The sequence below is a fragment of the Fusibacter sp. QWL-12 genome, from assembly GCF_058683495.1.
Genome location: NZ_CM178745.1, coordinates 977,287 through 1,207,972 on the forward strand (window position 1 = coordinate 977,287; position 230,686 = coordinate 1,207,972).

A 230,686-nucleotide genomic window follows, 5' to 3' on the forward strand; every position below is an offset into this window, starting at 1 on the left:
AGGTGTCTGATAAAACAGGCATTAATAGCGATACCTTAAGAAGACTAGAAAATGGCATGTCTATCCCTAGATTTGAGACACTAGAGGTATTATCGAGTTTTTATAAAGAAAATCTCATACTTATACTGGACTCCTATAAAACATCAAATGAACTTTCCTATTTTTATGATATGATCGATTATCATATTACAAACGCAGATGCTGATTCGATCAAAGAGACGATTGCTTCTTGTGAAAAATACCTCTCACGTACAAATCCTCAACTTATTGACGCTAGAGAAATCAAACAGCTTATGACTTTTTTCGAAGGTATCGAAATAAGTTATCAGGATAACGATGATGCTTATAATCTTTCGATGGACAAACAAATTGAAGCTTTAAGAATCAGCATTCCTAGCTTTACACTTAAAAACTGGAATTCGTGCAAATACAATTCATTGGAGTTAAGAATTTTATTTTCAATTGCTTCCCTATTGGGAATTTTGAGAGATTGTGTGAGAAGCAACCAAATTATGCTTATGATTTTGGATTATTTAGATACCAGTAAATATGCAAAGCATTATGAGAAATTATTAGTTATTAAATCTTTCTCCATATTATCATATAACTCTCATCGTTTAGATCAACATCAACAGGCTTTAAAATATGCAGAACTTGGAATCAAGTTTTGTATTGAAAATTCCATCATGGCAGAGTTAGCACTACTTTTATGTCGCAAGGCATCTGCTATGTATCACTTATCAATGGATAATTATGAAAAATACTTTTTTCAAGGTATCGAACTCCTTAAAATTCAAGGCAAGGACAGTCTCGCTGAACAGTACGAAATAATTCTTCATAGATATGTTAAGAGCGATACTAACACAATTGTTAAAGAACTTTAGAACTTATAATAACAAAATCTGCAATCATGAATAACGCACCGCCTATGGGGTAGAATATGAATCCATAGTGAAAGGAGGCTATCATGATTAGCTGGGAACAAAAATTAATTCTTGGCGTTCCAGAAATGGATAAAGAGCACAAAGAGTTGGTTGAGAAAACAAATGATATGTTATTGGCTCTGAAAAGTGGCAATAGCACTGAGGAAGTCGTGCGTCATATGAAGTTTCTCGCAGAATACGTCGTGAAACACTTTAACTCTGAGGAAAAACTACAAATGCGCGTTGGTTATCCAGATATGGCAGCACATAAAAAAGTTCATGCTGAATTTAAAACCACGGTTACACAACTGATTGATGATATCAACAAGAATGGGTTAACTACCTCTAAAAAAATTCAAGTCAGTCAAATGACCGTCGACTGGTTACTCAAACATATAGGTGTAGAAGATAAAAAGCTAGCTACATATATCATACAAAACAACAAATGAACCATTACCCTATAAAAAGCTTCGGGCGTCAAGTCCTCAAGCTAACCACATGCAGAGTATGGCAAATAAAAAAGTTACTCACCTTATACGATGAGTAACTTTTTTTTAATTATACTGTAATTTATATCTTAATTCTTTATTCTTCGATTACATTAAATACGCCGTTTCGCCATGAAGTGCAGCATCGATTCCTGTCAATTGCTCGTTTGCATCTACTCTTACTGGTGTAATCTTATCTATTAAAGTTAACATCCCGTAAGAGATCACAAATGCATATGCCGCAGCAATTACAACCGCTGCTGTCTCAACTAAGAAGAACTGTACATTGCCATGAATGAGACCATCTGCTCCAGCTGGATTAACCTTTGTACTTGCAAAGATACCGAGTAAGATCACACCAGTAATACCACCCATACCGTGAACGCCCCAAACATCTAAGGCATCATCCCAGCCAAATCTGTTTTTAAGTCCTATCGCTAAGTAGCATACCACTGACGCAATACAACCGATTAAAGCAGCAGTAGACGTGCTAACATAACCCGCTGCAGGTGTAATCGTTGCAAGACCTGCTACAGCACCCGTTAGCATACCAACGAACTTCGGTTTGCCCATCTTCTTCCAATCAATCGCCAACCATACCACAGCTGCAAAAGATGCTGCAACGTCTGTATTTAGAAATGCAAGAGCAGTTACGCCGTCCACTCTTAGCTCACTGCCTGCATTAAAGCCATACCAACCAAACCACAATAGAGCAGTTCCAAGTGCGATCAAAGGGATACTGTGTGGCTCTGTTACACGTTCAACGCGTTTACCAACAAAGAATACAGATGCAAGCGCCGCCATACCAGCAGTCGCATGAACCACGATTCCACCAGCGAAGTCTAAAACGCCCCAGCTTGCCAATAAGCCGCCGCCCCATACCATATGTGTAAATGGGAAGTATACTAATAATAGCCATAAAATTTGAAATAAAACATAGGCTTTAAAGCGAACGCGCTCTGCAAAAGCACCCGTTATAAGTGCCGGAGTAATAACTGCAAACATCATTTGGTACGAAATAAAGACGATTAATGGAATATTATTATTTGGAGATAACGCATCCATCATAGATACGCCACTTAAAAACGCCATATCTAAATTGCCAATAATCCCAAAGACATCACCACTAAAGCATAGCGAGTAACCAACTGTGAACCAAAGCACTGTCGTAATCCCCAACGAGACAAAGCTCTGCATCATAATTGTTAAAACGCCCTTCTTACTCACTAAACCGCCGTAAAAGAAAGCAAGTCCTGGTGTCATTAGCATAACTAAACTAGTCGCCAATAACATAAATCCCGTATTACCTGTGTCAAAATTCATGATTCCCTCCTATTTGTTCCGAGCAAACTCGGAAATGTCTGACACTTATTTAACAGCAAGACTCATGCCAACTTGTTTTTAAATTCAAACACAGCATTTTCAACGATTTGTTGAAGTACTAAAAAATAATGGTGCGCCAAATTTGTCACACTGTGACATTTCTGGCGCACTTAAATTTTTAATTACTTGATTATTTAATTATTTGATAATTTGATGATTTGACTATGATTTGACTACGATTTATTTTAGATGATATTTATTAATCTTTCTATGAAGCGATCTGCGGCTAATGCCTAACTGCTCTGCCGCTTTAGTCACATTACCCTCAGAGCTGATCAATGCACTTTTAATCACATTTGCTTCAGCTGCATCGATTTGCTCTTCATAATAAAATGGATCTTTTGATAAAAGGTGCTCTGGAAGATCAATCAGTTCAATTTGAGCGCCTTCACTCATCAGAAGTAATCTTTCGACTATATTTTCAAGTTCTCGAACATTGCCCGGCCAATCGTATGCCAGCATTGCTTTATATGCTTCCTCAGAAATTGCCTTTCTTTTGGTTTGGTAGGTTTTCGACGAGTGTTCAATAAAACTCTCAATTAAGTCCCTCATATCCTCTCGACGCTCTCTAAGTGGTGGCACATCAAGCGGTATAACATTTAACCGATAATAAAGGTCTTCTCTAAAGTTGCCCTCTTTTACTAGCTGCTCTAGACTTTTATTGGTTGCAGATATAATTCTGACGTCTAATGAAATCGTCTGAGTTCCCCCAAGTCGTTCCAGCTCTTTCTGCTGAATGATTCTCAATAATTTAAGTTGGATTAATGGTGAAATATCACCGATTTCGTCTAAAAATATCGTACCGCCATTTGCGAGCTCGAAGCGACCTAACTTGCGATTAAACGCACCTGTAAAAGCCCCTTTTTCATAGCCAAAGAGTTCACTTTCAAGTAAGGTTTCAGGTAAAGCTGAGCAGTTCACTTTTATAAATGGCTTATCATTACGATCACTCAGTTCATGAATCGCATGCGCAACTAATTCTTTACCAGCACCGGTTTCGCCGTGTATATAAATATTGGCATTACTTTGTGCCACTTTATGCAGTAGCTTTAGCAAGCCCTTCATTTTATCACTGTTTGCTACCAGAAGATGACTTTCGCTATAGCTTACGGGTAAATCGGCTTCCATCTGTAGGACCACTTTTTTAACCGCAGAAATGACTTCCTCCAGATCAAAGGGTTTGCGTATATAGTCTCTCGCACCCATTTTTAGTGCACTGATCGCCGTTTCAACCGTAGCAAAAGCCGTCATTACAATCACTTCAATATCTACACCCTGAGCCTTAATCTTCTCCAAAAAAGAAATGCCATCGCCATCTGGGAGTTTGATGTCTGTGATCAACAAATCAAAATGCTGTTTTTTTAATAGCTGCCAAGCTTCATCGATACTGCCGACAGCGGTCACCTCGTATCCTTCGCCCTTTAGTACTCTTAAAAGAAGTTTGGCGAGATTTTCCTCATCTTCAACAATAACGATACTGAAAACACGATCTAATTTTGATTTCATAAAACACCGCCTTCAAGTGGTAGCTCTATCGTAAAAACGGTTCCAGTATCACTAGAGGTCGTTAATTCAAGACTACCATGATGATTCTCTACAATCCTAGCACAAATAGATAAACCAAGTCCAGTCCCCTTAGGACGCGTCGTAAAAAACGGCGAAAAAATTCTCTCCTGAATCTCCGTAGGAATACCTTCACCCTCATCCGTCACCATCAGTCTAAAGACATTTTGTTCACGAATTACTTCAGAAGCAACGGTTACCACTTGCCCTTCTTTTGAAGCTTGAACCGCATTTAAAATCAAATTATACAAAACTTGCTTTATCTGATCGCTATCAAAGCTAAAGCTAGCATCTTCTCCGATGCTGACGTTTAAAGTAACCCCAGCATCTGTAACTCTCTGATCCAGCAGATAAACGACTTCTGCCAGGACTTTGTTCATATCTTGATTTTTATAGATTGGTGTATTAGGACTTGCAAAGCTCATAAAACGCTCGATTAATCGGTCAAGACGATCAACCTCATTGAGCACAATCCTTAAATCAGACACCACAACAGAATCCTCAGGTAGCTCACGAATGGCCATTTGTGTATAGCCTCTAACGGATGCCAGTGGATTTCTAATTTCATGCGCCACACCAGCGCTCAGCTCTCCCAACTCAGACAGTTTCTTTGCTCTGATTACACTGTGTTCAAATCGCTCTCTCGCTTCAATACTTTGAATGAGTACCGTCATCCCTACGACGTTTTGATAGATATCTCTTTGAACCAAGGTACTGAGCCATCGCTCCTCACACTTTAGATCCTCAATTGGCGCGCCTTGCAACAAGCTTTGATAGATTGCATCGGTTATCTCTTTATAATTGGACAGCTCAAGTGATTTGTTAATCACATTTGCTTCATCCTCAATCCCAAGAAGTTCTAAAGCTCTTAAATTGATTGAGGTCACCTTGCCATGTCCATCGATGGTGAGCATCCCAGTGCTGGTATGATCGACCATCGCATCAATAGAATCCTTTACCCTTTTTACAGACTCAATTTCACCCGTTTTCTCAAGTGTCTTTTGTAGCATGAACACCAACTCTTCGAGGAGGAAATCAAATGTATGCGTCAATGCTTTAACTTCATCCGTTACACCATAAACAGCTGGTGATGCTTCAAGCTTATGTGATGCGAGTAGCTGAGTCGTTCTCTGCTTTAATAGTCGGATGGGGTTGGTAATACGCTTGGACAAACCATATGAGAATAAAAGCAATAGCGCAATCGTAACGATTAACACCAGCGCAAAGTAATATCGAATACTGCCAACGATTGCCAAGGCTTCTTCTTCCGGTTCACTGATCGAGAGATACCACGCCATACTTTGTGTGTCGTACTTAATGATCGGCACATAACAGACGACATAGCTGATTTCACCTGAGGTTTCATAATGTACACCATTAGGATTAGAATGTGTCGGTAAACTTGTTTTACTAATTAAGCGCGCTTTCCCTAGGCTACCCAAGTTAACATTCCTTAGAATTTCATCGATTGCCTTGAAGTTCATCTTTTCTACTACAACCCCCACGTACTGCTGCTGATGATCGTATAAGGGTCTGGCAAATAAAATATAATTATCATCATCTATGTCAGATACATAAGGCGTTTCCGAAAAAACAGTCTGTTTAAACGCATCATTCGAAGATAATATGTTCTCAATTGTGCCATCAACATCAAGAACAATTTCTGATGTTTGAGTGTTCTGTGAGTTCGGATTTACACCTGCCTTTTCAACGATTTGCTTTTGATAACTATCAGAAAAAGCAGAGTATAACGTCTCACCAATAGGACTGAAGACGACGATTTCATCATAGGTTTGATAATAGTCGACAACATACTGTAGATAGGCTTGCTTATCCTCTGCAGCGACTTGATCTAAAACTAAAATCTGCGACTGAGAGATAACTTGAATGTCCGCTTCCCTTTCAAACAAAAACCGCTCAATTTTATTGGCGGTTTCTTTTGCAAGTGTCGTTAACTCTCTTTCTTTGTTTTGAGTCACCGTCTCAGTAATTTGATTATAAAACACGCTACCCAAAGTCAAAGTCAGCAGCAAGCTTGATACAAAGAAGATGGCCATAACTTTAACCTGTAGCGATGCATTTTTATACTTGGCTATGAATTTTACCATTTGCAAACATCCACCCATTGATCCGTTCCAGAGTAGGTTGCAAGCTCCTCTAAATCTACTCTTATGGCTGAATTGCTACTGCCACATGCTGGATAGACGGTTTCAAATCGTTTAAGTGAAGCATCTAAAAAGACGGGAATTTCTTCCTTAAGTCCAAAAGGACATACACCACCAACTGCATGGCCGGTGTAATGTAAGACTTCATCGGGCGTCAACATTCTCGCTTTAAAGCCAAACTGATTTTTAAATTTTGCATTATCAATCTTAGCATCGCCTGCAACGACGACGAGCATGCCGCTATCTTCATTTCGAAACGATAAGGTTTTGGCAATCCTCGCAGGTTCAACACCTACTGCTAAAGCCGCTAGCTCAACGGTTGCGCTAGACGTTTCGAACTCCATAATGTCAGATGCCTTATTAAATGCCGACAAGTGTTTTCTTACTGCTTCTATTGCCATATAATCCCCCTTATAATTTTTTTAATAGTGCTGAAACATCACCTTTAACGCTGCCGCCATGATAACAGATCACTTCGGAAATTTCGAGCTCGCTTAACTTTATCGCCGAGCGTCTCGCTTCTTCCAAATCCAGTGAATATTGTGGATTTGCCATAAACAGAACACCTTCTTCTGAGACGAGTGCATCACCAGAAATCAACCGCTTCTCTGTTGGTAAGTAAACCGACATATGACCAGGCATGTGTCCAGGTGTTAATATTGCCACCACTTCACCCAATTGATCAATCGCTTCACCCTCTTTTACAGTTCGATCTACGGTTACGGGCTCTATCTCACTTAAATATTTATGAAAGCCCCTCGCCCATTCCTTTCGTTCTTCAGGTAAAGTATCATAAATGGATTCAGCTTGTACCAAACGAAGTGATTTTAACTGTCCCTCAATATAATCTTTTTCAATCTCAGAGCTAATTACCACAAAATTAGGAAACTCTCTTTTGAGTTCAGCCAATGAACCGAAATGATCGTGATCATGATGTGTGATTACAATTTTTGTAAGGTCTTTAGGATTGTAACCCAGCTTGCTGATTGCCTCCTTTATAAGCGGTGCAACACCAGGATTGCCACAATCTACGAGTATAAGTTCTTCGCCACTTTTTATGAGTACAGGATGGATGTGCATCACCATTCCATTGTTTGTAAATCTAATATCCAAATCATAAGTTTGTGTCATAATAGCCTCCAAATCCATTAGAATTCGATTCGTTCAATTGGTCGATAGCTGCGCTTACCCGATACCACTTCTGAAATAAATATCGTGACTGCCGTTACCTCAAAAGAACTGTTTAAAGTTTTAAAATAAGGTGCTAATGTATTTAAACCACCTTTTAATTTAATGCTTTGCCCTAGCGTTATATGTGGCGTGTATTCTCGATGATCACGCGGATAGCAAAGCGCATCAAGTACACATTCCGTTTGAAAATAAAGTCGATTTAACGCTTTAAGATCACCATCTACACCTAACCAAAGAACGCGAATATTACTCTGCTCTTCACCCTTTGCATCAAAGGTACCGCCACCTTTTAAGTTCAACGAAAATGGTTTGAAACCCTTTATTTCGCTTCTGAGTCCTTCTGCAATGCTCTTAACCTCAGTTTCCTCTATCTCGCCAAGAAATCTTAGCGTTATATGAAATGAATCGGCAGGCTTCCAGTTCCCCTTATATGACTGTTCTTGTATTTTTTGCTCAAGCTGAAAAATGTCTGATTTTAAAGCTTCAGGTAAATCAACACCGATAAATATTCGCATATGGCCTCCGTTAACGGTTCATTACACTTAATTTTAACGTGTCTTTTGTAAAATAATAAAGTGCAATTAATCCCTGTATCATTCCAAAAGTAAAAAAGATGACATGTAGGGCAACAATTGACTGTAAAATAATGCACTGTATCACAATCCAAAGTACGAGTGCAACTGCTTCAAAACCACTAAAATAAACCCATAAGGGATGTTTTTTAAATAGAATTATACCAGAGGTTACATTGCCTACACCTATAATAAGCATTAAAAACAGCCCAGGGATTAAAAATGAGTCAAAGGGTCCGAGTTTTAATGCATCTGTAGACATCCCCATAGGCATGGTTGGATTCATCACAGCGCCTAAACCACCAGCTATGGCGCCAAAGCCAACAAGGAAATGAAGCCCCATTAGTAACTTTTTCATTTAAACCTCCTAAGGATTATCCTTAAACCGGATCATCATATAACTTAGTATCATTTAATCTCATTATCATTTAATCTTATCAGTATTTAATCTTATCAGCATTTATGCTTATAATCGCTTATGCTAATTTTTATTTAAAATTGATTTAATTACTTCATTTGGTTCCCGACTCTAAGATCGCAAAGCTTCGCTCCTCACAGGAGATTTCAGCCAATGCCCCTATTGGCAGCGTCATCATTGGGGCTGTATGACCAAAATTCAAATTATATAAAATAGGTAATTCCGTCAGCTTAAGCTCTTCTGATATCACTTTCATTATGACGCCTTTATAAGCTTCATAATGTGTCTCATCATAAGGCTTTCCAAATAGGATGCCCGATATTTTAGAAAACACAGACATTGCGCCTAATGCTCTAAGCATTCTTTCTAACGCGATGGGTTCTACCGTTTCTTCACTGGTTTCTAGGAAAAGCAGTGCCCCTTCGAACTGACTGTCATTTGGCCAAAGGTCGGTTCCTCTTAACCCATCGATGACTTCTATACAGCCTCCTATTAGCCTTCCTTGCACACTTCCATTCCCTTGAAGACATTCGACGCCATGTGTTTCAGGCATCATTTTACGCTTTATGGTTAAATTTTCAGGCACATGCCATTCAAGACGCTCAGAGGTCCATTGATTGCTATGACTGATCTTGCCGATCACTTCTGAACACATCACAACGCTTTGAAATGAATCTATCGTATAATCATGTAAAGCCACATTTTCAGCAAACTCACTGAGAAGTGCAGGACCATAGTAGCTTCTAATCCCAGCTTTTAAACACATAAAATGCGCTACGGTGGTATCTGAATAGCCAATAAAAACCTTCGAGTGCTGCTCGATGACAGCAAAATCAATATAAGGCAGCATTCTGATACTCTCATCGCCACCTATACAGCTAAAAATGCCCTTTATCTCAGGGTCCAGAAATGCCTGCATAAAATCCTCAGCACGCTTTTCAGGATGTGAATAGACATACTCAGTACCTTTAAGGGTGTTCGGCATTTCTATCAGCTCAAGTCCAAATTGTGATTTTAATCTTTCCTTTGCTAGCAAATATCTCAAATAAATCCCTTCGTCACCAGCGCCACCCCATGACAAACTAACTGCTGCAATCTTATCGCCCGCTTTTAAGGTATTCGGTATTTTTAACTGCGCTAAATTCATCATAATGCCCCCTACATTCATCCTCTTATATCCTGTATGCGCTATTCGGCTTCCATTCCAAGTTTACTCATTTTTTTATAAAGTGCAGTTCGATGAATCCCTAAGCTATGTGCAGCTTTGGTACGATTGCCACCAGCTGCCACAAGTGCTTTGGTGATCACTTCTCTTTCAAAGCGATCCATCAGTGTATAAAGATCTACAGATTGATCTGAAGCAAAGGCATCGAGGTTTAAACCTGTGGCATCAATAGCTTCACCCTTCTCGTGTGCAATATAGTCAGGTAAATCACTTACGATAATTTGATTCATTTTCGATAAACTGACAGCACTTTCCACGACGTTTCTAAGCTCTCTAACATTCCCCGGCCATTTATAGTGCTCGAGACAATGCTTTGCTTCTTTGGAAAAACCGTCAAGAGAGATATTGCGTTCCTTTGCAAAAAGCTGTAAGTAATGATTGGCTAAAAGCATGATGTCGCGTTTGCGCTCTATCAGTGGCGGCAACTTAAGATGAACAACTTTAAGTCGATAGTATAGATCACTTCTAAATTTACCCTGTGTGACGAGTTCATGAAGGTCTTCATTACTTGCTGAAATAAACCGCACATCAATATTAATTCTTTGATTGCCTCCCACGCGCTCCATCTCACGCTCTTCAATTACTCTCAGTAGTTTCGCTTGCATTTCAAAGGGCATAGAGCTCAGCTCATCTAAGAAAATCGTACCGCCATTGGCAAGCTCAAACTTACCGATTCTACCATGAGTCGATGCACCTGTAAACGCACCGGGTTCATAGCCAAATAGCTCTGATTCAAATAAATCTCTAGGTATTCCCGCACAGTTAATGCGTACAAAAGGTCCATAACGTCTTAAACTCGCTTCATGAATGGCATGTGCAAAATACTCCTTGCCCGTACCACTTTCCCCCTCGATATAGACACTAGCATTCCCTTCAGCAGCCATTTTTGCTGAATCGATCAAAGACAACATATGTGGATCAGCCGTCAAAATTTGCTCAAAAGAATACTTTGCCAAATTAAGACGTTTGATCTCTTGTTTGTATTTTTTTACGTGTTGCTTCATTTGTTCAAGATGATCGGATAAGTGTTTTACTTCTAGGATGTCCTTGAACATAATCGTACCTACAGCACCCACGGCTTCACCATTTCTGATAATTGGGATCCGCGAAGTGACGCAGTTATGCCCTTTTATAACCTGTAGATCTCCAATTTCGGGCATACCCGTTTTCAAAACGATATGAAGGCGTGTATTTTCGATCACTTCAGTTACATGCTTCCCGATAACCTCTTCTTCTTTAACATCTAAAAATTTTTCGTATTTAAATTTGATGATGAGGCCATTTTTATCGATGATGATGAGACCCTCGTATGCTTTTTCTATAAACTCATCGATAATTTCCATTTCCCATTTTAATTGTTCATAGGATTTTTCCATAGCTTCACCTCATTTTTGAATATTTATTTGATCTCACTTTCTATTACAATGTCGATGAGATCCATTGGCGCATCGATAACATAGGTTGGATTTTTAAGCATCAGCTTTTCCTTATCAAGCAGTGTCCACGCCACCAAAACTGAATCACAGCCAGCATTTTGAGCGGTCTCAAGATCGTGGCCACTATCACCAACGAATAGTACTTTTCGCATCGTCTGCTCTCTTTCACTATCTAAGACGCCCATAATTTGCAGTGCTTTGAAAACGCCTTCTTGATGTGGCTTTGCCTGAACGACGTCATTGAAAGAAATACTGACATCCACTAGTTCTGTTAACCCAAAGAGTTCAAGTCCATGCCGAATACCATTGCTACCCTTATTGGAAACCACGCCGATTTGACATCCCAGTTGTTTTAATTTGGCTAACATCTCCTTACAGCCATCAAATAGCGTCGTGTAAGCATCTCTAACATTTTTGTATGACTCTCGATAGATGGGCATCAACTCTTGAAACTGATCCAAACTAATAAATCGCATCTGTTCTTCAAGCGTTTTACCTAAAACCGATTCAAGCTCCTCTGGCTTAAATGGCGTACCGCGATGCGATATAGCCGCCTGATTAAGCGCATAAATTACCGCTTTATTAGAATTAACGATGGTCCCATCAAAGTCAAATAATATATATTGATATCTTAGTTTTTCGTTTATCAAAATAACCTACCTTTACTTATTTCATTATATAATATCACAAGTTATATCAAAAGAGCGATTTAATAGGTTGTTTCCCTAATAAATCGCTCTCATTTCAACTCTCTAGCTTTATTAAACTATTCAAATACTCTTTCTACAGTAAAGCCATTGCTCTCAAGCACTTTTATCATGTTTTCTGGATTGATAAAGTGACCTGCGCCAACAACGACAAAATAAGTCGCTTTTTCATTTGAGTTTAAGATCTCCATAACTTTTGTCGCCATGTCTAAATCTCTTTGACCAAATAACATATCATTCAGTTCATTTGACTCACCAGTTGTCGCTTGATTAAAGCTCTCTGTGAAACCGTCGATATCGCCGTCAATCCAAAGTGTTAACCATTCTTGTAAAAGATCGCTACTATCTGTCTCACCCGCTTCAGCTGGGTTGAGGATACCGTCCACGATAGCACCTAAATAGCTAGATTGGAATTCTTCAGATAAGCCATCAAACAAATCAGTTTGGTAAGCAACGCCTTCAAGCTCTACCACTGGTTTACCAGTAAGGTAAGCATTGATCGTAAAGTACAAATCGATTCCATAGTTTGCGCCACCAGCACTTTCAGTCGTGCCTTCCTCTGATGCATCAGTACTTGTCATTGATAAGACACTAAGTTCATTAGCAAGTGCCCAAGGCTTTAAAGTACCATAGATGGATGCATCTAAGCCATATTGTTCGAACACTTTTTCTATTTCAGAATAAAGGTCTGCATCTATATGATCTTTTAAAGTGGTACCATCTGTATAAAATGCTTTACTTCTAAAATAATCTAAACCGCCAAATGGATTTAATAAATCCGCTTCCACCATCAGCGCATCAGCAGCTTCAAATGCCGATTTCACTTCTGTATTTAATGGATATTGATCTGAGCTGCCTACGTGAATAGAGCCTAATAAGTATACCGTCGTGTCGCCGTTTTCAACTTTCCAGAATACGCCTTTGCCACCTTGCTCAAGCTTTTCATAAGCGTAACCAACCGTATTAATACCAAAAATTACCGCTTGCTCAAGTGTACATTCAGCATCGAGCTTCAGACCACTGCCTGTACCATTGACGATACCATTTTCATGTAAAAAAGCAGTCCATTCACCTTCGGTTACAAGACCGTATTCACCAAGAAGGTTATAGTAATTCGCTAAAACAGCGCCTCTTGTTGTCCCCTCTGCAGCAACGCCATCTTTAAAATCAGCCTTATCTGCAATCACGTCAAGCTTTTGATCTACATTGTCTAAAAGTGTCGACAGATGTGCTGCGTCGATGGTTCCTAAAAAACCTTCAGTGTACCACTCCATCGGATAGATACCATATTTTTCGCCCTCATTGAGGACTTGAATCGCCCATGAACTATAAGCCGCTTCGTCTGCCCAAACTGGTGACACTGCCGTTAGCAATATCGAGAGCATCAGTACGACACTCATTGCCTTTTTCGTTAATTTCATAATTTGCCTTCCTTTCATCCTAACTAAATTTACTGTCCTTATCATAGCAGACCCGTTAATTTATTATCATTAGAAAAGTCTTAAAGTTTCATTAATCTATGTTAGGATAACTTATCAAAGTATTAACACAAAGAAAAAAGCAGTTCCTGATTCACAAACGTCATTCAGGCAACTGCTTATTTTAACTTTAGGATGATCCATCCTTGCGATTTGCAAATTCACGAGAGCCTATTGGCTAATCCCTACTCGTGCATGCAATTTATACTAACACATCTCTTTGATATTTTCTGGAATAATTAAAGCTGCTTCAGTCGCCTCTTTAATTTGCTCTAAAGTATATTCAGGATTGTACTCCGTTAAGACAAGACCCTCTGGTGTAACTTCCATTACACCCATCTCTGTAATAATCTTGCTTACTTTTTTCGCCCCAGTTAGAGGCAATGTACATTTCTTTAATATCTTTAAATCGCCTTTTGCAGTGTGTGTCATGGCAACGATTACTTTTTTAGCACCACCAACCAAATCCATCGCACCGCCCATACCTGGTACAAGCTTACCTGGAATCATCCAGTTAGCAAGGTTTCCTTCTTCGTCGACCTGTAACGCCCCTAAAACGGTGGCATCCAAATGTCCGCCTCGAATAATCGTAAACGACATCGCACTGTCGAAGAAAACCCCACCTGGAATTATCGTCACTGGCGTCCCGCCGGCATTAACCAAATTTGGATCGATTTGATCCTCTTCTGGCGCAGGTCCAATTCCTGTAAATCCATTCTCTGAATGCAGGATAATTTCTACCCCTTCGTCTATATAATTAGGAACTAAAGTTGGGAGACCTATTCCTAGATTGACGACATCTCCGTCTTTGAACTCTTTCGCAACACGTCTTGCGATGATTTCTTTTGCATCCATGTGTAATCCCTCCTAAGCCTTAACGATTTGTTTAACGAATAAACCCGGTGTCATAATTAAATGTGGGTCTAATTCGCCGACTTTAACTACTTCTTCTGCCTCAACGATAACAAGGTCAGCTGCAGTCGCCATCAATGGGTTAAAGTTACGAGTTGATTCATGGTAGTAAACATTCCCTTTTTCGTCTACTTTAGAGCCGAAGATTAAAGCCACATCTGCTCTAAGCGCTTTTTCTAGTAAGAATGTTTTACCGTCGATAATTAAGTGATCTTTACCCTCAGCAACTGGTGTTCCAACGCCTATCGGAGTTAAAACGCCACCAAGTCCTGCCCCTCCTGCACGAACTTGCTCTGCGAGAGTACCTTGAGGAACTAAAACCACCTCAAGTTTGCCTTCATTCATTAACCTGCCAGTTTCCTTATTTGTGCCTATATGTGAAACGATGACTTTCTTTGCTTGACCGCTAACCACAAGTTTACCAATCCCTCTATCGATAAACCCAGTGTCATTGCCAATTATCGTCAAATCTTTCACGCCTTTTTGTATCAGTGCATCGATCATCTTATGTGGGCTGCCACATGCTAAAAAGCCGCCAATCATAATCGTCATACCATCTTCAATTTTTGAGATGGCCTCTTCTATTGATACTAATTTTTTCATTTATCGCCCTCCGAGAAATGGTGATTTATAAAATGAAAATCCCTGCCTATTATATAAGCAATTCTCATGCCAACTTTAAAATCAAAAAAATTTTCGGTTGGAAAACGTTGAAATTTTAACAGACTTTATTTCAGGCACCTTAACCTTATTGCTTTACAGCTTTAATAAAGTGAATAAATTCACGAAAATTGTATCCGTATAGCTACAACAATTATTAAAAATACCGTACAACCTTTATTTTGTAGCAAAATAGATACATTCATTATAAATAACATGTCTCCGTTTTGATACAACTTGAAGTCAAACTCATCTTTTTAGATTAAAACTGGTCCTATATAGTGCCATACGCACCCTAAAATAAACGCATATGATATTTTTTCCCATTAATTACTTAATCATGTTTTTAACAAACTAAAAGGGGTATTTTTACATCAAGGAGGTGGCTTAATGCAAATTTATAAGTGGACTGAAGCGCTTAGAACCAATGTCGATAAAATTGACAATGATCATAAAATGATCATCAATAAAGCGCAAGAGCTTACAGAAGCCATGCAACAGGGCAAAGGTAAGCAACAAATTGTGGAAACTTTGACTTTCCTACAAAAATATGTGAAAACGCATTTCGCAGAAGAAGAAGTTATGCAGCAAAAATCTCATTTTAAGGACTTTGACACACACAAGAAAAATCATACTTATTTTATTAGTGAACTCGACAAGCTATCTGACAAGATTAAACTTGATCCAACTTCGACTGTCAACGTCATCGAACTTAACCGTTTGATTTCAGGTTGGTTTATGAATCACATTCAAAAAATGGATGTAGAGGTAGCAAAACATATTAATTCAACCGATAACAATAACTAAAGTCCAAGTCGATGCGTTCGACCAATCGCCTTTTTAGGCTTAAAAAAGCTAGTCATCCCATAGTGGAAGACTAGCTTTTTGCATTCTAATTATTATTAATATTATTCTAAATATTATTTTATAAACCTATTTCTGCCACTTAGCACCTTCAGGTGTGTCTATAATTGTGATGCCTTTTTCTTTAAAAGCATCTCTTATAGCATCTGCAGTCGCCCAGTCTTTGTTCTTTTTAGCCTCAGCGCGTTTTACAAGCTGTGCTTCAATCCACTGTACTTCATCATCTGATACTTCTGCACTTAACGACGCTACTGGTTCAAGTAATTTTAATGACAGCACCGTGTCCATGTATTCGAACAAATCTACCTTTTCTGTGTCATTTATGTCCGCTTTTAATACATCGTATACAACAGTAAGTGCATTTGCTGTATTTAAATCATCTGCTAGGCAATCATTAAACTTATCTACTAATGTTTTAGCTTCACTGGTTAATCCACTCAATACCTCTGAGCTCAACTCAGTATAATTTCTAGCTGTTTTACCTTTAGCATGGTAGCCATTTGCTTCCGCTAAAGCTGAGGTTCTTTTTCTCAATTTATAATAAGCATTTTCTGCCATATCCAAGCTATCATATGAGAAAGTCAATTGCTTTCTATAATGTGAGCCAAGTACAAAGTAGCGGTAACTAAGTGGGTCATAGCCTTTTTTTTCAAGCAGCGAAACTGTTAAGAACTCGCCTGAGGATTTACTCATTTTACCTTCTGACTCAATTAAGAATTCAGCATGCCACCAGTACTTCGTCCAAGGTTTGCCTGTATAGCTTTCTGTTTGAGCGATTTCGTTTGTATGATGCACAGGGATGTGATCCACACCACCACAGTGAATGTCTAGCTGTTCTCCCAAGTTTGTCAGTGAGATAACAGAGCATTCGATATGCCAGCCTGGGTATCCAACACCCCATGGCGAATCCCATTTCATCGCTTGGTTTTCAAACTTTGACTTAGTAAACCAAAGGACAAAATCCTGTGGATTCTTTTTAAAAGTATCCTCTTCAACATCGTGTCTATGTGCGACACGAAGCTCTTCAAGGTTCATCTTAGAAAGCGCCGTATAGAGGTCAAACTTTGAGATATCAAAGTAAACATTGCCATTTGCAAAGTAAGTATAGCCTTTATCTTCTAACGTTTTAATAAAGTCGATGTATTTGTCGATGTAGTCTGTGGCTTTCGCAACGACATCTGGTTTTTGTATATTGAGCTTTTCGCAGTCTTTAAAGAATGCATCTGTATAGTACTGCGCGATTTGCCATACGGTCTTATTTTCCCTTAAAGCGCCTTTTAGCATTTTATCTTCGCCATCGTCCGCATCTGATTCAAGGTGACCAACATCCGTGATGTTCATCACACGCTTCACATCATACCCTAAAAGCTCTAGTGATTTTTGAAGGATATCCTCGTGGATATAGGTTCTGAGATTGCCGATATGGGCATAATTGTAGACGGTCGGTCCACAAGTATAAAGCTTGACCTCATTTTCATGATACGGCACAAAAGCCTCAATGCTTTTGGACATAGAATTATAAAGTTTCATAATTTTGACCTCCTGATTTACTTTTTAAGTATACTAATTTTATTAATTATAATTGCAACATGGGGACGTTACTTATGTCAAAAAATATAAAAACCTCGCCTATACAAAGGCGAGGGATATCGCGGTTCCACTTTGTTTGTGTCTCTGAGACGATTAACGGGGTCAACCGGCAACGCCTACTCTTTTCGGGCTGCACTCACGAGGGCATTCACTATAGCTTTAAGACCTTCTTGCACCATCCGAAGGCTCTCTAAACTCGCCACTATAACTACTCTTCTCGATCAACGCGTTACTATATTCATAACACGAATCGGTTTATTTTGTCAAGGTGTCGAACGATAAATGACAAATCGCTCGAACCTAAGACTGCTTAATCAAAATAATCGTCTAAGAAATTATGCATCTTGCCGCTTTTTTGCCAGCCCACCACGCAGTCCATTTGAACATTATGTGCGGATTTGAGGATACTCTTTTCCACATCAGGGTTAGAAGCCTTTAGCTGCTTGATGAGCGCTTTCATTTCCAGTCGTTTGCTCGATGTCTTCTTAGCTGCAACCATACACCCACAGTTCATCGGGGCTAAACCTGAGCTTTTCGTAAAATGAATGATTTCGTCTTCTCTAATATAGTACATCGGACGGATGAGCTCTAGCCCTTCAAAGTTATCTGATTTGAGTCTCGGCATCATGGTTTTCGTCATTCCTGCATAAAAGATATTGAGGAGCTGAGTTTCGATGACATCATCAAAATGGTGTCCAAGCGCTAGCTTGTTACAGCCCATCTCTTTAGCCTTCGCATATAAAGTGCCTCTTCTCATCTTGGCACACATATAGCAGGGATAATCACTTGAAATTTTATCTACCACTTCAAAAATACCTGAGTCGAAATAAGTGATGGGAATATTTAGATGTGCACAGTTTTCCTTTAAAAGCTTTTCGTTAACCGGATGATAGCCTGGATTCATCGCTAAAAACTCTAGCTCAAACTTCACTTGTCCGTGTCTTTGAATCTCCTGTAAAAGCTTACAAAGAATCAAACTATCCTTACCACCTGAGACACCGACAGCGATACGGTCGCCTTCTTCTATGAGCTTGAATTCTTTAACCGCTTTTATAAACTGGGTCCAAATGGTTTTACGATACTTTTTAATGATGCTTCTTTCAATTTCCTCAACGCTTTTAAGTGGCGAAGTTGCAAGTATTAGTTCACAGCCACTTCCCCTCAATTGTTCACTCATGGTATTTCCTTTCTATTTGACAAAAGCCTATCTGACTTCAGTCGTTTCAACTTTTCAATCAAGTTAAACCAGTAAAGATTTAAAGCCTATTAACATTTTTAAGTCCGATAGATATTATACGATACCCTTTAGATTGTGTAAAGGTTAAAACGATTTAAGAACTGTTTCACTCTTTCAGGTGCTTGATTTGAGAAAATCGTTTCTGGTGCGCCTTGTGTGATGATTTTACCTTCGTCCATAAATACGATTCGATCCGCTACTTCCTTTGCAAACTGCATCTCATGTGTGACAACTACCATGGTAAACCCTTGACGGCTGAGGGCTTTTATCACCTCTAAAACTTCACCCACACGCTCAGGATCAAGTGCAGAGGTTGGTTCATCTAATAATAGGACTTCAGGTTCAAGCGCAAGTGCTCTAGCGATACCGACGCGTTGCTGTTGTCCTCCAGACAGTTGATGTGGGTAGGACGCTAATTTATCTTCAAGTCCAACTTGTTGAAGGACATTTTTCGCTCTATGATCTGCCTCTTTTTCGCTTAGACCTTTCGCTTTTACAAGTGGAAGTGTCAAATTTTTCAGTACGGTAAGATGGCTAAAGAGACCAAAATTTTGAAAAACCATTCCCGTTTTTTCTACCAGTGATTTTTGAAAGCCTTTTGTCACTTTCTGAACGGTCAAGCTAGTCCCCTCTATTTCGTAAGTGCCGGCATCTGGCTTAACCAACAAATTCAGCGACTTTATTAAAGTAGATTTCCCCGATCCAGATGGCCCAATAATTGCGACGACTTCCCCTTTGCTCAGTTCAAAGTCCACTTGATTTAGCACCGTTAATTGCCCATAACGTTTGGTTATTCCAGTAACTTTTAGGATTGGCACTGACTTTAAGTCATTCGTCTCATATAACATTAGATGCTCTCCTTTCCCGCAGCCATCTTACTTTCAAGCTGCCTATTAATGAAAGTAACTGCCATCACGATCAACCAATACCATATGCCTACAGCAAGGTAAACCTCAAAGAATCGATAATTTTGAGCGGCACGCATTTTGGCAAGACCTAGTAAATCGCTGATGCCAAGCATAAAGGTTAACGATGTCCCTTGGATGACGCCTATAAAAGTGTTGCCCAGTGAAGGTAAAGCGATTTTCATCGCCTGTGGTAAAACGATGTACCAAAGGGTTTGCAGCTTTGTTAGACCAACCGTGTAAGCAGCATCACTTTGTAATGAATCCACGGCTCCAAGAGCACCTCTGATAGATTCAGCCACATAGGCACTGGCATTAATACCCATTACCAAAACCGCTGATTGAAAAGCGCTTAGTTTTCCTATTATAGGAAACAGCTGTGGTAATCCGAAGAAAAATAAAAACAGCTGAATCATCAGTGGGGTTCCTCTGAAAAAAGAAACCCATACACCTAGAATCTTATTGAGTTTGGTTTGTCGTAATATGCCGATGATCGTTCCTAAAACAAGTCCTATCGCCATGGCGATGAACGCTATCAGTAAAGTTCTTGGCAATGCTTTTGTCAACTCAACAAAAGCATTTACCAGCACCTCAGGTTTAAAGTTCATGCGCCTACCTTTCTGTTATATCGACGTTGAAGTACTTAAGTGAAAGTGACTTCATCGTACCATCCTCATACATAGCTTCAATCGCTTGATTGACTTCGATTAGAAATGCACCATTTGCTTCACTTTTTACGAAAGGAAAAGCATTTGTAAGCGATTCGATTGGCTCACCTGCAAGCTTTAAGTTTAAACCTGACTCGTTCACTACTGAAAGCAGTGCCAATTTGTCGTTTAATACAGCGTCGATTCTGCCCAGTGACAAATCTTGATATGCGCCTGAACCACTGTCGTATGTCACCACTGTGATTTCATTTGCGGTATCAAATGCCTTCACCATCGTTTCATAGTTTGAGCCTAAGCTAACGCCAACTTTCTTACCTTTTAGGGTTTCAAGGTCATACACAGAATCATCATCAGCTCTCGTCATAAGCTGTGCCCCATAGTAGACATAAGGCACTGAAAAATCGTATTTTTCTAAGCGCTCGTCAGTAATGGTAATTTGGTTGGCAATTGTATCGATTTGACCTACGTCTAGCATCCCGAATAGACCGCTAAAATCACTTGTAACGAACTCTACTTCTCTGCCTGTTCTTTTAGCAATTTCTTGCCAAACCTCTACATCAAAGCCTGTCAATGTGCCACTTTCATCTAAATAGGTGTAAGGTTTATAAGAACCACTCATACCAACTTTTATTGCAGTTGATTCAGCAGTATCATTATTTGATTCATCGGTGTTATTAATCTCTGTTGATGTCATCTCAGTGCTATTAGCTGCTGTATTCTCTGTATTCTTTCCTGACAGTAGTTGGCTACCCGCATATAAAGCTATGCCCACTACGGCAATGATGAGTATGATTATTAAACTTTTATTTTTCATTTTTGTTCTCCCTTATTTTTCTCTAATAAATTCAATTTTTGTGTTTTAAATTTTTTTTTCAAAATTAACTTTGAAAATCTTCAATATTTTGAAATACTTTCGAACGCATTTCATTTGTGACTGCAAGTATACTTTTGAACAAATAAAAAGGGAAGGTCTAAAAACCTTCCCATAGATCACTTGTATTCATCTAGATGTGGAAACTATTTTTTAGCACTCAAATTAGCCATTATTCACTTCTATCGAAAGAACAACAGCAACAGCATGCTAAATGACTTGGATTCAATTGTAAGCTCTTATACTCTATACGATTCATAAAATAACTCCCAATCTCATAGTTTCTGTTTGAAGTATACGCAATCAATTCCGACTTGTCAACTAAGAATTAAATAAATTACATTTTTTTAATGAAATTGAATCTCAATTGTGTTTATTACAAATTTGTTCGGATATCTATATACTAGAAAGGGGCGTGTCATATGCGATATATCATGGGTATTCAAATCGGAGATCAGGAACAAGACGAAAAGCGAGTAAAAGAGTTATTATCAAGACACGGACATATCATAAAAACCCGTCTTGGCTTACATGACAATACGTCATCAAAATCCACTAAAGGGATTATATTAATAGAATTTGTTAAAGGCTTCGATTCTGAAATTGCCTTCATGCAGGCTGAGCTTTCAGAACTGCCTACTGTAGAGGTTCGTCAAATGACGTTTACACAATAGCTTAAAGCTTTATTTATAACTGTAAACTATTTTCTATATCTGGTTGAGCCTTTCTAAGTATAAAATTTCTGTGATTTATTATAAATATCTCTCTGTTGATGGGAGATATTTTTGCTGTTTCGACTTTAACCTTCAATTTTATTTGAGGGATTTTATAGAAAAAGAACAATTAGTGACATTTAAACTTACATGAATAACTTAAAATATTATATTCAAGAGTATGCTTAATTTTGATTTTTATGATGATATTTGGATTCTAAACCAACCGACTGAAAAAAACTACGTCAATATCAAGTAAAAAGAGATAAAGAAAAATCCTCAACTACACGATGATAATTGAGGATTCATGATAATTCGAATTTTTTTTATAATTGTTTTTAATACCCTCCTTTTTACGCTTAAATGGTGATGTGCGTACAGGGTACTTCATGAATTTTTAATGCAAGGCTGACAAAGGTAACCATTGTAGTTATTGTGGTATTGGTCTCGCTAGGCACCGGGTGTACCACCCCAAGAAAAAGTGATAGACAATATATTATTATCTATCACCAAATTATAACTCTCTTGCAACCCTAACATAGTCGTTATATTAGAATTTTAAATTGCCTGCTCTCCATTGCTTTAATGTCATTTTGGCTGTGAAGGGTAATGTACCTTTTTTCTCTGTAATCTTAACCATAACCTGTTCCGCATTTGTATTGTCAACAGTAAGTAATTTTGAAGCGGCTTCAAATTTAACTCCATCATCATCCACAACTAAAAGACTTTCCAATGAATTTAATTTACCTTCATTACGCAACTCTTTGGCGATTGCTAATAACTCATCATAACATTTATTACCGTTCTTACTATCGCCTTCTTCAAGATAAATCCATCTTTCTTTAGCTAATTCTTGAAATCTAGACACTCTTGCATCCATCTATATCCCTCCTTAGTCAAACTACTTGAATACCCAACCACTATCAGTCGCAGTAACAGTTCCGAATTCTTCTAATAATTCTTTTCCATATTGAAATTGTTCGTCAAATGACTTTGTAGAAAGCCAATCTCGAACTGTTAACCCACCAGTAAAATCAAATTTTGATGAATAATGTGCTGAAATTTTCGAGTGTATTGAGCCACTACCATGAGGGATTGCTATTACATTATTAACATTATTGATTTGGTACGATGCGAAATTGGCACTTTTGCCCATTTGAGACTGTTCAACAAAGTGATGCCATGCCTTTCCATCACCAGGACTACCAAGGTACTTCTTCAATTCTGTAAATGAACTAAACCCTTTATTAGGTATAGCTTTTACCGTCCCCTTATACGCATCACTTATTACATCAGCTACGTCATCCATAGCCCTGCTATAAAATGGGGTAATCGCAAATAGTTACATTAATTCGATATCTTCTTCTGTTAATTTATGTCCAGAAATAATATCCTCACCATAATAACTATCTAATAAATCTTTAAATACATCAACCATAGGTATCATACTTACCAATGCAGAGTCTACTTCTTTTCCACCATAATTTTCATAGAAATAATGAGCTATTTCCCTAGCTTCAGCCAAATATCTTAATCTATATGAATCATGCCCAGATGGATCGATAAAATTTATTGGGTCATTTAAGCAATACGAATATCTGTTTAAGCTTCCTGGATTTTCTATTCTACCTCTAAATGAATCTTCAGTAATAAATCTACTAATTTCAGGACTATAATATCGACCTCTTAAATAAATCAACCCCGACTCATCGTCAAAATACTCTCCACTATATCTAAATGGATTTTTCTCAACCTCGCTTTTGCTTTCTAATAAGCCAAATGCTTCGTACTCATAATTATTTATAATTTGGCCTTGCTGATTGAGTACTTTAATTATATCACCATTTAACCATCACCTATCATACATAAGAATATGTATAACATTATAGATTTATGATTTTTAGGAAAAGGTAAATTCTTATAAAAGCTATTTCAAATCAATTTTTAAAAGATTCAATCATTTTTAATGCGGACAGAGCAATTTCGCTATCAGGGTATTGCTTGACAACTTTTTCATAATACTCTTTTGATTTGTCGCCATTTCCTGTTTGACTAAAGCAAAAAGCTATATTAATTAAAGCCATTTCTGAGTAAGACATCCTACTTGATGAAAGAATTATAATACTACGATATTTATCAATCCAATTATAGGAAGTAAAAAAATCATAACTTTTTTGAAATTCTTTAATTGCTAGATCATACTTTTTTTCTTTAAAATACTTCACACCTCTTCTATGATATTTAGGTACTATTTTTTTTTAAATTATATTTAATAAAAAAAATATTAAAGCTCCATAAAAAATCGGATCACTTAAATGTAAGCAACTTAATAAAAATGAAATTATAACAAAAACAACTATCTTTGCTACTATGCTTGACCATTTTAATTGTATTATTATTGGTTGTTTAGAAGACATTTTACTTCCTCCATTATTTACATATTTTTATAGTTTTATTTTCTATTCCTGAGTTAACGCATATAAATCCCACTGGACATTTATTTTTTCTTTCCATCCTTTTTTCTTATAGGTACGACAATTAGATAGTAAATAAATCAGCCCATCATTTCCTAAAACACATGAAACAATAGTTCCATTTATTGCAAACTCCCAAATTTTTTTCCCTTTATCAGAAAACACTTCAAGCCACGACTTATACTGAGGATAGTTCTGCATAAAGCTTGCTTGTATTACATTACTGAATTTATCAAGCACTGGTGGCATGTTAACGGCACCAGTAATCTGTGTTATCCATCTTTCCTTTCCAATACTATCTATTGAAGCCAATTTAAAATCATTCAGATTTAAATATAAATTTCCACCTTTATCAATCGCTGGGGAAGTTACTGCATACCCCTCAACGGGGTAATACTCCCATTTAGTATTACCATTCTCATCAATAGCTAATAAAGTATTTGATAAACAAGCATATATTGAGCAATCTTCTTTAATTATAAAAGGGGATGAGCCTAATCCCTGACCTAATTTTTTTTCAAATACTTTTTTTCCACTTTTATCATAAGCACATAAGCTTTTATGCTTATTTAAACCTATATATATTAATCCATTCTTAGATATAATAGGTTCAAACCAATTAACAGAGTCAAATTTATTCTCCCATTTCAGATTACCTTTATCTGTTATGCAAGATAATGTTCCTTTTTCGTTTTCATATGTAAAAATATAAATATTTCCATCCGCATCAAGAACAGGTTTTGAATAAGGCTGATCATTAATTGTAAATTCCCAGTTAAGTTTTCCATCAGGAAATAAACAATATAACTTGTGTTTTGATCTATTTTTAGAGTCTGTAGTAGTTAAATAAACCAAACCATTAGTTCCTATCACAGGAGATTTTAATCTCATATTGGTTTTAAATATAATATTTATTTGACCTGTACTATTTATTTTAATTAATCTTCCAACATTATCACCAACAATATTATTATCACAGTCTGAAATTAGAATATTATTTTCACTATCTATTGCAAATCCGCCATTTACTATAGCTCCATCTATATAAGCATTATCCATACTTACTTTCCATAATAACCTTGGTTTGCTTGGCACTTCAAATCTTGACAATCTCGTCCAATTTGTGTCAGTAGGGTGTATAGAATACTTATCATAACCACCGTACTCAAAACCACCAACACCTTCATTATTATCGAATTGAAATAAATTAAAAGACATAATAATTTCCCCCAATATGAATTAAGATTGTATTATCTATTATTGATGTGGTATCAATTTCATAAATGAGTAGCAAGAATGTCTCTATTTTCTTGCTACTCTTTGTACTTCACAACCATTTTGATTCATTTTTACTATTAGCTCGGTTCTCGCCCATTATGGAAACTTTTTTATTTCTACTGATACCTAAAAAATGATAGGCTGATACCGTTACCTGGGCTATCGTGTATCTCAGCAACACTGACCAGACATACATTGATCAATCAAAGTATTGTTATAGGGAAAAAACTAGATTGTATTTTGTTTTTCTTAAAAAGATTACGCACCCTTGAACTAACAATTATAACTTGCAAACGAAAATTATCTACATATTCATGTGACAGGTTAAAGTCCAAAGCTGCACTTAATTTTTTTCTCTCATACTGAGCATCTGAACGGTGATAAACAACTTGATGCCCACACTTTTCATACCGTTTATCAATATACGGATTCTTTATCAACCAAGCGCAATCACTCATAGGCGGTAGGACATTATGAATGTTCATCACGAAATATTTTGGCATCTCTCGTCCCTTGTAGTCTTTTACTTCACACTCAAATGACACTCCTGTCAAATTATTTTCCAATATAAGATTCTTAATAGGCTCAGTTACAAAGATTTCAGGGTATAGTGTTCCGATACTATATTTCTTGATGAACTTACGATCAACAAATACATCTCCAATTGGTTTTCCACCAAGCCCACAATATGGACAACCAAACGAATACTGTGTACCATAATCATCAGCGTCTGTACCTTCAAGTTGCAACGGAGAATGAATACGCATTTCGAAATATTCAGCACGTTCTTCCTCAGTTTTTGTATAATGTACTGTTTGAAAAATAGTTGGATTTAGATGGCATTTTTCAGCTAAATCCATAACATATCGATAGCTTGAGGAATTCTCTGGTAATGGTAAATTAAGCTGCCCTCGTCCTAAATATTCATAACTTTTTTTAAATACTTTAGGAATATCATGTTTGACATGCTCATAAATTTCACTAAGAAGCGCATCTCCTCCATCTCCTCCGGTTATAATACATATTAATGGTACTCTATCCAACTTACCACTTCCCCCAATCAGTAATTTCACCAGCTTTACCAGCATCATTTCCAAGAATTTTAGCAAATCTCATTTCAAATATGTGATGTACCTTTAATCCAAGATCTGTAGCAATCTTCTTTATCTGTATATGAACCAGAGCCAAAAGATACAGCTATAGCTCCGTTGTCCCATAAAAGAAAGCTTGGGTCATAGTACTTAATCGGATTGTTGGCACAATATGTGTATAAATTCAAGGTTAAAGGATTTTTGGGTATCCTCTGTCACTATCCTCTAAAAGCGTTCGAAAAGTTGCAGGATTATAATTTCTCTTTTATCAATTCTCAATCTTCATAAATGTTCTTGTAATTAATCAGTTGGTGATCAATCATCAATTTATTCTACTTAACTCGGAAGAATACTGGCTAAATTTAAAAAATTGCGTTCCATACATTTGTCACTACCTCAAACCCTTGTAGGAATACAGTTATCACTGAAATTATTACTCCTATTAAAAATTGAATCAAGTTTGCACGTAAAGCATAATTATTATCATTGATATAGTTTGAAATGAAACGCAATTTAAAATAAAATCGTTCAGTAATTATTCCACTAATAGCAGAAATACTCACTAACATCCCAAATATAAACATCACATTATTTGAAGGTAACGACCTTCCAACTCTAATCATTAAAAAAACAACAATGAATAAAATTGGATAATGAAGTGCTGTACTTCTGTACCATTTTGGCTTGCTCAGCTCTTGTTTGTTTTCATAATCAACCATTTTAAAATCCCCCTAAAATTTAATTTGTTATTTATAAATACCTTTATTGGTATTTTCTGATAATTATAACAAAAAAATTAAATCCTCAATATTCAATTTCAAATTTCTAATGATTTTCTAATATCCTTTACATAATTCATATTTTGCAAATAAAAAACCTCCCAACATTACAGTTGAGAGGTTCACTTATATCATTGCCTTAAGCTTATCTAAATCATAGATCAGTATTTTTTTGACGCCAAGTAGCTTTATAAGGCCCATTTCATCAAATAGCTGTAGCTTACGAGACATGGTTTCCCTTGCTATACCGGCATAGCTCCCCATCTCCTCGCGATTGATGGTGAGTTCTAGCATTACACCACCTTCATCGTCAGGCTTTCCAAAATCGGATGCCAAATCGATCAGAAGTCCAATTACCTTCGCATCGGGGTTGCTACTTGAAAGTCTCTGAACAAGACTCTCAGCCTTAATGATGCGCTCATAGGCCTTTTCAAATATCTTAAGTGTGATTTCTGGATTACTGATCATTACCTTGTCAAAGGATGATTTTTCTAAGGTACTGATGTGTGTATTTTCCAGTGCAACTGCACTGAAATCAAACTCATCTTCCTTTAGTAGATTAAAAGCGCCAATAAAGTCTCCTTCTGATAAAATGTAAAGGATTTGCTCTTTTCCATCCATCATGTTCTTAAAGATTTTGATTTTACCCGTACAGACGATGTAGAGCTTATTTGCTTTTTCTCCTTGTGAGAAAATAACGTCGCCTTTTTTATAATCACGTGAAGAAACCCCTTCCGAGATCTTTTCAATTTCTTTATCGTCAAGACCTGACAGTAAGGGGATGTTGTTGATACATAATAGTTTTCCGCATTTTATACACTGATCGTGGTTGCATTTAACTGATAAAATAGGATCACCTTCCTACGCTATTCTAGATAGCGTCTTTTTTTTTCGCACATTCAGCTTTTCATTGATTTCTTTCTCGAAAATATTGGCGCGATCTTGATTCATAGCTGGAACTGTTTCTAACTGATAAGGGATATTTAATTGAGAATATTTTTCAGTTCCAGCTTTATGATAAGGCAAAATGTCAATTTTATCAACTTTTTTTTGAATGGGTTCAATGATATCGAGGATTTCTTCAATGATTTCACTGCTATCAGAATAGCCCGGCACCATGACATGACGTATGGTTACAGTCCCGTCAAATCCTTTGCTGACCTCTTGAATAAAATTTCTAATCCCACTCATATCTAAACCTGTGATTTCTTTATGCATTTCTTCTATTGGATGTTTGATATCCAGTAAAATGTGATCGGTTACTTGAAAGATCGCCTGATAATAAGCCATCTGCCCATAGCCCGAAGTGTCAACACAGGTTGTGATGCCTTCTGCTTTAAGTGCTTTAAAAGCTTCAAGTACGAATTCGCCTTGCATAAGTGGCTCACCACCCGAAAAAGTAACACCACCGCCAGACGCCTTGTAATAGCTTTTATAACGGCTTGCAAGGGCAACCACTTCTTCCGTTGTAATGGTTTTCTCTCCCTTGAAAGACTGAGAATCTGGGTTGTGGCAGTAAAGACATCTTAAAGGACAACCTTGTAAGAAAAAAACCGTTCTTATACCAGGACCATCAACCAGCCCCATCGTTTCTATCGAATGTAATTTTCCTGTCATTACGACCACACACCTTTCTCTTTTTATATGATTCATTCCTCATTTTTTCCGATTTCTCGGTTTTATCTCTATTTAATATTTGCACATGATTCTTATCGAAAATTTAAACTATCCAAAACGCTATAATTTCATGCGTATCAGACTTGATCTATACTCTTTCATGGAAAGTTCTTCTGATGACTTCTTCTTTTTGTTCTCTCGTCAATCGGTTAAAGTGAACGGCATATCCAGAAACTCTAATCGTTAAAGTTGGGTATTTCGCTGGATTTTCCATTGCATCGATCAAAAGTTGACGTGATAGAACGTTAACATTGAGGTGGAAAGCATCTTTTCCAAAGTAGCCATCTAAAAGACCTGCTAAATTGTTCTCACGATCTGCTTCTGAACGTCCAAGCGCAGTTGGTACAATTGAAAATGTATTTGAGATACCATCTTGGCAAACGCCTTCAAAAGGAAGTTTTGCAACTGAGTTAAGCGATGCCAGTGCACCCATTTGATCACGACCATGCATTGGATTTGCACCTGGTGCAAATGCTTCGCCCTTTGCTCTACCATCAGGTGTTGCGCCTGTTTTCTTACCATAGACGACATTAGAAGTAATGGTTAATACAGATAAAGTTTTTTCAGCGCCTCTGTAGGCTTCATGCTTTTTAAGTTCACTTGAGAAGAATTCAAGTACCTCTTTCGCTAAGAAATCCACACGATCATCATCATTACCAAACATCGGGAACTCACCTTCGATTTTAAAATCGATAGCGATGCCCTTTTCGTCTCTAACCGGTGATACTTTAGCATATTTAATTGCACTCAGTGAATCAGCTACGATTGATAAACCTGCTACACCAAACGCCATATAGCGATGTACATCTGAATCATGTAATGCCATCTGTCCTTTTTCATATGCGTACTTGTCGTGCATAAAGTGGATCGTGTTCATCGTATTTACATAAAGTTCTGCAAGTGATTGCATGACGGTTTTAAAATTCACCATGACTTCATCAAAGTTTAAAACTTCATTTGATTGATTTGCATCCACTAACTTTGGTACACCTGTTAATACGTTAATTACAGAACCATCTTTTTCTCTTTTGTACTCATCGTTGCCTTCGTTGATGGCATAGAGTAACGCTTTTGCTAAATTGCTTCTCGCTCCGAAAAACTGCATGTCTTTACCGATGCGCATCGGTGAAACACAGCATGCGATACCATAATCATCACCATAAATTGGTCTCATAAGGTCATCGTTTTCGTATTGAATAGCGCCTGTATCGATAGACATCTTTGCACAGTAACGCTTGAAGTTCATTGGAAGCGCCTCTGACCATAACACAGTCATGTTCGGTTCTGGCGCTGGATCAAGGTTAGTAAGTGTATGCAAAAATCTGAAGGCTGTTTTTGTAACAAGCGTTCTACCATCTTCACCTACACCGCCAATTGACTCTGTCACCCACGTTGGATCTCCTGCAAACAAAGTGTTGTAGTCAGGTGTTCTAAGATGACGGACCATTCTTAATTTTATGACCAATTGATCGATTAATTCTTGTGCTTCAACCTCTGTAAGTAGGCCAGCTTCGATTTCTCTTTCAATATAGATATCTAAAAATGCGGTATTTCTACCGAGAGACATAGCAGCGCCATTGTTTTCTTTAATCGCTGCAAGGTAGCCATAGTAGAAAAACTGTACTGCTTCTCTAGCCGTTTCAGCTGGCCTTGAGATATCATCACCATAGCTTTTTGCCATAGCGGTGATTTCTTTTAGCGCTGTGATCTGCATGGAAATTTCTTCTCTATGTCTGATATTGACTTCCGTTGCAGGTGCTTTTTCGAATTTTCTTAAATCCTTTTTCTTTTCAGAAATCAAACGGTCTGTCCCATAAAGTGCAATTCTTCTATAATCTCCGATGATGCGACCTCTACCATAAGCATCTGGTAATCCAGTTAATAGACCAACTGATCTAGCAGCTTTCATGTCAGATGTATAAGCGTCAAACACACCTTCGTTATGTGTTTTTCTATAGGTTTTAAAGTCATCCGCCATCTCTGAGTCCATATGATACCCATAAGCTTCAAGCGATCCTTCTAGCATTCTGAAACCACCATAAGGATTCATGATTCTTTTAAGTGGGGCATCTGTTTGAAAACCCACAATGACTTCGTTTTCTTTTTCGATGTAGCCTGGTTTAAATGCATCAATGCCTGAAAAAACATTTGTTTCAATATCAATGATGCCCTTTTCAATTTCTTCTTCAATTAAAGCTTTTGATTTCGCCCATACTTTACTTGTTCTATCACTCATTTTAACCAAGAAAGTATCATCACCGGTATAAGGTGTGTAATTTTTTTGAATAAAATCTCTTACATCTATTGAATTTTCCCAGTTTCCCTTTACAAATTCCCTTTTCATGTGTACCTCCGTATCTGCCGAATCCTCTTATCTTGTATACATAATACTTAATTCTTGAGTTCATTATACGGTCTTTCCCAATTTAAATATGTGACTGGACGCACACTTTTTGATTTTTTTACCCCTTTTTCATGACATTTTCTTCATAAAGTTAATCTAAACCTTACATTGGACTAATCTGTTTTTCACATTCATAGGTTAATATTAAGTCGTACCAACAAACAACCTAAACAATCGCATGATGATTCGCTTTAAAAAATAGGAGTTCAGATGCTTACTCTCAAAAACCTTCTCCTCAATCAAGATAAACAAATTTACCTTTTTTTAAACGCTGGGTCAAAACACGACTTTATCGCAAAAGTCATGCGATGGATCACGCATTTGGGTGACACGGTGACTGCTATACTATTCGCACTACTCGCACTGATGCTCACGCCAATTTTAAATATGCCTATAGGTCTCTTGACGGTTTCGACTCTGTTGATTTCACAGCTTCTTGTGCAATCTATAAAGCGAATCGTCAATCGTCCTCGGCCGTATAAAAGTATTAGCTTTTCAAACGTAACGCAGCCCCCGGCATGCCAGTATTCCTTCCCATCAGGACATACAGCGTGTGCCTTTACCATAGCTTTGTCGTATGCTTTCAGCATCCCCTCGCTCACCCTATTTTTTATGTGCATCGCTTTTTTCGTTGGTTTATCTAGAATTGTTCTAGGTTATCATTATCCAACCGATGTGCTTATAGGGATGCTGCTTGCATACCTCTCCCATTCAATAACCTTACTCCTTCTGTTCCCGTAATGCGAAGAACATCATTGGAACAAAAAGAGCCTAGTACATCCTGCGTACTAGGCTCTCCTACTTTTTTGATTGATTTAATTTATAAAGCTTCGTTATTAGTTAAATCGTTTCCGTACCGAGATCATCTACCTTTGATTGCCTACTTTGATGTCCAGTACCCTTGTTATCCGTCGTATTCGATACTTGCTTATCTACGGTCAAAACGGGTTCAGGTTTAATATCAACCTGCTTTTTAAAAAGGAGCTCGTAGAATAGAACCACGGTTACGATGGTAATAATGATCGCAAACGGTAGTCCTGTTGTGATAACAGCTGTCTGTAGGATAGAAAGCGCTTGTTCTCCCCCAATGATCAGTAGAACTGCAGCGATAAAGCCTTCCATCAATGCCCAGAAGATACGTTGACCGACTGGCGATTTAATTTTACCACCGCTGGCAAGACTATCGACAACCAAAGAACCAGAGTCACTTGAAGTAACAAAGAATGTAACCACTAAAAATACAGCTAGAATATTGACGATTAACTTAATGATGTCTGAGAAAAATGGTGCATTGATTAATTGTATCATTTCAAAAAGTGCAATTGAAAGATTAGAATTCACCGCTTCAGTAACCGCACCTGCTGTAGATGCATCCACATGTAATGCAGTAGAACCGAAAATACCTAACCATATGATCGACAGAATCGTAGGTACAAATAATACCGCTGTGATAAACTCTCTTACTGTTCTACCCTTTGATATCTTAGCGATAAACATCCCAACAAATGGGCTCCATGATATCCACCATGCCCAGTAGAATATCGTCCATCCCTGTGCCCAGCTTGCATCATACTGATTCACATTAAGTGATGCATCTACAAATCCCGTTATATAGAGTCCTGTAGCACCAAAAATGTCACCGATAATTTTAAAAGTAGGGCCAACGATCAATACGATCATCATTAAGACAAAGGCTGCTTTTATATTCAGCTCACTTAAAAATTTAACGCCTTTATCGATCCCTGATACGACTGAAGCGGTTGCAATTAAAGTGATTCCTGTAATTAAAATCACTTGAATAACGATGCTTGTGGGGATACCAAAGATATGCGCCAGGCCGCTGTTGATCTGCTGTACACCAAGTCCAAGACTTGTGGCAAGGCCAGCAAGAGCAGCAAGTACAGCCAATGTATCGATTACATCACCTAATAGTCCAAAGATGCGTTCTTTAAAAATCGGATAAAAAAACGATCTCGGAGATAAAGGTAATTTCTTATTAAAGGTAAAATACGCAAGTGCCAACGAGATGATCCCATAGATCGCCCATGGGTGAATGCCCCAGTGGAAAAACGTCGTCGCTAGTGCTGACTGAATTGCATTGTCGCTTTGAAAGATTGGTGTCCCCGCGACATGATAGATGGGCTCGCCTACCGACCAAAACATTAGACCAATCCCCATACCCGCAGACATGAGCATAGCGTACCACGAAAACTTACTAAATTCTGGCTTAGCATCTGTTCCACCAAGCCTTATTTTCCCTGCTTTTGTAAATGCCAATACGATTAGAGCAACGATGAACAGGTTTGCTGAGAAGATGAATACCGTATCAAATCTCTCTAGTACCATCCCTTTAAACTGGTTGAGTTGTTCTGAAGCGCGATCAAGATTTAGAAATGCATAGATGGCAAATCCAATTAATAATAGTGCGGATAATCCAGATACAACTAGGTTCAAATCCAGACCAAATTTCGTGAAATTTCGGTCATGCAGCTCTTTTTTCAGAGCCATTATCTTTTTACTCACTTAATTTCCTCCCTAGTTTTTCAATTTTTAATCTGCCAAATGTATAGCTAGCCTTTGGTTTTTAGAACAAGTGAGATTTGGTTAAATAAAAATCTTCAGGCATCGAGCCTTCAGATTTTGCCACAAATAAAATTGTGGCTAAATAAAAAAGGCACTCTAACTCCTTTTAAAGAGTTAGAGTGCCTAAGTTTCACCATTTCTGATTCACATTATACCATCATTGATAGTATAGCGCATTTCCTCATCGTACCTGCGCAGACCCCAGTTCTTTGCTAATTTTTCAACACCCATTTCTTTTTTGTGAACAGCTTACTAAAATCTACGAAAGCAAACAACGCGACGCATACCTTAGCTCGAAATTCAAATACTCTAAGCATTTACTTCATTTGGCATATCTTTTTTACATCGGTCTATTATAGCACAACCATAACGCATTTGTAAAGTTGTTAGAAAGGCAGTGTCTGAATCCACGCTCTAACATCTGAAAATGCTGCCTTCATCACCTCTGGAACTTCAACTTGATCCAGCGCTTCGGTCATGGCAACCTTCTCTAATCGACATCCAACAAAGATCCCACTGAGTGCATCGATCAAATCCGTAGACATGGCATCAGAGAATACTTCATCCGCTTCAATTTGAGCGCCCTTCAGCTTAAAGCTGAGAACCAACTCTCCCCAGTCAAATTTTTCTTCAAAGGTCACATCAAAATTTGGCGTTTTACCAAATCGCCATTCCCAAGAAGCATAATGGTCATAACGGTTTGCAGCTTCACCAGAAACATTATCCTCTGATATATAGAATACGTCTTCAGCCTTCCCGTATTCAAATTCAAACGCTTCTCCTACTGCGGTCATCATCGTCGCAATTGTGATATCTGGATTGAGTTCTTTTAAGTTGATCACACGAGATTTTACAGACTCAACACCCTTTGCACTCAACTTTTTCATAGAGACATTTAGGTATTTGCCCAGCTTGCTCATATCTACATCCACTAAGATGGTACCGTGATGATAGTAATTTTCTTTGCCATAATAAAAGGCATTTCCTGAAAACTTTCTGCCTTCAGCTAAAATATCATTTCGCCCTGAAAACTCTGCTTCAATCCCAAGTGACTTGACGCCTTCCACGATAACTTTCAATTGTCTGTGTAGGTCTTCATGCTTTTTATTCATTACAAAAGTAAAATTTAAATTGCCTAAATCGTGATATACAGCACCACCACCTGAAAGACGGCGTGCCAACTTACCAGCATCCGATTCAAGCTCAGATACCAGTACCTCTCGCCACGGATTTTGATGCTTACCAATAACGACGGTATGCTGATTTTGCCACAAATATAGATAGATCTCATCCTCAGCAACTTCCTTCACAAGTTGCTCCTCGTAGGCGAGATTAAACCACGGGTTAGTCGATTTCGAGATAAATAATTTCGTTTTAATTGCCATATTAACCCTCCTAGATCTGTTTCTAGACGCTGTCGAAATTCGCATGATGTTTGATAAACTTCGAACAGTACTACCTAATGTATATATTAACAGTTTCGCCATCGCCTAATCAAGATATTTCTATATTACCAGCTCATCGATAAACTCAGCCTCAACCCCCTCATTATCAAGGTGAAGCTCCTCAAAAAGCGCCTTTAATTTGGGCAAATACGCGCTTAGCGTTTCATCTACCTGATTACAGTTGTAAAATACGAGCTTAACAGGTTCATTTCTAACAGATAATTCGTCCCATAAGGCATCTAAGTTTTTACCATAATAAGGAGAAAGCGATAAAATCTCCTTAATAAAATCATGAAAAGCATCGACAGATTTAAATAAACTTATATCAATTCTTAGTTTACTTAATTTTTCATCGCTTGTTTGATCATCGCTTAATTTATCATTGTTCAAATTATTCCCCATAAAAATCTCCTCACCACCTATGGAAATAACGGTTCAAAAGAACCATAATGATCTTCTGTATAATAGATCAGCCCATCATTTGAAAATACAAGTCGCATGGCGTTTCTAAAACCGCCTTCATAGTTCACATCACACTCATAATAAGTTCTACCCTCTTTTTTAGGCAAGAGTCCCTCTCGATTCCCAAATCGATCGCCACCGATGACACTGCCATAGGACACATCCCACAAATTACCTTTATCTGCATCCCATCCCAAATCGATTGCCTCTGATTTAGTTATATAATTGGGCGGCAACTCTTCATAGGTGTGGAGGTAAGTCGCCACATCGTCTTTTAGATAATAGTCCTCCCCATAGATGACTATTAAGTTAGAACCCTGTGTGCTGTTTTCATCACTCTTATTTTCTTTGGTATTATTGCTACTTGTATAGACATCATTTAAGATCTCAGCTTCAGTGGCTTCTGATGATCTTTGCTCTGATGACAGTTGCTCCCCGATATTCGAGTATATAAAGAAACTCAAAACAACAACAATGGTAGCAATCAACCATTTCTTTTGTTTCAACATATTTTCCTCCTAAATAATTACAAAAAATGATTCAAATTATGGTAAATTAAGTATATCATAAGAATAGGAAGACTTAAGGAGGTAATTATGGCGGGATATATCGTTTATTTTACAAGAAGTGGCAATTCCAAGCGAATCGCTGAAGCTTTGTCAAAGCAAACTGGCTATGAATTAGTTGAATTGACAGATGGTATGGATTATCACGGTGTGTTCGGTTATATAAAAGCGGGCTATTACGCAACTCAAAACAAACCTCTTGATGTAAAACTATCTAAAGAAGTGCCTGTTGACGCTAACGTTATCGTCGTTTCGCCACTTTGGGCGGGTGGCGTCGCACAGCCAACTAGACTGTTTTTAAGAACGAGACAACCTAAAAACACTTCAGTACTTATAACTTCTAAAGGCAGTGTCGCTAAAAAACTTGAACGTCGAAATGATTTTTATTTCGTAGGCGATATCGTGGATCGTCTCAATAATGAAACTCAAATTCTTGGCGCTATTTCAAAAAGAATTAAGGAGTAAAAATGAACATCCAGATCTTCGGAAAGAAAAAATGCTTTGATACACAAAAGGCAGAACGCTATTTTAAAGAACGCCGTATAAAGTTTCAAAGTATTGATATGCCCTCAAAAGGTATGAGTAAAGGTGAGCTTGAAAGTGTTTCAAGAGCTATCGGACTAAAAAATCTCATCGATACCAAAAGTCCACTGTACACTCAGAAAAATCTCGATCGCATTTCAACACCAACTTTAGTTCAAGAAATTTTACTTGAAAATCCAAAGCTAATTCGAACCCCTATCGTAAGAAACGGTCAAAAGGCTACAGTTGGATTCGTACCAGATGTTTGGGCAACTTGGGAGTAAAGTAAAAAAGGAGTCGCTGTTTATCTATTATAGATAAGCAACTACTCCTTTTATTTTGCTTAATATTCAGTGATTGATATAGGTCATTGCATTACTTTAACTACACCTTGTTCTAACTAATTATATGAATTGTTTTTTACTCTCAAAGCTTACAACTACTTGTGCCCAAGGCTTTGGAACCGATCCAAAATAGCCCTGGTAGTTACCACACTGTAGCAGTTTAATGTATTCGTATTGTGCCTCTGTCTCAACTCCCTCGATGATTAACTTAATTCCCATTTCATTACCCATTGCAACGATGGCCTTTAATATATTACCATTATCTCGTTCTGGATAATCTCCAATAAACATTCTATCAATTTTGATTTCATCCGCATTTAACTTCTTTAGATAACCAAGTGAAGAATATCCTGTACCGAAATCATCGATTGAAATCTCAATGCCCTGCTCGTGTAAAAGCTGTATGATTTCATTTGCTCTATCTAAATTATCTACTAATGTGGTCTCAGTAATCTCAAAACACCATTTGAGCTGTGGATAATCCAAGGATTTGATTTTGCGTATGAGTTCTTGTATGATTTCCGCATTTACAAACTCTCTACTGGATAGGTTAACAGAAATCCGAATCGGTAAATCTGGGAGCGCTGACGCTGAAAGTTCATTTATGATTAAATTAAGAACATGCTTGCCAAGCAGTAGAATTTCATCCGTCTCCTCAAGAATCGGTATAAAATCAGTAGGCGGAATATTTCCTAACAGTTGATTTTTCCATCTAACAAGTGCCTCAACACCATACATATCTCGTGAAAACGTGTTATATTGCGGTTGAAAAACCACACTAAACTCATCACGAGCAAACGCCATCTTCAACTCATTTTTTAATGTAGAGTGATATTTAACATACTCATAATACTTCTCATCATATACAAGATAGTTTGTCTTTTTAAACTTTTCAAGTGCCTCTAGCGCAATTAATGCATCCTGCAAGAGGACTTTCCCTTTTTTTGCATGTACCTTTGAAATAGATACACCTGTTATATACTTACATTCAACCTCAGTATATCCTAATGTGATTTGAAGCTTTCTTAAGAAGCTATCCAAATCCTTAATCGCTTCATCTACGATTTTTTCTTCAGGTTGATTAAAGGAACCTTTGTCTTTTGATAGCTCAGTCTCCAAAGGCGCCACCATAATCAGCATATCTGTCTTCGGTACTGCGAGCATTTGATAACGCAATTCTAATTTTAATGCTTCTTCTCCAGCCATCAGAAACTTTCCATGAACCGATTGACTGGTTTCAAGCAGTTTACGACTTTCACCAACCATTTGTATGGCGATCACCATGAAATCAGATGTGTCATACATCATTTCATCAATATAATCCCCAATTTGGTCGATTTGAGTGACAGCAAGTAATGAGGTACTGTATTCTGATAATGAATTTTGATCTAAGAGTGGGTCACCAGCCACAGGCTCAGAGTAAATGCCAACGTAGTACTGTAATCGCTTTTTCTCATCTAGAATCCTTTTGACTACTAGATGTTTATATAACCAGTTGCCTCTTTTGGTTTTATTCCATATATTTGCATTATAGATTTCATCGGTCTCGCTGGCTTCATTAAATGCCAACCCAGAGTTAAACAAGGTTACAATCGGTTTATTTTGAATTTCACTTAATTTATAGCCATAGATATCCTCAAATACCGTATTACAGTACAAAATTTCCTTGTTTTTACCCAATAACAAGATTCCTTCATGTGTGTTATTGGTAATATACGCAGACGTGAGCATCAGTATATTCTGACGTCTCTTTTGACCTACCAAATAGATTAAGGCGTAAGATATAATGAATACCACAATAGAAGCTGTCATTTGAACAACTAAGCTCGAATGTATAAATGGATGATCGTGTTCAATCAGCAGATCGATGTTAAAATAGCTTACAAAATACCAAGAAAATATTTTACCTTCAAATAAATATTTATTTTCTTCAATCTCTGCAATTTCTTTATACTGATAATATTTATTTTCAAGATTGAAATCACCCTGCTTTGGTGCGCCTTGTTTTTGAACGATTTCATCGAAAATACTTCTCATCTCATCAGATTGATTTGACTTTACAGTTAAAGAAATACCCAAATAATCATTCTCCATAGTATTACTAAGCGACCAATAATTGTTATAATCCAGAATCCCAATTTCAATATCACTGATATCGAGATTTTCGTATCGGCTGATCACAGAGAAGAACTTCTCACCATCAAAATTTAAAACGATTAGGCCTACTAATTTTCCAGTCACATCGTTTACTTTAATTGTAAATCGAATGGTTGGCTCATAAGGGACAATAATTACACCATTTTCTATGTTTAAATCAAAATCAGACACATAAATCTGATTTTCTGATGCACCAAGTGCGTGTATATAATAGTATCGATCTGATTTATCCTGTAGCTCAGATTTAGGGACTCTTACCACTTGATCATCTACTTTGTTGACCCTAACGAGCTCCATACCTTCATCTGAAAGTAATCTTACTTGTGTAAGGCCACTCTTATTTGAGGCATAACGTTCAAAAAGTGATTCAATTTGCGATAATGCATATTCATCTTCTGAATTAGACTTATAGAGTAAAACTTCGTTTGAATTTCTAATGATATTCAAATCATCGTAGATACTTTCAAACTTCTCTGAAATAAATAAATCCGCTATGTTAATGGCTGTATTTTGTTGATTTTGATAATCTTCAATATAATGATCAATTGAGAGGTGTAAGTAATATGTATAGATCAAGTTAAAAATAATCGTAATTAGTAGTGCCCACGCCATCAATCTCAAAATCTTATTAGATGTAATTTTTTCTCCTAGCATTTCTACCTCCTTTAAATCGAGAGTATAACATACTTACCCCATAGAACTATAAAAAAACCTGTATACAGGAAATGTATACAGGTTTACATCTTACTTATTATTGAATTCGCTAATTAAGCTCTTTTCGCTTCGTATTGACGAAGTAGTTTAACAAATAATTCAGGGATTTTAGCCATATTTTCAGGGGTCTCAACAAACGAGATTCTGAACTGTGTGCTACCAGGATTATCCATGCTACCATCGATATCATAGAAGCCCTTCATCGGTGCAACTAAAAGTGTTGTTTCAACGCCATCGATTTCTACAGCGCCTTCTTGCGCACAGTAAAGCACGAACTCTACTGAGTCAAAGCCAGGTTTTACAACATTTCTAACATCGATTACTGAATAAATTGAAGCATCTGGACTTGAAACGATTAATTTTGGTTCAAGCGCTTTTAAGCCGTTGTATACCATTAGGATTTGCTCTTTATAGTAACCGCGGATGTTTTGGCACCAGCCCGCGATTTGATCTTTCGTTTCATGTGCTAATGCGCCGAAAATATGCTGACCAATTACATTTGCACAAAGGTTTGCTGTGTATTCTGCAACCGAACGGTTGTTGAATTCTGGGCTATCTGTAATCATAGCGCCAATTCTCAAGCCACATGCATTCCATACTTTTGAAGCAGTTTCGATGCTGATTCTTCTACCTTCGATACCAGGTACTTCTGCATCAGTAATACCCCAGATACTAACAAGTGGTGTACCTTCTTCGTAATAAAGCTCTCTGTAAGCTTCATCACTCACCATCCACATATTGTATTTAACGCATAATTTTGCAAGTTCTTGTAAAGTCGCATAATCATATAATTGACCAGTCGGGTTATCATAAGGAATAACTAAAAGTGCACCCGGTTTATTTTCAACGATAGTTTTTTCAATTAATGACATCTCAGGTAATGAAAACTTACCATCTTCTCTTAATTGTCTTTTTACAGTAACCGTTTTTCTGCCTACGCGTTCAGCGAAAGAAATATAGTTAGTATAAGCAGGGTCAATCATTAATAGTGGACTTTCATCTGAACCAGCAGGTCCACAAACACCAATTAACAAAAGTTCCATACCTGCAGAACCACCATCAGTTACTTGAACATGTAATTTGCTTGTATCAAAGCCTTCGCAGCTAAGAATGTTCTTGAACGCATCTTGACATTCTACTGTACCAGCAGTCGTTGAGTAACGGATAACGCCTTTAGAAAACGGACTTTCTGGTGCATTCATTTCAAATAAACGCTTCATCATAGCTGGGTTAGTTGGTAGTGATACGTTACCGATCCCTACATTGATAACTGCCTCTGGCTTAACGGCACGTTCTTCGTACTTCATCTGTGCCAAACGCACACTTGAAGGCTTTCTAGATTCAAAATGCTTAGAGAGAACTGGTTTGCTCATAATACATCTCCTATTCCTTATTAATAACCCTAATCAAGTAAGGTAATTCCTTACACTGTACACTTGATGTCCCACTGACATTATAATATATACCGATTCCCTTTTACAACCGTATTTGCCGTATTGTTAATTTTTTATAAAAACCTTTTGAGCAATCTTTGAAAGCTCACCAAAAACCAGTGGTAACAAGCTTAGGAGTAGGATTAAATCCACTTCACCAAATGAGAGGGGCACAGTACTAAATATCACTTGTAATGCAGGAATATAGATGACGCCAAACAATAAAGTTAATGCGATCACAACGGATAAATTGAGCAACTTGTTTGAGAAAGGGTTAAATTGCCAAATACCTTTGTCTTCACGTCTAGCAGAATATGCTCTAAACATTTCACCTAATATAAGCGTACTAAAAGCGTATGTTCTTGCCAATTCTATAGTTGAACCTTCGATTCTCAGCCCTATTTGATAAGCAGCGAGCACTGCTATGGTAAGCCCTATACTCTGAAAACCGATGGCATAAGCCATTTTACGATCGATAATCGGTTCATCAATCGATCTTGGTTGATGATTCATAATCGTAGATTCGCCTTTTTCAAGTCCCAAAGCAAAAGCAGGTAGTGAATCGGTAATGAGATTCACCCATAAGAGCTGTATCGGAACCAATGGAATTCCCCAATTAAACACCATTGCAATGAAGATGATCAGAATTTCGCCAATATTACACGATAATAAAAATCCCACGAATTTTCTAATATTGCTGTAGATGATGCGACCTTCTTCTACAGCACTAACGATACTCGCGAAGTTATCATCTGTTAGAATCATATCCGCAGCTTCTTTACTCACATCGGTACCTGTGATACCCATTGCGACACCAATATCGGCTGACTTTAACGCTGGTGCATCATTTACACCATCACCCGTCATTGCGACTACCTGACGATCTGATTTTAAGGCTTTAACGATACGCAACTTGTGTTCAGGTGAAACCCTTGCAAATACATTCTTGATTTTAAGAAGTTCTATCAGTTCAGATTCACTTAAACCATTGATGGCACTCCCTTCAATTCCAGCGGTATCCGTTTCAATGATCCCCATTCGCATAGCGATAGCGGATGCCGTGGTAATGTGATCACCTGTAATCATAACGACGCGAATGCCTGCATTTTTACAGATTTTTATCGCTTTGATTGCCTCTTCTCTAGGTGGATCAATCATTCCCGACAAACCCAAAAAGGTTAAATTAATTTCAGAGTCTACAGCTTTATCATTTTCATGTATTTCTCTCATAGCATAGCCAATGACCCTAAGTGCCTCTTTGGCATAGGCTTTGTTTTGGGAGAGGATTTGCTCACGGTCTTCTTCTGTCATGTCAAAGCTTTGCCCGTTTTTCCAAATCTTAGTTGCTCTTGACAACAGCTCATCTGGAGCTCCTTTGGTTAAAAGAACGCGTTTTGAATCAATTTCATGTACGGTTGACATGAGTTTTCGATCGGAGTCAAATGGAAACTCGTCCAATCTTGGATAGTCCTTCCTCGCAACTTTATAATCCACGCCACCTTTATGAGCAAGCACAAGTAGTGCACCTTCTGTTGGATCACCAATACAGCTTTCCCCTTCGATCTCTGCATCATTACAAAGGGCTGCCGTTAGGTAGAGCCATTTCGCAGAACTGCTTTGTTCATTAACACCTTTGATCTCACCTTCATATGAGTAGCCCGTTCCTGTTACTTCGTAAAGATTTAGACTTTCATAGAGGGCTTGAACGGTCATTTTATTTTGTGTTAAGGTTCCTGTTTTATCGGTACAAATCACTGTGGTTGATCCAAGCGTCTCAACTGCACTCAATCGTTTCATGATGGCATGCTTTGAAACCATTCTTTGCATCCCTAGCGCTAAAACGGTCGTAACAACCGCTGGAAGTCCTTCTGGAATCGCTGCAACAGCAAGGGATACTGCCGTTAAGAACACTTCTAAAAGCGGTTCATTTCTTATGATGCCAAGAACTATAATCAATACACTGACTATTAAACAGACGATGCCTAGCATCTTGCCAAACTGCGCCAGTTTCTTTTGAAGCGGTGTCATTTCATCTTCAGTTTCATTTAGCATTTTAGCTATTTGACCGATTTGTGTGGACATTCCCGTCTTGACGACGATGCCTTTACCATAACCATAAGTGACGATGGTACCTGAAAAGGCGGCATTGGTTTGATCTCCCAAAGGTGCATTTTCATCGACGGTGCTTAGGTAATCCTTTTCCACTGGAACGGATTCGCCAGTTAATGCAGATTCATCTATTTTTAAGTTAACAGACTCAACTAATCTGAGATCAGCAGGTACAAAGTCACCTGTATCTAGTTTGACTAAGTCTCCTGGAACCAACTCCGGTGAATCAATCTCGATGAGCTTTCCCCCTCTTATGACTTTGGTTTTGGGAGAAGCCATCTTCTTAAGCGCATCTAGTGCATTACTCGCCTTGTTTTCCTGATACGCACCAAGGCCTGCGTTTAAAACCACGATTCCCAAGATGACGATCCCATCGATCATCTCCTTTAAAAATATGGATATGACAGCAGCGATCATAAGTATAATTACTGTAAAATCTTTAAACTGATCTAGGATCATGTTGATAAGTGTTCTACGTTTGCCAGCCTCTAATCGATTATAACCAAACGTCTCACGCTTTTTTATGGCTTGATCGTCAGTTAATCCAGTGACTGTAGAAGACTCTAAATTTTTAATGAGTGCCTCTAGAGGCGAATTATTTTGATTTTGCATAGATAGGCTCCTTTCTCACTATAACCATTATACCAATATTATCTAAGTGTATGCAAAGATTACCAATTTTTCTTTTTTTATAATGTCATCTGGCTTATAATTTATGTATTGAGCGTTATGATTAAACGCAAAGAAAGGTGAATACATATGGCTAATGGTGCACTTACTCTTGAAAACGTTAAACAATTTGCAAAGCAAAGAATCGAGGAGAATAATCGCCCCAATCGGTATCCATTTCGCAGTAGATATGAACATACTTTGAGGGTGGTAAATTGGGCTGAAAGGTTAGCAGCAGCTGAAGGTGGTAATTTAGAGGTTATCCAATTCGCCGCACTTTTACACGATATCGGCTGGGATGATCAGATCGAGCATGCGTTGGTGGGCAGACAAATGGCTGAGGTCTTCCTCACCAGTCAAGGTTATCCAGAACCAAAGAAAGCGATGGTACTTGAAGCAATAGAAAAGCATAATAAGCGGTTGGAAGATAGTAGTCTGCTTAATCTTGAATCAAGGATTATAATGGATGCTGACATTCTCGACGAAGTCGGTGCAATGAGTATCGCTTGGGATGCTATTGCAGCTGCCACTGAACCTGAAGTCACATACAAAACTATACTAGACAGAGTCGAAACTTATCACGCTCAATTATCTAGCAGAGTGCCATGGCTTCAAACAGCTACTGGTAAAAAACTCTACGAAGAACGCTTGGCAGTCTACACTAACTTTATAATCGCTTATCGCTATGAGCTTGGCATAGAAAGGAGCGAAACATGATGGGAACTCTAGGCATCATCGCCTTTTTACTAATCGCATTTGGCGTTAGATCTTATGTAAGTAATGAAGTGCTTTCCAAAAGACCCTCTCGTCTTGATCAGTTTTATTTTGGTGCGTTAATTACTTTTATTGTTATTTGGTTATTTTCAAATTATCCAGTTTATAGTCTACTCGACTATAATCGATACATACCGTTTAAAGAGTTTACTTCGCAAATTAAATTACAAGAATTCTTATCTCATGTATACAAATACAGCTCTTATTTTAAATATCAGTTCGGTATAGTAGAAATCTTAAAGAGCCTACTTAAAATCTTAGGCACCTTGCTACCGATTACATTTTCATTCCATTTGCTACAAGTACAGTCGCAAGCTAGAAGAATCCTTTATAGTGGACTCATTTTAGGGTTATTGGTCATCACTTATTCAGACTACTCACTTGGAACACTTGTCGTGCTCTATCTTATGGCACACGCACTTTCAATTATATTTAAGTTGATCATTCAAAAGATTTTGACCTCTATCGAGCACTTATCAAATGAAAGTGATCTACCTAAATTACACTTTGGAGTGATTCTCAAAATCATCCCCTTTCTTCTAATATGCTGCTTTGGACTTTACATCAGTTGGCCAATGTTTAGTCGTCAGTTTGATTTTACTACTACCACCGCTTCTTATCAGGATGTTGAAATTCAAGCAAAAGGCGCTAACACAACGCTCTCGATTCCATCCGGGAATTTCTCAATGTCATATGTAAGTGGCATTAAAAGAGAGAACAATTCTGAGCTTAACTTAAAGTTTAATGTAGAGCAGTCACCTGAAATTGATTTTCCCTACAGAATCGAAAGCAGAAGTATTGGTTTTTTGATAGAAATCAACGGCGAAACTCAAAACTACGGCGGACACCTTTATACAGATGATTTTAAGTTGGGCTCTAATAGTGATCCTTCAAAAAAAAGGCGTATTCTGGAGGGACCGATTGCTCTAAGCGTTAATCATTTCAGCACCGATGATTTCAAACCGATTCCTATCAAGTCATTTAAACTCCTAGGGATTCAAGACATTGGATTTGTCATCACCGATGCAAACTTACTTGATCAATTTGAAATAATTAGTACCCAATGGATCGAAGATGCAGCAGGGTATCCCAACTACGAGGTGAACTATCGTCTTCCCAACGATAGTGATTATGAGTTTAACTGGTACATTCACAATTCCACTTATCCAACAAACGCGTTCTTCGCAAAAATGTCCAATAAACTTGGTCCAAATATGTATGTTGAAAGACAGGAGTTAATCTCTTATAGCGATGAGGCCATACTGGTTTCGGAAAATGAGTTCGAAAAAATTTATCGTGTTAATTACTATTACTATGATCAATATCAGGGTGTACTTAATGAAAATGACATTGAAAGTATCGTTATAAAACCCGTAACGGTTTATTATAATTTTTGGACAAAGGAAGCACTTTTCGACACACCTTTGGTTCTAAATTTTACTGAATAAGTCTTGACGCTTTTACAAATTTTGTGTTACCATCTAAAAGAATTATAAAAAAGATTGGAGTTGAAAAGATGAATCATACTTCTTGCTAAGCAATTAAATAGGTGTCAAGAATCGGTTTTATACCGTTTTTTTGTCATACGCTGCAAGAGGTTCGTTATCATCCGCTCAAATTATAGATTTATGCATGAAGTCCCCTTTCCCAAGGTGGATTTGTTTTGCTAAGTGTTTATTAGGATGCGAGGTTTCTTGCATCCTATTTTGTTGCATAAAATTAAACGCTATTACACCTTGCAAATCAAATAGGAGGACCACAATGTCACAAATAAAAGTTACAAATTTAAGTTTTGCCTATGAGGGCAGCTACGATAAAATTTTTGAAAATGTATCCTTTCAAATGGATACAGACTGGAAACTTGGCTTTACAGGTAGAAATGGTAGAGGTAAAACCACATTTCTAAAACTACTGTTAGGTGAAATGCCTTTTACTGGTCAGATCAGTGCTTCAGTTCATTTTGATTATTTCCCCTACGAAGTAAAGGATACGTCATTATTTACGAGAGAGCTTTTAACACAAATCGATCCGGATTTAGAAGAATGGGCACTCCTTCGTGAATTTAGCTACATCGGTCTGGACGAATCTTTGCTTGATCGTCCATTTGAGACGTTAAGTCAAGGGGAACAGTCAAAAGCACTTCTTTCAGTGTTGTTTCTAAAATCCAATAATTTTCTATTGATTGATGAGCCAACCAACCATCTCGATGTGGATGCCAGAGCTACGGTTGCTGCCTATCTCAAACGAAAAAAAGGGTTTATCATCGTCTCACATGATCGTTTGTTTTTAGATGAAATCATCGACCATATTTTATCGATCAATAAAACAAATATAGAAATTCAAAAAGGCAACTTCTCTACTTGGTTGCAAAATAAAGCCTATCAAGATCAGTTTGAAGTGGCTGAGAATGAAAAGCTTCTAAAGGATATCAAGCGGTTGGGGGATGCCGCTAAACGAACTGCTGGTTGGTCGGATCAAACTGAAAAGAGTAAGTTTGGTTCTGATGTTCCAGATCGCGGGTTTGTTGGTCACAAAGCGGCGAAAATGATGAAGCGTGCGAAGGTCATCGAAAAGCGAAGAGATAAAGCATTAGAGGACAAGAAAAAATTGCTTAAGAATCTCGAGGTTGCAGAGCCGCTGGAGTTGATACAAGAACCGGCATTATCGCAGCCATATATCGCCTTTGATATAGAATCACTAGCGTATGGCGAAATGCTTGTGCTTGAAGATCTCAGCTTTCAAATAGAAGCGACGCAACGCTACACCATTACAGGTAGAAACGGATCAGGCAAATCAACACTACTCAAAGCTGTATTAAAACAATATGACCCAACACTTTTGGAAGAAGATGTTTCAAATTTGATGACTAGCGGACGAATTAAAATAGCAAGGGACTTAGTTATCTCTTATGTCTCACAAGATACGTCCTTTCTTGAAGGTAGCTTTAAAGCATATGCCGAGGCCAACCAAATTGAGCTACATCTTCTACGCAGTATGTTAACTAAATTAGATTTCTCTGCTGTTTTATTCGATAAGGAGTTACAACACCTCAGTGAAGGCCAAAAGAAAAAAGTGTTACTCGCAGCTAGCATCTGTCAAAGAGCACATCTCTATATTTGGGATGAGCCTCTTAACTTTGTCGATCTCCTTTCACGGGTTCAACTAGAAGATATGATACTTAATTATGAACCTACGATGCTGTTTATCGAGCATGACACGCACTTTGTTGAACGCATCGCAACACACATCATCGAACTCGACTAATTAGAGCTAAATTGGGTATAATCAGATAGCGACATTATCAACTTAATTGCGGATAAGATATTATGATTTTAACACGATCAAGTAAAATAAGTTTTCACTCAATCACATCACCCTTCACTGGAGGCAATCATGCTCAAAAACACACTCAACAAACTCACAAGACATGGTATTGGTCCACGCAGTATAAAAACTGGAATCGCAGTAATGATTACCCTTTTTGTAGCAGATCGCTTTCAGCTGACAAACCCGTTTTTTGCAGCTATTGCAGCCGTATTTGCTATGGAATCGACGATGACAGCAACCTTTTCCGTCATTCGCGATCGACTATTGGGGACTGTTTTAGGCGCACTTATTGCACTAACATTTTCACTTTTACTTCCCATGAATCCGATTACGATAGGACTTGGAATTGTCATCGTCATCTATGTCTGCAATTTATTTAAGTGGCAAGGTACGATTAAAATCGCAATCATTGTGTTTCTAGCGATCGGACTTGGCACATCCAGTGGTAACCAAGTATCATATGCTTTCTATCGTACACTGGATACATTCATCGGTTTGATTATAAGTGGCCTTATCAATTATTTTGTATTTCCAATGGATAAGGTCAATTCAAAAGAGTAACACAATTAACAATTCTAAATAGCCACTCGAAATGTGTGAATTTTCAGAATAAACTTTTAATTGTTAAATAAAATTAAATGTGTTGACAGTATGTATCAGATTGTCTATAATCCATTTCATAGCAATTACAATTTAACTCTTATCCAGAGCGGCGGAGGGACTGGCCCGATGATGCCCGGCAACCAACCATTCATAAGGTAGTGGTGCTAATTCCTGGGAGAAATCCACAGATGAGAGAGAGCAAATGTTTATCATGGCCTCTTTTCTTGTGTGAAAAGAGGCTTTTTAATTGCAGTTTTCGCGAAAATTTAATATGAGCTCATATCCAGAGAGGTGGAGGGAACGGCCCTGTGAAACCCAGCAACCAGTCTTATGACATGGTGCTAATTCCGTCAGAGTAACTGGAAGATGTGAGAGGATGTTTTTAAGCTCCTTTTGCATGTTCTATGCAGAAGGAGTTTTTTAATGATTCAAATCTCAGAATTAACAAAAGTATATTCAAAAAATGGTCAAATCGTTAAAGCGCTTGACGGTATTGATCTAGAAATTGAAAAAGGTGACATTTACGGAATCATCGGTTTAAGTGGTGCAGGTAAATCATCACTGATTAGATGCATCAATCGCATTGAGGAACCCTCATCAGGGCGCGTTGTAATTTCAGGTGTTGATATTACAGCTCTATCTGAAAAAGAACTTAGAAAATCAAGACAGAATATCGGCATGATCTTTCAGAACTTCAACCTTTTAAGCAGCAAAACCGTTTATGATAACATCGCGTTTCCATTGAGACTTCAAAAATACAGCGAAGCGATCATTAAAGAAAAAGTTACCTCACTACTTGAAAAAGTTGAACTAACAGATAAAGCCAATGTTTATCCAAGTAATCTAAGTGGTGGTCAAAAGCAAAGAGTCGGTATTGCAAGAGCTCTTGCGACGGAACCAGAAATTCTATTATGCGATGAAGCAACCTCAGCACTTGATCCAAAGACCACCAAGCAAATACTGTCCTTATTAAAAACGCTCAGCTATGAACTTGGCATCACGTTAGTGGTCATCACACATGAGATGGAAGTCATTAAAGCGATATGCAATAAAGTCGCAATTCTTGAGGCAGGTAAAATAATCGAAAAAGGCGTTACTGCAGAACTCTTTTCGACCGTTCCAACACCTCAAACTCGTCATTTTTTAGGTGAGCTAGAAGCACCTGAATTTTTAACTCAAAAAGGAACCAGATTACACCTAACCTTTTCAAATGGCAGTGCAAACGCGCCAATTATTTCTGGATTCATTAGACAATTTCCATATGACGTAAACATCTTGTCGGGGAATATCGAATCCATACAGAGACAAGTAGTTGGAAAATTATTAATCGAAGTTCTAACACCGTCTGAAGATGAAATGGGTCGTGTCATCGCCTATTTTGAAGACCAACATGTTGTAGTGGAGGTGCTCTAATGACTCAGTTACTTTTAAAGGCCAGTCTAGAAACACTCTATATGGTGTTTGTGGCAACTTCATTTACAATTTTGTTTGGCTTACCGCTTGGCATCGTTCTTGTGATTACTTCTAAAGGTCATATATTAGAAAGACCACTGCTCAATCGCATTTTATCTTACGTCGTTAACATGATGCGATCGATGCCCTTTATCATATTGATGATTTTTATCATCCCATTTACGCGTTTGATCGTCGGAACCTCTATCGGAACCAATGCGGCCATCGTACCGCTTGTGGTCGCTGCCATCCCCTTCTTTGCCAGAATCGTAGAAACTTCACTCTATGAAGTTGACGGTGGCGTCATAGAAGCAGCAACCGCTATGGGTGCAAACCAATGGGAAATCATTACAAAAGTAATGCTGCCAGAGGCATTGCCTGCCCTCATTCTAGGTACGACGATTACCATCATCAACCTTATTGGCTATTCTGCTATGGCAGGTGCTGTCGGTGGTGGTGGTATCGGTGACCTCGCAATCCGCTATGGTTATCACCGCTTTCAAACAGACGTCATGATTGCAACGATCATTATATTGGTTATCATGGTTCAATTATTGCAATCACTAGGTAACTGGTTGGCAAATCGCCTACTGGTTCACAGAAGAAAATAGAAAATCTTGAATAAGGTTGATCAAAATAATAAACAACAAATATAAATAATCTAATTTGGAGGCATCAAATGAAAAAAATAACAACTTTGGTTTTAACGATAGGTTTAATTGCAGCCCTTGTACTTACAGGCTGTGCGAAAAAAGAAGAAGCGACAAGCGTCCTAAAAATAGGTGCAACACCAGTTCCTCACTCAGAAATTTTAGAGCACATCAAACCTGCACTTGAAGCAGAAGGTATTACACTCGAAATCGTTGAGTTTACAGATTATGTGACTCCTAACCTTGCACTTAGTGAAGGTGAAATCGATGCAAACTTCTTCCAACACGTTCCTTACATGGATTCATTTGCAAAAGAACACAATATCGAGCTTGTTAGCGCTGGTTCAGTACATGTAGAGCCACTTGGCTTATATTCAAATGTTTTTGATTCGGTAGATACAATTGGTCAAGGTGCAACTATTGCGATCCCAAATGACCCAACGAATGAAGGCCGTGCACTTTTATTACTTCAAGCAAATGGCATTATTAAATTATCTGCAGACGCAACATTAGAAGCAACTGAAGCGGACATCGTTGAAAATCCACTTGGACTTGTATTTAAGCCAATCGATGCAGCACAACTTCCAAGAACTCTTGAAGATGTTGATGGTGCGGTTATTAACACCAACTACGCACTTGAAGCAGGCTTAGTGCCAACTGAAGATGCAGTTGTAATCGAAGGTGCAGACTCACCTTATGCAAACATCGTCACTGTAACACCAGAGCATTTGAATGATGAAACAATCCAAACGCTAATTAAAGTGTTACAATCTGATGATGTGAAAAACTTCATCCAAGAGCAATATAAAGGTGCAGTTGTTCCTGCATTCTAATGATTGTTGCTTAATAAAAACCAGTAACGTGAATGTGAAATGCGCCCCACTTATTTGACATAATAAGTGGGGTGTAGTTCCAATGACACGATACTGGTTTTCTTTTATTTTTAATGCTTATTATAATAAAAAAGACTCTAATCCCTTCAAGATTAAAGTCTTAATTCACATCTTATTACAGTACATTTTAACGTTCATCATCATGCGCTCTTCGCTTGATATATGCGATAAGCTCTATCGTTCCCGCTCCAATAAAGAACAAACCTATAAAAGGAAAGAATACCCCCATTGGGCCTAGACTTCCCACCTTGGCAACAAACTTAGTTACCATGATCACCCAGAGGATGCCAAACAATATAATAGTAGAAAAACCGATAATTGGTAAGATACCAATTTTAAATTCCTCTTTAACGGATTTCATAAGACCTCCATTACAGATAAGTTTTTGATACTATTAGTTTAGCCTTCTTTTCTATAAACCGCCTTTGATTTTCATTAGAAAAGCATTAGAATCTTGAAAATCTAGCACCAAATTGCGCGCATCGAGCTAAATCATCCTCAGATGGTGTCTCATTGATGATTAACCCTTCCTCAAAAAGTGAAGCGCCAGCTGCTTCTGTGCGACTTTGCCAGTCTCTCATCCACTCGCCGTCACCCCATCCATATGAACCAAAGAGAGCAACTTTTTTCCCACTGAGTCCTTTTTCTATGTCAGAGAAAAATGGATCAAACTCCATTTCTTCAAGAACTTCAGCACCCATTGAAGGACAGCCTAATACCAAGCGTTCAAAACCGAGAGCTTGTTCTGCAGTTATTTCAGATACATTATAAAGTGTAACCTCACTATTTTCACTCTTTAAACCTTCCGTAATTGCTTTTGCCATTGCTTCTGTATTACCTGTACCGCTCCAATAAACGACTGCTGTTTTTCCCATTTTTTCCTCCTATTTTTAAGATGCTACCGTCAATATTTCTGCTACAGTATAACCCGAATTTACTTTTGCACACATTTCATCTCTCGCCTTGCTAAATGAATCAAAGAGACATTTCGCTTCACTTTCATCTCCATAAACTTTCCAATAACCACATAACTTACAATTTTGGCCATTGTTTTTGATAAAACCCAAGACATCGATTAATGGATAGCCCAAAAACAACCCGACTTCATGTGGGAACTCTTTCAACTCAATAATTCTTTTTTTAAGATGCCCAATGATGGTCTCTAAAGAGCTGTACATTGGATAGCCTTGCACCATAAGGTAGCCCCATATTTCTGGTGAATGCAGATGCTGCCACAGTTTTTCACGATGATATACCAAAGTTAAATCTTTACAATTACAGTGCCACAGCAAAGTCATATCAATGGCGTTATCATCTAATGCTTTTTTTGTAGTTGCAACCACTTCAAAGGGTTTATGAGAGATTAGGTTTGCAGGTTTAAGGCCCACTAACGTCGGGGCACAATGAAATGCTAATATTTGATCGAGACTCAATAGCTTACTCCTTTATTGAAAATAGTTATCATTTATTCGTTTTAATGATAATTATTATCATTTGATTTGTCAAGCCGTTGAATCACTATTTTTTAAATATTAAGAATACTTCATTGAAAAACAAAGTATTTATGAGCATTCTTGGTATTTTAATGCAAAAAAAAATCCTATGGCTAGGGCGTAGATGCTTCTACATTAGCTCATAGGACTTTATATATTTTATTATCTTATTGTTGTCTTTCTATTTCTCTTTCAATCAAATGCGCAATCATCTCAGCTGCTTCCGCTCTAGATAATGGTTCCTTTGGATTAATATTGTTTTGAGCATCTAATTCTACTAAGCCATAGCTTAACGCTCTTTGTATCGCCCCACTGAACTCTGGTGTAATACTTTCTTCATCAGCAATATCAACAGGAATCAATTTTACCATTGGTAAATTGTACTCTTGTTCGTAGGTGGTTACCAATACATTGATAAAGTCCTCTCTCGTCCAATTTTCCATCGGTAATAGATCTGCGTCTAGTGCAACACCGTTAACACTCGCTGTGATAAATCCATAAGCATACCAAGCTGCATCATCCGCATTTTTAAAGTAATCAGTAGCTTTCGGTTCCTTGATAAATCTAACTGTATCTAAGTTTAAATCAAATGTGTTGACGAGTAGTAAAATCCCTTCTGCATGATTGAGCAGTTTATCCGGTTCAAATGTCGTTTCACTCGTTCCATGTATTATGCCTCTATCAAACAGCATCTCAATCGCTGCTTTTTGTGGCGTTTCGTTTATATCCACAAAATTTGTGGTCGCATAGGTTGGCTGTGAAAGTGTAGAAATGCCAACAAGGATTGCGAGTCCAGTTGCTAATAATGACCTTTTCATGATGTCACCTCACTTTTAAAGTTTTATACTTATTATGACGTAGAGCGAATCAAAAAGTTCCGTAAGATAATCATTCATTGCATCTGAAAATTAAAAGAACTAATTATCAGTCAAAAAATGAAAGCTGATGCTGCTTTCTTGGCCACTTATACGCTTTTGTGATTTCAGCCATCTTACTGTATAGTCCATATTCTTTGACCAGCTTTTTAAAGGTATTTGCCAATTGCTTTGAATTGGGTGACTCACAGTAATATTGATTACCAAAGGTTTGCTGATATTTTAACGTGAGATTAGGATCGATTCGATTGAATGCCTGATAAAGATATTCACGATTTCCATCTCTCAAAGTCACACCAAATGCTGGATAGACAAACTTTGCACCCATTGCAGCCGCAGTCTCAACAATTTGCGTTATGTTCTCCTCTGTATCGTTAACAAAGGGAAGAATCGGCATCATCAAAACGCCAGTGAATACTCCAGCATCAGATAAGACCCTTATGGCCTCAAATCGTTCTTTCGTAACGCTTACATTAGGCTCAATAAGTCTACAAAGCGTTTCATCATAGGTTGTGATGGTCATCTTGACGATCACTGGACTGATCTCAGATAGAATATCTACATCTCTTGCAACGAGCGCACTCTTAGTTGCAATAGCAACACCAAACTGATTGTCTCTTATGATTTCAAGTGCACCTCTGGTCAATTGTTCCGATGATTCAAATCGATTATAAGGATCGCTCATAGCACCCGTTCCTATAACGCCAGTACTTCTCTTACCTCTAAGCTCTCTTTTAAGCTTTTCAAGGGCTTCTTTTTTACCCCTTACGCGATCAAAATCCTCAAGATGATAGCATGTACTTCTACTGTCGCAATAAATACAACCATGGTGACACCCACGGTAAAGGTTCATATTAAAGTCCGTACCAAACCACTGATCATTTTTCGTTTTTGATACGATTTGCTTTGCTTCGATCCAATCCATTTTTCGCCTCATTTATATAATCTCTAAAAAAATCAACTACTCTCTTATAAGATATCATAGAACCTCGGTCAGCTAAATACCGCATCAACTTTTCATCTGAGATGTGATACCCAACGTCATGCTTTGCTCTGTCTTTGACGTATTCGATGGGCAGTGTCTGTTGATTGAATATCTCTTGATAGCACTGTTGCATTTGGCCGATTAAGGCTTGATTGGTATAGGTTTCTTTTCCTGATAAATTAAAAATCTCACCTGTTACGGAATCGAGTAAAAGCATCAGTAAGATTTGACAATAATCTTCAACACATAGCCATGATCTCTGATTTAAGCCATCCCCATATAAAATCACCGGTTGACTCTGTAGGATTGCTTCTAATGATTTGGGAATTAGCTTTTCCTTATTTTGAGTTTCACCGTAAACGTTACTGCTTCTTACGATAACGGTCGGGCAAACCGCTTCATTCATCAGTTCAATAACAAGCTGATCGGCTGCTGCCTTTGTGGCTGCGTAAGGATTCGTTGGATTCAGCGGATCAACCTCTGTTGCAGCTACAGCTTCATATGATCTACTTCCGTATACCTCATCGGTTGAAATATGTAGGCACTTTTTTAGCGTATGGCTATTTTGATAATGGCGAATCGCTTGTATCACAGACGCAGTCCCTATGACATTGGTTTCTATAAATGGGGCTAAATCCGCTAAGCTTCTATCCACATGAGATTCAGCAGCAAAGTGAATCACATAATCTATTTGATACTTAATTAACATCTCTAATAAACGCTCCGTATCTTTGACATCTCCCACTTCAAGCGTATACATCACGCCATCAAGACGCTCTAAATCAGCTGCATAGGTTAACTTATCAAATACAACGATGGTGTCAAAATGCCCAGATTTTCTTGCATATTTTACAAAATGACTGCCAATAAATCCGGCGCCACCTGTCACTAATAGGTTGAAAGTTTTCATGCATTGTTGCTCCTTATTTACGCATTATTTATTCCCGTTTAATTCCATAATCCCATTTAGCAAGGTTTCGATAATAAAATCTTGCTGTTCTTCGGTGAGTTCGTGGTAAATAGGGAGTCTCAGCAGTCTGTCAGCGATGCGTTCTGTCACTGGAAGTGCTTCGCCCGTTTTCCCATATAAGCGCCCTGCAGTTGATAAATGGAGAGGCTCATAGTGTGTGTAGGCTGAAATGCCGTTCTTGGTAAGTATGCTTTGGATGAGCTGGCGTTCCTCTACCGAGTTGAAAACCATCCAAAAGATGTGTCCATTATTGGAATGCGCTTCTGATGATTGTGCTATGGTAAATAGCCTAGTCTGTTCACTCAGCGATTTTAATGCATCTTCATATTTGTTATATATGTTTTTTCGTCTTTCTACGATCGATTCATAATGCATCAGCTGATCCATTAAAGTTGCTTTACTGTAGTCGGTCATCTCAAACTCACCGCCCAGCTTCTGCCAGGTATATGTAGGTACTCGACCCTCAATAAATGCAAATCGATCGGTCCCTTGTGTGTAGATGGCCAAGATCGACTCGTAAAGCTGTTCTGTATATTTGGCATGGTTTCGGTTGAGTATCAGTGCCCCACCACTACCGCCACCATGGATGTTTTTCGTATGATGAAAACTATAAGCACTCATTAAACCTAACGTGCCGAGAGGTTTACCTTTATAATGTGCACCGATGCCGTGCGCTGCATCTTCTATTATTACACACTCAGTGTCCTCGCATAGCTTGGAAAGCTGCTCAAAGTCAGCCGCCTCACCACCATAATGGATGGGAACAATCGCTTTCGTTCGCGCATTCAGCAGTGACTTAACTGAGTTTGGTTCGAGGTTTAACGTCTCCGGTTGAATATCGGCAAAGACAATTCTCGCACCGGTTCGTGCAAAAGCATTGGCAGTTGCTGCATAAGTGAAGGAGGGCATAATGACTTCATCCTCACAGGTTAACCCAAGGGCAAGTGCTATCATTTCAAGAGCACCCGTAGCCGATTGTGTGAGGAAAACGTCATAGCTGTCATCGAGTCCGAGTTTCTCTTTTAACAACTGTATCGCCTTATGATTAAGATCTTTCGTTTTTTTTAAGAGCTCAAATACAGCCGAATGATGCAATCGATATGGCTGATGATATGGGATTTTGATGTTCATATTCACCTCAAGTGAGATTGTGGCTTTAAAAAAGGGCCTCTCATGATTATATCACGAAAGGCCGCTTGTCTTGACTCTAGTTCAGTTTTACTTTTCAAATGATGAAGCAACAACTATTTAACGACTGGGTAGCCTTTGTTTAACCAGCCATTTGGAGCATTTGCAGCTGTTCCCATACCACCGTTAAGCGATACAGCATCATAGCCCATCAATCTCAAAACAGCTACTGCTTGTCCAGCAGTTTGTCCAGTATAACAGTAAACCACTACCTTTTTAGAAGCGTCTAATGTTGAAACGAATCCTGGAATCATTTCTTTTCCAAATGGAACGTTTACAGCGCCTTCAATATGACCAGCAACGTAATCATCTGCTTTTCTTACAGATAATACTTGGAAACCTTCTTCTTTATTGTCAATCATTGCTTTTAAATTATCTTCAGATACTTTGTAGTTTTTAAATCTTTCATCAGCAATTGTACCTAAGCCTTCATAATAGCTTGTAATTGCACTCATGATTGCAGGTGAAATTTCTCTAACCTCTGAGCCTAGTGTTGCTGCATCTGTTACTGTAACTGCATCTACGCCTTCAACTTTTGAGATACCAAGATTCCAGCCTAAGTTGACACTTCTTGCATCAAGTCCAGCAAGATTTAAAGTAACCACTGCTTGACCAGCAGTTTGACCTGTATAGCAGTACACGAATACTGGTTTATCAGCAGGAATGTTAGCCATTTGCTCTGCTATTGCAGTTCCCCAAGGTAAGTTCACTGCGCCTTGAACGTGACCTTTGCCATAATCTTCAGCAGAACGAATATCTAAAATCGTCATATCTTGACCTTCTACAACCATTTGTACAAAGTCTTTTTCACTGATTTTATAGATATGCTCTGGCATTTCAGCATAAAGCTTTTCAAGTGTCGTCGTTACCTCTGATACAAGTGGGAAGCCTTTATTTGCCCAGCCTGAAGGTGCATTTGCGCCAGTTCCCATGCCACCATTTAAAGAAACTGCATCATAGCCCATCAATCTTAATGCTGCGGTTACTTGACCAGCAGTTTGACCCGTATAACAGTATACGACAATGGTTTTATCCATAGGAAGGGTTGCAAACGATTCTGCCATTGTTTTTCCAAAAGGAATATTGCTAGCGCCTTCGATATGACCCTTAGCAAAATCTTCTGCTTTTCTTACTGACAAGATGTAGATTGATGGATCTGCTGCATCTACCATCGCTTTTAAATCGTCTTCTGATACTTTATAATTTTTGTATTTTGAATCTGCAACTGCAGCAAGTCCTTCGTAATAGGCTGTCATTGCAGCTTGAACGTCTGCTGAAATTTCAGTAGCACCTGCTGTAAGTGTTGCAGCATCCGTTACTGTAACTGCATCAACACCTTCAACTTTTGAAATACCTAAATTCCAACCGAGGTTGACACTTCTTGCGTCAAAGCCAGCGATGTTAAGAGTCGCAACCGCTTGACCTGCTGTTTGACCTGTATAACAGTAAACAAACACTGGTTTGTCTGAAGGAATGCTTGATAAGCCTTCTGCGATAGCAACGCCCCAAGGCATATTTACAGCGCCACTTACATGGCCTTTACCGTAGTCTTCAGCACTTCTAATATCTATAATCGTCATTTCTTCTGACGCTTTTACTTTTTCAATAAATTCAGTCTGATCAATCTTGTAAATATGCTCAGGCATATTTGCAAAGTAGTCAGCCACTAATGCAGTCATATCAAAGCTTACCGCTTCAGTCGTCTGTTGCGTTTCTTGTGTCGCCACTTCCATTGATGCAGGTTCATCGGCCTTACCACATGCTGCTAAAGATAAGATCATAACCAATGACAATAGTAACGCTAACCATTTCTTGCTCATCTTCTTCCTCCATTTGATCCATCAGGATCCATCAGATTCCCCAACGGGTGCTGTATCTTCTTGTACTTCTGTTGTGTCCATCAAGCTAGACCATTCGATCCAAGCACCATCATAAACCTTAAGGTTTTTGAAGCCTGCTTCTTCTAAAAGGGCTACCGCTTGTGTTGCTCGATATGAGGATTTGCAATATAAGATGATCTCATCGTCTACAGAAAAACCTGCATCTTGATAAAATAGCTTAAGGTCTCTGCTCGACATAAAGGTGCCATCTTTGTAAAGATTTTGAGTGTGCGGATATAAAATCGCACCAGGAATATGACCTTCTGCATACTCAGCCGAAGATCTCACATCTAAAAGCTTAACTTTTGTTTGTGCATCTTCAGTGACCGCTTTAACCGCTTCAAAGCTCGCAACTTGGCTTGAATCTAAAGCACTTGCTGTGTAGCTGGTTTCAGGCAATACCGTTGGGTCCACAGTTAGTTCTGCTTTCGCTTTAACCAACTCCGATGCGCCACCATTGACGATCATTACTGAACTGTGTCCGTAAACGTGCAGTGTCCACCAAATTCTACCAGCACTTACGCCACCGTTGTCATCGTAAATATAGACAACAGAGTCATTTGAAATACCATGCTTTGAAAGGATGCTTTCAAATGTCGCCTGATCGACCAAGGTCTTTGGCACAGGCGATTCAACGACTAATTCATCGGGAGAGAGACAGATAGCGCCAACGAGATGGCCTTTATCGTAGGCCTCTTGACCTCTTGCATCTATCACAATGACACCTGGACTGTTTGCTGATTCAATTACTTGCGACGCTTCAACGATATTTAATGTACCTGGATAACTGGTATCTGTCATACAGCCAGTTAAAGAAACCACTAAAAGTATCATCATAAAAAAAGCGACGATTCTAAAGTTTCGTTTTGTCATGTTGACCTCCTAAACGAATTTGTGAGATTGCTTGGGAGTATTTGTTAAATATTAGACAATTACTTCGTCATAATCTTAACGATTTCATCCCAATTATACGGCAGAGTAACCCTTTTTGGTTATCGTAAATGCTTATGTTAAATCTCTTATTTTAATGATACATTTTTAACAAAATAATTTCGTCATCCATTATACTATACTTATAGGATCCGTGCATGAAAAATCATCTATTGTATTAGCTATCACAAAACATATAATTAATTCAGCTGATACAGAACCATTCCTATATGTGATAAATCATAAGAGGTGCTTATGGCAAATATAAAAAGCTTTATCTTAAAGAACAAAAGAACGCTGGAAAAATGGCTGATCCCTGTCCTATTTGTTCTCTATATCAGCATTCAACTCCTTACAATTATGGCATTCCCTATCGTACATTCAGATGAAATTTGGCTGAGATCCATCGCCAATCAAATGTGGGCAGATAAAAGTTACGCGATAACAGAATCCTACTTTGACTTACTACCAAGGGTAGTTCATCCTTTCAGATGGTTTTATAACGCGATATTGGTGGTCGTCATGCCTGCTTTAGGAAATGGCGTTTTCAGCATTCGATCTATTTCTTTAATCTTTGCAAGCTTGTCACTACTGATTTTTTATCGGTTTGCCATCATAAAAACCAATAACAGTTGGGTGAGTCTACTGATTACCGCAACGCTTGCAGTTAATATTCAGTTTCTTTATAGTGCACATCAAGGTCGACAAGAAATGGTATTGTTCTTTTTGATGACCCTTGGTTTATATCTACTGTTGCAGAATCATTCGCGTTTATTGTTAAAACTGCTTTTAATTACATTTATCGCTTTGGGCGTGCATCCCAACAGTTTTATACTTGCAGGCATTTTCTTTGCTGCTTTATTATTTAAACTTGGACCTAAAAAGGCAGGATTATACTTCTTAGGAACCACAGGCATTGCGTTATTGTATTGGTGTATTGGCAATCTCATTCAGCCAGATTTTATTTCAGGTTATCTAAGTTATGGTGCAACTCAGGGAATCGAACCCTCCGCTAGCAATCGCCTTATGGGCCTCTACTGGTATTTCTATAAGCTGTATCATCAAATTGGTGGCACTTATGATCTTTTTGACATTCGCATGAACTTGATCTTATTTGCATTCATGCTAATATCGACTGTTTTATGGCTCAAATCCCGTGATTTACTGGTTATATGCTTCTGTAGTTTAACTTATATACTCACACTCATCCTAATCGGGAGATACAATCAGACGGCGATCGTCTTTATTTTAATGCTACAAACCTTTTTTTTCATTTTAGTGAATAACTTTTTTCCTAAACGCATTTACACAATTTTATTGGTCTTGTTTTTACTTATGACTGGCTATCAAACTGTTGCGAATCTAAGTACATATGAAACCAATCACTTTTACTCAGTATCTTATGAAACGGTTGTCCTTGAAATAAAAAAAACTGTTCCTGAATCAGCAACAGTTTTAGGTAATCTCAATGTTTTGGAGGGGGTTTCACAAGCGCATTTCTACGATGTGAGAAACTTGACCTTCTATCGTGGTGACATTTCAAACTATTTAATCTCACACGGAATTGAATATGTTATTCTCCACGATGAAATGGATTATATTTATAGAACTGCGCCTAGATGGGATTTCATGTACGGCGACCTCCATTATTATCCCGATTTGATGACCTATCTTGAAGAAAATGCCACACTGATAAAAACGATCGATAATCCACTTTATGCGATGCGAATCGCACGGTTTTCTGGAACGTATCCTTGGCAGACGCGTATTTATCACCTAAATCTGAACTAATATAATACGGCACATGTCCAAACGTGATACTTACAGCTCATTTTGTTCTACTTTTAATTAAAATTGTCCCGTCAAGGCACAATCGTAGTCAATTACGAGGTTATTCCCATTTTCGTCAAAGATTTTTAATAGCTGATATACTTCTTTAATTCTTAACTCTACTTCTTCACTGTTTGAACCCGTAATGATAATAAATCCAGCACGTTGTGATGCATTTTCTAGGGGTTTAACGGTATCGCCAATTCTAAAGTTGTATCCAGCATCTATCACGTAGCTAAGTGCCTTTATTTTCGCCAGCGGTGTCATTCCCGTAATCTTTCCGGGTTTTATAAAAAACAGTTGCGTGTTAAAGGCACATTTTTCTTTTGGCGCAAACACCACCCGTTCCATCTTTTCTGGTGGTGTCAAGCTCCCTTTAATCACCAAATCAAGTGGTGAAACCCCAGTGGCGAAAGGTATGGTCATATCTTCGTAGGCCCCACCCAATCGACATGCGATTTCATTGATTAATACGCCTTGATCGCCTACCAATAATTGAAAGTAGATTGGTCCTTCGTTTATACCAAAGTAGGTGCAAATTTCTTGTGTCAAACCTTCAATCTGAGCTTGTCTTTTAGCGTGAATCGATGGATAACGGTGTGCGATGCAAACCCCCAGCTGCTTTTCTGCTGGAAAGGTGACGCGATCGGTCAAGGTAAAAATAGTCGATTTACCTCTATTAACCCATCCACTTACGGTAACCTCCGTGCTTTCGTAAAATTGTTCAACCAGTATTTCACTCTCCCTTGAGTATTTGATCACCTCATCAAATTTCAAACGAATCTCATCGATAGAATGGACGATAAAAATCCCTCGTTGACCTTGTGAGTCGATGGGCTTAATTACAAAAGGTGGCATTAACCCACTTAAATCACTCGACTGAAAATGTCGATTGATCAGTGCAAAAGGTACTGTTGGTAAGTTAAATCTTTTGAAGCGTTGCTTCATATACTTTTTGTTAGTGACGAGTACTGCAGTATCACTGTCGATAAAGCGATTGAGCTGAAGTGCTTCTGCTACTTTTGCTACGGTTAGTACCGGTTGATCGGTGCCAACGGTTAAGATACCATCTACACCATTCGACTTTGCGGCTTCTAAAATCGCCTCAGTATCAAATGCATCTGCAACGATAGCAACATCTGATAATCGTTTTCCTTCAGTCGTCTGATTGTAATCAGCAGCAAATACCATATGTCCCATTGCTTTCATTGTTTTTATCGCATTAATTTGGCAGCTTCCTGCGCCAACCATCAGAATTTTTTTCATTTAAGGTCTCCTGTTTCTTATCTGGCAAAATACCATAATTTAAGATTAAGCAACAGCCAATTTTTGCACACTTTAAAAACGTATACCCTGACTGACCATATACTCTTTGTCTTCTTTCAATAAAGACACTTTCCACATGCATCGCATATTTTAAAAGCTCAGCACTTAGATAGATAAACGATTGACTTATTTGTGCGATCTCTATTTTAGGCAAGCAAGTATATAACCTTTTGTGGATTAAACGATAGCTGCTTACACGGTGTCCATTTAATACAGGATACCTCATCTTAAAAAATGTGCCAATGATCTTTGATCCTTTTTTTCTTATTTTACCCGTACCATAAGAGCTGTATTGACCGAAAACCAAATCTGCGTTTTGAGCGACCGCTTGATTGAGAAGTAAAGTTAACGATCTAATATCATGTTGTAAATCATCATCTATGGTAACCGCATAATCGCCTTCTGCCTTCAAAAGTCCCAAGTAAATCGCCTTCTGTTGTCCTAAGTTTTGAGGCAGTGTTATAAGCTTCATGTCTTTACAAAACGGTGAACGAACTTCTTTTAGAACGTCCTGAAGAGCATCTTTTGTAGCATCATGACTACAATCATCTACCCAGATGACTTCGTATTCCCAGCTTTGATTTTCGAAATAAAGGCTGATTTCTTTATTCAGTATAAAAAGCGATGACGTGCTGTTATAGACGGGAATAATAATCGAAAACATCTTTGCGCCCTCTTTTCTTGTGTTATACTAATTTATGTATAAAAGTTTGGGAGATGATTATTATGAATAAAATCGATTGCTTTGGCGATATCTGTCCAGTACCTTTAATTAAAATGCAAAACGAAATGGAGCACATGACCAGTGGCGATTCACTTGAAATGGTTGTGGATCACAGCTGTGTCATTGAATCCATTAAAGAATACTTAGCAAAATCAGAGTTTACTTTTGAGATCGATGAAGTGATGAATGGTGTTTGGGAAATCATCGTCACAAAACCTTAATATGATATAAAAGTCCAAAATCGGCGTACTTATAAAGTCCGCCGATTTTTTTAAAGCCACAATCTCGCTTGTGGTAAAATCTGAAGGCTCGATGCCTGAAGATTTTTATTTAGCAAAAATCCTTTTCGCCATTGTCGACAAAGTAGTTATATACATCTGTAACAGCCTTGTGACGATTGCATTTTTTATGTGTAACTAAAAATATATCAAAATCCAAATCAAAGTTTGCAACTTCAATAATTTTATATTTTTTTTCATAGATTTCTTTTTTTACTGACATATACGGCAAAAAGCAAATCCCCAAATTGTTATGAACAGACGATTTGGCAGCTGGTATGGAATCTACCTTAAACATAATCGGAATTTTATCTATGGTAAGACCTACTGTTTTCAACTTACTTTTCATAAAATGTGAAATTGTAGACGTATCATCATCTAGTAAAACCATCTCATACTTTTGCAAATCTTGAACGTCTATACGATCAGGGATTCTTGCACCTGCAGAAGCGATTAAAACAAACCGCTCTTTACCGATCCGACTAAACTCTAACCGATCATCACATGGCTCTTCAGTGATAAAACATAAATCTGTTAATTCGTTTAATAGGTCATTAATAGAATCCAAATTGGATTTAGCCTTCATTTCAAAATTATAGCTAGGGTATTTTTTCTTTACTTTGTAAAGAACACAAGGTAAAGAATAATCCACTAAGGATAATGAACCGTTGATTCTAATATTTTCCATACTAAACTGAAGCGCATCTAACTCTTCAGTCATCTTTTCATAAATGCGCATCATCGTCCCCGAATACTTAAACAAGATTCTCCCTGCCTCAGTGGGCATAACGCCTTTGTTGCTTCTTTCAAGTAGCATGAATCCCAACTCATCCTCAAGCTTATGAATATTTTGGCTTAGAGCAGATTGGGAAATATGGCGATTTGCAGCCACCTTTGATATGCTTTTTGTTTCTACCACTTCTCTAAAATATGCCAATGCTTGTAAGTTCATCGTTCACCTCATTATCATAATGCCTTATATCGTCCGCAGTTTGGTATCGGTTTTTCTTATACTGCTTCAGAATTGTGTGGGATACCTTTTATTGATAAAATGTTATCATATTATTGTGAGATTGTTAAGAGTGTAGCAAACTTTTTTTCAGGAGTGTGAAAAATGGCTGAACAAACTAGTACAGTATCATCGAGACGCTCTTCAGCGAATCGAAAGCCTAAGAAGAATCAGATTCCATTCGGTGTACTAACCGTCGCTTTCATCGTCGTTGTTGCTTTATTACTAAATATGAATTCTTCAAACGTTGCCTTTTTCTGGATTACTGGATCCGCTTTTGGCTACATTTTGCAAAAAGGAAGATTTTGTTTTACTGCATCGATGCGTGATCCTTATTTGACTGGTGGTACTTCTATAACGCGTGCTGTCATTATTGCATTTGCCATTACGACCATCGGATTTACTGCGATTAAGTATGGTTATGCCTCTGCTGGCTTACCAATCCCAGGTATGAGCTATGTCGTTCCTATCAGTTTAGCAACGGTGATTGGCGCATTCTTATTTGGTGTAGGTATGGTAATCGCAGGCGGTTGTGCATCTGGTACATTAATGCGTGTTGGCGAAGGTTTCATTATGAATACCATCGCACTTATATTCTTCGTTATCGGCTCATTATGGGGCGCACATGATTTTGGATGGTGGAAGGAATTCTTCATTTCAAAAGGCCCAAGCATCTTCTTACCAGACGTATTTGGTTGGATGGGAGCAGTTTTATTACAGCTATTTGTGCTGTTAGCTCTATATATTATAGCAGAAAAATACGAGAAAAAACGTGGTGCTAGTCACTAAGTCCTTCTCGTCATAAAGCATTATCGAAAATTAAATTTAGAGTTCATATAACTCAATAAAATTCGGAGGTTCTCATGAAAGAAGTAATGTTAGATTGTTTTGGTGAAGCGTGTCCAGTACCTTTAGTAAAGGCTCAAAATAAAATTGCTGAGCTTGAAGTTGGCGATGTCCTTATCGTACAAATCGATCACAGCTGTGCGATGAAAAACGTGCCTGAGTGGGCTAGAAAAGAAGGCTACAATGTAGAAGTTGAAGAAGTAGATGATGGTGAATGGGAAGTAATCATTGAAAAAACAAAATAGGGGTGGTTTCACGCCATTTATGGAGGTGTAGCTCTTGGAACAAAAGAAAGTTAAATTTTTCGATAAAGTAAAATCGAATGAATACTATATAAAATGGTTAAAAAATCCTTTCACTTATGTCACTGCAGCAGTACTCTTATCTCTATTTCAAATTGTAACGCTTGCAGTCACAAAAAACCCTTGGGGAGTATCAGGCGTATTTGCAGTCTGGGGTGCATGGGTATATGAGGCATTTGGTGGTAGCGTGGACAAATGGTACTACTTCGCGAGTCAAGGTGCGCAGAAAACACTTGAAGGTGGCCTTCTCAATCATGCAGATTCTTGGAGAAATCTTGGTATCATCTTTGGAGCGCTTGCAGCTACATTGTTGGCTTCAGGATTTAAGATTAAGAAGATTAAATCAAAAAAACAAATCGTTGCAGCAGCACTTGGCGGTCTATTAATGGGATACGGTGCTAGATTAGCGTTTGGCTGTAACATAGGTGCTCTCTACAGTGGTATCGCATCTCTATCTTTATCTGGATGGGTATTTGCGATTGGCATGTTTGGTGGCGCAGTTGTGGGCAGTAAGTTGTTGGTTAAATACTTTATGTAGGCTTAAAGGAGTTTTAAATGGCTAGAGAGAAAGTCGTTGAGCATTATGACGTCGTGATTATCGGCGGAGGTCCAGCTGGACTAAGTGCTGCTATATATGCTGGTAGAGCAAGACTAAAAACACTTTTGCTTGAAAAAGCACTCGTAGGTGGTCTTGCAACTTATACCAATGAAATTGCAAATTATCCTGGTTTTCCAGACGCGCCTAAAGGTGAAGCAATTACAAACCTTATGAAAGAACAAGCTAAGAATATGGGGGTTAATTTCAAATTAACTGCTGTATCGAGTGTTGATTTAAAAGGTGAAGAGAAAGTGGTTGAAACCTTTAGAAATAAGTATCTTGCAAAGGTAGTGATTATTGCAACTGGTGGTCGTCCAAGAACGACTGGTGCAGAAAACGAGCAAGAATTCTTATTTGACAAAGGCATCAGCTTCTGCGCAACCTGCGATGCGGCTGCTAATACTGGCAAACACGTTGTTGTCATCGGTTCTGGTGATGCGGCGATAGAAGAAGGCATGTTCCTTACAAAGTTTGCTGATAAAGTAACCGTATCGGTTATGCACGATGAAGGCATCATGGACTGTAATGAAATCGCCAAAGAAGCAGCACTTTCAAATCCTAAAATGGCATTTGTATGGAACTCTGTCGTAACGCGTTTTGAAGGTGAAGAACATTTAAATCGCGTGGTTCTTAAAAACGTTAAGACAGGTGATGAGATTCCTGTAGACTGTGATAACTGTTTTGAATTTATCGGTTATTTGCCTAATACTGAGCTTTTCGAAGAGCAACTTCCTTTAACACGTCAGAAATACATCACAGTAAACGAGAAAAAAGAGACCGGTATTGAAGGTGTATTCGCAATCGGTGACGTTACAGATAAATGGTTAAAACAGATTGCTACCGCAGTTGGTGATGGTGCTATTGCAGGTACTGCTGCCGAAAGATACATCGCTGAAAAAGAGATCTTTGATCACAAAATCATGCAAAAAGATAAACCAGGACTCATCTATGTCTACAATGCCGTAGATGAAGCAAGTCGAAATTTTTTATCAGAGATTGAATCCATTGAAAGTACCTTTAGTGGTAAAATCGCAGTTAATCGTATCGATGTTTACAAGTCTAACGGTTTGGCACTTAAGTTAAATCTAGATCAAGTGCCAGCAATTGTTCTTACTAAAGACGGAGAAATAACTGACAAGCTTTATTCCTTAGATTCCTCAATCGTTAAGGCCAAGCTGTAATTCATAACAACCCAATTTGAAAAGGAGCGATCATCATCTAATTAGCCAGATGTGATCGCTCCTTTTCAGTTGGTTTGATTCATTTGTTCGGTCCGTATGGTTTGATTTGACTGGTTTGTTTGACTATACTAAATTCTAATGATTCGTGTTGCTATAGCTTTTGCTTCTACTTCATCGTGCGTAACAAAGATCAGTGTTTGACCTAATCGTTGCGTCAGTTCCACAATTAACGCTTGCATTTTCTCTCTTAAGTTTCGATCTAAATTAGAAAAAGGTTCATCCATGAGTAATATTTTAGAATCGCACATAATCGCACGTGCGATACCCACGCGCTGCTTCATGCCACCAGATAGCTGATGTGGTTTTTTATCCTTTGCATCAGATAAACCAACCATTTCCAAATAAGGTTCAATCGCTTTATTCCCTGATATAACTCTTAAATTACCCGAGACGGTCTTCCAAGGCAATAGATTTTCGTTTTCTTGAAATACAATTGGATAGGGAATTTTAATGCCTTCCTCTATGCTAGGCGCTCTTTCTATGATACCCATATAATCTTTATCCGTTTTAGCGATGAGATTTAATAAGGTGCTTTTACCTGAACCTGAAGGTCCCATAATGACCAATCGTTCACCTTCTTTAATCTCTAAAGAAAAATGCCTTAATACTTGTTGTTCACCAAAGGACTTACTGATTCGATCTATTTTAATTAACGTCTTCATGATAGACTCCTAAATGCTTCAATTTTCTAAAGCCACCCTCTAGTAGTGCACCACAAGTAGCAACAACAGCAAGTCCAGCGAGCATCCCCGCCGTATCCATATACATCCTACGCTCATAGATGAGCCATCCAAGTCCAGAGCTTCTCCCAGCAATGCCAAATATCATTTCAACACTGATTAAAGCACGCCACCCTCTTCCCCATGCCACTTCAAGTGCACCAATTATATCTGGTAAAGCACCATGCAGATAAACATGGATGAGTCTAGTCAGTAGATGCATTCTAAAAGTAGACATCAATCGACTATAACGCTGATCTATCTTTAATACACTTGCATATAAAATCGTATATATCGGCCATATCATGGCGTGGATCATCACAAAATACATCGCTGTTTGATTTAGCCCAATCCAGAGGATGACGATTGGTAAAATTGCGATGCCAGGTAATGGACTCGCAACGGCTGCTATCAGTCCTGTAATTGCTTCCATCATCATATACCGTTTCGAGAGAAGTACCAAGGTGAAAGCCAATATAAAGCTTATTCCGACAGAAATTACAATCAAAAGCAAACTGTTTCCCGCCTTAATCAAAAGTGCATCTTCCTTCAAAAGTCTTAAAAATGCTTCTAGTATCTGACCAATGGAGGGGAAAATTGCTTCCGGATACATTTTTAACTTTACAATGATTTGCCACAAGAATAACATAACGATCACAAAAACAATCTGAATGCTTAAACGTTTTTTTTGCATCAACTCACTCCCATATTAGGTCTTCTACAGGTCTCTCCTCTTTGAGTAGCCCTATCTCAAGCATAAAAGTTTGAAAGGTTTCAAGCCCCTTCACTTCACTTGAATACGATAAGTCACCACTTTGAATCATCGTAAGAATTTGTTCTGGAGAATAATCATAATACTTAGAAAGAATTTCAGCAGCTGCTGCAGGCTGTTCATTAATAAAACCAATACTTTCTTCTAGTGCTTGATTAAATGCTTGATACAGCTCAACATCATCATAGAACGCTTCTCTACACATGCCTACTATAAATGTAAACTCACCACCAAAACAGGTTTCACCCTCTAATAATATCCGTGCCTGCTCTACTTCTAAGTCCTTATCAATATAAGGTGGTGTTGTAAAATGAAGGTCATTTTGGTCTCCTGATTGAAACGCAACGACACCATCGGGATGTGATAATGCAATAATTTGATCATCAAATTTTGAAACTTCAAAGTTGTTGTTTGCAAGAGCCATCTTCAAAAGAATGTCTTGAATGCTTCCAGGCTGAGGCATGATGATCCGATGCGTTTCTGTAAGATCACTCAAATCTTTAACGGTATCATCTTTTGTCACCAATGCAACTGCGCTTTCAGACAGCCCAGAAAAAATCCGCCAATCCATACCATTGTCTCTGCCTAGTAAAAATGGCGGAATACCTACAAACCCAACATCAAGGGATCCTGATAGCATCGCTTCTCTAATTGCGGTTGTATTGCCATACTTCTCCCAAACAATGGTCACATTCTCGGAATCAAGTTTAGCATCCAAATAACCTAAATCTTTCATGATCGTTAGTGGCGCGTAAGCTAAACCAAACTGATCTGCAATGGTAATCGTTTTCTGCTCTGACTTTGCACAGCCCGTCTGCACCAATAAAACTATCAATATGAACAAGCAGACCACCTTTTTCATAAATGCATCGGGAGTTGTATTTTTTGTATATGTCTTTGATTGATAATGGGTAAACATGAAGCCTCCAATAGATTGTTTATATTTTGTCAATATCTATATTATACCACGATGAAATTTTAGCTACGCCAACGGATTCTCTTATACTGGATTTTATTCACTTATGTTCTAAATAATGATTGTGGCTAAAAAAAAACACCTAATTGAGATAGGTGTTTTAATCATTCTTATGTGTGACACAAGTCGTTTCAAGTTCATTTATTCAAAAATCAAGGAATAGTATCGATCGATAGATGCCTCGATATCATCCATTGAAAATACGCGTTCGAACCGCTTCGTTTCTCTGCCTTCAGCGAAAATGATAATCGTCGGATACACGAAAACCATATAGTCACCCACTAAGGACTTAATCACTTCCACATCTGCGGTGACAAAATCTGCTCGACTGTATTTTTCTGAGAGTGATTCGAGTTCTGGCGTAATCGCAAGACAAACATTGCATTCTAAATCGCTGAAAAGCGCAACTACTAACGCCTTCTCTCGTATGGTTTCTTTTACAGCATCATTTGAGTGATAATTTACTAGCATGATAGCCCCTTTCTAAAGAAAAACCATTTCGATTACTTGATCCCATTCAGCTTCTTTAGTAACTGCTGTAGCTGAACTTTTTCTTCAACCTCTAATCCAATAAAAAAGCCCTCTAGCACTGAAAGATGCGCATCAAAAACTTCTTTAATTAAACGACGTCCCTCTTCTGTCAAACCTATAACGAATGCTCTGCGGTCATCCGGATTGACATTTCTTTGAATCAAGCCCTCTTTTTCAAGATTCTTAATAACAACGGTCATGTTCCCACTGGTTGAGAGTGTTCGATCGATTAACTCACAAATCTTTAAATCACCTAGGTGATAGAGCGTTTCTAACACACCAAACTGAGCAATTGTCAGATCGTAATTGCTAAAAAAAGGTTGCATGGTTCTCTGAAATGAAGTATTTGTTCTGGATAAGGCAATTACTAGCTTAAGATTAATGGTATTCTCTTCGCCATAATTAGCATGATTTTTCATAAGAATAGTCTATCCTCTCAAATTAATTTTATCTATGACTTAATCACGGATTAACATGCTCCAATAAAAAAGTATAGGTTTCTTTTAAGGTTTCTAATGGTTGATTGAAGATAATTTTTTTATCTTCGTACTCAAAATAAATATACCCTTTATCGTTGGTGTTTACAAATAATTTTACAGAGCCCATATCTTTTGTTTTAAAATGTCCTGTCAATCTTGAGCCGATAGCAGCACCATTCGTCCTAGCGGTTATATCTGGCAAGGCATCTAAATACGCTAAATTGCTCATATTAGCATATTCATAGGTGCCACCATACATGCCTTTAATTTCCATTGTGTCATCATTTAAAATTACTTTAACCGGTTGGAAGTTTACAAGAATTAATATACCGACAACGATAACGATTACCACACTTGAAAGAACCGGAAGAAGCATTTGCTTAAGCATTCCCTTTCTAAGCTTATGATTTTCATCGTATAAGTTACCATCAAACCGCATCGCATAAACTGCCATGAAAAGCAGTGATACCACTACCACAACTGAGATGGCAATAATATTAACTTTTATTGAAAGTGCCACTAATAGCGCTGACAGCAAAAATAATGCGCCATCAAAATAGAAGATAATCCCCATAAATCGCGTCATGCCTTCAATATCCACATGCGCCTTTTTTTCAACTGGCATTCTCCTATAGTGCTTAATCAGTGAGTACATCTTAAATACGTGAATTGAAAGTCCAAATAGGATAAAGATTAAACCTAAAATAGCGTATAACAACATAGAAACCTCCTTATTCGTTCTACTATGGTTGTTATACGCTATGAATCTTAAAAAAGTATTAAATTAGCATTATTATTGAGTTAATCAGCATTTTTACTGGATTTCCAGCTGTCCTTTTAAGTTCTCAATTCGCCCTAACATGATATTTATAATCGAAACATCGCTACCACTCAAGCTCATGCCGCCCATTTGACGGCCATCCTTTTGATCACCTTCAGGTCTAGCTCTATCTCCATTTTGTGGCTGTACTAGATTGCTTCCATCCGCATTCTGATTTGGTACTTGTTCAGAACTTTCTATGGAAGCTGAACTCTCTGCATCTACTGGCGGCATTTGACCGTCAGTTGGAACCTGTCCATTCGTTGGTGCTTGCCCTTTATTTGGAAACTGTCCATTTTCAGGTATTTGGCCATTTTCTGGTATTTGTCCTTTACCAAATGCACCATCTTGTCCACCCTGGAAGTTACTATTTGCTTCGACCGCTCCACCCTCTAAATAAGTGGTCGCTGTTATAAACGCGTCGTACGTAACGAATTTAGTTGGATCCGCAGCAACATAGTCGCTTATAAAGGTTTGTAAATGAGTTACTTTTTCCTCAATATCTGAAAGTAGTGACATATAATTTTTGATGTATGCCTCATATTTTACTTTATATTCTGGAACACTTAGTAGGTTGTTGATTAGCGGTACCTTTTCCATGGTTGTCCCAGATATTGGTGTATCGATATCTATAGTGGATTGTCCACCACCTTGGAAGCCTCCAAAGGACATATTATAATCCCAAGGAATGACTACAAACTTACCCTCTTTCTGATACAAATAATAGTTTTGAGCAAAGGTACCATTGTAGCTATCATAATTTTCAAGTACGGTATTTGCAGCGATATAGTTGAGTGCACTGTCTACATCTAAAACACTCTCAATATCGCCTTTTTCACCGGTTGGCATCTCGTTGAGCGTATTAATAAACTTAATAATATCTTCTTTACTTTCATCATTTCCATTTTTCTGTTCTAGTGTGTTGTAGGCACCTGTTTTATCAATGAGAAGATTGCTACCAGATTCGGCTTTGTATAAATTTGAATCATTTTCACCAAAGTTTCGAATGAGGAAACTATCGTCAATTGCTTCTACCATTAAGTAAAAGCCTACTAGCTCACCATTGATATTCACATTGACAAAAGTGCATTCTGGAACATTTAAACCCGCCTCACGCATAGTGGTATAGCTTATATACTCACGTAAATAAGAAGGGTCAGAAAACATGTTGTTTAATACCAACTCATCTAATCCAAGAATGGTTTGATCATCCACGTATTTGTCAAATTTAACTCTAAAGCTATAGCGTTCTGAATCAGAGCTCGCTACTGATTTAAGTGAAGAATTTCCCTTAGTTCTAAAACCGACGTTTTCAACGGTTTGACCATCTAATGTCACGGTTGTTTCATAATAGACTTCATCTTCAGGACTCGCTAATATCTCAACCCAATCAGCAGGATCGATTTGAATGTTAATTTCATGAACGATATCACTTGAAAATAAACTGCTGTAATCTATTGCTGAAGAAGCACTGGTAGACGATGTGTTTACCACCTCTGAACCATTACTATCTTCTATCGCCTCTGAAGAATTATTCTCAATGCTCGCAGCGGTTGTGCAACCTCCCAAAACCATGATTGTAGCTAATACCAGTAGCATTAACCTTTTAAATCTTCCTAGCTTTGACATCTCCTGCCTCCAAAATTTTTTTATCGACTCTATTAATTAAGCTTCGCCAATTAAGTCAGAAACCAGCGTCAAACTGATGTTTAAGTTACCATTTCTACATCTTAGTTCATCTATAAATGCCTTTGTACTAACGTTCTCCTTCAAATCTATTTCATAATAAATTTGATATAAGCTACCGAGTGCCGTCGTTTTCACTCTTTTCAGTAAACATCTATTCGTAAATTGCTTCATTGGCTCTTCAAAAGCAGTTTCATAATCTAAATCTTCAGGAATTGTTATTACCAATTGCTTGGTTTCACTTAAGTCTGATTTAAATCTCGTTTTAAATAATATATACATCACCAAACACAGAATTAATGTAAATACTGCAGCATATGCAAATGCACCTACACCACTAGCGAGACCGGCTGCCATTGCAAATAAAACATAGGCAATGTCTTTTGGTTCTCCTGGAGCTGATCTAAATCGAATGATAGAAAATGCACCAGCCAAACTAAATGCTCTTGCAACATCACTTCCGATTAGCATGATAATAATAGCGATGACTGCAGGAAGTAAAATCATCGTTAATGCAAAGTTCTCAGAGTATCTGCCCTTAGCTGAAGTTTTGTGATAAGTAAAGCTTATCAATCCACCACACATAAAAGCTGCGATGATGGTCATAATCACCTGAGATAGGACTAACGAGCCGCTTGTCGTTGAGGTAAATAAGGATTCAAACATGTAATAGGTTCCCCTTTCATTTCTTTAATTTTAGAATTTGATGTTTCATTTTTCTCTTCATTTTTAACCAGTTGTAGGACCTTTGAAGGTCTTAAATTCTCAGCATGGAGTTGATACTCTCTACCGTATTTAGAAAAACTAGTCGCATACAGCTTGTGGTCTGATAAAAGCTTTACAAACCACATTGGTAATGTTTTTTCAGCTTTAACCTCCATAAGCCATTTGCCCTCTTCTAAAAGCTGGTCGCCATAATCGCCATATTCAAGCCCAAGATCGTATCTTCTCGTTCTAATATTAGTATCAAAGGTCAATCTAAAATCACCGCTAAAAAAGGCTTGGCGATCGTAAGCGATATAAACGATGGGTTTAAGATCATATTGATGCAACATAAAGTTAATTTCCTTTAATACTTGTCTGTTTTGATATGGTTTGCATTCTGGAATCTCGTTGGAAGCAAGAAACGCATACGCTTCATCAAGTAAAAGTGTCGTTCTTCTTTTGTTGACCAATCCTTTGTATTTTTTCTTTATTTCAAGAAAAACTTTTGATTCAAGTTCTGGTACACCATAAGCACGAAGTCTCAGTTTTTCTTTGTAGACTGGCTTTGATAAGGACTTTTTAATTAAGTCGTCATTTGGCGTATCACAATATAGATTACTAATGGTGTAAAATCCATTTTTCACATTGTAAGGATCAAGCTCCATATTGTCTTCAATCAATTTAAGGATCGTTTCATAGGTCTCTTGATCAACAATGAATTTTTTCTCGTATCGATTAAAAACTTCTATACTCATAAAACCCTCCCGGTTAATTTCGTTTGATTTAATGTCATTATAAAAGCCTTTCCTTTAATGAACCTTAAAGCGAATAAATATTTTAAAATCAACGTTTTTAAGGTTCATTAAAGGTAGACTTGCTATTCTAAATCTATAAAATCGGGTATAATAAGTAGGAATTATTATAGAGACCAACCTAGGAGGTATAAATGAGAATTTTACTAGTCGAAGATGAAAAGCATTTGGCTGAGGCAATCTCACAAATCCTAAAAAAGAACAATTATACAGTAGATATGGTTCACGACGGAGAAGATGGACTGGATTATGCACTGAGCGATATATACGATTTAATTTTGCTGGATATTATGTTGCCAAAGTTAAATGGAATTGAGGTACTTAAAGAAATAAGAAAAGAAGGCATTTCTGTACCGGTATTGATGCTAACAGCTAAAGGTGAGATCAGCGATCGCGTTACTGGACTCGATAGTGGCGCAGATGATTATTTACCAAAGCCATTTGCCACTGAAGAACTGCTTGCCAGAATCAGAGCTTTGTCTAGAAGAAAAGGTGAGGTGCCAACTACAGATGATCTAGAGTTTGGTGATATAACCTTAACCCCCTCTACGTTAATGCTGACAAAAGGCGCAACAGAAATCAAGCTAACACTTAGAGAATGTGAGCTAATGGAGTTTTTAATCCTAAGAAAAGGACTCATCGCCTCTAAAGAAATGATTATTGATAAGCTTTGGGGATTTGATTCTGAAGCTGAACACAACAATGTCGAAGTTTATATCTCTTTTTTAAGAAAAAAATTGAGTTTTTTAAAATCTAATGTGGTCATAGCAACTACGCGAGGCGTAGGGTATGCACTGGAGGTCAATAAGTAATGTTTAAGAAATTAAGAAATCGATTGCTATTAATGAACCTTTCAATCATTTCGATCTTGATGTTGATTTCATTTTCAACCATTTATTTCATTACATCTAATAATATTCACGATGCAATACAACAAGACTTGTTTCGAGTCGCTGACATCAACAAAAACGATAAAATTGTATTACCCAAAATAGATGTTTTTGGAATTGAGGTCGTTGCTCCTGAATATAATAAAGATGAAAAAGATGATAAGGCTAATGATAAATTTTCTCAAGAAAGATTGACAGGTTTTATTATTGAAACGGATGATAATTTTCAAATGACCTCTTGGCTATCCTTTTTCTCTGCAGATGATACGTTCTTCGAGGCGGCGCTTTCAGCGGTTAAGCCAGAAGATCGTGCCACAGGTGACTTCGATCTTGACGATAGCCATTGGGCATATATGGTTCAAAAGAGACCGTCGGGTTATGTAATCGCTTATGTGGATATGTCTACACAAAAACAAGTGCTTGACCGTCTAATTCTAACTTTTATAGCGGTCTCTGTTGGTATGTTTGTCCTAATCTTTTTTATAAGTAGTTTTTTAACTGAACGTTCGATAAAGCCAATTAAAGAATCCTACTATAAACAAAAACAGTTTATTTCAGATGCATCTCACGAGCTTAAAACGCCACTTGCGGTGATCCATACCAATGTAGATGTTCTTCTAACAAACACAGACGAACAAAATAAAAAATGGCTCGAATACATCAAATCAGAAGTTGAACGCATGGGCCATTTGACAAATGATCTATTATATCTCACTCAAATGGAAGGTGCCGAGGATCATCAAATGATGAAAACCACATTTAATATCAGTGAACGTTTAGAGCATATTTTACTCGGGCTTGAGGTCGTCGCATTTGAGAAAAACATATCACTGAGTTATGATATTGCACCTGATATTGAGATGCACGGCAATGCCGAGCAGGTTTCTCAGGTAATGATGATTTTACTCGATAACGCCATTAAGTATACGCAAACCGGTGGTGAAATATCAATTCTTCTAGGTAAGAGTACACATCATATTAACCTATCTGTCTCCAACTCAGGAGAAGGTATTTCCGAGGAAGATTTACCATATGTTTTCGACCGCTTCTACCGAGCAGATAAGGTTCGTTCAAGAGAAAGTGGCAGCTATGGCTTAGGGCTTTCCATCGCCAAAACCATCGTCGAGCAGCACAATGGTAAAATTACCTGCGAAAGCAAGGTTGGCGATCAAACTAATTTCACTGTGCGCTTTAAGCTATAGTTATTAAATTTAAGTACATGCGTTATGAAATGTTAAAGGAGATATATCACATCAATTGTGTTAGATGTGTTATATCTCCTTTTTAATTTAACTTTCATCAATATAATGTGAGCACAAATAACTCTCTCCAGAGGATCTGTCCTCGGCTGGTCGTAATCTTCGATTACTGCTCGCCAATGCATCCTAGTATGCACTGCGGAGCCTCCTACGAGAGTTATTTATGCTCACATTTATTTCAATATTATATAGCCTTTAATCTAATTTGTTAATAAAACTATACTACATTAAAATTGAATATCCACGAGGAAGCGACTGCCTTTCATAGCTTCAATCTTCTCTGCGAATGGTACAAGTGCTTCTGTTTCAAGCAATTCTACCATACCCTTATCACATGCTGCAGCATTTTTAGGGTCAATTGGGAGCTTAGCAAGTACTTCTAAATTGTGTTCTTTTGCAACTGCTTCTGACTGGCTTTCACCGAAAATAAGATGCTCTTTATCACAGTCAGGACATTTGAAATACGACATGTTTTCAACGAGTCCAAGGATAGGCACATTCATCATGCTCGCCATTTTTACTGCTTTAGCGACGATCATAGAGACCAGATCCTGTGGCGTTGTGACGATAATCATACCATCAACAGGAAGATTTTGTAGTACAGTTAACGCTACGTCACCCGTTCCTGGTGGCATATCGACAAACATATAATCCACATCACCCCAAACGACATCTGTCCAGAACTGCTTAACGGCACCACCTATCATTGGGCCTCTCCATACAACTGGATCTGTATCGTTGGCTAACAGTAAGTTAATCGACATTAACTTAATGCCCATACGTGATTCAACTGGCATGATGCCTAGTTCATTAGAGCTAGCTTTCTCTGTTACACCAAAGCTTTTAGGAATGGATGGACCCGTAATATCCGCATCTAAAATAGCGGTTTTGTGTCCTCTACGGTTCATCTCTACTGCCATAAGTGATGTCACCAGTGACTTACCAACACCACCTTTACCACTTACAACGCCTATCACTCTTTTTATCTTACTAAAATCATGAGGTTTAGCAACACCTAGACCTTGATTGCTCATTATTGCCTCCTGTTTATCCATTTACGATTCGATTATTGACAGCACTGTCCTACCACTTCAGTTTCATCTTCAGTAGTTTCTTCTGTTTCATTCGATTCAGAACTACCACAGCAGCCTTGCTTGCCATGTGCATGTCCGTGTCCGTGACCATGGCCCTCACCGTGACCTTTACCGCCGCCACAACATCCGCCGCGTTTTTCACCTTCTATTTGTACGCCTTGAGCGCCCTTGTGATGTCCGTGACCGCCACAGCATCCTCCTTGTTTTGGTCCTGTTCCGTCTCTATTTGGCATAGTAACCTCCTAATTGTTTTCTAAATTAAGTATAAAACGTTTTCGGCATATGTCAATAATTTGCATAAAAGTTTTTTTATGAATCCCGTTCATTTTTTTGCTTAAAACGGTTATTTCATTGTTTCTACGGGTATAGATATTCAAAATACTAAGGAGGCAATCGCAGATGTCCTATCAAAAAAATTATTCAGAGTTTTTAAATGCGCTTCATCAATTTGATAAAAATGCAGTCGTTGCTCAGTCGATGTCCCTCTTGGAAAGTGGACAGGTCAATATCGTCGACCTTTATGAAAATTACTTGGCAAAGGGTTTATCGGAAATTGCGAGTAATAATAAAAGCCAAAGTATTCCAATTTGGCAAGAGCATGTCATGAGCAATATCGTACGCTCAGTCATAGAAATTAGTTATCCATATGTACAAAAGGAAAAAAATGATATTGGTAATAATACACCGACTTTAAAAGCTGTAGTTCTCTGTCTTTCAGAGGAATATCACGACCTTGGTGCCCGAATGGTACAAGACTTTTTAGAAATACTTGGATTTGATACTTTGTTTATTGGTGCAAATACACCCGATCATGAAATTGAAGATGCAATTGCATCCATTCAACCTAATCTGGTTTGTATCAGTATTACCAGCTATTATCATTTAACACAGCTCCACAAGCTTGCGGAATCTCTAGACGCCAAGTTCACTCCTAGACAGTTTAAACTTGCTATCGGTGGTTATGCTGTCAACAGTAGCAATAATGTTTTTAAACAACTGTCCGTGGATCACTTTATCACTTCTTTTGAAGATTTGAAAGACGTAAAGGAGGGACTATTATGAGACTCTCCTTCAGAATCGCCTTAAGATTCCTATTATCCAATAAAGGACAAACTTTTTTAATTCTTCTTGGGATTGCTATCGGTATCTCCGTACAAATTTTTATTGGTTCTTTAATTCAAGGCTTACAAGCAAGCTTGTTAGATGCAACGATTGGAAGTTCTCCGCACATTACCATCAGCGCGAGTGAAAAAAATACGCCTATGGATAAGAGTCAGCAGCTCATCCAATCTGTAAAAAATTCTGATGCTACAATCACCTCACTTTCAGATTCTATCACCATCGGTGCTTTTATTAAAACAGGGGATCGTAGTGAGCAAGTTGTCGTTCGAGGATTTGATTTTAACCTTTCAAACGCTATCTATAAGTTTGATGAAAGACTAGATGCAAACTCACAGTTACCAGCTAATGATAATGAAGTGATCATTGGAAAAGGCATTGCTGACGAGTTTGATCTAAGCAAAGGAGACACCATCGAACTCCTCTCAGTGGATGGTACTACTGTAAACGCTACTATCGCAGGTGTGTTTGATCTAAAAGTTGCAGCGATTAACCAGTCTTGGGTGCTAGGTACTAAGGCCTTGGCGCGAGATATAACTGGCTATACCGATGATCAAGTCAGCGAGATCGAACTACAAATTGAAGCACCCTTTGATGCAGATCATGTCAGTGCGACGATTGCGAGCAACATAAACAACAGCGATATTAAGGTCGTTGATTGGAAATCACAAAACGAACAGCTCTTAAGTGGTCTCAGTGGACAAAGCACCTCTAGCTTGATGATTCAAGTGTTTGTCGTGATCTCTGTCGTCCTAGGCATCGCAAGTGTCCTTGCGATTTCAGTGATGCAAAAGTCTAGACAGCTTGGTATCCTCAAAGCGATGGGAATCAATGATGCGATGGCGAGTACCATCTTCTTATCTCAAGGGGTTTTACTTGGATTAGGCGGTGCTGTACTGGGCATCTTATTTGGCTTTGGTTTGCTTTATTCATTTACAACGTTTGCACTTAATCCAGATGGCACACCGGTTGTCCCTATTTTGATTAGTCCAAGCTTTATTGCCCTTTCAGGTGCAATTGCAGTTATTGCCTCAACGACAGCTTCATTAATCCCAGCTCTTAAATCTCGCAAACTCTCACCAATGGAGGTAATTAAAAATGGCTAATTTAATTGAACTCAGACAAGTTTCTAAAATATATGGCACATCAGTTAAGACCAAGGTTTTACACGAGGTCGATCTAAATATTGCACAAGGCTCGTTTAATGGCATTATCGGTGCTTCAGGGAGTGGGAAAAGTACACTACTCAACCTGATTGGCACCTTAGATAAACCCTCAAATGGTCAGGTTTTGATAGATGGCATCGAGACGTCCAAAATGAAGGCCAATGCACTGGCAAAACTGAGAAATCAAACCATAGGTTTTGTGTTTCAGTTTCATTATCTTTTACCTGAATTTACAGCACTAGAGAATGTACTGATGCCTTACTATATCAAAGGCAAGAAAATCGATAAGAAACTTAACGATCGTGCAGAGGAGTTGCTTGAGCTAGTAGGCTTGACTAAGGTTAAAAACAATCTCGCTGGCAATATGTCTGGTGGTCAGCAACAAAGAACTGCTATTGCAAGGTCGCTGATTAATCAACCCAAGTTAATTCTCGCAGATGAGCCTACTGGTAATCTGGATAGTGAGACAACGGAACAGGTTTACGAACTTCTAAGAGAAATTCATAAAACCTATAACACGACCTTCGTCATCATCACTCATGATCGTCGCATCGCTGAGAAAACCGATCGAATCATTGAAATCAAAGATGGTCGTATCTTTAGTGATTTCTCTAAGATATTTTGATAAACCACTCAGTCTTAAATATTCACATGAACAACTACTAAATAAGGCTTCAAAACGATTTTGTCAACGGAATCGTTTTGAAGCCTTTAACTTTTATTATGGCACCAATCTTTGTCCATCTCTTGGGAATAAGGATGTACGTCTTACATTGCTAAAGCCAAGTAAGAGCGCAGTCAATCTTTCAAGTCCAATCGCTAGTCCCCCATGAGGTGGCGCACCATATTTAAAGGCTTCCAGATAGCTCTCGTACTGCTCAGGATCTAATCCCTTTTCTCTCATGGATTGGATGAGCATGTCTAAACGGTGAATCCTTCTGCCTCCTGTTGTGATTTCCATCCCTCTAAATAGTAAGTCAAAGCTGTGTGTCTCTTCCTCACCACAAGGCATTGTATACATTGGTCTTTTTCGTTTTGGATAGTGGGTTAAAAAGACAAACTCTGATCCAGTCGTCTCATAAATGTATTGACTGATTAACTTTTCGCCTTCAGGATCTAGGTCACCTTCCAGCTCGGTTTTACCATAGTTTTCTTTCAAGATTGCGATTGCTTCAGACAGCTTCATATGGGGGATTTCATTTGGTACTTCAGGTAGTGTCACCTCTAATATTGAAAGTTCATTATTACCATTTTCTTTAAGACTGCTCATTATAGATCTTAAAAGCTCTGTTTCAAGTCTCATTAATTCGTCTTCATGAAAGATGAAACCCATTTCTAAGTCAAGGCTGACGTATTCGTTCAGATGGCGACTGGTACTGTGCGCCTCAGCTCTAAAGACGGACCCCACTTCAAAGACGCGTTCCATACCTGAGATTACCATCATTTGCTTATAGAATTGTGGACTTTGCGCAAGATAAGCAGTTTCACCAAAATAGTCCAACTTAAAGACATTTGCACCGCCTTCAGCACCTTCCTTTACCAGCTTAGGCGAGTGAATTTCTGTAAAGCCCTGTGCGCTTAAAAACTGTCTGAAACCTTCTCCAATGAGGCTTTGAATTTTAAATATCGCTTGTTCCTTCGGATGTCTAAGACTGAGAATACGATGCTTGAGTAGGGTTTCCAGCTGAACCTCTATCTCTTTACCGTTTACAGCCACAGGCAGTTCGCCAGCTGCAGGGTTTAAAACTGCTATGCGCTCACCTGCAATTTCAAAGTCTGCATAGTCATTTTTCCCTTTCACTTTTTTACCCGTCAAGCATACGACGGTTTCAAGGGTTAATTCAAGAGGTTCAATTAACTCCGGTGCAAAGGCGCATTGGACTAGCCCAGTTCGGTCTCTTAAAATGATAAACACAACGGTTTTTAGGCGTTTGATTCGATGCACCCAGCCCATCAAGCATACGGTTTCATCTGAGTTAACTCTAATTCCTGCGTTTGATTTAGATTCTGCTTTTGCCACAATCAGGTTGTGTTCACTTTCAGTTACTGGTTCCTTAAGACTGTTAATTAGACTTCTTTTAAGCCCTTTCATTTCCATTACTTCTTTCATATCGTTTCTCCTCTCTTTACTTTTGTATGAGGGGATTACCACAATGAGATTATGGCTAAAAAAACACCCCTCGAACGACTGTTCAAGGGGCGTACGAATACGCGGTGCCACCCTATTTCAACTTTTATTAAGTCACATGACGACTACAAAATTTTAAAATTGTATGCCTTTGATGTGGGCAATACCAAAAAAATAAAACCTCCGCCCCATATAGGAGCGAAGGTGTCTTCACGGTACCATCCTACTTTAACAAAAGTCCTTTAATCCCTATAACGTGGGTTACGGCATTTTCTACTCTTTTCAAAAATGCACCTTACGAATGTCTTTCCATCTCGTTTCACTATGAGGCTCACACCACTCCCTCACTCGCTTAAGCTCTGTTAGATGTACTCTTTCGATCATTGGTATTGGCAGTATCATAACAAATGCATTTTAAGTTGTCAAGACAGGACTTAAATATCAAGTTTAATTTGTCCTAGATCTGAAGGTTGATCCTTCAAAGAGAGTAATAGCGCCCCAATATCTGCATTAAGAACTGAGGTGATCTCCGACTCATCCGCTGCTTCGCTTAACCAAAGATCCACTTCTTCAGGCTTTAGCATCAACGGCATGCGTTCATGAATTTGATGCATATCGGCATTCGCCTCTCTTGTGACGATACTAAAGGCCCATTCTTCTTCGCCATTCTTATCCAGCTGCTTTCTATAAATCCCTGCAAAGCACATCAAAGCATGATCGGGAAGTTCAACCGAATAGCCTGTTTTTTCTGCATTCCATTCATAGAATCCTGTGGCTGGTACCACACATCTTTTCGATCTTATAGCCTCTTTAAACAGCCATTTGTCAAAGATGCCCTCTGATCGACTGTTAAAGATGACCCTTTTATCCTCAGGTCTTCTAAAGCCCCAGTTCATCTGTCCAAAACGCCTTTCACTTTTGTGCTCTATCACTACGGGTGCACTTTGTGCTGGAAATACTGTATCTTTGGGAATGTTCACAGCCGGTTTATACTTGATTTTAAAATAATTGAGTAAAAATTCCGCGTCTGCATCGAGATAAAATCGACCACACATAGACACCCCTCCCAACTTGATTAAACGACTTTATTTATAACTTAATAATGTTTAAGTAACGCCTTGTAAAAGTCCACTGCTTCTAATAGTCCTTTGATGGTGATGCGTTCGTCATTGCTGTGAATGAGACCCCTTTCGGTCTTCGATAGCGCCATCGCTGAGAAGCGAAGCACGTTTTTCGACACCTCACAAAAATGTCTTGAATCACTTCCGGCAAGCATCAAATAAGGTGATACCACTGCATTTGGCCATACGGCTTCAATTGCATTTTTCACGTTTTTAAAGCCTGTGCTGTCAGAAGGAGAATCCGGCGACGCCTCACGACGCTCATGTACAGTCACTATGAGATCTGGCTCGCCACTAACTTTCTTGATGTGTGCAATCACGTCATCTATTTTATCGGTACCCAAAATTCTAAGGTTTAAGCCAATTGTCGCAACTGGCGGCATGACGTTAAAGGCTTTACTGCCCGCCATCTTAGTCGGTGCAATAGTAGTGCGAATCATGGCGTTCATCTCGCCACCCTGCTTTGTAAAATACCATTTTAATAGAGGTGCAAAAACATTAAGATGCTTAAAGATAAATTTGTAAACGCCCTCTGACTCCTTGCCTAGCGTCTTAAACATATCGCTCACTGGCGGTGTGAAATGCGCCTGAAGTGGATTTTGCTCCAGTTTTATGAGCACCTTCGCCAGTCGCGTCACCAAGGTCTGTGCCGGTGGTGCCGATGAGTGGCCGCCTTGCCCTTCAAGGCTGATGGAAACGTCCAAGTATCCCTTTTCTCCGACACCGATTAGCGCGCACGGCTTCTTAAGACCAGGGAAAACCTCTTCTACAACAGCGCCCCCCTCATCTAACACGAGTGCTGGTTCTATACCAAGCGATTTTAGATGACGAACGATGCTCGGTGCCGAATCGCCTGATATTTCTTCATCTCCTGAAAAAGAAAGATAGATATCGTTTTTCGGTACAAACCCTTGATCGAGATTTTCTTCCACTGATTCCATGACGGCAAAAAGAGTGCCTTTTGTGTCCAGTGTTCCCCTGCCCCAGATGGCATCCTCTTTAATCAGTGCATCAAACGCAGGCACAGTCCAAAGCTCCTCGTTAACGGGAACGACATCGTAATGTGACATAAGTACAATGGGTGCACCTGTTTCTCGACCTTTAAGGTGAAATAACAGTCCCGTTGGACCGTGATGTGTTTTTTCACATGCAGCATGGATGCTAGGATATAACTGCGCTAATGTATTTTCAAACTGTTTGAAAACTGCAAAGTCTATCTTTTCAGGATCGTTATATGAAATGGTCTTAATTTTGATTAGCTCTTGAAACCGTTCAATTCTCGATGCTTTAGAAAACTTTTCTTTAATATTTTCGCTACTCACGTTCATCCACCCTTTCTATTTGTCTTCTAGTAAACCCTTTTTATATAAAATCCGCGCTGTAACGATGGCGATCAAAGCTCCTACTGGTACCAAAACCGACACAGAGCTCGCCAGAGAAGGCACTAGAATAAACAATAGGCACATAAAGACCAATGGTGCCATCGCAATTTTCCAGTTTTTACTGACATAGACTACAGCAAGACCACCGAACAACGCTGGCAGAATGTTGTCAAATGCTGGCTTTAGTAGTTCAGAATTTAAAATCGGAGTCAGAGGTGTCAACATCAATACGCCTAAGGCGATAATCAACGTCGTTACAATAGATGATGTCGCTATGGCGATCGTCGAGATAACCTCGCCCTCAAGTGTCCCTTGGCTCACCTTTGCATTTTCCATGGCATAGAGTGCACAGGGTACCTTTAGATTGGTCAGATTACCAGTGACAAACCCTAGATAGGAACCGCCTGAGCCAAGCATCGGCGTATAAGTTAAAATCTCAATAACCGCTACCGTCCAAAAGATAGGTGCAACGCCTAAAAGACCTTTTATCACACTGCTTGCTGCTGGCCATGCACTGAAATAGGTACTAATCAGTACAGGAATGCCCAGCATCATAAAAAATGCACAAAGCATCCAGATTCGTCCGAAGGTATGCACTGAGGCCTCATATGACTTTGTTGATTTTGACTTTGTTGAATTTGATTTTGCTTGCTGATTTAAATTAGACATATCCAGCACCCCCTAAACTATCACGCGTGTAATGAGGATTACAAATCCCATTGCACCGAGTATACTAAATGGCAACGCGTAGTCCTGAAGCCACCTGAGCTTGTATTTTTTCAGTAAAAGCCCGCAGATAATCATAATCGCAGCTGAGCTCAGCAAGACGAAAATTGGAATAAATCCCTTTAGACCTTCTCTTATGTCCGCAAAAACAACCCCTAGAAAGGCGGAAATCATCCCAAGGAAGATGGCAGTTACAAAGAGCTCGCCCCACTTCTCATCTTTTTTCTTTACCGATTCCAGACCACTCTGAATCTTTTTAAGAAAAAGTGGAATCAAAATAACACTTGGGATAATACCTATGGTCATAACCCAGGCAATGGTACTGAAAACCACAGGATCCTTAATTTGCTCTGAAACGGAAACACCAACTGATGCCGCCGCTGAAGCTGCTGCAGTCAGCTCATAGGTAATCGCCCCCAATATACTAAGCCTAATCCAAGGTAGTGGTAAGCCTAGAAATTTCGATAGTGAAATAACGCCGAGTAGGATAGAAACGGCAGGTGCTATGGTAAAAACCGCGCTGCTTTTTATCGTTCGCCTAATGGTATCTGAAGTCATCCCCATTACCTTAGCTTGCTTGATCGCTCTATAAAGAAAATAACTGGACTGCGCAATGACAAAAACGATCACGCCAAGTGCCAATAAATACATAAATCCACTATTGCTATTAAATGCCATAACGCCTCCTATAACCCGTATTGTAGCCAGTAGCCCACACTGAGACCCACCAGAGATAAAATTGCTAATACCGCTTGAAACGGCAGAACAAACCTAAGCCATTTGCCATAGCTCATCTTTGATAAACCCAGCGCAATGAGTAAAACTGCATTGGTTGGATACATGATGTTGGAGAAGCCATCTCCAAATTGAAACGCTAATATCCCCAGTTGCCGTCCGATTCCCAAATAATCCATCAAAGGCATCAGAATTGGCATGAGTATAAAAGCCTTTGCACTTCCCGATCCGATAAAAAAGTTCATGGCCATCACCAGCAAAAAGCTGTAAAACAGCGCCACCAATGGCGAAGTATGCTCAAATAAAACAGTTAAATGGTATAAAATTGTGTCTAAAATCTGTCCTTCCATCAGCACGTATTTGATCCCTGTTGCAAGTAAAACCAACAAAATGGCAGGTGACATCTCCTTTGCGCCAGTGAAAAACGTCTTAGCCGTCCACTTTCCAGTGTGTCCACTGAGCCTTGAAACCCCTATCCCAGCTATTAGAAAAAGAAGACCTATAATGGGCAGCGTTACATCCCTGATCCAAGTAACGAATGGCACCATTGCAATCATAATAAACATAATAGCCATTATAGATAAAAAATAGAGCATTACTTTATTAGATACTGCATCCGTCTCGCTTAACTGCGATTGTCCTTCATTAACCTGTGTGGTTTTCTTAGTTTTTCTAACATGTCTTAGAATAAAGAGATACGTAGCGCCATAGATGACTCCGAATACGATGATTCGATACAACGCACCTGAGAACATCGGCAATCCCGCTAGTTCTTGCGCGACACCTATGGTAAATGGATTCGTCACCGCAGCTGCAAAACCCAGCCCAGTCGCTAAGATGCTGACGCCCAGCCCAGTCAGATCATCCCAACCCATACGACTGGCGAGCACAAGCATCATTGGAACCAATGGCACCACCTCTTCGAATACCCCCACAAAGGCACCCAACGACATGAACACTAAAATCAAAAGCGCTAAAAGTCGTTTCTCGTCGGTCTGATAGCGAATGACTATTTTTTGAATGACACTTTCAAGCAATCCCGTCGCTTTTAGTAAGTGAATTGCACCGCCTATTACAAGTAAGAATAAAATAATTGCAATGACCAGAACACCTGAATCACTTCCCAATACAAGGATTGGTGCGGCGAGAATCTGCCAGAACGGTATTCCTGACTTCTCCGCCTGCTCATAAATTCCAGTGATCGGATCAAAGGTTCCACCAGGCACAAGATAAGTCAGTATGCCCGTGGCGACGAGCAGCGCCAAAAGTATCAATATGGCGCTGATAAAGGTCTTAATGACCCCAGTTTGTTTTTCTTCCATGGTTTTCCCCCTATATATCATCTAATTTGTAAACCATTGAAATGAAGATCTATACTTAACCAAGCATAAATCACTTTTTCGTAAAATCCATCGACTGCCTGATTGATTTCTTTTTCATCTGTCCCCCCTAAAACTGCTGTTTCTATAGCCTTCAGCCAGCTGACTACAGAACCCTTGCCACTATGAGCGATGATGGCTTTGCCCACATTGACGACGCCAATTTCAAACTCATTAAATAGCATGGCGTATATGGGATTATCGATGGCTCTGGCTAGCATTTTAACCCAAGCAAACAAATGGCTACCTTCTGAGATTTCCAAATTACTTAGCTGATTGATTAAGTCTTGCTTTCTTTCTAAAGGCAAATGGTTCACTTCATATAAGGTCGCTTTGAGATTGCTGATTAAAAACTGCAGCATGGCTTTATTAAGTGCTGGATACTTACCTCTTTCCAGAGGATAGAGGTGCTCAAGCAAACTGAGCTTTCCCGACTCAGTATAATCATTGACCCGAATGCCTTTGCGAGGAACAATCGTCACGACCCCCTTAGCTTCAAGTCTGATAATCGCCTTATGGATGACAGGTCGGCTAAGCGTCAACTGAATCGCTAGCTCTCTTTCTGGTTCAAGGTATTGTAAGGGTTTATAAAACCCATTTAAAATCCTTTCAAGTATGTAATTTTCCGCTAAGCTTTCAGCTGAGATGGCTTTCGTCATAAAACCCCCTTGTGGTAATACCACAGATTTTATCCTATTATATGACCTTCGTATCAAAGTTGCAAATGTTTTCTCAGAATTTTCTGATATTTATTTGAGTATAAGATAAATGACAATAAAAATCTTAACACCTATCAGCTTTGCCAATAACATAAGTGAGTTTATGGCTTAATAAAAATCTTCAGGCATCGAGCCTTCAGATTTTACCACAAGCGAGATTGTGGCTAAAAAAAAAAGAAGTAAGTTGAGTTCAACTTACTTCTTAATATACAATCTATTACTCTTGTAAATGTTGCGTCTTAGGTATCTCAAACCAAAAATGTGTTTCCCGATTTGGAACTGAGTCCACACCATAATTGAACTGATGCGCCTCCAAAATGCCTTTTACGATCGCCAGTCCAACACCCGAACCCGATGGTTTACCATCCTCTCGCGATTCTATTTGATAAAATCGATCCCAGATTTTGCTCTGTTCTTCGAGTGGAATCCCTTTACCAAAATCAATGATTTCAACGCGATAACCACTGTCATTTGATATCAGTTTTAAAATCACTTTAGCAGCATTTTCACCCACTGCTTGACTATGATGTATGGCATTGGAGGTTAGATTGGTCAACACCTGTATAATCTTTGACCGGTCTGCTGACACGATGGCCATCTCAATATCCGTCTCAAGTTCAACCCTAGTAAAAATCTCAAATTTTAGCTTAATTTGCCTGATTACTTCCATGAGGTCAAACGCATCACGGTCTAAAGCCATTTGACCAGATTGAAGTCTCGATAAATCCATAATGTCCTGAATCATATCGGTCAATCGGTTGGTTTCTTCTATGATGAGGTTAAGCTGTTTGTTGCGCTTCACCGGATCGTCACCAGTAACATCAATCATCGTTTCAGAATATCCTTTGATGACACTGAGAGGTGTCCTTAGTTCATGCGATAGATTGCCAATCAGATCTCTCCTAAGCTGGTCAATCTGTCCTAATGAGTGACCCATCTCCTCGATGTTTCTCGCCAGCTGTCCAATCTCATCACGCCGTATAATCCCAGTCTCAATCTCAAACTGTCCTTCCGCGATCTGTTGAGTGGCTTTCTCTAGCTTCAATAGTGGTCGACTTAATTCTCTAGCAATTAAGAATGCAACTACAGATGCCAAAACAAGAATTATCAAAGTAATCCAAATCAACTGTTGCTTGATAATGCCGACCGTTTCTGAGACCGCTTCTATCGGGGCTGTAACTGCAATAGCCCCTATGACATTGCCATTTGGATCTTTAATAGGATGCGTCATCACCCAATATTCGGTGTCAAATCGCATATGACTGATGATCTCAATCTGAGTTTCACCTAGAAGTGCTGATTCTAACTGCACCGCTAAACTTCTCTTGAACATTTGCTCAAATACCAAGGATTCTTGGTATAAAGATACACCATCGTTGTTAATCAGCATAACACCCAGTCCTGACACCTCGGTCAGGCTTTCTAGCGCATCCAACTGATTACTACTTAGCGCACTTGCAAGATCAGTCGCATCTTGTAGCTTCGACGTCTCAAGTTGACCCGCAACGGCCATAACTTTATCTTCAATTAGGTTAAAATGAACCTTATAATAGAAATTCTCTAAAAAAACCACTTGAAACAACCAAAGTAGCACGATAATCACCATTACAAGCGCCATCAACCAAGCCCAAATTTTACTACGTAACCCCTTCATCGCCACCTCAATTTTTAGGTTCAAACTTATAGCCGACACCCCAAACCGTTACAATAAAGTTTCTATAGTCACCCAAATGCTCTCTCAGCATTTTTATATGAGTGTCCACGGTGCGATCATCGCCATAAAAATCGTAACCCCAAACCGCACTTAAAAGCTGCTCTCTTGAAAAGGCATGTCTTGGATTTTGCATTAAAAAATATAGCAGCTCATACTCCTTTGGCGTTAAAGAAAGGCGTTCACCTTCTCTATCGACCGTACGCGCATTCGCATCTAATATTAAACCGTCGAAAATCAACTTAGAGTCGCTGTCAGTGACAGGCGTCGTCGCACGGGCTAAGACCGCTTTGATTCTAGCAAGCAGTTCTCTTGGACTAAAGGGCTTCACCACATAATCATCTACCCCCATCTCAAACCCAAGTAATTTATCGTACTCTTCACCTCTTGCAGAGAGCATAATAACAGGTATGCGATGTGATTTTCTAATTTCTCTTAGCGTTTGCCAACCATCTAGCTTCGGCATCATCACATCTAAAACGATGAGATCGATCAGATTTTCTTCGACTCTTTTTAGTGCCTCTAGACCGTCAGATGCCTCAAGCAGCGTAAAATCTCCTATCGCCATATATTCTTTAATAATATCTCTGATTTTAGGATCATCGTCTACTAGTAGTATCGTACTCACACGCACACCTCCTCTTTTTATAAATTATATACTGAAATAGATAAAAATTCACAAATAATTGTGTAATTCAGTCACTGCAATCAATCGTTATTGATCTCAAGTCGATTTCTGCCTTTGCGTTTTGCAGCGAACATAGATGCCTCAACTGCTTTTAGAGAAGTCTGAGGATCTACGCCTACTGTTATTGGGATCATACCGATACTTACAGTAAGGTGAATTTCTTGTGCATTAAAATGATAGGGCTCTGAGCACCGCTTGATTATCGCATCGGCTAACGCTTTGATGTTAGAGGCATCATCATCCTTAATCAAAATAATAAACTCATCTGCACCCAATCGGGTGACTTCGGTCTGATAGCCATATGACTTAAGGACTTCCTTCACTCTATGAGGCAGCTCGGTCAGCACAAAATCGCCGCCAATTCTACCAAAATTATCATTAATTCTACCAAAGTAGTCTATGTCAACGTCAATCATATATCCATCACCCAACTGATTAACGCCCTCCATAATTTGGTCGTTGTTCATTTTATAATCGATCTGCATACGCTTGTCCTTCCTTTCAGATATTTTTATCTTCTGTATTTGTGGAAATGTCGCGACAAATTCAGCTCTTTTGCGATAAGCGCTAGGGGACATGCCATATAGGAGCTTAAAAGCCCTTGAAAATGCTTCATAGCTCTCGTATTGAAAATCAAGTGCAACTTCTAAAACCGTTCTGTCCGTTGATGTCAGCAAAAATGCTGCCTCTGACAACCTTCTTTTTCGGATGTACTCCTTAAGCGTCATACCTGTGAGCACTTTAAAAAACTCGTAAAAGCCACTTAAGGACATACAAGCCACACTTGCTACGCGTTCAATATCGATCGCATCATTCAAATGACTCTCAATATATTCTATTGCATCTTGAATGGCATCCACTCTATTTACTAATTGCATGATAGCCTCTTTCTTTGTGAGATCTCATCTTTATTTTAGCTGAATTATGTGATAGATGTATGATATTTTTTCCAATTCAATCGTGACGCATTTAAAAAACGAACAAATTGTGCTAGACTTAAGTAAATTCAGCTTGGAGGTCTTATGGGACAAATATTACAAAACGATTGGAATGATATTTTATCTGGTGAGTTTGAAAAGCCATATTATCTTGCACTTCGACAGTTTTTAATTTCCGAGTATCAAGAACATACCATCTATCCAGACAAAAATGATATTTTTAACGCTTTTCAGTATACGAGCTTTAAAAATCTGAAGGTTGTTCTTTTGGGACAAGATCCTTATCATGGACCTGGTCAAGCACACGGCTTATCCTTTAGCGTAAAGCCAGAGGTGCCAACACCACCTTCGCTTGTAAACATCTTTAAGGAGATGCACGATGATCTCGGTTTAGAGATTCCAAAGCATGGTTATTTGAAACATTGGGCAGAGCAAGGCGTCCTCCTATTGAACACCGTTTTAACCGTTAGAGCCAGCGAAGCCAACTCGCATAGAGGCAAGGGATGGGAGAAGTTCACAGATGAAGTCATCCGCATCATCAACGATAGAAACGACCCTGTGGTATTTTGGCTTTGGGGTAAGCCAGCTCAAAGTAAAGCTGCACTTATTACAAATCCCAATCACCTCATCCTAAAAGCACCACATCCAAGTCCACTTTCTGTGTATCGCGGATTTTGGGGTAGTAAGCCTTTTTCAAAAACAAATGCTTTTTTAATAGAAAATAGAAAAGCGCCCATTGACTGGACGCTATAAGTCTTGAATTTCTAATTATCGATTATAGACAACTAAACGCTTATCAGTAATCGTATGCTTTAGGGCTAATGCCTAACTGAATTCTAATGGTTTATAAAAATTTATTGCACAACTCTAAACTTATCGCCAAATTCGATTTTAAAAAAGTCAATGATGCCTCTTCCGAGTATCTGCTTTTCGATATTGGCGATATAATTTTTTTGAATCGTTTGTAAGGTTAATTCATCATTGGCAAGTGGATTATAATAAACCTTCATTATTTGAGGGAAGTCCACAATAAAAACTTTATTGCCCTTTTCACATACAAATAAAATTTGCCGATTGCGGTTATCAATCTTCATAACTGCTGGTTCAGACTGAAAAAAACCAGTTTTTAAAGTAATGGGGATGTCCATGCTCATTTGATCACCTCATCCCCACTATAAAACGAATTCAATTTTATAACAAGTCCTTTTGACATTTTGTCAATGACAACGCACTTATTTTATCTGACTATTCACCGAAGTTATTATCAATTAACGCTTTTAAAGCAGCTAATGCAGCTTCCTCATCAGCACCTTCAACTTCAAGTTTGAGTTGATCGCCTTTAGAGGCTGCAATCTTCATAAGACCCAACATACTTTTGCCATTGACCTTAGTATCTCCTTTGAAAAGCGCTACTGAAGATTGAAACTTACCACATTCTTGAACGAAAAGTCCCGCTGGTCTAGCGTGTAATCCATGTGTATTTTGAAGTGTAAACTCGTATACTTTCATATTATTCTCCCTCACAATTAATCTACATTATAGTAAGCCAGTAGGTATGCTTCTGCCTCTGCATTCCATAAACCATCGTATTTATCTACTAGCTCTGCAAGCTTCGCAAATAATGGATCTGTTTTGCCAAGCTCTGCGAAATCATCTATGGCAGTAAGCGGCATATTGATATGGTTGTAAACTAATTTTTTTCCACCTGGAATGTTTGGAAGATCCATAACCGCATCTATCGTACAGTCTAAGCCTCCGATGTGTGTCAGCATAACTGAAGGATTTATGAGATTTTTAGCGGACATATCCAACGCTTCTATCAAGTCGTCGGTATTTCCGCCAGTTGACCCCATAATATGCGTATTGTTGTAGTGTACGTTATAAAGGTTAATAGGCGCTGTAAATTCAGTATTCGTAGGACCTGCAAAGAAGTTCATACAGCCATCGTATGCTAAAATCTTATCCCCTTGCTCAACTAAAGGTACCACTGGTGCATAGACGAAAACATCATCATAACCATGACCATCGGTTAAGCTTCTAAGATGTGCAACAGGATCATCGTAACTCGCTGTATTCACATAAATTAATTCAACGCCTTTTGCAGCTGCTTTCTCTGGTGAAATAAACTTAGCAGCTCTGTTTAAACGGTCATCAGAAATATCTGTCACTACGATTTTTGATGGTTTGTTTTCAATTGCAAGTGCATAATCGATTGCACCAAGCCCCATTGGGCCAGCACCACCTAGTATGGCAACAAAGCCGTCCTTCTTTGTCCCCATTACATGCTCATATTTATATGGCACTGTATGGTAGCTTGCATGATAGCCGCCAATGATACATGACATTGGTTCACCTAATGAAGCACCAAAATAGCTGTCACCATCATAAATCAGTAGGCAACCTAGCTCCATGACTTCTGGTGGAATAACATTATAAGTTGCATTGCCACCGAAAAACTCATAAGAATAACCTGGTGAATAAGGACTACCTTTATAGTTAAGCGCTGGTTGAAGTGAAAACTTCATACCTGGTTTGAATTTATCTTGATGCACCTTACCTACTTCTACGATTACACCTGCCATTTCATGGCCAACGATAATTGGATGCTCTGCAATGTTTTCTGGAACACGTTTGTGTTTGCTACCTTGCTTTACTGCTTTAAAAGTTGACATACAGATACTGTCTGAAACCACCTTAACTAGTATTTCATCTTCTTTGATTTCTGGGAGTTCAAACTCTTCAAGTCTAAGGTCATCTTGACCATACATTCTTACTGCTCTTGTTTTCATATATTTACTCCTCTTTTTAACGTTATCTATGGGTTTCTGTTTAAATTTGATCTATAACGACCAAATCCAGTTGATTCATAATCCATTCAACATTCATAGGCTTTGTCCCAACGGTCATAACTGCTCCTGCACTCGTTGCAACTGATAATTTCAAACATTCATTTAAACCCAATTCTCGGTCTAGTCCATAGACAAATGCACCTACAAAAGCATCACCTGCACCAACTGAACTATGTGCCTCAACTTTAAGTGGTCTCAGCCTGAATGCATGGTCTTTGTCACAGTAAAATGCACCCTCACCACCCAGTGAGATAAATACATTTTCGACGCCTTTTTCTATAAAATGAGCTCCTGCAACTTTAAGATCAGCATCTGTTGGTATTTCATGACCGAAATACACTTCAAGTTCATGACGATTGGGTTTAATAAAATCAGGTTTGGCTTTAATCCCTTCGACAAATGCATCTCCAGAGGCGTCTAAAAATACGGTAGCACCTGCATTTTTACCAACTGCTACGAGATCTGCATAATAAGTTGAAGAAATTGACTTTGGCGCACTTCCAGAGATGACTAGGATATCGCCACTTTTAAGCAGTTTGCCTATTTTATCTAGCAAGGCTTCTGTTTCAGCTCCAGTTACCAATGGACCAGGTTCATTGATTTCTGTCGTTTCATGTGTCGCCGCATCAAACACTTTCATGTTCGTTCTGGTCTCACCTTGAATCCTGATAAAAGACTGTTCTATTTCAAGTCTTTCAAGGGCATCAGAGATATATTTACCTGCAGATCCACCTAAAAATCCAGTTGCGATACTTTTACCACCCAATGACTCTACGACTTTAGATACATTGATTCCCTTACCTCCTGGATCTTGAAGTGTATTTAGAACCTTATTGAGCTGGGCAATTTCAAAATTCTTAACCTCTATGGTTTTATCAATTGCTGGATTCAGCGTCACCGTTAGAATCATGCTACATCATCCCTTCACTTGAAAAAAGTTCATAGATATAGTTTGGATCAGTCGTTGTCAGCATTTTTTCAAGAATTGCGTCATCCTCAATCGCTTCAGCAATGTTCGCAAGTAATTGAATATGCTCATTGCCCTTTCCAGCGATGCCGATGACAATTTTAGCTAGCTTTCCTTCTCCAAAACTTACACCATTTGGGTATTGAACCAAGACGATTCCAGACTCGAAGATAACATCTTTAACGCTATTTTCACCATGTGGAATAGCGACATTGTTGCCAATGTAAGTAGAAAACTTCTGCTCTCTCGCTAGCATTCCATCGATGTATCCTTCTCCAACATAGCCACTCTTAGTTAACAGCTCTCCTGCATGTCTAATTGCTTCTTCCATAGTTACAGATTCACGATTTAAGATAATATTTTCCTTCATTAGTATTTCATTTGGTTTGCTCATCTCTTCTTTTACCTCCGTTATAATACAATATGCCTTTATAGCATCAACCAACTGTTCATAGACTTCCTTGTTAAGAAAATCTTTTATGCCAATATGAATCGCGCCCGGTGCTTGTCGCTTCGCTCTGTTAAGGAGGTCCGTGTATGTGATGACTAAATCTGAATCAGATGGGATTGCATCTATCGGTACATTTACAACGGGTAAATTCATCTGGTTTTGTTTCACAACCTTTGTTAATAGTGATGCACCTAAAGCACTGGAACCCATGCCAGCATCACATGCAAACGTTATTTTGGTAATCTTCCGCCCTTGTGGTAAGGCATCAAAGATCAGTTCGAAATTTTGTTTTTCTTGTGTTTCTTCTTCTGTATCCTGAAGTGGATACCTCTTGAAAATGAGATAGGACAGTATAAATGTAACCACCATAGATACAGTGACTCCTGCAATAACACCAAGAATTTGATCTCTAGGGGTTAATGCGAGAACGGCAAATATACTTCCCGGTGAGGGTGTCGCTCTGAGACCTGCGCCGAGTAATTGAAAAACAAATGTACCACTCATGCCACCCAGTATGACTGCGCCAAAAAGAGCTGGACGCATAACGACATACGGAAAATAAATTTCGTGAATCCCACCTAAAAAGTGGATAATCATCGCGCTTGGTGCATTATTTTTTGCAATTCCTTTTGTATAAAACCAGTAGGCGAGCAATATGCCAAGACCAGGACCTGGGTTAGTCTCTAATAAGAAAAAGATTGAGCTACCATGTGCCAACGCATCTTCAATGCCTAATGGTCCAAGGATGCCGTGATTGATTGCATTGTTTAAAAATAAAATTTTCCCTGGTTCAATAAAGATAGCAGACATAAACAATAGTCCACGATCTAAAACAAAAGCTACTCCTGATTTAAGTAGTTCATTGAGTAAAACGATCAAAGGTCCAACAGCTTTAAAGGAAACTAACGTGAGTGCAACCCCTATGATGCCTGCGCTAAAATTAGTCACTAACATCTCAAAACCTGCTGGAATTCGATCTTTTGAAAATTGATCGAACCTATTTAATAGCCATGCGCTGAGTGGTCCCATAATCATCGCACCAATAAACATTGGAATATCTGCGCCTGCTATAAGACCAAAAGTCCCTATAACGCCTATGACTCCCCCTCTTGTACCCCCGATGTTTTTACCGCCGGTATAGGCAATCAAAAGAGGTAGTGCATAAAAAATCATAGGTCCAATAATTTGTTCAAGTTCTGCATTGGGCAACCAGCCATCCGAATGAAACAGAGTGGTTAAAATTCCCCAAGCGATAAAAGCACTAATATTTGGCATCACCATTCTAGACAAGAAACGACCGGATTTTTGTAAGCGCTCCATATTAGAGTCCTCCCGTCTTTAGTTGTCTATTGAGCCATTTGTGCATGATCCCCTTGATGTGGCCCAATAAAAGTTTTTCATCTGCATCTGAGATCATTTGAATCATTAAATTGTCTTCCACTAGCGCTTTACTTAATAAACTCATTACTTCAAGTTGTACTTTTGACGCATTTTCCGGAATGAGCATAACAACCGCTTTATCAACCAATTCATTTCGTCTAAATGCTTGCATGGTAATTGGTTTTGCCAAACGCCATACGGAAAAAGTCATTTCTTTAATCACTTCTGATTTGCCATGAATTAAAGCAATACCTTCACCTTGAAGTACAGTACTTCCTAGCTTTTCTCTTTCTTGTAAAACACTGATGATTTGTTTTTTATGCTTACTATCAGTTGCATTTGCATCAGCTATTTGCTTTAAAAGCTGCTCACTATTTTTTGCTTTTATATCCCTAAACAGCTTTAGATTCCGTTCAATGGTAATGACACTTTCTGTTAGTGCATGAATGCGCTTAACGGATTCGGATTCATCCTGTTTTTCTCTTTCGAGCTGGCTTTTATAAGGTCTAACGTTATTGCTTAAAATACTGACAACCTGTTTTATGCGTTCAATATCTTCTGTCATAAGCAGTGGATTTACCTGTATAGATGGCAATTCACTCGCATCAAGCGCTATGGTTGTAATCAGAAGCTCTAACTGATGTTCAGAGATGCGATTGTAAATCACATCTTCCTTTGAAAACTGTCCAACGACTTCTAATCTTGGGAAGAGCTTTACAAGTCTGGAATACAAGAGACTTGAAGTCCCAATACCACTTGAACACACAACCCCTGTCCTAATTTTTTTCTCGATGCCTTGGAGCTTCAAATATCTTTCTACGGCTGCACCAAAATGCATCGCAATATAACCCACTTCCTCATTTGGCACTTCCACATCAAATTGCTTTGCAATTAACTTACCTGTTTCAGATGACATCTTAAATATTTCAGGATACATCTCCATGATTTTTTCAAGAAGTGGATTTCTAATATCAAGGGTTAATTTCATCCTTGTGACTGCAGGTCTAAGATGGCTAACGAGGCCAATCAGAAGTTTTTCATCCTCTTTGAGATCGTAACCACTTAACTCCTTAAATTTTTGAATCATAGCAGAGCTAAGTCTACTAAGCTCAAAATTAGATATAATCAGATCTTGATGATCAATCAGAGCCCCCGTTCTCAACTTGGAGCCTTTAAGGTGCATCGTGATATAACCAAGCTCATCCTCTGGAAACTTGATGTCAAACTCCTTTTCAATATCAACACCAATGTTGCGGGCGATGTCAAATTGTGAATCCGATCTAAGATTATCCAAAATATCACCATTCATAATGATGCTTTCGCCTCTTAAAATCCTTTGAACTGCAATGGATAAATGAATCATTAAGCCCATGTAGGATTGATCGGTTAAACGATTAGCGATATAGGTCTCATACTTTGATAAGATTTTACTCACTTTCAAACTGATTTCTTTATCCATGACGTTTTCAACGAAGCCACTTGTATTGCTAATCATAGCCACAAGATCTTGATGTTCATAGTTTTGATATAAAAAGTCGACGATGGCTTTTCTAAAATCGATCTCTTTCCCTTTAACGAAAACACCAAAACCCGGCTTGCGAACGAGTGTAATTGATCGTTCTTTGAACCAAGGCTCAATCTTGTCCATATCGTAAGAAATGGTTGCTTCTGAAACGCCTAATAAATTTGAGAAGTAATAAAATTTTCTAGGTTCTCGACTTCTTAGAAGCTCCATAATGATTTGATTGAGTCTTTCCTCTTGTGAAAAATGAGTCCCTTTAAACTTGTTTGCATAATTTTGAATTTGTTCTCTTTGCTTTGCATCTGCCACAACCTTTAAGCCGAGCTTTGATTTTTTTGTAAGCTCAATACCAAAGTCTTTTGCAAACGCTTCTATATCGTCCATGTCTCTAAATATTGTCCGTTTGCTTATATTCATTTCGTCCGCCAACTGGGCGATTGAGAGATAATCACTCTTTTCGAGAAGCATCTCGATGATTTCTACAACTCTCTTTGAATACTCCACTTGTTACCCCCATCTTTTGAGACACTGTTTATCATTAAAATATTCTGACAACGGTTCTATTATTATTATACGCTCTTTTTATAATAGATACATCAAAAGATAGGTAGAGCATGTCACAACTTATGAGTGACAAAATTGAATAACACTGTAAATAGAGAGAGACAGTGAGCTTCACTCACTGTCTCTTAACTGGACTTATTTTAAACGATTGACTAATTCATCATAAACTGGGTTGCCAACAAATTGATCGATTGCGATTAACTCAGCATTTCCAGCTTTTGTTCTTGCACGTTCAGCTAAGCTTTCATGTGTAATAACGATATCTGCATCTGATGGAATTTCATCTAATGAAGTATTGACTACGATAATATCAAGACCTGCTGCTTTTACTTTTTTCTTAAGTGTTGTCGCTCCCATTGCACTAGATCCCATACCAGCATCACAAGCAACTACTATTTTTCTTACAGAACCTTTAGTAGCAGAAATTTGTTGTGTTTTGCCTTTTGATTCTGCTTTCATGCTACCCACTTGAGTTTGTGCTGCAAGATATGCTTCTTCTTTAACTTCACTTCTCTTTAAGAAGAATGCTGCAACAACAAACGATACTGCTGTCGCGACTGCAACCCCAGCAAGAACTGGAAGCAAACCACCTTTTGGTGCCATCATTATAAGTGCCATAATACTTCCTGGAGATGGTGTAGCAACTAAACCAGCACCAAGTAAGTTAAATGTGAACACACCACTCATACCACCAGCGATTACTGCAAGTACAAGGATTGGTTTCATTAATACATATGGGAAATAGATTTCATGGATCCCACCAAAGAAGTGGATAATGATTGAGCTTGGTGCAGATTCTTTAATCATACCTTTTGAGAAGAACCAGTAAGCTAAAAGAATACCAAGACCAGGACCTGGGTTTGTTTCAAGTAAGAAGAAGATTGATTTTCCGTGTTCAGCAACTTCTTGGATTCCTAAAGGTCCTAATACACCATGGTTCATCGCGTTATTTAAGAATAAGATTTTACCTGGTTCAATAAAGAGTGATGCAAATGGTAATAAGTTAGCGTTAACGATTGCTTCAACGCCACCTTTTAAAACGTTATTGAGTGCTAATACAACTGGTCCAATACCTACAACTGCTAAAAGTGCTAATAACATACCAATAATACCAGCTGAGAAGTTCGCAACTAACATTTCAAAACCAGCAGCGATTTTACCTTCGACTGCATCGTCCCATTTTTTAATAACGAAACCGCCGAGAGGTCCCATGATCATCGCGCCGATAAACATCGGAATATCTGAACCTGCGATAACACCCATTGCCGCAACCGCACCAACGACACCACCTCTAACACCACCGATTAATTTACCGCCTGTATATGCGATCAATAATGGTAACATGTAAATGATCATAGGTCCAACAAGTGTCGCTAATTTTTCATTTGGCAACCAACCTGTAGGAATAAAGAATGCTGTGATAATACCCCAAGCGATAAATGCACCAATATTTGGCAATACCATACCACTTAGAAAACGTCCAAATCTTTGGACATTATTTTTTACAGAAGTTTTTTCCATTGTGTCCCCCTTATTCATTTTCAATCATTATTCGTTTTCAAACATTTATAACTGGCCTGTTACAATTGCATTATATTTTTAGGGATTAAAATTTACAAACAAAAGACCACCAAAATTGACACAATCTTATCGTGACATTTTTTAAAAACAAGTATTTTCAGTTGCTTGTACGACTTTGAAAACAAAAATAAATGTAATAAAACTTACATTTAGTTAATATTTTTTGTGTCCAATTAGGACTAATGTGCTATAATAAGACATCATAAACACAAGGGGGATGCACATGAAAATTAGAGCAAGAATCGTCCTTTTCACTAGTATCATTATCATTATTGCAATTGGCTTTCAGGCATTATTTAGTATTTACTCAACCAATTCATCCTTAGAAAACATCGTAGAACGTCAGTTAGCTGATCAAATCAAAAACATCACAAACGAACTCCACACTGCAAAAGATGTTATACAGATAACGAAAGATGCTATGAATGATAAGAACGCAGTCATCGCTCAAGCGATAGCAGAAATGATTGTTTACAATCAAACCTGGCTAAAAACATATAATATGGATAAGCTTGCGGATCAACTAAGAATTGAGGAAATACGGGTAACAGATGTCAATGGCGTCGTAGAGTATGGTAATGATGAAAAGATATTTGGCAATAAAATTTCAGATGATCCTTCTATGTCAACCTTTAGCCCGCTTATCGGTCAAAGAGATCAATGGGTGGCACTTGAGCCCGCTCCAAGAGAAAAAGACGGTAAGATGTATCAGTTTGTCGCAGTTTCTAGACGAGATGTGCCAGGAGTCGTCATCATCGGATTTATCCCTACTACACTAATTGACTTACTTGAAAATTTGGATATTCAAAAGAGAATTGAAGGATTGGTTATAGGAGATAGTGGTTTTGGTACAATTGTTGATGAAAATGGCTTTATTATCGCAAGTAATGATCCTACCTTGGTCGGTACAGCAGCATCTGAGCTTCCTTGGCTCTCAAAAGCACTTTCAAATTCATCAGTTAACTCAACTTATAACATAGATGGTAATGACTACTTCACCTATAAAGAGTCTGTTGATATGTTTACAATCGTTGTAACTTATCCAAAATCAGTCGTTACAGAAATTATACTAAAAAGTTTATTGAACAATGGCATTGTCGTTGTGATTTCAGTTCTTTTACTTGTATTTGTGATTTCTAGTATGGTTAAAAAATATGTTACAAAACCTTTAAAACGTGTAGAAACAGCGATGATTGAAGTTGGTTCTGGAAACTTTAGAACCTCTGTTGGTTATACTTCTAAAGATGAGATTGGCTCATTGTCAGCTAAGTTTGATACCATGACTGCAAATGTTAGACATTTGATTTCTGAAGTCACAACAAGTATCAATAATCTGGCGAACTCTTCTGAAACCATTTCTGGTAATGTTGATGGTTTAAGTGCCACAACTCAGGAAGTGACAAAAGCAATCGAAGAAATCACATATGGCGCGACCGATCTTGCCTCTAGTGTTAGTGATCGACTTCATACTGGTCATCAATTAGGTGATAGCGTCAATGTCATCTATGATAAATTACAAAATGCAAAAACAGTTACAACCGATATGGTATCAACTAACCAGATTGGGCGTTCAAAAATAAATGCGCTTAAAGCGGTCTTCCAAGAAACTGTAGACAGTACTGAAAATGTTTCATCTCAGGTTCAAGCTTTAAGTGTCAGCTCACAAACAATAGAAACAATTGTCGGTACGATTAAGGGAATTTCAAATCAAACCAACCTTTTAGCACTCAATGCTTCTATAGAGGCTGCCCGTGCTGGTGAAGCTGGAAGAGGATTCTCTGTAGTTGCAGAAGAAATTCGTAAACTGGCAGAACAATCATCAGCTTCTGCTGAAGAAATCAATGCCATTATTGATGAAATCGTCAAAATCGTCAATACGACAAACGACACTGTTTTATCTACAATACGTTCGGTCGATCGCGCAAAATCAAATATTGATGAAACCGTAACTGTCTTTCAAAATATTGACGGAAGTGTTTCAAAGGTTGAATCCATTATTGATGCCTTTATTGATGAAGCTCAAACCATTGAAGGACTTAAGAATGAACTAATAGAATCTCTAGAATCTATGGCTGCAATCAGCGAAGAATCTGCAGCCTCAACAGAAGAGATTAACGCATCAACCGAAGAGCAGCTTTCGCGTGTTTCTGAAATCGTTCAAGCAATTGAACACTTAAACGAAGATGTTGCTAATCTATCCGTTGAAATGACCAAGTTTAAGGCTTAATATTATTTCTTTCATTGCACTTCGCTTCAACAGTCATTTTAGAATCCTTCATTCACATCAAAATACAATGAATTCAATTAACATTAAAGGACATACTTCAATAGAAGCATGTCCTTTGTTAATTTTTATTAATATTTGTTTGCTGCTGTGATATACTCAATCCATGGAGGGATAAGTATGAGATTTAATGAGAAATTTGATCTTTTGATGAATTTATTAAATATCCCAAACAACAAAATGGCCAAGTTCATGTCCGTCGACCCATCTCTAATTAGTCGATGGCGTTCTGGAGAGCGCGATCCACTTAAGAACGATGCCTATGTAGAAATGATTGCCGAATATATCATGCAACATGCTACAGATAGACAATGTCTTTTCGAACTCTTATCTGTTAACCCCAATAGTGATGGCTCAAATCTATATGAGCAAATTTTAAACTGGTTAAAAAGCGATTATATAAACGTCTCTAGTATAGCAACTAAATTTTTATCTCAGATTCAAAACTATAAAAATTATGAGCTACCCTTTAATAAGGAACTACTAGACGAAATGCCTGTTGGTGACCGTTTAAAAGTAGAAGTTTATCACGGTCGTGAGGGTAAGCGAAAAGGAGTGATTCGCTTCTTAAGCTCAGTCATTCTTTCAGGTAAACTCACCGAATTATTACTTTATAGTGATGAACCTATGGATTGGTTAATGGAAGACCCCCAATTTACTCAAAAGTGGGCTTTAATGCTAGCTGAGCTAATGCGAATTGGACATAAAATAAAGATCATCCACACCGTTGATCGAGATGCCAACGAACAAATTGTCGCCATTGAAAGATGGTTGCCACTCTATCTGTCGGGACAAATTGAGCCTTATTACTACCCTAGTTATCAAGAAGCCTTATTTAAAAAGACTTTGTTTATAGCACCTGGAATCGCAGCATTAACATCAAGTGCAATTGCAGGGACAGAATCTATGGAACAGATCTTTTATCACGATACTAAAATGATACAGACCTTAACAGAAGAATTTAATACGTACCTTAAAGTCTGTCGCCCACTCATGAAAATCTATAACGAAAGAAATCTTCAGCAGTTTCACGAGCTCTTATTAGAATTTGAAGGCCAAGAAGGCGACTTAGTGACGATAGGACAAGGACTGCCTTTCGCTACTTTGTCTTATGAGGATTATTGTCAGGTTATTAACACTGGTACCATGAGTGATGAATTGAAAGCCTACTATATCCATTATTATGAAAAACGTCATAGTCTGTTTAACTTACATCTAAAAAGTAGCAAGCGTAACGACTGGATCAATCAAAGTTTTTTAAGTGAGCCTAGCTGCATTGACGTCGACACTTATATCCCTGGACCTAATTTTCTGAAATCTTCGTACGTGAATCGTCAATTATCAGTAGTTGAACGCTTGTTAAAAGAAAATAAGCACTATCATCTTAAATTTTGTTCCAACGATATTCCAAATAACATCTATCTCGCATTTAAGAAAAATACAGGGGTGTTAATCTATAAAACTGACTCCCCCCATATTGTCTTTGCAATCAATCACCCTTTGATGCTGAATGCATTTGAATCTTTTATTGATGAAATCACCTTAGAGAACTCAAGTGATAACAAACATACATTGGAAAAAATTCATCAAATTATCGAACAGCAGAAATTTTAGTAATCCTCTACAGAAACTCTTTTTTGTCTAGGCAAATGTTTTTGACTTTTACGATCTAAGGACTTGATTTTCAAGTTCTTTTTTCTGTCCAAAAAACGAAGTTCTTTCTGAAGTTTTTTCCAGCTATCCCATCTGTGTTGATCTAACTCTCCTTTTAGAAGGGCTGATCTCACTGCACACCCAGGTTCATTTTGATGTGTACAGTCATGGAATCGACATGCTTTTACCAACCGTTCAACCTCGCCAAACATTTTTTCCATACCTTCATCCGACTCCCACAATGAAAGCGTTCTCATTCCGGGCGTGTCCATAAGAATCCCCCCGTTTTCCATTAAGACCAACTCTCTATGTGTGGTTGTGTGTCGGCCTTTACTATCATCTTCTCTGATGTCCTGTGTTTTTAATACATGTCTACCACAGAGCGTGTTAATCAACGTAGATTTACCCACACCTGAAGATCCCATTACAGCAACTGTTTTACCTTCTTCTATATATCGATCGAGCTCTTTAATGCCTTCACCGGTAAAGCTACTAACCGCAATAACATCCACACCAGGCGCCACTTCATAAACGGTCATCAGTTTATCCATTACATTCTCACACAAGTCAAGCTTAGTTAATACGATCACCGGATTTGCGCCACTATCCCATGCAGCTACAAGATATCGTTCTAGACGTCTCATGTTAAAATCATGGTTTAGTGACTGAATGATGAATACCGTGTCCACATTGGTCGCAACAATTTGTTCCTTTACTTCTTTACCTGCTGCTGCACGTGAGAACTTTGTCGCTCTTTTAAGAACTGTCTTAACACTCCCTTCATCAGAATCGTTTGTAAACCCTGCTATGATCCAATCCCCCGTCGCTAATTGCTGATCAAAAACATGGGATCTTTGTGGTCTGGCAACCGTACGTTCGCCATTTTCTGTCATAACTTTCACCTTTTGTCCAAAGTCCGAAACGACCCTAGCTGGTACATAAATTTCCTTTGAATCACTATTTTGTGCTTCTATTGTTCTAATATTTGAATCGTATTGATCTTTAAAAAAATCATTGAATCCATATTGTTTTAAATTCACTCTATCACAACCTTTCTGATCTCTTAAACTACTTATATGAGTTGTCGCACTTATACATTCTGTTTCAAATTGCTTATTTGATTCTAATTGCATCTAATTTTCTCCTTTTCAAATTGCCATATTTTTCCTTCTTCCGGGCATAAAAATACCGCAGACGACCATCCGCGGATTTTAGATACAAAAAAACACGCCATAAGACGTGTTGTATTAACGCGATCAGATTGCTCGAAAGAAATGCACAGCGCAAAAGCACTGGCCAATATCCAGTTAGTTTTCCATTACCTCTATTCTGATTTCTAACATTTGACATCTCTCCTTTCGGGTTAGTGACTTACTTTAGATTATAGGGATGTAAAAAATAATTGTCAACCCCATTTCACCCTAACCTAAATTTCATTTTTATTACAAGCAAGTTAATCTTCAATTTTAAGTGATGGTACTTGAAGATTTGGCAATGCTTCTTTAAAATAATTACTTTCTTCTCTATAAAAATTATTATCTGATTGAAGCCTTGGATGTTTCTCCTCAAATTCGTTAATCACCTGTTTGAGCATATACATGCGATCATCCAAACTTGTAATCAGCTCTGCACATTCTTTCAATTCTGCTTGTATCACCTTGGGTGCCTTTTCACGGTATTTGTAATAAATTTTATGTTCAATACTCGCCCAAAAGTCCATGGCTATGGTTCTAAATTGAATTTCTACTCTTGTGGGCACCACACCTGACGATAAATAAACTGGATACTCAACGTGAACGTGCAAGCTCTTATAGCCATTTTCCTTAGGATATTTAATATAATCCTTTACTTCCACAATTTTAAAATCAGACTGTCTTGATAACAGTTCTAAAACATTATATATATCTGCAGTAAATGCACAGATTATTCGAATCCCAGCGATATCAAAAATATTAGACTTTGCATTTTCAATAGTAGGTTCAAGCCCAATTCTTACAAGTTTCTCTTTAATGCTCTTTGGTTTCTTAACACGATAGCGAATGTGCTCTATAGGATTATAGTCATGAATGGTTCTAAACTCTTCATCAAGGATTGTCAGCTTTGTACGGATCTCATCAACAGCGAATTGGTGTACAAGTAATAAGTCTCTCCAGGGTTTCATTTCATCTGTTAAAAGTGCTTCATACATGTCTTGGCCTCCTAATGATTCTTACTGATCTCATGATGCTTCAGTTCAGCTTTATTACGGTATAGATGGTCATCCGCTTGCTGAATAACTTCTTCGATGGTCCTACCTTCACTCTTAGCTATACCATACCCTACTGATAAGTGAACACTTTCGTACTTCTTTACGGTCTCATAAAACATTTCATCAATTCTGTTTTTTATACTTTCAATACCTTCATAGTCCGTATCTGGTAAGATGAGCATAAACTCATCACCTCCATAGCGCACTGGCAAATCATTTTTTCGACACGTTTTATTTAAAATAGTGCCAAAGTTTTTCAACACTTCATCACCTGCATTGTGTCCAAAATTATCATTAACCTTTTTAAAATTGTTCAAATCCATCATTAATACTAGAAAATCCTTTGAACCTTTATTGAGTGCGTAATAGCGCTCTAACTCATGGAACATATGTCGTCTATTAAATATACCTGTGAGCTGATCCGTAATAGATAGCTCATAGATTCTTTTATGCTCCGATTTAAAAAAGTTATTTACAAGTAACATTAATGCAAAAATAATGATGCTAACCACTGTAAAATTAATGGATAAGTCTATACCTCTAACTGTCAAATCCGAATATACATTGTACTGTTCCGGATGTTTGGGTTCATAATTTAAAAAATATATTATCTCAAGATACGATATTATCGGAAAGATGTAATCGATATTCCTACTTGTAAGAACGATGCCCACAAAGAATATAAGCACAGCATAAAAGGCCATCGCACTGTATGAGCCTGGTGAAGACAACCAAGCCATAGGCAGATAGATCACACATAAAAATATTGAATAGCTGTACTTGATCTGATTAATAAACTTATTTTTCAAAACCATCACATAACAAAATATAGCTACAAAGCTCCCAAATAATGGCAAAATAACATTCAGAATCGGTCTACTATTAAATACATTAATTCCTGCTACAAGAAAAAAGGAAATAATACTTACCATTAAAATCATTCGTAGCACTCTTTGCCTTAAAAAAGCCATCGGATTACTATTCTCAATCATAAGCAGCCTCTTTCCATTTATTTACTCATTAACTCTAGCGCTTTAGCTTCAGGAACTGGTCTAGAAAGATAGTAGCCTTGTCCATAGTCACATCCCAAAAAGATTAAACGATTTGCCTGAGATAGTTCTTCTATACCTTCGGCATTTGTTTTTAACCCTAGTTTCTTGGAAAGCTGAATGATTTGCTCGACAATCAACTGATCCTTACCACCTCTTGAAAGCTGGTCAATATAGGCTTTATCTATCTTCAATGTGTCAAACGGAATTTTTCTTAAATAATTCAACGATGAAAAGCGTGTACCGAAATCATCGAGAGCAATTTTAAACCCAATTCTCTTTAGCTCATTAATTGAATTTAATGAGACCTCAAAATTTTCAATTAATGAATGCTCCGTAATTTCAAACTCGATAATATTAGGATTGACCTCATATTTATCAACCAATTGACTCACAAGTGGAATCAACTGTGATGAAGTCAGAGATTTAGTTGATAAGTTAATTGAAATGCTTATACCTATCTCTTTTAAATAAGCCTTACTGAACTTAAAAGCATTTTCCACTACCCATTGATCAATTTCAATGATTTGACCTGTTTTCTCTGCAACATCTATTAAGTCACCTGTCGAAATGGATTGAGTCTGATCCTGCCAACGCAGTAAAGCCTCAAACCCGACAATTTTTTGATCCTCTAAGCGGAAAATAGGTTGATAAAACAACTCAAAAGTATTTGCAATTAGCGTTCTGTTGATAGTGCTTTCTATGGAAATTAGTCTTTCTACTTCTGACTGAAATGCTTTTTCATAATAGCAGCACTGCTGCTTTCCAGATTCCTTAGCTTTGTAGAGCGCCATTTCAGCATTTTTAAGTAACTCTATGTGGCTGAAACCATCTTTGGGGAATTGTGTTACACCGATACTGATAGATGGAAAGTATTCAAAATCTGACATTACCCATTTCTTTTTTGTCAGTTTCATTATATTGGTAATTGCTTCTTTAATCTCAGTTTCATCATCTGATTGAGCAACAAGTATGAACTCATCCCCCGACCAGCGATAACAACTGATTTCAGGCATAGCCTCATCAATCGATTTTGCATAATTTTTTAGGAATGCGTCTCCTTGGGCATGACCTAAAACTTCATTGATATTTTTAAAGTTATCAAAATCAAGATAAAGCAACGTAAAGTTCTGTCTTGATTCTATTAGCTGATTAATCTCAGTTTCAAAAACCGTTTTATTACTCAAGCCAGTCAGCTTGTCCTTAAAAGCTAGGTCATAAATCATCTTTTCTTTTTCTTTTTCTCTTGTCATATCTAAACCAAAAGAGATGACAACTTCTTCATTCAATTCTGGATGATTCATAATTGCATTCGACCAAAGAAAAGTAAGGCATTTTCCTTCGTTGGTACAAAGCTCAGATTCAAATTTATTGTCTAAAGGATATTTTCTGAGGTTGGTAATTAAACTTTCAAGATTGAAATCTTTCTTGTCAAAGACTATTTCAGAAATACTTTTCCCCATAATCTCATGTGCTTTAGTTTGTGTGATCTCTGTGTAAAAAGGGTTCACTTCCACTATTTCACCAGAAAGACGCCAAGCGATAACACTCGTATTGGTATTCGAGTAAAAACCTTCAATAAAGAGCTTGTGGTTTTCAACTTCTTTCATCGCATTTTGCAGTGATTCATAGTTTTCTTTTAGCTCTTCCTCTACTGCGATCATTTCTTCAGAAAAGCTGACCAAATCTTGATTTTTTTCAGTAAGAGATTTTGATAATTGAAAAATCTTTCGATTGTCCATCCTTATCAAGATATACAATAACCCACCAGTTAAAAACACATAAAATGAACCTTTAATCGATTGAATCAATGTATACATTTGATAATCTCTAACCAGTTTTGCTAAAATCGTATCTGAAAATTTAATCCACGCAAAGCCTAGCACCATGTATATTAATATCGTCTTCCAAGGGTTGTTTTTTATAGTCGCTATTGTCTCAGGTTTTGTGTTTTCATATTCATAAAACCGTTTATTATCCATATTTTTTCCTTCCATTCTGAACGATATCTCTCTTATACCCGATATAGGATAAAAGTACCATAGTATTATTATAGTTCATCTATGATGAAATAACAATTTAACAACTATATTAATATTATATTCATAGATTAAAATAAAATTTTCTGACTTCGATTATTATAACTTTACCACAACCGAGATTTTGGCTAAATAAAAAACTCAGACAAATCTGAGTTTCAATAGTACCATAGAATTTAATTATACAATTAATAAGCTATCCTCATTTTATCTTCTTAAGCTGTGTCACACATTCAACGCCACCTGTCCAAGGGAACATGTCAACAAGCGTAATTTCATCGGTTTCATAACCCAGTTTTCTAAATACGATCAGGTCATCTAATAGCGTTGACGGATTACAGGATACATAAACGATGCTTGGGATATTATAACCAGCAATTGCAGTCGTCGTTTTCTCACCCATACCACTTCTCGGGGGATCTACAACGATGACATCGGGCTTTTCAGTTATAGTTTGAAGCTTTTCAAATACGTCACCACAAATGAAATTACAATTTGTGAGTCCATTAAGCTTTGCGTTTTCTTTTGCAGCATCAACTGCATCTTGTACCCATTCGATACCAATCACTTGACTGGCTTTTTGCGCCATAATCTGTCCAATCGTCCCCGTACCGCTAAATAGGTCAAAACAAACTTTATCAGATAGATCATCAACTAGATCCATCGCCGTTTGATAAAGAATTTCCGCACCTCGTGTATTGGTTTGAAAGAATGAATAAAGCGTAATTTTAAACGTTAAATCAAACAGTTTTTCTGTTATAAAGTCATCACCAAATAGAATCTTTATATCTCCAGCTACGACATCACTAAGTCCATCGTTTTGAACATATAGCACACTTTTCAAAGTGCCCTTAAGTGGTAGCTCTTGTATCATACTTAGAAATCCAGTCGCATCAAAAGGATTGCCTTCAGCATCTTGTGGACCTGTAGTAGCAGATAACGCCACCATAATTTCACCAGTTCCTTTGGATTTTCTAACAACAAGATGTCTTAAAAAGCCTTCGTTACTTCTTTTATTGTACTTAATGAGCTTATTTTCAGTTGCATATGCTAAAATCCCATTTAAAAGTGTCCTATAGTCCTCATCTACAAGATGACAGTGAGGCACATTTACCACATCATGATGGTGCCCTTTCTTATGCATGCCTAAGGTTAAAGGTCCATCCTTAAATTCATCTCCAAAAGAAAACTCCATCTTATTTCGATATTCAAAAATCTCAGGACTACCAATAATTTTATCAATTTTTATCTCAAGTCCAGCATCGTCAAACAAATGCTTTACCATTTCACGTTTTATCGAAAGCTGCCCATCGTAGTCAAGGGTTTGTAGCATACAACCACCACAGCTTCCAAAGTGCTCGCAAAAAGATGCCTTTTCTCTTTCGGATCTCTCGATTACCTCAAGTGGTCGCGCTTCAATTTTATTGGATCTCTTTTTACTGATTCTCGCTTTTAAAGTTTGTCCAGTAAGTGCACCTTTTATACGTATTGATTCCCCTTCAAAAGTTCCAATCCCAACATTCGGATATTTCATCTTCTCAATTTTAATTTCAATTTCTTGCCCTTTTTTCACACGAACTCCTAACCTATTCCTTTTATTAAGCGCTGAAAAGCTCTTTAAAGCTCAAAATATAATGATCTGCATCCGCCTCAATTGACTCTCGATACGGTGCTGATAAATCATCATAAACAGCGATGACTTTCATACCTGCGTTTTTAGCTGCTAATACACCTGCATGGGTGTCTTCAAATACCAGACACTGTTCAGGTGTCACACCTAAATCCTCTGCTACTTTTAAGAAGATATCTGGACTTGGCTTACCTTTAGCCACTTCACAGGAAGTTCGCATTGATTCAAAATAAGTGTGAATCGCATGTGCACGTGTTACTTCTTCTAAGAGTTCTCTAGAGTTACTTGTACCTATCCCCAATTTGATTTGATGTTTACTTGCGTATTCAATCAGCTGCTTCGCATATTCCTTTAAAGGAATTCTAGATCCATAAAAAATCTTAGCCATCTCATTCCATTCATCTTGAATACTTTCTAAGGGTTCTTTAAGCCCAAAACGCGAAATAAAGTAGTTTGCAGTTTCAGTAAAACTCATTCCCTCAATTTCCTTTTGAAGGTCATCTGGTAATGCAATTCCCCTCTTTTCAAGAAAATCGATGTCGATTTGTTTCCAAATCCACATCGAATCCACTAACGTTCCATCTAAGTCAAAAATAATCGCTTTTATGTCTTTCAAAACTTGCATAATTTCTTATTTGCCTGCCCTTTCTCTATCTTGTGCTCTTTTAACTAATATTTTATGATCTACAATACTACGTGTGTGTTGTCCTGACCCGATTGGACCAAACTCATCATACGCGTTCATTTCAAGTGTATATCTGTTATCGATGATCTTGACGATCTTCACCTCAATCGTTATAGTTGCGCCAACGAGTGTAGGCTTGAAATGATCGACTTCGAAATGATGTCCCACTGAGACATATCCTTCTGGTAGTGCACCATCAATTAATTGAGTACTTGCCTCAATCATCAATGCAACGAGTCTTGGTGTTGCGAACAAATCTTGAATTTTTCCACTTCCGTAATGCAACGCTGCGTCATCAACAGTCACTTTTTTTTGGATTGTCAAAGACATACCTTGTTCAAGTGCTTTTTTTAGTTCCATACAGTCGCCTCCTTAGTAGATTTTTGTGTTTACATATGTCGCTATCACCGATGCTATTGGTTCTTCAGAGAAACAACCCATCTCTTTTAGCTTATACAAAATTTTACGGTCTTTAGAATGTAATACCACTTTTTCATAACGATTAAACCGTATTTCAAAAATCTGTCCCATTAAGGATCGTGAATTCATTAATATAAAATACGCTTCAACACCTTCGTAATTGACGGTTTCGAGCATATTTAATGTGATTTTATCTTTTTTGATATATAAATCAAAAGCTTCATCGCGAAGTCGTCTAGAACGATAAGCATCTTTAAACTCAATTGCATCCGATTCGAGCATTTTTTTCTTCGCCATTGTATTAAAATAATGGTACTTTATGATACCGTCTTCAACGGTGGTGACTTTAACACCACATGGGTTAAAGGTGCTCATCAAAGCATAATTTTCATTAATGAAGCCTTCTTTATCGAGTACGCCTGTTTCTAATAGTTCAATTAACTCAATTCTTTTCTTGAAGTAGTCCTCCGTAGACTCACATCTCAAATTATTTTCCAAAATAACGCCTTTCTAATCTAAAAGCTTTAATAGCTTAAAATCTAAATAATCACATGATGTTAGATAATAATTGACACCATGATATTCCCCTTTTAATGCATTTCTAAAATTCCCTTTTCCATGAACATGACCATAGATAACATGTTCAATCCCATATCGTTCAAAAATTTCTGTAAATCCAGAAGGCGATTTGTGCTCGTTAGTAGGTGGAAAATGTAAAACACCTATAATTTTACTAAACCCATTTTTAATGGCTTCCTTGATTGAAAGTTCTAATCGAATTAACTCGCGTTTATAAACCCGCTCATCTTCTTCTGAAAAATTATCGCCGGGACAAATCCAACCTCTAGTACCACAAATTGCATAATCATCATAAATACCATAAGTATTGTGTACAAAATTAATGCTCTTAAAAACGGGATCCATTTTAGTTTTAGAGACCCACCAATAATCATGATTGCCCTTAAAAACTATCTTTTTGCCAGGTAGAGCCTCTATCCAATTTAGATCCTCAAAGGCGCCGTTAAAGCTGATCGCCCACGATATATCACCTGGGATGATAACTGTATCTTCTTGTGTCACTTTATCAAGCCAGTCTTCTTTTATCTTATCAAAGTGCTTATCCCAGTGAGCGCCAAACACTTCCATTGGCTTATCACCACCAAAACTCAGATGCAAATCTCCGATAATATATAATGCCATGTTGTACCTTTCTATCTATACTTAATTCAATTTATAACAATCTGTTAAAATCAACATTGCCAAGCGCCTGTATCACTCTATCTGAAAACTCTGGTGTTGTCAATTCAATTTGCTGAATCAATGACTCTGCACGACTTCTAAGTCTTTCTTTCGCAAATTCACATGTATCAGACATCAATGGAAACCCTAATAAATCAATTGATTTTATAATACTCTTTTCATCTACGAATATAAGCGGCCTTATCATAGTAACACCTTCCTCAGTGTCAGATATCGGTGCCATGGTCGCAATTTTTCCATGCTGTATCATGTTCATCATAAAGGTTTCAACCAAATCATCTTTCGTATGACCTAAAGCGATTTTATTGAATCCATTCTCAAGTGCATAGCGTTTAACAATCCCTTTTCTAAGTCTCGAACAGGTGTAGCAGGGTGCAAATTCTTTTCCATGGGATAACGCTACCGCATAATGCTCTTCATGGATTTCGTGCATCATATCATTTTCGACGCAATGATTATGATACTTATCAAGATTGCCAATTAATCCATGATCGATGGTTAAACCTACCACCTCAAAGTCTTTATAACCAATCTTCTTTAGTTGATTCAATGCGTAAAACAGAATTGTACTATCTTTGCCACCAGAAACAGCGATCAACACTTTGTCTCCATCAGAGATCATATCATAGGTTTCAATCGCTTCTCTAATGCGTTTTAGATACAAATTATGCATCCAACGCTTCATATTAATTTGCCTTTCTCAAAATGATTATACCTAGGCATACTCATTTTTATCTCCGTCAATAATAGTTCAAACTCAAACATATTGTCATTGTTCTTAATGTTGTCAAATCGCTGTTGAAAATCAAGTGCCTCTATCTCTTTGCCCTGAGTAAACAAGAGCTGAATATTTGTAATGATTTCTCTAATGGTGTTGGATTTTTCTTCAAACATCAACTGTGCGTTAATAATTTCTCTACTAATTTCCATCATTTCTTCATCGAGTCTTGTCGCTGCAAGTGCAGAATTTTTGAGTCTTTCGATGATGTCTTCAGGAATATGAGACTTGTATTTGTAATTTAACGAGTGTTCAATCGTCGCCCAGAAATTCATCGCCAAAGTTCTTATTTGAAGCTCTGCAAGTATTTCTTTAGTCCCAAGAGCAGTTTGTACAGGATACTTTATAATGATATGATAGCTCTTATATCCACTTTCTTTTGGATTGCGAATGTAGTCTTTCTCATATAATACGGAAAAATCTTTCCCACTTCTTTCTCTTATTAAATGTACCACTTCATATATGTCATCAATAAACTGGCACATAATTCTAATCCCAGCGATGTCCTCCATCTGTTCCTCAAGATGCTCCATTGGAATGCTTCTACGTTCAGCTTTTTCTATGACACTTGATATTTTCTTTACTCTTCCCATTACAAATTCAATTGGAGAATACTCATTTAACTCACGGTATTGATTACGGATGGATTTAAATTTTACTTTTAACTCTTCAACTGCTTGTTCATAAGGAATCAGCAACGTTTTCCAGTCTCTTATTGCGTTCATACTATTCCTCCTGGCGTTCAAATTGAGATTTATATAAGTCGCCCTGACGGTAGCCATGACGCATCATTTTTTCCTCTAACTCGTTTTGTAGCTTTCGCCAACTCATCTCCCAGTTGCAAAACAAGGTAATCTCCTCTGGTGCTCTACCAAATAGTCGCTGTACCACTACTGTAGGCTTTAATAATCTGAGGAAATGAACCACTCTGTCTATGTATGCATCTGGGGTAATCATGTCAAAGGCATCCTGTTCATACCAATCTCCAAGAACAGTACCTTTTACTATATATAACGAATGTATTTTTACTGAATCTACATTTAATACGTTAATCAGCTTAGCCGCTTCATAGAAATCTCTTTCAGTATCCCATGGCAAATTGCCGATTAAATGTGTACAGACTGAGAAACCATACGATTTAATTTTTAAAACAGCTTCTACATATTCAGCAAGACCATGGCCTCTATTAATAATCTCAAGTGTATTGATGTTAATAGATTGTAAGCCTAGTTCAATTTCAATTAATAGTCCAAAACGTTTCTCGACCTCTTTTAAAAACTCTAAATAAGGATCCGACAAACAATCCGGTCTTGTAGAAACACTGATTCCAACTATGTCTTCTTCGCAAGCATCAAGTATGTACTGCTTAAAAACTTCAAGTGCCATATAGGTGTTGGTATAATTCTGAAAATAAGCGATAAATTTGCTTGCTTTATACTTTGGCATAATGACGGCTTTATTCTTTGAAAGTTGCTCACTAACACTGAGCGTTTCTGATTGCGCCTCAAAACCAGTTCCTTCGGCAGCACAAAAAATACACCCGCCAACACCAATGCTACCATCTCTATTGGGACAAGTGATGGGTAGGTTAACCGGTAATTTATATACCTTCTCTCCAAATTTTTCAATTAATGCTTCACTGTATTTTCTATACAACATTGAAATCTCCATAAATCATTCTCTTAACACTTTATTTTATCATAATAGGGCAAATATGTATACAAAGTCTAGGGACCTATAAATGCGTCTTTATGAGACTTTCACACAGAAAAACCTGCTTTCTGAATCGCGTTTATCACTCGAGAAAGCAGGTTTTAAAGATAAATTTAATTAAAACATCATAATTCCATAACAACCAAAATTAGTTAGCAGGAATCATAATTACGTCACCTGGGAAAATAAGATTTGGATTAGCAAGTTGATTATACTCAGCCAAAGCTTCCCAAGTTGTATTGTACATTTCTGCAATTTTCCATAGAACATCACCAGAAACAACTGTATAAGTCATTTCTTCAGTTGGTGTAGGCTCAACAGGAGTTGGTTCTGATGGTGTAACAACTGGTTCTTCTGTCGCATTTGGATCATAAAGATTTACTCTACCTTCAACTTGGACAGTTGCAGGATCAACGACTTCAAGATATTTAATTAACGCTTCATCTAACGCCGCGTATTCACCAGTTTGTGCTGAAGCACCTAAAGAAGTGTATTCGTCACCACCAGCTGCCATGAAGTCATTTGTAGCTACAGAATAGTATTTATCAGGATCTAATGGCATGCCATTAAATGTAACACTTGTAACTCTTTCCATTGCTGGTTTTTCAGGATCAAAAGTAAAGCTAATACCAGCTACGTGAGGGAAAGCTCCTTTTGCTGCTGGATAATCAGTTACGCCATTTTCCAAAGCTTTAATAATATCTGAACCTTTAACATCAAGCGTAATAATATAGTTACCAAAAGGTAAAACAGTAATGACATCACCCTTTGTTATATCGCCTTCTTGGATTGAATCTCTAATACCACCACCATTAGTGATCGCAATTTGTGCACCGGTTTCATAAAGCATAGCGTTAGTGATAATATTACCTAAATTCGTTTCACCCGTTCTAACGAGTTCACGAGTTCCTTCAAGTTTAACACTTGTTTCGCCAACTTTTACTTGTGTGATTAAATCATTAGCTGCTTGAACGTCTGCAATTACTTCAAGCACAGCTGGATCTTCTGCAACATCTGCAGCTTCAGCAGCAGTAATCAATTTAGCAGAGCTTGCAACTACTTTACCACCTGTAACTGTTAAATCTACTACACCAAGATTAGCGTCGTATGATCCAGTTTGAACTAGTAAAGTATCATTGATCATTTCGCCATTTGGCTTAGTTGTATGAGAGTGACCATCGACAAATAAATCAATACCATCAACCGCTTCAATCACTTTTTTAGAAGTATACACTGAACCTTCATCTTCTCCTAAGTGACCAATACAAATCAATACATCTACATGATCTCTTAATGTATCAACCATTTCTTGTGCGCGTTCAATTGGATTTTCAAAAGTTAAACCTTCAACGTTTTTTGGATGTGTTTTGAAAGCAGTTTCTGGAGTTGTTAATCCAAAAATACCAACTTTCACGCCATCAACTTCTTTGATTATAAATCCAGGTAAGAAGTGAGTGCCTTCATCTGTCTCGATATTAGCTGAAATAATTGGGAAATCGAGCATTCCTTTTAATTCTAACAAACGATCTTTTCCATAGTTAAAATCGTGATTACCAGGAACCATCACGTCATAGCCCATTGCGTTCATAACTCTTGTGATTGATTCACCTTGATTTAAGGTTGCAATGGTTTGACCATGGAAAGTATCACCTGCATCTACTAGAAGTAGATTCGGATTATCTTCTCGGAGTTCGGCTACCTTAGTTGCAATTTTGGCAAAGCCCATAATGCTGCTACTAGATTGAATACGTGCGTGTGTATCATTGGTGTGTACAATGGTTAAGTGAACCGTGTCATCTGCAGCCATTGATACGGTCGACAATGAGAAAATCATCATCATAACCATGAAAATACTGAGTACCTTTTTCATCGAAAGCCTCCCTTGTTTTAATGTACAGATTTTTTTATCTGTCTCACCTCAATATTATAACCACATAGACATATTTTCAAACCTTTTTAACGAATTTGTAACTTATTTATAAACAAAAATTTACAAGCCCAAGTGTTTTCGTAAAAACACGCCTTTTTTTCTTATTTCAGCAATTTTAAAGCAAAGAATTTTTAAGGAAGACTGATTTGAATACTAAAAAAAATAGAACTCCAACCGCAGTTAAAGTTCTACTATAAATACATTTATAAGGCAACTAATGGCGTTGCTTCCTCTTCAAAATTAAGTGGTACGATATAAAATTTCACCTTTTTTGTCATTTGCTCTTGAAGCCTATTAATCATATTCTGTTGTTCATCGCCTTCAAAGGATTCACCCATAATAATATCTGTGATCTTATTTTTATCTGCAAACTGCGATAAGGTTTTTTCAATATCCTTTGCTTTTAGTACAGTCAGTGCTGCGTCTTTGCTTTTTGATGCTTCAAACAAATAATCTAAAGCGTCCTTTTCCTCAAGCTGTCCAAAATACTTCCAATTTTCCTTAACAACATGAATTACGTGGAGCTCATCTGCATCGTTGGTTCTTAATGTAACCCCAAAATCAATCAATCTTTCACATGATTTCTGCTGGGTCACACAGACCATAATTTTCTTATTGTGCTTCATTTTTAGATCTCCTTCCAGATTGCTCTGCGCTCAATCTCATTATAACAAAACTACCCTTAAAAAGATTTAAATAATTCGATACAAATCGTAAACTTTATATAAATATGACGTTTAGTGCTGATATTCTTACAGGTTTCATGTATAATATGTATGAACTTTAACGCAGGAGGGCAATATGCATCGCTATACTAAAATAATCGGCCTTACAGGATATATATACGTCAAAGAATTTGAAAAAATCAAACATCACAAAAACAAAATCAGAGAACTTCGTGAAGAGACAGTTGCAAAGGTTTTCAAAGAGGACGATGCTGAGATATGCGTCTTTTTCGAAGAAACTGGTGAAGAAATTTTTATTGATGCTTTTACTGATAATGAAACGATCAAAAAATATCTTGGTAAGAAATTTCTTAAAAACTTATAAGCTAGCGTTTAAAAACCCATGCAAAAGCATGGGTTTTTTTAAATTATATAAATTTATATTCTATTTAACTAAAATTCTAATTCAAAAATCTGTGAAGTTTTTCTGGGAGATCCGTTTCATGGTTCAGTGTTATGACGAAGTCTATGTTGAACGCAGTAGAAATATCATCGATCTTACTGAACCAACTCGTTAGTTCAGCCTCAGTCATTTGAACAGCATTCATGATACCATCAATAAATATCTTTTCTATATCATAGTTATTGGAGATTAACCCGCATACAAATCCTAAGAATTCACATGAATCTTTCACTGGGAATTCGCTTAGATTAATAAATCTAATATCGTGATGCAAATCATACATCGCACGGTTGTCGTCGTCGATAAAAATCATATTACCCTTTGATGCAAGCAATTCATCATTTGCCTTTTTAACGATTTCTTTTGATTTACCAGAACCTTTTTTTCCTGCAATTAAAGTAACCATTTTAATCTCCTCCTTCGTAATTAAACACTTAATGTATTATTCTCTGTACATGATGCAATCTCCTTCAAAACAATAAAAATATTTTCGCCATAAACATTCGTGTTTTACTACAGGTTCGCTTCTAACTTGCTGTTGCGAAGCTGTCCACACGCAGCGTTTATATCTGAACCGAGCTCACGTCGTACAGTGGTATTAATCTTATATTTATCCACTAATTGCGACTTAAATCCATTAATTCGATTATTTTGAGTCGGTTTGTAACCTTTTTCTTTAACCGCATTTACAGGAATCAAATTTACATGAACTAATTTTCCTTTTAAAAGCTTACCGAGTTGCTCTGCATGACTGATTGTATCATTGATACCGTCGATGAGTGCATACTCAAAGGTAACTCTTCTTCCCGTTTTTTCGATATAATAATCCACGGCTTTTAACAGCTCTGTAATACCATATTTCTTGGTAATTGGCATAATCTCAATTCTTTCAGTCTCAAAAGGATTGTGAAGTGAAATTGCCAATGTGATTCCCAAATGCTCATCCGCAAGCTTATAAATTTCCGGTACTAGGCCACACGTAGAAACTGTTATACTACGAACAGAAATATTTAAACCTTCAGGATCCGTAACTCGTTTTAAAAATTTCACTGTTTCCTCATAATTATCGAGAGGTTCACCGCTACCCATCAGTACGATATTATCAATTCGCTTACCAGTAAGGTTTTGTAGGGCATATATTTGACCAAGATATTCACCTACCGTCAAATTTCTGACGATGCCGCCAAGAGTAGAAGCGCAGAATGAACATCCCATTTTACAGCCAACTTGTGTGGATATACAGGCACTGTGACCATGTTTATAGGTCATAAAAACAGATTCAACTAGATTGCCATCTGAAAGTGCCCCAAGTGCTTTAATGGTGCCGTCGCTTGAGACCAGCTGATCCACAATCTTATAATTATCAATTGTAAAATCGCGTTTTAATTTCTCAATTAAATTTTTGGGTAAATTGCTCATCTGATCAAAGTTAGATACACCTTTTTGCATCACCCATTCAAAAACTTGTTTGCCTCTAAAAGCCTTTTCACCAATAGCTTCAAGCGCTTCAATCACTTGGCTTTTAGTCATATTTCTTAAATCTTTCATTTTCTTTTCCCGTCTAAAAAACTGGCATAAGACACGTCTCAGCCAGTTTAATTTATAAATTAGTTTTCTTGTTCGTATTCATCGATATACAGTGATAAAATATCTGCAAGTCCAACAAACTCACAGCCATAGCTGTAGCCTTCTTCAATTTCTTGCATCCTCATAATGCGAAGTACACTGTAAAACTGTTTGCCACTTCCTAAATCAATTTTAGCATTAAAATAATAATTCAATGGAAGATGTTCTTGAGTATTAAAACCAATACCACCTTTTGAAATATCAATAATTTCTATAGGAAATTCTTTATTACCTATAATCGTCTCATCTTGATTGTAGACTTGATCGATATTGATTACAGCATTATAAGTCATTCTGTGCGAACGCCTTCTCTCTCTCATAAACGCCTCCTTAAACAAAAGGTTCTCATACCATTATACATTATTATTACTACTTTGAACCCTCATTTTCGATAAAATCATTGAAATTGTCATACATTTTTTTCTTTTCATATCTACCTGACAAATCATTGATAATATAAAAATCATTATTAATATCTAGAGCAAAGCCTTTTTTACCACTGTTTGTAAAATGCTTCACATAAGATATGCCTGGTGCCTCAGTAGGATCAAATATTGGTTTACTAGCAGGTGAATTGAAATTACCCCATATATAAATTTTTCCCGTTTTCAGCAGAGCAAGTACCAAAGACTCTTTTGCTCTAATGTTTTCAACGTCTTTTAGACCGATGATCTCTGTAGGAAATAAAACCTCTGACTTGCCCTTCATCCCTAACTGACCATAGGTATTATTGCCACATCCGATTACTTTACCCGATTCTGTAACGACAAGCGAATACTTATCGCCTGCATGAACACTTTTAACATTTGAGTATAAGCTAACCGATGCGTTAGGAATACTCCCCTTATAACCAACCGCTAATTGACCATGTGAGTTATCGCCCCACGCCATTACGGTCCCATCGTATTTAAGTGCCAATCCAAAATTTGAACCACATGCGATTTGCTTAATCCCAGATACCCCTGAAAGCTTTATTGGCGTTGTTGAATCCACCATATCTTCTTTCATCAGTTGATTATATGAATTATCGCCCCATACATAAACATTGCCTTCATAATCCAGTGCGGCAGCAAACTTATTTCCTGCAGCGATTTGTTTGATATTTTCTAATCCCCATACGATATTTATGGTCTTCTGATTATTTTTATCACCCGTTGCAAGCTCACCATTACGGTTACTACCTGCCGTACCTACTGAACCATCGTGAAATCTAAATACATTGAAGTTTTCACCACATGCAACATCGAGTACAGAATCATACATCGAATTGTACTTTAAATCAGGCGACGCATGAAGCGATCCAATTCCCAATTGTCCAAACTCGTTTTGTCCTCTAGAAAGTGACTTACCATTATTATATACCATGAAAAAAGAACCATCGTATGTTTCAATCTGTTTAATGCCTTGTTCCTCTGCTACTTTTATTTCTCGTTCAAAGACGTCCGACCAATTGCCATTTTTATCTTTGATCTTAAGTCGGATCGTGTAGATTCCAGGCTCCTTAAATGTAGCTTGTTTGTTTTCCCACTTTTTTTCAAGTATTTCGCCATCTTCAGCAATACACGAAGTCGTATCATAAGTAATATACGAGGTTGTTGTAAATTTATTATCGGGTTTCATTGAAAAATGAGCGACTGGTTTGATTCGGCTAAGATCATTTACACGTCTTAGGGTCAAATATGTGTAAATGCCATTGATATAAGAATCCCCTCCGATTTCATTGATCAATGACTGAGCTTCTTCTTCAGGGAGACCAGAGACAGTAAGAAACTTACCATCTAGGGAAAGTGCGTATCGCTTTAAGTTTAGCTTAAAGGGCACATTTATATAAGAAGTCAAGCGCCTTATATCTTTTGCATAATCTGGATGATGCTCTCTATATTCTGTCATTGCATTGAGAAAAAGCTCGTAGTCCCTGTAAACATCTATAGGGATTTCATCCTTTTCCTTTGCAAAATACACTGCTGCGCCAATTATTGAACTGATAGTTAAAACAATCCCTAGGATATTCACTATTTTACCCCTTTAAAATGTTCTATGACGTTTAATAATAAAACTGCATTTGTTACTGGACCTACGCCACCAGGAACTGGTGTAATCATTTGCACGTAGTCTTTCATACTCTCGAAATCCACATCGCCAACAAGCTTTCCTTCGACTTCGTTCATGCCTACATCTATGACGATTGCTTTTTCACTAACCATTTCTCTTTTTAAGAAATTTGCAATGCCAACTGCAACGATAATAATGTCCGCTTTTCGAGTATGTTCTTCTAAATCGACGGTTCTAGAATGACAAATGGTAACTGTAGCGTTATTCTCCATCAGCATAACAGCAAGTGGTTTGCCAACGATATTACTTCTACCGATCACAACGATGTATTTCCCCTCTAGATCGATTTCGAGTTCCTTAAACATAGTAATTACGGCAAGTGGTGTACAAGGACGTGTCGCCTTCTCACCTTTGAATAATCGACCTGCATTAATTGGATGAAAACCATCCAAATCCTTTTCAGGCGCAATTGCCATAATTACTTTTTCTTCGCTAACATGTTTTGGTAGTGGCATTTGAACCAAGATACCATCTACCTCTTCATCTTGGTTTAATTTTTGAATATGTGCCAATAAATCATGCTCAGACAGTGATGTGTCAAATCGATCTAAGCGATAACCAAAATCGACACTATGACAGGTTCTCTCTATCATTCTTAAATATGCTTCTGAGGAAGGATTATCGCCCAACATAATGGCTACAACATTGGGTTTTCTATAACAGTCTGAACAACAGTTTCTTGCTTTATCTTTAATTTTCTTCGCGATTGCATTGCCGTCAATTATCATATAGCCTCCTCGTCTAACATACCAAATGAGCCCATTCACTAAAAATGGGCTCATCGTTAACTCAATCATTATTTTGCTTTGATTTCTGTCCAAATACGATCGTATTCTGAAATAAAGTCACCTGGATCTTGGAAGATTTCGAAATTTGTTAATAACGCATCATCCGGATAGGCATAAGTCGTACCCATCAAAGCTGGATCCAATAGTTTCATCGTTTCATCATTACAGGTCGCATAACCAACATAATCTGCATTCTTAAATCCGATATCGCCTCTGCATAAGAAGTTGATAAACTCATGAGCAGCATCGATATTTTTTGCACCTTTTGGAATAACAATATTGTCAAACCAAATATTAGAACCTTCTTTTGGCAACACGTACTCAAAGTTATCATACTCTTGAATAACATTACTTGCTTCACCAGACCAAACAACTGCCATTGCAGCTTCTTCACTGATTAACATGTCTTTTACATTATCGCCAACATAAGCAAGCACTAAAGGTTTTTGTTCAATTAAGGCTTGTTTTGCTGCTTCTAGTTCATCAACACTCTTAGTATTCATAGAATACCCAAGTTTTTTAAGTGCAACCATTATTGAATCTCTTTGAGAATCAACCATAGTAAATTGATTTGCATATTTTGCATCCCAAAGAACGCTCCAAGAATCAATTGGATCAGTAATAAGATTTGTGTTATAAATGATACCTACAGTCCCCCAGAAATAAGGTACTGAATACTCATTATTAGGGTCAAAATCTAGGTTTTTAAACCTATCGTTTATATTAGCATAATTCGGAATTTTAGTTAAGTCAAGTGGCTCTACTAAATCTTCTTTGATCATTTTTTCGATCATATAATCTGAAGGAATAGCGATGTCATATTGAGTGCCACCCTTCTTAATTTTAGTGTACATTTCTTCGTTTGTTGCATATGTCTCGTAGTTGATCTTGATACCTGTTTCTTCTTCAAAGGTATCGAAGATATCCTCATCTATATAATCGCCCCAGTTGTAAACATTTAATACGACTTGATCATCTTTCTTACAGCCAGTAAACAAACTGCTGACGAGTACGACCATTAACAAAATTGCTAAAACTCTTTTCATTATCATTCTCCCTTCTCAATCTTCTGTAAGCACAGCTTCATCTTGGATAAACTCACACAACCCAATCAAATGGTCACTGAATCTATCCTGATCGCTTATCAGATTTCTTCAATTTTTGTTCTCTTATTGAGTATTAATAACAGTATTAAAACTGTTAAAAACATTAAAGTGGACAGTGCGTTAATTTCAGGTTTAATGCCTCTTCTTGCCATAGAATAAATCGCTATTGATAAGTTGCTTACTCCGTTACCTGTATTAAAGAAACTGATAACGAAATCGTCAATTGATAATGTAAATGCAATAAGAGCACCTGTTATAATTCCTGGTTTAATCTCAGGATAAATAACTTTTCTAAAAGCATACCATGGTGTTGCGCCTAAATCCATTGCCGCTTCTAGCATCTCACTTGGCATCTGCTTAAACTTAGGCAGAACCGAGAGCACCACATAAGGAATACAGAAGGTCACGTGCGCGATAATCATCGTAATCAGACCCAGTTTCATATTTAGCGCAACGAATAACGTCATTAAAGAGATACCTGTAACGATATCTGGATTTAAAATGGGTAGTGAGTTGATATTTAAAAGCACTTTTTGCTTAAGCGGCTTCATGTAGAATAGACCAAAAGCTGCAAAAGTTCCAATGACAGTTGAGATCGCTGCTGCAATAATTGCAACCAAAATGGTGTAATAGAGTGAACGCATAATCAAATCATTTTCAAAGAGACTTTTATACCAATCAAAGGTAAATCCACCCCATTTAGCAGTCGATTTTGAATCGTTAAATGAAAATACGGCTAGAACCGCAATAGGCGCATAGAGGAAACCAAACATGAGTGCTGTATAAAAACGTTTTAGCCATTTTCCTACCATAGTCCTGTCCCCCTATCTTCAGGATTATCCCCGCCGACTTTATTCATAACAGCCATAGAGATTAAGATCAGAGCCATGAGAATCATTGCAACTGCAGAACCAAAATTCCAATCATTGACGACGAGATATTGCTGTTCGATCAAGTTACCGATTAACATGTACTGTCCACCGTAAAGTAAGTTAGAAATAACGAAGGTACTTACAGCTGGCATAAATACCATTGATACACCTGATAAAACACCTGGAATGGACAATGGTAAAATCACTTTTGAAAATACGGTTACTTTATTGCCTCCTAAATCTTCTGCTGCTTCAATTAAGCTAGAATCCATCTTCATCAAAACCGTGTAGATTGGCAATACCATAAATGGTAAAAAGTTGTACACCATACCTAGTAATACTGCGCCTTCTGAGTAAAGAAACTGTACTTGAGGCAAACCGAAAAAAGATAAAATCCCATTCAATACACCGTTTTTACCAAGTATCGTCATCCATGCGTAAGTTCTGAGTAGGAAATTCATCCACATTGGAACAACAAACATCATAACCGCAAAGGTTCTGTACTTAACGTTCATTTTTGCCAAAATCATTGCCATTGGATAACCCAATAATAAACAAATTGCAGTTGCTTCAAGTGCGATCTTAAGCGATCGTCCTAACACGGTAATATAGATAGGATCAAAAGCACGGGCAAAATTTGAAAAAGTAATTGATAAATTACCATCGCCATCGGTTTGAATGACACTATAGCCAAATACCATCAAAAGAGGTACGACGATAAACATAATTAACCAAAATAAGTAAGGTCCTGAGGCAAGCCTTTTTATCATTCTTACCCCTCCTTGCACATAATGTGAATGTCATCAGGTGTCATAAACAGCCCAACTTCAGTGCCTTCTCTCTCCATAGTTGTGCTATGAACCATCCATTCACGATCATTTTCTGCTACGAGCATTTCGTAGTGTACACCTTTAAATACAACTGACTTAACAACGCCAGTCAACAAGCCCTCGTTTTTTGACACGAGCCTCACATCTTCCGGACGTACAACGACATCTACGTTTTCATTTCGATCAAAGCCTTTGTCTACGCATACAAATTCTCTATTACAGAAATTTACTTTATAATCTTCAAGCATCACACCATCAAAGATATTACTCTCACCTATAAAGTCGGCGACAAAAGCATTTTCCGGCTCATTGTAAATATCAATAGGTGATCCGATTTGCTGAATTTCACCTTGATTCATGATAATTATTTTATCAGACATGGTCAAAGCTTCCTCTTGATCATGAGTAACATAAACAAAGGTGATCCCCAACTCTTTCTGCATGTTCTTAAGCTCTATTTGCATTTCTTTTCTTAATTTTAAATCCAGCGCACCTAACGGTTCATCTAAAAGTAAAACTTTGGGTTCATTAACAAGTGCTCTAGCAATAGCAATTCTTTGCTGTTGACCTCCTGAAAGTGAATTGACACTTCTCTTTTCAAAACCGCTCAAATTAACCAATTCAAGCATTTTTGCAACTTTAGAAGCCACCTCTTTTTCACTGGTCTTTTTTATACGCAATCCAAACGCAATATTCTCATAGATATTCATATGCGGAAATAATGCATATTTTTGGAATACGGTATTAATTTGTCTCATATAGGGAGGGACATTTGTAATTTCTTTTCCTTCAAAAAAAAGTTGACCTGAAGTCGGCGTCTCAAATCCAGCAATCATTCTAAGCGTCGTCGTTTTGCCGCAACCACTTGGTCCAAGTATCGTAAGAAACTGATTTTTTTTAACCCAAAAATCAATGTTCTTTACCACTGGAACACCATTGAATTCTTTTGTAATGTTTAGTCCTTTTACGATTTTATCGCTCATGATTCCCTCCAGATGCTAGAAATTAGGAGGGGTTCCCACCATTAATAGAACCGCTTCCCTTTTCCCTTTATTTACAATTTCATGTCCTTTATTTGCCTTGTAATAAAAAGAATCGCCCGCCTTGGCAACGTATTTCTTACTGCCAAGTCTAATGACGACTGATCCTGATAAGACATATCCAAATTCTTCACCAACATGCGGCTCATGTTCATCATACGCACCATTTGGGGCTAACGTCAGTAAAATAGGTTCCATCATATTTTTCTGAGCATTTGGAATAATCCATTCTAATTTATATCCGATTTCTTCGTTTTCTTTCTCAAAGAAATCTTCAGTCCTAAATACGATTTTTTCTTCAACGGTTTCACTAAAAAACGATTGAAGATTTGTGCCTAAACTCTCTAGAATATCCACGAGGCTGGCTATGGACGGCGAAGTCATATCGCGTTCTAACTGCGAGATAAATCCTTTAGACAACTCACAGCGATCCGCTAGCTCTTCCTGTGTAAGATTGTTTTCTAGTCTGAGACGTTTTATCTTTTCACCAATCTGCACAACAAGCTCTCCTTATCAATATTTTTTATAATTTATCAGTAAATTTTAAGTTTACTATCATTAAACTTTTCACTCGATTTATTATACTTTATACTTATTTTATCGTCAACACCAAAAAAAAATAAAAAACGCAACACTTTGTAGTGCTGCGTTTGAGACATATAAATTATTTTGTAATATTTAACAATTGGTCAATGAGTTTTACAAGATTTTCAATCTCAGGTTTACTCATTTGTGCATCAGCACCTACTGCTTCACCTTTATGAAGAAGGTCATCTGTAATTAAAGATGAGAAAATAATAATAGGTAATTTTTTGAGAACCTTATGCTCTTTTATTCTACGCGTTAATGCATGACCATCTAATTGTGGCATTTCAATATCCGTAATCAGTAAGTCAATATCATTTGTGAAAGCATCGCCCTTCTTATCTGCAAGCATGCTTAAATATTCCAACGCTTGCATACCATCATCGAAGAACTTTAAATTCATAAAGCCTGCTTTTGTAAGCGTATCAAGTAATACCTTGCGTATCATAGGCGAATCATCCGCAAGCGCAACCTTGATCTTAGAACGATCTTTAACTTCAATCTCTTTAATTCGATCCATATTGATCCCTGTATTCGGGTTAATATCCATAACGATTTTCTCAAAATCAAGAAGCATTATAATCTGATCGTTGAGATTAATGTTCCCAATAATCAATGAATTTGAAGTTAATTCATCTGGCTTATTAATCGCATTCCAACCAATTCTATTGATGCCAAGAACGGTTTCAATGGCAAAGCCAACTTTGATTTTATTAAACTCACATACTAAAGTCATGCTGTTTTTAACATTTGGATTCTTTTGATTTTCTAAAACGTAAAGCAAATCCACTATGGAAATCATTTCTCCACGGATGAGAGAAATTCCCGATACTGCTGGATGTGAGTTTGGTATTTTAGCGATATTTTCTATCTGTAGTAACTCTTTTACTTTTACGACATTAATAGCATAATGTACACCGGCAACTGTAAAATGAAGTATTTCAACTTCGCCTGTACCACTTTCGAGTAAAATACCTTGTTTATTTTCCATAACGTAAGCATCCTCCATTTTTTATTTGACAGCATTGACCTACAATGCGACCTTTAGATATATATTCTATTATACATATGTCACACTTATTAATAAACAACTTTTATCAACCAAAGCATTTTGTATGTAAAACTATTTCCATTATACCCATGCGTATCGCTTAAAATCAATTTTCTAAATAAGAAAAGCATTCCGAATTAAAGAAGACTCTTCAAATAAGGAATGCTTATAATCTTTATAATAATGACATCTCTTTTCCAACTTGCTCAAAAATTTGAACCGCTCTTGCAAGCTGCTCTTCTGAGTGAGCTGCTGTAACCATGCAACGTACTCGACCAGTTCCCTTCGGTACCGTTGGGAACACGATTGGAGAAACGAAAACGCCCAATTCTAGCATACGTTTAGAAAATGCAACGGTTTGTGCTTCATCGCCTATGATTACTGGCGTAATAGGGGTTTCACTAGCACCTGTGTTAAAGCCAAGTTTACCTAATTCAGCTTTGAAAAACTTAGCATTTGACCAAAGACGATCCGTATACTCAGTTGTCGAGCTCAACAGTTTAACTGCTTCTGTAATCGCACCAACAGCAGCTGGTGGCAATGACGTACTAAACAATAGTGGTCTTCCTCTGTGAAGTAGCCATTCCTTCATAACCTTGCTACCCGCTACATAACCGCCGATAACGCCAATCGCTTTTGAAAGTGTGCCAATTGAAAAGTCGATTCTACCATGTAAGTGGAAATGATCTACTGTTCCTCTACCATTCTCACCTAAAACACCTGAGCCATGTGCATCATCAACATAAGTCATACACTCGTATTTTTCTGCTAGTTCAACAATTTCAGGTAGCTTAGCTATATCGCCATCCATACTGAAAACGCCATCCGTTATGATAAGACAATTTGTATACTGTCCTCTTTTTTCTTTTAATACTCTTTCTAAATCTGCCATATCGCTATGTTTATAAACGGCTTTATCTGCTTTAGATAATTTAACACCGTCAATAATACTCGCATGATTAAGCTCGTCAGAGATGATAAGATCACCTTTATTTGTAATGGCTTGGATTGCACCAGCATTACAGTTAAAGCCAGATTGGAAAACCATAACTGCTTCTTCTCTTTTAAATTTAGCGAGTTCGACTTCTAATTGCTCATGTATATCCATATTTCCAATGATCGTTCTTACTGCACCAGAACCAACACCATATTTTTCAACTGCTTCTATAGCTGCTTTTTTTAATTGTGGATGATTTGCAAATCCTAGATAATTGTTAGAAGATAAGTTAATCACTCGTTTACCATTGAGCATGCACTCAGGCTCATTTGCACCTTCAAGAACAGGTAAAACACGGTAAACGCCTTGATCTTTAAGTTCTTCAACTTGATCTTGCAAGTACTTTAATTCATGTACATTTGACATTGTAACCCTCCCAAATATGTGATTTACGATTTTAGTATATCACTAACTGTCCGCGGTGGAAACACAAAGACTATTTATTGCCCAATTGTAATATTCTCCGAGCTTTTCATCCCTTTTAAGCTCTGAAAGTCCTAATAACTGTCGATAGACTTCTTCTGATTTCGAATTACCAAGAATCAAAAGTGCATTTCTTTTATAAACCCAGAGCGAACGCCAAGCAAAGCCCATGTGTCCAAATTTTTCTTTAAATTTCTTATTATTTAAAGTTAACAATTCAAATAAATCCACCCAATTTGGGGTTTCCGATGAAAGGAGTGGCTTTAGCTGTAGCCCCGTATTTGCTGGACATACCTCTTGGCAGATACTACAACCGTATAGACGTACTTTAAACAGGTCACGATGTAAATCTGAAATTTCTTTCTTGGTTTGAGTTAAAGCAGATAGACAAGCAGAACGATCAGTAACATCAAACCCACAGACGAGCGATGGACAAGCCGTTACACATTTACTACACGCTTCACAGCGCAACTCATATCTCGGATAAAGTACTTGATGCGCAGGGATCTGACTAAATAGATTACGATTTCGAATCACAATATACCCTATAAAAAAACGCGTCCCTAATTCAGGATGAATCAACAAGTGGTTTTTCCCAAGTGATCCAAGTCCAGAAAGATAACCAATCTCACGATCGTCATAGGGAGAAACGTCAACAAAGGTATGAACCGTTTCAGGACTTAAGCTGTATGCTTCACACATTTTGTCACTTAATGGACGGAGTAAGTTTTCTATCTCCGTATGATAATCAAACCCCCAAGCAAATGACTCAACACGCCCATATGACGAATTGGGCCTAGGATGATTCGTCTTTAATTGATAAGGAATTGCACATGAAATAATCGTACCCGTTCCAAGACTTTGAAGCGTCGCTGAAATTTCAGTACAATCATTATTCATACATTTACCATCTTTTATTAAAACAATGCCCCAATGTTTAATCATTAGGGCATCCAATTCTAGCTTTATTAATTCAAAGTCATTGATCTGCATCATTGTAGTACCTCAACCTCGATGTTGCTTATTTTACCAGTCCAAGATCCATAAGCGTCTATTGTCAGATTCTTTACACGGCTATTGTATGCCCATACCGATTTCATTCTAGCAATCGGAATAACAGGTAACGTCTCATTTTGAAGCTGATGCCACTCAATATAGTAAACTTCCCTTTCATAATTAGAATTCACTTCGTGAAGCTTATCAAATAACGACTGGGCAATGGCATTATCATAGCCACCAAAATTATAAAGTCCAGCTTCTGAATTAGAAAACAAAACTTCTGGGTTCTCATAAGACTTAATCTGCCAAGCTAAATTCCACATTTGAGGAGTAGCTCCCTCTAAAAGTTGCGTCATCATCGTTTGATAGTCAAGGTACTGAAGTTCTACTTCGACTCCCAATTTACGCCAATCACTTTGTGCCTTTTGTGCAAGGTTATAGGACCAGCTCAGCTCTGGAAAGACGACATAAGTCACCTTTAAGCGCTCTCCATTTTTCTCTCTATAGCCATCACCATCGGTATCTTTCCACCCAGAGGCATCTAACAATTCAGATGCCTTATCAAAATCATAGGCATATGCGTTTAGCTGTTGAGCGTCCATCGCATACTCAGAGTTGTCTACTGCCATAAAGTTAATCACATCTGCATAGCCTTCCCATTCTGATTGAACAAAAGATTGACGATCAAGTCCATATATTAGAGCCTTTCTTATCTTATCATCAGATAACAATGCATCTTGAAGATTTAAACCAATGAACATAGATGTATTTGTACCTTGCGTCATCACTTGCCCAAAGGGTAGTGATTTAATTTCAACCACAGAAGCTCTCTCAGCTGAGAGTCTAAAAAGATCAATTTTACCTTCCGCAAACTCAGCTTTGGCTTGTGTCTCGTTTAACAGCTTAATCAAAATGCCCTGTAACTTTGGCTTTCTCTGAGTCGTATTTGAGCTAACCGATAAACTCAAGCTTTCGCCTGAATTATAGTCTTCAAACTTAAATAGCCCCGTTCCCATTGGCTCTTTATAAGTCGTTACAAATGTATTAAAATCATCTGCTTTATAATACTTTTCAGACAGAATTGGAATCTCAAGGGATTTTAAATTGTCACCCGCATTGGATTTAAAATTAAAAACGACCTCAGAATCTGATATTGCCTCCACAGAAACCAAATGTTCTTTCACCTCTTGATAATAGCCATTATAAGCTTCATCTAGCACCATTGAATACGTAAATACAACATCACTCACAGTAAGTTTCGTTCCGTCCTGAAACAAAATATCAGGTTTCAATTTGACATTTACCGTCTTCTCATCCTCTGAAAAGCTATAGCTTTCTGCGAGAACCTCTTCAGAATTTCCCGCCTTATCAAACGCAAACAAGCCATTAAACACAAGATCATTGACCCAGTATTCAACGGCTTTAGAACTATAAAGCGGATTAAATAAACCTTCTATATCATCGACACCTACCACTAATACATTGGATCTTGAAACTGCTGGATTCGAAAAAATCTCCTGATTGACAGGATCCGTAGCAGTTGTTTTGGGGATGTCATTTTTATTAGTTTTTGGCGTACAGCCTACTAAAATGAATACAATCATGAAAATGGGAAGAACGCTTTTTGCGAATTTCCGAAACACCATTTAATACTCCTATTCCTTGTCAGGCATTGGAAAAACCATTTTTGCCAAAGAATGTCTTTGAGCACCTTCTCTTGGCTCAGTTTTATCTTCTAAATACGCATCAATCATTTTTGTAATTTTTTCATTTAACTCTTTTGCTTCTGACTCTGTTAGAAAGTAATCACTATAATGTGCCACTTTTCTTGTGATACTACCGGTATAATTTTCTACCGACTCATAGAAATCTCTCGATATCCCTTCAAAGAAAGCTACCGATACATTGCTGATTGAGTCCGACATTTCATCATCTAAAGTCACGGCACTAGAATCAATAATTATCTTATAAGCAACTGGACAATAGTATTTCTCTACAACACCATATTTCGTCACTTCTTGAACGAGCTCAATTATGCCCACTTTCTCCAAAATCTTAATGTGATAATTTACTCTACCATGTGGTTCGTCTAACATTTCAGCAATTTGCTTAGCTGTTTTTGCTTTACTGTCAAACGCTTCAATAATGTCAAGTCTGTACTGTTGAGAAATTGCTTTGATTTGTTCCAAGTCTTTTAAGACAATAATATCTTTCATAGTCACCCTACCCAATTTTTGTTTTCTTTTCAAAAATAATTATAATTCTTATGTCTATACCCGTCAATAGAACTACACTTCTAATAGAATGTAGGTGATGTCGTCGTTCAATTCATGCTTGAATGGTTTTATTCTCTCTACGATCAAAGCATTGAGCGCTTCCATTGAATAATGCTGATGTGTTTGTAAAAGTTCAATCAATTCGTCATAATGATACGTATTATTTTTTTTATTGTCAATCAATCCATCCGTGAAGAATAATAGTCGATCGCCCTTATCTAGTTTAATCCGCTCACTTTTAAATTCAACTTCTACTTCGTCTAACAACTTACAGATTGGAAAACCTTCACTTTTATCTAAAAGCTCAATTTTCCCATTTTTCTTGAGGCGAATTGGACTACAATTTAACCCCGCTGAACAATATGTTAACATTTTTGTGCTCAAATTCATAGTCGCATATATTAGAACCATATGCATTTCATCTGGAAAATTCATTTTATTAAACTCATTATAGAACTGAGTTAACACTTGATCGGGCTTTAATCCAAAATATCTCTGCAGATTTTTATCATTTGATCTTAAGTGATTGCCGCTGAACATCGTTACCAGAGCAGCAGGAATACCGTGTCCTGATACATCCATTAGATAAAATGCAACGTTATCTTCATCCACACGGTAATGATCAAAAAAGTCACCACTGAGTCTTTCACATGGGAAAAATTCAGAAATAAAAACACTGTCGCGATATTGTACTTTTCCTTTAGGCAATAGCGACTGCTGAATCATCTTCGCATAGTCAAGCTCATCAATGAACTTCTGATTGGCTTCACGCATTTGATAGGTTTTTTTGTCAATGATTTTCTTTAAATTGACCGCATAAAGATTAAACTGTGTTTGAAGTGTTTTCTGTGCTTCATATGGAATCAGTAGATTGCTTTGATTGAGATAAAAATAATAATAACTAAATCCAAACCCAAAGAGAATGAGACTTTGGATTTGCATCGTTATGCTTAAAGGCATCAAAGTAAGTAGCATTTGTCCTACCAGCATTGTTGTAAAGGCAAATAGGTAAGCAAACTGATTTACTACATCATGTCTTAAAATATAGTCATAACATATGATGACTAAACAAATCACTGCACCTCCGTTGATTAAGAACATTAGACTGTTTAGATCAAAGAAGCCAAGCAGCGATATTCGAATCATAATCACTTCAAAAATCAGATAACCGATCCCCATTATTGATAGTTTCGGAAAACTTGTAAACCACCCTGGCAGTCTACGTTGCAACTCAAGTGTCGCAATTCCAAATACAAAATAGAGCTTTCCCATGGATAAAATCAAAGACATAATTTGCCAATTTTCATAATTCAAAATCAACAACCACATCAGAGCACCTAATAAATTAACCATAAGAATAAACAAATAGGTGGAAATCGCAATATAAATGGTGTCGATTCTAATTCTACTGTGATAGTAAGCTGCATTAGACAAAAGTGTCACCGCAATCAGATTAACACCCAAAACTAGGCTTAGATAAATTTCTAAATCGTTATAAAAGGTAGGGAACAAGTAACTATTATTCACCAGCAAAAGCGACATAGCAAAAAAGAGGGATACAAGATACGATCTCTTAATTGAAAAGCCTTCTTTATCAATCATAGTTACCTCCCAGCTTATCTATCGCTTATAAATCAAAACCGCTACCACCAATGAACTCCTTAAGAATAGAGACTTTTGGAACCAAATCATCATCCTCAATTGACATAAAATAGCCAAGAAACTTCTTAAGCATTAACGCCTCACTATATTCAGGTTCATCACTTGTAATCGCCTCTAATAAAGGAAGTGCATGCTTTTTAAGGATTGCCAATTCATAAGGTAGAGCAGTGTTAAAAATTTCATCGGCTTGTTCCTGGAACGGAAAGATGTTGAGTTCTTCTCCCCTTCTAACAGATGCCCACATACCAATGGTTTTTTTTGCACTATGGCCTCTGAACTGATTGTCTCGAACGATTCTTCTTAGCAATCTCGTCTGTGTGGTTGGTATTCTATTATGCTCGTCAATGTTTAGCTGTGTCAGTGCACTCACATAAATTTTAAACTTATCTCGCTTAAATATATGTGCCGTTAATCCTTCATTTAATCCGTGGATACCTTCTATTATGATAGGTTGGTCTTCGTCAATTTGCATAAAATTCCCACGGTATTCTCTTGTACCGTTTTGGAAATTAAACACTGGCAAATCCACTGGTTCGCCATCCAGCAATGCATTTAGATCTTTGTTGAATTGTTCAACATCCACTGCTGCTAATGACTCAAAGTCGTAATCGCCATTTTCATCACGTGGTGTTTTATCTCTATTTACAAAGTAATTATCTGTCGAAACTGTAACTGGATTAAGGCCGTTAACCCTCAATTGAATCCTTAGACGATTGGCAAAAGTAGTTTTTCCTGACGAAGAAGGCCCCGCGATTAAGATGACTCTTTTCTTACGTTTAGTTATCTCATCCGCGATATGTGCGATCTTCTTTTCATGTAAAGCTTCAGCAATTTGTACAAGTTCTTTGTGTTGATCGGTTTGAATCATTTGATTCAAATTGCTAACGTAACCGATGTTCATAATATGCGACCACTGCTCTGACTCTTTAAACACTTCAGCAATCTTTGGTGACTCCACAAACTCTGGAAGTTGATTTGGATAATACTTTGTCGGATGCATTAAAATAGCACCATCATCGTACTTGATAAGATCAAACCATTTTACATAGCCTGTGCTTGGTACCATATAGCCATAAAAGTAATTGTGTACGCCATCACATTCATAAAGACGAATATAAGGATTTTGTCTAAATTTTAAAAGCTCTACCTTTGAAAACATATGATTTCTTTCAAATTCTGAGCTGGCATCTTCAATAGAAAAGTTTTCTTTCTTAAATGGTAAATTTTGTTCAACATATCGTCTCATTTGATCTAGGATGATCTGATAATCCTCATGTGTCAATCGACGTTTGTAATCGTATTCACAGTACAAGCCTTTGCTTAGCGAATGTTCAATTCTAACTCTAATTCCTTCAAAGCAAGCCATTGCAGCTCTAGTCATAATAAAGGCTAAGCTTCTTTGATAGATGCGTTCACCATCAGAGTGTTTGAGATCGATCAATTCCACTTCACATTCTGGCATAATTTCATGTGTTAGTTCTCTAAGCATGTTACCACATTTGACGGCAACGATTAACGGCATCTCATCCTTCTGAATTTGCTTAGTAATTTGTTCATAGGTATCACCTGGTTCATACGTAAAAGCACCATATTGTTTTACTAAAATCTCCATATTGCCTCCTATTCAAAATTCGCTGTTGTGCTTTGATTGATTTTATAGTAGGTGTTGTAATCCTTATCTAGAAATTCTGAAATCAATTCATTGACGATAGAGTATTTATATCTTTGAACTTCGATGCCAAGTGATAATAGGCAGGTTCTAAAATCATCGAGTACATTATATGGATTGCCATAAACCTTTTGAATTTCTTCTGCACTAACGCCTTTAAATCCATGACCAATCAAGGAATCATGTCTTAATTCAATCAATTGGTTCATTTTTTCTGAATTCATAAGCTTAATAATTGGATCGACAACCTGAGTGTTCTTATCATACTTTCTGAAGTAAGTATTTAGAGCGAATATAAGATTGCTATTGAAAATCTTGTAGTGATTTCTTAATATTTTTAGGATTTCTTTTTTCTGCATAAATCGCATCTGAAAAGTAAAATTTCGATCTGGCAATTGGCTTTTGATAAACATGTATTTGTAAATGGCTTCTTTAAATCGGTAGACCCTTCCTAGAAAATCGATATATTCTTCATTTACTATTTGAAATTTTAAATTTTCAAGTAGTTCTGACATGAGAATATCAGGGTGACCATCGTTAAGCGCATCTAGATTGACAATCAACTCTTCGGTTTTTGAATGCGCTTTACCTTCATCAGAAAGCTTCTTCAACAAATTTCTCGCAGTATAAAAGTCAAAGTTTACCGCATATCTGCAAGAATTAATGACGATAGCAGAATCCATATGCTCCATACTTTTATTTTTCAGTATTTCATAAGCACCGCAATAGTCATATCGCTCTATTAACTTCTTAATGACTTGCATCGATTCTAACATATTGCCTCCAACTGATTTATTCGGTTTGCGACTTTATAAATTCTTCAATTTCTAGGGACTTTGCTTCAAACTTTTGTCCATCAACGACCAATCGATTGCTATGCAGCAACTGATTATTGTTACCTGCAACGCGTCTGCCACCGTATTTCAAATCGCCTACAATTGGATGCCCTATATACTGCATCGTCGCTCTAATTTGATGACTTCTTCCAGTCATTAGCTGAACTTCAACCAATGTGTAAGTGCTAAAAACCTTAATTGGTTTGTATTTTGTATGACAATATTTTGCATCATCCTGATCTTCATCTAAAATGCTAACTTTGTTCAAGTACTCATCCTTTACGAGGTAGCCCTTTACTTCACCCGATTGCTTTAGTTTGCCATGAACGACACAGATATAAAATTTCTCTACATTGCGTTCTCGCATCAAGGCATTATATTTTTTCAACGATTCATAGGTTTTGGCAAAAATGACCAAGCCACTTGTGTTTTTATCTAATCTGTGGACGGGTGCAGGCTTAAACGTAGGCGTACACAAATCCCTTAGATAAAACTGAACGATAGTCGCCAAGGTGTTTTTGTACTCTGTTTGGTCTGGATGCGTCAACATGCCCTTAGGTTTATTGACGACTAAAATCTGTTCGTCCTCATAGACGATATCGAGTCCCAGCTTACTTGGTTTTATTGGTTCAAAAACCTTAATCATCGCAGCCATGCTCTCATCTGAAAGATAGATCTCTAAAATATCATCCTCTTTTAAAAAATAATCTTCCTGTGTGATTCGCTTGCCATTGATTTTAAAAACCTTTTTCCGAATAAGCTTGTATATATTGCTTCTAGTTGTATTATTAAAATACTTGAGTAAAAATCTATCCAATCTTTGTTCCGACTCATTGCCGGTAATTGTTATCTGCTTCATATCTTCTCCATTTAATAATCTACGGTCATCAAGGTATACGTTTCAACACCTTTATACCCAATTTTCTCATAAAGCTGCTTCGCCTCTTGATTATTGTTCTTTACAAACAAATAGGGTTGTTTGCCTCTTTCGAGCAACTTATTAGTCAAACGCATCGAAACTGCTTTTGCATAGCCTCTTCTTCTATATTTCGGCGAAACATAAATGCCCGATAAAATCCCCATACTCTCGGTTTCATCTTCTATGAATCCTTGTGCGACAATTTCATTGTCAATGGTCCCTAATACATAATTATCCTGATTCATTAGGAGCTTTAAATCCTTTGACAAATCGTTGATCGCCTTTACCTGTCTACCAAAATGGGTTTCAACATCTATGAAAAACTTCATATCGTTAATTAACTCATCAATCATCTTATTTCTACCACTTAAGAGCGTCAATGCATTTGGGTCAGATTCTTGTTCACTTGCTAAGCCCACTTTGTCGGTTAATTGCGTATAAGTCATCAGTAAGATTTTCGCTTCACTGGTTGCACTGGTCGCTCTGCAAATAAGTCGATAAACACCATCTACTGCAGCTGATAAACCTTTAATAAATCTTGGTTTATAGTATTTTATCGCTTTTAGTAAATCCAAGTTGCCAAGTGCCTTTTGATTGACGACGTGAAGAGCGAGAACACTTTTGTTCGAAAAATAAAAAACGGCTGTCAATTTTTCGGATTCTTGGTAGCCGTAGAACGTCCCCTCCAAATTTCCTTCTTTATACTGAGCATATGGTTTAATAAGGTAGATTGCCTCATCTCCAGCAGCGTTTATATAGGCTTCCAGTTCTTGACTGTGTTTTTCTTCTAGTTTAATTAGCATAATGCACCTCAAAAAAATTGTAACACGAAAGTAATCTATTTGAAAAGAACAATACTATGAGAATACCTTGAATTATGTTATTCTATAAGTAGTAATCTGGAACAACCTAAGTTAAGGAGCGTTAAAAATGTTCGAAAAAATCAAAGATTTTTTATATGATATAAGTGATATAGTACTTTCATTAATCATCATCGGCTTAATTTTCTTTGCCGTTTCATGGAAAATTTCCGATACACTCAGTATGGATGTTGAAGCGCCTACAGATAGCGTTATCGAAACAACCACAGGTAGCCAAATCTCAGTAACACCAGTAGAAACTACAGAGGCAACGGTTGAAAGTACTGAAGAATCCACCGAAGCCACGACAGAACCGACTACAGAGGCTGCAACAGAAGCACCTAAGCTTGAAAACTTTGTAGTAGCAGAAGGTGAGCTTGGCTATACAATCGGTAAAAACTTAGAATCGCAGGGGTTTGTAGCAGATTCCGATGAATTTGTTAAACGCTTAATTGAAATGGGCTACGATAGTAAATTACGTGCTGGCACATTTAAAATTAGCAAGACGGATTCACTGGATACCATTATCAAAGTTCTAGCTGGACAGGGTAGAAACTAGTCGCAACTCGCTTATAACTGAAAATCAGATATAAATTCTTATTCATCTCTTAAAATCATCTGATATCGAGTTCACAGATATCACCATAAGCAACATTATGCCTATACTAAATAAAACCTGATTCTTAAAGAATCAGGTTTTTTATTTCTATCATTATAAATCAATTCCTTTAGTTAAAGCTTTAAACTCATCCTCTGTTAGCGGTCTGAATTCTCCAACTGCCAAATCGTCAGGTAGTGAAAGTTCATTCATTTTAATTCTTTGTAAATACGTTACCTTTAGATCAATTGATTCAAACATTCGCTTCACTTGATGAAACTTACCTTCATGAATGGTCAGCTTGACTTCGCTCTCATCCATTGACGTGCTTAATATTTCAAGCTCAGCAGGCTTACACTTATAGCCATCATCTAGTGTTATTCCCTCTTCGAATTGTGCAACTGCCGAGGCATTTAACGGTCCGTTGATAAATGCGCGGTAGGTTTTAGGTACGTGTTTTTTTGGCGCTAACAGATTATGCGTTAGCTCACCATCATTCGTAATTATAAGCAGACCCTCTGTATCGATATCCAGTCTTCCAACTGGAAACAAATCATAATGATCATATTCAGATCCAATCAATTCTAGAACCGTTTTGTGGAATTTGTCTTCTGTTGCTGAAATATAACCATCTGGTTTATTCAGTAACAAATAGACATGTTTGATATAGACAACTGGAATACCTTTATAAAGTATTTCGTCCTTATCAGGATCCACCTTCTCTTTTCCTGTTCTTACGGTTACGCCATTGACTTTAACACCGCCAAATCGTAGTGCATCTTTCATTTCACTTCTAGAACCTTTTCCCATATTGGACAAAAGTTTATCTAGCCTAATTTTTTCACCCATTCTTGCTCCTTATACAATGAACACATGCTTATACACTTGAGTTCCGTTTTATTTTTTAGTGTCAATTTGAGAATTATATCATTCGCCATGATACTGGGTACATATTTTTCAAAGTCCCATTGGCAATTTTTGCAAAACCAATTGGATAACCATCTGTACAGATCAAATGAAGACCACTGTTGTCTGAGTTGACAAAAACCGTCTCTCCTTTCAGATAGCGAACCACTTCATCTCCCGAAGCAGGTAGATCTAAAACAGGATGGAAATCCATCATCTTTAAATACATTGCCATAGCTTGACTCGGTGCGAACCTGCCTTTTTTTATTTCTCCTAGCAATAGACCTTCTCTTACCACTTTTAACCCCTTTGTTGGAACTTTAATCTCTGGTTTAAGATAAAGTTTTTCTCCTACGAGTGAAAAGAAACCAGTCATTGGCTGTGTGAAATGTGTCGCCATAAATTCTATAAAAGCTTCTGGCGGCTGATTTTCCGGATACTTTTCTACTTTATAATTTGTCTCAAAATTATCAGTAGCCTGTATGCTGGCGATGAAATGACCTTCCCCCATGTGCTGGTGGGGCCAAATATGTGTCATATAACGCTTTGATACATCATCATAATCAATGGTATTTAAGCTAATATCTCTTGAAACGAATTGACTTGGATTCTCTAACAAATACGCTATCTGCTCTTCATTTTCCTCAGGTGCAAAGGTGCAGGTAGAATAAACAATAGCCGCATTCGAAGCTGCTAACCCCTTTAACTGATCAATGATTTCCCTTTGCATCGATTGACACGCTAACGGACCAAACGTTTCGTAGGATTTAACCGCTCGTGGATCTTTTCTAAACATTCCCTCACCCGAGCAAGGTGCATCTACTAAAATTCGATCAAACCGATTGCCAATTGCTTTAGCAATTTTATCTGGAGATTCATTTAATATCAATACATTTCTAAGGCCAAACTTTTCAGCATTTCTTAGAATGGCTTTCACTCTTGTTTCGTTGATATCATTGGTAACCAGCAGCCCCTGATCTTTTATATTGGTTGCGATTTGCATGGATTTTCCACCTGGAGCAGCACAAGTATCTAAGCATAGATCACCAGGCTCAGGTGCTAAAGCGACCACTGGTGACATCGCAGACGGCTCTTGTACATAAAATAACCCTGCATAAAAGTATGGATGCTTGGTTACAGGATCTTCTGGTCGATAGTAGAAGCCATCTTTCGTCCATGGAACAGGTTTTAAAGGGTAGGGAAAAATCTCTAAGAATTTTTCCACGGTTATTTTTAATGTATTTATCTTCAAACTGACATAGTGTTCTCTGTCATAGGAAGCTTCAAAAGCTTCATAGCTCACACCAAGCTGCGTTTTCATACGATTAACAAAGTGCTCTGGTAGTCTCACGGGTCACTCCTCATCCCTACGGGATATTTACAATCTTTTTTCATTTTAAAACTAGTAAATTCAAATTACATGCTATATAATATCATATATAGCAGGGCATTGTTAATAGGTTGTTATCAAGATTTGCACTTAATCCATATATTAAAAGGAGTGATTCGAGTGCCATTAGTAACCACTAAAGAAATGTTTAAAAAAGCCTATGAAGGCGGATATGCAGTTGGCGCATTTAACGTAAACAACATGGAAATTATCCAAGGTATCGTAAAAGCTGCTGCTGAAACAAAATCACCATTGATTCTTCAAGTATCTGCAGGTGCAAGAAAATATGCGAGCCCAGTTTACTTGAAAAAATTAGTAGAAGCTGCTTTAATCGAGCATCCAGAGCTTGATATCGCACTTCACCTTGACCACGGTGATGATTTCGAAATCTGTAAACAATGTATCGACGACGGTTTTACTTCAGTTATGATCGATGGTTCACACCATTCATACGAAGAGAACGTAGCACTTACTAAAAAAGTCGTTGAATACGCACACTCTAAAGGTGTTGTCGTTGAAGCTGAGTTAGGAAGATTAGCTGGTATTGAAGATGCGGTTAACGTATCTGCTGAAGATGCTACTTATACTGATCCTCAACAAGCTGTTGATTTCGTTACAAGAACTGGTTGTGACTCATTAGCAATCGCTATTGGTACAAGCCATGGCGCTTACAAATTTGCTGCTGATTCAGATCCAAAACTTGACCTTGAAAGACTTAAAGAAATTTCTAACTTACTTCCAGGATTCCCATTAGTACTTCACGGTGCTTCTTCAGTTATTCCTGAGTATGTAGAAATGTGTAATGAATACGGTGGTCAATTAGTAGATGCTAAAGGTTGTCCAGAAGATCAATTAAGAGAATCTGCAAGATACGGTATCTGCAAAATCAACATCGACTCAGACTTGAGACTAGCTTTGACTGGTACAATCCGTAAGCAATTTGCTTTAGATCCAGCAAACTTTGACCCAAGAAAATATTTAGCTCCTGCTAGAGAAGCTATCTACGGTATGGTTAAACACAAAATTGTTAACGTATTAGGTAGCAATCAAAAATAAAAAATGCTAATAGTCAGGCCTTTGGAGACAAAGGCTTTTCTATTCGAATAAATTGATAATGATTTAACAAATGATCGTCTTTGAATTGGGCTATCATTTTTTTTATATTATGTTACAATAGGACTAAATTAAATGAACGAGGAGCATCTTTATGTTTGTAATCAAAAATCATACCCTTTATATGGATGGCGTTTCCACATTGGCATTGGCTGAGCAATTTGGAACCCCGCTATATGTCTATTCAGAAAACAAAATACTTGAGAATTTAAACGAGATAAAGAATGCTTTCATTAATAAATATGAAAATTCTCATGCAGCGTTTGCATGTAAAGCGTTCTGCACGAAGTATATTTGTCGCCTGCTCGATCAAGAGGGCTTTTGGCTTGACGTGGTCAGCGGTGGCGAACTTTACACCGCTATGAGTGTAAATTTTCCAGCCGATCGCATTGAATTTAACGGGAATAATAAATCTACTGATGAAATAAAACTTGCTTTAAACTACGGCGTAAATCGATTTGTTGTCGACAGCGTCAGTGAGTTTTACACACTGGAGTCCATCTGTAAACAACTGGGCATGCATGCAAATATTCTTTTCCGAATTACGCCAAACGTGTCTGCAAATACACACGATTATATCTCTACAGGAAAAAAGGATTCTAAGTTTGGGATTCCACTTAATGAGACAGTTTTATTTCCCTTGATACAAGCCGCAATAGCTTCAGAAGCGCTTAATTTCTTAGGGTTCCATTTCCACGTTGGCTCACAGTTACACGAGTCTCAGACGCATTTAAGTGCACTAGAAGTGATTCTTGATTTAATATTAGAAACAAAAGAAAGATTTGATTACACAATTGAAGATTTTAACTTTGGTGGTGGCTTTGGTATTAAATACACTGAAGTAGACCAGCCTTTGAAAATTACCGACTTTGTAGATCCTTTAATGGCGCGTCTTACAGAGTTTTGTGAAACAAACGCTCTTAAACGACCACATGTATCGATGGAACCAGGGCGTTTCATCGTCGGAGAGGCAGGTATTCAACTTTACAGCATTGGAACGATTAAAGAAATTCCCGACGTTAAAACCTATCTCTCAATTGATGGCGGTATGACAGACAACATACGCCCAGGCTTATATGGTGCCAAATACAATGCAGTTCTTGCAAATAAAGCTGACCTAAATGCAACAGAAATAGTAGACATCAGCGGTAAATGCTGTGAATCGACAGATATACTCATCAAAGCCATCCCTCTAGCAGCTGCCGAAACAGGTGATCTATTAGCTGTTTTTTCTACTGGTGCATATGGCTACTCAATGGCAAATAACTATAACAAACTCCTTATTCCGCCGGTAGTCGTCATTCGTGAGGGCGAGCCTAAATTAATCGTAAGAGGTCAAACTTACGAAGAAATGATTTCTAGAGAACTTTAAACGGTGGATATGTGTATCATTTTGTTGATTAAATATTCAGAAAATGGGCATATATAATTAAGCAGGTATAACCTTTCAGATTTGAGAAAGGAGGCATTATGGGTGCAGTTGGATTAAGTACCAATGCAAGCGATTTATGGAAAAACTATAATAGTATGCCATCAAAAACGACAGCGCTTGACCGTATTATTGAGAAAGAAAAGTCAGCTCAGAAAAACAATATACAGCAAGCACTTCAACAGGCAACAGATAGCAAAGCCATCCAAGCGAAAAATGCGACTGGTGGTCAGCTTCAGAAGCTCAGTGATGCAAGGGCCTCACAGATGCAGCAGTCTGCTAAATCGTTAAATGAGCTTAAGCAGTTCATGGGCAAAGGAATTAACTTTGACAAGTATGTATAGCACAATTATAAATTAAATATAATGCAAAATAGAAAGGCTATTTCACGATTGTGAAATAGCCTTATTTATTTAATCAACTGATATTACATTTTTTCTGGTTCAGGGTATTCTTCACCAAAAGTATCAACCACCATGGTTTCAATTTTTTGCTCATCCAGTGGACGATCAGAATGGTTTGTTTTTACATCTGCAATTTCATCTACAATTTCTTGACCTTCGATGATTTTACCAAATGCTGCATATTGTCCATCTAAATGAGGTGAATTTTGATGCATAATAAAGAACTGTGATCCAGCTGAGTTAGGATTTTGAGCTCTCGCCATTGAAAGCACACCTTTTGAATGCTTCAAATTATTTTGCACGCCATTGATTAAAAACTCACCTTTGATACCATAACCAGGACCGCCCATACCATTACCATTTGGACAACCGCCTTGAATCATAAAACCTTTGATGACTCTGTGGAAAATCAAACCATCATAGTACCCTTTTTTTACAAGACTGATAAAATTATTAACTGTATTTGGCGCTACTTCTGGGTAAAGCTCAACTTTCATTTGCTTTCCGCCTACCATTGTAATTGTAACGATTGGATTCTGAGCCATTTTTACTCTCCTCAATAATTATTTATAGTTTGTTACTGCCATCCTGTCTTTCCATAAAGATGTCAATTTCGTTGGCCTCGAACAACTCATTAATCATATCCCAAAATTCGTATTTGCCATCTCTCGTTTGAGAAGAAACAGGTAATATAACAGCATCCTTTTCCATTCCCAATGTTTTTCTAATGACCGATAATTGTTTTTGAATTTGATTTTTTGTGAGTTTATCTGCTTTTGTCGCAATGACAATGCCATTAAAGCCAGCTGTTCGAATCCAGTTGTACATCTGGATGTCTTCAGCAGAAGGGGTATGTCTAATATCGACGAGCTGGAATACCTCAAGAAGCGTTTTCCTATTGTGTAGATACGTCTCAATAATCTTGCCCCATCCTGCCTTTTGCGTTTTGGATACCTTTGCAAAGCCATAGCCAGGTAGATCGACAAATCTAAATATCCCATCGATGTCATAAAAGTTAACCAATTGGGTTTTTCCTGGTGTTGAACTGGTTTTAGCAAGTCCCTTTCTCCCAAGTAACATGTTGATCAACGAAGATTTTCCTACGTTGGATCGACCAGCAAAAGCAAACTCAGGCAATTGATCTTCTGGGTACTGTGTTTTAGAAACTGCACTTATTACAAAGGAACTATTTTTTATCTTCATTTACTTTTCCTCTCTAACCAAAGCATGCTCAAGAACCTCATCCATGGTTTTAACCGCTATAAACTCAATTTCCTTCTTAACGGTTTCTGGAATATCATCTAAATCTTTTAAATTGTCAAATGGGAAAAGTATCTTTTTAATGCCTGCTCTTTTTGCAGCCAATGCTTTTTCTTTAAAGCCACCGATTGGTAATACACGGCCTCTTAACGTGATCTCGCCAGTCATTGCGACAAAACGATTCACTGGAATTTCAGCCAATGCCGAAATCATAGCGGTTGCCATTGTAATACCTGCCGATGGACCATCCTTAGGAATGGCACCTTCTGGTATGTGCACGTGTAAATCTACAGTTTCGTGGAAGTTTTCTACGATACCGTAGGTGCTCGCTACTGTTCTTATATACGATAAACCCGCTTGAGCAGACTCTTTCATTACATCGCCAAGCTGACCGGTTAATTGAAGTTTACCTTTGCCCTTCATCGTGTTTACTTCAATTGAAAGCGTGTCACCACCTACCGCTGTCCACGCGAGTCCTGTAACGATACCCACTTGATTTTCTTCAGCAATCAAATCATAGTGGTATCTTGTCTTTCCAAGATATTTATCTAAATTTTTATCTGTTACACGAACCGATTTCACTTCGCCTTTAACGATTCTTACCGCGGCTTTTCTAGATAAATCTGCGATTTTTCTTTCAAGCTCACGAACACCAGATTCTCTTGTATACTTTCTGATAATTTCGTATAACCCTTCATCAGAAACAGAAAGGCAGTTCTTTTGTAAACCGTGCTCTTCCATTTTCTTAGGTACCAAATACTTTTTAGCAATGTTTAGTTTCTCATATTCAGTATAGCCAGAAACTTGAATCACTTCCATACGGTCTAAAAGTGGTCTTGGAATCGTATTCAGAGAATTTGCAGTTGTAACGAACATAACCTTTGATAAATCAAATGGCACTTCAAGATAATGATCTGTGAACTCTTTGTTTTGCTCAGGGTCTAAAACTTCTAGAAGTGCAGAAGCAGGATCGCCCCTGAAATCGCTAGAAAGCTTATCTATCTCATCAAATAAGAAAACAGGATTCTTTGTTCCAGCTTCTTTAATACCGTTGATGATACGGCCGGGTATCGCACCAATGTAAGTACGGCGATGTCCCCTTATTTCAGCTTCATCACGAACCCCACCCAGTGACATTCTTACAAATTCTCTTCCAAGTGAGCGTGCGATGGATTTGGCAATAGAAGTCTTACCAACTCCCGGAGGGCCAACAAGACAAATGATCGGGCCTTTCATACTCTGCGTTAAATCTCTTACCGCAAGATATTCAACCACACGTTCTTTTACACTTTCAAGCCCAAAATGATCCTCGTCTAGAATTGCTTGAGCTTTAACAAGATCGATTTGATCCTTTGTCTCTTTGCGCCAAGGCAATTCTAATATCCAGTTTACGTAGCTTCGAATCACACCGCTTTCAGCTGATGAAGGTGACAATCTTGAGTAACGATCGATTTCAGCAGTTACTTTTTTGTCTATTTTCTTAGACAATTTTAGTTTCTTGAGTTTTTGACGCATTTCTTCAATTTCATCTTCCTGTGCGTCTTCTTCTCCAAGTTCATCTCTAATTGCTTTTATCTGTTCTCTCAAGTAGTATTCTTTTTGAGATTTGTTGATTTGACTTTTTACTTTATCGTTGATGTTTTTTTCAACTTCAAGAATTTCTACTTCTGTTAAAAGGATCTTATAGAGGTGCTCTAAACGCAATTTAACATCTATAGCATTGATCAGCTCTTGCTTTTGTTCTGTTTTGAGTGTCAATTGAGCAGCGATTGTATCTGCAAGACGCCCTGGTTCATCAATGGCTGTAATTGATAAGATCACATCTGCACTCACACGATTTGTCGTCGCAATATATCTTTCAAAAGCAGAGATATTGCTTCTCATAAGCGCACTAATTTCTTTATCTACAGTAATATCATCTTCAAAAACATTGACATCTACACGGAAGTAAGGCGATTCTTCAACGATTTCACTTACTTCAGCACGCTGAATCCCCTCAACGAGTACACGAATCGCATCACCAGGCAATTTTAACATTTGCTTGATTTTACAAATTGTACCGACTTTGTAGAAATCAGTGGATTCAGGCGAATCATTGTCTATATCAAATTGCGTTGTTAAGAAAATACGTTGATCCTTTGCCATAGCGGCTTCAAGCGCCTTTATGGATTTTTTTCGACCCACATCAAAGTGTAAGACCATATACGGAAATATGGATAACCCTCTCAATGGAATCAAAGGAATATTGATTACTTTGCTTTCTTGTTCCATGATTTCACCTCTCTATAATATATACATGTGAAAAACAAGTTGAATGATTGTTATGATTGCCCTTTACCACAAGTGAATTGTAGATTAATCAAAAAACGAGCTTTCGCTCGTTTTAGGATACACTTTCTTTACCCTTAGTAGATTCTTTCTTAGAAGCTTCCTTCTTAGAATCATACAACACAAGGGTTGGCAATTGATGGTTTCTGATGGTTTCCTTAGTAACAATGCATTTCTTGATATCGTCACGTGAAGGAATTTCATACATGATTTCCATCATTATGCTTTCAAGAATCGATCTTAAACCTCGAGCACCTGTTTTTCTTTCTATTGCCATTTTGGCAACTTCTGTCAACGCATCGTCCTCAAATTCAAGTTCGACACTATCTAGCTTTAACATTTTTTGATACTGTTTCACAATAGCGTTTTTAGGCTCCTTAAGGATTCTAACTAGCGCATCGTGATCAAGTTCATGAAGGGATACGACGATTGGCACACGTCCTACAAACTCTGGAATAAGTCCAAATTTGAGTAAGTCCTTAGGCTCAATCTTATCAAACAATTCGCCAAGAGGAATATCCTTCTTGCTTTGAACTGCCGCACCAAATCCCATGGCCTTCTCACCAATTCTAGAACTGATAATTGAGCCCATACCATCAAAGGCACCACCGCAGATAAACAAAATATTAGTGGTATCTACCTGTAAGAACTCTTGATGTGGGTGTTTACGTCCACCTTGTGGTGGCACGTTAGCAACGGTTCCTTCAATGATTTTAAGCAATGCTTGCTGTACACCTTCACCTGAAACGTCTCTAGTAATAGATGGATTTTCAGATTTTCTAGTGATTTTATCAATCTCATCGATATAGATAATACCCTTTTGTGCACGTTCTATATCATAATCTGCAGCTTGAACCAATTTTAATATGATGTTTTCCACATCTTCACCAACATAACCCGCTTCAGTAAGCGCAGTAGCATCGGCAATGGCAAACGGTACATCAAGGATTTTAGCTAAGGTTTGAGCCAATAGCGTCTTTCCTGAACCCGTTGGACCAATCAGAAGAATATTACTCTTTTGAAGTTCAATATCATCCTCTTCGGTCTCATTTTGTATTCTCTTATAATGATTGTACATCGCGACGGCGAGTGTTCTTTTTGCCTTTTCCTGTCCGATAACATACGAATCTAGTATATCTTTAATCTCAGAAGGTTTTGGTAAAGACTCCAAAGACCATTCGTCCGTATCTTCCTTTTTGTAGATCGAAAGCTCTTCTTCAAGAATTTCATTGCAAAGTTCAATACATTCGTCACAAATATAGACGTTTGGACCTGCAATTAAACGCTTTACTTGCTCTTGACTTTTCCCACAAAAAGAACATTTTAATGTAGGTTTATCCATTGATTACCTCATTTCTTACGTTTGAATTATCTTTTGACAAAAACCTTGTCAATAAGGCCATATTCTACCGCTTCTTCCGCTGTCATAAAGAAATCTCTATCTGTATCTTTTTCGATTTGTTCATATGGCTTCCCAGTTTTTTCGCTGAGAATTCGGTTTAAATCTTGACGCATTTTCAAGATACGGTCTGCTTGAATTTTGATATCAGAAGCTTGACCTCTTGCACCACCAAGTGGTTGGTGAATCATAACTTCTGCATTCGGTAACGCGTATCTTTTACCTTTTGCACCAGCAGCAAGTAGGAAAGCACCCATACTCGCTGCCATACCGATACAAATCGTCGATACATCAGGTTTAATATATTCCATGGTGTCAAAAATAGCCATCCCAGCTGTTATTGAGCCTCCAGGACTGTTGATATAGATGTTAATATCCTGTTCAGGGTTTTCAGCTTCAAGGAAAAGAAGTTGCGCAACAACTGAATTTGCAGTATTGTCATCAATCTCTCCACTAATGAAAATAATCCTGTCTTTTAAAAGTCTCGAATAGATGTCGTATGATCTTTCGCCTTTACTTGTTTGTTCGATAACATAAGGGATATAACTTGCCATTTTGCACCTCCGTTAATAAACTAGACTAACTTTGCATTGTCCACTAGGAAGTCTACTGTCTTTCTAGATTTTAAGTTAGATTTTAAATAGTCATAATTGTCTTGGCTGAATACTTTTCTGATTTCTTCAATTTCTCTCTTTTGAAGCTCAGCGATTTTTTGAAGTTCTGCTTCGATATCTTCTTCAGTTACTTCGATGTTTTCTTGGTTCATTACTTTTTCGATGACTAAGCTTGTTTTTACTCTAGCAAGTGCATCTGGTTTCATTTGCTCTTTCAACGCATCAAAGCTACCACCAGTAAACTGAACGTATTGGTCTAAGCTTAAGCCTTGGTATTTTAATTGTTGATCAAATTCTCTTACCATGCCATCGATTTCAGCTTCGATCATCTTCTCAGGAATCTCTACTGTAATTAACTCTGTTACTTTATCGATGACTTTGTCTCTTTGTGCTGCTTTTGCGCTTTCTGCTGCCGATACTTCAAGTTCAGCTTTTAAGCTAGCTTTATAAGCCTCAAGTGTATCAAACTCTGAGACGTCTTTTGCAAACTCATCATCCAATTCAGGAAGCTCTTTAAATTTAATATCATTAACCGATACGTGGAACACGGCTTCTTTTCCAGCAAGCTCATCTGAATGATAAACTTCAGGGAAAGTTACATTAACATGTACATGATCGCCAACATTAGCGCCAACAAGTTGTTCTTCAAATCCTGGAATGAACTTACCTGAACCAATCACTAACTCTTGATTCTCTGCAGTACCACCTTGGAATTGATCTTCGCCAACAAAGCCTTTGTAATCGATGATTACTGTATCGCCGTCTTGCACTGCTCTATCAGAAACAGAAACTAATCTAGCGTTCATATTTCTAGTTTTGTCGATTTCAGCATCGATCATTTCGTCAGTCACTTCAGCATTTACTGTCTCAACTTCGATACCTTTGTAGCCTTCAAGTACAAACTCTGGCGCCACAGTTACAACTGCAGTAAACACCATGTCTTTTTTTGCTTCAATTTCAGTAATGTCAATGTCAGGTCTTGCAACTGGCTCAATTGATAAAGCATCTAATGCTTTTTCATAGTATTCAGGTAATAATAAGTTAACTGCATCTTCATAGAAAACGCCTTCGCCGTATTGCTTTTCAATAATTGATTTAGGTACTTTGCCTTTTCTAAATCCTGGAACGTTAAATTTGCCTTTATTTTTGTTATAAGCGGCAAGAACTGCTTTTTCAAATGCTTCAGCAGGTACAGTCACCTTAATGGTCACTTCACTATTTTCTTTCTTTAAAATCTCGTAGCTCATGGGTGCCTCCCGATCTCTTATTTATTTAACTCCTCAAGGGAGTTTAATTAACCTCTTTAACTAATTAATAGTAACTTATTTGATGAAAAATGTAAAGTTGTATAGCTAAAATCACTATAATTATACCTTATACACGTCTTGTAGCAAGGGTTTATTGCAAAATTTACCCCCTTGTTATATATTATTCATAAATCATTCACACATAAACCCCTTTTTTATATCAAAACAGAACATATATTGGGGTTTTTTTGACAAAATTGCCCTATTAGGAGTTAAAATGGCAGAAAAAAACCTTACAAAAGGACAATTAGAAGCCTCAAGACATTTTACTGGCCCTGCACTTACACTTGCGATTCCAGGTAGCGGAAAAACAACCCTACTTTTACATCGATTAATACATTTGGTGGATCATTATCAGGTCTCGCCTGATTCAATTTTAACACTTACCTTTTCTAAGGCATCAGCCGATGATATGGAAAGACGCTATCGCTCTACTTTTCCAGAAGGTGCATCCTTTCAATTTATGACCATTCATCGTCTGGCTTTTAGAATGTATAAAAGCTATTTGAACTCTATTAGCAAAGAGATGACACTCCTTGAAGATGGTTCACAGAAATACCGAATTCTAAATGAGGTCTATCGAAAAAGACATCACGAATCACTGAGTGAGGATGACTTCGAAACACTTTCAAATCAAATAGGTTTAATTTACAATCTCAGGCTAAATCGCAATCAATCACACGACCAAACCTTTGATTGGGATGATATTTTTGAAATGGCCGAGGACTATCATAAGTACAAAAAAAGGCATTTACTATTTGATTTTGATGATATGCTCATCAGCGCCATTCAGCTTTTAAAAAAATCGCCTCAATATCGTAGAAGTCTTGTTGAACAATATAGATTTATTCAAGTAGATGAAGCACAAGATACCTCTCTTCTTCAGTTTGAGCTAATAGAGTTACTTCTCTCTGATGAAAGCAACTTGTTTTTAGTTGCAGATGACGATCAATCTATTTATGGATTTAGGGGAGCTTATCCCCGATATCTACTTGACTTTCAAAAGAGATTTGAAGGTGCCAATTTATACTATTTAGATCAAAACTTCAGATCCGACGCACATATCGTCACAGCAGCTGCTGAAATCATTGCACATAATAAGGATAGATACCCCAAAAAAATGCTGCCATTCTTTTCGCCCATTGAAGAACCTGTTGTTCGAATATTTGATGACTTAATTGGGAGAAATACTTATTTGAAAGCATGCTTTGATGAAGCACATGACCAAAAACAAACACTGGCAGTACTCTACAGAAACAAAATTTCAGCGATTAGCATCATCGATTTACTTGAAAATGAAAAAATGTCCTTTCAAATTAAGGACATGCCTCATGCAGAGTTGAGTCATTGGCTTTTAGAAGATTTGTTGGCCTTTATCACTTTGGCGATGATTCCACAGGATTTCCAAAGTTTCAGTCGAATCGTTTTTAAAACCAATGGTTTTATTTCAAGAGAAATGTTAAATTACATTCAGTTGAATCAAAGAGGTAGAAATATATTCAACGTTCTCATTGAAATACCCTTTTTACAAGATTATCAAACCAGAACACAAGAAAGACTAAAAGAGCAATTTGAAGCCCTCTCAAAATTAAGACCTTACGATGCCATACATTTCATTGAAACTGAGCTCGGTTATCTGGATTACATTAAGAATAGTGCCTCAAAGCTTGGATTTACGATGACCTATGCTCGAACCCGGCTTGATACGTACAAAGCAATTGCAAAGCCATTAAAGACAGGCTTCGATTTTATCAATCGAATTGATACCCTCAGAAAATTCTTGATGAGCAATCAGGGAAATATAGAAGAAGGGATTACCCTTTCCACCATCCACGGCTCCAAAGGATTAGAATTTGATGAAGTCTATATGGTGGATGTTAATCCACAGGTCTTTCCAAATGCAAAAAATAGAACAGACGCTCAAATTGAAGAAGAAAGGCGACTGTTCTATGTCGGTTTAACGAGAGCTAAAAAACGGTTTGAGCTCTTACATTCTGAATTTATTAACGGTGCTTTTAATGCCAACTCAAAATTCATCGATGAACTCCTCAGTCAACCGATTACGCAGCACCGTTTTAATAACGTCAGCGGAAAATCCGCGACTGGCTAAAAATCTTGCCAGTTTCTGATAGATTGCATTTTTATATTGATAGTCTGATTTCATGCGAGTCCAATCAATGGTTGTACTCGCTATTTTTTTCTCTAAAATTCTAGAAACAATATCGTTTTCAGTAATGGCATCAGAGGCTTCCATCGCTTCATCTTCTTCGTTCAAAAATGCCAAGTCTATATCGGTTTGCCTGACGCCTTTTTGCTTCAAACTCATCTTAAGACGATAGCTACCATACTTATGACGGTTGGCTCTGATATAACACTGCGCATAATTAACATCATCTAGGTATTTTACCTCTAATAGCTGGCGAACAATTTTTTCAATAATCTCATCCTCATATGCTTTGCCTTTGAGTTTATCTCGCATTTGTTTTTCCGTTTTCATTTGGCCAGCCAACAAATAAAGGGCATATTCCAGCCCTTTTTCGTACATACTCTTCAATTTAATGTCCTCTTAACGAGTAGATTTGTCTTCTATGGTTACGTCCATAGAATCAACTTCAATTTTATTTCCTGTTCCAGTCCCGTAAGGATGCATCAATATACGGATGGCACTTTTATCTAACTTATAGCTATACAGCTTATATTCTTTATCACCTAGCTTATAAATCATTTGATTGGAGCGCATATCAAAGATTAAAGTTTCATCCACCCATTCGTCATAAACCGGAGTAATTAACTGATAGTTCTCATTGTATTCCCAATCTGCAGCTAAGAATCTAAAAACATCTTTTCCAGGTCTTTCAGTTTCATGGGTCAGATCATATGAATACTCTATCAAAGCTACGCCATCTCCAAAAGCTGTAAACCACGCACCATCAGTTGATTCAGGCATTAACTCCAAATCTAAAGTTTGATAAAGCGCCAAGCCACCTGAGAAGGTATCTAAACCATGGGAAATTTTAATCCTTCTTTTAATGGTCAAGACATCTTTACTTTGAAGCTCCAATGGTTTACTAAGCATGTACGGCATAATGCCAGTAACGTCTTGACTGAGTTCGAGAATGCCATTATCTGTTTTTACCAAATCATACGCACGTTTGTAGGATTCCCATTCACTAACGAGCCAAAAATCCTTATCGATCTCGTCAAAATCGAAATGATAGGTTTCTATGTCTTTAGGTTTGTCTGTGTGAGTCGCGATACTGTAAAACAAAAATAGTGCAACTGCGATTAATAGAATAACAACAACCCTTCTCATTTTCTCACATCCTTATCATCTTTAATTACTTTGATCGATTTACAATTTCATCTACGTCTTTTAATCCAATGACAAATTTATACTTTGGCTGTAGTTTTTCAAACTTCAGTTCAAAAACAAACTGGATGGCATCCACGGATTCCCAAGTGATCGTTATGTCTTTTACCCATCTAGATAATTTGATTTCTTTTAATTTATCAATCAGATGTGTCTTTAAACGTGACAAATCGACAAAGCCCTTAGGGGTATGTTTTAAATAGCCAAAAGCAGCGATGAGGATTGCCTCTCTTACTCTCTTGAAAATTAAAAACTGTCTAAAGCTCTTAACGGTTTCAACGCTTATAAACACTATGAATGTCGCAAATCCCGCGATTAAAACATTTTCTAACATGATATCCCTCAATTCCAATCAATAGCAGTCATCCTCAAAATGACTTTATCTCTCTCTCCGTTTAAACACTCTGTCTCTGAATTAATTATCGTCAAAATCCTCAGCTTCCTTTAGAAAAGCTGTCTCATCATTTTTTGAAACAATTGCTCTTAATGCACTTTCTTCATCCTTGCTCAAATGACGCCACTTTCCGTATTCAAGCCCCTCTAACGTTATATTTAATACCCTAGTTCGCTTTAAATTAAGCACTTCATAGCCTAACGCTTCACACATCCTTCTTATCTGGCGATTTAGCCCTTGCGTTAGAATGATCTTAAAGTTTCGTTCATCTAGCTTTTCAACCTCGCAAGGTCTGGTTACTGTATCCAAAATAGGGACGCCTGCTCGCATTTGTTTTAAAAAGTCTCTAGAAAGAGGCTTGTTCACTCTAACGATGTATTCTTTTTCATGAAAGTATCTGGCTTTTAAGATGCCATTGGATAACTCACCATCATTGGTCATTAAGATCAAACCTTCTGATTGTTTGTCCAACCTACCCACTGGATAAAGACGTGTCTTATAACCCACATAATTAACGATATTGTCTTGTACATCTGATGCACTGGTACACTCTATACCGATAGGCTTATAAACGGCCAATATTACCTTTTCATTCACAACATTGACCTCTTTACCATTAAAAGTTACGCTATCGGTAGCCTCAACTTGAGTACCTAATACTGCTACAACACCATTTACGAGAACCTTACCCGCTTCGATTTGTCGATCGGCTTCGCGTCTTGAGCATACGCCAGCATCACTTAAATATTTATTGAGTCTCATAATAATTCTCCAAGATTTTTAAGTTCTATACTAACAGAACCATCAGGATGATTGACGATACTTAAGTTCTCAGTTCTAGAAACATATTCGAAAGGCAAGATAATTTCGACACCACTTGCTGTCTTTATTCGTTGTGTTCGTTTGAGCTTTTTAGCCTGTGCTTCATTGAGCTTTACTCCTTCAGAATCCACACCCTTTTCAGTAAGTGACTGATAATAAGTATCTTTAGCAATTTGAGTGTCCATACACGCTTCAACAATTGGAGAAAGATCGATGCTTCCTGTTTGATCCAACTGTTCCGTAACCATTTGACGCATTTTTGCCGTTTTAATTAATGGTTGATCATCGTATTTTTCAATTACCTTCTCAGCGGTTTTCGTGATTAAATCAATTTTCCGCTTGGTGGTTAACGCACCAAAGGTACCAAAGATTTTCTCAGTAATGTACTTAACCTTGTTTCCATCGATGGTCACTTGCTTGTCTTTAACAAAAATAGTGTCCGAGCTAAAGTCAATTAAAAAGCCCTCTTCAACCTTTTGAGATTTGTAAGGCAGGGTCGTCACCTGACGCACAATTTTATTCATGATTAAATTTTCTTCTAGTTCTACAGCATGCGCAAAGCTCGTTCTAAAGTTCAACTTCAAAAAAGCATAAAAAGGACCATTTTCATCCTCTAGGCTCAGACACATTAAGTCGCAGGGTTTTATTTCTTCGGTTTGCTGCATCGCATCGAAGAACAAATCTGCTACTTGTAGGGTTACCTCTTTGAAATCGCTGTTTTCAGATAAACCAAGCTTGGTTTGTACATTAAGCGGCAATTCGGAAATATCCAAATGATCCTTAAAAATCTCGGTATGCTTTATTGCATACTCTTCTATTTCTACGTCGATTTGCATCGCTTTTTCTGAAAGTAATTTCACATCATTAACTGCATCGATTACGTGCAGATAAGCTTCTTTAATTTGCATGTCCACCTCTATATATGACGAATTTTTATTTGAAAAGTTCAGTCTACTCTAATTTTAAGTACATACATAAGCATATATTAGCCAACTTATAATTTCAAGTCCTCAGATGATCATCTCACTGCCTTTTAAAGTTGATCATCCCCAAACGCTATGAATGGCTACTTTCGGAGAACAATTAAAAAACCCTTCAAACTTAAGTTTGAAGGGTTTCACTTTATACTTTAAATCGATTTGTCTCCGTTTCTAGAATTGTCGCCATATTCTTAAGTTCTGAAATACTCGCTGCAATTTCTTCAAATGTTGCAACTTGATTCTCTATACTTGCGCCAATTCGTTCTGATGAAGACACATTGTCTTGCATAATATTAGAAAGTTCATCCACTGCTCTTGCCATTTCTTCAGAAATTTGTGATTGTTGGCCGGCACCTCGACTGATATTTGAAAGCTTTTGATCAATTGCTTCTATCAATTTTAATATCTGATTGAAGCTTTGGTTGGTTTCATGTACTTCAGAAACACTCTTCTCAACCAATTGCTTTTCAAGTTGCATGGTTTCACCAGCGCCATGAATGTCTTTAGAAATTTGTGTAATAATATCATTGATTTTAAATGCAGAGCCTTTGCTTTGTTCTGCAAGCTTTCTCACTTCCTCTGCTACTACCGAGAAGCCTCTTCCATGCTCGCCTGCTCTTGCTGCTTCGATTGAAGCATTGAGTGCCAACAATGAAGTCTGTTCTGCAATGGCGTTGATAATATTGACAATTTCAACAATCTCATTTGAGGAATGTCTCAAGGTTGTAATGACGTCCGCCATTGATTCTGATGATGCCTTAACCTTCTCGATGCTGTTTACAACGCCGCTCAATTTTTCCACACCATTCTTAGACGCTTCAAGTACGTTCTCAGAATCTACAACGACTGCTTCAGCTTCTCTTGAAATCATTTGAGCACTACTAGAAAGTTCTTGAATGCTTGCGGTTGTCTCTTGAACCACACTTGCATTATTTTGTAAGCCATCAATCATTGACCTTACTTCAAGATTAATTTGCTCAATGCTCTCATTTGCTTGATCAATCGCATCGTGAATCTCATCAGTATATCCAGTTAAAGTGGTTGCACTGTCCTTTACCTTAATTACAACTGCTTGTATTTTAGAGACAAACTTATTGAACAGGGTCGCCATCGTACCCATCTCTTCTTTTGTATTAATATTCAAGGTCTTTGTTAAATCGCCTTCACCCTCAGAGATATCTTCAAGCATAAGATTGACATTTTTAACTGGTTTAGAGATGACAGTCGCTAATACAAATGCAAATGCAATGGCTGCTCCAGTTACCACTAAAACTAATAGAATCAATTTTCCAATTAAGCTTTTTAAGCTTGATTCAAGCTCTGTTTTAATGGTTTCAGTTATTTGAGTCACGAGCTCATTTGTACGATCGCTAGATGCGGTTAACTCTGCAAATAATCCTTCTTCAGGATTACGTCCAATGGTATCGTCTAAAGCAACCAAGTTAGCGAATGCATTTACATACCCCTCAGAGATGGTATTGTATTCACTCTTATAACTGTCTGTAAATGAGCCTAACATAACCTGAGTGTTCGGATAATTCAATTGATCCTTAATTTGATCTAGAAAACGTTTTTCCTGTGTATAAAGATAATTTACATGTGCACTATCAAGATTGGCTATGGCTTTATCGAGATTGCTATCCTGAGGCATTGCCGCTAACTTTGCCTTAAGTTGTTTTTTCATCGTATCAATTTCACCTACGACGCCATAGCGATCGAAACCACGCTTTTGAATATTTTCATGCATCTGATCAAAAATTGTATTATAGTTATTGATTTCCATTTTAAGCTGATCGATGCTGTCCTTTAAAACGGGCTCATTTTTTACAAGATCAGTGTCTTGAAGCTCGTTGACATCCTTTAACGCACTTTGATAAGAGTTTGCAAATTCAAGCGTTCTCTCGGTTTGTGCCAACTGTCCTTCTTCAAGCTTTGAGGCTTCTTTAAAATAATCTTCATTTGTTCGATCAATCATTAGGAAGTCTCTTTGAGTAGCGTTCATATGCTGAACGGTTGTGCTAAGCTGTGATTGAAGCTGAATTACAGGAATGTATTCATACGCAATAAGACCAATAAAATTATAAGATGATACCGTAACGTAAATTAACGCAATAATGATTACTAAGAATCCTGCGATAATTTTATTTCGTATTGACCAATCCTTAAACCTCAATCTAATCTTCGAGTCCACACTTCTCGATGATTTGCTCTTTTGTTTTACTTTTTTCGGCTTATCGCCTTTCATTTTCTTTGTAGCTTTTTTCTCTTTAACTTTTTTCTCTTTTACTTTCTTAACTTTTTCAGGCTTAACCTTTTCAGGTTTTTCAGCCTTGACAAGTTCGTCTTTCCCCCGTTTCATTCGTAGCATTCAGCCCCTCCTTCGAAGTGATCCTTGGTCTTTTCTTATTATACAGATTTATCTGACTTTTTTCTACATTACGGCGCAATTTACCTCAATATATTTTTTTTTGGATATTGAATTTCCAATACTTTGAAACATAAAAATTTTTCGATATATCTTAAAATTTGTTAATATTTGTGAACGAATATATAAAATAAAAATCTTCGGACATCGAGTCCTCAGATTTTACCACAAGCAAGATTGTGGCTAAATAAAAAAACGTCACTTCATTTTATATAAAGTGACGTAACTTTGAATGATTATACATTTTCTTGATAAACTAGCCAAACCTTATCCTGATGCTTAAGAAAAATATCTACCAAAATAGGATCTAAATGTGTTCCAGCAGATGCTCTAATCATTTCAAGTGATCTTTCAAAACTGAAAGGCTCCTTGTAGTGGCGTTTGGAGGTCAAAGCGTCAAATACATCCGCAATTGCAACAATTCTAGCTGCAAGCGGTATTTCTAACTTCTCTAATCCTTCTGGATAACCAGTCCCATCCCATCTTTCATGATGATAACGTGCAATATCTTCTGCAAATCGATAGAACTCCGCATCAAAGACTTGAAGTCCTTCTCGTAGTGATTTAAATATATCAGCGCCGATAGCAGCATGTGTTTTCATAATTTCCCACTCATCAGGGTCTAACTTTCCAGGCTTTTTCAAAATTTCATCTGGTATACCAACTTTACCGATGTCATGAGCAGATGCATTTCTCTCAACTTCTAGGACAAACTTTCTGTTAACGTCATAATTCTCAATTTTTGAGACTCGAAGCCCTTCAGCGATAATTACTGAATATCGAACCATCCTCTGAAGATGATCCCCCGTTTCATTGTCCTTCTTATCCACAAGTTCAGAAAAGCTATTCGTGATCCTTGATAGAACTACTTTCGTAAAATAGGCTCTATTCAACATACCGCTGATTTCATAAATCAACTTTTCAGCAAGTCTTAGATGTTCTTGATTGAAATGGTGTTTTTCAGTTGATGAAAAAAATACCATTCCAAAAACAGCCTCGCCCATAATTAACGGTACAACTAGATTGGATTGTACGCCTTCTTCCATGAGGAGCTTTAGCGATGCACTATTGGGTCTTTTAACCAACTCTTCTTCCAAATCTTCAGTGATAAATGACATTTTTGAATAGAGAATCTTGGTTAATGTCGTCTTTCCAAAATTCACTTCAAATCCTGGACCAAGCTTAATACCATCATAATTAGCAAAACCAAACTCGGCGATAAACTTTTTGCGGCTGTAATCTACAAAGGCAATTCCAACGCGATCGATATTAAGACGAGATGAAACCGTTTTAAACAATTTTTCAATTACATCATCGATATGATAAGTCTCAAGGATAATTTCTTTAACATCCTTCGCAAACTGTTCTTCTTCATATATAACTTTGATTTTTTCGTAGATGTCTCTTTCTTCTGTAAAAATAGCACGCGTTTTTGGCAAATGATTAAAATCATAATTTTTTTGCTCCATTTGCTCAAAGCTTTTAATAATAAATTGTTGATCGTAAATAACGTATTTATAAACCCCTAAACTAAATAGAATTAAAAATAATATCAGTAGAACGAGGATGCCATTGATTAAAATCGTTAAATCATTAACAACATTATCGTTGAATGCTTTATTTAATAACTCAAGCTCTCCAATGGTTTGTACAATGCGTTCATCATAATTTTTTATAATGTCAAAAGGTGTATTGTCAATTTTACTCCCGCGAATAAGCTCATTTATTCTAGACGCACTTAATGAGAGCTCATCCAGCTTATCGTCCATTTCATTTAACAATTCTTTATGTCTTGATAAGCTAAGCTTGTTGACCGAAAACAAATCCATCTGTATCAGCTTGAGCTCAGACTGCATTTCTTTAGTGGCATTCATCATAAGCTTTTGATTTTTGTCATAGGCTTCGAGTAGTTTGATATTTGACTGATTGGAAGCATCATTTGCCACTTGAGTTAAAACATTATCGATAACACGCATTGGCAAATCCAATGCAATAATGTTCTCTTTAACATTTTGAATCCTTTGGTTACTCGTATTTAAGTAAGACTTCGTGGTGGGTACAAACCAAAAGTTAATTATAAATGTCAATACAATGAATACAATGATACCAATTATAACTTTTCGAATCGTGTTTTTGAGGCTAATCATATTCCCTCTTAAATAAATGACTTGTGAAGGTATTTTATCAAAAATTGTTATCAATTAATAGGCATATTGTGAAAAAATTTAGTATACTAAGGATATCATGTCACTATTAACACTCACCTGAGAAGGAGGAAATACATGAGTCGCATAAACGAGCAGAGACAATTTCTCAAATCCAATTTCAATAGTTCTAAAACGCCAACGACTTCAGATCAAGTTAAAGGCATCAAAGCACCACCACTTCAGTCTTCACCAAAAGAAGGTAATCTTATCATCGATTTACCTAGAGTAAAAGATCATACTCCTTATGAACTCGACGTCTATAAATTATTGATGGAACGCCGTTCTCTAAGAAAATATAGCACTGCCTCAATGCAAATCGAGGAATTGAGTTTTATCCTTGAAACCTCATGCATCATCCAAAAGATCTTAGGCGATAATATTGCAAGCTTTAGACCCGCACCCTCTGGAGGTGCACGTCATCCATTTGAAACTTTTCTTTCCATCCAACGCGTTGAAGGTATCCCGGAAGGCTACTATCGATATTTACCACTTACACACCAGCTAGAACAGCTCTGTGATGCACTGAATACAAATACTATTGTCGCATCGGTAAACGGTCAAAGTTTCGCTGGCGAGGCAAATGTCGTCTTTTATCTTGCAGTCGTACCTTATCGTGCTGAATGGCGTTATGTTGAAAAGTCACATAAAGTGATTTTACTAGACCTTGGACATGTTGCACAAAACATCTGTTTATCTGCTGAAATAGTAGGTGCTGGTGCATGCCCCATCGCGTCTTATGATCAAGACATCGCTGATGGATTATTCGAACTAGACGGCGAGGATATTTATATCAGCTATATTCTACCGGTTGGTAAGAAATAAAATAATTTGCATTATGAGGAGGTAACATGTTAAACGAGCAACGATTGGTCGATCATTTCATCAAGTACGTTAAAATATCAAGTCCAACCAAACACGAAGGTGCATTTGCACGACAATTAGCTGACGAGTTACAAGAGTTGGGCTTTGAAGTGAGCATAGATGATGCAGGTGAAAAAGTCGGCAGTGATACAGGCAATCTCATCGCAAAGAAAAAAGGAACTACTAAGGGCAAGACCATTTTATTCAGTTGTCACATGGATACCGTTAGTCCGAGTGTTGACGTGAAGCCAATTATTAAAGATGGTGTTATCTATAGCGATGGTACTACTGTCTTAGGAGGCGATGATAAAGCTGGGATTGCTGCGGTTATGGAATCTCTAAGAACCCTAAAAGAGCACAACCTACCTCATGCTGATATTGAAATTATATTCAGCATTTTTGAAGAAGGTGGTCTGCACGGTGCCAAAAATGTTGATATCTCACAAATCGATGCTGAGGAAATCTATGTGCTCGACAGTAGTGGACTACCAGGTCAAATCGTCATACAAGGTCCAGCACAAGACAAATTAGAATTTACCGTTCACGGCAAACCTGCTCATGCTGGTGTCGCACCAGAAGAGGGCATCAGTGCAATCATGGTTGCAAGTGAAGCCACCAGTCAGATGAAGCTCCTTAGGATCGATGCTGAAACAACTGCAAATATCGGTAAATTTGAAGCTGGCTCAGTGACAAACATCGTTACGCCTGAAGCATATGTCCTCGCTGAAGCGAGAAGTTTAGATAACGAAAAGTTAAACCGTCAATCACAACACATGGTTGATTGCTTCAACTCAGCAGCCGCGAAATACGGTGCGACAGTTGATGCAATAGTAACAAATATGTATGGTGCTTTCAAAGTCGATCCTGAATCAGATATCGTAAGAAAAGTAATCAAAGCATACACTGCCTTAGGGATTCAAGCATCAACCATGTCTACCGGAGGCGGCAGTGATACAAACATCTATAATTCTAAAGGTCTGACTGCAGTTAACTTGGGAATCGGCGAACGTAAAGCTCACACACTCGAAGAACATCTATACATCAGCGATCTAATCACAGTAACCAAAGTTGTTTTAGAACTGATATCTCTTAGTATTGCACTATAATAATTAACTTGCTTTCAATCATCACTCTTTTTTGATACAATTCAACATAGAAAGGAGTGTCTCCTATGAAAGCAATTCTTTATTTTCAAAACGGAAAAAGTGAGATTATTGAGAACTTGACTCACATCAATAAAATCAGCACATCTAACTCCAATGTCACCAAGATTTCAGATTTTGATAGTTTTGTCGTTTACCATCAACCTTATGTCTTTGTTGGAAGCAATCGAAAAGTCACCGTAAATGGCGCTGATATTCATTACGTTTCATTTGAAGGCTAATTGTAAGATGTAATTTTCACAATGATATAGATAAAAAAAGTACCAATATCCTAAAGATATTGGTACTTTTTTTTGGTGCACCCTGCGGGACTCGAACCCACAACCAACGAATTCGAAGTCCGCTACTCTATCCGGTTGAGCTAAGGATGCAAAGTTAAATCTATTAAGCTAATTATAATGTAATAACAAACAAAAAGCCACCCCGATTCGCAATCAAAGTGACTTTTCTAAAATGGTGATCCATCCGCGACTCGAACGCGGGACACCCTGATTAAAAGTCAGGTGCTCTACCGACTGAGCTAATGGATCATATGGCTGGGGATACAGGATTTGAACCTGTGAATGACGGAGTCAAAGTCCGTTGCCTTACCGCTTGGCGAATCCCCAATAAATGGGGCGGCTGATGGGAATCGAACCCACGTATGAAGGAGTCACAGTCCTTTGTCTTAACCGCTTGACGACAGCCGCCATGTATCAGAAAACTATAAAATTGTAAATGGCGCGTCCGTAGGGACTCGAACCCCAAACCCCCGCCTTAGAAGGGCGGTGCTCTATCCAGTTGAGCTACGGACGCTCATGGTCGGGGTGGCAGGATTTGAACCCGCGGCCCTCTGGTCCCAAACCAGATGCGCTACCAAACTGCGCTACACCCCGTCGTTAACTGACGAATTTTATTATACATGAATTGATATAGTGCGTCAACCACTTTTTAAAAGAAATTATTTACCCAAACTTTACAGTTTATTCATAGAAAACGCAGTAGTCAGACTAGTCAGAAGATTGCGATTGCAACAATGGTACCAAAGTCGTAAAAATGCCTCTTTGAGATATACTCACCAGACCAATCGAAGGATAGCCACCTCTTCTCGGTTCTGACGCACTTCCTGGATTAAATAGCATGACACCATCTTCAAACGCCTGTGTTGCAACATGTGTATGCCCAAAACAAATCATATCTAGGCCATTTTCAAGTGCATGAAGATGCAATCGAAGTAATGAATATTTAACGCCATATAGATGACCATGGGTAATCATGATTTTTTTGCCTTCTATTTCAATAATTTTATCTTCACTCACATTGGCATATGGATCGCAATTGCCTTTAATCGCAATAACCTCCCTGCCTGTCGCACTGGCGATTGCCAGTGCATCCTTATAATGATCTCCTAGATGAAAGACTTTATCAAACAGGCTCTCATTTTGAAGCATATAGCGTACGACAGGTTCAATTCGACCGTGAGTGTCACTAACAACCAGTACGTTCATAATAACGCTTGATTTCCTCTCTCATGACTTTAAGTGCATTGCCTCGATGACTGAGTGCATTTTTCTCAGTTTCAGTCAGCTCTGCAAAAGTTTTTCCTAATTCAGGTACAATAAAGAGCGGATCATAACCAAATCCGTTTTCACCCTTAGCTGTAAAGCCTATTTTACCTTCAACCGTACCTCTAGCCACTAACGTATCTCCATTTTCAAACACGAGCGTTAGAACGGTTACGAAACGTGCTGTACGTTCTTCGTCACTGGCATCTTTTAATGCATTTAAAAGCTTTTCATTATTTTTTGAATCCGACTTAGGTTCACCAGCATATCTCGCTGAATAGACACCTGGAGCGCCATCTATATAATCAACCTCAAGTCCAGAATCGTCTGCAAGTGCTGCTACTTTCAAACGATTGTGTACTGCCATTGCCTTTATCATTGAATTTTCTTCAAAGGTTATTCCTGATTCATCGATATCATCGTCACCATAACCAGCCGCTTTCATCGTTACCAGTTCAAACTCAAAATCCTTTAAAATACTTTGAATTTCTTGCAATTTATGTTGATTGGCTGATGCCAAAACAAGTTTTTTCATAACACACTGTCCTATCCTTTTGTTTATTTGTATCAATTTTCTAGCGATATGCCTAACCAAACTATACTCAGTCATATTCAGTTAAGCTCACTTAAACTTCCTTATACCCATTATTTTGATAAAGCTTCATTTTGTATTTCTGTTAATTTGATAATGCCTTGTTCTCCTATAGACATAAGCGCGTCTAGCTGTTTACGGTTAAATGGTTTTTCTTCCCCTGTCCCTTGAACCTCGATAAACTCACCTGCGCCCGTCATCACAAGGTTCATATCCACATGTGCATTCGAATCCTCTTCATAACAAAGATCCAAAATGACTTGATCCGACACAATACCTACACTAACAGCAGCTACAGAGTCTGTAATTGGCGATTCTGCCAATAACCCCTTGTCGATTAATTGTCTGACTGCATCTGTAAGAGCAACATATGCACCAGTAATTGATGCAGTTCTAGTGCCACCATCTGCTTGAATCACATCGCAGTCAATCCAAATGGTTCTCTCACCTAATTTGCTTAGATCTACTATCGCGCGTAGTGAACGTCCAATTAACCTTTGGATTTCTTGGCTTCTACCATCTATACCCTTAGTATTTCTTTGCTTTCTTTGTCCTGTCGACCCTGGTAACATACCGTACTCAGCTGTCACCCATCCACTTCCTGTCCCCTTTAAAAACGGAGGTACCTTTTCCTCAATCGTCGCCGTACAAATGACTTTTGTTTGACCCATTTCGATTAAACACGATCCTGCTGGATGAACGATATAATCTCTTGTAATTTTCACAGGTCTAAGTGCATCGTTTGCTCTACCATCTATTCTATTCGCCATTTTCTTCCTCCATAAAGTCTAATCATATATTTTAATTGAAAAATCAATCAATCCACCTTACAACTTCCTATTATAACATACTCTTGACTAAAATCTTCTAACATCTAGTCATCAGATTTTACAACAAGCGAGATTGTGGCTTAATAAAAAAACCGCCCAACCGTATCATCAGCTGGGCGGAAATAGATGCCTATTATTTTAAGAAGTTGACAATCCCTCTTGCCATAGCTTCAGCCGCTTTTTTCAAGTAGCTTTCACTCATCAGCTTATCTTGTTCTGCTGCATTGGTGATGAAACCAAGCTCTGCTAAAACAGAGGTCATTTTAGACTCTTTTAGTACGACCAATCTAGGTAAATAGCCAATACCTCTATCCACTGCACCAAGAGACTTAACCAGCTCAGTTTGCATTGCACTTGCAAGTCCTTTATCACTGCTCATAGACTCTTCACCATAGAGAACTTCCACACCTGATGCAGTTCCATTTGTAAATGCATTGATATGGATGCTGACAAACAAATCAGCGTCAAGCTCATTGGCAATAGCAGGGCGGTCATAAAGGCCAACATACTCATCTACCGCTCGAATCATGTAGGTCTTAAACCCTTGCTTTTGAAGTTCGCTTTCAAGCAATTTTGCCGCTCTTAGCGTCAAATCCTTCTCCTGTGCTTTCGATCCTACTGCACCAGGATCTTTACCACCGTGACCAGCGTCGATAACGATTAATGTTCCTTTATTTTCAGAGTTTTGAATCACTGTATTTGTGAAAGTCAAAGAGATTGACCCAGTCGTATTTAGCCTTGAATAAGTGGTATTCTCAGCAAGTACAACTTCGATATGATAATTAGCGCCTACCTCAGAGACCACAAACTTATCGACAATGTGGTCATTGATCGCTTGATCAAAGCTTCCTAAATCCGTTTTATCCTTAGGTACGTCGATGGCAATCGTCCTAGTCGCTGAATTATAATCTAGTGCGTAATCCGACTTACTAAACAGCTCTATGGTCATTAACCCTTTTTCACTCGATTGTTTTACATAGTTAAAATTATTAATTGGTTGATTGGTAATATAGACTAGAAGCTCATCCCCACTAGACTCAACATAGAAATCATCATAGGTCATCTTTTCAGAGGTCTCTATCGTAACCCTGGTAACTTCCATTTCTGGAGAATACATATCGTCTTTACTCGTATCCAATTGACGGTATGAAATCGCTTCGATTTTACCTTGATTCACTGGTAGCACTTGATAAGCGCCATCGTTGATTTTAAGATAACTGTTAATAACATCTACAATAACTTGATTCCCATTTACATCAACGTTATAATACGGCGCTTCACGCGTCCCAATTACCACCGTATCCGTACTATAGATGTTCTCAACGCCAACTTCGCTGACCGTATTGATTAATTGAACAACCATTTCCTTGTTGGCTGCATCGTAACTAATTTCCGTTCCACGACGTTCGTTTTGATAGATTGTAACCCTAGTATTGTAAGGATTGTCGCTATTTTGAGTAATCTCAAGCTTATCGACACCAAAGATATCATCTGAAATATTATACGTCCAAACACCATTCTTAATGGTTGCACCACTTGGTGGCGTCAACTTTGTATTTTGAAGATCGATAATCGTTTTATCTTGCCCGCCAACATCTGTGCCGTTGATTACAAAAGTCGTTGCATCAACCTCACCGGTCACTTTAAAACGAATCTCAGGATAGGTTTTATAAACGTCCATTGTAAGATTCGTCATCGTCTGAGCCATTTTATTGATCGCAACCGTACGCGTCTCACCGATCCAAGACGCACTCAGTCCGAGAACATCACTGATAAACTTCAGTGGTACATAGGTTCTGTCAACAAACTCTCCCGTAATGCTTTTATAGGTCATAATTCTTGGAGCGACACTATCTGGTAAAAGCGTTTTCTTCCCGTCGATCGTCGCATAGGGGTTATTAATTTGCATCACAACAGATTTGCCACCATAAGAAAATGAAATTTCCTTAGTCGATCCGTTCCACTGATATTTGACACCCAACTCAATTAAAATGGCAGAAACCGGTACAATTGTTCTACCATTGACGATTATCCCCGGCGCATCAGAAAATATATCGATACCACCGATCATAACGTTAACCGGTTCATATTTATTAAAGATCCCTAGACCACTTTCGCTAAGTTCAACGTAATCATACTCAGAATACTTATTTGCAAATGATGGCTGCATCTGAATTAGCATCGCCATGCACACAATTAAAGAGAGCAATTGTTTGACATGTAAGCGTTTAAAATTATTGATTTTTACCATAATCTCTCCTTTACGTTCAATACTTCTATCCTATCATTCATATATTACTTGATCACTTTATAGAGCTCATCAGCATCAGGCGATTCAATATAGTCAAAAATCTCCTCCACACTGGCATCACCCATTATCAGCTTTTTATCACGTTCTTCAGTGATTACACCAACTCTAGAATACTCAATGCGAAAATCGAGCAAAGCTTTTTCCAAGTCGCTTGCCAAAGCTTGAGGCATACAGATTACCATAGTACCACTGCTGATTAATTTTAAAGGATTGATGTTGTAATACTCGCAAAGCTTTTCAGTAACTGGATGAACTGCTATTTTATCTGCCTTAACCTTACACCCCTTACCACTCGCCTCGCATAGCTCGTGAATCGCACCTAAAATGCCACCTTCCGTAGCATCGTGCATCGCTGTAGCACCAATTCTAACGCCAATTTTACCTTCATTGATAACGTTAATTTGCTTGAACATATCCTTCGCTTCTTGAATTTCAGATTTGGATAACACGTCATAAAGTGCATCCTCAAGTTCACTAACGATAATCGCAGTTCCTTCAAGCCCTGCAGTTTTCGTCAAGTAGATATAATCGCCGACCTGTGCACCAGAGGTTTTGATTAGTCGTTCAACCGGTGTCTTACCTAAAGCAGTAGCTGATACAATGATTCGATTAACTGCATTTGTAATCTCAGTATGACCGCCTATGATCTCAACGTCATATTGATTGGCCGTTTCATTCGCCTCTCTTAATATCTGACCGATGGTTTCTTGAGTTGTCCCTTCTGGACAAAGTAACGTTAGCATGATGCCAACTGCTTCAGCACCACTAGATGCAATATCATTTAGACAGACATTTACTGCAAGCTGGCCAATATTTTTATCCGTTCCTGTAATTGGATCGGTCGTAAGGACGCATGCCAGATCACCAAAAGCGACCGCTGTACAATCTTCACCGACATTAGGTCGAATGAGTATATCATCTCGTACCGTATGAATCTCAGATAAAACGATTTCACCTAGTACTTCATTTTTTAATTTACCGACTTCCATCATTTGCTCCTTATTACGATTGACTTAACATTGCTTCAAATTCTGCTTCATCAATGATTGGAATACCAAGACTTCTCGCTTTATCGGCTTTTGATCCCGCATTTTCACCAACGACGACATAATCCGTTTTTGAAGAAACACTACCGGCAGCCTTACCGCCATTTTGCTCAATTAATGCTTTAATTTCATCTCGACTGTATTTGACTAAGGTCCCAGTGACAACCAAGGTTTTTCCACTGAAAGCACCTTCCACCTTCGAAGTGAGTTTCGAAGTCAAATTAACACCGAGCTCTCTTAAATCTTCAATTAATTTTTTACTGTCTGAACGATCAAAATACTGGATAATACTCAGTGCCATTTTATCTCCAATTTCATCGATCTGAGTCAAGGACTCTACGTCTGCTGACATTAGTTCATCCATTGAATTAAAATGCTTTGCGAGTGTCTTTGCCGCTTTTTCACCTATTAATGGGATGCCTAATCCTGATATCAACCTATAATAATCATTAGACTTACTATTTTCTATAGCCTCTAGCAGCTTATTAATCGATTTATCGCCAAATCCTTCTATGGTTTTTAAAGCGTCTTGTACATCCTTGAGGCGATAGATATCGGAAATTGACTCGATAAATCCCTTTTCTATAAAATTTTCAACAATGGCTTCGCCAAACCCATCAATATTCATCGCTGTTCTTGAAACGAAATGCATGAGAAGTCTTTGAAGCTTTGCAGGACAATTGTCATTGATACATCTTAGCGCTGCTTCTCCTGGTTGTCTGACCGTTGGTCCTTCACAAACCGGACACTGCTCAGGGAGGTGGAAAGGCTTTGTATGCTCTGGTCTTTCCTCAAGAACCACTCGTACAACCGCCGGGATAACATCCCCCGCCTTTTGAACCAAGACGGTATCTCCCACACGGATATCCTTTTCATCGATATAGTCCTGATTATGGAGGGTCGCTTTGGAAATTGTTGAGCCTGCTACAACTACTGGTTCAAACACAGCAAGCGGCGTTATCACACCCGTTCTACCCACTTGTACCTGAATGTCACGAATAATGGTCTTTGCTAGTTCAGCAGGGAACTTGTAAGCAATTGCACCTCGTGGACTTTTAGCTGTAAAACCCAGTTCATTCCGCATGCTTAAATCATTGACTTTAATTACCAAGCCATCAATTTCAAAGGGCAAATCATGCCTTTGAGCCACCATAGCTTCTGTATAATCGATCACATCTTGGATGTCATTAAATTTTTTAATCGGAGCCGTTCTAAAACCCAGCTGAGTGAGTTTTTCAAAAGCCTCAGTTTGAGAGCTGATGCCAAGTGATTCGACACCTGTAATAATATCGAAGATAAAGACGTCTAACTTTCTATTGGCAGCGATCTTAGAATCCAACTGTCTTAAAGAGCCTGCAGCTGCATTTCTTGGATTTGCAAATGCTTCTTTTCCTAAAAGCGCTTGTTGTTCATTTAGTTTTACGAATGATGACTTTGGTAAAAAAACCTCACCTCTAACCTCTAAATCAATGTCTGACTCTAGTGAAAGTGGCAGTGATTTAATGGTTCTAACATTTTCAGTAACCTCTTCACCCGTTGTGCCGTCGCCTCTTGTTGCACCTCTTACGAATTGACCCGCCTCATATAGACAAGCCACCGTCAAGCCATCAATTTTATATTCAACCGTGTACTCTGGCATTGCACCAAGATCTTTCTTTACTCTGCTATCAAACGCTATTAAATCTTCTGCATTATATGCATTATCTAGACTCAAAAGTGGTACTGTGTGTGTTACTTTATTAAAAATTTCTAACACCGCACCACCAACGCGCTTAGTCGGCGAGTTTGGGTCAGCTAACTCTGGAAATTCTTTTTCAAGCTGGATCAGTTCGTTCATCAGTGCATCGTACTCCGCATCGGTTATGCTTGGCTGATCAAGAACATAATACGCATGACTATGACGGTTAATCTGTCCCTTGAGTGCCATAATTCTCGATGCTGCTGATTCAACTGAATTGTATGTGCTCATAAATTCACCACCTTAACCTATAACTTCTTAATTGGTGCAATGGATGGATCTAATTTCTTAATGCCATGTGCATCAAAAACAATGGTCAGCACCTGACTAGAATTATCTACAGTGATAATCATACCCGCACCAAACACTTTATGCATCACCTTGTCACCAGGTGAAAATCCATCTGAATTCCCTGATTTTTCAGGTGCTGTGTAGGTTGATTGACCAGGGTTAAAATAGGGGTTGTGTTTTAAAGTCATGGATCCTGTCGGTGCTTCCTTGAGAATATTTCCTAGTGATTTTTCACCCATAGACTCAAGCAGCGCTTGATTCATTTCAGATAAAAAGACACTTGGCATTCTAGGTTCAAATCTACCATAGTGATTTCTATTTTTTGCATGAGTAATAAATAAAAGCGACTCTGCACGCGTAATGCCCACATAGCAAAGACGACGCTCTTCTTCAAGTTCAGTTTCATCATCCATCGCACGGAAAGATGGGAATAGGTTCTGTTCGAGACCCACTAAAAAAACAACTGGGAATTCAAGACCTTTTGACGCATGAAGTGTCATCAATAGAATACTTTGTTCCTCTTCCTCAATGCTATCTTGATCACTTCTTAGTGTTGTTTCTGCTAAGAAATCCCTTAATCCCGGAGAGTCCTGTCTCTTTTCAAACTCTTCAATAACTGTTTTTAACTCGTAAATATTGTCGATTCGACCATCGGCTTCATCGTTTCTTTCTCTTTCATAGCTTGCGATGATTTCTGACTGTTCAATTAATGCGTCAAAAATTTCGCCTGAAGTTGCAACATCAAGTCTGGCCGATAAGCCATTCACCATATTATAAAAATCTCGAATCGCAAGTGCCGTTTTACCGGTTATTCCAGGAACTTCATCTATATTAGCACACGCCTTTAAAAGGCTTAAGCCGTGCTCTGTCGCATAATCTTGCAACTTTTCAATCGTCTTGTCCCCGATACTTCTCTTAGGTTCATTGATAACACGTCTAAAACTGACATCATCAAAGGGGTTGACCATCAACTTAAAGTATGCCAAAACATCTTTGATTTCTTTTCTTTCGTAGAACTTTAACCCACCGACGACTTTGTATGGCAAGCCCTCGATATTGAGTGCGTCCTCTAGCGCTCTTGACTGTGCATTGGTACGATAAAGTATCGCAAAATCACTCTGATCAAAGTTGCCCTCGCGAACTTCTTTTCTTATCTGATTGACGATAAATCTCGCTTCATCCTTCTCATCATAAGCCTGATAATAACGTATTTTTTCTCCAGCATCCGCTTCTGTCCAAAGGGTTTTATCACGTCGACCTGGATTATGTTTAATCACACTATTTGCAAGATCCAATATATTTTGTGATGATCTATAATTCTGCTCTAATTTAATGATTTTTGCGCCTGGATAATCCTTCTCGAAATCTTGAATATTACGAATGTCTGCGCCGCGCCACTTATAGATCGACTGGTCACCATCGCCTACGACGAAAAGGTTTTTATGTTTGGCACTTAGCTGGCGTACCAATGTATACTGCGCTTTATTGGTATCTTGATACTCATCCACATGAATGTATCTGAACTTATTTTGATAATAAGCAAGTACTTCAGGGCATGATTTAAAAAGCTCAATCGTCTTTATTAAAAGATCATCAAAATCCAGCGCTTGATTGCTTTTCAGCTTTTCTTGATATAGCTTATAAAGCTTAATAAAATCCCTTTCACGTGGGTCCTTATGAAAGTTAATCTCATAGGCATCTGCAGACATCATATCGTTTTTACAGCCTGAAATCTTATATTGAAAGGATTGGATAGGTGTTTTCTTCTCATCTAATCCCAGCGCCTTAAAACAGTTCTTTAATAATGCCTTCTGATCGGTTGTGTCGTAGATAACGAAATCACTCGCATAGCCAATGTTATGGCCATCTCGTCTTAAAATCCGAACACACATAGAGTGAAAGGTTCCTACCCACATTTGATTGGTCACTGGTCCAACCAACTGTTCAATCCTGTGCTTCATCTCAGTAGCTGCTTTATTTGTAAAGGTAATCGCCATGATACTTGAAGGAAAAATATCATATGCCTCAATTAAATGAGCGATACGATGCGTTAGCACCCTTGTCTTTCCCGAGCCCGCCCCCGCAACGACTAGAATTGGACCATCTATTGATAAGACCGCATCCCTTTGTGCAGAATTAAGACCATTTAAATTCATGTATTCCTCCTAAAATGTTTATTTACTAATTACTGTAGATTTACTAATTAATGCCAATTTCCATAATGATGATTTATTTAGATCACGAGATTCACAAGTAAACCTTGTATTTCCCCCACTTTTTTTAAGACATTAATTTCCTTATGTTCTCTTTTGATGATGAGATTGGTTAATTCTAAGAGCTTTGCATCGATCTCAGAGACGGTTCTCATAACTTTAGTTCGACCGGTTCTTGAGAATCCTCTACGCTCCTTAATTTCTAGTCCCTTTAGAACCGTTTCTTCTATGAAGCCTTTGATTAAATCCTTGTAGGCATAAAGATTTTCAACGGTTCTATTTTCCACTAAGGCTTGCCCTTTACGGTCAATTTCATCTAAAGCTTTTTGAAGTTCTTCCTTTTGCTGATCATAATCTTTAAAAGCTAGAATCTCAGTGAAACTAATTTTGGGTTTTTCTTCTGTTTTAATCCCAGCGTTTGGCTTAACGGTACTTGTTTTTCCTGATTTGGTAGATTTCTCAACTTTCATAGAAGTTCCTCTCTTTAGATCCTGTGATACATACGGACATGCTCTACTTTATACGCTTCTAACAACTACGACATTTTAACATCAATATTCAATCCCCATGATATTACTTTGACGTAGTTTTACCACAAACGAGATGTTGTGATATAAAAAAAAGATTTGAGCCTAGACTCAAATCTTATTATACCTTATTTTTGATGGTTCTTGTATGGTAAATTACGCCCTAAAGACTCCGCAGAGCGTTCAATTGCCTCATTAATTTGCCCAATCAATGCGTACAATTGAGGCGGTATCACATCTCTCAAGTCAGACTTCACCATATGTTTCGTTTGTGTGACATTTTCATTAAGAGGGATCTGGTTTTCTTTTGCTTCAGCAATCAGTTTCTCAGTAAAGCTTTCAAAATCATCCTCTATCTCATAGGTCTCATAAGGTTTCATATCTTAAAATCAAACCCCTTTCCTTCATCCGACTTTTTAACCACTCTTCCTCTATCCTCTATTGTTCCTGATAGGTGAACCATTTCAGAGGTTTTAAGCGGTTGATCTTGTTTTGACGCATCACTTGTATCAAAGGTTAAGCTACCGATATTGAAACCGAGTTCAGACAAGGTACTCATAACACCGCTCAGTTCTGATTCAAGAACCTCACGATGCTCTGTGGTCACAGCGACATCTAACTGTCCTTGTGTAATTTTTACTCTTATTCCAGTAGTACCAAGTGTGTTGAGTTTCATACCAAAATAGATTTCAGTATTCTGCCAATCGATTTTCGCGTTTTTACTTGCGCCTTTCATGAAAATCTTCACATTGCCTAAATCTTCGCCATCCATAATCGGTACGTTGAAAAAGTAAAAAGGCTGTTTCCCACTTTGCGAATCATTCATCATTTGTTGTCCGTTGAGATTCATTAAGTTTTGCTCGGTGGCAGTCACAGTTCGTTCTTGTTTGTCTTCGTTCATCATCTTGAGAAGTATCTCTTTAACGTTGGTATTGCTTCGTTCCTTTAGAGCTTCAAAATCCAGTTTTTCAACCGCATCGGCGACTTCAACTTCATGATTTAACCCTAAATAGCGCAAAGTTTCCACCACGTCTCTTGAAAGCTTATTGCCATTGTTGTTTTGTAGCGATTGTCTTATAGCTTGCTCTAAAGTGCTTTGCTTAGCATTTTCTACTTTCTCACCTTCGCCCAAGGCGTCGAGGATTGCCTCGCCTTTACTAGAAACAAACACCTGTATCCTTCTTTGGCTCGGTTGAAATTCTATACTTTTAAGGAGTTTAATCCCCTCATTTACGACATTTTGGGCTTCCTTGAGCTTGCCCTGCTGAAGCAATCCAGCCGCTTTTTCAAGTTCGCTGGACAAAGCAATCAATTTCTTCTCAGTAAACATATCCACCATAAGTGTAACATCACTTTTCAGGATAAATTTATTGAGCTTATCTATGGCTGTGCCAATTTGAGTACTTAGCTTACCGGAATCGGGTTCCAATAATGCTGTCATCTCTGTTTTCATTTGATCAAACGACTGTTTTGCCCTAATGGTCGCTTCTGTTGTCTGTTCCACCAAATACGTTTTAAAGTCAAACGAGGACTGTATACTTTCAAAGACTTCAGCCATTTGGCCGATGACCGTACCAATTGCAGCCTCTATTAGCGCCTCAATATCACCCGTGTTCTCAGCAACTGAAGAAAGCGGATCTACACCTTCTAACACTTCCGAATCAGATGGTTCACTGTCATGTATTCGATCCGTTTCGGAACCTTCGCTTAACCTTGCGCCGCTAGCACTCGCCTGTCTTCCCATAGACGCTTGACTTAAATCGAGTTTATCTTGATGCTCATTTTCACTCGTCTGGTCCCAAAACACTTTGGTATTTGACGCAGAACCAACAGTCGCTTCACCCTTTGCGGTATTAGCATCCGCATCGCTAAGTTCATATTCAAGTGTGTCCTCTGTTTTGATAATGCCTATTTGGTCCTTGGATAAACCAGCTGACGCATCATTGACTGCGACATTATTTGTCATAACTTTTTCAAGCTGTTTTTCGATTAAGGCAATCAGCTTAGCGCTTAAATCAGTTCCATGGCTAAGCTTAGAAAGGATCTCTTCCTTTGAAAGACTTTCGAAAGCCTTCTTTAATGCAGAAAGCACTTCAATCGTGCTTTTTAAGTCAGTTACAGATGATGAAATTAGCTTAGATGCGCTATTTGCATCCGAGCCTGACTGTGAAAGGAACATTTTAGCCAGTAATTTAACTGCATCTTTAAGGGACACGCCCTCTTTGACCAGCTGCTTTAAGGTTTCCGTCAGGTTTTTAGGAAGCTCTAACCGATCGATCAAATCAAGTGTTTCAGCTTTAGTTAATGGGGTCTCAGCTGTTGGCATCTCAGTCAGTGAAGCCACCACCTCTTGATCGTGATCAAGCGCTTGTGAAATAGCCTGTAGATTCTCTTCACTTGGCGAAATGCCTTTGTAAAGCGCAATATCGATAGACATCAATTGGTTGTCTTTTGATGCACTGCTGTTCTTCAAAAAAGACTGAATGCCCTTAACCTCGTCTGAGGTAGGGCTCATCTGGTATTTATCATATAGAGAAGCTACCGAACTCGGTAGCTCTTTTTTATAATCCTGAAGCAGGGTTTCACTAACTGATTTTTCACCTTGTGCCCCTGTTGTCGTTTGCGTTGTCGCTTTTGCTGCCGATTGAATGTTTTGTAAAAATGCACTGATTTTCATCTGTTCACCTCTGAAATGACTTTGGTAATCAAGGATGCATCCCATAGTCTCTTTACAAACATATCGGCAAAATACCACTTAACCCTTAGCGGTTAATTCACTTTTTAAAGCTTGTTGCTTATCGTATAGCGTTGTTACTGTCACGGAAAGCATGACAAATGCACCGCCTATGAGTTGCTTGAAGGTCACTGCTTGCCCCATGTAGAAGTAGCTAAAAACAATCGTTACTATAGGTAAAAAGTTGATAAAGATCGACGATTCTGTCACACCCAATAGATCCATTGCTTTGGCATAGTAATAAAAACCAAGAACTGAAGCGAAAACGCTTAAAAACACAAGATGGATTACCGCTTCAACATTGATTTCAGACCAAAGGTTGTGTTCAAAAGGCACTGCCAATAAGAAAAATGGCAAGCTATATAAAAACTGATAATACACGATGGTTAAATAGCTGTACTTTGCAAATAACGGTTTAGATGCCATAGAGTAAATCACCCATGATATAACCGCACCGATCATCATCAAATAACCGAAAGATTCTTCAATTTTAAAGAATTCATTCCACCTTAAATCGACGATGAGGAGCACGCCTATGATCGAAGCCAATATGGCCAAAGCGTCTACCCATTTTACCACACGTTTGTAGATAATCGCTTCAAAAATCAGTGTAAACATCGGGATTGCCGCTATGATTAATGCAGATGGCGATGCGGAAATATACTTTATTCCGGTGTTTTCAAAAAAGAAGTAAATGGCAATACCCACTCCACCTGCAATCACAAATAAAAAGTGATCCTTTTTATCAATTTTAAGCGGTGTTTTCGTCGCACGCATTACGCCGTATAGAATTGCAGTTGAAATGACAAATCGAATCGCGCCAATCGTCATCGCACCTAAATAATCTAATAAAAATTCCGTACTCACAAAAGAGATTCCCCATGCGATTACAGGAATCATTACACTCAATAAACCTTTTGTCTTGCGATTCATAAGTCCCCCTAATAGGTCTGTATTTTTTTATTTATTTCGGAAGCAACTGCAAATGCAGAGGAAAATGCCCACTGCAAATTGTAGCCACCTGTATCACCATCTATATCGAGCACTTCTCCTATAAAATATAAATTCTCAACGGTCTTTGACATCATCGTTTTAGAAGAGACTTCCTCTAAACAAACACCACCCACCGTTACCATCGCTTGTTGATAGCCGATTAAATTTTCAATCTCTAGTGGATATGCCAATAATAAAGAAAGCAATCTTTTTCTAAGAAGTTTGTCGATATTGCCCAGTTTCATTTGTGCCAAGCCTTGAATAGACATTTCTTTTTCTAAAGCATCGACGATGAAATTTTTAAACGTATCGGTAATTTCAAGCTGATTCAACCAAAATGCAAGTGGTTTATCACCATTGCAGTTTACTGCCTCAAGAAATTCCTTTTCAACGATTTCCAGTGCTTTGCCTAAAAAGTTTACTTTTAGTTGATCTCCTGGATAGAGCCATCTCGAATGGTTGAGAACGACCGGTCCGCTTAGCCCAAAATGTGTAATTAACAAATCGCCTTTGATTTGTCGATTGGTTTTAGGTCCAGTACAAGTTATGATGCAATTTTTAAAGGATTGTCCCTGTAAAGCTAAAAGTGTTTTTTCTCTTGTGACCACGCCTGTTAATCCCGGTCTGGGAGGTACGATGCTGTGACCGAGAGTCTGAGCCAGTGAATAGCCGTCGCCCGTACTCCCCATCGTCGGATAGCTTTTACCACCCGTAGCGATGACTACATATTTAGCATTAAACGCTTCGCCTGTCTCAAGAGAGATAACAAAGCCATTTTCATTTTGCTCTATTGATTTGACGTTAGATTGATAGCGTATGTGCTGAACTTGACGCATAAGTGCCGCAACGACATCCTTTGCTTTTAATGAAGCGGGAAACACCTTGCCATCTTCTCTCTCCATCGTTTTTAGCCCAAGTGACTCAAAATAGGCAATCACTGCTTTATTATCATGTGCCTTAAGGGCAGGTTTAACAAAGTTTTTGTGATCGCCGTAGCGTTCGTGAAAAGCACTGATATAGCCACTATGCGTCAGGTTACATTGCCCCGATCCAGAAGCGAGTACTTTTATACCTGGCCGATTGTTTTTCTCAAGAATTAATACATTGGCACCATTGAGGTGTGCGCCAAGGTATAAACCGGCTGCACCTGCGCCAACGATTATCACATCATACGTCATCTGATACTCCTCTAACGAAATCACTATCTCCATTGTATTGATTTTATGGCTAGGTTTCAAATTATAATTTATTCATTATTACAAAAAGGTTATAATAGGGATATTACTGTTTTAGTTCACTGTACCTAAAGGAGGTCCCAATTGTTATTATCAAATGAAGAAGCCCTCAGAATGATCAATGCGTTGAGAAGCGGCACGTCGCCTATTAACAACTCTGAGACCATCCTCTCCGGCAGAGATGCAGAGATGGATTCGTTTAAGCACGCCCTTCATTTGCTTGGGAAAGGTGCTGGTATGGTCAAGCTCATCACCGGGCCTTTTGGCGTGGGAAAATCACTTCTTGTCAACACGTATAAGCAAGCTGCCATCAATGAAGATTTTATCATTGCTTCCTTTCAGGTTAACAATGGCTTTAGACTCAATAAAATTGAAGACCTGTATTATGCGATTATGCATAATCTTTATTTGAAAAGCAAGCCAAATATGAAAGTCTCTTTTGAAGACATCTTTGACTTATGGATCGAGAACTTGCAAAACGCTCCGTTTTCAGACAGAAAGCGATTCGAGGTGAACACCGTTTGCCAAGAACTTTCGAAATACAACATGAACTATGCAAGGGCTTTTTTAAGCTTTATGCGCGGTCGTATTCAGCGCAATCAGGAGATGACCAATGTTTCGTGTGCATGGCTTACAGGTGAAAAAAATGTCCCATATGAGCTCAAGCAAAAGTATGAACTCGTCGGCGCAGTGGATAAAACAAATACCATGGATTTCTTACGCGCTTTTATCAAGCTTATTACTTTACTGAACTATAAAGGGCTCGTCGTTTTTATCGATGAAATCGATCAAGTGACCGGTGAGAGAAGTGATTTGAGACAGGTGGGTTATAACAACCTCAAACACCTCATCGACTTATCTACCTCTGGTGAAATGAAGCATGTCATGTTTGTATTTTCAGGTACTGAGAACATTCTACACGATAGAGAAAAGGGAATTTTAAGCAATATCCCTTTATCACAGAGATTAAACCTGCACCCAGATCAACCACTGAGTGGCAATGAGAATGTAATCCTCTTAGACACATTGGGCTCAGAGGCGCTTCTTGAGCTCACAGAGAAAATCATTCGTCTCTATCAGCAATGTTATCGATTAAGCGCTCCAATAGATGCTTTAACCTTGTTTAATGAAACCATATCTACGTTTGATCCTACACAAGACGTTACGCGACATTTTGTAACGCGTCTCATCCAAAAACTAGATCAATTAAAAGCATAAATAAAAGGTGGTTCTTTTGCTTTACAAAAGACCACCTTTTTGATTTTATTATTTAGCTTTAGTAGCGTTCTTTTCACTTAGGCTAGGTAAAAAAACAGTGAACTTGGTGAATTTATTTTGTGCAGAAAGTACTGAAATCCTTCCACCGATCTGCTCGACCTTTTGCCTTACATTATAAAGTCCCTCGCCTAAATAGCCTTGACTGGCGATTCCCTCATTAAATATACTGGACAATACTTCTTGTTCTGACATAGTGACGATGTCGTCAAAAAATATGGTCTTGCTCTCGTAAAGGGATTCTTTAATAGCATTGATATCTATACCACGGCCGTCATCCTCCAGTTCGATTAGATAGCCATCATTAAATCTTTGCATTCTAACGATTAAATGACCTTTTTCAGACTTATCAATTAGATAACGCTCAGCCGGAGATTCAATACCATGAGTAATTGCATTTGCAGCGAGCTCAATAAAGCTACTGATCATCTCTTTATACTGTTCTTCGTCGAAGAATAATGGTATTCCCTCATACTTAATCGGTGCGAGCTTTTTATTGTGCTTTTTAGCCAAGTCTTGTGCAAAATTATCAAACCGTCTTATGATTTCATGAATGCTCACAAATCCAATACTATTAAAACGATTCAAGAGCTGTTGCTTTTCACTCGAATCCTCTAACGATAATATCAATCGTTTTAGCTCTTCCAATGCCTCTAGTTCCACAGATATATTTCTAGCAGTCAATATATCACGATCCAAATAATGATTCAGATTTTGATAATCTTCTTCTAATAATGCTGCTATCCCAAGATGCTCAATCTGTTTTTTAAACTGATTAAAAGTCAAATCCTTTGGCAATTTAGACATCTCACTTAAAAACCGATCGATTTCATCCACTGAATGAGACATCTTAAGGACCCTACAAGCACCTTTAATTTCATGTAGTTTTGAACTCAGCTGATTCATAATCGTCGGAACATCTTCAGAAAATGTAAAGATTCGGTCCAACTCCTCATTGATCATTCGATTGTACTTTTGACTTAAACTATTAAAATCTCTCTGATGACGAAAAACCTCTAGCGCAGTTTCCATCTCCATGATTTTGGTATGGAATTTTTCAAACTGTGTCGTCAATTGACTTTCATCTGCGATGAAAATTGCAAGTTGTTGTGTTTGTGCAATATAATTGTATCTAAAAGATATTTTTTTATCTTTATAGTGTTGTTCAATGGGTAATAATGAAATAATCTGTTGTCTTTGTTGATAATCATCAGCCATAAAGAGTTCAGTGAACATCTCTTCAATAACCTCAGTTTCTAAGTACCCGAGTTCATGAAAGAAATTAGGCACATCAATCTCAGCAGACTTAGAAATTTGTGTGTCATCTGCAATGTGCCACCACTTGGTATTTACTCTCATGTTAGCATCCACAAGCACGACGGATTCGGCAAAGTTTTCTAGAAGCACATCATAATCCAACTCTTTGTTATGAATTTTATGCAAGGTCAATAAAGGGTCTTCTTCAAAAGACACTTTATTTCGATTCAATCTTATATAAGAATATCGATTCCCAATTTCATAAGAGACTATACCTACCGCAACCAAGGCGACTAGGACTAAAATCGGATTTGACATAGTACTTCCTCCTCACCCTATTTTAACATATGTTTGAACAATTTTTTAAATGTTTTAAAAAAGAATACCCGTTTTTTTCTTTCTACTATATAATGATATTAAACTGTTTTCAACATATCTAAATCTCGCTGATGCGATACCTTTCGTATCAGATCACATAACAAAATACTAATAAGAAGGTGAACAATGAAAGGAACTGTCGTCAATATTTGGCTTAACACCATCGTTACCATCTATGGTGAAAAAACTAAAAATGATATTTTGACAAAAGAAGGGTGGAATCCGCACAAACTAATTACACCCTTAGAAGAAATTGAAGATGCAAAAATTATGAGTTTAATGGCTGCGTTTGCAAGACACGAAGGTTTATCGACTGAAGAACTTTGGAAAAAACTTGGTCAAAACAACATCGCATCATTTTATAAATGGTTTCCATCTTTCTTTGACAAATCATCAGCAATGGGCTTTTTAGGTATGATGGATAAAATCCATACACAGCTTACAAAGATGATTCCAGGTGCAAAACCACCTAGATTGATTCCAGATGAACTTGATCCAAAAAATATGGTAATCACTTACAAGTCCAAACGTGGTCTTCAAGCTTATTTGATGGGATTAATAGAAGGCGTTGGCAAGCATTTTAATGAAAAAATTGATGCTAAAATTATCGATCAGAAAATTGATTCTGATGGTACACATGTGGTTAAAATTCACTTGGCATTTGAAAAAACGCCAAAGCAAGTGCGTTCTTACGGATTTTCTAAATTTATATCACTAGGCTTCTTAAAATCACCTTCTCTTAAAATTATAATTTTCCCAACTTTGCTATCCTTGTTGGCAGTTATCATTTTAAATGGATTAGAAAATATCCCACTTTTAATTGCTACGCCTGTTGTCGTCTTCCTAGGTGGTTTGTTAAATGCCAATTCAGTTCACAAGCCAATTAAAGATTTATCAACTGAGTTTGAAAAAATTAAAGCGCTTGAGCTTTCTGAGGATTTAATCGTACGAACTGGCGACCAATTTGAATCAACCTATAAGGGATTAACATCTGCTAAGGAAAGCTTAAGAGAAGAAATCACTTATATCAAAGGTGGTCTCGATGACCTTTACTCATTTACTGGTAAATTCTCGACTGTCGCTAAAAATTTAAGTGAAGTATCAGATTTAATTGCAAGTGCAGTTCAAGAAGTTGCGGAGGGTGCAACACATCAAGCAACAGAAACTGAAAGCTCTGTCAGCATCCTGTCTGATAACATCGAGATCTTAAATACCATCAGTAAAAGAGAACTTGAAGGTAAAGAAAGCCTTGAGTCAGCAGTACAGCAAATTGAAGTTTCATTTAATGACCTCGAAGATGTCTCTAAAAAATTAAACGGTGTTAAAGATAAATTTGCAGAAGTAAATGCGCAAGGTAATGAACTTAGTGAAAAAGTTTCGGATATCATCACAATTGTAAGTACTGTTGAAAGTATCGCAGAGCAAACGAACCTACTCGCGCTTAACGCATCTATCGAAGCTGCAAGAGCAGGCGAAATGGGTAGAGGTTTCAGCGTTGTCGCAGAAGAAATTCGAAAGCTAGCAGAAGACTCAAAGCAAGCTGTTAATACCATCAACAGTAGCTTAAAGCTCTTTACACAAGGCGTTAATAGCATGGTTCAGCAAGTTAACGATCAGTTCAAAGAGCTTGAAAACGGAACTAAGACTATGGAAAACGTAACCGATGAAAGTAAGCATGCTTCAAGTAGAATCAAAAGTGTATCTACTTCCATTTCTGAGATTTCTAAGCAACTCTCAGAAGAAACTGCTAAAATCAATCGCGTATTTGAGAACATGCATACACTTGCAGCTATCGCAGAAGAAAACTCTGCAACATCGCAGGAAATGAGTGCAAACGTTACAAACTTCTCTTCAGAGATCATTTCATTAACGTCAAATATCAGCGAGCTAGAAAAAGTAGTTCTCTTCTTAAAAGATGAGTTAAAACGCTATAAAATCTAATCACATAAAATTAGGGAGTCCCATTATGGCGACTCCCTTTTTATATGCGTAATATGATTTAAAGAACCCTTACTTAATTAAACGATTTTGGGCTTTTGATAAATGTTGGTTCTAAGATATAAGAATCCGTTGAGAATCAGTCTTACAGACATATCTATACCAATTGCCAAGAAGATGATATTTACCGACCAATTAAACACATATGCTGCCGTTAATGCAATAGGTACTCGTACCATGTACAGACCAACAAACGCGGCATACATCGGCATTTTTGTGTAGCCCGCACCTCTTAAAGCACCACCTAATACGCCTGCAATATTTTGAGGCACTTGTGCCAGACCGCACACCAATAAGTAAAAGCTCCCAATCTCAATCAGCTTTGCATCAGGTGTCATAAATCCCAGTAAGACGGTTGGGAAGGCGACTAACATACCACCACCAATCATAGATATTATGATGGCTCCTAATAAGATCTCCTTCAAATACTTTTTTGCGACCTCAGGCTGCTTAGCACCTAAATAGCGTCCAATAAACGCCGTCGCTGCTATTTGAAATCCCGCAGCAGGCATGTATGCGACACTCTCTGCCTGTAATCCAAGCTGATAGGCTGCATACGGATCTTCCCCATAGGTTAGAATTGCTCTAATAAGCAGAATAGAACTCAGTTGCCAAAACAGAGATTCAATTGCACTTGGCACACCAGTATTATAAACAGAAGTCATAATATCTTTACTGAAATTAAAGAATGCCTTTATCCTTACACCTGATAATATGCCAGATTTTCTTAAAGTTAAGTACAAAGCGAAAATCGCAGCTACAAATTGCGACAGTGCAAGTCCATATGCAGCTCCCATAAGTCCTAACTCAGGCATACCAAACAACCCATATACCAAAACAGCACCAAACAAAGCGTTTAGGACGTTCATAAGGCCACTGATCATCATAGGCGTTTTAGCGTCCCCTTTGCCTTGAAGTCCTCCTGATATGATTAGGACGATTCCAAGGAACGGCATACCACATCCCACTACTCGAAGAACCTTTATACCCGTTTCAAGCAAGCTGCCTTTTGCACCAAACAATGTACCTAACCAAAACTGTGGTACGATTAGCATAGAGGATAAAAACAACATTGAAATTAAAAAAATTGATCCTATGGTTTGAGATAATGCACGTCTGATTCTATCTGGATTGTTTGCGCCATAGGCTTGTGCAACGACAACTTGAACACCAATTGCGATTCCCTTGTAAACTGCCCAGATAATCCCTCTTACCCGTGTACTCAGACCCATAGCCCCGATGGACTCAGATCCAAGGTCACCTATTAGCTTCATCGAAACGATGCCCACTAACATTTCTAGGATACTTGAAATCAAAATGGGTATTAAGAAAGTTAGGATTTGCCATCTTATTTTTTTCTGTTCTTCCGTCATCAATCGCATCAGTCACCTCGATATTTCGTGCCCCTTAATAGTTTAGCAAATCCATACCAACAAGCAAGCTTTATTTATTATTGCAATAAAAAGATTTTTTTTTTCGGTTTCTTAAATATTTGTTCATTTTTTATAGATTGACATTAGAAATAAATGCCTATAAAATGAAATAGACCCCCTAGGTAGGGGGGTGTTTGTAAAATTACGGAACGCTCTTTATTATGAGGTTCCCCTATTTAATACATTATAAGAGGTGAAAAATGGAGAAAATCGTTATTATTGGTGGTGTCGCTGCAGGCGCTACAGCAGCAGCTAAAGCGAGAAGACTTTCAGCAGACGCTCAAATTACTATTTTAGAAGCAGGCGCTGATATTTCTTTTGCAAACTGTGGGCTTCCTTACTATATCGGTGGCGATATTAAGAACAGATCAAAATTGATCCTACAAAGTCCAGAAAGTTTTAAAGAACAATACAACACAGATGTGCACATCTTCACTGCTGCAACTGAAATTGACAGAGCAAACAAAGTCGTTCATACTTTAAATGCTAAAACTGGCGAAAAAAGAAGCTTTGAGTATACGAAACTTATCTTAGCACAAGGTGGCAAGCCGATTGCACCACCACTTCCCGGTGCAGATCAAGATCATGTTTTCCAACTTTGGACTCTAGACGATATGGATCGAATCAACTCATTTATTACAGATAAAAATCCTAAAACGGCAGTTGTTGTTGGAGGCGGATTTATCGGTCTTGAAATGACTGAAGCACTTGCTAAAAGAGGGATGAAGGTTTCTGTTATCGAAATGATGCCACATGTTATGGGAATCATGGAAGCTGAAATCGCTGGATTTATTCAAGAAGAGTTAATGGCATATGGCGTTTCATTATATACAAACAAAGCTTTAGCTGAAGTTGGCAAATCAAATGTCATCTTGAAAGATGGTACAACCGTAGAAGCGGATATGGTTTTAATGTCAATCGGCGTTAGACCTACCTTAAAGCTTGCTCAAGAATCAGGTTTAGCTCTTGGTGAAGCTGGCGGATTACTGGTTGATTCAACTTTAAAAACAAGCGATGACAGTATCTATGCTGCTGGGGATATGATTGAACTCGAGCACAGAGTTCTTGGCAAAAAGGTAAGAATTCCATTAGCAGGACCTGCAAACAGACAAGGCAGAATTGCTGCTGAAAATGCATTTGGTAAGAAACACGAGTATAAAGGTAGTATCGGTACATCAATTGTAAGAGTATTTGAAGCAGTTGCTGGTACAACTGGTTTATCTCTTAAAGCTGCAAGAGCTGAGGGAATTAACGCAGATGCCATCGTCGTTCATAAAGAGCACCATACTTCTTATTATCCTGGTGCTGAAATGGTAACCGTCCTCGTCGTATACGATAAAGAAACAGGTACCATCATTGGCGGACAAACCGCTGGTTATGAAGGCGCAGATAGAAGACTTGACGTTTTAGCGACAGCGATCGCTTCTAAGCTTACAGTATCTGATTTGTCAGATGTTGATTTTGCATACTCACCACCACTTGGCAATGCAAATGATGCAATCAATATGGCATCTTATGTTGCTGAAAACAGAATGTCAGGTTTCTCACCTGCTTTGACAATTAGTGAATTAGACGCTTTCCTAGAGGGTAAAAAAGCAACTTGGATCGATTTGAGAGATGTTTTCTCATATGAAAAGGCACATGTTGAAAGCGCTATCAACCTACCATTAGAAGTATTATCTAGCTCTCTTGCAACACTCGATCCAAACAGCTTAATTTTACTTTATGATCAAACTGGTAAGAAAGGTCATCAAGCCCTTAGAACACTCGTTGGTGCTGGATTCACAAACGTCATCAACGTAAGCGGTGGTTTCATCAGTCTCTCAAATTATGTTAGAGCTTTATCACCTGCAAACTTTGAACTCAAACTGCCAGCTCCTGAAACGAAGACGCTTGGTGAAGCAGCTGAAAACGCAACCGTTGAAAATGAAGCAGTCGTCGTTGAAACGAAAAAGGAAGCAACAAACGAACCGATCATTATCGACGTAAGAACAGAAGAAGAGTTTGCTTATGGTGCTTATCCTGGAGCAATCAACATTCCTCTTGATGAGCTCGAATCTCAAGTTGATGATTTGGGTAGTTCAGATCGTCAAATCACACTCTATTGTGCCTCTGGAGCAAGAAGTGCTTATGCCGTTCAAATTCTTAAAGCTTATGGCTTTACTAACTTAGAAAATGGTGGCGGACTCGCTAGAATGATGGCAAATCTAAGAAGAAACGCTTAAATCCATTTGCTTTAACAAAACAGTATAAGTCTTAAAAAAAGAAAAGCCTGGCTAAATCTCCATTTTGGAATTTAGACAGGCTTTATTATTGTTTTCTACTGATTACATCCCTTTGTGAAGGATTGGTGATAAGTGTTTATAAAGAATTAAAGTTAAAACGGAAAGAACTGCACCTTTAAATAAGTTAAAAGGTAAAATGCCAAGTAAAACCAAATCCCATACCGAATTAATATTATGGTTTACAGCAGTACCCATTCCTACGATTGCATCTATTGGCATGAAAGCTGTATAAAATGGAATTAAGACGAAGTAGTTAGCAAGTGCACCGGTTATTGCCATTGCAATTGTACCTATAGCCAAACCGATAATCGCTGATTTTTTTGATTTATTTTTTTTGTAGATGAGTGCTGCTGGAACGATGATTGCAGAACCGATTACAAAATTAGCAAGTTCGCCAACACCACCGGTTGTCGTTTGTAATAAGTGCAAAATATTTTTAACTGCTTCAATTGCAACACCCGCAAATGGTCCAAGTGCAAAAGCGCCAATTAATGCTGGTAAATCACTCACATCAATTTTTAAAAATGCTGGGAAAATCGGAATTAATAATTCAAGTTGCATTAATACAAATGCGATTACACTTAACATTGCTACTTTTGTCATTGTTGATACATTGAGTTTCTTTTTAGTTGTTGTCACCATTTCTAAAACCTCCTAATGATTGTCGTCGGATTACCGACCAATTGTGTGTGGGGCTTCAGGGTATTTGTTTGCTGTTTAAAGCAGTGCTTATAAAAAAAATACCCCTAAAGCTAGACTTCAGGGGTAAATGCATACACATCAAACATAAACCTCTTCTTCCATCCAGACTATAACTGTCGGCTCTGGAATTACACCAGATCAACCTTTCGGTTCGCGGGCTTTACCGCCGGTGGGGACTTACACCCCGCCCTGAAGATTCTTTATACTTAGAGTATAAACAACTCGATTCAATTTGTCAACGACTTCACACAGCAAATTCATCCACCAAAGATTTCTTTTGCTTAATAATTTTATGCTGCCAGCGCCCTGTACTGTATATCCCTAGGCCAATTAAACACGTGATTAGGTTGGAGAGTATCATCGCCCACCAGATCGAATCCGGCCCAAAGCCATCCAAATGACTGAGGGCAAATACCATTGGAATTCTCAAGCCCCATAATCTACCCATCATTAAAATCATCGCAGATACGGTATGACCAGAGCCTTGGAATGTTCCCACTAAAATTTGAAAGAAACCCATCAACGGAATAGAGTATATGATCATTTTAAGGTAATTCGTTCCGCTGATGATCACTTCAGGATCATTGCTGAAAGCAGAAACGATTTGTCTTGAAAAAGGAAGCATAATCAAGCCACCGATCACTAAAAAAGCGGTTGATAAATACGTGCTATTTCGAACTGCTAGCTTTGCTCTACCAACATTGTCCGCTCCTAAGTTTTGACCCACTATCGTGGCCAGTGCGCTACCAATCCCCATGGCGGGCATCATGATCAATGAACTGATTCTATTACCAACTGCAAACGCAGTAAGTGTAATGTCTCCGAAAGAAACTAGAAATACGTTCAATATCGTGAAGCCAAAAGCCGTAGTTGCTTGACCCGCAGATGATGGAAAGCCTATGCTGATGATCTTTGACAAAATTTCTTTGTTATATTTCAGATGTGAAAACGTCAATTGCAGGCTTTGTTTTGAGCTAAACGTTGTAATAATGCCGTACACCGCAAAAATACCCGTCGCAATTACAGTTGCAAGCGCTGCACCCTGAACTCCCATATCGAGAACAAATATAAAAATCGGATCTAATATAATATTTGTCCCAACTGACAGAGCACCAATAATCAGAGGAGATACTGTATCTCCCTGCCCTTGTTTAATTGCATTATACGCATTGAGTAAAAATGTTGCCGGCATACCTAAAAACATGATACTCAAATAAGCATATGAGTTGTCATACAGCTCACCTGTCGCTCCCATTGCCTTAATGATCATCGGCGCAAAGAAAAAACCAACAATTCCGGATACAATGGATAAACCTAACATTAAAAATATCGCTTGACCAGCCGTTTGCTTTGCCTTTTCCTGCATGTGCGCTCCAATATACTGCGCAATAATCGAAGAAGTTGCAACGGCCATACCAATCCCAAAAGACATGATTAAAAAGATTAACGGCCATACGAACTGAATGCCTGCAACGGCATTTCCTGGAATTTTTGAAACAAAATAAGTATCTGTTAAGTTGTAAATGGTATGAATAAAGTTATTGAGCATAATCGGAAGTGATAAAGTTAAAATCACTTTTTTCATATCCCCTTTAAGTATCATTTCTCTCTTCTGCAAAAAATCCATACTGCCCCCTATTTATGTGCTAAAACCATTATAGCATTTATTTTTTCGCCACTCAAATATTTCGAGTCACAAAATATTTACAGTTTCTTATAAGTTAATGCCCTAAAGTGTGCGTGGTAGAACAAATAAATGGTATAATAAAAATAGAGAGTTGAACTTAAATCAAGGAGGCAGATATGATTGTCGGAAATTTTAATGAACTATTAGCATCTGAAATTACAAGTCCTGAAGCAAAGAATGCGGCTATGAAAGTACTCGTTTCACCAAAAGAAGGTTGGGACGGTTACGTAATGCGTGTAATAGAGCTAGAAAATGAAGGTTACTCCCCAAAACATCAACACAATTGGCCACATATTAATTATGTTATTGAGGGCAATGGTACCTTGTTAATTGGAGATACTTTACACGAACTCAAACCAGGTAGCTATGCATATGTACCAGCAAATACACTTCATCAATTTTCAAATGTCGGTAAAGGTATGTTGAAATTTATCTGCATCGTACCTGAAGAAGGGCATAAATAAGCGTACATTAAAAATCGTAATATTTAAAGCCAATCTAAAAGGGCAGTTATAACACCTCTTCTTGTACTGGACTTCTCCACTACCTGAGGCGTTATAACTGCCCTTAATAATTACCATTGTAGACATCTAAATCACCAATACATAAGATTTGTCGTTCAAGAATGCCTTAAAGATAAAAATACAAACTATCTATTAAATAATGAATTTTGTATTTAAATGCCAGCTTCAATAAAAAACGCTTTAACAGCTCTATCTGATGTTCAAAATCAGCTTCTGAAGACTCTATTCGAGCAACTTGTTTTTCGTATTGTTTAACTTCTTTAGCATCAGCGACCTCTCTAAAATACCCCCAGACATGTTGAAACGCGTTGATTGATCTTCCATATTCTAAAGGCGTTCTCTGAGCGTTTTCTATCCATTTGTAAAATATAATTGCTGGATAACCAGTCTTATCCTTTAACAAGCTTCTGATTTCATTATAAATCTTAGGAGACCTTTCAAGGACATAGTACTTATACTTTTCCCATTCTTTCTCCAAAGTGCTAATTTTATTATATTCTGATAAAACATAGATACATTTCAAAGCAGACAGATTCTTATCTTTCACCTCTAGCATGATATCTGGTTTCACATCACCCAAATTTGCGATAAAGTTTAAAAACGCATCTATATAAATGGTATCCGTATGCGCACCCAGTCGTTTGTTTTCTGCTTGTTGAGAATAGTGAATTTTAGGCTTGCCATCCATCTGTCGCCAAGTGTGAGCCGCTCGATCGATCCATATCCGATCCGGCACATTTGAATCTGACGGGTTAACCCAGTTGTGCAGATTATCATATACAACTGGTATTTCAAGTGCCTCACCCAGTTCAAGCACATCAGAAATCGTATACAGCCTGTCGTCATTTTCGATAATCAGCCTTCTTTTTATCGAATTTGATAGCGTCTTATAAACCCTTTTAAATCGTTCCTTTGCCTTTATTTTGTCACCATAAACCCCACCAATGTGCAGAATAATCTTATGGGAAGCGGGAACGCCTAGCGCATCTAAAAATCTCGCATGATATTCGAGGTCTATGATCGCTCTTTTTACGACATCTTCATCCGGTGAGTTCAAAACGGTATACTGCCCAGGGTGCATAGAAACTCTAAGATCTTCGTTTAAAATAAAATCACCAATTTCTTTTAGCTCGGTCTCAAAAATCAACCACCACTTCAGTTGATTGACTGGACTTGAGCCAAAAGGTATAATATCCGAGCTAATTCTCATCATTCGAATACCATGCTGAACATCGTAGTTTAGCATCCTTTTTAGCACATCTAAATTATGACGTATTAAAGCTATAAGATGATCTTCTGTTGCATTCTTCTGTGTACAACTCTTAAGCGCGGTATCTCTAACGCCGACGGTGAGGCAGGCATATCCTATTCTCATTTTTGATCTCCTATACAGATTTTTCTATGGTCAAAGACTTGATACGAGGGTGCCATGTCTCGTCAATATTAAGGATATGAAAAAGCCTGCATTCACAGCGTATTTTATACGTAAGAAGGCAGGCTTTTAAAATTAACGCAACTATTGGCGTTTGTCGTTAAGCTGACCTGTCGAAGAAACCTTCAACAGTTAATTCATACCACAATCTATAGGGTTTAAAACTTAGCAATATCCGTTCTATAGCTCATTTTATCAAACTGAATCTTTGATACATTTTGATAAGCGAGTGTTCTTGCAGCATTAAGTGTTTTCGCTTTTGCAGTCACGCCTAAAACTCTTCCACCGTTTGTCACGACATTCCCCTCAGAATCGAATTTTGTTCCACAGTGATAAACCACTACCGATTCGGACATCGATTTGAGACCTGAGATCACTTTATTTTTCTCATAATCTGCTGGATAGCCACCAGAAGCCATTATGACGCAAACTGCTGATTCTTCTGTCCAACTGAGTTCTACCTGTGAAAGACGTTTTTCTAATACAGCATCGATCACATCTAAAAGATCATTTTCCATACGACATAGCGTTACTTCCGTTTCAGGATCGCCCATACGTACATTGTATTCTAGTACATTAATCGCATCACCATCTATCATAATACCGACAAAAAGAATCCCTTTAAAGTCGATATCATCCTTTTTAATACCAGTGATAAACGGGTTGAGAATCTCATTTTGTATACGATCCATTAGTGGTGCATCAATGATCTGACTTGGAGAATAAGTGCCCATTCCCCCAGTATTTAAGCCTTCATCACCATCCATTGCTTTCTTGTAGTCCTGTGCAGGTGCCATTGGTAAAATCGTGTTACCATCCACAAAGCAAAGAATAGAGGCTTCAATCCCCTTTAAGAATGCTTCAATGACGACTTTGGTACCAGAGTTACCAAATATCTTATGTTCCATCATCTCTGAAAGTGCCATTTCAGCTTCTTCCTTTGTTCCCGCTATGATAACACCTTTACCAGCAGCAAGACCATCTGCTTTTATCACCACAGGATAAGTGAATCGATTCAAAGCCTCTAGTGCAGATGTATAATCCACATGGGTTTCCGACTTAGCTGTTGGGATTTTGTGTCTTTGTAAAAACGCTTTTGTAAAATCTTTACTACCTTCAAACTGAGATGCATATCTTTTGGGACCAAAAATCCTCAGTCCCTCAGCTTCAAACAGATCCACGATTCCCATAACGAGAGGTAGTTCAGGCCCAACAATGGTCAAATCTATCTTTTCAGTCACCGCGTATGAAAGCAAACCTTCTAAATTATCTACTGCTAAAGGGACACAGGTAGCGATATCGGCCATCCCCGCATTTCCTGGCGCAACAAACAATTCTGGTTTCCTTTCACTTTGGCTTAATTTATACGCAATTGCGTGTTCACGCCCACCGCTGCCAATAATCAATATCTTCATTACGACCTCCGATTAGTGCTTAAAGTGTCTCATTCCAGTGAAAACCATTGTCATACCGTATTTGTTTGCTTCTTCGATAACTTCTTGGTCTCTGACCGAGCCACCAGGTTGAATAATCGCTGAGATGCCTGCTTCTGCAGCTGCTTTTATCGCATCTGCAAATGGGAAAAACGCATCAGATGCTAAAACAGCACCCTTCACCGGGAAGTTAGATTGGCGAATGGCATTTTCAGTTGCCCAAACTCGGCTAACTTGACCTTGTCCGATCCCTAAGGTTTGACCATCGCGTGTAATGGCAATTGCATTCGATTTCGCATGCTTAACTACTTTCCATGCAAAAGTCAATTCTTCTATTTCTTTTTTCGTTGGAATTCTATCGGTTACCACTTGGAGTTCACCTTCAAATAAGCTATGATCCACTTCTTGAACCAATAACCCACCAAGTGTCTTTTTCATATCCAGTTGATTGGCCGTCTTTTCCATCATTGATGCCAATTTTAAAATGCGTAGATTCTTCTTTTTCATAAGAACTTCCAATGCATCTTCATCAAAATCAGGTGCAATAACGATTTCTAAGAACGTTTCATTCATTTTTTCCGCCGTCTGTACATCGACTTTTCTATTGAGAGCGACGATACCACCGAAGATCGATACCGGATCACAGTCGTACGCTTTCGTGTAAGCATGTAACAAGTCAAAGCCTGTTCCTACGCCACAAGGACTAGAATGCTTCACTGCGACCACTGCTGGTTTTTCCCCAAACTCTTTGACAAGTGCAAGTGCACCATCAACATCATTGATATTGTTAAACGAAAGTTCTTTACCATGAAGCTGAACTGCTTCAGATAAGGTGCCTTTCGTATCGAGAACTTCTTTGTAAAAAGATGCTTTTTGATGTGGGTTTTCACCATATCTTAAATCTTGGGCTTTTTCATAGGTGACTGTAAATGTCTTTGTAAAAGGTGTCTTATTCGCATGCTTCATCAAATACTCAGCAATCATCGCATCATAGTATGCCGTGTGCTGAAAAACCTTAAGTGCCAAATCGTATTTCATTTCATAAGGAACTTCACCCTCTGATCGTATCGCATCAACTACAGCTGTATAATCCTCAGGGTCAATTACAACCACCACATCTCTGTGGTTTTTTGCTGCAGATCTCAGCATCGTCGGACCACCGATATCGATATTTTCAACAGCATCTTCAAAAGCAACGTTTGGCTTTTGAACCGTCTGCTTAAAAGGGTATAAGTTAATGATGACATAGTCTATCGTACCAATGCCCAACTTTTCAAGCTGCGACATATGATCTTCACTATCGCGGATGGCTAAGATGCCACCGTGTACAACTGGATGAAGGGTTTTTACTCTACCGTCTAAACACTCTTCGAAACCTGTTATTTCACTGATGTTTTTTACTGGTATACCCGCATTTTTAATACTTTGTTCAGTACCACCAGTTGAAACCAGCTCTATTCCTAATTCATGAAAAGCGCTAGCCAATTCAACGATACCTGTTTTATCCGAAACGCTTAACAAAGCTCTTTTTTTCATTACTTTCACCTTTTCTCGCCACAAGGCTGAATTTAATAGCTAATTTCCAATTAAAACAACACCATCTTGAATGTCTTTAACCGTCTTGACTATAAGTCGGTGTTCCTCTCTTAACACTCTCTGAGCCAAGGTTTCTGGCGTATCACCTACTTTGACCTCAATCTGAGCTTGATAGATGATGCGACCAGTATCCACGCCATTATCCACAAAATGTGTTGTCGCACCACTGTATTTTTCACCTGCTGCTATAACCGCTTCGTGTACCTTAGCACCATAGTATCCTTGACCACCATACTTAGGTAGTAGTGAAGGATGTATATTGATGATCCTTCCTTTAAAAGCTTCGATAAAGCTTTCATCAAGAATTGCTAAATAGCCCGCAAGGACGATTAAATCGACATTGTAATGCTTCAACAACTGAAGCATGTGCATGGTTCTCTCTTTCGTATCTGGAAAATTACCAAGTCCAAAGTAGTGCGCATCTATGCCATATTTCTCAGCACGTTTTAAACCAAACGCCTCTTTTCTGTTGGCAATCACACACTTTATTGAGGTTTGATTCAATTCATCCTGAAGCGCATCGATAATGGCTTGCAAATTTGATCCACCACCTGAAACCAATACCGCTATATTTAAGCGTTCCATAAAGTTACGCCCTTTTCTCCTTCAATTACTTCACCGATAATCGAAACCGTCTCACCTTGCTCTGATAGCAATTGAACCGTTTTATCGACATCATTTGCGTCAACGATTACGATAAAGCCTACACCCATATTAAAGGTGCCATATAAGTCTTCTCGATCGATGTTACCTACTTTTTCGATATAATCAAAGATTGCAGGTTTTGACCAAGAATCCAACTTGATTTTTGCGTTTTGACCCTCAGAAAGCACACGCGGAATATTTTCATAGAAGCCGCCTCCTGTCATGTGAACCATACCTTTAATATTCACCTCTGACAAAAGCTTCAATATTGGTTTCACATAGATTTTAGTTGGCTCTATCAGTGCCTTTCCTAATGTCGTATTCAATTCAGGAATAAATGTATCAACGGATAATCCCAATTGATCAAAGAAAAGTTTTCTAACGAGTGAGTAACCATTTGAATGAATGCCACTCGACTTAAGACCAAGGATGACATCGCCTGGTTTTATGCTCGCACCTGTGATGATTTTCTCCTCATCGACGACGCCTACAGCAAAACCAGCCATATCGTACTCACCTTCACCGTAAAAACCTGGCATTTCAGCAGTTTCCCCACCTAATAAAGGCATTGCAGCGAGCTTACAACCGTCTGTAATCCCTTTGACGATTTGCTCGGCGCTTTCTGCATTGAGCTTACCAGTTGCTAGATAATCTAAAAAGAAAAGCGGCATAGCCCCTTGGCAAAGGATATCATTAACACACATCGCTACCAAGTCTTGACCCACGGTATCATGTTTGTCCATCATAAAAGCAAGCTTTAATTTTGTACCAACACCATCTGTTCCAGCAACCAAAACTGGACTTTTGTAGCTACCACTTAGTCGTAACAAACCACCAAAGTTTCCTAGATCGCCAATAACATCGCCATTATAAGTCTCTTTAACGTGCTTTTTCATTAGTTCCACTGCTCTAGCGCCTTCTTTGACGTCTACTCCAGAAGCTGCATAGGTTAATTTATCTTTTGACATCGTCTTAACATCCTCTTTTCACTATAATCGTTGGCGTTTATTCAAACATAAATTTATTTGCTTCTTCAGGCACTTCCATTGGATAGTCGCCATCAAAGCAAGCGGTACAGAGTCCACATGGTTTAAAATCGATGGATTTTTTCAGACCAGCGTCACTTAAAAATGCCAAACTATCTGCGCCAATCATCTCACAAATCTCATCTATCGTATGGATTGCACCGATTAATTGCTGTCTATTGGGCGTATCGATTCCGAAATAGCAAGGGTGCTTAACTGGTGGCGAGCTCACTCTTACATGAACTTCAGAAGCACCAGCCGCTTTCAGCATGTTTATGATACGCTTGCTCGTCGTTCCTCTTACGATGGAATCATCTATTAAAATAAGTCTTTTTCCTTCAATATTTCTTTTCATCACATTGAGTTTAAGTCTAACAGCAAGTTCTCTAGACTTTTGATCTGGCTGAATGAACGTTCTACCCATGTATTTATTCTTAATCAATCCCGTGTTATAAGGAATACCAGACTCTTCGGCATAACCGATAGCAGCAGCAATCCCCGAGTCAGGTACAGCGATCACCATATCTGCATCAACAGGATATTCTCTCGCTAAAATTCGTCCAGACTCAACACGCGTTTCATAGACACTTTTACCATCTATGATACTGTCTGGTCTTGCAAAGTAAACGTATTCAAAAGCACAAATGGCTTTTTTATGACCCTCAGTGAAGAAAATAGATTCTACACCTTCATCACTGATGATAACGATTTCGCCTGGTTCTACATCTCTTACAAACTCTGCACCCACAACATCGTGTGCACACGATTCTGATGCAAGCACATAGCCACCTTCAGGTAACTTCGCAAGCGAAAGTGGTCTTAAGCCATTTGGGTCTCTCACACCAATCAGCATATGATCGATGACGATGGTAAGTGCATACGAACCTTTAATTTCTTTAACCGACTCAACGACAGCTTCTTTCATACCTAAGCTGTAATTTTTCGCGATAAGGTTTGCGATAACCTCTGAATCGATAGAAGTTTGAAAGATTGAGCCTTCATCTTCAAGACGATTTCTAATTTCCACCGCATTGACTAAGTTGCCGTTATGTGCAAGAGCAATACTTCCACCCTTGTATCTCACCACAAGAGGTTGCGCATTTGATACATAGCTGTCTCCTGTGGTACTGTATCTAACGTGACCAATACCGATATCCGCTGGTAAACGATCGAGGATTTCATTGTCGAAAACTTCTTGGACCAAACCCATTTCTTTATAATATTGCATTTTATCGTTTTTTAGAACTGCAATCCCTGCACTCTCTTGACCTCTGTGTTGAAGTGCAATTAAACCGAAACAAAGCATGTGCGAAATGCCACTTACACCTGGTGCGTGGATTCCAATAACGCCACATTCTTCACTGAGTTTGTCCATCTTTAAAAAATCATCCATTAATATGCCTCCGCCTAATTAGGCTTGAATTCTACTTAAAACTTCTTGATAAGTTTGCTCTACATCGCCAAGATCTCTTCTAAAACGGTCTTTATCCATTTTTTTGTTTGTTTCTGCATCCCAAAGTCTGCAGGTATCCGGTGAAATCTCATCTGCCAAGATAACTTCCCCTTTAAATAAACCGAATTCAAGTTTAAAGTCAATTAACTTTAAGCCATGTGCTAAGAAGAACTCCACTAAAATCGTGTTAATTTTAAGTGCCATTTCCTTGATTTTTTCAACTTGCTCACGTGTCGCAAATGCCATTGCATAGATGTGATAGTCATTGATCATTGGATCACCAAGTGCATCATCCTTGTAACAGAACTCTAAAACGGTTTCCTTCATTACGACGCCTTCTTCAAGACCCAATCTTTTAGCAAGTGATCCAGCTGCTACGTTTCTAACGATAACTTCAAGTGGTAAAATAGTAACCGCTTTTACGTATTGCTCTCTATCAGAAAGTAATTTTTCGAAATGTGTTGGAATGCCTTGTTCTTCTAGCATCTTGAACAAAAGTGCGCTCATTTTATTGTTAACCACGCCTTTATCCGAAATAGTGCCTTTTTTCTCTCCGTTAAATGCGGTAGCATCGTCTTTGTATTCTACAATATAGTAATCTTCATTTTCTGTTTTAAAAACCTTCTTAGCTTTACCTTCATAAAGTTGCTCTAACTTGTTCATATGAACCTCCATATATTTTATTTTTTCTCTTCTAGATGCCACCTACAGTAATCGACCGTGTGACATTTACATATCCAATATAAAACGGAATGTCATCTTTTACTTTATTTACAGACATTGCTTTATAAGCAGATATAAGCTTGTAGCATCGCCACAAGCTTAATGAATTAATAACGAGATTGAATCGAAGCGTCTTTCTTTAAAACTGCTTCAGCCATCTCAGATTTATATGCTCTCATTTTTTCTCTTAACTCAGGGTATTTAACTGAAAGGATTTGTACTGCTAAAAGACCAGCATTTTCTGCCCCGTCAACAGCAACTGTCGCAACTGGAATGCCACTTGGCATTTGTACGATCGAAAGGAGTGAGTCTAGACCGTCTAGCGTGGATGATTTGATTGGAATGCCGATTACCGGTAGCGTTGTTACCCCTGCGATAACACCAGGTAAGTGCGCCGCTTTTCCAGCCGCACCGATAATAACCTCAACGCCCTCTGCTTCTGCATTCATTGCAAACTCGACAGCTAAGTGTGGCGTTCTGTGTGCTGATAAAACTCTAGCAACAACTTCCACATCAAATTTTTTCAAAATACCTATACAACGTTCAACGACTGGAAAATCCGAGTCACTGCCCATTAGAATAGCAACTTTCATAACGCCTCCTAAAATCCGAATGTTTTTTATGCTTTTCAAAGGTTTATTCGTATATACAAATGATATAGAAGTTTCTGTCCTGCGTCAAGACAAAATACGAATATTTTTGTATCAAATAAATTTAATATTCATAATTGTACAGATAAAAAAACACCCTCTTGCTGAGGGTGTTTGAATTGTAACTATTTTTGAATTTTAAAGGCATATTTGGTTTCATTTACGTACTTAATCCCAGCATCGATAACATTCACAGCATTTGGACGCTTTTGTGTTTCAAAGCATATACCATGGTGATTTTTGTACGAAATATTATTTGTATATATGACCACATCCGATTGATCGCTTGTAATTTCAAGCATCCTACCAGACACGGGGTCCTTGTAAATCACCTGAGGTTTTCCTTTATCAATTGGGTCTTCTAGAGAAAACGGGTGATCGATGCCTTGGTAAACACTCATATAGGCGCTTAAAATTGGCGTCAATTGCCTAAAATCGTACGCTGTCCCTTTAACATGAATTTTCTCTTCGATTGGACAGCTTTTTTCATCCAAATTATAAAAATAATCCGCATTAACAAAGAGTAAATGTTCGTCTATTTTGCGTTTTTCATTTCCTGAAAGGTTAAAATAGGTATGATTGGTCGTATTGATATGGCAATCACGATCCGCCATAGCACGATGTGTCACGATTAATTCATTGGCATCATTTAACTCAATCACCATCTCAAAAACAATGTTTCCAGGAAAGCCACCCTGTAAATGTCCATGAACATACTTCAAGGTGACACTACAGGACTCATTGGACATCATCTCGCCTGTAACCATCCAAAGCTGTTTGTGAAGTCCCTCTTGACCACTATGAAGGTTATTGCCTATTCTATCCACAGGTAAACTGTAGACTCTTTCACCAATAATGAGCTGGCCTTCTTTTATACGACCGGCATTGGGGCCAATAACAGCATTTAAAAACATTGGATTTTTTACAAAGTCATTTGGGTCATCATATGTCATAACCACATTTTCAATTAAACCAGAAGCATCTGGTACCATTAACGACTGTAAAATTGCCCCATAATTCAAGAACTTTGCAGACATACCTTGGTTGTTACTTAATTCAATCCATTCTATCGGTAAATTAAGTAACTTACTGAGCGTTTCTTCTTTGCCCATCTTAATGTCCATCTTTGCCTCCAAGTCAATCCTCTAAGCCTTTAAAAATTCAACAATACCATCATACTGCTCTTTATATATGCCAGAATCTCTAAGTGCAAGCTCAAACTTTTTACCAACCTGTGCTTTTAAGAAGTCAGATAAGGTCTGGTCCATACAAGTCGTATTCCCTTGCTGTGCAAACAAATCAACTATTTCTGGTCTCATCTCTTGAATCCATTTTTCATGCTTTTCTGTTATTTCTGAGAACTCTATTTCATCTAGAACTGCCTTTTCACTGTCCCAAGCAATTATAAGTTCTGTTTTTAACTGCTCTAGCTCCGCTGCAAGACGTGCAGGCAGAACTGCTAATCCCATAACTTCTATTAAACCGATGTTTTCTTTTTTAATGTGATGGTGTTCGACATGTGGATGGAAGATACCATCAGGATGTCTTTCTGATTTTCTATTATTTCTCAAAGCGAGATACATTTCGTACTCACCATTCATTTTTCTTAAAATTGGTGTCACCGTATTATGACGTTCATTTGTGTGAGCGGAAAGCTCGTATTTTTCATCTGAGTAACCGATCCATTTTTGAAGCAAATCAGAAGATGCTTCAATGATCCGTTCTCTATTCTTACTTCTTAACCTTACAACCGATAATGGCCATTTCAGCACATCATAAGCAATGCCATCAAACGATTCAAGACGAATCGTTTCATAGACCTCTGCGCGCATCATTGGCATTTCATAATTTCCCGCTTGATAATGATCGTGGGTTAAAATAGAGCCTCCCACCGTGTGAAGATCCGCATTGGAACCGATAAAATAATGTGGCACCAAATCGACAAAATCACAAAGTCTAACAAATGTATTTCGATCGATTTTCATATCGCGATGTTCACGACACAATACGATTGCATGCTCATTGTAATAGACATATGGTGAATATTGCAGATACCAAGGTTCATTTTGCAAATTCATTTCAACAATTCTGTGATTGTGTCTTGCTGGATGGTTGATATTGCCTTGATAGCCGGCATTGTCAACACAAAGTAAGCACTTTGGATACACAGATGGTGGTAGTGTCTTTGCTAAAGCAATCTCTTTCGGATCCTTTTCTGGTTTTGAAATGTTGATCGTAATATCCATATCACCATATGGCGTTTCAGTCACCCAATTGATGTTTTTACTGACGCGATCCATTCTGATATAAGTAGACGCATTTGAAAGACTATAGAAATACTCAGTAGCAAATTTGGGATCCGCATGATGCAGTGACCAAAAAATACGATTAACTTCTGAATTTCTCGGCATTAAATAGCTCATGAGCTCCGCTTGAAACTGCTCTATTTGATACGAATATTCTAAAGGCTCACCCATTTCAGCTGCTGATACGGTGATATTGTTTAAAAGCTCATATACGCCTAAGGTTGGCACCTCTGCACTAAGGACTTCATCAATATCTGCAATTGTATTCAATCTCTTCCAGAACTGATTTCTAACGACTTCCACATCAAGCTCACTAATCATTCGATGTTCTAGCCCAAAGCGTATAAGACCTTCAACATCGATTAATAATTTATTCAACACGTGCAGTTCCTCCCGAAATTCGCGCAACATAAAACGATGCTTCTGTGCCAGTTAGCGCTTTGTATTGTATAGAGATACTCTGTTCGTATGCTTCTATGTGGTCTTTATGAACCAGTGCTATTGCACAGCCACCAAATCCAGCACCAGTCATTCTTGCCCCAATTACACCGCGTTCTTTTCTACTAAGCTCTACAACAGTATCCAGTTCAAAGCAGCTCACTTCAAAGCTATTGCTTAAAGACTCATGAGAGCTGTACATCCATTCACCAAAAGCCAACAGATTCCCTTCAGTGAGCTCAGTCTTACTACTTTTAGTTCTGAAATTTTCTTGAATCGCATGAATGGCTCTCTTATAGACTGAGCTGGATTCAAGCACTTCTGATACCTCAATAAACTCTTTAGGCGTCATATCACACAACGATGTGATTGGTCGCTTTTTATAATTGGACTTCAAAAGACTAAATGCGGTTTCACATTCACTTCTTCTCTGATTGTACTCTGAGTCAACAAGACCACGCTTTTTATTCGTATTAATAATTACAATTCGATAATCCCCTAATGTTGCAGGTACATATGTGTAATCTAAAGTATCACAATCAAGCATAATCGCATGATCTTTTTTACCCATTGCGATGGAAAATTGATCCATAATACCGCAATTAACGCCATTAAACTGATTTTCCGACAACTGGCAAAGTTTTGCGATTTCAACGCCATCAAGTCCAAGGTGATAATAGTCGTTGGCAATAGTCGCCATTAAAACTTCGATCGATGCTGATGATGATAGACCCGCGCCATTTGGTAAATCGCCATAAAAGAGTAGATCAAATCCAAAAGGTGTCTTATGTCCTTCAGCTTGAAGTGTGTACAATACGCCCATTGGGTAGTTCGCCCAATCAAGAGCAGGGTCATACTCTATCGAATTTAAATCAAAGCTCATCACACCCAGCGATTCAAAGTTTAATGATTTTAATCTTACCTTTGAATCCTTTCTTGGACTCACGAGCGCATAGGTACCGAGGTTAATCGCAACAGGCAAAACCATACCACCATTATAGTCGATGTGTTCACCAATCAAATTGACTCTACCTGGTGAAAAATAAAATGCTTCAGAAGCGTCATTATAACTATTTAAAAATTCTAATCTCATTTGTTCCTTCATATCCGTCCTCCACTACGCTTTATATCCATTTGGATGTGACAGATGGAACCGCCATGCATCAGATATTATCGTTTCAACTTTAGTATATTGGGGATCCCATTTTAAAACCGACCTTGCCTTTTCTGAAGATGCAATTAGAGTTGATGGATCGCCAGCACGACGTGCATCTACTTTCTCAGGAATAGGATGTCCAGTCACTTTTCTTGCCACTTCAATAATCTCCTTAACTGAGAATCCTTCGCCACTTCCGAGATTGAACACATTGCTCTCACCCTTGTTTCTCAAATAAGTAAGCGCTTTTATATGTGCATCAATCAAATCAATCACATGCACATAATCTCGGATACACGTGCCATCTTTCGTTGGATAGTCATCGCCAAATACCGTAATAAACTCGCGCTGTCCCAATGGTACTTGTAACACCAAAGGAATCAGATGTGTCTCAACACCATGTGCTTCTCCGATTTCACCCGTTTGATCCGCTCCTGCGACATTAAAGTATCTTAGTGAAACATAACGAATGCCATGCGCATGATCTGCCCATTTAAACATATTTTCCATCATTAACTTTGATGCGCCATAAGGATTCGTTGGATCCGTTTTACTCGTTTCTAAAATCGGTACCTGATCAGGTTCGCCGTAAACAGCAGCAGTAGATGAAAAGACAATTTTATCTACATTAAATTCCTGCATGACCTTTAAAACATTAATTGCACCGCCTACATTATTTTCAAAATACTTGATTGGCTTGTGTACTGACTCGCCAACGAGTGAGTTGGCACAAAAGTGCATTACTGCTTCAACATTGTTTTCAGCAAAGACTGCTCTAAGTGCTGCTTCATCTCTTATATCAACCTGATAGAATTTTGCATCTTCATTTACCGCTTCTTTATGTCCTGTTTCCAAGTTGTCGACAACGATTACTGACTCACCAGCTTGTATCAGTTGTCTTACAGCATGGCTACCGATATAGCCAGCGCCTCCTAAAACCAATATCATATGATTCTCCTTTAACCGAATAGATTCGTTTACTTAAGACTATCATATCACATGAGTTAATAAAATCAATTATTTTAGTAAAAATTTACTTGGCTTTTTTTTCGGTTAAAAACTGCCAGTATTTCTTAGGCATCATTTGCATATGTCTACGTTTGTCTTTGCGTTCATCAATTGCTATATGATCAAAATACGCTTGCCACATTTTCTGATACTTCTCCTCTCGGCTGGAATAATAAAGTGATTCCACCGGATCAAGATCACTAAAGTGAACCTCTGTCTTGTTATAAAAAGCCGCTTTCCGCCTTTTTGTATCATGTAACACCCAGAGTTGATCGCCAAGACGATCGACAAAATGCGGCACCACCAATGCCAACAAATCGTAGGTAGGTTCAAACTGGCTATAGTAAATTCCCTTTTCGAGCTCTGCGAAGCGAATAAAACCAATCATTCGATGTGACTCTCTAGCGACTGCATTATAGCATTTATAAAGGGTCATAATCGCCTCTTCAGAATAGTTTTCTAATCCATTGCCACCAAACTTATAAGCTTTTTTTAAGGCTCTAAACAGCTTCGTCCCAAACTGTTCGTCCTCAGACAAATAGGCATAGCCAATCCTTCGAAATGCTTCTTCTCCAAAAGTTTCGATGATAGATGCAGTTACTTTTCCCGCATACTCAGAAACTGTATGACATTCCACCACTTGATCAAACAGATCATACTGATAGAGCGCTCGAATACATAGCTGATCATTTTCAGGGTTTGCCTTAGCATAAAACATTTCATACACCGCTGAAAGTACGCCTTCAAAGCTACCATCAAATAGATAAACCATTCTGTCCACCCCCTGAATTGAAAACACTTGGATATAGATCAAACATTTTCAGCTGATTCGCACCTTTTTTAGGCGGTTCTATAAGAAGCGTTCTTAACTTTCTCGGTTCCAAATCAATGTCACCAAAGTACTTTCCATTGCAAGTAACAAAATATTTCGCACGCTTCATTACAACACCCATTTTCACTAAAGCATCAAAACCGACAGGTCCAAATCGCCTAGCAGCCATAATTCGCCTTGCTGTTACATTACCAACCCCAGGAATGCGTAGCAGCTCAAGCAGGCTCACCTTGTTGATTTCCATCGGAAATAACTGTGGATTCCTAACCGCCCACTGACATTTAGGATCCATCTCCATATCGAGATTTGGATCCTCCTTTGTTAGAATTTCATCTGCGGTAAACCCATAAAATCTCAAAAGCCAGTCCGCTTGATAAATACGATGCTCTCGCTTTAACGCATCCGTGTGATACATTGAAACAATAGCGTTTTTTCCAACAGGAACATACGCCGAATAATAGACGCGTTTTAGCGACATACGATTATAGAGCGCTTCAGAAATTTTTATAATTTTATAATCAACCTCATCCGTCGCCCCTACTATAAGCTGTGTACTTTGACCCGCTGGAACAAAAGAAGGCGTGTGTTTGTATCTAACGATGGAAGATTTATTTTCGACGATGCGTTCTTTGATCATCTGCATCGGTGCAATCATTTCATTTCTATTTTTTTCAGGCGCTAAAAGTCTCAAGCTTTTGGTCGTCGGTAGCTCAATATTGATACTCATCCGATCCACATAAAGGCCAGCTTGTTCAATCAGCTTAGGATCAGCGCCAGGAATCCCCTTAAGGTGGATATAGCCATTAAACCTTTCTCTCTCCCTTAATCGTTTGACAACTGCCAAAAGCTGCTCCATGGTGTAATCTGGTGATCTTACCACACCAGAACTCAAAAATAATCCTTCAATGTAATTTCTTCTATAAAAGCTGATGGTTAGATCCACTACTTCATCAGGCGTAAACTCTGCTCTCAGCATATCTGGGTTACTTGCCCGATTGATACAATATGCACAGTCGTAAAGGCACTTGTTGGTATATAGAATTTTGAGTAGCGATATGCATCTCCCATCTTCAGCGAAACTATGACAAATCCCTGGTAATGCAGCATTACCAAGTGCCCCTTTTACAGCTTTTCGCTCACTGCCACTGGAAGAACAAGACACGTCATATTTTGCAGCATCCGCTAAGATTTCAAGTTTTTTTAAAGCTTCCATAACACCCTCCAAACAGAACGTATGTTCTATTTAGATTATACGCCTTTTTCCCAAAAATGTATATAAATAATGTTCTTATGAAATCAAGTAATAAAAATCTTCGGGCATCGAACCCTCAGATTTTACCACAAGCGAGATTGTGGCTAAAAAAAAAGACGTTACTCATTTGAGTAACGTCAATCATGCTTATACCTAGTTTCCTTTTATCTAGAAATAAAAGTAATCGCCTTCAATCAACTTATAAAAGCTGTCCGCCTTTGTTGAAAACGGAATATAGTTGAAATACAGGCAGTTTGGTGCAACTTCAATTCCCATCATGGCTCTTTTAGCCGCCATCAAGCTTGCTTGAGACGGTTCCTTTGTCAGAAAACTGCTTTTGTAAGCAGGGGGAAACTGATTGCGCTGATAGATAACTTCATATACAGTGTTTGGAAATTTAGGGCTGGCAACGCGATTTAAAACCACATTTGCCACAGCTGTTTTTTTGTCCAAAGAGCCACCTCTGGTTTCCGCTTCTACGATCTTAGCCAACCAGTAGTAATCCTCTTCAGTATAATTCATTTTTCTTACTTCGCTGGCAGCAACCTTGAATTCCGGATGACTCAATGTTACATGTACAAGTTCAGGGTCCCATGTCATTTGAATTCCCATCACTTCACAAATCGAATATAGCGGAACGTAGATTCTACCGTCTTTTACAAAACTTTCACTTGTTAATTCATCTGATTTGTTATTTATCACGATTAGATTTGAATCCATTTTGTAGCTGACATAATCCTCGCCTATGTTAAGCACTGCAAACTTAGCATTAGGGAGCCATTCTAAGGATATGTCCATTCTTTGAGCGAACTCGGATAGCAGACCATATGGGATACCATTCTCTTCTATTATAATCCCTTCGTCTTCTAATAATTGGTCATTGATGGTCACAAGGACATCACTTGCAAATCCAAGCCCAGAAATCAATAAGCATGAAAAAAGCATCAAAAAGAATACCTTTAACTTCATAAAACCTCCTTGACTATTTTTCGATTTTAACACAAATCCAAAAAAAACAAAAGACATATTATGGAAATATGTCTTTAACGTTTTTACTTGCAATAGTTTGTCCTGTTTTTAATTATTGAAACATAAATATTTCAAAAGCTATTTATTTGTAGTTTTTTTATAAAAAACACATCTTATTTTTGCTTTAAAGTCATTTTTCTATTTAAAGTATGAAACACCAGAGGTAAAAATATCAAAAGTTTTTTCACCGTAAATATTTTTGTAAAGACCTTCAGCGGTTCTTTCAATGTGACCCATTTTACCAAACACTCTACCATCTGGCGAGAAAATGCCTTCGATCGCTTCTACTGATCCATTGATATTATAGTTGCCATCGTAAGTCGCTTGACCATTTGGATCCACATATTGCGTCGCAATTTGACCATTTGCCTCTAAAATTTGAATCGTTTTTTCATCGGCAAAGAAACGACCTTCTCCGTGAGAAAATGCCGTTTGGTAGATCTCACCTACATTTGCATTTGATAACCAAGGTGAGTTGACTGAAGCTACCCTTACTGAAGCCATTCTAGCGACGTGTCTACCAATCTTATTAAAGGTTAAGGTTGGGGAATCTTCAGAAAGCTCTCTTATTTCACCATAAGGTAAAAGTCCTAGCTTCACTAAAGCTTGGAAGCCATTGCAGATCCCTAACATCATACCATCACGTGAATTTAGCAACGCCATTATTTCTTCTGATAGCTTCGGGTTTCTAAAGACAGAAGCGATAAACTTACCTGATCCCTCAGGCTCATCCCCTGCACTAAATCCACCTGGTAGAGCAATAATTTGAGATTTTTTAATTTTCTCAGCAAATCGATCCACTGATTCTTTTACAGCTTCAGGCGTAAGATTTCTAAAGATTTCAAACTCGACAGTAGCACCTGCTTTTTCAAAAGCCTTAATGGTATCGTATTCACAGTTGATCCCTGGGAATACAGGTACAAAGACTCTAGGCTTTGCAATTTGTATAGCTGGCTTACGATTGCTTCTCACTGTGTATGAAATTGTTTTGGCAATGCCTGTATCGTGGTGTTGTGTTGGAAAAATCGGCTCAAGTGTACCTGTCCACGCCTTTAGCGCATCATTACCTGAGATCACCTCATCACCAACAACAAATTCAAATGCAGCTTGTGTTTGTCCAATAAGACTAAAACCTTCATTAATTGTAAAGCGATCCACCGAATCATTTGAGACTTCGATTACAATTGCGCCAATTTCAGGAGAAAAAAGTGTGCTTTGTAATTTTGATTCAAGCTTAAAGCCAACTCGATTACCAAAAGCCATCTTAGAAAGTGCCATCGCCACGCCACCTTCTCCAATAGCGTATGCCGAAAGTACGTTTCCACTGTGCATTTCAGATAAAATCACATCATAGCCTAATTTTAAAGCTACATAATTTGGCATGTCTGCCGCTTCTCTAGAAGGGTTAAACAAAACCAATTTTGAGTTATTATTCTTAAGCTCCTGTGAAATAACATCGTTAGTTTTACCGTAAGTGACAGCAAATGAAATAAGCGTTGGTGGTACATCCATGTCTTTAAACGTACCAGACATTGAATCCTTACCCCCGATTGCAGCTGTATTAAAGTTCACTTGAGCATCACACGCACCAAGAAGCGCTGCCATTGGCTTTCCCCATTTAACAGGATCAGTTCCTAATTTTTCAAAATACTCCTGAAGCGATAATCTAACCTTTTTATAATCACCGCCAATTGCCACAAGCTTGGCTATAGATTCAACTACCGAATAAACACCACCATGGAAAGGTGACCATTTACCTATTTCTGATTGATAGCCATAGCTCATCATAGAGACCGTATTCGTTTCTCCGCCTAAAACCGGTAGTTTAGCTGCCATTGCTTGAGAAGGTGTCAGTTGATTGACACCGCCAAAAGGCATCAATACAGTTGCTGCCCCAATGGTATTATCAAATCTTTCAACGAGCCCTTTTTGAGAACACACATTTAAGCTCGACAGCTTGTTTAACCATGTACTTACAACGTCTCCGTTGAACGAATTGTCAAAATATGAGAATTCCTTTGGAGCAGTAATATTTACTGAGTTAGTACCTCTGACACCATTTGTGTCCAAGAATGCTCTCGACACATCAAGAATTGATTGTCCTTGCCAAGTCATTTCAAGTCTGCCTGAGTCAGTTACTTCTGCCACTACTGTCGCCTCAAGATTTTCAGAATCACAAAGTAACATAACTTGATCTAAGTCCTCTGGTGATATCACAACCGCCATACGTTCTTGCGACTCAGAGATAGCAATTTCTGTACCGTCTAGTCCTTCATATTTCTTTGGTACTTTATCTAAATTGATTTTCAAACTATCCGCTAGCTCGCCGATGGCTACAGAAACGCCACCTGCGCCAAAATCGTTACACTTTTTAATGCACGCTGACATATTTGGATTTCTAAATAATCTTTGAATTTTTCTTTCTTCAGGTGCATTCCCCTTTTGAACCTCTGCGCCACAAGCCACTAAACTTTCCTCATCATGGGCTTTAGAAGAGCCTGTTGCACCACCGACACCGTCGCGTCCAGTTCTGCCACCGATTAACACAATTAAGTCACCTGTCTCTGGTTGTTCTCTTCTTACATTTGAAAGTGGTGCAGCACCCATTACGGCACCTACTTCCATACGCTTTGCTACAAAGCCATCGTCGTAAACTTCAGCAACATGACCAGTTGCAAGACCGATTTGATTGCCATAGGCACTAAAACCAGCAGCCGCTTTTTGTGTGATGATTTTTTGTGGTAGTTTTCCTTCAAGTGTATCTTCGATCGGTGTTAAGGGATTGCCCGCACCTGTTACTCTCATACTTTGATAAACATAGCTTCTTCCTGAAAGCGGATCTCTGATAGCGCCACCTAAGCAAGTAGCAGCCCCACCATAAGGTTCTATTTCAGTCGGATGGTTGTGCGTTTCATTTTTGAACATAAGTAACCAAGGTTCATCTATACCATTGACGTCTACATCGATCTTAATGCTACATGCGTTAATCTCATCAGAGACATCCAAATCCTCAAGTCCACCGTTTTTTCTGAGTGTTTTCATGTTAATTGTCGCCAAATCCATAAGCGTCATCAATCTACCGGAGTTACCATAAATCGACTCACGCATTTTTAAATAGCTTTCATAAGCTTTCACTATTGGCGTCGTGTATTCTGATGCTTCTATAGTTACATCTGTTAGCTCTGTCATAAATGTTGTATGACGGCAATGATCTGACCAGTAAGTGTCGATTACTTTCAGTTCTGTAATCGTTGGATTCCTTTTTTCATCTATAAAGTAGTTTTGAATGTGCTCTAAATCTGAAAGTGTCATTGCAAAACCCATCTGGTTTCTAAAATTTAAGAGCGATTCAATTGATAGATTGATAAAATCCTTAACGGTTTCAACTGGCTGAGGAATTGGCATCTCGAGTGCTATTTTATTTGGTCGTTCAAGTGCCACTTCACTTGATTCTACTGGGTTGATTAAGAAAGCCTTAACCTTTAGGACCTCTTCCTCTGAAAGTGTGCCTTTTAAAACGATGATTTTTGAAGCTGTAATCTCTGCTCTATTTTCCAAAGTAACAATTCCGATACATTGCGCTGCCGAGTCAGCTCTTTGGTCATATTGGCCAGGTAAAAGCGCATATCTAAACGCCGTCTCATCGCTCTCGATCTTTATATCAGAAAGCCTAACCTGATCGACGTTCGGTTCTGAAAGAACAGTATTAATTACCGTTTCAAGCTTATCCTCAGGTACGCCTTCAAAGTCATAGCAATTGATGATTCTAACACTTTTTAATCCTGATAAATATAGATCGTGTTTGAGTTCACCCGCTAATGCAATCGCTTCAACATCAAACCCTTTTTTCTTTTCTACCAATACTCTAGTAACCATTTTTGCCTCCTCAGCACATCCTTTTATGTTAACTTAAGTGTATCATGAAAATATGCATAAATAAATTTAATATTAATAATATATATCATTAGACATGCTAATACTAAATCAAAAAAAATGGCACTCTTATTCAGAGTGCTTAAAGAAGTAAAGATATATTTGAAGTGATTGCTAGCGAGTAAGAATTTTTATCATTGTTCCAAATCATTGATAAAGTTATCAAACAACCGTTTGATCATCTCAATATTGGTGATATAATACATTTTTTTACCTTCTTGAAGGCTCAAAGACAAGAGTCTTAAACCTAACAAAATAGAAATATGATGGCTAATCGTTGCTTTTGAAAGCTTTAATCGATTGGCGTAATCCTTTGCACAGACTGGCTCCTTTGAAGCCATTTGTATCATAAGAAGCTTGGTTGGATCACCAAGAGATTTAAAAACTTCTTGCTCAATGGTTTTTTCCTTGTCTGAGATGACTTTTTTCATGCCAAAGCCGACAATCATATTGAGACTTTGATGACTTTTATGAATAGAATACATTAAAATGTACTCTCCAAGCACGGTCATACAAACTGTAATTTCCTTGATGGCATCCGTCTCACCTTCAAGCTGGATCATTAGATAACTGTTTCTAAAACGATTTTCGTCAATCATATCCGCTTCAAGTAGAACGATTTCACGATTATAAATTTCCTTTACACGATCCTCTATTAATTCATAAGTTTCAACATAGCTTTTTAAGGTATTCACACACAGCTTAAAAATTTCAGGCGCTTCGTGTTTAAACTTTTTAAGTTGAGAATAAGACATAACGATTTGACTTGTATTATTCTCAATTAAGCTTTCTATTCGTTCTTTAATGGAAGCTTCAGTTGATTCAGTTGGACGAACAAACTCATTGATATAAGCTTCATAAAACTGATCTGCACCAATGTCTTCGATTAATGCGATTAACTCTCTCGGTGGTAAATCAGGATGCTTCACCGCCAAATTGTAAATTAAGCTGTCTAGATAGTATTTTTTAAAAAGGAGCTTCAAATCTTCAGATACGCGCATAGAAACATTCGAGGACAGTTCATCAATTAACGCCTCAATCTCTTCAGAAGGCGCGACCCCTATTTTCTTAATTTCTTTTCTAAATTCATGACCCCCGAGTAGACGGTTGATCGAGAATACGAAATCCAAACTTTTAACGCGTATGCTTTTTACCATAATTGATCTCCTAACAATAGTATTCTAATCTATTATTACACTATCCTTCAGTTAGGGCAACCTCTTTTAGCGCTGAATTTTTTTGTACAGATAATGCAATGATGCCAAGTGCAGCCGCATCAAACAGCAGTAAGGCATAGCTTGGTACAACATCCATTAAGACGCCAGTTAAAATATATGCAATTGGCATAACCCCTTGAGACATAGCGCCAAGAACGCCCATCGCTCTACCTCTATATTCATCTTCTATGGTCACTTGAAAAAGTACCTGAAGTGGCACATTAACCAATATCACAACCATCGCGAGTCCAAGCATCATAAGACTATAATACCCAGGAACTAAAAGCCCAAAGTTGACACCTGGTAAGACGGGTACAGCAAAACTAAATAGCAGTAAACTGAACAACAGCATCGCATTTCTGAATAGTGATTGTGAAAATTGAATGTTCTTTTTCCCTACTATGATTGACATGATAATCGCACCAATAGGAAATGCCGCTTGAATCCACCCATTTACCTCAGGTGATATGCCATGTGTTGTAATTAAATCTACTGGAAGAATAATTGAAAATCCAGAAAGAAAAAAGTTAATAACAAGTGCATAAGCAGCAATCGTCATAAATGCCTTTTGCTTAAGGACATAGCCAAAGCCTTCCTTAAGATTTTGTATAATAGAAGTTTTTTCTAAAGCTACTTTTTTAGTGGTAGCAAACATATTAAAGTCAATAAAGCATTCGCTAAAAGATGATAATATAAATGAAACGCCATTGATCAAGAAAAAGAGTTTTATATCTAATAGCCCATAGATAATGCCTCCTAGTATAGGCGATAATATCGATAAGATGCTGTCCATGCTTTGTGAATACGCATTGATCTTTGTCAAATTGTTTCTTGAAACAATATTCGGATAAGCTGCTCCAAACGCACTATTGAGGAAGACGAAGAGTACTGCAAGGACAAGCTCCGCTAAATAAATCATCCATAAACTGAGACCCGCTTTTGGAATAAAGAAAAAGAACAACAGCATCACGATGCCACTGATAAAATCCGCACCAACAACGAGAGTCTTTCTACTCATCTTATCAGCAATAGCACCCGCTATTGGACTAAGTAAAACGATTGGGAGTGTTGTAATGAGTAACGAAATTGCGAAACTCTGAGCTGATCCAGTTAATTTTAAAATATAATAACTCATTGCAAACCCAAATAATTTTGAACCCAATTGGCTGACACCTTTACCACAAAGTGTCAGCCATAAATTTCTAATTTCTTTCATCTAACAAACCCCCGATTGTGTCACAGTCATCTTATTTGCTTTTTCTTGATTTCACTTGTTTTTCTTCATCGTGAACTGGTAAGAAAATAATTCTGCCATCGATGCCTGTTTGTATATTCAAGTAATTCATAATAACCTCCTAATGGAAAGAAAGAGAGATAAACTAACAACATTAACTATTCTGTAAGTTAACTATATCACTTTTCTTCTCGAAGTTCAATAGTTATCTAACTAAAATAAGGTTAGAAATGTATTAAACGTTTGTTAATTATATTTTAACCAAACATTAACGAAACAATTTTTCAGAATTCTCAAATAACTATTTGTGTAAATAGACATTATCTTGGTATAATAACATTAGCTGGACTTATTTAAATTTACATAACAATCAGCAGGGTTAATTATTAACCCGGGAGGTCAATATGCAACATCAATCGGTTAATTTTGAACTTTACAAAATTTTTTACTGCGCTGCAAAGGCACTCAACTTTTCTAAAGCGGCTCAAACACTTCATGTTACTCAATCCGCAGTGAGTCAAGCCATCAAATCATTAGAGTCGCAGCTTGGAGTTGCACTCTTTTACAGGCAAGGACGTATCGTCTCATTGACTTATGAAGGAGACGTTCTTTATCAGCACGTTGAAAAAGCCTATCATTTTTTCCTTTCTGCTGAAAAAGCGATTGATAATATTCGTTCACTTGATGAAGGGACTATTTTTATTGGTGCAAGTGATACCATCACGCGACTATTTTTAATTGATTCCATCAAGAATTTCCACGATAAGTACCCTAAGGTCAGAATCTCCATTAATAATCGTCCTTCTCCACGATCGGTTGAGAAGCTTGAGAAAGGGGAATTGGACTTGGCCATCATCAACATTTCTCCAGATGTTTCATATGATGATTTAGACTTACACCCACTCGATCGACTGGACCATGTTTTAGTATCCGCAAAGCCAATTAAGGGCATCAATCATTTATCTGATATCAGAGAGCTACCCTTGGTAGCACTTGAGAAAAACTCTACGACTCGGAAAATATTTGAAAGCTTTTATCAAGAGCATGGTGAGCAGCTCGTCACTGCATTTGAGTTTGGTTCTTTTGACGTTATAATAGAAGCGATTTTATCTGGCATGGGCATAGGGTTTGTACCAAAACGCATGGCAGCCCCATATATAAAAAAGGGAGAGCTGCATTTAATCGACATTTCAGAGCCGATTCCATCGATTGCGATTGGCATATTACTCAATAAAAACAAACCACAATCCATCGCAACACAAAAATACCTAAATATTTTAAAAAAAAGCGACGAAACCTTGTAATTTAGGATATAAATCCTATGAATGGAGGTTTGAGTATGCAAAAACTACACTTAAGGGAGACAATTATGGAGAAAGGCTATTTTTATTTAAACGAAGGTGCTCTCGACGTTCATTTGTTTCATGAAGGCACCAACAAAATGAGCTACAACTTTTTTGGTGCGCATGCCATTCAACATTTTGATACAGAAGCTGTCAGATTCATCGTTTGGGCACCAAATGCGAGAGAAGTTCATTTGGTCGGCGATTTTAATGACTGGAACGATTATAATTTACCGATGCAGCGCATCTCAGACAGTGGTGTATGGCAGATATGTGTGCCCTATGTTCAGTCTTACGATCGCTATAAATATAGAATTACAACGGCTTCACATCAGATCATTTACAAAGCTGATCCCTTTGCATTTCACGCCGAAGAAAGACCGCATACCGCATCAAAGTTTTATGACCTAAGCGGTTATGACTGGCATGATTCAGAATGGCTACATAAAAGAAGTCATACCGATCACCATCACAGGCCTATGAGCATTTATGAAGTAAACTTGCTCTCTTGGCGTAAAAAACACGACGGCGCACAATACTCTTATCACGATTTAGCGGAAGAACTGATCCCGTATGTTAAAGAAATGAACTTCACACATATAGAGCTAATGCCTATTATGGAACATCCTTATGATGGTTCATGGGGCTATCAGGTCACTGGATATTTTGCTCCGACGAGTCGTTATGGCACACCTAAGGATTTTATGTACTTTATTGATACCTGCCATCAGCATGGCATTGGCGTTATCTTGGATTGGGTGCCTTGTCACTACTGTAAGGATGCACATGGGCTATACTATTTTGATGGCTCTCCAACTTTTGAGTCTGCAGAATACGATCGCGCGCATAACGATCAATGGGGAACCATCAACTTTGATTATGGCAAACCAGAGGTTCAGTCCTTCTTGACTTCAAATCTCTTTTATTGGATTGAAAAATACCACATTGATGGCATTAGAATTGACGCAGTCGCCTATATGCTCTACCTCAACTTTGGAGGGAAGCTACTCAAAAACAAGTATGGTGGCTTTGAAAATCTAGACGCTATTGATTTTATTAAGAAAATGAATACCACAGTTCTTGACACGCATCCAGATGTTCTAATGATGGCAGAAGAAAGCACTGCTTGGGCTAAAGTCTCTGGAAAAGTAGCAGAAGGCGGTTTGGGATTTAACTATAAATGGAACATGGGCTGGATGAACGACATCCTCGAATATATGGCACTTGATCCCGTGTATCGAAAAGGCTTTCATCGCGCATTGACCTTTACGATGACCTATGCTTTTTCAGAGTATTTTGTTTTACCTCTTTCACATGATGAAGTTGTTCATGGCAAGCATTCTCTACTGGATAAAATGCCAGGAAACTATAATGAAAAGTTTGCAAACTTGCGTCTGCTATACAGCTATATGTATGCACATCCCGGAAAGAAACTGCTTTTCATGGGCAGTGAATTTGGGCAGTTTATAGAATGGAACGAATGGAAGGCACTTGACTGGCACCTACTAGAGTACGACTCACATAGAGGTGTTAAAAACTTCCTCAAGGATCTAAACTGGATCTATCAAAATGAATCAGGCTTATACGATCAAGATACCACCTATGATGGCTATGAATGGATCGAAGTGGACAACCAAGATGAAAGCGTCATTTCATTTGAAAGAATCGCATCCGACGGCAGTAAAATTATCGCAGTCTTCAACTTTACTCCAGTTTCAAGAAATGCGCATCCTGTAGGCGTCAATCATCCCGGCAAATATGAAGTCATTCTAAACACGGATGATGTTAAATACGGCGGTCACGATACAGAAGCTTCGAGCCAAAACCTATACGTCGCTTCCAAAGAAAAAAGCTTCAATCGTCCGTATACCATTAGAGTCAAATTATCTGGCCTTTCAGGCTTGTTTATCAAATATAAGGAGGATTAATGTATGAAAGAAGGAAAAATGATCGCTATGCTTTTAGCTGGAGGTCAAGGCTCCAGACTAAAACTCTTAACCAAAGAGGTTGCAAAACCTGCAGTCCCTTTTGGAGGAAAATACAGAATAATAGATTTCCCTCTTAGCAACTGCTCCAACTCAAACATATTTGACGTTGGTATACTCACACAGTACAAACCCTATCAGCTTAACTCACACATCGGTATCGGTAGCGCTTGGGATTTAGACAGACGTTCTGGTGGCGTCAGAATCTTACCTCCTTATACCAACGAACAAGGTGGCAGATGGTACAAAGGTACCTCTAATGCCATCTTTGAAAACATTAGCTTTATCGATGAACTCGATCCGGAGTTTGTGCTCATTCTATCGGGTGATCATATTTATAAAATGGATTACTCAAAGATGCTGGATTTCCACATTGCAAAAAAAGCAGATATCACCATCTCTGTTATTCAAGTACCGTGGGAAGAAACATCACGCTTTGGTATATTAAATGTCGATGCCGACAATTTCATTACAGAGTTTGAAGAAAAGCCAAAACACGCAAAATCAAATCTCGCTTCAATGGGGATATATATATTTAACTGGAAGCTTTTGCGTGCCTACCTCATTGCAGAGGAAAAAAAGGCGGAGTCAGCAGGTGATTTTGGCAAAGATATTATTCCACAAATGAAGGCAGACGGTAAAAAAACCTACGCTTATCAGTTTGAAGGTTACTGGAAAGACGTCGGTACAGTAAAAAGTTACTGGGAAGCAAATATGGATCTCTTAAGTGAAGATAACGAACTTGACCTATATGATAGCAATTGGAAAATCTACACTAAAAACAAGCATTTACCGCCTCAGTATATCTCTTGCGGTGCTAGTGTTACAAATTCGCTAATCAACGAGGGCTGTACAATAGAAGGTAACGTTGAAAACTGCGTCCTTTTCAATGAGATCCATATCAAAAACACCTCAAATGTAAACAGTACCGTTATTCTGTCAGGTGTCACTATAGAAGAAAATTGTAACATCTATAATGCTGTTATCATGGAAGATGTCGTCATTAAAGCAGGAACAACTATCGGCAGCCCAGACAGCGATGTCGTCTATCTCGTAAGCAAAAATAAAATTATAGAATCGGAGTGATGTACATGAAAAACTGTTTAGGAATGATCAATTTAAGCGAAAATGACGGCGCATTTGGCGTTCTTTGTCAAAATAGACCAACTTCCATGTTACCTTTTGCAGGCAGATATCGTGTCATCGACTTCATGCTATCTAACATGGTAAACAGTGGCATCAACAACATTGGTGTCTTTACAGGTAACAAAGTCCGTTCGGTAATGGACCATCTAGGCTCAGGACAGCCTTGGGATTTAGACCGAAAAATTAATGGTCTCTTTCTTTTCACACCAACTTACGACTACACCTCTATCAATGCAAAAGTCGGTGACTTGGACTTATTTTTCCAAAACAAGTCTTTTGTCAAAAACGCAAAACAAGAGCATTTATTTTTCGCAAAATCCTATATGCTAGCGAATATAGATTTGAGTCAAGCTTATGAAGATTACCTTGCAAGCGGCGCAGATATCGCCATCGTCTATAAAAAGGTTTCTGATGTGAAAAATAGATTTATCGGTTGTGACAAAATCAACTTTTCAGAAGATGGTGAGTTCGTCAGTATTGGACATAACCTTGGTATGGAGGAAGACTTTAATTTGTCCCTTGAGATGTACTTTATGAAAAAGACCGTTTATTTCGATTTGCTTTTCGACTCTGTTGAAAAAGGCAATGCTAACTATTTAAAGCAAGCAATTCTCAACAATCTAGGAAAATATAAAGTGCATACCATCGAATATAAAGGGTATGTATCATGCATTAACTCGATTAGAAATTACTTTGATGCAAATATGGCAATTTTAAATCCTGAGATATCAAATGAGCTATTCTTTGAACATGGTCATATCTTTACAAAGGTTAAGGATGAACCTTCTACTCATTATAAGAAGAATGCTAAAGTCAAAAACTCATTTATCGCCAACGGTTGTCAAATTGATGGCTATGTTGAGAACTCAATTATCTTCAGGGGTGTTAAAATTGAAAAAGGCTGTATCGTGAGAAACAGCATCATCATGCAAAAGACCCATATCGATGAGAACGTTCATCTCAATTATACTATTTTAGATAAAAGAACGACCATCAACCAAGGTGTTACTTTGATCGGTGATCCTTCCCTTCCTTATATCGGTGGTAAAAAAGCGGTGATCTCTAAGGAGGGCAATCTATGACAAATGTGGTATTTGTCGCTTCTGAAGCGGCACCATTTGCTAAAACAGGAGGCCTTGCAGATGTAGCAGGGTCTCTTCCTAAAGCACTAATCAAAGATGGCGTAAATGTTAAGGTTTATATGCCTCTGCACATCAAGATTGCACCCTCTTACCGTGATAAAATGACCTTCATCGGTTATACAACCGTCAATATGGGGTGGCGGACACAGTATGTCGGACTATTGACACTTAATTATGACGGTGTCGATTATTATTTCATCGATAACGAATTCTACTTTAAAAGACATGCTCTTTATGGTGATGGCGATGATGCTGAAAGATATATCTTCTTTAGCAAAGCAGTTTTGGCAGCTCTAAAGATGACCGATGTGAAACCGGATATCATCCATACCAACGACTGGCACACCGCATCAATAAATGTTCTATTAGACTTTTACTCAAAACACGATGACTTTTACAAAGGCATTAAAACTGTATTCACTATCCACAATTTAAGATATCAAGGTGTTTTCGACCCCTATATAATGGGCGATTTACTAAACCTTCCATATGATTACTATAATGAGGAAGGACTTAAATTTTACGATAACATCAATATTTTGAAGGCAGGCATCGTTTATAGCGATCACATTACAACGGTTTCGAAAAGCTATGCTCACGAAATCACTTATCCTTACTTTGGTGAAAACTTAGATGGTGTCATCAATAAATATAAGGATAAGCTCACCGGTATCGTCAATGGTATCGATTATGACGTTTATTCGCCTTTAACTGACACCAATATACCAGTCAACTTTGACTTTAAAACGGTTTCTAATAAAAAGGAAATCAAAAAACACGTTCAAGCAAAATTTGGGCTCCCTATCGATGGCGATATTCCTATGATTTCAATGGTAACGCGCTTAGCAGATATGAAGGGTCTCGACCTTGTCGAACACATATTGGCAGAACTGCTTGAACTTGACATTCAACTTGTCATCCTCGGGACTGGAGAGCACCATTTTGAAAATTTATTTAGATACTATCAGTACAGATTCCCTCATAAATTATCCGCAAGAATTTATTTTGATCAATACGAATCTCATGCCATCTACGCTGGTTCAGATCTATTTTTAATGCCATCACTCTTTGAACCCTGTGGCTTAAGTCAGCTTATTGCCCTAAGATATGGTACGATTCCTATCGTCAGACAAATTGGCGGTTTAAAGGACACTGTAACACCATATAACAAATTTACAGGTGAAGGCAACGGCTTCGGATTTATGAACTACAATGCACATGAGCTTTTGTTTACAATCAAGGATGCACTCGATTATTATCACAAGCCGGATATATGGCTCAATCTTATGGAGCAAGCCATGGCGGCAGATAATAGTTGGGAAAAATCCTCGAAAGAATATATTAAGGTGTATGAAACGGTATTAGGTAGAGAAATATAAGAGGTGACCTATGAAATTAACTGTCAACGCATTCAAAGAAGATTATATCGCTGCGATTAAAGCTACCACTGCTAGACAAATCGAAGATACGACCCCACTTGAACGATATAATGCACTTGGAGAGCTTCTCAAGGACTATATTGGCCCACTTTGGGCAAGTACAAACAAAACCTACAGAGAAACAGGCTCGAAGCAAGTTTATTATTTTTCGATGGAATTTTTAACAGGTAAATTCCTTGCGAATAATCTCAACTATCTAAGTATCTTGGAAGTAGCAGAAAAAGGGCTTGAGGAACTCGGGATTAAACTTGACGATTTGGTCGATGTGGAAGTGGATCAAGGACTAGGAAATGGTGGTCTTGGAAGACTTGCCGCTTGTTTCTTAGATGCGATGAGCTCAACCTCTATACCAGGACACGGGTGTGGTATACGCTATAAAAATGGTCTGTTTGAACAACGGATCATAGATGGCTATCAGGTTGAATTTCCAGATCGTTGGCTGGTTAATAACAATGTTTGGGAGTACAAACGTCCTAATAAAGCAGTTATTGTAAAGTACAACGGACGCGTTGAAACCTATATGGATGAAGATGTGCTGAAGTTCAAGCATGTGGATTATGATGCCGTTAGAGCAGTTCCATATGATACGCCTATTTTAGGATTTGAAAACAACACCATTAACACCTTAAGACTTTGGTCTGCAGAAGAAATTGATGATATTTTTGATTTTGAGAACTTTTCAAAGGGCAATTATTTAAGTGCTTTTGAGAAAAAACACTCTGTGGAAATCATTACACAAATTCTCTATCCAAACGATGCTTACGAAGAGGGTAAGCTTTTAAGGTTAAAACAAGAGTACTTTTTTGTATCCGCTGGTATTCAAAGTATCTTTACGACTTTTAAAAAGATGAATCTACCAGTTGAAAAGTTTAGCGATCACATTGCGATTCACATTAACGATACGCATCCCGCACTTGCAATTCCGGAGTTGATGCGCATTCTGCTCGACGAGGAAAACCTGGATTGGGATACAGCTTGGAAAATCACAACCTCATGTATTTCCTATACCAACCACACCATTATGTCTGAAGCGCTTGAAAAATGGCCACACTTCATGTTGCGTGATTTACTACCACGCGTAACGATGATTATTGATGAAATCAACAGAAGATTTATCGAATCTTTACGATTTGTGTATCAATATACAGACGAAGACAAGATTCAAAACATGGCGATTATTAAAGATGGCATGGTGAAAATGGCCCATCTAGCAATCGTTGGTTCTCATAGTATTAACGGTGTCGCTAAACTACACACTGAAATCCTTAAAACAAAAGAGCTCAAGGATTTCTATAACATATATCCAACGAAGTTCAATAATAAAACCAATGGCATTATGCATCGTCACTGGTTACTCAATGCCAATCCTGAACTCACGGATTACATCGAGGAAATGATAGGTGAAGGGTTTAAGAAAAATCCAATCGTTTTAAGAGATTTGCTAAAATATAGAGAAGACAAAAGCGCGCAAGATGCACTTTTCAAAATCAAGCATCACAACAAAGAAAAGCTTGCGAAGTTCATCTACGAAAAGCAGGGAATTAAAATTGATCCTTATTCAATCTTTGATATGCAAGCCAAAAGAATACACGAGTACAAACGTCAACATCTAAACATCCTTCACGTACTCCATCTTTATAACAAACTAAAAGAAAATCCAAATTTGGACATACCTCCTAGAACCTTTGTCTTTGCTGGCAAGTCAGCACCAAGTTATTACGTTGCAAAACAGATTATCAAGCTCATCAATACCGTAGCAGATCTGGTCAATAATGATGCAAGTATTAAAAATAAACTCAAGGTTGTTTTTTTACCTAACTATGGTGTATCATTAGCAAGTAAAATGATTCCAGCTGCTGATGTAAGTGAGCAAATATCAACGGCATCTAAAGAAGCTTCTGGTACAGGTAACATGAAGTTTATGATGAACGGTGCCATAACACTTGCAACTTTGGATGGTGCAAATATTGAAATTAAGAATGAAGTTGGTGAAAACAACATCGTCCTATTTGGCCTAAAAGATCATGAAGTCTATGACTTCTATCACAATGGTCATTATAGTGCTTATGAAGTTTACAACTCAAATCCAAACTTAAAGCTAGTGGTTGATCAATTGGTTAATGGCTTCTTGCCAGTTGCTAAAGAAGAATTTTCTCCAATAGTTGATCGTCTGTTACGTTTTAACGACGAGTTTTTTGTTCTTGAAGATTTCGAAGCCTATGCAGATGCGCAGGAAAGAATCGGACTATACTACCGTGACAAAGCGCATTGGATGAAGATGTCTCTGACAAATATCGCTTGCTCTGGTGTTTTTTCTGCAGATTATACGATAAAAAAATACGCTTCCGGTATTTGGAACATCAACCGAAAACCTCTTGATTTCAAGCTATAATTAATAAATGTAAAGTAAAGGTGAAAGTATGACTATTAAAGAAATGCCGATTTCAGAAAAACAACTTGGTGCACACTACTCAAAAGAATCAACATCTTTTAACGTTTGGGCACCAACACACGATAAAATCAGTCTTGCCTTATACGATACAGAGAAAGGTTTATTCAGGTCGCTTTTTCCTATGGAAAAAGCACCTGATGGTGTTTTCTCTACTTGTATAGAGGGTGATTTACACGGGTATTATTATACGTACCTCGTAGATGGCCCAAAAGGGATTTCAGAAGTGACAGATCCTTATTCAGTAACCGCTTCAGCAAATAGCGTTCGAAGTGGCATCCTTGATCCTCAAAAAACCAATCCTGAAAACTGGGAGACGCATCATCGTCCAAAGGGTTCATTGGGTTGTGACGCGGTTTTATATGAAGTTCATGTTAAGGACTTTTCAGGTCATCCTTACAGTGGCATGGAAAACAAGGGCAAATTTTTAGCCTTTACTGAAAACGGTACCAGTATTCAAAATACTAAGACTGGTCTAGATCACATCGTCGATTTAGGCGTTACGCATGTTCATTTAATGCCTGTCTATGATTTTCTCTCTGTAGATGAAGAGGTCGAAAATTTAGATGGCAATTATAACTGGGGCTATGATCCAGAGCTGTACAATGCACCAGAAGGCAGTTACGCTAGTAACCCCCATGATCCTGTGGCCAGAGTCAAAGAGCTTAAAGCGGCTATACAAGCTTTACACGAGAATGGCGTAAAAGTCGTCCTAGATGTGGTTTATAATCATACCTACCAAACGAAAACTTCAAACTTCAACACATTGGTCCCAAACTACTATTACAGAATGACTGAAGAAGGTTATTTTTCCAATGGTTCAGGTTGTGGTAATGAGTTTGCATCCGAAAACCCAATGGGTCGTAAATTTATCATCGATTCCCTTTTGTATTGGGCTACCGAATATAAAGTAGATGGGTTTAGATTTGACCTTATGGCACTGATTGATAAAGAAACCATTCGACTTGCTCGAGAAGCACTCCTTAAAGTTGACCCAGAAATCATTATCTATGGAGAGCCTTGGATGGGTGGTTTATCTACTTTACCTGAAAATATGCGTGTCTATAAGGGCGTTCAGTGCGACCAAGGCTACGCACTCTTTAATGACGATTTTAGAGATGCAATTAAGGGTGATAATGACGGCACTGGCAAAGGCTATATTCATGGCAATCGCGATATGAAGTATCGTATTCATACTGGAATCGTCGGTTCAATTCCATACGATCAAAAATACATTGGCTTTACTACGCATCCTTGCGAAACGATTAATTATTTTAACTCACATGATAATTTAATCTTATCTGACAAACTGAAAATCACATCACCTGATGCAAGTGAAGATCAATTAATTAAGCTAAATAAAATGGCGTTTAATCTGCTATTTTTGTCACAAGGTACACCGTTTATTCATGCTGGAAATGAGTTCATGCGCGATAAGTCAGGCTATCATAACTCTTATAATGCCCCACTTTCTATTAACGCCATTGATTGGGAGTTAAAGGTCAAACACATTGAATTCTATAAGTATGTCAAAGGCTTGATTCAGCTTCGAAAGGATTATCCTTGCTTTAGACTTAAATCCATTTTTGATATTCAAAAGAGAGTGCATTTCATAGAAGAAAATGACTTCGCAGAAGCTTTTAAAGATGCGATCGTCTATATCATTAAAGAGGATGCTAGCGAGGATTATGATTGTTTACTAGTAGCACACAACCCTGGTAATGAGCCTTTACTACTATCTGTTCATCAGATGAAGGAAGCTATTTTGGATTTCTATATTCCAGAGCCTGAGCATGAGCCTGCAAAAGTGAAAAAGCATCATAAAGTAGCACATGGTAAACATCACGAAGCCCTAGAACATCCGAAAACAACCAAGCATACAAGTTCAAAGGGGCATACACCTCTAAAACCTGAGATATCAAATGATCGTTTGAAAATTGATTTATTATTCGATGAACGTGGCTATTTGGAAATTAGCGAGGCTATTGATCCTATTAATCACCACGTCGTTAGAGTTGCACCAAACGCTTCCGTAGTCTATAGACTCGGGCATAAACCTAAGGTGGTATCAGAGCCATCCGTAAAATAATTTTACTCTCAACATCAAAATAAAAACAGCAAGGTAAATCAATATCAAATCAACCAATTATATAACATTGCGTAAAAAGAGGCTGTGCTCATCTCATAACGAGATTGGCAACAGCCTCTTCTATTTAACAACTTGATCCGCCGCCCTTTACTGGACCGACAGAATAACTATAGCCATTCCATCTTACCTGGACTTGACCAAATGCTTCTTCTAAATATTTTTCCATTATAAACTTGATACCACCGACTTCTTCAACGATATCATCTTCTTTTATCTGATCTAGACCTAGACCAAAGCTTGGGCCACCTCAGCCCATTCCTGCAATATAGACTCTTAAATTCTGTGGTTTGTCCACTTGTTTTTCAAGGACACCACGGATACGTTCAAGAGTTTCTTGATCCACTACAAAATACATAGTCCCCTCCATGTCTCATTAAATCCATTTTAAGTCTATGCAATCACAGACTCATGCATGACAATTATACCCGAATTATTCCGTATAAAACAGTGACTAAGACACGCTCGGTCTAGTACTGAATTCTCTCCAGCTTTATAAAAACATTCTGGCATTGAGTCCTCAGATTTTACCACAAGCAAGATTGTGGCTAAATAAAAAAAGCTTACCCTAATCAGGTAAGCTTCTTATGTGATTAATTAACCACAGCTTGAGCAAGAACCACATGCAGATGCTGCTGGTGTAACTGGTTGAACAGAATATCCGTTTCCAACCCACTCAACTTTGATTTCACCAACTGTATCGTAAACAGATTGTTCAACCACAAAGTTTACACCATTGATTGATTCTGAAAAATCATTCTCGTTCACGTTGTCTAAACCTAATCCAAAGCTTGGACCGCTGCAACCCATTCCTGCGATAAAAATTCTAATATTTTGTGGTTTATCTGCTTGTGCAGCTAATACTTCACCAATTTTTTCACAAGTTTCTTGATTAGTAGCAATGTACATACATTCACCTCCGTA

The 230,686-nt window shown here is 38.0% G+C and carries 208 protein-coding genes, 6 tRNA genes, 3 riboswitches and 2 other annotated features (1 of these 219 cut by a window edge); of the genes, 48 read left to right on the forward strand and 166 right to left on the reverse strand.

The annotated features are described in order from the left end of the window. Both AC4PID_RS05125 and AC4PID_RS05130 read left to right on the forward strand, forming a co-directional pair. On the forward strand, positions 1-884 hold the 3' portion of the coding sequence (locus AC4PID_RS05125) for a helix-turn-helix domain-containing protein (RefSeq protein WP_492134492.1). It extends 79 nt beyond the left edge of the window; the window shows 884 of its 963 coding nt (coding positions 80-963); its start codon lies off the left edge, out of view; it ends in the stop codon at positions 882-884. 83 nt (positions 885-967) lie between these two features. Then, on the forward strand, positions 968-1,372 hold the full coding sequence (locus AC4PID_RS05130) for a bacteriohemerythrin (protein ID WP_492134493.1): 405 nt from the start codon (positions 968-970) through the stop codon (positions 1,370-1,372). A 147-nt stretch (positions 1,373-1,519) separates the two neighbouring features. On the opposite strand, the gene AC4PID_RS05135 is transcribed toward AC4PID_RS05130, so the two are convergent. The 13 genes from AC4PID_RS05135 to AC4PID_RS05195 all read right to left on the reverse strand — a co-directional run bounded on the left by AC4PID_RS05135 (position 1,520) and on the right by AC4PID_RS05195 (position 15,064). Further along, a complete protein-coding gene (locus AC4PID_RS05135) occupies positions 1,520-2,734 on the reverse strand; it encodes an ammonium transporter (RefSeq protein ID WP_492134494.1) in 1,215 nt (404 codons plus the stop codon). 240 nt (positions 2,735-2,974) lie between these two features. Next, positions 2,975-4,300, reverse strand: coding sequence for a sigma-54-dependent transcriptional regulator (locus AC4PID_RS05140; RefSeq protein WP_492134495.1), 1,326 nt, complete (start codon positions 4,298-4,300; stop codon positions 2,975-2,977). Continuing rightward, entirely contained in the window at positions 4,297-6,465 is a 2,169-nt protein-coding gene (locus AC4PID_RS05145; protein WP_492134496.1) for an ATP-binding protein, read from the reverse strand. Before AC4PID_RS05145 ends, AC4PID_RS05140 begins: the two co-directional genes overlap by 4 nt. Then, positions 6,459-6,923, reverse strand: a complete 465-nt coding sequence (locus AC4PID_RS05150) for a YbaK/EbsC family protein (RefSeq protein ID WP_492134497.1) — start codon at positions 6,921-6,923, stop codon at positions 6,459-6,461. Before AC4PID_RS05150 ends, AC4PID_RS05145 begins: the two co-directional genes overlap by 7 nt. A 10-nt stretch (positions 6,924-6,933) precedes the next feature. Next, positions 6,934-7,653 carry an MBL fold metallo-hydrolase gene (locus AC4PID_RS05155; RefSeq protein WP_492134498.1) on the reverse strand — a complete coding sequence of 240 codons (720 nt, stop codon included), beginning with the start codon at positions 7,651-7,653 and terminating at the stop codon, positions 6,934-6,936. Between the two features lie 17 nt (positions 7,654-7,670). Next, positions 7,671-8,228: an RNA 2',3'-cyclic phosphodiesterase gene (thpR, locus tag AC4PID_RS05160; RefSeq protein ID WP_492134499.1), complete on the reverse strand. Its 558-nt coding sequence runs from the start codon at positions 8,226-8,228 to the stop codon at positions 7,671-7,673. Between the two features lie 10 nt (positions 8,229-8,238). After that, positions 8,239-8,643, reverse strand: coding sequence for a hypothetical protein (locus tag AC4PID_RS05165; protein ID WP_492134500.1), 405 nt, complete (start codon positions 8,641-8,643; stop codon positions 8,239-8,241). Positions 8,644-8,797: 154 nt separating this feature from the next. Continuing rightward, on the reverse strand, positions 8,798-9,853 hold the full coding sequence (locus AC4PID_RS05170; RefSeq protein ID WP_492134501.1) for a S66 family peptidase: 1,056 nt from the start codon (positions 9,851-9,853) through the stop codon (positions 8,798-8,800). A 38-nt stretch (positions 9,854-9,891) separates the two neighbouring features. After that, on the reverse strand, positions 9,892-11,304 hold the full coding sequence (locus tag AC4PID_RS05175) for a sigma-54 interaction domain-containing protein (protein ID WP_492134502.1): 1,413 nt from the start codon (positions 11,302-11,304) through the stop codon (positions 9,892-9,894). A gap of 23 nt (positions 11,305-11,327) precedes the next feature. Then, positions 11,328-12,014 (reverse strand): HAD family hydrolase, encoded by a 687-nt coding sequence (locus tag AC4PID_RS05180; protein WP_492134503.1) that lies wholly within the window; start codon positions 12,012-12,014, stop codon positions 11,328-11,330. 116 nt (positions 12,015-12,130) lie between these two features. Next, on the reverse strand, positions 12,131-13,492 hold the full coding sequence (locus AC4PID_RS05185) for a TraB/GumN family protein (protein ID WP_492134504.1): 1,362 nt from the start codon (positions 13,490-13,492) through the stop codon (positions 12,131-12,133). Positions 13,493-13,756: 264 nt separating this feature from the next. After that, entirely contained in the window at positions 13,757-14,404 is a 648-nt protein-coding gene (locus AC4PID_RS05190) for a 3-oxoacid CoA-transferase subunit B (RefSeq protein ID WP_492134505.1), read from the reverse strand. Positions 14,405-14,416: 12 nt separating this feature from the next. Further along, on the reverse strand, positions 14,417-15,064 hold the full coding sequence (locus tag AC4PID_RS05195; RefSeq protein ID WP_492134506.1) for a CoA transferase subunit A: 648 nt from the start codon (positions 15,062-15,064) through the stop codon (positions 14,417-14,419). A gap of 447 nt (positions 15,065-15,511) precedes the next feature. Between AC4PID_RS05195 and AC4PID_RS05200 the strand changes: the two genes are divergently transcribed. Beyond that, positions 15,512-15,928, forward strand: a complete 417-nt coding sequence (locus AC4PID_RS05200) for a bacteriohemerythrin (protein ID WP_492134507.1) — start codon at positions 15,512-15,514, stop codon at positions 15,926-15,928. A 126-nt stretch (positions 15,929-16,054) separates the two neighbouring features. On the opposite strand, the gene cysS is transcribed toward AC4PID_RS05200, so the two are convergent. From cysS to AC4PID_RS05225, 5 genes are all read right to left on the reverse strand, one after another. Continuing rightward, complete coding sequence (cysS, locus tag AC4PID_RS05205; protein WP_492134508.1) at positions 16,055-17,515, reverse strand: cysteine--tRNA ligase; 1,461 nt, start codon at positions 17,513-17,515, stop codon at positions 16,055-16,057. A 102-nt stretch (positions 17,516-17,617) separates the two neighbouring features. Further along, positions 17,618-17,809: a binding site (T-box leader), on the reverse strand. A gap of 76 nt (positions 17,810-17,885) precedes the next feature. Further along, positions 17,886-18,752: a tRNA 2-thiocytidine biosynthesis TtcA family protein gene (locus tag AC4PID_RS05210; protein WP_492134509.1), complete on the reverse strand. Its 867-nt coding sequence runs from the start codon at positions 18,750-18,752 to the stop codon at positions 17,886-17,888. A gap of 128 nt (positions 18,753-18,880) precedes the next feature. After that, positions 18,881-19,624, reverse strand: a complete 744-nt coding sequence (locus AC4PID_RS05215) for an amino acid ABC transporter ATP-binding protein (protein WP_492135361.1) — start codon at positions 19,622-19,624, stop codon at positions 18,881-18,883. A 35-nt stretch (positions 19,625-19,659) separates the two neighbouring features. Further along, on the reverse strand, positions 19,660-20,325 hold the full coding sequence (locus AC4PID_RS05220) for an amino acid ABC transporter permease (RefSeq protein ID WP_492134510.1): 666 nt from the start codon (positions 20,323-20,325) through the stop codon (positions 19,660-19,662). A gap of 4 nt (positions 20,326-20,329) precedes the next feature. Then, entirely contained in the window at positions 20,330-21,199 is an 870-nt protein-coding gene (locus tag AC4PID_RS05225; protein ID WP_492134511.1) for an amino acid ABC transporter substrate-binding protein, read from the reverse strand. A gap of 479 nt (positions 21,200-21,678) precedes the next feature. Here AC4PID_RS05225 and AC4PID_RS05230 point away from each other — a divergent pair, with 479 nt between their 5' ends. After that, positions 21,679-21,930, forward strand: coding sequence for a hypothetical protein (locus AC4PID_RS05230; RefSeq protein ID WP_492134512.1), 252 nt, complete (start codon positions 21,679-21,681; stop codon positions 21,928-21,930). 589 nt (positions 21,931-22,519) lie between these two features. On the opposite strand, the gene AC4PID_RS05235 is transcribed toward AC4PID_RS05230, so the two are convergent. The 11 genes from AC4PID_RS05235 to pflB form a co-directional block, all read right to left on the reverse strand. Further along, a complete protein-coding gene (locus AC4PID_RS05235; RefSeq protein ID WP_492134513.1) occupies positions 22,520-22,849 on the reverse strand; it encodes a hypothetical protein in 330 nt (109 codons plus the stop codon). A gap of 21 nt (positions 22,850-22,870) precedes the next feature. Further along, the gene (locus AC4PID_RS05240) at positions 22,871-23,278 is read right to left on the reverse strand and encodes a hypothetical protein (RefSeq protein WP_492134514.1); all 408 of its coding nucleotides are present in this window, start codon (positions 23,276-23,278) and stop codon (positions 22,871-22,873) included. A 33-nt stretch (positions 23,279-23,311) separates the two neighbouring features. Then, positions 23,312-23,806, reverse strand: coding sequence for an RHS repeat domain-containing protein (locus tag AC4PID_RS05245; RefSeq protein ID WP_492135362.1), 495 nt, complete (start codon positions 23,804-23,806; stop codon positions 23,312-23,314). 100 nt (positions 23,807-23,906) lie between these two features. Further along, positions 23,907-24,194 carry a tetratricopeptide repeat protein gene (locus tag AC4PID_RS05250; protein WP_492134515.1) on the reverse strand — a complete coding sequence of 96 codons (288 nt, stop codon included), beginning with the start codon at positions 24,192-24,194 and terminating at the stop codon, positions 23,907-23,909. A 234-nt stretch (positions 24,195-24,428) separates the two neighbouring features. Continuing rightward, positions 24,429-25,661 carry an outer membrane protein assembly factor BamB family protein gene (locus AC4PID_RS05255; protein WP_492134516.1) on the reverse strand — a complete coding sequence of 411 codons (1,233 nt, stop codon included), beginning with the start codon at positions 25,659-25,661 and terminating at the stop codon, positions 24,429-24,431. A 263-nt stretch (positions 25,662-25,924) separates the two neighbouring features. Continuing rightward, a complete protein-coding gene (locus AC4PID_RS05260; RefSeq protein ID WP_492134517.1) occupies positions 25,925-26,764 on the reverse strand; it encodes a hypothetical protein in 840 nt (279 codons plus the stop codon). Position 26,765: 1 nt separating this feature from the next. Beyond that, on the reverse strand, positions 26,766-26,909 hold the full coding sequence (locus AC4PID_RS05265) for a hypothetical protein (RefSeq protein ID WP_492134518.1): 144 nt from the start codon (positions 26,907-26,909) through the stop codon (positions 26,766-26,768). Between the two features lie 265 nt (positions 26,910-27,174). Next, positions 27,175-27,531, reverse strand: coding sequence for a hypothetical protein (locus AC4PID_RS05270; RefSeq protein WP_492134519.1), 357 nt, complete (start codon positions 27,529-27,531; stop codon positions 27,175-27,177). 186 nt (positions 27,532-27,717) lie between these two features. Continuing rightward, positions 27,718-28,440, reverse strand: coding sequence for a Crp/Fnr family transcriptional regulator (locus AC4PID_RS05275; protein WP_492135363.1), 723 nt, complete (start codon positions 28,438-28,440; stop codon positions 27,718-27,720). 12 nt (positions 28,441-28,452) lie between these two features. Further along, positions 28,453-29,208, reverse strand: coding sequence for a pyruvate formate-lyase-activating protein (gene pflA / locus AC4PID_RS05280; protein WP_492134520.1), 756 nt, complete (start codon positions 29,206-29,208; stop codon positions 28,453-28,455). 148 nt (positions 29,209-29,356) lie between these two features. Continuing rightward, on the reverse strand, positions 29,357-31,612 hold the full coding sequence (pflB, locus tag AC4PID_RS05285; RefSeq protein WP_492134521.1) for a formate C-acetyltransferase: 2,256 nt from the start codon (positions 31,610-31,612) through the stop codon (positions 29,357-29,359). 447 nt (positions 31,613-32,059) lie between these two features. On the opposite strand from pflB, the gene AC4PID_RS05290 reads away from it, so the two are divergent. After that, complete coding sequence (locus tag AC4PID_RS05290; RefSeq protein ID WP_492135364.1) at positions 32,060-32,413, forward strand: phosphatase PAP2 family protein; 354 nt, start codon at positions 32,060-32,062, stop codon at positions 32,411-32,413. Between the two features lie 99 nt (positions 32,414-32,512). Here the strand turns inward: AC4PID_RS05290 and AC4PID_RS05295 are convergent, their stop codons facing one another. The 4 genes from AC4PID_RS05295 to AC4PID_RS05310 form a co-directional block, all read right to left on the reverse strand. After that, complete coding sequence (locus AC4PID_RS05295; RefSeq protein ID WP_492134522.1) at positions 32,513-34,195, reverse strand: BCCT family transporter; 1,683 nt, start codon at positions 34,193-34,195, stop codon at positions 32,513-32,515. A gap of 446 nt (positions 34,196-34,641) precedes the next feature. Next, positions 34,642-35,640, reverse strand: coding sequence for a lipoate--protein ligase (lplA, locus tag AC4PID_RS05300; RefSeq protein WP_492134523.1), 999 nt, complete (start codon positions 35,638-35,640; stop codon positions 34,642-34,644). Positions 35,641-35,760: 120 nt separating this feature from the next. Next, positions 35,761-36,102, reverse strand: coding sequence for a barstar family protein (locus AC4PID_RS05305; protein ID WP_492134524.1), 342 nt, complete (start codon positions 36,100-36,102; stop codon positions 35,761-35,763). A 17-nt stretch (positions 36,103-36,119) separates the two neighbouring features. Continuing rightward, on the reverse strand, positions 36,120-36,671 hold the full coding sequence (locus AC4PID_RS05310; RefSeq protein WP_492134525.1) for a ribonuclease domain-containing protein: 552 nt from the start codon (positions 36,669-36,671) through the stop codon (positions 36,120-36,122). A gap of 87 nt (positions 36,672-36,758) precedes the next feature. On the opposite strand from AC4PID_RS05310, the gene AC4PID_RS05315 reads away from it, so the two are divergent. Then, a complete protein-coding gene (locus AC4PID_RS05315) occupies positions 36,759-37,193 on the forward strand; it encodes a hypothetical protein (protein WP_492134526.1) in 435 nt (144 codons plus the stop codon). Positions 37,194-37,195: 2 nt separating this feature from the next. Further along, positions 37,196-37,534, forward strand: a complete 339-nt coding sequence (locus AC4PID_RS05320) for an arsenate reductase family protein (RefSeq protein WP_492134527.1) — start codon at positions 37,196-37,198, stop codon at positions 37,532-37,534. Positions 37,535-37,654: 120 nt separating this feature from the next. Here the strand turns inward: AC4PID_RS05320 and AC4PID_RS05325 are convergent, their stop codons facing one another. The 3 genes from AC4PID_RS05325 to AC4PID_RS05335 all read right to left on the reverse strand — a co-directional run bounded on the left by AC4PID_RS05325 (position 37,655) and on the right by AC4PID_RS05335 (position 44,619). Then, positions 37,655-40,405 carry an EAL domain-containing protein gene (locus AC4PID_RS05325; RefSeq protein ID WP_492134528.1) on the reverse strand — a complete coding sequence of 917 codons (2,751 nt, stop codon included), beginning with the start codon at positions 40,403-40,405 and terminating at the stop codon, positions 37,655-37,657. Between the two features lie 113 nt (positions 40,406-40,518). Next, positions 40,519-41,838, reverse strand: coding sequence for a pyridoxal phosphate-dependent aminotransferase (locus AC4PID_RS05330; RefSeq protein WP_492134529.1), 1,320 nt, complete (start codon positions 41,836-41,838; stop codon positions 40,519-40,521). Positions 41,839-41,964: 126 nt separating this feature from the next. Further along, positions 41,965-44,619 (reverse strand): calcium-translocating P-type ATPase, SERCA-type, encoded by a 2,655-nt coding sequence (locus tag AC4PID_RS05335; protein WP_492134530.1) that lies wholly within the window; start codon positions 44,617-44,619, stop codon positions 41,965-41,967. A gap of 147 nt (positions 44,620-44,766) precedes the next feature. On the opposite strand from AC4PID_RS05335, the gene AC4PID_RS05340 reads away from it, so the two are divergent. The 7 genes from AC4PID_RS05340 to AC4PID_RS05370 all read left to right on the forward strand — a co-directional run bounded on the left by AC4PID_RS05340 (position 44,767) and on the right by AC4PID_RS05370 (position 52,315). Beyond that, positions 44,767-45,393, forward strand: a complete 627-nt coding sequence (locus tag AC4PID_RS05340; protein WP_492134531.1) for an HD domain-containing protein — start codon at positions 44,767-44,769, stop codon at positions 45,391-45,393. Further along, positions 45,390-46,898 carry a hypothetical protein gene (locus tag AC4PID_RS05345; protein WP_492134532.1) on the forward strand — a complete coding sequence of 503 codons (1,509 nt, stop codon included), beginning with the start codon at positions 45,390-45,392 and terminating at the stop codon, positions 46,896-46,898. The genes AC4PID_RS05340 and AC4PID_RS05345 overlap by 4 nt, the downstream gene beginning before the upstream one ends. Before the next feature lie 313 nt (positions 46,899-47,211). Further along, the gene (abc-f, locus tag AC4PID_RS05350) at positions 47,212-48,714 is read left to right on the forward strand and encodes a ribosomal protection-like ABC-F family protein (protein ID WP_492134533.1); all 1,503 of its coding nucleotides are present in this window, start codon (positions 47,212-47,214) and stop codon (positions 48,712-48,714) included. Between the two features lie 129 nt (positions 48,715-48,843). Continuing rightward, entirely contained in the window at positions 48,844-49,338 is a 495-nt protein-coding gene (locus AC4PID_RS05355; protein ID WP_492134534.1) for an FUSC family protein, read from the forward strand. A 136-nt stretch (positions 49,339-49,474) separates the two neighbouring features. After that, a riboswitch (SAM riboswitch) is annotated at positions 49,475-49,575 on the forward strand. A gap of 81 nt (positions 49,576-49,656) precedes the next feature. Next, positions 49,657-49,753, forward strand: a riboswitch (SAM riboswitch). Positions 49,754-49,803: 50 nt separating this feature from the next. Then, the gene (locus AC4PID_RS05360; RefSeq protein ID WP_492134535.1) at positions 49,804-50,793 is read left to right on the forward strand and encodes a methionine ABC transporter ATP-binding protein; all 990 of its coding nucleotides are present in this window, start codon (positions 49,804-49,806) and stop codon (positions 50,791-50,793) included. Continuing rightward, on the forward strand, positions 50,793-51,443 hold the full coding sequence (locus tag AC4PID_RS05365; RefSeq protein ID WP_492134536.1) for a methionine ABC transporter permease: 651 nt from the start codon (positions 50,793-50,795) through the stop codon (positions 51,441-51,443). Before AC4PID_RS05360 ends, AC4PID_RS05365 begins: the two co-directional genes overlap by 1 nt. A 68-nt stretch (positions 51,444-51,511) precedes the next feature. Beyond that, positions 51,512-52,315, forward strand: coding sequence for a MetQ/NlpA family ABC transporter substrate-binding protein (locus AC4PID_RS05370; RefSeq protein ID WP_492134537.1), 804 nt, complete (start codon positions 51,512-51,514; stop codon positions 52,313-52,315). 187 nt (positions 52,316-52,502) lie between these two features. Here the strand turns inward: AC4PID_RS05370 and AC4PID_RS05375 are convergent, their stop codons facing one another. The 9 genes from AC4PID_RS05375 to AC4PID_RS05415 form a co-directional block, all read right to left on the reverse strand. Continuing rightward, the gene (locus AC4PID_RS05375; RefSeq protein WP_492134538.1) at positions 52,503-52,736 is read right to left on the reverse strand and encodes a hypothetical protein; all 234 of its coding nucleotides are present in this window, start codon (positions 52,734-52,736) and stop codon (positions 52,503-52,505) included. An 85-nt stretch (positions 52,737-52,821) separates the two neighbouring features. After that, positions 52,822-53,250: a flavodoxin gene (locus AC4PID_RS05380; RefSeq protein ID WP_492134539.1), complete on the reverse strand. Its 429-nt coding sequence runs from the start codon at positions 53,248-53,250 to the stop codon at positions 52,822-52,824. A 15-nt stretch (positions 53,251-53,265) separates the two neighbouring features. Continuing rightward, complete coding sequence (locus AC4PID_RS05385; RefSeq protein ID WP_492134540.1) at positions 53,266-53,808, reverse strand: DUF3793 family protein; 543 nt, start codon at positions 53,806-53,808, stop codon at positions 53,266-53,268. Between the two features lie 227 nt (positions 53,809-54,035). Beyond that, a complete protein-coding gene (locus tag AC4PID_RS05390; RefSeq protein WP_492134541.1) occupies positions 54,036-54,686 on the reverse strand; it encodes an S-layer homology domain-containing protein in 651 nt (216 codons plus the stop codon). A 106-nt stretch (positions 54,687-54,792) separates the two neighbouring features. After that, positions 54,793-55,668: an SPL family radical SAM protein gene (locus tag AC4PID_RS05395; protein ID WP_492134542.1), complete on the reverse strand. Its 876-nt coding sequence runs from the start codon at positions 55,666-55,668 to the stop codon at positions 54,793-54,795. Then, positions 55,622-56,638 (reverse strand): NAD-dependent epimerase/dehydratase family protein, encoded by a 1,017-nt coding sequence (locus AC4PID_RS05400; RefSeq protein WP_492134543.1) that lies wholly within the window; start codon positions 56,636-56,638, stop codon positions 55,622-55,624. Before AC4PID_RS05400 ends, AC4PID_RS05395 begins: the two co-directional genes overlap by 47 nt. Before the next feature lie 24 nt (positions 56,639-56,662). Then, positions 56,663-57,829, reverse strand: coding sequence for an aminotransferase class V-fold PLP-dependent enzyme (locus AC4PID_RS05405; protein ID WP_492134544.1), 1,167 nt, complete (start codon positions 57,827-57,829; stop codon positions 56,663-56,665). A 113-nt stretch (positions 57,830-57,942) separates the two neighbouring features. Then, positions 57,943-59,706: a rhodanese-like domain-containing protein gene (locus AC4PID_RS05410; RefSeq protein WP_492134545.1), complete on the reverse strand. Its 1,764-nt coding sequence runs from the start codon at positions 59,704-59,706 to the stop codon at positions 57,943-57,945. 21 nt (positions 59,707-59,727) lie between these two features. Further along, the gene (locus AC4PID_RS05415) at positions 59,728-60,639 is read right to left on the reverse strand and encodes a sulfurtransferase (protein WP_492134546.1); all 912 of its coding nucleotides are present in this window, start codon (positions 60,637-60,639) and stop codon (positions 59,728-59,730) included. A 312-nt stretch (positions 60,640-60,951) separates the two neighbouring features. Here AC4PID_RS05415 and AC4PID_RS05420 point away from each other — a divergent pair, with 312 nt between their 5' ends. Next, positions 60,952-62,487, forward strand: coding sequence for a glycosyltransferase family protein (locus AC4PID_RS05420; RefSeq protein WP_492134547.1), 1,536 nt, complete (start codon positions 60,952-60,954; stop codon positions 62,485-62,487). 57 nt (positions 62,488-62,544) lie between these two features. Here the strand turns inward: AC4PID_RS05420 and AC4PID_RS05425 are convergent, their stop codons facing one another. Next, positions 62,545-63,792: an ATP-grasp domain-containing protein gene (locus AC4PID_RS05425; RefSeq protein ID WP_492134548.1), complete on the reverse strand. Its 1,248-nt coding sequence runs from the start codon at positions 63,790-63,792 to the stop codon at positions 62,545-62,547. After that, the gene (locus AC4PID_RS05430; RefSeq protein ID WP_492134549.1) at positions 63,749-64,516 is read right to left on the reverse strand and encodes a glycosyltransferase family 2 protein; all 768 of its coding nucleotides are present in this window, start codon (positions 64,514-64,516) and stop codon (positions 63,749-63,751) included. Before AC4PID_RS05430 ends, AC4PID_RS05425 begins: the two co-directional genes overlap by 44 nt. A gap of 62 nt (positions 64,517-64,578) precedes the next feature. Here AC4PID_RS05430 and AC4PID_RS05435 point away from each other — a divergent pair, with 62 nt between their 5' ends. Then, a complete protein-coding gene (locus tag AC4PID_RS05435; protein ID WP_492134550.1) occupies positions 64,579-64,797 on the forward strand; it encodes a sulfurtransferase TusA family protein in 219 nt (72 codons plus the stop codon). Between the two features lie 109 nt (positions 64,798-64,906). Here AC4PID_RS05435 and AC4PID_RS05440 read toward each other — a convergent pair whose 3' ends face one another. Beyond that, positions 64,907-65,806 carry a LysR family transcriptional regulator gene (locus AC4PID_RS05440; RefSeq protein WP_492134551.1) on the reverse strand — a complete coding sequence of 300 codons (900 nt, stop codon included), beginning with the start codon at positions 65,804-65,806 and terminating at the stop codon, positions 64,907-64,909. A gap of 162 nt (positions 65,807-65,968) precedes the next feature. On the opposite strand from AC4PID_RS05440, the gene AC4PID_RS05445 reads away from it, so the two are divergent. The 4 genes from AC4PID_RS05445 to AC4PID_RS05460 all read left to right on the forward strand — a co-directional run bounded on the left by AC4PID_RS05445 (position 65,969) and on the right by AC4PID_RS05460 (position 68,790). Beyond that, a complete protein-coding gene (locus tag AC4PID_RS05445; protein WP_492134552.1) occupies positions 65,969-66,652 on the forward strand; it encodes a YeeE/YedE thiosulfate transporter family protein in 684 nt (227 codons plus the stop codon). A gap of 74 nt (positions 66,653-66,726) precedes the next feature. Further along, positions 66,727-66,954, forward strand: coding sequence for a sulfurtransferase TusA family protein (locus AC4PID_RS05450; protein WP_492134553.1), 228 nt, complete (start codon positions 66,727-66,729; stop codon positions 66,952-66,954). Positions 66,955-66,988: 34 nt separating this feature from the next. Continuing rightward, positions 66,989-67,549: a YeeE/YedE thiosulfate transporter family protein gene (locus AC4PID_RS05455; RefSeq protein WP_492134554.1), complete on the forward strand. Its 561-nt coding sequence runs from the start codon at positions 66,989-66,991 to the stop codon at positions 67,547-67,549. A gap of 17 nt (positions 67,550-67,566) precedes the next feature. Then, on the forward strand, positions 67,567-68,790 hold the full coding sequence (locus AC4PID_RS05460; protein WP_492134555.1) for an FAD-dependent oxidoreductase: 1,224 nt from the start codon (positions 67,567-67,569) through the stop codon (positions 68,788-68,790). Positions 68,791-68,918: 128 nt separating this feature from the next. Here the strand turns inward: AC4PID_RS05460 and AC4PID_RS05465 are convergent, their stop codons facing one another. The 9 genes from AC4PID_RS05465 to AC4PID_RS05505 form a co-directional block, all read right to left on the reverse strand. Next, positions 68,919-69,512 carry an ABC transporter ATP-binding protein gene (locus AC4PID_RS05465; RefSeq protein WP_492134556.1) on the reverse strand — a complete coding sequence of 198 codons (594 nt, stop codon included), beginning with the start codon at positions 69,510-69,512 and terminating at the stop codon, positions 68,919-68,921. After that, positions 69,496-70,263, reverse strand: coding sequence for an ABC transporter permease (locus AC4PID_RS05470; protein ID WP_492134557.1), 768 nt, complete (start codon positions 70,261-70,263; stop codon positions 69,496-69,498). Before AC4PID_RS05470 ends, AC4PID_RS05465 begins: the two co-directional genes overlap by 17 nt. A gap of 4 nt (positions 70,264-70,267) precedes the next feature. After that, positions 70,268-71,260: an ABC transporter substrate-binding protein gene (locus AC4PID_RS05475; protein WP_492134558.1), complete on the reverse strand. Its 993-nt coding sequence runs from the start codon at positions 71,258-71,260 to the stop codon at positions 70,268-70,270. A gap of 198 nt (positions 71,261-71,458) precedes the next feature. Beyond that, positions 71,459-71,788, reverse strand: coding sequence for a thioredoxin family protein (locus tag AC4PID_RS05480; protein WP_492134559.1), 330 nt, complete (start codon positions 71,786-71,788; stop codon positions 71,459-71,461). A 32-nt stretch (positions 71,789-71,820) separates the two neighbouring features. Next, positions 71,821-72,267: a MarR family winged helix-turn-helix transcriptional regulator gene (locus tag AC4PID_RS05485; RefSeq protein WP_492134560.1), complete on the reverse strand. Its 447-nt coding sequence runs from the start codon at positions 72,265-72,267 to the stop codon at positions 71,821-71,823. Between the two features lie 43 nt (positions 72,268-72,310). Beyond that, the gene (locus AC4PID_RS05490; protein ID WP_492134561.1) at positions 72,311-73,048 is read right to left on the reverse strand and encodes a DUF3784 domain-containing protein; all 738 of its coding nucleotides are present in this window, start codon (positions 73,046-73,048) and stop codon (positions 72,311-72,313) included. Between the two features lie 93 nt (positions 73,049-73,141). Next, positions 73,142-74,776 (reverse strand): CotH kinase family protein, encoded by a 1,635-nt coding sequence (locus tag AC4PID_RS05495; RefSeq protein ID WP_492134562.1) that lies wholly within the window; start codon positions 74,774-74,776, stop codon positions 73,142-73,144. A 36-nt stretch (positions 74,777-74,812) separates the two neighbouring features. Continuing rightward, positions 74,813-75,499, reverse strand: a complete 687-nt coding sequence (locus AC4PID_RS05500; RefSeq protein ID WP_492134563.1) for a DUF4956 domain-containing protein — start codon at positions 75,497-75,499, stop codon at positions 74,813-74,815. After that, positions 75,457-76,293, reverse strand: a complete 837-nt coding sequence (locus AC4PID_RS05505) for a polyphosphate polymerase domain-containing protein (RefSeq protein WP_492134564.1) — start codon at positions 76,291-76,293, stop codon at positions 75,457-75,459. The genes AC4PID_RS05500 and AC4PID_RS05505 overlap by 43 nt, the downstream gene beginning before the upstream one ends. Positions 76,294-76,484: 191 nt before the next feature. On the opposite strand from AC4PID_RS05505, the gene AC4PID_RS05510 reads away from it, so the two are divergent. After that, entirely contained in the window at positions 76,485-77,162 is a 678-nt protein-coding gene (locus AC4PID_RS05510) for a response regulator transcription factor (RefSeq protein WP_492134565.1), read from the forward strand. After that, positions 77,162-78,442 carry a sensor histidine kinase gene (locus AC4PID_RS05515; protein ID WP_492134566.1) on the forward strand — a complete coding sequence of 427 codons (1,281 nt, stop codon included), beginning with the start codon at positions 77,162-77,164 and terminating at the stop codon, positions 78,440-78,442. Before AC4PID_RS05510 ends, AC4PID_RS05515 begins: the two co-directional genes overlap by 1 nt. A gap of 284 nt (positions 78,443-78,726) precedes the next feature. Here the strand turns inward: AC4PID_RS05515 and AC4PID_RS05520 are convergent, their stop codons facing one another. Both AC4PID_RS05520 and AC4PID_RS05525 read right to left on the reverse strand, forming a co-directional pair. Next, entirely contained in the window at positions 78,727-79,533 is an 807-nt protein-coding gene (locus AC4PID_RS05520) for a P-loop NTPase (protein ID WP_492134567.1), read from the reverse strand. A 32-nt stretch (positions 79,534-79,565) separates the two neighbouring features. Continuing rightward, on the reverse strand, positions 79,566-79,826 hold the full coding sequence (locus AC4PID_RS05525; RefSeq protein WP_492134568.1) for a hypothetical protein: 261 nt from the start codon (positions 79,824-79,826) through the stop codon (positions 79,566-79,568). A 166-nt stretch (positions 79,827-79,992) separates the two neighbouring features. On the opposite strand from AC4PID_RS05525, the gene AC4PID_RS05530 reads away from it, so the two are divergent. From AC4PID_RS05530 to AC4PID_RS05540, 3 genes are read left to right on the forward strand one after another with little or no spacing between them, the layout of a single operon-like run. After that, a complete protein-coding gene (locus AC4PID_RS05530; protein ID WP_492134569.1) occupies positions 79,993-80,655 on the forward strand; it encodes a cobalamin B12-binding domain-containing protein in 663 nt (220 codons plus the stop codon). Further along, positions 80,652-81,818 carry an ABC transporter permease gene (locus AC4PID_RS05535; RefSeq protein WP_492134570.1) on the forward strand — a complete coding sequence of 389 codons (1,167 nt, stop codon included), beginning with the start codon at positions 80,652-80,654 and terminating at the stop codon, positions 81,816-81,818. Before AC4PID_RS05530 ends, AC4PID_RS05535 begins: the two co-directional genes overlap by 4 nt. Further along, positions 81,811-82,503, forward strand: coding sequence for an ABC transporter ATP-binding protein (locus AC4PID_RS05540; protein ID WP_492134571.1), 693 nt, complete (start codon positions 81,811-81,813; stop codon positions 82,501-82,503). Before AC4PID_RS05535 ends, AC4PID_RS05540 begins: the two co-directional genes overlap by 8 nt. A 96-nt stretch (positions 82,504-82,599) precedes the next feature. Here the strand turns inward: AC4PID_RS05540 and aspS are convergent, their stop codons facing one another. The 10 genes from aspS to AC4PID_RS05590 all read right to left on the reverse strand — a co-directional run bounded on the left by aspS (position 82,600) and on the right by AC4PID_RS05590 (position 93,345). Next, positions 82,600-83,988 carry an aspartate--tRNA(Asn) ligase gene (gene aspS / locus AC4PID_RS05545; RefSeq protein ID WP_492134572.1) on the reverse strand — a complete coding sequence of 463 codons (1,389 nt, stop codon included), beginning with the start codon at positions 83,986-83,988 and terminating at the stop codon, positions 82,600-82,602. A gap of 82 nt (positions 83,989-84,070) precedes the next feature. Then, positions 84,071-84,399 (reverse strand) — a binding site (T-box leader). Positions 84,400-84,440: 41 nt separating this feature from the next. Next, entirely contained in the window at positions 84,441-85,061 is a 621-nt protein-coding gene (locus tag AC4PID_RS05550) for an SOS response-associated peptidase (protein WP_492134573.1), read from the reverse strand. Positions 85,062-85,102: 41 nt separating this feature from the next. Further along, entirely contained in the window at positions 85,103-86,449 is a 1,347-nt protein-coding gene (locus AC4PID_RS05555) for a M20/M25/M40 family metallo-hydrolase (protein WP_492134574.1), read from the reverse strand. 15 nt (positions 86,450-86,464) lie between these two features. Next, complete coding sequence (locus AC4PID_RS05560) at positions 86,465-87,178, reverse strand: hypothetical protein (protein ID WP_492134575.1); 714 nt, start codon at positions 87,176-87,178, stop codon at positions 86,465-86,467. A gap of 12 nt (positions 87,179-87,190) precedes the next feature. Further along, positions 87,191-87,913 (reverse strand): DUF5058 family protein, encoded by a 723-nt coding sequence (locus AC4PID_RS05565; protein WP_492134576.1) that lies wholly within the window; start codon positions 87,911-87,913, stop codon positions 87,191-87,193. A gap of 8 nt (positions 87,914-87,921) precedes the next feature. Next, the gene (locus AC4PID_RS05570) at positions 87,922-89,292 is read right to left on the reverse strand and encodes a Na+/H+ antiporter NhaC family protein (RefSeq protein WP_492134577.1); all 1,371 of its coding nucleotides are present in this window, start codon (positions 89,290-89,292) and stop codon (positions 87,922-87,924) included. A 17-nt stretch (positions 89,293-89,309) separates the two neighbouring features. Beyond that, positions 89,310-90,008 carry a FadR/GntR family transcriptional regulator gene (locus tag AC4PID_RS05575; RefSeq protein ID WP_492134578.1) on the reverse strand — a complete coding sequence of 233 codons (699 nt, stop codon included), beginning with the start codon at positions 90,006-90,008 and terminating at the stop codon, positions 89,310-89,312. Positions 90,009-90,285: 277 nt separating this feature from the next. Beyond that, the gene (locus AC4PID_RS05580) at positions 90,286-91,722 is read right to left on the reverse strand and encodes a sensor histidine kinase (protein WP_492134579.1); all 1,437 of its coding nucleotides are present in this window, start codon (positions 91,720-91,722) and stop codon (positions 90,286-90,288) included. Positions 91,723-91,729: 7 nt separating this feature from the next. Continuing rightward, the gene (locus tag AC4PID_RS05585) at positions 91,730-92,407 is read right to left on the reverse strand and encodes a response regulator transcription factor (protein WP_492134580.1); all 678 of its coding nucleotides are present in this window, start codon (positions 92,405-92,407) and stop codon (positions 91,730-91,732) included. An 80-nt stretch (positions 92,408-92,487) separates the two neighbouring features. Further along, positions 92,488-93,345: a helix-turn-helix domain-containing protein gene (locus AC4PID_RS05590; RefSeq protein WP_492134581.1), complete on the reverse strand. Its 858-nt coding sequence runs from the start codon at positions 93,343-93,345 to the stop codon at positions 92,488-92,490. A 144-nt stretch (positions 93,346-93,489) separates the two neighbouring features. Between AC4PID_RS05590 and AC4PID_RS05595 the strand changes: the two genes are divergently transcribed. Continuing rightward, positions 93,490-94,158 carry a uracil-DNA glycosylase gene (locus AC4PID_RS05595; protein WP_492134582.1) on the forward strand — a complete coding sequence of 223 codons (669 nt, stop codon included), beginning with the start codon at positions 93,490-93,492 and terminating at the stop codon, positions 94,156-94,158. 101 nt (positions 94,159-94,259) lie between these two features. Here AC4PID_RS05595 and AC4PID_RS05600 read toward each other — a convergent pair whose 3' ends face one another. From AC4PID_RS05600 to AC4PID_RS05630, 7 genes are all read right to left on the reverse strand, one after another. Further along, positions 94,260-94,559 carry a hypothetical protein gene (locus tag AC4PID_RS05600; protein WP_492134583.1) on the reverse strand — a complete coding sequence of 100 codons (300 nt, stop codon included), beginning with the start codon at positions 94,557-94,559 and terminating at the stop codon, positions 94,260-94,262. Positions 94,560-94,650: 91 nt separating this feature from the next. Beyond that, positions 94,651-94,914, reverse strand: coding sequence for an HPr family phosphocarrier protein (locus AC4PID_RS05605; RefSeq protein ID WP_492134584.1), 264 nt, complete (start codon positions 94,912-94,914; stop codon positions 94,651-94,653). 17 nt (positions 94,915-94,931) lie between these two features. Continuing rightward, the gene (locus tag AC4PID_RS05610) at positions 94,932-96,194 is read right to left on the reverse strand and encodes a zinc-binding dehydrogenase (protein ID WP_492134585.1); all 1,263 of its coding nucleotides are present in this window, start codon (positions 96,192-96,194) and stop codon (positions 94,932-94,934) included. Positions 96,195-96,234: 40 nt separating this feature from the next. Next, positions 96,235-97,164 carry a 1-phosphofructokinase gene (pfkB, locus tag AC4PID_RS05615; protein WP_492134586.1) on the reverse strand — a complete coding sequence of 310 codons (930 nt, stop codon included), beginning with the start codon at positions 97,162-97,164 and terminating at the stop codon, positions 96,235-96,237. Position 97,165: 1 nt separating this feature from the next. Continuing rightward, positions 97,166-98,992, reverse strand: coding sequence for a PTS mannitol transporter subunit IICBA (locus tag AC4PID_RS05620; protein ID WP_492134587.1), 1,827 nt, complete (start codon positions 98,990-98,992; stop codon positions 97,166-97,168). Between the two features lies 1 nt (position 98,993). After that, a complete protein-coding gene (locus AC4PID_RS05625) occupies positions 98,994-101,078 on the reverse strand; it encodes a BglG family transcription antiterminator (RefSeq protein WP_492134588.1) in 2,085 nt (694 codons plus the stop codon). A 195-nt stretch (positions 101,079-101,273) separates the two neighbouring features. Continuing rightward, positions 101,274-102,659, reverse strand: coding sequence for a PTS mannitol transporter subunit IIBC (locus tag AC4PID_RS05630; RefSeq protein WP_492134589.1), 1,386 nt, complete (start codon positions 102,657-102,659; stop codon positions 101,274-101,276). 283 nt (positions 102,660-102,942) lie between these two features. On the opposite strand from AC4PID_RS05630, the gene AC4PID_RS05635 reads away from it, so the two are divergent. Together AC4PID_RS05635 and AC4PID_RS05640 are read left to right on the forward strand one after the other, a co-directional pair. Continuing rightward, complete coding sequence (locus AC4PID_RS05635; protein ID WP_492134590.1) at positions 102,943-104,946, forward strand: methyl-accepting chemotaxis protein; 2,004 nt, start codon at positions 102,943-102,945, stop codon at positions 104,944-104,946. A 177-nt stretch (positions 104,947-105,123) separates the two neighbouring features. Next, the gene (locus AC4PID_RS05640) at positions 105,124-106,617 is read left to right on the forward strand and encodes a hypothetical protein (RefSeq protein ID WP_492134591.1); all 1,494 of its coding nucleotides are present in this window, start codon (positions 105,124-105,126) and stop codon (positions 106,615-106,617) included. On the opposite strand, the gene rsgA is transcribed toward AC4PID_RS05640, so the two are convergent. The 14 genes from rsgA to AC4PID_RS05710 form a co-directional block, all read right to left on the reverse strand. After that, entirely contained in the window at positions 106,614-107,789 is a 1,176-nt protein-coding gene (rsgA, locus tag AC4PID_RS05645; protein WP_492134592.1) for a ribosome small subunit-dependent GTPase A, read from the reverse strand. The genes AC4PID_RS05640 and rsgA overlap by 4 nt on opposite strands. A 320-nt stretch (positions 107,790-108,109) precedes the next feature. Beyond that, positions 108,110-108,844 carry a GTP pyrophosphokinase gene (locus tag AC4PID_RS05650; protein ID WP_492134593.1) on the reverse strand — a complete coding sequence of 245 codons (735 nt, stop codon included), beginning with the start codon at positions 108,842-108,844 and terminating at the stop codon, positions 108,110-108,112. An 11-nt stretch (positions 108,845-108,855) separates the two neighbouring features. After that, positions 108,856-109,896 (reverse strand): GGDEF domain-containing protein, encoded by a 1,041-nt coding sequence (locus AC4PID_RS05655; RefSeq protein WP_492134594.1) that lies wholly within the window; start codon positions 109,894-109,896, stop codon positions 108,856-108,858. A gap of 17 nt (positions 109,897-109,913) precedes the next feature. Next, positions 109,914-111,935: an EAL domain-containing protein gene (locus tag AC4PID_RS05660; protein WP_492134595.1), complete on the reverse strand. Its 2,022-nt coding sequence runs from the start codon at positions 111,933-111,935 to the stop codon at positions 109,914-109,916. 259 nt (positions 111,936-112,194) lie between these two features. After that, positions 112,195-113,565, reverse strand: a complete 1,371-nt coding sequence (gene rlmD / locus AC4PID_RS05665; protein ID WP_492134596.1) for a 23S rRNA (uracil(1939)-C(5))-methyltransferase RlmD — start codon at positions 113,563-113,565, stop codon at positions 112,195-112,197. A gap of 25 nt (positions 113,566-113,590) precedes the next feature. Further along, complete coding sequence (locus AC4PID_RS05670; RefSeq protein ID WP_492134597.1) at positions 113,591-114,247, reverse strand: HAD family hydrolase; 657 nt, start codon at positions 114,245-114,247, stop codon at positions 113,591-113,593. A gap of 6 nt (positions 114,248-114,253) precedes the next feature. Beyond that, positions 114,254-114,667, reverse strand: coding sequence for a thioesterase family protein (locus tag AC4PID_RS05675; protein ID WP_492134598.1), 414 nt, complete (start codon positions 114,665-114,667; stop codon positions 114,254-114,256). A gap of 12 nt (positions 114,668-114,679) precedes the next feature. Further along, complete coding sequence (locus AC4PID_RS05680) at positions 114,680-115,225, reverse strand: DUF6648 family protein (protein WP_492134599.1); 546 nt, start codon at positions 115,223-115,225, stop codon at positions 114,680-114,682. Positions 115,226-115,237: 12 nt separating this feature from the next. Then, a complete protein-coding gene (locus AC4PID_RS05685) occupies positions 115,238-115,927 on the reverse strand; it encodes a metallophosphoesterase (RefSeq protein ID WP_492134600.1) in 690 nt (229 codons plus the stop codon). Between the two features lie 31 nt (positions 115,928-115,958). Then, the gene (locus tag AC4PID_RS05690) at positions 115,959-116,672 is read right to left on the reverse strand and encodes a tRNA 2-thiocytidine biosynthesis TtcA family protein (protein WP_492134601.1); all 714 of its coding nucleotides are present in this window, start codon (positions 116,670-116,672) and stop codon (positions 115,959-115,961) included. Beyond that, a complete protein-coding gene (locus AC4PID_RS05695) occupies positions 116,669-117,490 on the reverse strand; it encodes a GTP pyrophosphokinase (RefSeq protein WP_492134602.1) in 822 nt (273 codons plus the stop codon). Before AC4PID_RS05695 ends, AC4PID_RS05690 begins: the two co-directional genes overlap by 4 nt. Before the next feature lies 1 nt (position 117,491). Further along, a complete protein-coding gene (mnmL, locus tag AC4PID_RS05700; protein ID WP_492134603.1) occupies positions 117,492-118,424 on the reverse strand; it encodes a tRNA modification radical SAM protein MnmL/YtqA in 933 nt (310 codons plus the stop codon). A 202-nt stretch (positions 118,425-118,626) separates the two neighbouring features. Continuing rightward, positions 118,627-120,348, reverse strand: coding sequence for a 5'-nucleotidase C-terminal domain-containing protein (locus AC4PID_RS05705; RefSeq protein ID WP_492134604.1), 1,722 nt, complete (start codon positions 120,346-120,348; stop codon positions 118,627-118,629). Positions 120,349-120,611: 263 nt separating this feature from the next. Further along, positions 120,612-121,034 (reverse strand): universal stress protein, encoded by a 423-nt coding sequence (locus tag AC4PID_RS05710; protein WP_492134605.1) that lies wholly within the window; start codon positions 121,032-121,034, stop codon positions 120,612-120,614. A 175-nt stretch (positions 121,035-121,209) separates the two neighbouring features. Between AC4PID_RS05710 and AC4PID_RS05715 the strand changes: the two genes are divergently transcribed. After that, complete coding sequence (locus AC4PID_RS05715; RefSeq protein WP_492134606.1) at positions 121,210-121,458, forward strand: hypothetical protein; 249 nt, start codon at positions 121,210-121,212, stop codon at positions 121,456-121,458. A 76-nt stretch (positions 121,459-121,534) separates the two neighbouring features. Here the strand turns inward: AC4PID_RS05715 and AC4PID_RS05720 are convergent, their stop codons facing one another. From AC4PID_RS05720 to AC4PID_RS05815, 20 genes are all read right to left on the reverse strand, one after another. After that, a complete protein-coding gene (locus AC4PID_RS05720) occupies positions 121,535-121,942 on the reverse strand; it encodes a hypothetical protein (protein ID WP_492134607.1) in 408 nt (135 codons plus the stop codon). A gap of 107 nt (positions 121,943-122,049) precedes the next feature. Further along, a complete protein-coding gene (gene rlmN / locus AC4PID_RS05725; RefSeq protein ID WP_492134608.1) occupies positions 122,050-123,084 on the reverse strand; it encodes a dual-specificity RNA methyltransferase RlmN in 1,035 nt (344 codons plus the stop codon). Positions 123,085-123,143: 59 nt separating this feature from the next. Beyond that, on the reverse strand, positions 123,144-123,482 hold the full coding sequence (locus tag AC4PID_RS05730; RefSeq protein WP_492134609.1) for a PilZ domain-containing protein: 339 nt from the start codon (positions 123,480-123,482) through the stop codon (positions 123,144-123,146). Between the two features lie 49 nt (positions 123,483-123,531). Next, positions 123,532-125,175 (reverse strand): RCC1 domain-containing protein, encoded by a 1,644-nt coding sequence (locus AC4PID_RS05735; RefSeq protein ID WP_492134610.1) that lies wholly within the window; start codon positions 125,173-125,175, stop codon positions 123,532-123,534. Then, positions 125,175-126,002 carry a bifunctional 5,10-methylenetetrahydrofolate dehydrogenase/5,10-methenyltetrahydrofolate cyclohydrolase gene (locus AC4PID_RS05740; protein WP_492134611.1) on the reverse strand — a complete coding sequence of 276 codons (828 nt, stop codon included), beginning with the start codon at positions 126,000-126,002 and terminating at the stop codon, positions 125,175-125,177. Before AC4PID_RS05740 ends, AC4PID_RS05735 begins: the two co-directional genes overlap by 1 nt. Before the next feature lie 68 nt (positions 126,003-126,070). Next, a complete protein-coding gene (locus AC4PID_RS05745) occupies positions 126,071-127,108 on the reverse strand; it encodes an ABC transporter substrate-binding protein (protein ID WP_492134612.1) in 1,038 nt (345 codons plus the stop codon). 98 nt (positions 127,109-127,206) lie between these two features. Continuing rightward, the gene (locus AC4PID_RS05750) at positions 127,207-127,980 is read right to left on the reverse strand and encodes an ABC transporter permease (protein WP_492134613.1); all 774 of its coding nucleotides are present in this window, start codon (positions 127,978-127,980) and stop codon (positions 127,207-127,209) included. After that, a complete protein-coding gene (locus AC4PID_RS05755) occupies positions 127,974-128,810 on the reverse strand; it encodes an ABC transporter permease (RefSeq protein ID WP_492134614.1) in 837 nt (278 codons plus the stop codon). Before AC4PID_RS05755 ends, AC4PID_RS05750 begins: the two co-directional genes overlap by 7 nt. A gap of 2 nt (positions 128,811-128,812) precedes the next feature. After that, positions 128,813-129,853, reverse strand: a complete 1,041-nt coding sequence (gene potA / locus AC4PID_RS05760; RefSeq protein ID WP_492134615.1) for a spermidine/putrescine ABC transporter ATP-binding protein — start codon at positions 129,851-129,853, stop codon at positions 128,813-128,815. 15 nt (positions 129,854-129,868) lie between these two features. After that, entirely contained in the window at positions 129,869-130,408 is a 540-nt protein-coding gene (locus AC4PID_RS05765; RefSeq protein WP_492134616.1) for a helix-turn-helix domain-containing protein, read from the reverse strand. Between the two features lie 166 nt (positions 130,409-130,574). Continuing rightward, entirely contained in the window at positions 130,575-131,486 is a 912-nt protein-coding gene (locus AC4PID_RS05770; protein ID WP_492134617.1) for a chemotaxis protein, read from the reverse strand. A 235-nt stretch (positions 131,487-131,721) separates the two neighbouring features. Then, the gene (locus tag AC4PID_RS05775; protein WP_492134618.1) at positions 131,722-132,909 is read right to left on the reverse strand and encodes a glycine C-acetyltransferase; all 1,188 of its coding nucleotides are present in this window, start codon (positions 132,907-132,909) and stop codon (positions 131,722-131,724) included. Between the two features lie 42 nt (positions 132,910-132,951). Beyond that, entirely contained in the window at positions 132,952-133,962 is a 1,011-nt protein-coding gene (locus tag AC4PID_RS05780) for an epoxyqueuosine reductase (protein ID WP_492134619.1), read from the reverse strand. Next, positions 133,959-135,611 carry an ABC transporter substrate-binding protein gene (locus tag AC4PID_RS05785; RefSeq protein WP_492134620.1) on the reverse strand — a complete coding sequence of 551 codons (1,653 nt, stop codon included), beginning with the start codon at positions 135,609-135,611 and terminating at the stop codon, positions 133,959-133,961. The genes AC4PID_RS05780 and AC4PID_RS05785 overlap by 4 nt, the downstream gene beginning before the upstream one ends. Before the next feature lie 9 nt (positions 135,612-135,620). Then, on the reverse strand, positions 135,621-136,181 hold the full coding sequence (locus AC4PID_RS05790) for an ArsR/SmtB family transcription factor (protein ID WP_492134621.1): 561 nt from the start codon (positions 136,179-136,181) through the stop codon (positions 135,621-135,623). A gap of 72 nt (positions 136,182-136,253) precedes the next feature. Continuing rightward, on the reverse strand, positions 136,254-137,843 hold the full coding sequence (locus AC4PID_RS05795) for a PP2C family protein-serine/threonine phosphatase (protein ID WP_492134622.1): 1,590 nt from the start codon (positions 137,841-137,843) through the stop codon (positions 136,254-136,256). 25 nt (positions 137,844-137,868) lie between these two features. Beyond that, entirely contained in the window at positions 137,869-139,515 is a 1,647-nt protein-coding gene (locus AC4PID_RS05800) for a nucleoside kinase (protein WP_492134623.1), read from the reverse strand. A gap of 8 nt (positions 139,516-139,523) precedes the next feature. Beyond that, positions 139,524-140,348: a hypothetical protein gene (locus AC4PID_RS05805; protein ID WP_492134624.1), complete on the reverse strand. Its 825-nt coding sequence runs from the start codon at positions 140,346-140,348 to the stop codon at positions 139,524-139,526. Between the two features lie 16 nt (positions 140,349-140,364). Beyond that, the gene (locus tag AC4PID_RS05810; RefSeq protein ID WP_492134625.1) at positions 140,365-141,267 is read right to left on the reverse strand and encodes an RluA family pseudouridine synthase; all 903 of its coding nucleotides are present in this window, start codon (positions 141,265-141,267) and stop codon (positions 140,365-140,367) included. Positions 141,268-141,278: 11 nt separating this feature from the next. Beyond that, positions 141,279-142,130 (reverse strand): GNAT family N-acetyltransferase, encoded by an 852-nt coding sequence (locus AC4PID_RS05815; protein WP_492134626.1) that lies wholly within the window; start codon positions 142,128-142,130, stop codon positions 141,279-141,281. Positions 142,131-142,257: 127 nt separating this feature from the next. Between AC4PID_RS05815 and AC4PID_RS05820 the strand changes: the two genes are divergently transcribed. Continuing rightward, positions 142,258-142,746, forward strand: coding sequence for a hypothetical protein (locus AC4PID_RS05820; protein ID WP_492134627.1), 489 nt, complete (start codon positions 142,258-142,260; stop codon positions 142,744-142,746). 153 nt (positions 142,747-142,899) lie between these two features. On the opposite strand, the gene AC4PID_RS05825 is transcribed toward AC4PID_RS05820, so the two are convergent. Next, positions 142,900-143,634, reverse strand: a complete 735-nt coding sequence (locus tag AC4PID_RS05825; RefSeq protein WP_492134628.1) for a pseudouridine synthase — start codon at positions 143,632-143,634, stop codon at positions 142,900-142,902. 73 nt (positions 143,635-143,707) lie between these two features. Further along, a complete protein-coding gene (locus AC4PID_RS05830; RefSeq protein WP_492134629.1) occupies positions 143,708-145,042 on the reverse strand; it encodes an RsmF rRNA methyltransferase first C-terminal domain-containing protein in 1,335 nt (444 codons plus the stop codon). 159 nt (positions 145,043-145,201) lie between these two features. Here AC4PID_RS05830 and fba point away from each other — a divergent pair, with 159 nt between their 5' ends. The 3 genes from fba to AC4PID_RS05845 all read left to right on the forward strand — a co-directional run bounded on the left by fba (position 145,202) and on the right by AC4PID_RS05845 (position 147,967). Further along, positions 145,202-146,137, forward strand: coding sequence for a class II fructose-1,6-bisphosphate aldolase (gene fba / locus AC4PID_RS05835; protein ID WP_492134630.1), 936 nt, complete (start codon positions 145,202-145,204; stop codon positions 146,135-146,137). Between the two features lie 151 nt (positions 146,138-146,288). Beyond that, positions 146,289-147,566 (forward strand): diaminopimelate decarboxylase, encoded by a 1,278-nt coding sequence (gene lysA / locus AC4PID_RS05840; protein WP_492134631.1) that lies wholly within the window; start codon positions 146,289-146,291, stop codon positions 147,564-147,566. 98 nt (positions 147,567-147,664) lie between these two features. Beyond that, on the forward strand, positions 147,665-147,967 hold the full coding sequence (locus AC4PID_RS05845) for a hypothetical protein (protein ID WP_492134632.1): 303 nt from the start codon (positions 147,665-147,667) through the stop codon (positions 147,965-147,967). 83 nt (positions 147,968-148,050) lie between these two features. Here the strand turns inward: AC4PID_RS05845 and AC4PID_RS05850 are convergent, their stop codons facing one another. The 6 genes from AC4PID_RS05850 to tig form a co-directional block, all read right to left on the reverse strand. Beyond that, positions 148,051-148,572, reverse strand: coding sequence for a peptidylprolyl isomerase (locus tag AC4PID_RS05850; RefSeq protein WP_492134633.1), 522 nt, complete (start codon positions 148,570-148,572; stop codon positions 148,051-148,053). A 22-nt stretch (positions 148,573-148,594) separates the two neighbouring features. Beyond that, positions 148,595-149,230 (reverse strand): ribosome biogenesis GTP-binding protein YihA/YsxC, encoded by a 636-nt coding sequence (yihA, locus tag AC4PID_RS05855; RefSeq protein WP_492134634.1) that lies wholly within the window; start codon positions 149,228-149,230, stop codon positions 148,595-148,597. Continuing rightward, positions 149,231-151,558 (reverse strand): endopeptidase La, encoded by a 2,328-nt coding sequence (lon, locus tag AC4PID_RS05860; RefSeq protein ID WP_492134635.1) that lies wholly within the window; start codon positions 151,556-151,558, stop codon positions 149,231-149,233. 112 nt (positions 151,559-151,670) lie between these two features. Beyond that, positions 151,671-152,957, reverse strand: coding sequence for an ATP-dependent Clp protease ATP-binding subunit ClpX (clpX, locus tag AC4PID_RS05865; protein ID WP_492134636.1), 1,287 nt, complete (start codon positions 152,955-152,957; stop codon positions 151,671-151,673). Between the two features lie 26 nt (positions 152,958-152,983). Continuing rightward, complete coding sequence (clpP, locus tag AC4PID_RS05870) at positions 152,984-153,568, reverse strand: ATP-dependent Clp endopeptidase proteolytic subunit ClpP (RefSeq protein ID WP_492134637.1); 585 nt, start codon at positions 153,566-153,568, stop codon at positions 152,984-152,986. A gap of 20 nt (positions 153,569-153,588) precedes the next feature. After that, positions 153,589-154,875 (reverse strand): trigger factor, encoded by a 1,287-nt coding sequence (tig, locus tag AC4PID_RS05875; RefSeq protein ID WP_492134638.1) that lies wholly within the window; start codon positions 154,873-154,875, stop codon positions 153,589-153,591. A gap of 277 nt (positions 154,876-155,152) precedes the next feature. On the opposite strand from tig, the gene AC4PID_RS05880 reads away from it, so the two are divergent. After that, positions 155,153-157,045 carry an ATP-dependent helicase gene (locus tag AC4PID_RS05880; RefSeq protein ID WP_492134639.1) on the forward strand — a complete coding sequence of 631 codons (1,893 nt, stop codon included), beginning with the start codon at positions 155,153-155,155 and terminating at the stop codon, positions 157,043-157,045. On the opposite strand, the gene AC4PID_RS05885 is transcribed toward AC4PID_RS05880, so the two are convergent. From AC4PID_RS05885 to AC4PID_RS05915, 7 genes are all read right to left on the reverse strand, one after another. After that, complete coding sequence (locus AC4PID_RS05885; RefSeq protein ID WP_492135365.1) at positions 156,962-157,480, reverse strand: regulatory protein RecX; 519 nt, start codon at positions 157,478-157,480, stop codon at positions 156,962-156,964. The genes AC4PID_RS05880 and AC4PID_RS05885 overlap by 84 nt on opposite strands. A 21-nt stretch (positions 157,481-157,501) precedes the next feature. After that, entirely contained in the window at positions 157,502-158,248 is a 747-nt protein-coding gene (locus AC4PID_RS05890; protein ID WP_492134640.1) for a hypothetical protein, read from the reverse strand. A 25-nt stretch (positions 158,249-158,273) separates the two neighbouring features. Beyond that, complete coding sequence (locus AC4PID_RS05895) at positions 158,274-158,639, reverse strand: hypothetical protein (RefSeq protein ID WP_492134641.1); 366 nt, start codon at positions 158,637-158,639, stop codon at positions 158,274-158,276. A gap of 81 nt (positions 158,640-158,720) precedes the next feature. Further along, on the reverse strand, positions 158,721-159,461 hold the full coding sequence (locus AC4PID_RS05900) for a pseudouridine synthase (protein ID WP_492134642.1): 741 nt from the start codon (positions 159,459-159,461) through the stop codon (positions 158,721-158,723). Further along, positions 159,458-160,429, reverse strand: a complete 972-nt coding sequence (locus AC4PID_RS05905) for a nucleoid-associated protein (RefSeq protein WP_492134643.1) — start codon at positions 160,427-160,429, stop codon at positions 159,458-159,460. The genes AC4PID_RS05900 and AC4PID_RS05905 overlap by 4 nt, the downstream gene beginning before the upstream one ends. 214 nt (positions 160,430-160,643) lie before the next feature. After that, positions 160,644-162,869, reverse strand: a complete 2,226-nt coding sequence (locus AC4PID_RS05910; RefSeq protein ID WP_492134644.1) for a methyl-accepting chemotaxis protein — start codon at positions 162,867-162,869, stop codon at positions 160,644-160,646. 293 nt (positions 162,870-163,162) lie between these two features. Next, entirely contained in the window at positions 163,163-165,073 is a 1,911-nt protein-coding gene (locus AC4PID_RS05915; RefSeq protein WP_492134645.1) for a GAF and HD-GYP domain-containing protein, read from the reverse strand. Between the two features lie 135 nt (positions 165,074-165,208). On the opposite strand from AC4PID_RS05915, the gene AC4PID_RS05920 reads away from it, so the two are divergent. From AC4PID_RS05920 to AC4PID_RS05930, 3 genes are all read left to right on the forward strand, one after another. After that, complete coding sequence (locus AC4PID_RS05920) at positions 165,209-165,955, forward strand: SagB/ThcOx family dehydrogenase (protein ID WP_492134646.1); 747 nt, start codon at positions 165,209-165,211, stop codon at positions 165,953-165,955. A gap of 26 nt (positions 165,956-165,981) precedes the next feature. Then, positions 165,982-167,100: a M20/M25/M40 family metallo-hydrolase gene (locus tag AC4PID_RS05925; RefSeq protein WP_492134647.1), complete on the forward strand. Its 1,119-nt coding sequence runs from the start codon at positions 165,982-165,984 to the stop codon at positions 167,098-167,100. Between the two features lie 65 nt (positions 167,101-167,165). Then, positions 167,166-167,378, forward strand: coding sequence for a hypothetical protein (locus AC4PID_RS05930; protein ID WP_492134648.1), 213 nt, complete (start codon positions 167,166-167,168; stop codon positions 167,376-167,378). Positions 167,379-167,451: 73 nt separating this feature from the next. Here the strand turns inward: AC4PID_RS05930 and AC4PID_RS05935 are convergent. The 18 genes from AC4PID_RS05935 to AC4PID_RS06020 all read right to left on the reverse strand — a co-directional run bounded on the left by AC4PID_RS05935 (position 167,452) and on the right by AC4PID_RS06020 (position 183,154). After that, positions 167,452-167,528 (reverse strand) — tRNA-Arg (locus tag AC4PID_RS05935). 83 nt (positions 167,529-167,611) lie between these two features. Further along, positions 167,612-167,687 (reverse strand) — tRNA-Lys (locus AC4PID_RS05940). Positions 167,688-167,690: 3 nt separating this feature from the next. Continuing rightward, positions 167,691-167,765: transfer RNA gene (locus AC4PID_RS05945), tRNA-Gln, on the reverse strand. Positions 167,766-167,770: 5 nt separating this feature from the next. After that, positions 167,771-167,846, reverse strand: a tRNA-His gene (locus AC4PID_RS05950). 29 nt (positions 167,847-167,875) lie between these two features. After that, positions 167,876-167,952: transfer RNA gene (locus AC4PID_RS05955), tRNA-Arg, on the reverse strand. Between the two features lie 3 nt (positions 167,953-167,955). Beyond that, positions 167,956-168,032: transfer RNA gene (locus AC4PID_RS05960), tRNA-Pro, on the reverse strand. A 114-nt stretch (positions 168,033-168,146) separates the two neighbouring features. Next, positions 168,147-168,644, reverse strand: a complete 498-nt coding sequence (locus AC4PID_RS05965; protein WP_492134649.1) for a metallophosphoesterase family protein — start codon at positions 168,642-168,644, stop codon at positions 168,147-168,149. Next, positions 168,625-169,236, reverse strand: coding sequence for an XTP/dITP diphosphatase (locus AC4PID_RS05970; RefSeq protein WP_492134650.1), 612 nt, complete (start codon positions 169,234-169,236; stop codon positions 168,625-168,627). The genes AC4PID_RS05965 and AC4PID_RS05970 overlap by 20 nt, the downstream gene beginning before the upstream one ends. Before the next feature lie 110 nt (positions 169,237-169,346). After that, positions 169,347-170,063, reverse strand: coding sequence for a ribonuclease PH (gene rph / locus AC4PID_RS05975; protein WP_492134651.1), 717 nt, complete (start codon positions 170,061-170,063; stop codon positions 169,347-169,349). 193 nt (positions 170,064-170,256) lie between these two features. Beyond that, positions 170,257-172,374 (reverse strand): N-acetylmuramoyl-L-alanine amidase, encoded by a 2,118-nt coding sequence (locus AC4PID_RS05980; RefSeq protein ID WP_492134652.1) that lies wholly within the window; start codon positions 172,372-172,374, stop codon positions 170,257-170,259. Positions 172,375-172,418: 44 nt separating this feature from the next. Beyond that, the gene (locus tag AC4PID_RS05985) at positions 172,419-173,423 is read right to left on the reverse strand and encodes an AIR synthase family protein (RefSeq protein WP_492134653.1); all 1,005 of its coding nucleotides are present in this window, start codon (positions 173,421-173,423) and stop codon (positions 172,419-172,421) included. Positions 173,424-173,436: 13 nt separating this feature from the next. Then, positions 173,437-175,449 carry an NAD-dependent DNA ligase LigA gene (ligA, locus tag AC4PID_RS05990; RefSeq protein WP_492134654.1) on the reverse strand — a complete coding sequence of 671 codons (2,013 nt, stop codon included), beginning with the start codon at positions 175,447-175,449 and terminating at the stop codon, positions 173,437-173,439. A 17-nt stretch (positions 175,450-175,466) separates the two neighbouring features. Continuing rightward, positions 175,467-177,665, reverse strand: coding sequence for a DNA helicase PcrA (pcrA, locus tag AC4PID_RS05995; protein ID WP_492134655.1), 2,199 nt, complete (start codon positions 177,663-177,665; stop codon positions 175,467-175,469). Positions 177,666-177,742: 77 nt separating this feature from the next. After that, positions 177,743-178,192 carry a YaaR family protein gene (locus AC4PID_RS06000; RefSeq protein ID WP_492134656.1) on the reverse strand — a complete coding sequence of 150 codons (450 nt, stop codon included), beginning with the start codon at positions 178,190-178,192 and terminating at the stop codon, positions 177,743-177,745. A gap of 185 nt (positions 178,193-178,377) precedes the next feature. Next, positions 178,378-178,629 carry a hypothetical protein gene (locus tag AC4PID_RS06005; RefSeq protein ID WP_492134657.1) on the reverse strand — a complete coding sequence of 84 codons (252 nt, stop codon included), beginning with the start codon at positions 178,627-178,629 and terminating at the stop codon, positions 178,378-178,380. Beyond that, a complete protein-coding gene (locus AC4PID_RS06010) occupies positions 178,626-180,926 on the reverse strand; it encodes a hypothetical protein (protein ID WP_492134658.1) in 2,301 nt (766 codons plus the stop codon). Before AC4PID_RS06010 ends, AC4PID_RS06005 begins: the two co-directional genes overlap by 4 nt. A gap of 78 nt (positions 180,927-181,004) precedes the next feature. Next, entirely contained in the window at positions 181,005-181,916 is a 912-nt protein-coding gene (locus AC4PID_RS06015) for a DMT family transporter (RefSeq protein WP_492134659.1), read from the reverse strand. 8 nt (positions 181,917-181,924) lie between these two features. Continuing rightward, entirely contained in the window at positions 181,925-183,154 is a 1,230-nt protein-coding gene (locus tag AC4PID_RS06020; RefSeq protein ID WP_492134660.1) for a BaiN/RdsA family NAD(P)/FAD-dependent oxidoreductase, read from the reverse strand. A gap of 141 nt (positions 183,155-183,295) precedes the next feature. Between AC4PID_RS06020 and AC4PID_RS06025 the strand changes: the two genes are divergently transcribed. Next, on the forward strand, positions 183,296-184,429 hold the full coding sequence (locus AC4PID_RS06025) for a BREX system ATP-binding domain-containing protein (RefSeq protein WP_492134661.1): 1,134 nt from the start codon (positions 183,296-183,298) through the stop codon (positions 184,427-184,429). 48 nt (positions 184,430-184,477) lie between these two features. On the opposite strand, the gene AC4PID_RS06030 is transcribed toward AC4PID_RS06025, so the two are convergent. After that, positions 184,478-186,061: an ATP-binding protein gene (locus AC4PID_RS06030; RefSeq protein WP_492134662.1), complete on the reverse strand. Its 1,584-nt coding sequence runs from the start codon at positions 186,059-186,061 to the stop codon at positions 184,478-184,480. A 186-nt stretch (positions 186,062-186,247) separates the two neighbouring features. Between AC4PID_RS06030 and AC4PID_RS06035 the strand changes: the two genes are divergently transcribed. Continuing rightward, positions 186,248-188,062, forward strand: coding sequence for a heme NO-binding domain-containing protein (locus AC4PID_RS06035; RefSeq protein ID WP_492134663.1), 1,815 nt, complete (start codon positions 186,248-186,250; stop codon positions 188,060-188,062). Between the two features lie 77 nt (positions 188,063-188,139). On the opposite strand, the gene AC4PID_RS06040 is transcribed toward AC4PID_RS06035, so the two are convergent. Next, complete coding sequence (locus tag AC4PID_RS06040) at positions 188,140-189,501, reverse strand: MATE family efflux transporter (protein WP_492134664.1); 1,362 nt, start codon at positions 189,499-189,501, stop codon at positions 188,140-188,142. 251 nt (positions 189,502-189,752) lie between these two features. Here AC4PID_RS06040 and AC4PID_RS06045 point away from each other — a divergent pair, with 251 nt between their 5' ends. Next, positions 189,753-191,777 (forward strand): FAD-dependent oxidoreductase, encoded by a 2,025-nt coding sequence (locus tag AC4PID_RS06045; RefSeq protein ID WP_492134665.1) that lies wholly within the window; start codon positions 189,753-189,755, stop codon positions 191,775-191,777. Positions 191,778-191,879: 102 nt separating this feature from the next. On the opposite strand, the gene AC4PID_RS06050 is transcribed toward AC4PID_RS06045, so the two are convergent. Together AC4PID_RS06050 and AC4PID_RS06055 are read right to left on the reverse strand one after the other, a co-directional pair. Then, the gene (locus AC4PID_RS06050; RefSeq protein ID WP_492134666.1) at positions 191,880-192,479 is read right to left on the reverse strand and encodes an ECF transporter S component; all 600 of its coding nucleotides are present in this window, start codon (positions 192,477-192,479) and stop codon (positions 191,880-191,882) included. A gap of 146 nt (positions 192,480-192,625) precedes the next feature. Then, positions 192,626-192,740: riboswitch (FMN riboswitch) on the reverse strand. 43 nt (positions 192,741-192,783) lie between these two features. After that, complete coding sequence (locus AC4PID_RS06055; protein ID WP_492134667.1) at positions 192,784-194,166, reverse strand: MATE family efflux transporter; 1,383 nt, start codon at positions 194,164-194,166, stop codon at positions 192,784-192,786. A gap of 176 nt (positions 194,167-194,342) precedes the next feature. On the opposite strand from AC4PID_RS06055, the gene AC4PID_RS06060 reads away from it, so the two are divergent. Further along, on the forward strand, positions 194,343-194,690 hold the full coding sequence (locus tag AC4PID_RS06060) for a cupin domain-containing protein (protein ID WP_492134668.1): 348 nt from the start codon (positions 194,343-194,345) through the stop codon (positions 194,688-194,690). A gap of 166 nt (positions 194,691-194,856) precedes the next feature. Here AC4PID_RS06060 and uvsE read toward each other — a convergent pair whose 3' ends face one another. The 18 genes from uvsE to AC4PID_RS06150 form a co-directional block, all read right to left on the reverse strand. Beyond that, positions 194,857-196,125, reverse strand: coding sequence for a UV DNA damage repair endonuclease UvsE (gene uvsE / locus AC4PID_RS06065; RefSeq protein WP_492134669.1), 1,269 nt, complete (start codon positions 196,123-196,125; stop codon positions 194,857-194,859). A 215-nt stretch (positions 196,126-196,340) separates the two neighbouring features. Further along, positions 196,341-197,597: a phosphoribosylamine--glycine ligase gene (purD, locus tag AC4PID_RS06070; protein ID WP_492134670.1), complete on the reverse strand. Its 1,257-nt coding sequence runs from the start codon at positions 197,595-197,597 to the stop codon at positions 196,341-196,343. A gap of 12 nt (positions 197,598-197,609) precedes the next feature. Beyond that, a complete protein-coding gene (gene purH, locus AC4PID_RS06075; RefSeq protein ID WP_492134671.1) occupies positions 197,610-199,151 on the reverse strand; it encodes a bifunctional phosphoribosylaminoimidazolecarboxamide formyltransferase/IMP cyclohydrolase in 1,542 nt (513 codons plus the stop codon). A gap of 39 nt (positions 199,152-199,190) precedes the next feature. Then, on the reverse strand, positions 199,191-199,796 hold the full coding sequence (purN, locus tag AC4PID_RS06080) for a phosphoribosylglycinamide formyltransferase (RefSeq protein ID WP_492134672.1): 606 nt from the start codon (positions 199,794-199,796) through the stop codon (positions 199,191-199,193). After that, positions 199,784-200,824: a phosphoribosylformylglycinamidine cyclo-ligase gene (purM, locus tag AC4PID_RS06085; protein ID WP_492134673.1), complete on the reverse strand. Its 1,041-nt coding sequence runs from the start codon at positions 200,822-200,824 to the stop codon at positions 199,784-199,786. The genes purN and purM overlap by 13 nt, the downstream gene beginning before the upstream one ends. A 37-nt stretch (positions 200,825-200,861) precedes the next feature. After that, positions 200,862-202,274 carry an amidophosphoribosyltransferase gene (gene purF, locus AC4PID_RS06090; RefSeq protein ID WP_492134674.1) on the reverse strand — a complete coding sequence of 471 codons (1,413 nt, stop codon included), beginning with the start codon at positions 202,272-202,274 and terminating at the stop codon, positions 200,862-200,864. An 18-nt stretch (positions 202,275-202,292) separates the two neighbouring features. Continuing rightward, positions 202,293-202,997, reverse strand: coding sequence for a phosphoribosylaminoimidazolesuccinocarboxamide synthase (gene purC / locus AC4PID_RS06095; protein ID WP_492134675.1), 705 nt, complete (start codon positions 202,995-202,997; stop codon positions 202,293-202,295). A 167-nt stretch (positions 202,998-203,164) separates the two neighbouring features. Then, a complete protein-coding gene (purE, locus tag AC4PID_RS06100; protein ID WP_492134676.1) occupies positions 203,165-203,650 on the reverse strand; it encodes a 5-(carboxyamino)imidazole ribonucleotide mutase in 486 nt (161 codons plus the stop codon). A 182-nt stretch (positions 203,651-203,832) separates the two neighbouring features. After that, complete coding sequence (locus AC4PID_RS06105) at positions 203,833-204,831, reverse strand: aldose epimerase family protein (RefSeq protein ID WP_492134677.1); 999 nt, start codon at positions 204,829-204,831, stop codon at positions 203,833-203,835. A 21-nt stretch (positions 204,832-204,852) separates the two neighbouring features. Then, the gene (locus tag AC4PID_RS06110) at positions 204,853-206,394 is read right to left on the reverse strand and encodes a UDP-glucose--hexose-1-phosphate uridylyltransferase (RefSeq protein ID WP_492134678.1); all 1,542 of its coding nucleotides are present in this window, start codon (positions 206,392-206,394) and stop codon (positions 204,853-204,855) included. Next, positions 206,384-207,556 carry a galactokinase gene (locus tag AC4PID_RS06115; protein ID WP_492134679.1) on the reverse strand — a complete coding sequence of 391 codons (1,173 nt, stop codon included), beginning with the start codon at positions 207,554-207,556 and terminating at the stop codon, positions 206,384-206,386. Before AC4PID_RS06115 ends, AC4PID_RS06110 begins: the two co-directional genes overlap by 11 nt. Positions 207,557-207,568: 12 nt before the next feature. Further along, complete coding sequence (gene galE / locus AC4PID_RS06120) at positions 207,569-208,555, reverse strand: UDP-glucose 4-epimerase GalE (protein WP_492134680.1); 987 nt, start codon at positions 208,553-208,555, stop codon at positions 207,569-207,571. Between the two features lie 85 nt (positions 208,556-208,640). Further along, positions 208,641-209,387, reverse strand: a complete 747-nt coding sequence (locus tag AC4PID_RS06125; RefSeq protein ID WP_492134681.1) for a TIGR03915 family putative DNA repair protein — start codon at positions 209,385-209,387, stop codon at positions 208,641-208,643. Beyond that, positions 209,371-210,660 (reverse strand): putative DNA modification/repair radical SAM protein, encoded by a 1,290-nt coding sequence (locus AC4PID_RS06130; RefSeq protein ID WP_492134682.1) that lies wholly within the window; start codon positions 210,658-210,660, stop codon positions 209,371-209,373. Before AC4PID_RS06130 ends, AC4PID_RS06125 begins: the two co-directional genes overlap by 17 nt. Positions 210,661-210,867: 207 nt before the next feature. Continuing rightward, entirely contained in the window at positions 210,868-211,668 is an 801-nt protein-coding gene (locus tag AC4PID_RS06135; RefSeq protein ID WP_492134683.1) for a cell wall hydrolase, read from the reverse strand. A gap of 198 nt (positions 211,669-211,866) precedes the next feature. After that, positions 211,867-215,604, reverse strand: coding sequence for a phosphoribosylformylglycinamidine synthase (locus AC4PID_RS06140; protein ID WP_492134684.1), 3,738 nt, complete (start codon positions 215,602-215,604; stop codon positions 211,867-211,869). A 191-nt stretch (positions 215,605-215,795) separates the two neighbouring features. Further along, positions 215,796-216,818, reverse strand: coding sequence for an ArsR/SmtB family transcription factor (locus AC4PID_RS06145; RefSeq protein WP_492134685.1), 1,023 nt, complete (start codon positions 216,816-216,818; stop codon positions 215,796-215,798). Positions 216,819-216,858: 40 nt separating this feature from the next. Further along, the gene (locus AC4PID_RS06150; RefSeq protein WP_492134686.1) at positions 216,859-218,094 is read right to left on the reverse strand and encodes an MFS transporter; all 1,236 of its coding nucleotides are present in this window, start codon (positions 218,092-218,094) and stop codon (positions 216,859-216,861) included. A 422-nt stretch (positions 218,095-218,516) separates the two neighbouring features. Here AC4PID_RS06150 and AC4PID_RS06155 point away from each other — a divergent pair, with 422 nt between their 5' ends. From AC4PID_RS06155 to pulA, 7 genes are read left to right on the forward strand one after another with little or no spacing between them, the layout of a single operon-like run. After that, positions 218,517-219,416 carry a LysR family transcriptional regulator gene (locus AC4PID_RS06155; protein WP_492134687.1) on the forward strand — a complete coding sequence of 300 codons (900 nt, stop codon included), beginning with the start codon at positions 218,517-218,519 and terminating at the stop codon, positions 219,414-219,416. Between the two features lie 35 nt (positions 219,417-219,451). Continuing rightward, positions 219,452-221,383, forward strand: a complete 1,932-nt coding sequence (gene glgB, locus AC4PID_RS06160) for a 1,4-alpha-glucan branching protein GlgB (RefSeq protein ID WP_492134688.1) — start codon at positions 219,452-219,454, stop codon at positions 221,381-221,383. A gap of 3 nt (positions 221,384-221,386) precedes the next feature. Further along, the gene (locus AC4PID_RS06165) at positions 221,387-222,526 is read left to right on the forward strand and encodes a glucose-1-phosphate adenylyltransferase (protein ID WP_492134689.1); all 1,140 of its coding nucleotides are present in this window, start codon (positions 221,387-221,389) and stop codon (positions 222,524-222,526) included. 5 nt (positions 222,527-222,531) lie between these two features. After that, positions 222,532-223,668 (forward strand): glucose-1-phosphate adenylyltransferase subunit GlgD, encoded by a 1,137-nt coding sequence (glgD, locus tag AC4PID_RS06170; protein WP_492134690.1) that lies wholly within the window; start codon positions 222,532-222,534, stop codon positions 223,666-223,668. After that, positions 223,665-225,107 (forward strand): glycogen synthase GlgA, encoded by a 1,443-nt coding sequence (gene glgA, locus AC4PID_RS06175; RefSeq protein WP_492134691.1) that lies wholly within the window; start codon positions 223,665-223,667, stop codon positions 225,105-225,107. The genes glgD and glgA overlap by 4 nt, the downstream gene beginning before the upstream one ends. A gap of 10 nt (positions 225,108-225,117) precedes the next feature. Continuing rightward, entirely contained in the window at positions 225,118-227,559 is a 2,442-nt protein-coding gene (locus AC4PID_RS06180) for a glycogen/starch/alpha-glucan phosphorylase (protein WP_492134692.1), read from the forward strand. Positions 227,560-227,587: 28 nt separating this feature from the next. Then, positions 227,588-229,705, forward strand: coding sequence for a type I pullulanase (pulA, locus tag AC4PID_RS06185; RefSeq protein WP_492134693.1), 2,118 nt, complete (start codon positions 227,588-227,590; stop codon positions 229,703-229,705). A 654-nt stretch (positions 229,706-230,359) separates the two neighbouring features. Here the strand turns inward: pulA and AC4PID_RS06190 are convergent. Beyond that, a complete protein-coding gene (locus AC4PID_RS06190) occupies positions 230,360-230,671 on the reverse strand; it encodes a hypothetical protein (RefSeq protein ID WP_492134694.1) in 312 nt (103 codons plus the stop codon). Positions 230,672-230,686 lie beyond the last annotated feature (15 nt).

Excerpts from the sequence above, each read along its gene's own strand:
- AC4PID_RS05415 (WP_492134546.1), bottom strand. The coding sequence starts at position 60,639 with ATGACAAAACGAAACTTTAGAATCGTCGCTTTTTTTATGATGATACTT.
- AC4PID_RS06040 (WP_492134664.1), bottom strand. The coding sequence starts at position 189,501 with ATGCGATTGATGACGGAAGAACAGAAAAAAATAAGATGGCAAATCCTA.
- AC4PID_RS05490 (WP_492134561.1), bottom strand. The coding sequence starts at position 73,048 with ATGTTGTTATACGCTATTTTAGGTTTAATCTTTATCCTATTTGGACTT.
- lplA (WP_492134523.1), bottom strand. The coding sequence starts at position 35,640 with ATGGCAATTAAAACGAAATTATTTATCTCGAAATCGACTAACCCGTGG.
- AC4PID_RS05925 (WP_492134647.1), top strand. The coding sequence starts at position 165,982 with ATGTTAAACGAGCAACGATTGGTCGATCATTTCATCAAGTACGTTAAA.
- AC4PID_RS05885 (WP_492135365.1), bottom strand. The coding sequence starts at position 157,480 with ATGTACGAAAAAGGGCTGGAATATGCCCTTTATTTGTTGGCTGGCCAA.
- pulA (WP_492134693.1), top strand. The coding sequence starts at position 227,588 with ATGACTATTAAAGAAATGCCGATTTCAGAAAAACAACTTGGTGCACAC.
- clpX (WP_492134636.1), bottom strand. The coding sequence starts at position 152,957 with ATGGATAAACCTACATTAAAATGTTCTTTTTGTGGGAAAAGTCAAGAG.
- thpR (WP_492134499.1), bottom strand. The coding sequence starts at position 8,228 with ATGCGAATATTTATCGGTGTTGATTTACCTGAAGCTTTAAAATCAGAC.
- pflB (WP_492134521.1), bottom strand. The coding sequence starts at position 31,612 with ATGAAAAGGGAATTTGTAAAGGGAAACTGGGAAAATTCAATAGATGTA.
- AC4PID_RS05600 (WP_492134583.1), bottom strand. The coding sequence starts at position 94,559 with ATGAGCATGGACATCCCCATTACTTTAAAAACTGGTTTTTTTCAGTCT.
- AC4PID_RS05610 (WP_492134585.1), bottom strand. The coding sequence starts at position 96,194 with ATGAAAACAAGAGCAGTAAGAATGTATGGTCAAGATGACCTTAGACTT.
- AC4PID_RS05145 (WP_492134496.1), bottom strand. The coding sequence starts at position 6,465 with ATGGTAAAATTCATAGCCAAGTATAAAAATGCATCGCTACAGGTTAAA.
- AC4PID_RS05710 (WP_492134605.1), bottom strand. The coding sequence starts at position 121,034 with ATGAAGCACAATAAGAAAATTATGGTCTGTGTGACCCAGCAGAAATCA.
- AC4PID_RS05920 (WP_492134646.1), top strand. The coding sequence starts at position 165,209 with ATGAGTCGCATAAACGAGCAGAGACAATTTCTCAAATCCAATTTCAAT.
- purD (WP_492134670.1), bottom strand. The coding sequence starts at position 197,597 with ATGAAGATATTGATTATTGGCAGCGGTGGGCGTGAACACGCAATTGCG.
- AC4PID_RS05810 (WP_492134625.1), bottom strand. The coding sequence starts at position 141,267 with ATGAAGCAGATAACAATTACCGGCAATGAGTCGGAACAAAGATTGGAT.
- AC4PID_RS06190 (WP_492134694.1), bottom strand. The coding sequence starts at position 230,671 with ATGTACATTGCTACTAATCAAGAAACTTGTGAAAAAATTGGTGAAGTA.
- AC4PID_RS05175 (WP_492134502.1), bottom strand. The coding sequence starts at position 11,304 with ATGGAAAAATCCTATGAACAATTAAAATGGGAAATGGAAATTATCGAT.
- AC4PID_RS05465 (WP_492134556.1), bottom strand. The coding sequence starts at position 69,512 with ATGAAGACGTTAATTAAAATAGATCGAATCAGTAAGTCCTTTGGTGAA.
- AC4PID_RS05210 (WP_492134509.1), bottom strand. The coding sequence starts at position 18,752 with ATGAGTGAACAATTGAGGGGAAGTGGCTGTGAACTAATACTTGCAACT.
- AC4PID_RS05430 (WP_492134549.1), bottom strand. The coding sequence starts at position 64,516 with ATGTTTTCGATTATTATTCCCGTCTATAACAGCACGTCATCGCTTTTT.
- AC4PID_RS05435 (WP_492134550.1), top strand. The coding sequence starts at position 64,579 with ATGAATAAAATCGATTGCTTTGGCGATATCTGTCCAGTACCTTTAATT.
- AC4PID_RS05150 (WP_492134497.1), bottom strand. The coding sequence starts at position 6,923 with ATGGCAATAGAAGCAGTAAGAAAACACTTGTCGGCATTTAATAAGGCA.
- AC4PID_RS05850 (WP_492134633.1), bottom strand. The coding sequence starts at position 148,572 with ATGGCTCAGAATCCAATCGTTACAATTACAATGGTAGGCGGAAAGCAA.
- AC4PID_RS05510 (WP_492134565.1), top strand. The coding sequence starts at position 76,485 with ATGAGAATTTTACTAGTCGAAGATGAAAAGCATTTGGCTGAGGCAATC.
- AC4PID_RS05190 (WP_492134505.1), bottom strand. The coding sequence starts at position 14,404 with ATGGATGCAAAAGAAATCATCGCAAGACGTGTTGCGAAAGAGTTCAAA.
- AC4PID_RS06130 (WP_492134682.1), bottom strand. The coding sequence starts at position 210,660 with ATGGAAGCTTTAAAAAAACTTGAAATCTTAGCGGATGCTGCAAAATAT.
- AC4PID_RS05475 (WP_492134558.1), bottom strand. The coding sequence starts at position 71,260 with ATGTTTACCCATTATCAATCAAAGACATATACAAAAAATACAACTCCC.
- AC4PID_RS05290 (WP_492135364.1), top strand. The coding sequence starts at position 32,060 with ATGCCTATAGGTCTCTTGACGGTTTCGACTCTGTTGATTTCACAGCTT.
- AC4PID_RS06125 (WP_492134681.1), bottom strand. The coding sequence starts at position 209,387 with ATGGTTTATCTATTTGATGGTAGCTTTGAAGGCGTACTTTCAGCGGTG.
- AC4PID_RS05915 (WP_492134645.1), bottom strand. The coding sequence starts at position 165,073 with ATGATTAGCCTCAAAAACACGATTCGAAAAGTTATAATTGGTATCATT.
- AC4PID_RS05895 (WP_492134641.1), bottom strand. The coding sequence starts at position 158,639 with ATGTTAGAAAATGTTTTAATCGCGGGATTTGCGACATTCATAGTGTTT.
- AC4PID_RS05220 (WP_492134510.1), bottom strand. The coding sequence starts at position 20,325 with ATGAACTTTAAACCTGAGGTGCTGGTAAATGCTTTTGTTGAGTTGACA.
- lysA (WP_492134631.1), top strand. The coding sequence starts at position 146,289 with ATGTTTGTAATCAAAAATCATACCCTTTATATGGATGGCGTTTCCACA.
- AC4PID_RS05135 (WP_492134494.1), bottom strand. The coding sequence starts at position 2,734 with ATGAATTTTGACACAGGTAATACGGGATTTATGTTATTGGCGACTAGT.
- AC4PID_RS05525 (WP_492134568.1), bottom strand. The coding sequence starts at position 79,826 with ATGCCAAATAGAGACGGAACAGGACCAAAACAAGGAGGATGCTGTGGC.
- AC4PID_RS05750 (WP_492134613.1), bottom strand. The coding sequence starts at position 127,980 with ATGGTAGGAAAATGGCTAAAACGTTTTTATACAGCACTCATGTTTGGT.
- AC4PID_RS05340 (WP_492134531.1), top strand. The coding sequence starts at position 44,767 with ATGGCTAATGGTGCACTTACTCTTGAAAACGTTAAACAATTTGCAAAG.
- AC4PID_RS05650 (WP_492134593.1), bottom strand. The coding sequence starts at position 108,844 with ATGTATGAAGCACTTTTAACAGATGAAATGAAACCCTGGAGAGACTTA.
- AC4PID_RS06010 (WP_492134658.1), bottom strand. The coding sequence starts at position 180,926 with ATGAAAATCAGTGCATTTTTACAAAACATTCAATCGGCAGCAAAAGCG.
- AC4PID_RS05570 (WP_492134577.1), bottom strand. The coding sequence starts at position 89,292 with ATGGAAGAAAAACAAACTGGGGTCATTAAGACCTTTATCAGCGCCATA.
- AC4PID_RS05460 (WP_492134555.1), top strand. The coding sequence starts at position 67,567 with ATGGCTAGAGAGAAAGTCGTTGAGCATTATGACGTCGTGATTATCGGC.
- AC4PID_RS05235 (WP_492134513.1), bottom strand. The coding sequence starts at position 22,849 with ATGGATGCAAGAGTGTCTAGATTTCAAGAATTAGCTAAAGAAAGATGG.
- AC4PID_RS05890 (WP_492134640.1), bottom strand. The coding sequence starts at position 158,248 with ATGAGAAGGGTTGTTGTTATTCTATTAATCGCAGTTGCACTATTTTTG.
- pfkB (WP_492134586.1), bottom strand. The coding sequence starts at position 97,164 with ATGATTCTAACGGTGACGCTGAATCCAGCAATTGATAAAACCATAGAG.
- rph (WP_492134651.1), bottom strand. The coding sequence starts at position 170,063 with ATGGCGAATAGAATAGATGGTAGAGCAAACGATGCACTTAGACCTGTG.
- potA (WP_492134615.1), bottom strand. The coding sequence starts at position 129,853 with ATGAGCGATAAAATCGTAAAAGGACTAAACATTACAAAAGAATTCAAT.
- AC4PID_RS05930 (WP_492134648.1), top strand. The coding sequence starts at position 167,166 with ATGAAAGCAATTCTTTATTTTCAAAACGGAAAAAGTGAGATTATTGAG.
- AC4PID_RS05330 (WP_492134529.1), bottom strand. The coding sequence starts at position 41,838 with ATGAGCAAACCAGTTCTCTCTAAGCATTTTGAATCTAGAAAGCCTTCA.
- AC4PID_RS05560 (WP_492134575.1), bottom strand. The coding sequence starts at position 87,178 with ATGTCTAATTTAAATCAGCAAGCAAAATCAAATTCAACAAAGTCAAAA.
- AC4PID_RS05620 (WP_492134587.1), bottom strand. The coding sequence starts at position 98,992 with ATGGAGCGCTTACAAAAATCCGGTCGTTTCTTGTCTAGAATGGTGATG.
- AC4PID_RS06180 (WP_492134692.1), top strand. The coding sequence starts at position 225,118 with ATGAAATTAACTGTCAACGCATTCAAAGAAGATTATATCGCTGCGATT.
- AC4PID_RS05740 (WP_492134611.1), bottom strand. The coding sequence starts at position 126,002 with ATGATAATTGACGGCAATGCAATCGCGAAGAAAATTAAAGATAAAGCA.
- uvsE (WP_492134669.1), bottom strand. The coding sequence starts at position 196,125 with ATGAGAATAGGATATGCCTGCCTCACCGTCGGCGTTAGAGATACCGCG.
- AC4PID_RS05360 (WP_492134535.1), top strand. The coding sequence starts at position 49,804 with ATGATTCAAATCTCAGAATTAACAAAAGTATATTCAAAAAATGGTCAA.
- AC4PID_RS06060 (WP_492134668.1), top strand. The coding sequence starts at position 194,343 with ATGATTGTCGGAAATTTTAATGAACTATTAGCATCTGAAATTACAAGT.
- AC4PID_RS05880 (WP_492134639.1), top strand. The coding sequence starts at position 155,153 with ATGGCAGAAAAAAACCTTACAAAAGGACAATTAGAAGCCTCAAGACAT.
- AC4PID_RS05470 (WP_492134557.1), bottom strand. The coding sequence starts at position 70,263 with ATGCAAAAAAAACGTTTAAGCATTCAGATTGTTTTTGTGATCGTTATG.
- AC4PID_RS05185 (WP_492134504.1), bottom strand. The coding sequence starts at position 13,492 with ATGAAATTAACGAAAAAGGCAATGAGTGTCGTACTGATGCTCTCGATA.
- AC4PID_RS05820 (WP_492134627.1), top strand. The coding sequence starts at position 142,258 with ATGTTCGAAAAAATCAAAGATTTTTTATATGATATAAGTGATATAGTA.
- AC4PID_RS05440 (WP_492134551.1), bottom strand. The coding sequence starts at position 65,806 with ATGAACTTACAAGCATTGGCATATTTTAGAGAAGTGGTAGAAACAAAA.
- mnmL (WP_492134603.1), bottom strand. The coding sequence starts at position 118,424 with ATGTTGTATAGAAAATACAGTGAAGCATTAATTGAAAAATTTGGAGAG.
- AC4PID_RS05315 (WP_492134526.1), top strand. The coding sequence starts at position 36,759 with ATGGCGGGATATATCGTTTATTTTACAAGAAGTGGCAATTCCAAGCGA.
- AC4PID_RS05780 (WP_492134619.1), bottom strand. The coding sequence starts at position 133,962 with ATGATGCAGATCAATGACTTTGAATTAATAAAGCTAGAATTGGATGCC.
- lon (WP_492134635.1), bottom strand. The coding sequence starts at position 151,558 with ATGGAACAAGAAAGCAAAGTAATCAATATTCCTTTGATTCCATTGAGA.
- AC4PID_RS05595 (WP_492134582.1), top strand. The coding sequence starts at position 93,490 with ATGGGACAAATATTACAAAACGATTGGAATGATATTTTATCTGGTGAG.
- purE (WP_492134676.1), bottom strand. The coding sequence starts at position 203,650 with ATGAAAGTTGCTATTCTAATGGGCAGTGACTCGGATTTTCCAGTCGTT.
- AC4PID_RS05325 (WP_492134528.1), bottom strand. The coding sequence starts at position 40,405 with ATGCTAGGAGAAAAAATTACATCTAATAAGATTTTGAGATTGATGGCG.
- rsgA (WP_492134592.1), bottom strand. The coding sequence starts at position 107,789 with ATGCAATTAGAATCAAATAAGCAATTTGAAACAGAATGTATAAGTGCG.
- AC4PID_RS05425 (WP_492134548.1), bottom strand. The coding sequence starts at position 63,792 with ATGAAAAAAATTCTGATGGTTGGCGCAGGAAGCTGCCAAATTAATGCG.
- glgD (WP_492134690.1), top strand. The coding sequence starts at position 222,532 with ATGAAAAACTGTTTAGGAATGATCAATTTAAGCGAAAATGACGGCGCA.
- glgA (WP_492134691.1), top strand. The coding sequence starts at position 223,665 with ATGACAAATGTGGTATTTGTCGCTTCTGAAGCGGCACCATTTGCTAAA.
- AC4PID_RS05630 (WP_492134589.1), bottom strand. The coding sequence starts at position 102,659 with ATGGAAAAAACTTCTGTAAAAAATAATGTCCAAAGATTTGGACGTTTT.
- AC4PID_RS05660 (WP_492134595.1), bottom strand. The coding sequence starts at position 111,935 with ATGGATAATAAACGGTTTTATGAATATGAAAACACAAAACCTGAGACA.
- AC4PID_RS06045 (WP_492134665.1), top strand. The coding sequence starts at position 189,753 with ATGGAGAAAATCGTTATTATTGGTGGTGTCGCTGCAGGCGCTACAGCA.
- clpP (WP_492134637.1), bottom strand. The coding sequence starts at position 153,568 with ATGGCAAGTTATATCCCTTATGTTATCGAACAAACAAGTAAAGGCGAA.
- AC4PID_RS05170 (WP_492134501.1), bottom strand. The coding sequence starts at position 9,853 with ATGATGAATTTAGCGCAGTTAAAAATACCGAATACCTTAAAAGCGGGC.
- galE (WP_492134680.1), bottom strand. The coding sequence starts at position 208,555 with ATGATATTGGTTTTAGGAGGCGCTGGCTATATCGGTAGCCATGCTGTA.
- AC4PID_RS05450 (WP_492134553.1), top strand. The coding sequence starts at position 66,727 with ATGAAAGAAGTAATGTTAGATTGTTTTGGTGAAGCGTGTCCAGTACCT.
- AC4PID_RS05395 (WP_492134542.1), bottom strand. The coding sequence starts at position 55,668 with ATGGATTGGATCGAAGCAAAGCAAATCGTATCAAAAACGAAAAATGAT.
- AC4PID_RS05795 (WP_492134622.1), bottom strand. The coding sequence starts at position 137,843 with ATGATTGATAAAGAAGGCTTTTCAATTAAGAGATCGTATCTTGTATCC.
- AC4PID_RS05715 (WP_492134606.1), top strand. The coding sequence starts at position 121,210 with ATGCATCGCTATACTAAAATAATCGGCCTTACAGGATATATATACGTC.
- AC4PID_RS05675 (WP_492134598.1), bottom strand. The coding sequence starts at position 114,667 with ATGGAACTAAAAAAAGCACTTGAACAAGGTATGTCTTTGACAATCCAA.
- AC4PID_RS06000 (WP_492134656.1), bottom strand. The coding sequence starts at position 178,192 with ATGAAAGTTGAGAAATCTACCAAATCAGGAAAAACAAGTACCGTTAAG.
- AC4PID_RS05255 (WP_492134516.1), bottom strand. The coding sequence starts at position 25,661 with ATGTCTTTTAATTTATTTCAATTCGATAATAATGAAGGTGTTGGTGGT.
- AC4PID_RS05905 (WP_492134643.1), bottom strand. The coding sequence starts at position 160,429 with ATGCAAATTAAAGAAGCTTATCTGCACGTAATCGATGCAGTTAATGAT.
- AC4PID_RS05550 (WP_492134573.1), bottom strand. The coding sequence starts at position 85,061 with ATGTGTGGTCGATTTTATCTCGATGCAGACGCGGAATTTTTACTCAAT.
- AC4PID_RS05770 (WP_492134617.1), bottom strand. The coding sequence starts at position 131,486 with ATGGAAAATAAACAAGGTATTTTACTCGAAAGTGGTACAGGCGAAGTT.
- AC4PID_RS05575 (WP_492134578.1), bottom strand. The coding sequence starts at position 90,008 with ATGACGAAAGCCATCTCAGCTGAAAGCTTAGCGGAAAATTACATACTT.
- AC4PID_RS05495 (WP_492134562.1), bottom strand. The coding sequence starts at position 74,776 with ATGTCAAAGCTAGGAAGATTTAAAAGGTTAATGCTACTGGTATTAGCT.
- AC4PID_RS05815 (WP_492134626.1), bottom strand. The coding sequence starts at position 142,130 with ATGCTAATTAAACTAGAAGAAAAACACAGTCAAGAACTGGAAGCCTAT.
- AC4PID_RS05635 (WP_492134590.1), top strand. The coding sequence starts at position 102,943 with ATGAAAATTAGAGCAAGAATCGTCCTTTTCACTAGTATCATTATCATT.
- AC4PID_RS05230 (WP_492134512.1), top strand. The coding sequence starts at position 21,679 with ATGCGATATATCATGGGTATTCAAATCGGAGATCAGGAACAAGACGAA.
- pflA (WP_492134520.1), bottom strand. The coding sequence starts at position 29,208 with ATGACAGGAAAATTACATTCGATAGAAACGATGGGGCTGGTTGATGGT.
- AC4PID_RS05155 (WP_492134498.1), bottom strand. The coding sequence starts at position 7,653 with ATGACACAAACTTATGATTTGGATATTAGATTTACAAACAATGGAATG.
- AC4PID_RS05480 (WP_492134559.1), bottom strand. The coding sequence starts at position 71,788 with ATGCTAGTAAATTATCACTCAAATGATGCTGTAAAAGAAACCATACGA.
- cysS (WP_492134508.1), bottom strand. The coding sequence starts at position 17,515 with ATGAAACTTTATAATTCTATGTCCAAAAGCATTGAGGCTTTTGTGCCG.
- AC4PID_RS05320 (WP_492134527.1), top strand. The coding sequence starts at position 37,196 with ATGAACATCCAGATCTTCGGAAAGAAAAAATGCTTTGATACACAAAAG.
- AC4PID_RS05580 (WP_492134579.1), bottom strand. The coding sequence starts at position 91,722 with ATGAAGGGGTTACGTAGTAAAATTTGGGCTTGGTTGATGGCGCTTGTA.
- AC4PID_RS05305 (WP_492134524.1), bottom strand. The coding sequence starts at position 36,102 with ATGGGGAATAATTTGAACAATGATAAATTAAGCGATGATCAAACAAGC.
- AC4PID_RS05790 (WP_492134621.1), bottom strand. The coding sequence starts at position 136,181 with ATGAAAGATATTATTGTCTTAAAAGACTTGGAACAAATCAAAGCAATT.
- AC4PID_RS06145 (WP_492134685.1), bottom strand. The coding sequence starts at position 216,818 with ATGGTAAAAAGCATACGCGTTAAAAGTTTGGATTTCGTATTCTCGATC.
- AC4PID_RS05980 (WP_492134652.1), bottom strand. The coding sequence starts at position 172,374 with ATGGTAAAAATCAATAATTTTAAACGCTTACATGTCAAACAATTGCTC.
- AC4PID_RS05400 (WP_492134543.1), bottom strand. The coding sequence starts at position 56,638 with ATGAAAACTTTCAACCTATTAGTGACAGGTGGCGCCGGATTTATTGGC.
- AC4PID_RS05540 (WP_492134571.1), top strand. The coding sequence starts at position 81,811 with ATGGCTAATTTAATTGAACTCAGACAAGTTTCTAAAATATATGGCACA.
- AC4PID_RS05775 (WP_492134618.1), bottom strand. The coding sequence starts at position 132,909 with ATGTCAAATGTACATGAATTAAAGTACTTGCAAGATCAAGTTGAAGAA.
- AC4PID_RS05520 (WP_492134567.1), bottom strand. The coding sequence starts at position 79,533 with ATGAGCAATCAAGGTCTAGGTGTTGCTAAACCTCATGATTTTAGTAAG.
- AC4PID_RS05720 (WP_492134607.1), bottom strand. The coding sequence starts at position 121,942 with ATGGTTACTTTAATTGCAGGAAAAAAAGGTTCTGGTAAATCAAAAGAA.
- AC4PID_RS05345 (WP_492134532.1), top strand. The coding sequence starts at position 45,390 with ATGATGGGAACTCTAGGCATCATCGCCTTTTTACTAATCGCATTTGGC.
- AC4PID_RS06105 (WP_492134677.1), bottom strand. The coding sequence starts at position 204,831 with ATGGACATTAAGATGGGCAAAGAAGAAACGCTCAGTAAGTTACTTAAT.
- tig (WP_492134638.1), bottom strand. The coding sequence starts at position 154,875 with ATGAGCTACGAGATTTTAAAGAAAGAAAATAGTGAAGTGACCATTAAG.
- AC4PID_RS05420 (WP_492134547.1), top strand. The coding sequence starts at position 60,952 with ATGGCAAATATAAAAAGCTTTATCTTAAAGAACAAAAGAACGCTGGAA.
- AC4PID_RS05390 (WP_492134541.1), bottom strand. The coding sequence starts at position 54,686 with ATGAAAAGGTCATTATTAGCAACTGGACTCGCAATCCTTGTTGGCATT.
- AC4PID_RS05805 (WP_492134624.1), bottom strand. The coding sequence starts at position 140,348 with ATGTTAGAATCGATGCAAGTCATTAAGAAGTTAATAGAGCGATATGAC.
- AC4PID_RS05445 (WP_492134552.1), top strand. The coding sequence starts at position 65,969 with ATGGCTGAACAAACTAGTACAGTATCATCGAGACGCTCTTCAGCGAAT.
- AC4PID_RS05310 (WP_492134525.1), bottom strand. The coding sequence starts at position 36,671 with ATGTTGAAACAAAAGAAATGGTTGATTGCTACCATTGTTGTTGTTTTG.
- AC4PID_RS05165 (WP_492134500.1), bottom strand. The coding sequence starts at position 8,643 with ATGAAAAAGTTACTAATGGGGCTTCATTTCCTTGTTGGCTTTGGCGCC.
- AC4PID_RS05655 (WP_492134594.1), bottom strand. The coding sequence starts at position 109,896 with ATGATTGAGAATAGTAATCCGATGGCTTTTTTAAGGCAAAGAGTGCTA.
- AC4PID_RS05730 (WP_492134609.1), bottom strand. The coding sequence starts at position 123,482 with ATGAGAGAGAGAAGGCGTTCGCACAGAATGACTTATAATGCTGTAATC.
- AC4PID_RS05500 (WP_492134563.1), bottom strand. The coding sequence starts at position 75,499 with ATGTTTGAATCCTTATTTACCTCAACGACAAGCGGCTCGTTAGTCCTA.
- AC4PID_RS05690 (WP_492134601.1), bottom strand. The coding sequence starts at position 116,672 with ATGAAGCGTTGGATGCATAATTTGTATCTAAAACGCATTAGAGAAGCG.
- AC4PID_RS05405 (WP_492134544.1), bottom strand. The coding sequence starts at position 57,829 with ATGAACATCAAAATCCCATATCATCAGCCATATCGATTGCATCATTCG.
- yihA (WP_492134634.1), bottom strand. The coding sequence starts at position 149,230 with ATGAAGATAAAAAATAGTTCCTTTGTAATAAGTGCAGTTTCTAAAACA.
- AC4PID_RS05565 (WP_492134576.1), bottom strand. The coding sequence starts at position 87,913 with ATGGCATTTAATAGCAATAGTGGATTTATGTATTTATTGGCACTTGGC.
- purH (WP_492134671.1), bottom strand. The coding sequence starts at position 199,151 with ATGAAAAAAAGAGCTTTGTTAAGCGTTTCGGATAAAACAGGTATCGTT.
- AC4PID_RS05530 (WP_492134569.1), top strand. The coding sequence starts at position 79,993 with ATGTCCTATCAAAAAAATTATTCAGAGTTTTTAAATGCGCTTCATCAA.
- AC4PID_RS05705 (WP_492134604.1), bottom strand. The coding sequence starts at position 120,348 with ATGAAAAAGGTACTCAGTATTTTCATGGTTATGATGATGATTTTCTCA.
- AC4PID_RS05195 (WP_492134506.1), bottom strand. The coding sequence starts at position 15,064 with ATGAAAAAATTAGTATCAATAGAAGAGGCCATCTCAAAAATTGAAGAT.
- AC4PID_RS06155 (WP_492134687.1), top strand. The coding sequence starts at position 218,517 with ATGCAACATCAATCGGTTAATTTTGAACTTTACAAAATTTTTTACTGC.
- AC4PID_RS06050 (WP_492134666.1), bottom strand. The coding sequence starts at position 192,479 with ATGGTGACAACAACTAAAAAGAAACTCAATGTATCAACAATGACAAAA.
- AC4PID_RS05410 (WP_492134545.1), bottom strand. The coding sequence starts at position 59,706 with ATGAGCAAGAAATGGTTAGCGTTACTATTGTCATTGGTTATGATCTTA.
- AC4PID_RS05900 (WP_492134642.1), bottom strand. The coding sequence starts at position 159,461 with ATGAGACTCAATAAATATTTAAGTGATGCTGGCGTATGCTCAAGACGC.
- purN (WP_492134672.1), bottom strand. The coding sequence starts at position 199,796 with ATGGAACGCTTAAATATAGCGGTATTGGTTTCAGGTGGTGGATCAAAT.
- AC4PID_RS05695 (WP_492134602.1), bottom strand. The coding sequence starts at position 117,490 with ATGAACGCAATAAGAGACTGGAAAACGTTGCTGATTCCTTATGAACAA.
- AC4PID_RS05375 (WP_492134538.1), bottom strand. The coding sequence starts at position 52,736 with ATGAAATCCGTTAAAGAGGAATTTAAAATTGGTATCTTACCAATTATC.
- purC (WP_492134675.1), bottom strand. The coding sequence starts at position 202,997 with ATGAACAAGTTAGAGCAACTTTATGAAGGTAAAGCTAAGAAGGTTTTT.
- AC4PID_RS06020 (WP_492134660.1), bottom strand. The coding sequence starts at position 183,154 with ATGACGTATGATGTGATAATCGTTGGCGCAGGTGCAGCCGGTTTATAC.
- AC4PID_RS06165 (WP_492134689.1), top strand. The coding sequence starts at position 221,387 with ATGAAAGAAGGAAAAATGATCGCTATGCTTTTAGCTGGAGGTCAAGGC.
- AC4PID_RS05225 (WP_492134511.1), bottom strand. The coding sequence starts at position 21,199 with ATGAAAAATAAAAGTTTAATAATCATACTCATCATTGCCGTAGTGGGC.
- AC4PID_RS06135 (WP_492134683.1), bottom strand. The coding sequence starts at position 211,668 with ATGAAGTTAAAGGTATTCTTTTTGATGCTTTTTTCATGCTTATTGATT.
- purF (WP_492134674.1), bottom strand. The coding sequence starts at position 202,274 with ATGGATGATTTTTTAAAGATGGACAAACTCAGTGAAGAATGTGGCGTT.
- AC4PID_RS05380 (WP_492134539.1), bottom strand. The coding sequence starts at position 53,250 with ATGGGAAAAACAGCAGTCGTTTATTGGAGCGGTACAGGTAATACAGAA.
- AC4PID_RS05755 (WP_492134614.1), bottom strand. The coding sequence starts at position 128,810 with ATGATAAAAAGGCTTGCCTCAGGACCTTACTTATTTTGGTTAATTATG.
- AC4PID_RS05785 (WP_492134620.1), bottom strand. The coding sequence starts at position 135,611 with ATGGTGTTTCGGAAATTCGCAAAAAGCGTTCTTCCCATTTTCATGATT.
- AC4PID_RS05370 (WP_492134537.1), top strand. The coding sequence starts at position 51,512 with ATGAAAAAAATAACAACTTTGGTTTTAACGATAGGTTTAATTGCAGCC.
- AC4PID_RS05335 (WP_492134530.1), bottom strand. The coding sequence starts at position 44,619 with ATGCAAAATCAAAATAATTCGCCTCTAGAGGCACTCATTAAAAATTTA.
- AC4PID_RS05845 (WP_492134632.1), top strand. The coding sequence starts at position 147,665 with ATGGGTGCAGTTGGATTAAGTACCAATGCAAGCGATTTATGGAAAAAC.
- AC4PID_RS05200 (WP_492134507.1), top strand. The coding sequence starts at position 15,512 with ATGCAAATTTATAAGTGGACTGAAGCGCTTAGAACCAATGTCGATAAA.
- ligA (WP_492134654.1), bottom strand. The coding sequence starts at position 175,449 with ATGAGCACATACAATTCAGTTGAATCAGCAGCATCGAGAATTATGGCA.
- AC4PID_RS05605 (WP_492134584.1), bottom strand. The coding sequence starts at position 94,914 with ATGAAAGTATACGAGTTTACACTTCAAAATACACATGGATTACACGCT.
- AC4PID_RS05640 (WP_492134591.1), top strand. The coding sequence starts at position 105,124 with ATGAGATTTAATGAGAAATTTGATCTTTTGATGAATTTATTAAATATC.
- AC4PID_RS05240 (WP_492134514.1), bottom strand. The coding sequence starts at position 23,278 with ATGGATGACGTAGCTGATGTAATAAGTGATGCGTATAAGGGGACGGTA.
- AC4PID_RS06140 (WP_492134684.1), bottom strand. The coding sequence starts at position 215,604 with ATGGTTACTAGAGTATTGGTAGAAAAGAAAAAAGGGTTTGATGTTGAA.
- AC4PID_RS05910 (WP_492134644.1), bottom strand. The coding sequence starts at position 162,869 with ATGCTACGAATGAAACGGGGGAAAGACGAACTTGTCAAGGCTGAAAAA.
- AC4PID_RS06150 (WP_492134686.1), bottom strand. The coding sequence starts at position 218,094 with ATGAAAGAAATTAGAAATTTATGGCTGACACTTTGTGGTAAAGGTGTC.
- AC4PID_RS05535 (WP_492134570.1), top strand. The coding sequence starts at position 80,652 with ATGAGACTCTCCTTCAGAATCGCCTTAAGATTCCTATTATCCAATAAA.
- AC4PID_RS05670 (WP_492134597.1), bottom strand. The coding sequence starts at position 114,247 with ATGCAAGTTTTGAAAGACATAAAAGCGATTATTTTTGACTTAGATGGA.
- AC4PID_RS05355 (WP_492134534.1), top strand. The coding sequence starts at position 48,844 with ATGCTCAAAAACACACTCAACAAACTCACAAGACATGGTATTGGTCCA.
- AC4PID_RS05985 (WP_492134653.1), bottom strand. The coding sequence starts at position 173,423 with ATGGAAGTCGGTAAATTAAAAAATGAAGTACTAGGTGAAATCGTTTTA.
- AC4PID_RS05130 (WP_492134493.1), top strand. The coding sequence starts at position 968 with ATGATTAGCTGGGAACAAAAATTAATTCTTGGCGTTCCAGAAATGGAT.
- purM (WP_492134673.1), bottom strand. The coding sequence starts at position 200,824 with ATGTCAAAAGATAAATTAACCTATGCAGCTTCTGGAGTAGACGTCAAA.
- AC4PID_RS06055 (WP_492134667.1), bottom strand. The coding sequence starts at position 194,166 with ATGGATTTTTTGCAGAAGAGAGAAATGATACTTAAAGGGGATATGAAA.
- glgB (WP_492134688.1), top strand. The coding sequence starts at position 219,452 with ATGCAAAAACTACACTTAAGGGAGACAATTATGGAGAAAGGCTATTTT.
- AC4PID_RS05685 (WP_492134600.1), bottom strand. The coding sequence starts at position 115,927 with ATGGCATTATATATTATCGGAGATTTGCATCTGAGTTTTGGTGGTGAT.
- pcrA (WP_492134655.1), bottom strand. The coding sequence starts at position 177,665 with ATGAATTTAAATGGTCTTAATTCTGCACAAAGGGATGCGGTCTTATCA.
- AC4PID_RS05825 (WP_492134628.1), bottom strand. The coding sequence starts at position 143,634 with ATGGGTGAAAAAATTAGGCTAGATAAACTTTTGTCCAATATGGGAAAA.
- aspS (WP_492134572.1), bottom strand. The coding sequence starts at position 83,988 with ATGAAAGAAGTAATGGAAATGAAAGGGCTTAAAAGAAGTCTAATTAAC.
- AC4PID_RS05505 (WP_492134564.1), bottom strand. The coding sequence starts at position 76,293 with ATGAGTATAGAAGTTTTTAATCGATACGAGAAAAAATTCATTGTTGAT.
- AC4PID_RS05965 (WP_492134649.1), bottom strand. The coding sequence starts at position 168,644 with ATGAACGTACTGGTTGTTAGTGACACTCACGGTCGAATTGAACCTGTC.
- AC4PID_RS06030 (WP_492134662.1), bottom strand. The coding sequence starts at position 186,061 with ATGTCAAATCCGATTTTAGTCCTAGTCGCCTTGGTTGCGGTAGGTATA.
- AC4PID_RS05970 (WP_492134650.1), bottom strand. The coding sequence starts at position 169,236 with ATGAAAAAACTTGTTTTGGCATCAGCCAATCAACATAAATTGCAAGAA.
- AC4PID_RS06035 (WP_492134663.1), top strand. The coding sequence starts at position 186,248 with ATGAAAGGAACTGTCGTCAATATTTGGCTTAACACCATCGTTACCATC.
- AC4PID_RS06015 (WP_492134659.1), bottom strand. The coding sequence starts at position 181,916 with ATGAATCGCAAGACAAAAGGTTTATTGAGTGTAATGATTCCTGTAATC.
- AC4PID_RS05365 (WP_492134536.1), top strand. The coding sequence starts at position 50,793 with ATGACTCAGTTACTTTTAAAGGCCAGTCTAGAAACACTCTATATGGTG.
- rlmN (WP_492134608.1), bottom strand. The coding sequence starts at position 123,084 with ATGAAAGATTTAAGAAATATGACTAAAAGCCAAGTGATTGAAGCGCTT.
- AC4PID_RS06115 (WP_492134679.1), bottom strand. The coding sequence starts at position 207,556 with ATGAAGGAACAAATGAGATTAGAATTTTTAAATAGTTATAATGACGCT.
- abc-f (WP_492134533.1), top strand. The coding sequence starts at position 47,212 with ATGTCACAAATAAAAGTTACAAATTTAAGTTTTGCCTATGAGGGCAGC.
- AC4PID_RS05485 (WP_492134560.1), bottom strand. The coding sequence starts at position 72,267 with ATGAAAAATCATGCTAATTATGGCGAAGAGAATACCATTAATCTTAAG.
- AC4PID_RS06005 (WP_492134657.1), bottom strand. The coding sequence starts at position 178,629 with ATGAAACCTTATGAGACCTATGAGATAGAGGATGATTTTGAAAGCTTT.
- AC4PID_RS05745 (WP_492134612.1), bottom strand. The coding sequence starts at position 127,108 with ATGAAAAGAGTTTTAGCAATTTTGTTAATGGTCGTACTCGTCAGCAGT.
- AC4PID_RS05800 (WP_492134623.1), bottom strand. The coding sequence starts at position 139,515 with ATGGAGATTTTAGTAAAACAATATGGTGCTTTTACGTATGAACCAGGT.
- AC4PID_RS05515 (WP_492134566.1), top strand. The coding sequence starts at position 77,162 with ATGTTTAAGAAATTAAGAAATCGATTGCTATTAATGAACCTTTCAATC.
- AC4PID_RS05590 (WP_492134581.1), bottom strand. The coding sequence starts at position 93,345 with ATGCAATTAGTAAATAGAGTGGATGCCATTCAAGATGCAATAGAATAT.
- AC4PID_RS05270 (WP_492134519.1), bottom strand. The coding sequence starts at position 27,531 with ATGGTTGATTATGAAAACAAACAAGAGCTGAGCAAGCCAAAATGGTAC.
- AC4PID_RS05140 (WP_492134495.1), bottom strand. The coding sequence starts at position 4,300 with ATGAAATCAAAATTAGATCGTGTTTTCAGTATCGTTATTGTTGAAGAT.